The sequence below is a fragment of the Haloarcula sp. NS06 genome (assembly GCF_051122755.1).
Taxonomy (GTDB): domain Archaea; phylum Halobacteriota; class Halobacteria; order Halobacteriales; family Haloarculaceae; genus Haloarcula.
Genome location: NZ_CP184844.1, coordinates 2,565,363 through 2,786,342 on the forward strand (window position 1 = coordinate 2,565,363; position 220,980 = coordinate 2,786,342).

Annotated in this window: 222 protein-coding genes, 5 tRNA genes and 15 pseudogenes (2 of these 242 running past the window's edge); 117 read left to right on the plus strand and 125 right to left on the minus strand. The window is 62.2% G+C overall.

All coding sequences use genetic code 11. The annotated features are described in order from the left end of the window. A protein-coding gene (locus ACODNH_RS17110) for an SDR family oxidoreductase (RefSeq protein WP_434530640.1) crosses the window boundary here: on the plus strand, window positions 1-640 show its 3' portion. 185 nt of this gene lie to the left of the window's left edge; only the last 640 of its 825 coding nucleotides appear in the window; its start codon lies beyond the left edge, outside the window; it ends in the stop codon at window positions 638-640. 17 nt (window positions 641-657) lie between these two features. On the opposite strand, the gene ACODNH_RS17115 is transcribed toward ACODNH_RS17110, so the two are convergent. The 6 genes from ACODNH_RS17115 to mct form a co-directional block, all read right to left on the minus strand. Then, window positions 658-1,746, minus strand: a complete 1,089-nt coding sequence (locus tag ACODNH_RS17115) for an ArsA family ATPase (protein ID WP_434530641.1) — start codon at window positions 1,744-1,746, stop codon at window positions 658-660. Window positions 1,747-1,797: 51 nt separating this feature from the next. Next, window positions 1,798-1,959, minus strand: coding sequence for a DUF7563 family protein (locus ACODNH_RS17120; RefSeq protein WP_004516852.1), 162 nt, complete (start codon window positions 1,957-1,959; stop codon window positions 1,798-1,800). A 73-nt stretch (window positions 1,960-2,032) separates the two neighbouring features. Continuing rightward, a complete protein-coding gene (locus tag ACODNH_RS17125) occupies window positions 2,033-4,483 on the minus strand; it encodes an ATP-dependent DNA helicase (RefSeq protein WP_306706342.1) in 2,451 nt (816 codons plus the stop codon). A gap of 140 nt (window positions 4,484-4,623) precedes the next feature. Next, the gene (locus ACODNH_RS17130; protein ID WP_004516850.1) at window positions 4,624-5,184 is read right to left on the minus strand and encodes a TATA-box-binding protein; all 561 of its coding nucleotides are present in this window, start codon (window positions 5,182-5,184) and stop codon (window positions 4,624-4,626) included. A gap of 202 nt (window positions 5,185-5,386) precedes the next feature. After that, window positions 5,387-5,827 (minus strand): TRAM domain-containing protein, encoded by a 441-nt coding sequence (locus tag ACODNH_RS17135; RefSeq protein ID WP_306706345.1) that lies wholly within the window; start codon window positions 5,825-5,827, stop codon window positions 5,387-5,389. A gap of 70 nt (window positions 5,828-5,897) precedes the next feature. Then, window positions 5,898-7,088: a succinyl-CoA:mesaconate CoA-transferase gene (gene mct / locus ACODNH_RS17140; protein WP_434530642.1), complete on the minus strand. Its 1,191-nt coding sequence runs from the start codon at window positions 7,086-7,088 to the stop codon at window positions 5,898-5,900. Between the two features lie 121 nt (window positions 7,089-7,209). On the opposite strand from mct, the gene glmS reads away from it, so the two are divergent. From glmS to citE, 5 genes are read left to right on the plus strand one after another with little or no spacing between them, the layout of a single operon-like run. Next, window positions 7,210-7,650, plus strand: a complete 441-nt coding sequence (gene glmS / locus ACODNH_RS17145) for a methylaspartate mutase subunit S (protein ID WP_004592954.1) — start codon at window positions 7,210-7,212, stop codon at window positions 7,648-7,650. Window positions 7,651-7,652: 2 nt separating this feature from the next. Next, window positions 7,653-9,116 (plus strand): methylaspartate mutase subunit E, encoded by a 1,464-nt coding sequence (locus tag ACODNH_RS17150; protein ID WP_421642328.1) that lies wholly within the window; start codon window positions 7,653-7,655, stop codon window positions 9,114-9,116. Beyond that, window positions 9,106-10,374 (plus strand): methylaspartate ammonia-lyase, encoded by a 1,269-nt coding sequence (locus ACODNH_RS17155; protein ID WP_434531449.1) that lies wholly within the window; start codon window positions 9,106-9,108, stop codon window positions 10,372-10,374. The genes ACODNH_RS17150 and ACODNH_RS17155 overlap by 11 nt, the downstream gene beginning before the upstream one ends. Further along, a complete protein-coding gene (gene mch / locus ACODNH_RS17160; protein ID WP_434530643.1) occupies window positions 10,367-11,443 on the plus strand; it encodes a 2-methylfumaryl-CoA hydratase in 1,077 nt (358 codons plus the stop codon). Before ACODNH_RS17155 ends, mch begins: the two co-directional genes overlap by 8 nt. After that, the gene (gene citE / locus ACODNH_RS17165) at window positions 11,440-12,480 is read left to right on the plus strand and encodes an L-malyl-CoA/beta-methylmalyl-CoA lyase (protein ID WP_434530644.1); all 1,041 of its coding nucleotides are present in this window, start codon (window positions 11,440-11,442) and stop codon (window positions 12,478-12,480) included. Before mch ends, citE begins: the two co-directional genes overlap by 4 nt. A 15-nt stretch (window positions 12,481-12,495) precedes the next feature. Here the strand turns inward: citE and ACODNH_RS17170 are convergent, their stop codons facing one another. Together ACODNH_RS17170 and ACODNH_RS17175 are read right to left on the minus strand one after the other, a co-directional pair. Beyond that, window positions 12,496-13,614, minus strand: coding sequence for a pyridoxal phosphate-dependent aminotransferase (locus ACODNH_RS17170; RefSeq protein ID WP_434530645.1), 1,119 nt, complete (start codon window positions 13,612-13,614; stop codon window positions 12,496-12,498). Window positions 13,615-13,652: 38 nt separating this feature from the next. Beyond that, entirely contained in the window at window positions 13,653-13,796 is a 144-nt protein-coding gene (locus tag ACODNH_RS17175) for a hypothetical protein (RefSeq protein ID WP_170095974.1), read from the minus strand. 78 nt (window positions 13,797-13,874) lie between these two features. Between ACODNH_RS17175 and ACODNH_RS17180 the strand changes: the two genes are divergently transcribed. Further along, window positions 13,875-14,384: a CinA family protein gene (locus ACODNH_RS17180; RefSeq protein WP_434530646.1), complete on the plus strand. Its 510-nt coding sequence runs from the start codon at window positions 13,875-13,877 to the stop codon at window positions 14,382-14,384. 36 nt (window positions 14,385-14,420) lie between these two features. Next, window positions 14,421-14,927: a metal-dependent hydrolase gene (locus tag ACODNH_RS17185; RefSeq protein WP_306706362.1), complete on the plus strand. Its 507-nt coding sequence runs from the start codon at window positions 14,421-14,423 to the stop codon at window positions 14,925-14,927. Here ACODNH_RS17185 and ACODNH_RS17190 read toward each other — a convergent pair. After that, window positions 14,924-15,685 carry a PHP-associated domain-containing protein gene (locus ACODNH_RS17190; protein ID WP_434530647.1) on the minus strand — a complete coding sequence of 254 codons (762 nt, stop codon included), beginning with the start codon at window positions 15,683-15,685 and terminating at the stop codon, window positions 14,924-14,926. The genes ACODNH_RS17185 and ACODNH_RS17190 overlap by 4 nt on opposite strands. 115 nt (window positions 15,686-15,800) lie before the next feature. Here ACODNH_RS17190 and ACODNH_RS17195 point away from each other — a divergent pair, with 115 nt between their 5' ends. After that, a complete protein-coding gene (locus ACODNH_RS17195; protein ID WP_058996139.1) occupies window positions 15,801-16,100 on the plus strand; it encodes a DUF7565 family protein in 300 nt (99 codons plus the stop codon). 131 nt (window positions 16,101-16,231) lie between these two features. Here the strand turns inward: ACODNH_RS17195 and ACODNH_RS17200 are convergent, their stop codons facing one another. The 7 genes from ACODNH_RS17200 to ACODNH_RS17230 form a co-directional block, all read right to left on the minus strand. After that, window positions 16,232-16,669 (minus strand): transcription elongation factor Spt5, encoded by a 438-nt coding sequence (locus ACODNH_RS17200; protein WP_004516836.1) that lies wholly within the window; start codon window positions 16,667-16,669, stop codon window positions 16,232-16,234. A gap of 4 nt (window positions 16,670-16,673) precedes the next feature. Next, a complete protein-coding gene (locus ACODNH_RS17205) occupies window positions 16,674-16,853 on the minus strand; it encodes a protein translocase SEC61 complex subunit gamma (protein WP_004592944.1) in 180 nt (59 codons plus the stop codon). Window positions 16,854-17,003: 150 nt separating this feature from the next. Next, window positions 17,004-19,457, minus strand: a complete 2,454-nt coding sequence (locus ACODNH_RS17210; RefSeq protein ID WP_306706367.1) for a methyl-accepting chemotaxis protein — start codon at window positions 19,455-19,457, stop codon at window positions 17,004-17,006. Then, window positions 19,454-20,692, minus strand: coding sequence for an ABC transporter substrate-binding protein (locus tag ACODNH_RS17215; RefSeq protein WP_434530648.1), 1,239 nt, complete (start codon window positions 20,690-20,692; stop codon window positions 19,454-19,456). The genes ACODNH_RS17210 and ACODNH_RS17215 overlap by 4 nt, the downstream gene beginning before the upstream one ends. A 127-nt stretch (window positions 20,693-20,819) precedes the next feature. Beyond that, window positions 20,820-21,980, minus strand: coding sequence for a cell division protein FtsZ (gene ftsZ / locus ACODNH_RS17220; protein WP_004592941.1), 1,161 nt, complete (start codon window positions 21,978-21,980; stop codon window positions 20,820-20,822). Window positions 21,981-22,083: 103 nt separating this feature from the next. Next, window positions 22,084-23,439: a D-aminoacyl-tRNA deacylase gene (locus ACODNH_RS17225; protein WP_306706372.1), complete on the minus strand. Its 1,356-nt coding sequence runs from the start codon at window positions 23,437-23,439 to the stop codon at window positions 22,084-22,086. Continuing rightward, window positions 23,439-24,800: a sodium:calcium antiporter gene (locus ACODNH_RS17230; RefSeq protein ID WP_306707485.1), complete on the minus strand. Its 1,362-nt coding sequence runs from the start codon at window positions 24,798-24,800 to the stop codon at window positions 23,439-23,441. Before ACODNH_RS17230 ends, ACODNH_RS17225 begins: the two co-directional genes overlap by 1 nt. Before the next feature lie 133 nt (window positions 24,801-24,933). Here ACODNH_RS17230 and ACODNH_RS17235 point away from each other — a divergent pair. From ACODNH_RS17235 to ACODNH_RS17260, 6 genes and pseudogenes are all read left to right on the plus strand, one after another. Further along, window positions 24,934-25,732, plus strand: a pseudogene (locus ACODNH_RS17235) (shikimate dehydrogenase). A 50-nt stretch (window positions 25,733-25,782) separates the two neighbouring features. Further along, window positions 25,783-26,382 carry a helix-hairpin-helix domain-containing protein gene (locus ACODNH_RS17240; protein ID WP_306706376.1) on the plus strand — a complete coding sequence of 200 codons (600 nt, stop codon included), beginning with the start codon at window positions 25,783-25,785 and terminating at the stop codon, window positions 26,380-26,382. Between the two features lie 70 nt (window positions 26,383-26,452). Then, a pseudogene (gene pabB / locus ACODNH_RS17245) lies at window positions 26,453-27,923 on the plus strand (aminodeoxychorismate synthase, component I). Beyond that, the gene (locus ACODNH_RS17250; protein ID WP_306706381.1) at window positions 27,920-28,645 is read left to right on the plus strand and encodes an anthranilate synthase component II; all 726 of its coding nucleotides are present in this window, start codon (window positions 27,920-27,922) and stop codon (window positions 28,643-28,645) included. The pseudogene pabB and the gene ACODNH_RS17250 overlap by 4 nt, the downstream one beginning before the upstream one ends. Further along, window positions 28,630-29,502, plus strand: a complete 873-nt coding sequence (locus ACODNH_RS17255; protein WP_306706383.1) for an aminotransferase class IV — start codon at window positions 28,630-28,632, stop codon at window positions 29,500-29,502. The genes ACODNH_RS17250 and ACODNH_RS17255 overlap by 16 nt, the downstream gene beginning before the upstream one ends. Before the next feature lie 91 nt (window positions 29,503-29,593). Continuing rightward, window positions 29,594-30,010 (plus strand): Rieske (2Fe-2S) protein, encoded by a 417-nt coding sequence (locus ACODNH_RS17260; protein WP_306706386.1) that lies wholly within the window; start codon window positions 29,594-29,596, stop codon window positions 30,008-30,010. 37 nt (window positions 30,011-30,047) lie between these two features. Here ACODNH_RS17260 and ACODNH_RS17265 read toward each other — a convergent pair whose 3' ends face one another. Next, entirely contained in the window at window positions 30,048-30,338 is a 291-nt protein-coding gene (locus ACODNH_RS17265; RefSeq protein ID WP_004592932.1) for a transcriptional regulator, read from the minus strand. Between the two features lie 131 nt (window positions 30,339-30,469). Between ACODNH_RS17265 and ACODNH_RS17270 the strand changes: the two genes are divergently transcribed. Next, window positions 30,470-31,336, plus strand: coding sequence for a universal stress protein (locus ACODNH_RS17270; protein ID WP_434530649.1), 867 nt, complete (start codon window positions 30,470-30,472; stop codon window positions 31,334-31,336). Between the two features lie 69 nt (window positions 31,337-31,405). On the opposite strand, the pseudogene ACODNH_RS17275 reads toward ACODNH_RS17270, so the two are convergent. Further along, window positions 31,406-32,040, minus strand: a pseudogene (locus ACODNH_RS17275) (FAD-dependent oxidoreductase). 205 nt (window positions 32,041-32,245) lie between these two features. On the opposite strand from ACODNH_RS17275, the gene ACODNH_RS17280 reads away from it, so the two are divergent. The 4 genes from ACODNH_RS17280 (at window position 32,246) to ACODNH_RS17295 (ending at window position 37,383) form a co-directional block, all read left to right on the plus strand. Then, complete coding sequence (locus tag ACODNH_RS17280) at window positions 32,246-34,006, plus strand: 2-oxoacid:acceptor oxidoreductase subunit alpha (protein WP_306706395.1); 1,761 nt, start codon at window positions 32,246-32,248, stop codon at window positions 34,004-34,006. Beyond that, complete coding sequence (locus ACODNH_RS17285) at window positions 34,003-34,866, plus strand: 2-oxoacid:ferredoxin oxidoreductase subunit beta (protein ID WP_306706397.1); 864 nt, start codon at window positions 34,003-34,005, stop codon at window positions 34,864-34,866. The genes ACODNH_RS17280 and ACODNH_RS17285 overlap by 4 nt, the downstream gene beginning before the upstream one ends. A 248-nt stretch (window positions 34,867-35,114) precedes the next feature. Further along, entirely contained in the window at window positions 35,115-35,909 is a 795-nt protein-coding gene (locus tag ACODNH_RS17290; protein ID WP_306706399.1) for a class I SAM-dependent methyltransferase, read from the plus strand. A 103-nt stretch (window positions 35,910-36,012) separates the two neighbouring features. After that, the gene (locus ACODNH_RS17295; RefSeq protein WP_306706401.1) at window positions 36,013-37,383 is read left to right on the plus strand and encodes a cryptochrome/photolyase family protein; all 1,371 of its coding nucleotides are present in this window, start codon (window positions 36,013-36,015) and stop codon (window positions 37,381-37,383) included. Between the two features lie 29 nt (window positions 37,384-37,412). Here the strand turns inward: ACODNH_RS17295 and ACODNH_RS17300 are convergent, their stop codons facing one another. The 4 genes from ACODNH_RS17300 to ACODNH_RS17315 form a co-directional block, all read right to left on the minus strand. Further along, window positions 37,413-37,622: a TOBE domain-containing protein gene (locus ACODNH_RS17300; protein WP_306706403.1), complete on the minus strand. Its 210-nt coding sequence runs from the start codon at window positions 37,620-37,622 to the stop codon at window positions 37,413-37,415. An 86-nt stretch (window positions 37,623-37,708) separates the two neighbouring features. Further along, on the minus strand, window positions 37,709-38,191 hold the full coding sequence (locus tag ACODNH_RS17305) for a metal-dependent hydrolase (RefSeq protein ID WP_306706405.1): 483 nt from the start codon (window positions 38,189-38,191) through the stop codon (window positions 37,709-37,711). Beyond that, window positions 38,191-38,739: a hypothetical protein gene (locus tag ACODNH_RS17310; RefSeq protein WP_306706407.1), complete on the minus strand. Its 549-nt coding sequence runs from the start codon at window positions 38,737-38,739 to the stop codon at window positions 38,191-38,193. The genes ACODNH_RS17305 and ACODNH_RS17310 overlap by 1 nt, the downstream gene beginning before the upstream one ends. A gap of 64 nt (window positions 38,740-38,803) precedes the next feature. Continuing rightward, window positions 38,804-39,973: a hypothetical protein gene (locus ACODNH_RS17315; protein ID WP_306706410.1), complete on the minus strand. Its 1,170-nt coding sequence runs from the start codon at window positions 39,971-39,973 to the stop codon at window positions 38,804-38,806. Window positions 39,974-40,084: 111 nt separating this feature from the next. On the opposite strand from ACODNH_RS17315, the gene ACODNH_RS17320 reads away from it, so the two are divergent. The 4 genes from ACODNH_RS17320 to ACODNH_RS17335 all read left to right on the plus strand — a co-directional run bounded on the left by ACODNH_RS17320 (window position 40,085) and on the right by ACODNH_RS17335 (window position 43,000). Beyond that, complete coding sequence (locus tag ACODNH_RS17320; RefSeq protein ID WP_306706412.1) at window positions 40,085-41,320, plus strand: digeranylgeranylglycerophospholipid reductase; 1,236 nt, start codon at window positions 40,085-40,087, stop codon at window positions 41,318-41,320. A gap of 54 nt (window positions 41,321-41,374) precedes the next feature. Then, entirely contained in the window at window positions 41,375-42,088 is a 714-nt protein-coding gene (locus ACODNH_RS17325; RefSeq protein WP_306706414.1) for an ATP-NAD kinase, read from the plus strand. Window positions 42,089-42,129: 41 nt separating this feature from the next. Then, window positions 42,130-42,591: a DUF7313 family protein gene (locus tag ACODNH_RS17330; RefSeq protein ID WP_306706416.1), complete on the plus strand. Its 462-nt coding sequence runs from the start codon at window positions 42,130-42,132 to the stop codon at window positions 42,589-42,591. Window positions 42,592-42,823: 232 nt separating this feature from the next. After that, entirely contained in the window at window positions 42,824-43,000 is a 177-nt protein-coding gene (locus tag ACODNH_RS17335) for a DUF7317 family protein (protein ID WP_434530650.1), read from the plus strand. 37 nt (window positions 43,001-43,037) lie between these two features. On the opposite strand, the gene ACODNH_RS17340 is transcribed toward ACODNH_RS17335, so the two are convergent. The 8 genes and pseudogenes from ACODNH_RS17340 to ACODNH_RS17375 all read right to left on the minus strand — a co-directional run bounded on the left by ACODNH_RS17340 (window position 43,038) and on the right by ACODNH_RS17375 (window position 48,219). Then, window positions 43,038-43,307 (minus strand): DUF7314 family protein, encoded by a 270-nt coding sequence (locus ACODNH_RS17340; protein ID WP_434530651.1) that lies wholly within the window; start codon window positions 43,305-43,307, stop codon window positions 43,038-43,040. Window positions 43,308-43,317: 10 nt separating this feature from the next. Beyond that, the gene (locus tag ACODNH_RS17345) at window positions 43,318-43,617 is read right to left on the minus strand and encodes a DUF7315 family membrane protein (RefSeq protein ID WP_306706424.1); all 300 of its coding nucleotides are present in this window, start codon (window positions 43,615-43,617) and stop codon (window positions 43,318-43,320) included. 114 nt (window positions 43,618-43,731) lie between these two features. Beyond that, window positions 43,732-44,496, minus strand: a complete 765-nt coding sequence (locus ACODNH_RS17350; protein WP_306706426.1) for a cytochrome bc complex cytochrome b subunit — start codon at window positions 44,494-44,496, stop codon at window positions 43,732-43,734. Between the two features lie 4 nt (window positions 44,497-44,500). Continuing rightward, the gene (locus ACODNH_RS17355; RefSeq protein WP_306706428.1) at window positions 44,501-45,304 is read right to left on the minus strand and encodes a cytochrome b; all 804 of its coding nucleotides are present in this window, start codon (window positions 45,302-45,304) and stop codon (window positions 44,501-44,503) included. 3 nt (window positions 45,305-45,307) lie between these two features. Beyond that, complete coding sequence (locus ACODNH_RS17360; RefSeq protein ID WP_434530652.1) at window positions 45,308-46,174, minus strand: ubiquinol-cytochrome c reductase iron-sulfur subunit; 867 nt, start codon at window positions 46,172-46,174, stop codon at window positions 45,308-45,310. 1 nt (window position 46,175) lies between these two features. After that, a complete protein-coding gene (locus tag ACODNH_RS17365) occupies window positions 46,176-46,595 on the minus strand; it encodes a DUF7318 family protein (protein WP_306706433.1) in 420 nt (139 codons plus the stop codon). Further along, window positions 46,595-47,249: pseudogene (locus ACODNH_RS17370) on the minus strand (halocyanin domain-containing protein). The gene ACODNH_RS17365 and the pseudogene ACODNH_RS17370 overlap by 1 nt, the downstream one beginning before the upstream one ends. Window positions 47,250-47,313: 64 nt before the next feature. Beyond that, on the minus strand, window positions 47,314-48,219 hold the full coding sequence (locus ACODNH_RS17375) for a DUF7319 domain-containing protein (RefSeq protein ID WP_434530653.1): 906 nt from the start codon (window positions 48,217-48,219) through the stop codon (window positions 47,314-47,316). 87 nt (window positions 48,220-48,306) lie between these two features. Here ACODNH_RS17375 and ACODNH_RS17380 point away from each other — a divergent pair, with 87 nt between their 5' ends. Next, window positions 48,307-48,789 carry a DUF7321 family protein gene (locus ACODNH_RS17380; RefSeq protein WP_008309382.1) on the plus strand — a complete coding sequence of 161 codons (483 nt, stop codon included), beginning with the start codon at window positions 48,307-48,309 and terminating at the stop codon, window positions 48,787-48,789. Window positions 48,790-48,879: 90 nt separating this feature from the next. Continuing rightward, on the plus strand, window positions 48,880-49,386 hold the full coding sequence (locus tag ACODNH_RS17385; protein ID WP_306706441.1) for a universal stress protein: 507 nt from the start codon (window positions 48,880-48,882) through the stop codon (window positions 49,384-49,386). A gap of 16 nt (window positions 49,387-49,402) precedes the next feature. Here the strand turns inward: ACODNH_RS17385 and nth are convergent, their stop codons facing one another. Then, on the minus strand, window positions 49,403-50,086 hold the full coding sequence (gene nth / locus ACODNH_RS17390; protein ID WP_306706443.1) for an endonuclease III: 684 nt from the start codon (window positions 50,084-50,086) through the stop codon (window positions 49,403-49,405). A gap of 117 nt (window positions 50,087-50,203) precedes the next feature. On the opposite strand from nth, the gene ACODNH_RS17395 reads away from it, so the two are divergent. Continuing rightward, window positions 50,204-50,722: a GNAT family N-acetyltransferase gene (locus tag ACODNH_RS17395; RefSeq protein WP_434530654.1), complete on the plus strand. Its 519-nt coding sequence runs from the start codon at window positions 50,204-50,206 to the stop codon at window positions 50,720-50,722. A 55-nt stretch (window positions 50,723-50,777) separates the two neighbouring features. Continuing rightward, window positions 50,778-51,317: a GNAT family N-acetyltransferase gene (locus tag ACODNH_RS17400; protein WP_434530655.1), complete on the plus strand. Its 540-nt coding sequence runs from the start codon at window positions 50,778-50,780 to the stop codon at window positions 51,315-51,317. On the opposite strand, the gene ACODNH_RS17405 is transcribed toward ACODNH_RS17400, so the two are convergent. Next, window positions 51,318-51,773, minus strand: a complete 456-nt coding sequence (locus tag ACODNH_RS17405; protein ID WP_434530656.1) for a peroxiredoxin family protein — start codon at window positions 51,771-51,773, stop codon at window positions 51,318-51,320. It lies immediately after the preceding gene. 204 nt (window positions 51,774-51,977) lie between these two features. Here ACODNH_RS17405 and ACODNH_RS17410 point away from each other — a divergent pair, with 204 nt between their 5' ends. After that, window positions 51,978-52,277, plus strand: a complete 300-nt coding sequence (locus ACODNH_RS17410; protein WP_004961709.1) for a PRC-barrel domain-containing protein — start codon at window positions 51,978-51,980, stop codon at window positions 52,275-52,277. Here ACODNH_RS17410 and ACODNH_RS17415 read toward each other — a convergent pair. After that, window positions 52,274-53,740 carry a DHH family phosphoesterase gene (locus ACODNH_RS17415; protein WP_434530657.1) on the minus strand — a complete coding sequence of 489 codons (1,467 nt, stop codon included), beginning with the start codon at window positions 53,738-53,740 and terminating at the stop codon, window positions 52,274-52,276. The genes ACODNH_RS17410 and ACODNH_RS17415 overlap by 4 nt on opposite strands. A gap of 255 nt (window positions 53,741-53,995) precedes the next feature. Between ACODNH_RS17415 and ACODNH_RS17420 the strand changes: the two genes are divergently transcribed. Continuing rightward, a tRNA-Lys gene (locus ACODNH_RS17420) sits at window positions 53,996-54,069 on the plus strand. 99 nt (window positions 54,070-54,168) lie between these two features. Here the strand turns inward: ACODNH_RS17420 and ACODNH_RS17425 are convergent. Next, entirely contained in the window at window positions 54,169-54,951 is a 783-nt protein-coding gene (locus ACODNH_RS17425; protein ID WP_434530658.1) for a YihY/virulence factor BrkB family protein, read from the minus strand. A 137-nt stretch (window positions 54,952-55,088) separates the two neighbouring features. Then, complete coding sequence (locus tag ACODNH_RS17430) at window positions 55,089-55,529, minus strand: GNAT family N-acetyltransferase (protein WP_434531450.1); 441 nt, start codon at window positions 55,527-55,529, stop codon at window positions 55,089-55,091. 87 nt (window positions 55,530-55,616) lie between these two features. Here ACODNH_RS17430 and ACODNH_RS17435 point away from each other — a divergent pair, with 87 nt between their 5' ends. Further along, window positions 55,617-55,841, plus strand: coding sequence for a hypothetical protein (locus tag ACODNH_RS17435; RefSeq protein WP_434530659.1), 225 nt, complete (start codon window positions 55,617-55,619; stop codon window positions 55,839-55,841). A 206-nt stretch (window positions 55,842-56,047) separates the two neighbouring features. Here the strand turns inward: ACODNH_RS17435 and guaB are convergent, their stop codons facing one another. Next, window positions 56,048-57,532 carry an IMP dehydrogenase gene (guaB, locus tag ACODNH_RS17440; RefSeq protein WP_306706457.1) on the minus strand — a complete coding sequence of 495 codons (1,485 nt, stop codon included), beginning with the start codon at window positions 57,530-57,532 and terminating at the stop codon, window positions 56,048-56,050. A gap of 413 nt (window positions 57,533-57,945) precedes the next feature. On the opposite strand from guaB, the gene ACODNH_RS17445 reads away from it, so the two are divergent. The 4 genes from ACODNH_RS17445 to ACODNH_RS17460 all read left to right on the plus strand — a co-directional run bounded on the left by ACODNH_RS17445 (window position 57,946) and on the right by ACODNH_RS17460 (window position 60,220). Further along, window positions 57,946-58,833 (plus strand): DUF5794 domain-containing protein, encoded by an 888-nt coding sequence (locus ACODNH_RS17445; protein WP_306706458.1) that lies wholly within the window; start codon window positions 57,946-57,948, stop codon window positions 58,831-58,833. 41 nt (window positions 58,834-58,874) lie between these two features. After that, window positions 58,875-59,102: a DUF5795 family protein gene (locus ACODNH_RS17450; protein WP_170096013.1), complete on the plus strand. Its 228-nt coding sequence runs from the start codon at window positions 58,875-58,877 to the stop codon at window positions 59,100-59,102. A gap of 54 nt (window positions 59,103-59,156) precedes the next feature. Then, window positions 59,157-59,337: transfer RNA gene (locus ACODNH_RS17455), tRNA-Trp, on the plus strand. A gap of 202 nt (window positions 59,338-59,539) precedes the next feature. Further along, on the plus strand, window positions 59,540-60,220 hold the full coding sequence (locus ACODNH_RS17460; RefSeq protein WP_434530660.1) for a carbonic anhydrase: 681 nt from the start codon (window positions 59,540-59,542) through the stop codon (window positions 60,218-60,220). A gap of 76 nt (window positions 60,221-60,296) precedes the next feature. On the opposite strand, the gene ACODNH_RS17465 is transcribed toward ACODNH_RS17460, so the two are convergent. The 3 genes from ACODNH_RS17465 to ACODNH_RS17475 form a co-directional block, all read right to left on the minus strand. Beyond that, window positions 60,297-60,590, minus strand: a complete 294-nt coding sequence (locus ACODNH_RS17465) for a chorismate mutase (protein ID WP_306706460.1) — start codon at window positions 60,588-60,590, stop codon at window positions 60,297-60,299. Beyond that, on the minus strand, window positions 60,587-61,465 hold the full coding sequence (locus ACODNH_RS17470; RefSeq protein WP_434530661.1) for a shikimate kinase: 879 nt from the start codon (window positions 61,463-61,465) through the stop codon (window positions 60,587-60,589). Before ACODNH_RS17470 ends, ACODNH_RS17465 begins: the two co-directional genes overlap by 4 nt. A 128-nt stretch (window positions 61,466-61,593) precedes the next feature. Then, a complete protein-coding gene (locus ACODNH_RS17475; protein ID WP_306706461.1) occupies window positions 61,594-61,728 on the minus strand; it encodes a hypothetical protein in 135 nt (44 codons plus the stop codon). 124 nt (window positions 61,729-61,852) lie between these two features. Between ACODNH_RS17475 and ACODNH_RS17480 the strand changes: the two are divergent. Together ACODNH_RS17480 and ACODNH_RS17485 are read left to right on the plus strand one after the other, a co-directional pair. After that, window positions 61,853-62,535, plus strand: a pseudogene (locus tag ACODNH_RS17480) (potassium channel family protein). Window position 62,536: 1 nt separating this feature from the next. Next, entirely contained in the window at window positions 62,537-64,231 is a 1,695-nt protein-coding gene (locus ACODNH_RS17485) for a potassium transporter TrkG (protein WP_434530662.1), read from the plus strand. A gap of 28 nt (window positions 64,232-64,259) precedes the next feature. On the opposite strand, the pseudogene ACODNH_RS17490 reads toward ACODNH_RS17485, so the two are convergent. The 6 genes and pseudogenes from ACODNH_RS17490 to ACODNH_RS17515 all read right to left on the minus strand — a co-directional run bounded on the left by ACODNH_RS17490 (window position 64,260) and on the right by ACODNH_RS17515 (window position 70,919). After that, window positions 64,260-64,565 (minus strand): annotated as a pseudogene (locus ACODNH_RS17490) (hypothetical protein). Between the two features lie 123 nt (window positions 64,566-64,688). Then, entirely contained in the window at window positions 64,689-66,224 is a 1,536-nt protein-coding gene (locus ACODNH_RS17495) for a TrkH family potassium uptake protein (protein ID WP_434530663.1), read from the minus strand. Window positions 66,225-66,434: 210 nt separating this feature from the next. After that, on the minus strand, window positions 66,435-66,857 hold the full coding sequence (locus ACODNH_RS17500) for a hypothetical protein (protein ID WP_434530664.1): 423 nt from the start codon (window positions 66,855-66,857) through the stop codon (window positions 66,435-66,437). 17 nt (window positions 66,858-66,874) lie between these two features. Next, the gene (locus ACODNH_RS17505; RefSeq protein WP_306706467.1) at window positions 66,875-67,627 is read right to left on the minus strand and encodes a cell surface protein; all 753 of its coding nucleotides are present in this window, start codon (window positions 67,625-67,627) and stop codon (window positions 66,875-66,877) included. A gap of 43 nt (window positions 67,628-67,670) precedes the next feature. After that, window positions 67,671-70,349 (minus strand): alkaline phosphatase PhoX, encoded by a 2,679-nt coding sequence (locus ACODNH_RS17510; protein ID WP_434530665.1) that lies wholly within the window; start codon window positions 70,347-70,349, stop codon window positions 67,671-67,673. A gap of 282 nt (window positions 70,350-70,631) precedes the next feature. After that, window positions 70,632-70,919 (minus strand): DUF7111 family protein, encoded by a 288-nt coding sequence (locus ACODNH_RS17515; RefSeq protein WP_306706471.1) that lies wholly within the window; start codon window positions 70,917-70,919, stop codon window positions 70,632-70,634. An 86-nt stretch (window positions 70,920-71,005) separates the two neighbouring features. On the opposite strand from ACODNH_RS17515, the gene ACODNH_RS17520 reads away from it, so the two are divergent. After that, on the plus strand, window positions 71,006-71,296 hold the full coding sequence (locus ACODNH_RS17520) for a helix-turn-helix transcriptional regulator (protein ID WP_306706473.1): 291 nt from the start codon (window positions 71,006-71,008) through the stop codon (window positions 71,294-71,296). Window positions 71,297-71,386: 90 nt separating this feature from the next. Beyond that, the gene (locus tag ACODNH_RS17525; protein ID WP_434530666.1) at window positions 71,387-71,641 is read left to right on the plus strand and encodes a hypothetical protein; all 255 of its coding nucleotides are present in this window, start codon (window positions 71,387-71,389) and stop codon (window positions 71,639-71,641) included. On the opposite strand, the gene ACODNH_RS17530 is transcribed toward ACODNH_RS17525, so the two are convergent. Together ACODNH_RS17530 and ACODNH_RS17535 are read right to left on the minus strand one after the other, a co-directional pair. Then, on the minus strand, window positions 71,638-72,786 hold the full coding sequence (locus tag ACODNH_RS17530) for an acyl-CoA dehydrogenase (protein ID WP_306706476.1): 1,149 nt from the start codon (window positions 72,784-72,786) through the stop codon (window positions 71,638-71,640). The two genes, ACODNH_RS17525 and ACODNH_RS17530, sit on opposite strands and share 4 nt — an antisense overlap. A gap of 105 nt (window positions 72,787-72,891) precedes the next feature. Further along, complete coding sequence (locus ACODNH_RS17535; protein ID WP_434530667.1) at window positions 72,892-73,749, minus strand: 3-hydroxyacyl-CoA dehydrogenase family protein; 858 nt, start codon at window positions 73,747-73,749, stop codon at window positions 72,892-72,894. A gap of 269 nt (window positions 73,750-74,018) precedes the next feature. On the opposite strand from ACODNH_RS17535, the gene ACODNH_RS17540 reads away from it, so the two are divergent. Beyond that, window positions 74,019-74,894, plus strand: a complete 876-nt coding sequence (locus ACODNH_RS17540; protein ID WP_434530668.1) for a class 1 fructose-bisphosphatase — start codon at window positions 74,019-74,021, stop codon at window positions 74,892-74,894. An 18-nt stretch (window positions 74,895-74,912) separates the two neighbouring features. Here ACODNH_RS17540 and ACODNH_RS17545 read toward each other — a convergent pair whose 3' ends face one another. Further along, a complete protein-coding gene (locus ACODNH_RS17545) occupies window positions 74,913-76,922 on the minus strand; it encodes a PKD domain-containing protein (RefSeq protein WP_434530669.1) in 2,010 nt (669 codons plus the stop codon). 237 nt (window positions 76,923-77,159) lie between these two features. Here ACODNH_RS17545 and ACODNH_RS17550 point away from each other — a divergent pair, with 237 nt between their 5' ends. From ACODNH_RS17550 to ACODNH_RS17565, 4 genes and pseudogenes are all read left to right on the plus strand, one after another. Continuing rightward, entirely contained in the window at window positions 77,160-77,543 is a 384-nt protein-coding gene (locus tag ACODNH_RS17550; RefSeq protein ID WP_306706484.1) for a DUF5658 family protein, read from the plus strand. A 193-nt stretch (window positions 77,544-77,736) separates the two neighbouring features. Continuing rightward, complete coding sequence (locus ACODNH_RS17555; protein WP_306706487.1) at window positions 77,737-78,993, plus strand: Glu/Leu/Phe/Val family dehydrogenase; 1,257 nt, start codon at window positions 77,737-77,739, stop codon at window positions 78,991-78,993. Between the two features lie 63 nt (window positions 78,994-79,056). Next, entirely contained in the window at window positions 79,057-79,542 is a 486-nt protein-coding gene (locus ACODNH_RS17560) for an SRPBCC family protein (protein ID WP_306706489.1), read from the plus strand. 143 nt (window positions 79,543-79,685) lie between these two features. Then, a pseudogene (locus ACODNH_RS17565) lies at window positions 79,686-80,595 on the plus strand (DMT family transporter). A gap of 17 nt (window positions 80,596-80,612) precedes the next feature. Here the strand turns inward: ACODNH_RS17565 and ACODNH_RS17570 are convergent. Then, window positions 80,613-81,407: an RIO1 family regulatory kinase/ATPase domain-containing protein gene (locus ACODNH_RS17570; protein WP_434530670.1), complete on the minus strand. Its 795-nt coding sequence runs from the start codon at window positions 81,405-81,407 to the stop codon at window positions 80,613-80,615. An 83-nt stretch (window positions 81,408-81,490) separates the two neighbouring features. On the opposite strand from ACODNH_RS17570, the gene ACODNH_RS17575 reads away from it, so the two are divergent. After that, on the plus strand, window positions 81,491-82,630 hold the full coding sequence (locus tag ACODNH_RS17575) for an acyl-CoA dehydrogenase family protein (protein ID WP_434530671.1): 1,140 nt from the start codon (window positions 81,491-81,493) through the stop codon (window positions 82,628-82,630). Between the two features lie 15 nt (window positions 82,631-82,645). On the opposite strand, the gene ACODNH_RS17580 is transcribed toward ACODNH_RS17575, so the two are convergent. Continuing rightward, the gene (locus tag ACODNH_RS17580) at window positions 82,646-83,062 is read right to left on the minus strand and encodes a universal stress protein (RefSeq protein ID WP_306706499.1); all 417 of its coding nucleotides are present in this window, start codon (window positions 83,060-83,062) and stop codon (window positions 82,646-82,648) included. A gap of 55 nt (window positions 83,063-83,117) precedes the next feature. Next, complete coding sequence (locus ACODNH_RS17585) at window positions 83,118-84,581, minus strand: RtcB family protein (protein ID WP_434530672.1); 1,464 nt, start codon at window positions 84,579-84,581, stop codon at window positions 83,118-83,120. Window positions 84,582-84,804: 223 nt separating this feature from the next. Here ACODNH_RS17585 and ACODNH_RS17590 point away from each other — a divergent pair, with 223 nt between their 5' ends. The 5 genes from ACODNH_RS17590 (at window position 84,805) to ACODNH_RS17610 (ending at window position 89,144) form a co-directional block, all read left to right on the plus strand. Further along, the gene (locus tag ACODNH_RS17590) at window positions 84,805-85,329 is read left to right on the plus strand and encodes a DoxX family membrane protein (protein WP_306706503.1); all 525 of its coding nucleotides are present in this window, start codon (window positions 84,805-84,807) and stop codon (window positions 85,327-85,329) included. 14 nt (window positions 85,330-85,343) lie between these two features. Further along, on the plus strand, window positions 85,344-85,640 hold the full coding sequence (locus ACODNH_RS17595) for a hypothetical protein (protein WP_306706506.1): 297 nt from the start codon (window positions 85,344-85,346) through the stop codon (window positions 85,638-85,640). Between the two features lie 191 nt (window positions 85,641-85,831). After that, entirely contained in the window at window positions 85,832-86,527 is a 696-nt protein-coding gene (locus ACODNH_RS17600; RefSeq protein WP_306706508.1) for a metal-dependent hydrolase, read from the plus strand. A 72-nt stretch (window positions 86,528-86,599) separates the two neighbouring features. Continuing rightward, window positions 86,600-87,286 (plus strand): protein sorting system archaetidylserine synthase, encoded by a 687-nt coding sequence (locus ACODNH_RS17605; protein ID WP_306706511.1) that lies wholly within the window; start codon window positions 86,600-86,602, stop codon window positions 87,284-87,286. Window positions 87,287-87,410: 124 nt separating this feature from the next. Further along, window positions 87,411-89,144, plus strand: coding sequence for a histidine kinase N-terminal 7TM domain-containing protein (locus tag ACODNH_RS17610; protein WP_434530673.1), 1,734 nt, complete (start codon window positions 87,411-87,413; stop codon window positions 89,142-89,144). Between the two features lie 195 nt (window positions 89,145-89,339). On the opposite strand, the gene ACODNH_RS17615 is transcribed toward ACODNH_RS17610, so the two are convergent. Then, window positions 89,340-90,116, minus strand: a complete 777-nt coding sequence (locus tag ACODNH_RS17615; RefSeq protein ID WP_434530674.1) for an alpha/beta fold hydrolase — start codon at window positions 90,114-90,116, stop codon at window positions 89,340-89,342. A gap of 147 nt (window positions 90,117-90,263) precedes the next feature. Between ACODNH_RS17615 and ACODNH_RS17620 the strand changes: the two genes are divergently transcribed. After that, entirely contained in the window at window positions 90,264-90,509 is a 246-nt protein-coding gene (locus ACODNH_RS17620) for a DUF7127 family protein (RefSeq protein WP_058996004.1), read from the plus strand. After that, on the plus strand, window positions 90,509-92,782 hold the full coding sequence (locus ACODNH_RS17625) for a CDC48 family AAA ATPase (protein ID WP_434530675.1): 2,274 nt from the start codon (window positions 90,509-90,511) through the stop codon (window positions 92,780-92,782). The genes ACODNH_RS17620 and ACODNH_RS17625 overlap by 1 nt, the downstream gene beginning before the upstream one ends. 57 nt (window positions 92,783-92,839) lie before the next feature. On the opposite strand, the gene ACODNH_RS17630 is transcribed toward ACODNH_RS17625, so the two are convergent. After that, window positions 92,840-93,592 (minus strand): TrmB family transcriptional regulator sugar-binding domain-containing protein, encoded by a 753-nt coding sequence (locus tag ACODNH_RS17630; RefSeq protein WP_434530676.1) that lies wholly within the window; start codon window positions 93,590-93,592, stop codon window positions 92,840-92,842. 130 nt (window positions 93,593-93,722) lie between these two features. Here ACODNH_RS17630 and ACODNH_RS17635 point away from each other — a divergent pair, with 130 nt between their 5' ends. Together ACODNH_RS17635 and ACODNH_RS17640 are read left to right on the plus strand one after the other, a co-directional pair. Continuing rightward, window positions 93,723-95,258 carry a hybrid sensor histidine kinase/response regulator gene (locus tag ACODNH_RS17635; RefSeq protein WP_306706523.1) on the plus strand — a complete coding sequence of 512 codons (1,536 nt, stop codon included), beginning with the start codon at window positions 93,723-93,725 and terminating at the stop codon, window positions 95,256-95,258. Between the two features lie 61 nt (window positions 95,259-95,319). Next, window positions 95,320-95,880 carry a DUF420 domain-containing protein gene (locus ACODNH_RS17640; protein WP_434530677.1) on the plus strand — a complete coding sequence of 187 codons (561 nt, stop codon included), beginning with the start codon at window positions 95,320-95,322 and terminating at the stop codon, window positions 95,878-95,880. A gap of 2 nt (window positions 95,881-95,882) precedes the next feature. Here ACODNH_RS17640 and ACODNH_RS17645 read toward each other — a convergent pair whose 3' ends face one another. The 5 genes and pseudogenes from ACODNH_RS17645 to ACODNH_RS17665 all read right to left on the minus strand — a co-directional run bounded on the left by ACODNH_RS17645 (window position 95,883) and on the right by ACODNH_RS17665 (window position 99,440). Then, window positions 95,883-96,443: a GNAT family N-acetyltransferase gene (locus tag ACODNH_RS17645; RefSeq protein ID WP_434530678.1), complete on the minus strand. Its 561-nt coding sequence runs from the start codon at window positions 96,441-96,443 to the stop codon at window positions 95,883-95,885. A gap of 56 nt (window positions 96,444-96,499) precedes the next feature. Next, on the minus strand, window positions 96,500-97,942 hold the full coding sequence (gene purF / locus ACODNH_RS17650) for an amidophosphoribosyltransferase (protein ID WP_434530679.1): 1,443 nt from the start codon (window positions 97,940-97,942) through the stop codon (window positions 96,500-96,502). Window positions 97,943-97,956: 14 nt separating this feature from the next. Continuing rightward, a complete protein-coding gene (locus ACODNH_RS17655; RefSeq protein ID WP_004517916.1) occupies window positions 97,957-98,130 on the minus strand; it encodes a 50S ribosomal protein L37e in 174 nt (57 codons plus the stop codon). Continuing rightward, the gene (locus ACODNH_RS17660; RefSeq protein WP_004517917.1) at window positions 98,127-98,309 is read right to left on the minus strand and encodes an LSM domain-containing protein; all 183 of its coding nucleotides are present in this window, start codon (window positions 98,307-98,309) and stop codon (window positions 98,127-98,129) included. Before ACODNH_RS17660 ends, ACODNH_RS17655 begins: the two co-directional genes overlap by 4 nt. Before the next feature lie 71 nt (window positions 98,310-98,380). Continuing rightward, window positions 98,381-99,440: pseudogene (locus ACODNH_RS17665) on the minus strand (M20/M25/M40 family metallo-hydrolase). A 113-nt stretch (window positions 99,441-99,553) separates the two neighbouring features. Here ACODNH_RS17665 and ACODNH_RS17670 point away from each other — a divergent pair. Continuing rightward, window positions 99,554-99,838: a hypothetical protein gene (locus ACODNH_RS17670; RefSeq protein ID WP_434530680.1), complete on the plus strand. Its 285-nt coding sequence runs from the start codon at window positions 99,554-99,556 to the stop codon at window positions 99,836-99,838. Window positions 99,839-99,922: 84 nt separating this feature from the next. After that, a complete protein-coding gene (locus ACODNH_RS17675; RefSeq protein ID WP_434530681.1) occupies window positions 99,923-100,873 on the plus strand; it encodes a zinc-dependent metalloprotease in 951 nt (316 codons plus the stop codon). Between the two features lie 36 nt (window positions 100,874-100,909). Here the strand turns inward: ACODNH_RS17675 and ACODNH_RS17680 are convergent, their stop codons facing one another. Together ACODNH_RS17680 and ACODNH_RS17685 are read right to left on the minus strand one after the other, a co-directional pair. Next, a complete protein-coding gene (locus ACODNH_RS17680; RefSeq protein WP_434530682.1) occupies window positions 100,910-101,440 on the minus strand; it encodes an Rrf2 family transcriptional regulator in 531 nt (176 codons plus the stop codon). A gap of 75 nt (window positions 101,441-101,515) precedes the next feature. Next, window positions 101,516-103,060: an alkaline phosphatase family protein gene (locus ACODNH_RS17685; RefSeq protein WP_434530683.1), complete on the minus strand. Its 1,545-nt coding sequence runs from the start codon at window positions 103,058-103,060 to the stop codon at window positions 101,516-101,518. 122 nt (window positions 103,061-103,182) lie between these two features. Between ACODNH_RS17685 and ACODNH_RS17690 the strand changes: the two genes are divergently transcribed. After that, window positions 103,183-103,608: a DUF5796 family protein gene (locus ACODNH_RS17690; protein WP_306706540.1), complete on the plus strand. Its 426-nt coding sequence runs from the start codon at window positions 103,183-103,185 to the stop codon at window positions 103,606-103,608. A gap of 40 nt (window positions 103,609-103,648) precedes the next feature. On the opposite strand, the gene ACODNH_RS17695 is transcribed toward ACODNH_RS17690, so the two are convergent. Then, entirely contained in the window at window positions 103,649-103,783 is a 135-nt protein-coding gene (locus ACODNH_RS17695; RefSeq protein WP_004517924.1) for a DUF7128 family protein, read from the minus strand. A gap of 85 nt (window positions 103,784-103,868) precedes the next feature. On the opposite strand from ACODNH_RS17695, the gene ACODNH_RS17700 reads away from it, so the two are divergent. Continuing rightward, window positions 103,869-105,986 carry a CDC48 family AAA ATPase gene (locus ACODNH_RS17700; RefSeq protein WP_434530684.1) on the plus strand — a complete coding sequence of 706 codons (2,118 nt, stop codon included), beginning with the start codon at window positions 103,869-103,871 and terminating at the stop codon, window positions 105,984-105,986. Between the two features lie 262 nt (window positions 105,987-106,248). Here ACODNH_RS17700 and ACODNH_RS17705 read toward each other — a convergent pair whose 3' ends face one another. The 5 genes from ACODNH_RS17705 to ACODNH_RS17725 all read right to left on the minus strand — a co-directional run bounded on the left by ACODNH_RS17705 (window position 106,249) and on the right by ACODNH_RS17725 (window position 109,176). Further along, the gene (locus ACODNH_RS17705) at window positions 106,249-107,262 is read right to left on the minus strand and encodes a DUF4349 domain-containing protein (RefSeq protein ID WP_434530685.1); all 1,014 of its coding nucleotides are present in this window, start codon (window positions 107,260-107,262) and stop codon (window positions 106,249-106,251) included. Between the two features lie 78 nt (window positions 107,263-107,340). Beyond that, complete coding sequence (locus tag ACODNH_RS17710) at window positions 107,341-108,159, minus strand: carbon-nitrogen family hydrolase (protein WP_434530686.1); 819 nt, start codon at window positions 108,157-108,159, stop codon at window positions 107,341-107,343. Then, window positions 108,156-108,587, minus strand: a complete 432-nt coding sequence (locus ACODNH_RS17715) for an SRPBCC family protein (RefSeq protein ID WP_306706550.1) — start codon at window positions 108,585-108,587, stop codon at window positions 108,156-108,158. The genes ACODNH_RS17710 and ACODNH_RS17715 overlap by 4 nt, the downstream gene beginning before the upstream one ends. 67 nt (window positions 108,588-108,654) lie before the next feature. Further along, a complete protein-coding gene (locus tag ACODNH_RS17720; protein ID WP_004592831.1) occupies window positions 108,655-108,882 on the minus strand; it encodes a DUF7123 family protein in 228 nt (75 codons plus the stop codon). A gap of 63 nt (window positions 108,883-108,945) precedes the next feature. After that, window positions 108,946-109,176 (minus strand): DUF7525 family protein, encoded by a 231-nt coding sequence (locus ACODNH_RS17725; RefSeq protein ID WP_229727241.1) that lies wholly within the window; start codon window positions 109,174-109,176, stop codon window positions 108,946-108,948. 111 nt (window positions 109,177-109,287) lie between these two features. Between ACODNH_RS17725 and ACODNH_RS17730 the strand changes: the two genes are divergently transcribed. Further along, on the plus strand, window positions 109,288-110,370 hold the full coding sequence (locus tag ACODNH_RS17730) for an LEA type 2 family protein (RefSeq protein ID WP_434530687.1): 1,083 nt from the start codon (window positions 109,288-109,290) through the stop codon (window positions 110,368-110,370). 133 nt (window positions 110,371-110,503) lie between these two features. Here the strand turns inward: ACODNH_RS17730 and ACODNH_RS17735 are convergent, their stop codons facing one another. The 6 genes and pseudogenes from ACODNH_RS17735 to ACODNH_RS17760 all read right to left on the minus strand — a co-directional run bounded on the left by ACODNH_RS17735 (window position 110,504) and on the right by ACODNH_RS17760 (window position 115,472). After that, entirely contained in the window at window positions 110,504-110,734 is a 231-nt protein-coding gene (locus tag ACODNH_RS17735) for a HalOD1 output domain-containing protein (protein ID WP_058995970.1), read from the minus strand. 143 nt (window positions 110,735-110,877) lie between these two features. Next, on the minus strand, window positions 110,878-111,912 hold the full coding sequence (locus ACODNH_RS17740; protein WP_005534477.1) for a phosphate uptake regulator PhoU: 1,035 nt from the start codon (window positions 111,910-111,912) through the stop codon (window positions 110,878-110,880). Between the two features lie 98 nt (window positions 111,913-112,010). Beyond that, window positions 112,011-113,081, minus strand: a complete 1,071-nt coding sequence (locus tag ACODNH_RS17745; RefSeq protein WP_434530688.1) for an ATP-NAD kinase family protein — start codon at window positions 113,079-113,081, stop codon at window positions 112,011-112,013. A 196-nt stretch (window positions 113,082-113,277) separates the two neighbouring features. Further along, a complete protein-coding gene (locus tag ACODNH_RS17750; RefSeq protein ID WP_434530689.1) occupies window positions 113,278-113,973 on the minus strand; it encodes a competence/damage-inducible protein A in 696 nt (231 codons plus the stop codon). A gap of 80 nt (window positions 113,974-114,053) precedes the next feature. Next, window positions 114,054-114,128 (minus strand) — tRNA-Glu (locus ACODNH_RS17755). 128 nt (window positions 114,129-114,256) lie between these two features. Next, window positions 114,257-115,472, minus strand: a pseudogene (locus tag ACODNH_RS17760) (helix-turn-helix transcriptional regulator). A gap of 318 nt (window positions 115,473-115,790) precedes the next feature. On the opposite strand from ACODNH_RS17760, the gene ACODNH_RS17765 reads away from it, so the two are divergent. Genes ACODNH_RS17765 through ACODNH_RS17780 form a run of 4 tightly spaced genes read left to right on the plus strand, consistent with a single transcriptional unit; the run spans window position 115,791 to window position 119,761 of the window. Next, window positions 115,791-116,906 (plus strand): branched-chain amino acid ABC transporter permease, encoded by a 1,116-nt coding sequence (locus tag ACODNH_RS17765; protein ID WP_306706563.1) that lies wholly within the window; start codon window positions 115,791-115,793, stop codon window positions 116,904-116,906. After that, window positions 116,903-118,186: a branched-chain amino acid ABC transporter permease gene (locus ACODNH_RS17770; RefSeq protein ID WP_434530690.1), complete on the plus strand. Its 1,284-nt coding sequence runs from the start codon at window positions 116,903-116,905 to the stop codon at window positions 118,184-118,186. The genes ACODNH_RS17765 and ACODNH_RS17770 overlap by 4 nt, the downstream gene beginning before the upstream one ends. After that, on the plus strand, window positions 118,179-119,009 hold the full coding sequence (locus ACODNH_RS17775) for an ABC transporter ATP-binding protein (RefSeq protein ID WP_434530691.1): 831 nt from the start codon (window positions 118,179-118,181) through the stop codon (window positions 119,007-119,009). Before ACODNH_RS17770 ends, ACODNH_RS17775 begins: the two co-directional genes overlap by 8 nt. Then, window positions 119,006-119,761 (plus strand): ABC transporter ATP-binding protein, encoded by a 756-nt coding sequence (locus tag ACODNH_RS17780; RefSeq protein ID WP_306706569.1) that lies wholly within the window; start codon window positions 119,006-119,008, stop codon window positions 119,759-119,761. Before ACODNH_RS17775 ends, ACODNH_RS17780 begins: the two co-directional genes overlap by 4 nt. A gap of 31 nt (window positions 119,762-119,792) precedes the next feature. On the opposite strand, the gene ACODNH_RS17785 is transcribed toward ACODNH_RS17780, so the two are convergent. The 3 genes from ACODNH_RS17785 to ACODNH_RS17795 all read right to left on the minus strand — a co-directional run bounded on the left by ACODNH_RS17785 (window position 119,793) and on the right by ACODNH_RS17795 (window position 123,547). Continuing rightward, window positions 119,793-121,169, minus strand: a complete 1,377-nt coding sequence (locus ACODNH_RS17785) for an ABC transporter substrate-binding protein (protein ID WP_373567950.1) — start codon at window positions 121,167-121,169, stop codon at window positions 119,793-119,795. 186 nt (window positions 121,170-121,355) lie between these two features. Next, window positions 121,356-121,967 carry a superoxide dismutase gene (sod, locus tag ACODNH_RS17790; protein ID WP_306706570.1) on the minus strand — a complete coding sequence of 204 codons (612 nt, stop codon included), beginning with the start codon at window positions 121,965-121,967 and terminating at the stop codon, window positions 121,356-121,358. A 182-nt stretch (window positions 121,968-122,149) separates the two neighbouring features. Continuing rightward, the gene (locus tag ACODNH_RS17795) at window positions 122,150-123,547 is read right to left on the minus strand and encodes a cryptochrome/photolyase family protein (protein ID WP_306706571.1); all 1,398 of its coding nucleotides are present in this window, start codon (window positions 123,545-123,547) and stop codon (window positions 122,150-122,152) included. A 43-nt stretch (window positions 123,548-123,590) separates the two neighbouring features. Here ACODNH_RS17795 and ACODNH_RS17800 point away from each other — a divergent pair, with 43 nt between their 5' ends. Both ACODNH_RS17800 and ACODNH_RS17805 read left to right on the plus strand, forming a co-directional pair. Next, window positions 123,591-124,448 (plus strand): enoyl-CoA hydratase/isomerase family protein, encoded by an 858-nt coding sequence (locus ACODNH_RS17800; protein WP_306706572.1) that lies wholly within the window; start codon window positions 123,591-123,593, stop codon window positions 124,446-124,448. Window positions 124,449-124,597: 149 nt separating this feature from the next. After that, entirely contained in the window at window positions 124,598-125,116 is a 519-nt protein-coding gene (locus ACODNH_RS17805) for a winged helix-turn-helix domain-containing protein (protein WP_306706573.1), read from the plus strand. Window positions 125,117-125,174: 58 nt separating this feature from the next. On the opposite strand, the gene ACODNH_RS17810 is transcribed toward ACODNH_RS17805, so the two are convergent. After that, on the minus strand, window positions 125,175-125,456 hold the full coding sequence (locus ACODNH_RS17810) for a UPF0058 family protein (protein WP_058995945.1): 282 nt from the start codon (window positions 125,454-125,456) through the stop codon (window positions 125,175-125,177). A 71-nt stretch (window positions 125,457-125,527) separates the two neighbouring features. Further along, window positions 125,528-125,743: a ribbon-helix-helix domain-containing protein gene (locus ACODNH_RS17815; protein ID WP_004517946.1), complete on the minus strand. Its 216-nt coding sequence runs from the start codon at window positions 125,741-125,743 to the stop codon at window positions 125,528-125,530. A gap of 270 nt (window positions 125,744-126,013) precedes the next feature. On the opposite strand from ACODNH_RS17815, the gene ACODNH_RS17820 reads away from it, so the two are divergent. Beyond that, window positions 126,014-127,351, plus strand: a complete 1,338-nt coding sequence (locus ACODNH_RS17820; RefSeq protein ID WP_306706577.1) for an isochorismate synthase — start codon at window positions 126,014-126,016, stop codon at window positions 127,349-127,351. Then, entirely contained in the window at window positions 127,348-129,126 is a 1,779-nt protein-coding gene (gene menD / locus ACODNH_RS17825; protein WP_434530692.1) for a 2-succinyl-5-enolpyruvyl-6-hydroxy-3-cyclohexene-1-carboxylic-acid synthase, read from the plus strand. The genes ACODNH_RS17820 and menD overlap by 4 nt, the downstream gene beginning before the upstream one ends. Before the next feature lie 4 nt (window positions 129,127-129,130). Here menD and ACODNH_RS17830 read toward each other — a convergent pair whose 3' ends face one another. Next, a complete protein-coding gene (locus ACODNH_RS17830) occupies window positions 129,131-130,084 on the minus strand; it encodes a DnaJ domain-containing protein (RefSeq protein WP_434530693.1) in 954 nt (317 codons plus the stop codon). 58 nt (window positions 130,085-130,142) lie between these two features. Beyond that, window positions 130,143-130,457 (minus strand): hypothetical protein, encoded by a 315-nt coding sequence (locus tag ACODNH_RS17835; protein ID WP_434530694.1) that lies wholly within the window; start codon window positions 130,455-130,457, stop codon window positions 130,143-130,145. Window positions 130,458-130,552: 95 nt separating this feature from the next. Here ACODNH_RS17835 and ACODNH_RS17840 point away from each other — a divergent pair, with 95 nt between their 5' ends. Next, window positions 130,553-131,506 carry a 1,4-dihydroxy-2-naphthoyl-CoA synthase gene (locus tag ACODNH_RS17840; protein WP_434530695.1) on the plus strand — a complete coding sequence of 318 codons (954 nt, stop codon included), beginning with the start codon at window positions 130,553-130,555 and terminating at the stop codon, window positions 131,504-131,506. A gap of 21 nt (window positions 131,507-131,527) precedes the next feature. On the opposite strand, the gene ACODNH_RS17845 is transcribed toward ACODNH_RS17840, so the two are convergent. The 5 genes from ACODNH_RS17845 to ACODNH_RS17865 are packed head-to-tail and all read right to left on the minus strand — an operon-like array spanning window position 131,528 to window position 136,216. Continuing rightward, the gene (locus ACODNH_RS17845; protein WP_004517952.1) at window positions 131,528-131,878 is read right to left on the minus strand and encodes a helix-turn-helix transcriptional regulator; all 351 of its coding nucleotides are present in this window, start codon (window positions 131,876-131,878) and stop codon (window positions 131,528-131,530) included. A gap of 27 nt (window positions 131,879-131,905) precedes the next feature. Beyond that, on the minus strand, window positions 131,906-132,643 hold the full coding sequence (locus ACODNH_RS17850) for an NRDE family protein (protein ID WP_306706588.1): 738 nt from the start codon (window positions 132,641-132,643) through the stop codon (window positions 131,906-131,908). Window positions 132,644-132,697: 54 nt separating this feature from the next. Continuing rightward, window positions 132,698-134,221, minus strand: a complete 1,524-nt coding sequence (locus ACODNH_RS17855) for a class I adenylate-forming enzyme family protein (RefSeq protein ID WP_434530696.1) — start codon at window positions 134,219-134,221, stop codon at window positions 132,698-132,700. Continuing rightward, window positions 134,214-135,260 (minus strand): mandelate racemase/muconate lactonizing enzyme family protein, encoded by a 1,047-nt coding sequence (locus ACODNH_RS17860; RefSeq protein WP_434530697.1) that lies wholly within the window; start codon window positions 135,258-135,260, stop codon window positions 134,214-134,216. Before ACODNH_RS17860 ends, ACODNH_RS17855 begins: the two co-directional genes overlap by 8 nt. Continuing rightward, window positions 135,257-136,216 carry a 1,4-dihydroxy-2-naphthoate polyprenyltransferase gene (locus tag ACODNH_RS17865; RefSeq protein WP_434530698.1) on the minus strand — a complete coding sequence of 320 codons (960 nt, stop codon included), beginning with the start codon at window positions 136,214-136,216 and terminating at the stop codon, window positions 135,257-135,259. The genes ACODNH_RS17860 and ACODNH_RS17865 overlap by 4 nt, the downstream gene beginning before the upstream one ends. Window positions 136,217-136,350: 134 nt before the next feature. On the opposite strand from ACODNH_RS17865, the gene ACODNH_RS17870 reads away from it, so the two are divergent. Together ACODNH_RS17870 and ACODNH_RS17875 are read left to right on the plus strand one after the other, a co-directional pair. After that, window positions 136,351-137,970: a long-chain-fatty-acid--CoA ligase gene (locus ACODNH_RS17870; RefSeq protein WP_434530699.1), complete on the plus strand. Its 1,620-nt coding sequence runs from the start codon at window positions 136,351-136,353 to the stop codon at window positions 137,968-137,970. A gap of 159 nt (window positions 137,971-138,129) precedes the next feature. Further along, window positions 138,130-140,376 (plus strand): PAS domain S-box protein, encoded by a 2,247-nt coding sequence (locus ACODNH_RS17875; RefSeq protein ID WP_434530700.1) that lies wholly within the window; start codon window positions 138,130-138,132, stop codon window positions 140,374-140,376. 150 nt (window positions 140,377-140,526) lie between these two features. On the opposite strand, the pseudogene ACODNH_RS17880 reads toward ACODNH_RS17875, so the two are convergent. The 5 genes and pseudogenes from ACODNH_RS17880 to ACODNH_RS17900 form a co-directional block, all read right to left on the minus strand. Beyond that, a pseudogene (locus ACODNH_RS17880) lies at window positions 140,527-140,960 on the minus strand (hypothetical protein). A 66-nt stretch (window positions 140,961-141,026) separates the two neighbouring features. Further along, on the minus strand, window positions 141,027-142,043 hold the full coding sequence (locus tag ACODNH_RS17885; protein ID WP_434531451.1) for an SMP-30/gluconolactonase/LRE family protein: 1,017 nt from the start codon (window positions 142,041-142,043) through the stop codon (window positions 141,027-141,029). A 128-nt stretch (window positions 142,044-142,171) separates the two neighbouring features. Continuing rightward, complete coding sequence (locus ACODNH_RS17890; protein ID WP_306706605.1) at window positions 142,172-142,474, minus strand: hypothetical protein; 303 nt, start codon at window positions 142,472-142,474, stop codon at window positions 142,172-142,174. Next, on the minus strand, window positions 142,467-143,483 hold the full coding sequence (locus tag ACODNH_RS17895) for a DUF7490 domain-containing protein (RefSeq protein ID WP_434530701.1): 1,017 nt from the start codon (window positions 143,481-143,483) through the stop codon (window positions 142,467-142,469). The genes ACODNH_RS17890 and ACODNH_RS17895 overlap by 8 nt, the downstream gene beginning before the upstream one ends. A 77-nt stretch (window positions 143,484-143,560) precedes the next feature. After that, entirely contained in the window at window positions 143,561-144,343 is a 783-nt protein-coding gene (locus ACODNH_RS17900) for a DUF2797 domain-containing protein (RefSeq protein WP_434530702.1), read from the minus strand. 48 nt (window positions 144,344-144,391) lie between these two features. Between ACODNH_RS17900 and ACODNH_RS17905 the strand changes: the two genes are divergently transcribed. Continuing rightward, entirely contained in the window at window positions 144,392-144,847 is a 456-nt protein-coding gene (locus ACODNH_RS17905) for a YbhB/YbcL family Raf kinase inhibitor-like protein (RefSeq protein WP_434530703.1), read from the plus strand. Between the two features lie 8 nt (window positions 144,848-144,855). Here ACODNH_RS17905 and ACODNH_RS17910 read toward each other — a convergent pair whose 3' ends face one another. Next, window positions 144,856-145,782: an NAD-dependent epimerase/dehydratase family protein gene (locus tag ACODNH_RS17910; protein WP_306706613.1), complete on the minus strand. Its 927-nt coding sequence runs from the start codon at window positions 145,780-145,782 to the stop codon at window positions 144,856-144,858. A 117-nt stretch (window positions 145,783-145,899) separates the two neighbouring features. Here ACODNH_RS17910 and ACODNH_RS17915 point away from each other — a divergent pair, with 117 nt between their 5' ends. From ACODNH_RS17915 to ACODNH_RS17975, 13 genes and pseudogenes are all read left to right on the plus strand, one after another. Beyond that, window positions 145,900-146,568 (plus strand): DsbA family protein, encoded by a 669-nt coding sequence (locus ACODNH_RS17915; protein ID WP_306706615.1) that lies wholly within the window; start codon window positions 145,900-145,902, stop codon window positions 146,566-146,568. Next, window positions 146,565-147,107, plus strand: a complete 543-nt coding sequence (locus tag ACODNH_RS17920) for a tRNA (cytidine(56)-2'-O)-methyltransferase (RefSeq protein WP_306706617.1) — start codon at window positions 146,565-146,567, stop codon at window positions 147,105-147,107. The genes ACODNH_RS17915 and ACODNH_RS17920 overlap by 4 nt, the downstream gene beginning before the upstream one ends. A 55-nt stretch (window positions 147,108-147,162) precedes the next feature. Continuing rightward, window positions 147,163-148,516, plus strand: a pseudogene (locus tag ACODNH_RS17925) (sulfatase). Further along, complete coding sequence (locus ACODNH_RS17930; protein ID WP_306706620.1) at window positions 148,513-149,070, plus strand: dihydrofolate reductase; 558 nt, start codon at window positions 148,513-148,515, stop codon at window positions 149,068-149,070. Before ACODNH_RS17925 ends, ACODNH_RS17930 begins: the two are co-directional and overlap by 4 nt. 71 nt (window positions 149,071-149,141) lie before the next feature. Further along, entirely contained in the window at window positions 149,142-149,420 is a 279-nt protein-coding gene (locus ACODNH_RS17935; protein WP_306706622.1) for a hypothetical protein, read from the plus strand. A 193-nt stretch (window positions 149,421-149,613) separates the two neighbouring features. Further along, window positions 149,614-150,144: a transcription factor E gene (gene tfe / locus ACODNH_RS17940; RefSeq protein WP_306706624.1), complete on the plus strand. Its 531-nt coding sequence runs from the start codon at window positions 149,614-149,616 to the stop codon at window positions 150,142-150,144. Then, complete coding sequence (locus tag ACODNH_RS17945) at window positions 150,144-150,818, plus strand: DUF2110 family protein (protein WP_306706626.1); 675 nt, start codon at window positions 150,144-150,146, stop codon at window positions 150,816-150,818. Before tfe ends, ACODNH_RS17945 begins: the two co-directional genes overlap by 1 nt. A 9-nt stretch (window positions 150,819-150,827) precedes the next feature. After that, window positions 150,828-151,610, plus strand: coding sequence for a DUF5803 family protein (locus ACODNH_RS17950; protein ID WP_434530704.1), 783 nt, complete (start codon window positions 150,828-150,830; stop codon window positions 151,608-151,610). 81 nt (window positions 151,611-151,691) lie between these two features. Next, window positions 151,692-152,534 carry an NOP5/NOP56 family protein gene (locus ACODNH_RS17955; RefSeq protein WP_434530705.1) on the plus strand — a complete coding sequence of 281 codons (843 nt, stop codon included), beginning with the start codon at window positions 151,692-151,694 and terminating at the stop codon, window positions 152,532-152,534. Further along, complete coding sequence (locus tag ACODNH_RS17960) at window positions 152,531-153,163, plus strand: fibrillarin-like rRNA/tRNA 2'-O-methyltransferase (RefSeq protein WP_306706632.1); 633 nt, start codon at window positions 152,531-152,533, stop codon at window positions 153,161-153,163. Before ACODNH_RS17955 ends, ACODNH_RS17960 begins: the two co-directional genes overlap by 4 nt. Before the next feature lie 107 nt (window positions 153,164-153,270). Beyond that, window positions 153,271-154,350: a glutamate--cysteine ligase gene (locus ACODNH_RS17965; RefSeq protein WP_306706634.1), complete on the plus strand. Its 1,080-nt coding sequence runs from the start codon at window positions 153,271-153,273 to the stop codon at window positions 154,348-154,350. A 108-nt stretch (window positions 154,351-154,458) separates the two neighbouring features. Beyond that, window positions 154,459-155,019 carry a winged helix-turn-helix domain-containing protein gene (locus tag ACODNH_RS17970; protein WP_306706637.1) on the plus strand — a complete coding sequence of 187 codons (561 nt, stop codon included), beginning with the start codon at window positions 154,459-154,461 and terminating at the stop codon, window positions 155,017-155,019. A 70-nt stretch (window positions 155,020-155,089) separates the two neighbouring features. Further along, window positions 155,090-155,578 (plus strand): phosphopantetheine adenylyltransferase, encoded by a 489-nt coding sequence (locus tag ACODNH_RS17975; protein ID WP_434530706.1) that lies wholly within the window; start codon window positions 155,090-155,092, stop codon window positions 155,576-155,578. Here ACODNH_RS17975 and ACODNH_RS17980 read toward each other — a convergent pair whose 3' ends face one another. After that, the gene (locus tag ACODNH_RS17980; protein WP_434530707.1) at window positions 155,579-155,887 is read right to left on the minus strand and encodes a transcription initiation factor IIB family protein; all 309 of its coding nucleotides are present in this window, start codon (window positions 155,885-155,887) and stop codon (window positions 155,579-155,581) included. Window positions 155,888-155,973: 86 nt separating this feature from the next. On the opposite strand from ACODNH_RS17980, the gene ACODNH_RS17985 reads away from it, so the two are divergent. Together ACODNH_RS17985 and ACODNH_RS17990 are read left to right on the plus strand one after the other, a co-directional pair. Beyond that, window positions 155,974-156,058: transfer RNA gene (locus ACODNH_RS17985), tRNA-Leu, on the plus strand. Window positions 156,059-156,105: 47 nt separating this feature from the next. Next, a complete protein-coding gene (locus ACODNH_RS17990) occupies window positions 156,106-157,002 on the plus strand; it encodes a hypothetical protein (protein WP_434530708.1) in 897 nt (298 codons plus the stop codon). Window positions 157,003-157,151: 149 nt separating this feature from the next. Here ACODNH_RS17990 and ACODNH_RS17995 read toward each other — a convergent pair whose 3' ends face one another. Further along, window positions 157,152-158,042 (minus strand): hypothetical protein, encoded by an 891-nt coding sequence (locus ACODNH_RS17995; RefSeq protein WP_434530709.1) that lies wholly within the window; start codon window positions 158,040-158,042, stop codon window positions 157,152-157,154. 949 nt (window positions 158,043-158,991) lie between these two features. On the opposite strand from ACODNH_RS17995, the gene ACODNH_RS18000 reads away from it, so the two are divergent. Further along, a complete protein-coding gene (locus tag ACODNH_RS18000; RefSeq protein WP_434530710.1) occupies window positions 158,992-159,180 on the plus strand; it encodes a DUF7511 domain-containing protein in 189 nt (62 codons plus the stop codon). A gap of 136 nt (window positions 159,181-159,316) precedes the next feature. On the opposite strand, the gene ACODNH_RS18005 is transcribed toward ACODNH_RS18000, so the two are convergent. After that, a tRNA-Leu gene (locus ACODNH_RS18005) sits at window positions 159,317-159,401 on the minus strand. A gap of 131 nt (window positions 159,402-159,532) precedes the next feature. Between ACODNH_RS18005 and ACODNH_RS18010 the strand changes: the two genes are divergently transcribed. The 3 genes from ACODNH_RS18010 to ACODNH_RS18020 are packed head-to-tail and all read left to right on the plus strand — an operon-like array spanning window position 159,533 to window position 161,793. Next, on the plus strand, window positions 159,533-160,036 hold the full coding sequence (locus ACODNH_RS18010; RefSeq protein WP_306706644.1) for a helix-turn-helix domain-containing protein: 504 nt from the start codon (window positions 159,533-159,535) through the stop codon (window positions 160,034-160,036). 38 nt (window positions 160,037-160,074) lie between these two features. Next, a complete protein-coding gene (locus tag ACODNH_RS18015) occupies window positions 160,075-161,202 on the plus strand; it encodes an acyl-CoA dehydrogenase family protein (RefSeq protein WP_434530711.1) in 1,128 nt (375 codons plus the stop codon). A gap of 48 nt (window positions 161,203-161,250) precedes the next feature. Continuing rightward, window positions 161,251-161,793, plus strand: coding sequence for an HAD family hydrolase (locus ACODNH_RS18020; protein ID WP_434530712.1), 543 nt, complete (start codon window positions 161,251-161,253; stop codon window positions 161,791-161,793). Here ACODNH_RS18020 and ACODNH_RS18025 read toward each other — a convergent pair. Then, window positions 161,772-161,999 (minus strand): DUF5822 domain-containing protein, encoded by a 228-nt coding sequence (locus tag ACODNH_RS18025; RefSeq protein WP_005534398.1) that lies wholly within the window; start codon window positions 161,997-161,999, stop codon window positions 161,772-161,774. The genes ACODNH_RS18020 and ACODNH_RS18025 overlap by 22 nt on opposite strands. A 97-nt stretch (window positions 162,000-162,096) precedes the next feature. Here ACODNH_RS18025 and panB point away from each other — a divergent pair, with 97 nt between their 5' ends. Further along, window positions 162,097-162,906 (plus strand): 3-methyl-2-oxobutanoate hydroxymethyltransferase, encoded by an 810-nt coding sequence (gene panB, locus ACODNH_RS18030; RefSeq protein ID WP_434530713.1) that lies wholly within the window; start codon window positions 162,097-162,099, stop codon window positions 162,904-162,906. Window positions 162,907-162,928: 22 nt separating this feature from the next. Here panB and coxB read toward each other — a convergent pair whose 3' ends face one another. Next, window positions 162,929-163,651, minus strand: a complete 723-nt coding sequence (coxB, locus tag ACODNH_RS18035; RefSeq protein ID WP_434530714.1) for a cytochrome c oxidase subunit II — start codon at window positions 163,649-163,651, stop codon at window positions 162,929-162,931. A 176-nt stretch (window positions 163,652-163,827) separates the two neighbouring features. On the opposite strand from coxB, the pseudogene ACODNH_RS18040 reads away from it, so the two are divergent. Both ACODNH_RS18040 and ACODNH_RS18045 read left to right on the plus strand, forming a co-directional pair. Beyond that, window positions 163,828-166,111, plus strand: a pseudogene (locus ACODNH_RS18040) (DUF6789 family protein). 3 nt (window positions 166,112-166,114) lie between these two features. Continuing rightward, window positions 166,115-166,639: a hypothetical protein gene (locus tag ACODNH_RS18045; RefSeq protein ID WP_306706657.1), complete on the plus strand. Its 525-nt coding sequence runs from the start codon at window positions 166,115-166,117 to the stop codon at window positions 166,637-166,639. A 24-nt stretch (window positions 166,640-166,663) separates the two neighbouring features. On the opposite strand, the pseudogene ACODNH_RS18050 reads toward ACODNH_RS18045, so the two are convergent. Beyond that, window positions 166,664-167,480, minus strand: a pseudogene (locus ACODNH_RS18050) (cytochrome c oxidase subunit 3). Between the two features lie 105 nt (window positions 167,481-167,585). Between ACODNH_RS18050 and bioB the strand changes: the two are divergent. The 4 genes from bioB to bioD are packed head-to-tail and all read left to right on the plus strand — an operon-like array spanning window position 167,586 to window position 171,761. Next, window positions 167,586-168,701: a biotin synthase BioB gene (gene bioB, locus ACODNH_RS18055; RefSeq protein WP_434530715.1), complete on the plus strand. Its 1,116-nt coding sequence runs from the start codon at window positions 167,586-167,588 to the stop codon at window positions 168,699-168,701. Between the two features lie 2 nt (window positions 168,702-168,703). Next, window positions 168,704-169,810: a transcriptional regulator gene (locus ACODNH_RS18060; protein WP_306706663.1), complete on the plus strand. Its 1,107-nt coding sequence runs from the start codon at window positions 168,704-168,706 to the stop codon at window positions 169,808-169,810. 17 nt (window positions 169,811-169,827) lie between these two features. Continuing rightward, on the plus strand, window positions 169,828-171,030 hold the full coding sequence (locus ACODNH_RS18065) for an aminotransferase class I/II-fold pyridoxal phosphate-dependent enzyme (RefSeq protein WP_434530716.1): 1,203 nt from the start codon (window positions 169,828-169,830) through the stop codon (window positions 171,028-171,030). Beyond that, on the plus strand, window positions 171,027-171,761 hold the full coding sequence (bioD, locus tag ACODNH_RS18070; protein WP_434530717.1) for a dethiobiotin synthase: 735 nt from the start codon (window positions 171,027-171,029) through the stop codon (window positions 171,759-171,761). The genes ACODNH_RS18065 and bioD overlap by 4 nt, the downstream gene beginning before the upstream one ends. A gap of 198 nt (window positions 171,762-171,959) precedes the next feature. On the opposite strand, the gene ACODNH_RS18075 is transcribed toward bioD, so the two are convergent. Both ACODNH_RS18075 and acs read right to left on the minus strand, forming a co-directional pair. Further along, on the minus strand, window positions 171,960-173,036 hold the full coding sequence (locus ACODNH_RS18075) for a phosphotransacetylase family protein (RefSeq protein WP_434530718.1): 1,077 nt from the start codon (window positions 173,034-173,036) through the stop codon (window positions 171,960-171,962). Beyond that, entirely contained in the window at window positions 173,033-175,138 is a 2,106-nt protein-coding gene (gene acs, locus ACODNH_RS18080) for an acetate--CoA ligase alpha subunit (RefSeq protein ID WP_434530719.1), read from the minus strand. The genes ACODNH_RS18075 and acs overlap by 4 nt, the downstream gene beginning before the upstream one ends. A 133-nt stretch (window positions 175,139-175,271) precedes the next feature. Here acs and ACODNH_RS18085 point away from each other — a divergent pair, with 133 nt between their 5' ends. Both ACODNH_RS18085 and dpsA read left to right on the plus strand, forming a co-directional pair. Continuing rightward, a complete protein-coding gene (locus tag ACODNH_RS18085) occupies window positions 175,272-175,661 on the plus strand; it encodes a hypothetical protein (RefSeq protein ID WP_306706673.1) in 390 nt (129 codons plus the stop codon). A 177-nt stretch (window positions 175,662-175,838) separates the two neighbouring features. Then, entirely contained in the window at window positions 175,839-176,372 is a 534-nt protein-coding gene (gene dpsA / locus ACODNH_RS18090) for a DNA starvation/stationary phase protection protein DpsA (RefSeq protein ID WP_306706675.1), read from the plus strand. Window positions 176,373-176,518: 146 nt separating this feature from the next. Here dpsA and ACODNH_RS18095 read toward each other — a convergent pair whose 3' ends face one another. Then, the gene (locus ACODNH_RS18095; protein WP_434530720.1) at window positions 176,519-176,668 is read right to left on the minus strand and encodes a hypothetical protein; all 150 of its coding nucleotides are present in this window, start codon (window positions 176,666-176,668) and stop codon (window positions 176,519-176,521) included. Between the two features lie 147 nt (window positions 176,669-176,815). Between ACODNH_RS18095 and ACODNH_RS18100 the strand changes: the two genes are divergently transcribed. After that, window positions 176,816-177,400, plus strand: coding sequence for a DUF7547 family protein (locus ACODNH_RS18100; protein ID WP_434530721.1), 585 nt, complete (start codon window positions 176,816-176,818; stop codon window positions 177,398-177,400). Window positions 177,401-177,478: 78 nt separating this feature from the next. Continuing rightward, window positions 177,479-177,958 (plus strand): HTH domain-containing protein, encoded by a 480-nt coding sequence (locus ACODNH_RS18105; RefSeq protein WP_434530722.1) that lies wholly within the window; start codon window positions 177,479-177,481, stop codon window positions 177,956-177,958. Window positions 177,959-178,149: 191 nt separating this feature from the next. Here the strand turns inward: ACODNH_RS18105 and ACODNH_RS18110 are convergent, their stop codons facing one another. From ACODNH_RS18110 to ACODNH_RS18125, 4 genes are all read right to left on the minus strand, one after another. Next, complete coding sequence (locus tag ACODNH_RS18110; protein WP_434530723.1) at window positions 178,150-178,530, minus strand: Zn-ribbon domain-containing OB-fold protein; 381 nt, start codon at window positions 178,528-178,530, stop codon at window positions 178,150-178,152. After that, window positions 178,527-179,678, minus strand: a complete 1,152-nt coding sequence (locus ACODNH_RS18115; RefSeq protein WP_434530724.1) for a thiolase C-terminal domain-containing protein — start codon at window positions 179,676-179,678, stop codon at window positions 178,527-178,529. The genes ACODNH_RS18110 and ACODNH_RS18115 overlap by 4 nt, the downstream gene beginning before the upstream one ends. A 64-nt stretch (window positions 179,679-179,742) precedes the next feature. Next, entirely contained in the window at window positions 179,743-180,570 is an 828-nt protein-coding gene (locus tag ACODNH_RS18120) for a DUF7551 domain-containing protein (RefSeq protein ID WP_306706686.1), read from the minus strand. 6 nt (window positions 180,571-180,576) lie between these two features. Beyond that, complete coding sequence (locus tag ACODNH_RS18125; RefSeq protein ID WP_434530725.1) at window positions 180,577-181,743, minus strand: ABC transporter substrate-binding protein; 1,167 nt, start codon at window positions 181,741-181,743, stop codon at window positions 180,577-180,579. 143 nt (window positions 181,744-181,886) lie between these two features. Between ACODNH_RS18125 and ACODNH_RS18130 the strand changes: the two genes are divergently transcribed. Further along, window positions 181,887-182,072 carry a hypothetical protein gene (locus ACODNH_RS18130; protein WP_306706690.1) on the plus strand — a complete coding sequence of 62 codons (186 nt, stop codon included), beginning with the start codon at window positions 181,887-181,889 and terminating at the stop codon, window positions 182,070-182,072. On the opposite strand, the gene ACODNH_RS18135 is transcribed toward ACODNH_RS18130, so the two are convergent. The 3 genes and pseudogenes from ACODNH_RS18135 to ACODNH_RS18145 all read right to left on the minus strand — a co-directional run bounded on the left by ACODNH_RS18135 (window position 182,069) and on the right by ACODNH_RS18145 (window position 184,708). Beyond that, on the minus strand, window positions 182,069-182,380 hold the full coding sequence (locus ACODNH_RS18135) for a hypothetical protein (protein WP_434530726.1): 312 nt from the start codon (window positions 182,378-182,380) through the stop codon (window positions 182,069-182,071). The genes ACODNH_RS18130 and ACODNH_RS18135 overlap by 4 nt on opposite strands. A gap of 1 nt (window position 182,381) precedes the next feature. Next, window positions 182,382-183,962: an acyl-CoA carboxylase subunit beta gene (locus tag ACODNH_RS18140; protein WP_434530727.1), complete on the minus strand. Its 1,581-nt coding sequence runs from the start codon at window positions 183,960-183,962 to the stop codon at window positions 182,382-182,384. Between the two features lies 1 nt (window position 183,963). Then, window positions 183,964-184,708 (minus strand): annotated as a pseudogene (locus ACODNH_RS18145) (beta-ketoacyl-ACP reductase). A gap of 218 nt (window positions 184,709-184,926) precedes the next feature. Between ACODNH_RS18145 and ACODNH_RS18150 the strand changes: the two are divergent. The 6 genes from ACODNH_RS18150 to ACODNH_RS18175 are packed head-to-tail and all read left to right on the plus strand — an operon-like array spanning window position 184,927 to window position 192,672. Then, the gene (locus ACODNH_RS18150) at window positions 184,927-186,090 is read left to right on the plus strand and encodes an alpha-1 4-glucan-protein synthase (RefSeq protein WP_434530728.1); all 1,164 of its coding nucleotides are present in this window, start codon (window positions 184,927-184,929) and stop codon (window positions 186,088-186,090) included. Between the two features lie 55 nt (window positions 186,091-186,145). Next, window positions 186,146-187,321, plus strand: coding sequence for an extracellular solute-binding protein (locus tag ACODNH_RS18155; RefSeq protein ID WP_434530729.1), 1,176 nt, complete (start codon window positions 186,146-186,148; stop codon window positions 187,319-187,321). Between the two features lies 1 nt (window position 187,322). Then, window positions 187,323-188,945 carry an ABC transporter permease gene (locus tag ACODNH_RS18160; RefSeq protein ID WP_306706702.1) on the plus strand — a complete coding sequence of 541 codons (1,623 nt, stop codon included), beginning with the start codon at window positions 187,323-187,325 and terminating at the stop codon, window positions 188,943-188,945. After that, complete coding sequence (locus ACODNH_RS18165; RefSeq protein WP_434530730.1) at window positions 188,945-190,075, plus strand: ABC transporter ATP-binding protein; 1,131 nt, start codon at window positions 188,945-188,947, stop codon at window positions 190,073-190,075. The genes ACODNH_RS18160 and ACODNH_RS18165 overlap by 1 nt, the downstream gene beginning before the upstream one ends. Next, the gene (locus ACODNH_RS18170; RefSeq protein WP_306706706.1) at window positions 190,072-192,078 is read left to right on the plus strand and encodes an ArnT family glycosyltransferase; all 2,007 of its coding nucleotides are present in this window, start codon (window positions 190,072-190,074) and stop codon (window positions 192,076-192,078) included. Before ACODNH_RS18165 ends, ACODNH_RS18170 begins: the two co-directional genes overlap by 4 nt. A 9-nt stretch (window positions 192,079-192,087) precedes the next feature. Then, the gene (locus tag ACODNH_RS18175) at window positions 192,088-192,672 is read left to right on the plus strand and encodes a gluconate 2-dehydrogenase subunit 3 family protein (RefSeq protein ID WP_306706708.1); all 585 of its coding nucleotides are present in this window, start codon (window positions 192,088-192,090) and stop codon (window positions 192,670-192,672) included. 30 nt (window positions 192,673-192,702) lie between these two features. On the opposite strand, the gene ACODNH_RS18180 is transcribed toward ACODNH_RS18175, so the two are convergent. The 13 genes and pseudogenes from ACODNH_RS18180 to ACODNH_RS18240 all read right to left on the minus strand — a co-directional run bounded on the left by ACODNH_RS18180 (window position 192,703) and on the right by ACODNH_RS18240 (window position 207,134). Then, on the minus strand, window positions 192,703-193,416 hold the full coding sequence (locus ACODNH_RS18180; protein ID WP_306706710.1) for a dolichyl-phosphate hexose transferase: 714 nt from the start codon (window positions 193,414-193,416) through the stop codon (window positions 192,703-192,705). A 49-nt stretch (window positions 193,417-193,465) separates the two neighbouring features. Beyond that, on the minus strand, window positions 193,466-194,242 hold the full coding sequence (locus ACODNH_RS18185; RefSeq protein ID WP_306706712.1) for a helix-turn-helix transcriptional regulator: 777 nt from the start codon (window positions 194,240-194,242) through the stop codon (window positions 193,466-193,468). 430 nt (window positions 194,243-194,672) lie between these two features. Continuing rightward, window positions 194,673-195,725 carry an HTH-type sugar sensing transcriptional regulator TrmB gene (gene trmB / locus ACODNH_RS18190; RefSeq protein WP_306706714.1) on the minus strand — a complete coding sequence of 351 codons (1,053 nt, stop codon included), beginning with the start codon at window positions 195,723-195,725 and terminating at the stop codon, window positions 194,673-194,675. A 179-nt stretch (window positions 195,726-195,904) separates the two neighbouring features. After that, on the minus strand, window positions 195,905-197,281 hold the full coding sequence (locus tag ACODNH_RS18195; protein ID WP_306706716.1) for an ABC transporter substrate-binding protein: 1,377 nt from the start codon (window positions 197,279-197,281) through the stop codon (window positions 195,905-195,907). 276 nt (window positions 197,282-197,557) lie between these two features. Then, window positions 197,558-198,623 (minus strand): annotated as a pseudogene (locus ACODNH_RS18200) (glucose 1-dehydrogenase). A gap of 40 nt (window positions 198,624-198,663) precedes the next feature. Beyond that, complete coding sequence (locus ACODNH_RS18205; protein ID WP_434530731.1) at window positions 198,664-199,740, minus strand: Gfo/Idh/MocA family protein; 1,077 nt, start codon at window positions 199,738-199,740, stop codon at window positions 198,664-198,666. Between the two features lie 25 nt (window positions 199,741-199,765). Continuing rightward, complete coding sequence (locus ACODNH_RS18210; RefSeq protein WP_306706722.1) at window positions 199,766-199,969, minus strand: hypothetical protein; 204 nt, start codon at window positions 199,967-199,969, stop codon at window positions 199,766-199,768. A gap of 1 nt (window position 199,970) precedes the next feature. Next, complete coding sequence (locus tag ACODNH_RS18215) at window positions 199,971-201,167, minus strand: ABC transporter ATP-binding protein (protein ID WP_306706725.1); 1,197 nt, start codon at window positions 201,165-201,167, stop codon at window positions 199,971-199,973. Between the two features lie 4 nt (window positions 201,168-201,171). Continuing rightward, a complete protein-coding gene (locus ACODNH_RS18220; protein ID WP_306706727.1) occupies window positions 201,172-202,173 on the minus strand; it encodes a carbohydrate ABC transporter permease in 1,002 nt (333 codons plus the stop codon). Between the two features lies 1 nt (window position 202,174). Next, window positions 202,175-203,155, minus strand: coding sequence for a carbohydrate ABC transporter permease (locus tag ACODNH_RS18225; RefSeq protein ID WP_306706729.1), 981 nt, complete (start codon window positions 203,153-203,155; stop codon window positions 202,175-202,177). A gap of 78 nt (window positions 203,156-203,233) precedes the next feature. Further along, window positions 203,234-204,775, minus strand: a complete 1,542-nt coding sequence (locus tag ACODNH_RS18230) for an extracellular solute-binding protein (RefSeq protein ID WP_434530732.1) — start codon at window positions 204,773-204,775, stop codon at window positions 203,234-203,236. Between the two features lie 232 nt (window positions 204,776-205,007). Beyond that, window positions 205,008-206,084 carry a TrmB family transcriptional regulator gene (locus ACODNH_RS18235; protein ID WP_306706733.1) on the minus strand — a complete coding sequence of 359 codons (1,077 nt, stop codon included), beginning with the start codon at window positions 206,082-206,084 and terminating at the stop codon, window positions 205,008-205,010. 60 nt (window positions 206,085-206,144) lie between these two features. Further along, window positions 206,145-207,134 carry an aldo/keto reductase gene (locus tag ACODNH_RS18240; protein ID WP_306706735.1) on the minus strand — a complete coding sequence of 330 codons (990 nt, stop codon included), beginning with the start codon at window positions 207,132-207,134 and terminating at the stop codon, window positions 206,145-206,147. Between the two features lie 59 nt (window positions 207,135-207,193). On the opposite strand from ACODNH_RS18240, the gene ACODNH_RS18245 reads away from it, so the two are divergent. From ACODNH_RS18245 to ACODNH_RS18265, 5 genes are all read left to right on the plus strand, one after another. Next, a complete protein-coding gene (locus ACODNH_RS18245; RefSeq protein WP_306706737.1) occupies window positions 207,194-208,069 on the plus strand; it encodes a hypothetical protein in 876 nt (291 codons plus the stop codon). A gap of 329 nt (window positions 208,070-208,398) precedes the next feature. Further along, the gene (gene gfcR, locus ACODNH_RS18250; RefSeq protein ID WP_004961276.1) at window positions 208,399-209,037 is read left to right on the plus strand and encodes a transcriptional regulator GfcR; all 639 of its coding nucleotides are present in this window, start codon (window positions 208,399-208,401) and stop codon (window positions 209,035-209,037) included. A 115-nt stretch (window positions 209,038-209,152) separates the two neighbouring features. After that, the gene (locus ACODNH_RS18255) at window positions 209,153-209,350 is read left to right on the plus strand and encodes a DUF5800 family protein (RefSeq protein ID WP_306706739.1); all 198 of its coding nucleotides are present in this window, start codon (window positions 209,153-209,155) and stop codon (window positions 209,348-209,350) included. A gap of 155 nt (window positions 209,351-209,505) precedes the next feature. Continuing rightward, entirely contained in the window at window positions 209,506-210,672 is a 1,167-nt protein-coding gene (locus tag ACODNH_RS18260; RefSeq protein ID WP_434530733.1) for a thiolase domain-containing protein, read from the plus strand. Further along, window positions 210,669-211,055: a Zn-ribbon domain-containing OB-fold protein gene (locus tag ACODNH_RS18265; RefSeq protein ID WP_434530734.1), complete on the plus strand. Its 387-nt coding sequence runs from the start codon at window positions 210,669-210,671 to the stop codon at window positions 211,053-211,055. The genes ACODNH_RS18260 and ACODNH_RS18265 overlap by 4 nt, the downstream gene beginning before the upstream one ends. Before the next feature lie 3 nt (window positions 211,056-211,058). On the opposite strand, the gene ACODNH_RS18270 is transcribed toward ACODNH_RS18265, so the two are convergent. The 3 genes from ACODNH_RS18270 to ACODNH_RS18280 all read right to left on the minus strand — a co-directional run bounded on the left by ACODNH_RS18270 (window position 211,059) and on the right by ACODNH_RS18280 (window position 213,578). Further along, on the minus strand, window positions 211,059-212,000 hold the full coding sequence (locus ACODNH_RS18270) for an alpha/beta fold hydrolase (RefSeq protein ID WP_306706746.1): 942 nt from the start codon (window positions 211,998-212,000) through the stop codon (window positions 211,059-211,061). Between the two features lie 100 nt (window positions 212,001-212,100). Further along, a complete protein-coding gene (gene meaB, locus ACODNH_RS18275) occupies window positions 212,101-213,159 on the minus strand; it encodes a methylmalonyl Co-A mutase-associated GTPase MeaB (protein ID WP_434530735.1) in 1,059 nt (352 codons plus the stop codon). Continuing rightward, window positions 213,156-213,578, minus strand: a complete 423-nt coding sequence (locus tag ACODNH_RS18280; RefSeq protein WP_434530736.1) for a cobalamin B12-binding domain-containing protein — start codon at window positions 213,576-213,578, stop codon at window positions 213,156-213,158. Before ACODNH_RS18280 ends, meaB begins: the two co-directional genes overlap by 4 nt. A gap of 271 nt (window positions 213,579-213,849) precedes the next feature. Here ACODNH_RS18280 and ACODNH_RS18285 point away from each other — a divergent pair, with 271 nt between their 5' ends. From ACODNH_RS18285 to ACODNH_RS18300, 4 genes are read left to right on the plus strand one after another with little or no spacing between them, the layout of a single operon-like run. After that, on the plus strand, window positions 213,850-214,524 hold the full coding sequence (locus ACODNH_RS18285) for a glycosyltransferase family 2 protein (protein WP_434530737.1): 675 nt from the start codon (window positions 213,850-213,852) through the stop codon (window positions 214,522-214,524). A gap of 2 nt (window positions 214,525-214,526) precedes the next feature. Then, a complete protein-coding gene (locus ACODNH_RS18290) occupies window positions 214,527-214,913 on the plus strand; it encodes a DUF2304 domain-containing protein (RefSeq protein WP_434530738.1) in 387 nt (128 codons plus the stop codon). Continuing rightward, window positions 214,906-215,763 (plus strand): polysaccharide deacetylase family protein, encoded by an 858-nt coding sequence (locus tag ACODNH_RS18295; RefSeq protein WP_434530739.1) that lies wholly within the window; start codon window positions 214,906-214,908, stop codon window positions 215,761-215,763. The genes ACODNH_RS18290 and ACODNH_RS18295 overlap by 8 nt, the downstream gene beginning before the upstream one ends. Beyond that, window positions 215,760-216,782 carry a lysylphosphatidylglycerol synthase transmembrane domain-containing protein gene (locus tag ACODNH_RS18300; RefSeq protein ID WP_434530740.1) on the plus strand — a complete coding sequence of 341 codons (1,023 nt, stop codon included), beginning with the start codon at window positions 215,760-215,762 and terminating at the stop codon, window positions 216,780-216,782. The genes ACODNH_RS18295 and ACODNH_RS18300 overlap by 4 nt, the downstream gene beginning before the upstream one ends. Window positions 216,783-216,808: 26 nt before the next feature. Here ACODNH_RS18300 and ACODNH_RS18305 read toward each other — a convergent pair whose 3' ends face one another. The 3 genes from ACODNH_RS18305 to ACODNH_RS18315 all read right to left on the minus strand — a co-directional run. Further along, complete coding sequence (locus ACODNH_RS18305) at window positions 216,809-218,596, minus strand: ArnT family glycosyltransferase (protein ID WP_434530741.1); 1,788 nt, start codon at window positions 218,594-218,596, stop codon at window positions 216,809-216,811. A 42-nt stretch (window positions 218,597-218,638) separates the two neighbouring features. Further along, entirely contained in the window at window positions 218,639-219,325 is a 687-nt protein-coding gene (locus tag ACODNH_RS18310; RefSeq protein WP_306706761.1) for a glycosyltransferase, read from the minus strand. A 134-nt stretch (window positions 219,326-219,459) separates the two neighbouring features. Beyond that, window positions 219,460-220,980: the 3' portion of a methyl-accepting chemotaxis protein gene (locus tag ACODNH_RS18315; RefSeq protein ID WP_434530742.1), read on the minus strand. 90 nt of this gene lie beyond the right edge of the window; only the last 1,521 of its 1,611 coding nucleotides appear in the window; the start codon falls outside the window, past its right edge — the gene reads right to left on this strand; the stop codon is at window positions 219,460-219,462.

The following is a 220,980-nucleotide window of genomic DNA, read 5'->3' on the forward strand; positions in this document are numbered from 1 at the left end:
GGTCGTCGAGGCGCTTATCGACTCCGAAGGGCGACTCGACTGCCTGGTAAACAACGCCGGCTATGCGCAGTTCGGCGCGGTCGAGGATGTGTCGACGGCGGCGCTACACGAGCAGTTCGACGTGAACCTCTACGGCCCGCACCGACTCATCCGCGAGGCGCTCCCGCATATGCGTGCCCGGGAGAACGGGACCATCGTCAACGTCTCCAGCGTCGCGGGCCGTATCGCGTTCCCGAATCAGGGTGGCTACGCCGCCTCGAAGTTCGCGTTGGAGGGACTCAGTGACGCGCTCCGGATGGAGGTCGAGGAGTTCGGCATCGATGTGGTGCTCGTCGAACCTGGGCCGGTTGAGACCAACTTCGACAACCGCGCCGACGAAGAACTCGACAACCTCGATACGTCCGGCGCGTACGACTGGCTGTATCAGGCCCACGAGGACTCGAATCTCGTCGGTATTCAGGACGCGCTCTCTGTCACGCCCGGGACGGTTGCGCTGACGATCCGCGACGCTGCCAACGCCAGCGACCCCGAACCGCGGTATCCAGTCGGACAGGGCGCACAGCTACTTCTCATGCTCGATTACCTGCCAGCGCAGTGGCGCGATGCAGCGTTCGGCGTCATCCGGAAGCTGACAAGCTAATCACCGCCCCACTCAGTTCAGTCCAGACAGGCCGCCACAACCGAAAGCAGTCGCTCGCCGCGCACTTCTTCGGCGAACAGCGGCACACGGCGTACGTCATGGCCGCGGAACATGTCCTGTGACCGGGCCAGCGCGTCTTGCTGGACTTGCCAGCGCCGCGCGCAGAACTCACAGTCGGCGTGGTTTGGGCCGGCGATGTCCACGTCCTCGCCGAGCACCTCGCTCGGGTCCTGCATCACCCGGTTGACGACGACGGTGCTGACTGGGATGTTGAATTCACCGAGTTGTGCGAGCAAGCGTTCAGACTCGACGACAGAGAGTTCCTCGGGCACCATGACGATGCGGAAGTCCGTCTTTTGTGGGTCCTGCAGGATCGACCGCAGATGCTCGATCCGATCCGACAGCTCCTGCAAGTCCTCAATGCTAGCCTCGGCGTCGACGTCCTGATCGTCACCGAACATGCCGGTAAGGTTGTCCATCATCCCCGAAAACCGCTCGCGGAGTTGCAGTATCTTCCCGACCATCGAGTCCATCGTCTCGGGGAGTTCCAGCAACCGGAGTGTATGGCCGGTCGGGGCGGTGTCGATGACGACGCGGTCGAAACGGTCGTCGTCGACGTAATCCAGCAGCAGGCGGAGCGCCGCGGCCTCGTCGGCTCCGGGCATCGACCCGCCAAGGAGCCCCTCCTCGCCGCCGATCGGGTCTTCGGCCTGGCCTGCGCCCGCTGCACCGCCTGCACCCCCGCCAAACATCCCGTCGCCGCCAAGAAGTTCGCCCACGCCGCCCAGTGCGTCATCCTCGACACCGAGCGGTCCCTCGCCGACGGCGGCCTCCGGGTCGATTTCCGCGGCATACAGCGGGATGTCCTCGCGGATGCGTGTCGGCGTTGCCGGAATATCCGCTTCCAGTGTGTCCGACAGCGAGTGGGCAGGGTCCGTGGAGACGACGAGCGTTGCTGTGTCGTCTCGCGCGGAGGCCAGCGCGGTGGCTGCAGCACACGTCGTCTTGCCGACGCCGCCTTTCCCGCCGTAGAGGACGTACTCCGCCGCATCGATTCCCGCGGGTGCGTCGATGTCATCGACCGCTTCGACGTCGAGTTCGCTCATGCCAGAAGCTACGCTTGTCTGGCCTTGAGTACTTCCCGAAAAGGAGTTGTCCTACTGTCTCGAGGACCGCGCTTCACGGACATCCGCGCCGTCCCGGAGTTTGTCCTCACAGTTCGGACAGACCCGGGGGCCATGGCCTTCAACGGCTTCTGGTGTAAAAACCCGTACGTACTGCTCGGTTACGAATTCACCGCAGTTCTGACACTCGGGCATCTATAGGTACACTCGTTCCACGATGTATATGCCTTCCGCTGGCAACGAAATATTCCGGTTAATCGACACGGCGTTACTGGTGGTGGTCGGCCCAGAATGAATCCAGTTGGCTCGCGAGGAAATCCGGCGTCATCCGGGTGAACTCCTCGCGTTCGCCGGCAGGCAGGTACGGAGACACTGAATGCCGCGCGTCCGGCGTATACCGCCGGCCGACCAGCGCCCGCACGCCGACCTCGTCAACGCCGCGGATGACGCGGCCGATGGCCTGGCGCGCGCGCCGCACAGCCGGAACTGTCAGGGCGTACTCGAAGGCACTATCCTCGCCGAAGGCGTCACCGTATGCCCGCTGAACGCCCCGGACACGGGGTGAACCGATATTCACCAGCGGGATACCGACGACCGCGCAGGTCGATAGCTTCTCGCCGTCGTAATCGACGCCTTCGGTTAGCGTCCCGCGCGTTGACGTGACCATGACTTTCCCGTCGCCACTGAAGAACTCGCGTTTCAGCCGTTCAGTCTCCTCGTTGCTCGATGATTCGTCCACGAGGACCGACTTCTCGACGGCCTCCTGCAGGTATGCGCCGGCCCAGCGCGCCTCTCGGTAGTTCGGCATCGCTACCATGACGTTGCCCGGAGAACGAGCTAGCGCGCGCAACGCCTGTGCGTACTCGTCGCGCGTCGGGTTCCAGTTGTCACCGAGCGGCCGCATCGTCCCAGGGTCGCCGCGGTTGCGCGCGGTAAACGGCGTCGCGTCGACGAGGTACGACGCCCGGTTCTCAGGCGGGAACGGCAGGTCGTAGGTCGTCGACCGGACCGGTCGTCCGTCGCCGGATTGCTCGTCGGGGGCCGTCGAGCCCGTCTCGGCCATCGAGTCCAGTCCCGACACGCGGGTGAACACGTCCAGCGGCTCCAGCGTCGCGCTCATCAGGATACCGCCCCCGAGGTCGTCGAAGACGTTCCGCAGGGCCGTCGCGGGCATACAGTTGTAACACAGCAGGCCCGGCGTGTAGACGGCCTGGTAGTCGGAATCGAGGCTCTGTCCGTGGTTCGGTGAGTGCTCCAGTTCGATCTCCCGGAGGAAGGTCGCGTGGTCGCGCTCCCACCACTGCCCGGCCAGCACGCCGACAGCGGCGCACACCGGCTGGCGGGTCAGCCCGAGCTGGTCGATTGCGTCCTCAACGGCGGCCCCGACCTTCGACAGCGAGCGCCAGAGCGACCCATCGTAGCCCTTGCGCTCGGCCCACTCGGTCAGTTCGTCCTGCTCAACCGTGTCGGGGTCCCGAAGCGGGATTTCGCGGTCGTGCTCGGGGAGGGTTGACGGGTCCGCGCGCCAGCCCTCGTGTTCGGCGTCGAGGAAGGACTCGATGCGGTTGTCGAGCCACCGGACGAGGTCGTCGTAGAACTTCCGGGCCTGGTCAACTGCGTCCAGCGGGACTTCGCGGGCCGACAGGACCTCGCGGACCTGCGCCTTGTGGTCGGCGCTCTGCTGGGCGCGCTGGATCAGTGTCGTGCAGTCGTTGCGCGCTTGTACGATACTCTGACGGCCCAGGCGGTCCGACAGAAGGTCACGCACGCGCTCCTCGAGTCGGTGGGCCTCGTCCACGATGACGAGCGTCTGGTTGTCGAGCACGTCCGACAGCAGCGGGCGAGAGCCCGGGTCGAACAGGTGGTTGTAGTTCCCGACGATAACATCAGCCTCGTCCAGCATCACGCTCATTACCCGATGCGGGCAGGTCCCGCGCTCCGTCGCCGCCGGGAGGTAGCCGTCCATCGTCACCACGTGCTCCTCTCCAGCCGAGAAGTCGACGGGCGAACCTTTGTTGCGGGCGTACCAGTCCGCCTCGAACGGACAGTACAGCGGCGGGTCTGACCCCTCTGCCATCGATTCCGGAGCTGTTGGCTGGGCCTGCCGGTACGGCGAGGCCGCGCCGGCTGTCTGAAGTGTGTCGTCGCCAAGGGTCGATTGCTCGACCGCGTCAGGGCGCGCGGCCGCGGCGAGGTCCTGCCCTTTCCGCGGGTCCCACCACTGGTCGTCGTCTGCCTCACCGGCGATTTCGGCGTCCGCGACGGCCGCGCCGTCCGAACGCCCGTCGTCCTCGACTAACCGCGCCGTCGCCTCCCTGAGGTCCTCACAGCGGTCGTGTGTCCCTACGTCGTCCGGGAACTGTCCCTCGCGACCGTACGGACAGAGGTCGCGCTTGCCGACCAGCGAGATGCCGTCGAACGGCTCGTCGATACCGGCGTTGAGCGCTCGCAGGTCATCGACGAACTGCTGGAGTTGCTGTTTGACCGGCGTGACGACGACCATTCGCTCATACAGATCCGTATCACGGACCAGCGTCGCGCCGGCGGTGAGCGCAGCCATCGTCTTGCCCGTCCCGCATGGGCCTTCCATCGCGAGAAAACCGCGTGCCTTGCCCGCCTCGATGGCTCGTTCGACGGCGTCGGCCTGATTCTCGTAGGGCTCGTCGAAGCCGAAATACGCGCGCCAGGACTCTGTGCCCGTCGAGGCGGAGTCTCCCATCGAAACGGGGTTAGTCGTCCCGGTATTTGAACCGCGGGGTTCCCGTCCGTCGCAATCGCTCTGTGCGCGTAGCGTTGGGACCGCAGTGAACCGAAAAACGGGCTGTGACTGGTCGCCGCCCAGTCACTGGCTCTGAGCCGTTAGTCCAGCAGGCCGAGGTCGCTCAGCCGCTCGACGATGGTGTCGACAGCTTCTTCGGCGTCCTCTTTACGCTTGCCGCCGGTGACAACGAGCTTCCCCGAACCGAATAGCAGCGCGACTACGTCGGGTTCGTCGAGTCGGTAGACGAGGCCCGGGAACTGCTCCGGTTCGTACTCGATGTTCTCGAGCCCGAGGCCGATGGCGATGGCGTTGAGGTTGAGCGAGCTCCCGAGGTCAGCGGAACTGACGATGTTCTGGACGACTATTTCGGGGTCGTCGTCGACTTGGATGTTCAGGTCACGGAGCTTGTCGAAGACGATGCGCAGACTCTGGTGGACATCGTCTGTCGATTTCGCACCCGTGCAGACGATCTTGCCCGACCGGAAGATGAGCGCGGCGGATTTGGGGTCCTGTGTCCGATAGACAAGGCCCGGGAACTGCTCGGGGTCGTAGTCGGCTCCCTCGAGGTCCATTGCGACGCTCTCAAGGTCGAGTTCTTGTCCGATACCGGTCGAAGCAACGACATTTTCGATGTCAATGCTCTCTTTTGGGTCGACCATATAGTGTTTTAAATACCGGATTTAAATCATATAAACGTTTGTGATGCTGTGATTACTAGTCGTTCTTCGACCTCTACCACGTCCGACAGATTCCATTCAAGTAGGTGTCTGTCGCTGAGCGACCCGCTATGACCGTTGATCCCGGACCTAGAAGGACTGCCAGCCCGGCAGCAGCTAGGCCGCTGAAAACGCGACTGTACTGCTATACTGTCCGACTGTCGTTGTCGACGACGCTCGCGAACGCGACGTTTTCCTGTACGGTCTCGATCTCGACGGTTGGCGAGTCGCCCGGTTCGCCGTCGGGGACGATGACGACGTATCCGCGTTCGACCTTGGCGATACCATCGCCCTGATCGCCGAGCGATTCGATAGTCACGTTTCGGATTTCGCCCTCGTCGACTGGCGGTTGCGGGACACCGGTGTCAGCCCGCTCCGACTCAGTATTCTGTTTGGGCATCTGCGGCTGGGCTGTTACCGACGTGCTGGCGTCGACCTGCGAGAGCAGACCTACGCGGTAGGTCTCGCCCTGCGAGACCGCGCCATGTGATACTTCACTTTTCGGAATTTCAACAATATATCGGTCCCCGTCGGTCTCTATTTGCGCACTGAACAATGTACTGAGTGCATCTGGAACTTCGACCATAGCCTATTCTACGGCTCATGATAGATAATGGTCCTGCCCTGATGTGGTGAAAATTGCCGGCAGTTGCCGATTAGTCGTCGCTTTCGACCCGATTGGTCCCCGTGTCGACTCCAGCCTCATCAAGTAGTTCTGCCCTGTGCTCGTCTAGCAGCGGTGCACGACCACCGGGCGAGGGCATCGTCTCGGTCATTTTTATCGGACTACCGGCGATGGTCATCCGGTCATCCGCGCCCGGTTGGTCCACCTCGGCGAGCATCTCACGGTCGCGGACGTGCGGGTCATCGAAGATATCGGCGGTGTTCTGGACCGGCGCGGCCGGCACGCGCCCTTCGAGCAGGTCAAGGAGCGTGTCGGAGTCGATGGTGGTGGTCCAGTCGGCAATTTCGTGGTGCAGGGACTCGCGGTTCGCGATCCGGCTGCCGGTGTCGGGGTACTCCGCGGCGAGATCCGGGCGCTCCATCGCCTCACACAGTGCCTCCCAGTGGCCGTCGGCAAACGCCGCGATGACGACGTGACCGTCGGCAGCTTCGAAGGAGTCGTAGGGGAACAGCGTCGGATGGGAGTTCCCCTGTCGGGTCGGCGGTTCGCCGTCACAGGAGTACTGGTACACCGTTCGCTCACACAGCGACACCATCGAATCGTACATCGCCGTATCGACGTACTGCCCCTCACCAGTCCGCTCACGATGATGCACGGCTGCGAGGATGCCGACGGCGTTCAGCACGGCGGTGAAAAGGTCGCCGACGCCGGGGCCGACCTTCGTTGGGGGACCATCCGACTGGCCGGTAATTTCCATGACCCCACCCAGCGCCTGTGCAATGAGGTCGAAGGAAGGCTGGCCCTGTCGGTGGGTTTCACCCGTTCGCGGGTCGCCAAAGCCCCGGATGGACGAGTAGATGAGGTCCGGATTGTGTTCTCGCAACGTTTCGTAGCCGCAGTCGAACTTCTCCATCGTGCCGGCCTTGAAGTTCTCGACCACGACGTCTGCGCGCTCGACGAGCGAAAGGAACGCCTCACGGTCCTCATCGGTCCCTAGGTCGAGTTCGAGCGAGCGTTTCCCACGGTTAACGCTCTGGAAGTAGCCACCGTAGGCTTCTTCGTCGCCGTCGCTCACGAACGGCGGGTTCGACCTGATGAGGTCGCCGCCGGGGCGTTCGACCTTTACCACGTCCGCGCCCATGTCTGCGAGCAACATCGTACAGTACGGTCCAGCGAGGACCTGTGTCAGGTCGAGCACACGCAAGTCGTCAAGCGCACCCATGCAAAAACCACAACGGGGCGGCCGCATAAACCTTCTTGAACGTCCGTTATAAATTCCTTAAGGCCATATTATCATGAAAGACCATTAGGTTTATCACTACCCGCCAACGACGGGGTAGTACATGCCCCGGACCGTTATCCTCGGCGTGATTGGCTCCGACGCGCACGTCGTCGGCATCACGATTCTAGAGCAGGCGCTCTCGGCCGCTGGCTTCGAGGTCATCAACCTCGGTGTCCAGACCGCACAGGACGAGTTCGTCTCCGCCGCGAAATCTCATGACGCCGAGGCAGTACTGGTATCCTCGCTGTACGGGCACGCCCGCCAGGACTGCGAGGGGCTGCACGACGAGCTCGACGACGCTGGGCTCGACGTGCTCACATACGTCGGTGGGAACCTTGCCGTCGGACAGTCCGACTTCGAGGAGACGCAGGCAACCTTCCGGCAGATGGGTTTCGACCGCGTCTTCGACGCGGAAACGGACCCGGAGGAGGCAATCGAAATGCTCCGCGAAGACCTGCAACTGACGACAACAGAGGCGGAGCAGATCAGGGTTGACGGGTGACTATGCCAACTGACGAGCGACTCAGCGACGACCAGCTACAGCGCATCGCAAACGATCTCAGAGACAACTGGCACACGGGCCGCGAAGTCGACTTCGAGGAGGCCATCGCCTTCCACGAGTCGCTGCCGGCCTCGAAGCAGTTCGCCACCGTGCTGGAGTCGGCTGACCAGCCGCTCCTCCAGCCGCGAGCGGGCGTTCCCTGCCTCGAAGAACAGATCGACCTGCTCCGGTATCTACAGGACGAGGGCGGTGCGGATCTCCTGCCGACGACCATCGACTCGTACACGCGTGACAACGAGTACGAAAAGGCCGAAGAGGGACTGGCCGCCTCCCGCGGCAGCGACGAGAACGAACTGAACGGCTTCCCCGCGGTGAACCACGGTGTCGAAGACTGCCGGCGACTCATCCGGGCGCTGGATGCCCCAGTGGAGGTCCGCCACGGAACGCCCGACGCCCGGCTACTGGCGATGGTCACGCTCGCTGGCGGCTTCCAGAGCTTCGAGGGCGGGCCGATTTCATACAATATTCCGTATACGAAACGGCACGACCTCGCGACGACTATCGAACACTGGCAGTTCGTGGACCGGCTCTGTGGGGCTTACACCGAGCGTGGGGTGACGATTAACCGCGAGCCCTTCGGTCCGCTGACCGGCACGCTCGTCCCGCCAAGCATCGCCATCGCGGTGATGCTTGTCGAGGGCGAACTCGCCGCAACACAGGGTGTTCGGTCGCTGACGCTGGGGTACGGACAGGTCGGAAACCTCGTGCAGGACGTGGCGGCGCTGCGGGCGTTGCGGAAGCTCGGCAACGAGTATCTCCGCGATGAGGTGACCGTCACGACCGTCTTCCACGAGTGGATGGGGGGCTTCCCGCCCGACGAGGCCCGGGCAAACGGCGTCATCAGCCTCGGCGGTGCGACGGCGGCCGTCGCCCAGCCGGACAAAGTCATCACGAAGTCCGCCCAGGAGTTCCAGGGCGTGCCGACGAAGGAGGCCAACGCGGCCGGACTGCGAACGACGAGACAGCTTATCGACATGATGATCGAACAGGATATCGACCTCGGGGGTATCGACGAGGAACAGGCGCTCATTGAACGGGAGACACGGGCGCTGATGGACGCTATCTACGAGGCCGGCGACGGCGACGTTGCACAGGGCGTTATCAACGCCTTCGACAGCGGCGCGCTGGACGTGCCCTTTGCGCCCAGCGACGCCGCCAAGGGCGCGGTGCTGCCGGCCAGAGACGACGATGGCCGGGTCCGCATCTTCGAGTTCGCGGATCTCGCGCTTCCGGACGATATTAAGGAGATTCACGCCGCGCGACTCGGCGAGCGAGCCGAGACTGAGGGCCGCGACCAGTCGTTCCGGATGGTCGCCGACGACGTGGATGCCATCAGCGATGGGAAGCTCATTGGGCGACCGGCCGGCGACAACAGCCCCGCGGGGGGTGCAAGCGATGCGGATTGAGGACGTTCGAACCGTTCCCGGTCTCTCCGGGTTCTTCTTCGACGACCAGCAGGCCATCAAGGACGGGGCGACCCAGACCGGGTTCGCCTACGACGGCCAGCCGGTCACGGAGGGATTCGACCGCATCCGCGAGGCCGGCGAGGCGCTCATCGTGGAAATCGAACTCGCCGACGGCTCCATCGCGACCGGCGACTGCGCCGCGGTTCAGTACTCCGGGGCCGGCGGCCGCGACCCGCTGTTCCGGGCCGAGAAGTACCGCCCGGTCGTCGAGGGCCCCGTCGCCGACGCGCTCCGCGGGCAGGACGCGACGCAGTTCGGGGCCAACGCGACGATGCTGGAGGAGATGAGCGCCCAGCGCTCGGGCGGCGACCAGCTCCACACCGCGGTCCGCTACGGCGTGTCGCAGGCACTGCTGAACGCCGCTGCGCAAGCGAAGGGCGTGACGCCGACGGACGTGCTCACAGACACCTACGACACCGACCCAGCGACCTCGCCGGTTCCGGTGTTCGGGCAATCGGGCGACGAGCGCCGTATCAACGCCGAGAAGATGCTCATCAAGGGCGTGCCGGTCCTGCCCCACGGCCTGTTCAACAGCGTCGAAAAGGTCGGCGAGAACGGCGAAGGACTACGTGACTACCTCGCCTGGCTCTCGGACCGGGCGACTGCGCTCGGGCCGGAGCCGTACTCGCCGCGCTTCCACGTCGACGTGTACGGTATCCTCGGGAAGGTGTTCGGCCCGCCGTACGACCGGACCGAAGTGACCGATTACTTCGAGACGCTTCGGGAGGCCGCCGCGCCGTACCCCCTTCAGGTCGAGGGGCCGATGGACGCTGGCGGCCGGCAGGCACAGATAACCGAGATGGCCGAACTCCGCGAGGGACTGGCCGACGCGGGCGTCGACGTGGACATCGTTGCCGACGAATGGTGCAACACCTTCGAGGATGTGCAGGCGTTTGTCGACGCAGAAGCGGCCGACCTCGTCCAGATCAAGACACCGGACCTGGGCGGCATCCAGCGTTCAGCCGAAGCGGTGCTGTACTGCGACGGCACGGACACCCGCGCCTACGTCGGCGGGACCTGCAACGAGACCGTGACATCCGCGCGAGCCTGTGCCCACGTCGCGCTGGCGACTGACGCCGCGCAAGTGCTCGCGAAACCAGGCATGGGCTTCGACGAGGGGTTCATGGTCGTCACAAACGAGATGCGGCGGGCGCTTGCCAGACGAGACGCCACACAGGAGGTGCCGGCTGATGACTGACTGGACTGACCCCAACGCGCTTGATCTCTCGGACAGCGAGACGTTCGACTCGCTTCTGGACCAGGCTAACACTCGAGAGAAGGGCCACTTCTTCGAGTTCTTCGCTGAGGGCGACGAACTCGTTCACGACCCCGGCCTCCGACTCACCCACCACGGCAGCGAGCAGTGGATGGGCCAGACGCTCAACCACGACCCGGCGTACTGGAGGGCCGACACCGCCCGCGAACGCGGCTTCGACGAGCGCCCGGTCCACCCGGACTACCTGCTGGCGTGTGTGATGGGCATCACCGTTGAGGACCTCTCGGAGAAGGGTGGCTACTTCCTCGGCCGCGACGACGTGACGTTCCATCAGCCGGTGACAGCCGGGACGCCGCTATCGGTCACTTCGACTGTCGTCGACACCACGACATCGTCCTCCAGACCCCAATACGGCATCGTCACCTGGGAGACGGAGGGCCGGGACCGCGAGACCGGTGAGACGCTGGTCACCTACCAGCGAACGAACATGATACCGCGCCGTGAGCCGACAGCCACTGACGGCGGTGCCGTCGGGGAACAGGACGAGAGCGGGCCGACGCTTCCTGACACCCTGATCTCGCCCGACGGGGAGCGCTTCGAGAGCTTCCAGACGGCACTCGACCGTGCCGACGCGGAGAACGCCGCTGTCGCCTACCGCCACGAGCGCGGGCGGACGATGGACGACCAGCTCGTCGCCGGCCTGCCGCTGGCGACGCTCAATACCGCTCGCCAGCACCACAACCGCGACGAGATGGCCGACTCGCCGTCGGGCGACATCGTCGCGTATGGTGACGTAACACGCTCGATTGCGCTGGCCCACGCCCGCTCCGATGAGGCGACCTACCGCGAGCGTCGCTTCGCCGACGAGCGGTTCCACGACTTCGTCACGCTGGGCGACACTATCTACGGCTTCACTCGCGTCCTCAACTGTGACCCCGACGCCGGACCGGAGCGGGCCGGCGCGGTCACGTTCGAGCACGTCGCGTTCAACCAGGACCAGACCCCGGTCTACTCGGGCCGGCGAACCGCACTCATTCAGCGAGATACATGACACGACTCTGTCGCACATTCCAGACCGCACCGGCCGCGATACCAAACGACAACAGCGCGAAGTTCCTCATCTCGGGACTCACCAGCGATGGGTTTCAGGCCCCCGACTGGCTTGTCCCCGACATCGAGGACGGCACCGCGCCGTCGATGAAAGACGAGGCCGTCGACAACATCGTTGAGCACATCCCGGCCCACGCCGACGAGTTCGCCGGGGACATCCTCCCGCGGGTCGAATGGGCCTACGACGACGCCGACGCCCGCGAGCGCGGCATCGAGCAGGTGACTCGCCTGGCCGAGGAGGTCGGCGAGGAACTCGATGGCTTCGTCTTCCCGAAAACCGGCCGCCTAGACGACGTGCGTGACGCCGCGGGGGTTGTCGCTGACGCGGAGCGAGACGCCGGGCTTGCGGAAGGAACGCTGGAGATGGCGATTATTCTGGAGACGGCCCCCGGCCGCTCGGACCTTCGTGAGATCTGCCAGTACGCAACAGACTCCCGGCTCTCCGGGCTCGTGTTCGGGCCGGTCGACTACACGGCGGAACTCGGCGGTCGCACGCTCGACGGCGAGCGGCCCCGCTGGGACGGCCTGCTCGAAGCGCTCTCAAACGAGACGAGCGCGGCCGATATCGTCGCCATCGGCGGCCCCTTCGACCAGTTGTTCCACGAGCGCGCCGGCGTCACCTACTACAACGCCGAGGGGTACGCCGATCAGGTAGAGTACGAGGCGACTATCGGCATTGACGGCTCGTGGTCACTGCACCCCAAGCAGACCGAACAGGCGAATCGCATCCACATGCCGACAGTGGAAGAGATGGAGCGGGACCTCCACAAGATCGAGTCGTTCAACGAGGCCAAACGCGAGGGCACCGGCGCGGTCGTCGTTGACGGCCAGATGGTCGACGAAGCGACCTACAAGAACTTCGCCAACACCGTCAAGACTGTCCGAGCCATCGACGAGACACATCCTGCCCAGACCGAGGCGTACTACGATGACGACTTGCTGGCACGGGCGAGAGACGTGGAACTGATCTTCGGCTAAGCCAGCAACAGCTTTTTACTCGAAATAGTTCGCCAGCCGTTCGGCTGCCTCGTCGACCCGAGCGGTCACCAGCGCGAACCGTATCCAATCGCTACGGGACTCGCCGAAGGCCTCGCCGGGCATCCCGGCGACGCCGGCCTCGTCGATGAGTTCGTACACGTTCTCGAACGACCCAGGGAAGTCGGGGAACCGCGCCATCACGTAGAAGCCGCCGTCGGGGCGGTTGTACTCGGCACCGGCCGCAGCCAGTGCGGCACAGAAGTCGTCGACGCGATCTTCCAGTCGTCGTCGGCAGGCGGCGTAGTAGTCTGGACTCGTCGTCTTCAGCGCCCGCAGGACGGCGTACTGGGCCGGCCGGCTCCCGGTGACGTTCGTGAGCATGTGCTGAGTGCGAGCGCGTTCAAGCAGTGTCCCAGTAGGCCCTTCCTCCGGCGGGAAAATTGCATAGCCGACCCTGAACCCAGTTATCGCCATCGTTTTCGAGAAGGAGTTGGTGGCGACAACGTGATCGGAGTCGGCGTGCAGCGCTGAACTGAACCGACCTGCGTAGTCGAAATGGTCGTACACCTCGTCGCTGAGCAACAGGGCATCGTACTCCTCAGCGATGGCTGCAAACTCGGCCATCGCGTCGGCGTCGTACACTGCGCCGGTGGGGTTGTTCGGCGAGTTGACGACGATGACGGCCGTCTCCTCGCTCGCGGCCGCCCGAACGTCCGCGGGGGCCAGTCGGTTGTGCTTGTCGACCGGGACGAAGGAAATGTCCGCGCCGATGAAGTTCGCCCGGCCGGCGTAGTAGGGGTAGACGGGGTCCGTCAGGAGGATTTCGTTGCCGTTGAAATGGTGGAGTCCGCCGGTCATCGCGAGGTGGTTCGCCTCGCCAGCGCCGTTCGTGATGAGTACGCGGTTCCGGTCCACGCCGCGCCGAGCGGCGATTTCATCGCGGAGCGGCGTCAGCCCAACGCTGGGCGGATACTGGTAGTCGTCGGCCAGGGCCTCAGCATAGTCTCTGAGTCCGTCCCGAAGCCCCTCGGGCGGGTCCCAGTCGGGATTGCCCGACACCATGTCCACCACGTCCCGGTCGGCCCGGGCTGCGTACTGCATGACCCGGAAGAACTGGGGTTCCGTGTAGTCCATATTCCCACTCCGACCGCCGGCCCCGTCTGCTTTTCTGTCTACTGGCGGATATACAGCGTCAGTCCGCCGAGGACGAGCAACAACAACCCCCAGAGGAGGTCCGACCCCGGCAGAACCCAGAGGAACAGCGTTACGAGGCCCGACGTAACGAGTGACCAGCCAAGCGTCGTCTGATAGCTCATACATACAGTTGTGTCTCCAAGCTGAAATATATCGGCCTGTCCTGAACGTTTATTCGCCTGTCACGACAACTACGGCCAATGGCAGACGACACTGCGGACCCAGTCGAGAAGCGCGTCGGCAAGCGTCTCCGAGAAGCTGCTGCCACGGTTGCCACCGCGGAGTCCTGTACCGGCGGCCTTGTCGGCTCGAAAATAACCGATATACCCGGGTCGAGCGACTACTTCGATCGCTCGCTGGTCACCTACTCCTACGAGGCCAAGCGAGAACTGCTGGCCGTTTCGCGGGAATCGCTGGACGACCACGGCGCGGTCTCCGAGCCGGTCGCTATCGAAATGGCTCGGGGCGTTCGCGATACCGCCCGGACCGACTGGGGCGTCGCCACGACCGGCGTCGCTGGGCCGAGCGGCGGCTCGCCGGAGACGCCCGTCGGGACGGTGTACATCGCCGTTGCCGAGGCTGCCCCGTGGGGAACCAACGAGTCTGGCGTGACAGTGTCCCGCTACGAGTTCGACGGCACTCGTCGCGAGGTTAAGTCGGCCATCGCGACACAGGCGCTCCAAGACCTGGAAACCGCCTTACAGGAGTAGTAAGCTCTTTCAGTTGGGACACGGACGGTCAGGTAGATGAACAAACGTGGGCACGTCCTGAACGCCGTCCTCCTGAGCATCGGACTGGGGTACGTTCTCGACCCCTCGGGCGACGTAACGACCTTTGCGACAATCGCGGAGGTGTTCCTTCCCATCGTTCTGGGCGCACTGTTTCCCGATGTCGACACCGCCTTTGGCAAGCACCGCAAGACCCTGCACAATATCCCCGTCCTCATCATATTCTTGGCCCATCCGCTGTATCACGGCGGCAATCTCCAGTGGGTGTGGCTCGGCGTCCTTACGCACTACGTGCTTGACTACTTCGGGTCTCGCCGAGGCATTGCGCTGTTTTACCCGTTCTCGGACACAGAGTACGGCTCGCCGACGGGCGTGACAACGTCAAGCGATCGCGCCGAAGCTGTTACCGTCGTGATTACCGCCTTCGAACTGCTCGCGGTTGCCCTGCTCGTCCACGTGCTCCCACAGTATCTGCCGCCAACGGTCAGGACCTTCGTCGTCGAGAACAGCGCGTTTCTGGTTTAGTACACTTTCACGTCGTTGAATCGACCGTCGTACGCGACGTGATCAGGGTGTGTCGGCTCGGTCCCTCGTAACATCAGTCGGTCGAACTTGCCCCACGTGTTTTCTAGCCCCAGATGCGCCCACTCGGCCGCCCGTCGGAGGTCGTGTGAGGGACCATCGCGATGGAACAGCGACCGCTCCACATTGTTTTGCAGCGCCGCACTGAGCGCTGCCACGCTCTCGAACGCCTCGGTGAACGTTACGTACGCCTCGCCAACGGTGCCGCGAACGTGGGCATACGACGAGGCGAACGGCTCGTGGCCGGTTTCCGACGTGAACGACTGCGCGCGGTCTCGATGGTGGGATAGCTGCTTGGGGTTGTACACCTCTAGCGCGTCGATGATGTCGTCGTACGCTTCGATGTCGTCCAGTCCAAGACTGACATTGAGAAAGCCGGGATGCGGGACGAGCACGGCCGCGTCCTGGCGGTCCAGTTCTCGCATCGCGCCATCGAAGGTAATGAAATCCGGAACAGGCTTTTCGAGGCCGATCGCCAGCACGTGCCGGCGCTGTTGCCAGGTGCCAGTAAATATCTCTCTGGCTGGAAACACAGTCAGCTCTTCGTCAGAAAACGCCTCTGCTTGCCGCCGTATCTCCGACAGCCGCGTGAAATGCGGCGCATACACCAGCGCGTCGAGGCCACGTGCCTTCGCGCGCTCGACAACCCCGTCATCGAGCACTTTCACGTGGAGATCAACGGCGTACCCCTCGGGTTGCACGGTCAACGCTAACTCCGTACTGCCATTAGGGGTTTCCGTTTTGGCAATCTGAGGGACAGACTTCTGACAGATGGCAGCCAACGTTTTTAACCCCGCGTCGCCTGCGACTGAGCAAATGCCACGCTGGGAGTGCGACATCAAAGGGGACGAGAGACAGTTCGACCGCGTTGAAGAGCTTATTATCCACCAGTCAGTCGAACACGACCGTATCGAGTGCAAGGTCTGTGGTGCCGTCGTCCCCGACGGCTACTTCGCTATCAAGCACGCGTTCGACGAACACTCCCGCGCGGAGTACGTTCGCGCCTACGACGCCTCCGCCGCCGAGGTCCGCCGCCGTGAACAGATCAAGGAGTCCGTCGAGGCCGCCGCGAACATGAGCGAGGTCATCGACCGACTGGAAGGCGGCGAAGCATAGCGACTGCCGGTGTTTTACCACGGTACTTGACCTTGCTCAGCAGTAACTGTCAACTAACTTGAAACCGCTAATTGACCGCTCTCTTGCGGATCGCTCCGCTCCCACTTCGAATTAAACGAGGAGCGCTTCGTCTACCGCTCTTCGGAGTCGAGAACGCGGATCTGGTCACCACGCACGGTAACCGGAATCGGGACCGTCGCCTCGTACAGTTCGACGGTGACCTGATCCTTGCCTTCGTCGATACGCTGGACCTGCGCCTTCTCGCCCTTGAACGGGCCGGCGATGAGTTCGACGATATCGCCCTCCGCGATGCCTTCCACGTCTGGTTTCGGCGAGAGGAAGTGCTCGACTTCCGCCATCGAGGATTCCCCTTGCACGACACCGTTGGCGTGGGGAATCTCGTCGAGAATACGGTCGAACACGTTGTGATCGTCCGCTTCGACCATGACGTAGCTCGTGAGCGAGTCCGGCGCGAGCGCGGCGTGGATCTCGTCTTCTTCTCGGGAGATAATCATGTCTGCGACGGTGCGCTCTTGACTGGCCGTGGTTTTGACTGCGTAGATCCCCATCAGTTTACACCGGCTTGCTGCCAGGGATGAAGGTCATCACGGCGAAGATGATGAACCCGAGCAGTCCGACCAGCGCGATGCCCGCGCCGGCGATTTTCGCGATCTGGGAGAACTCCTCCCACGACGGCGTACTCGCCAGTTTGAGTACGCGGATGTAGGAGGTGAGATCGTATGGAACGTCCATAGCGGGTCGTACCCACTGGTGGCTTTTCTATATTGTGGTGCGCGGCGACGAGTCCGCACCCCTCACAGAGTGCGCTGGGTATAGCCTCCGATAAAAAATCAGCCGACAGAACGGATCGATAATCGGAACGGGCGTTCTGAACCCGTTCAGTCAGTCGTCGGTCAGCGCGGTTCCGTCCGACCCGTGTGACCCCAGTTCACTACTGCCATCGGCATCGCTGGTTTCGAACTGGTCGATGAGATCCTTGAGGTCGGTCGCCTGACTGGAGAGCGACTGTATCTTCTCGGTGACCTCCGTGATCGACGCCGTCTGTTCCTCGGCGGACGCGGCAACGTTCTCGGCCTCGGCAGATGTCTCCTCGCTGATCGAGCCGACTTCCTCGGACATCGAGACGACCTCTTCCATCGAGGCCGCCTGCTCGTCGGTCGCGTCGCTGATAGCCTGCACGCCGTCGTTGGCTTCGTTGACCTGCTGGACGATACTGGTCAGCGCATCGGTCGCGTTTTCGACCGTCTCTTTGCCGGCATCGACGCTCTCGCCCATGTCTCGCATGTCCTCGACGGTGGAGTCCGTCCGGGACCGGATATCGCCGATCATCGACTCGATATCGGTCGTTGCTTCCTGCGTCTCCTCGGCGAGCGTCTTGATTTCGCGGGCCACGACAGCGAACCCTTCGCCCGCCTCACCAGCTCGCGCGGCTTCGATGTTCGCGTTGAGCGCGAGCATGTTCGTCTGTTCCGCGATTTCGTCGATGAGCGTCGTGACCTCGCCGATGCGCTCCATCTCCTCCGCAAGGGACTCCACCTGTTCGATTGCCTCGGTGGACTTCCGTTCGAGCGCCTCGATTTCGGCGGCGGCCTGCTCGGCGTATTCGCGGCCGGATTCGCCGTCGTTGACGGCCTGTTGGGACTTCGAGGCGACTTCGTCGGTGGATGAGGTGATTTCCTCAACAGTCGCCGACAGATCGGTCATCTCGTCGCTCACCTGCTGGATGTTCCGGTTTTGCTCGTCAGCGCCCTCAGCGATCTGTTGCACCGACTCGCTCACCGACTCGCTGGCCGACCGCACTTCCTGTGCGCTCGCGGAAATCGTCTCTGTCGAGCTGTCGACAGTGCCGGCGAACCCTTCGATGCGGTTGACCGTCCGTTCGAGTTCCGCGATCATCTCGTTGAAACTCTCCGCGATATCGACCATCGCGTCGTAGTCGCTGTCGGTGGCCATCCGCTGGGTGAGATCCCCGGCCGCCGACTTGTCCATCACGTTGCTGAACTCGGCTGCCTTCGCTTCGAGAGCAGACGCCATCGACTCCGCGTCTTCTTTCGCCGCCTCCGCCTCGTCTCTGGCGGCCTCGACGTCGGTAATCAACGTCTGGATGTCTTCGCCCATCTCTTCCAGCGCCGCGCCGAACTCCCCGGGGATGCTTTCGTCGAGCGCCGGGTCGTCGAACCGCTTTTCCGCGAGCGCGTCAGCCTGGTCAGCGGCGGTCGTCAGGTACGCCTGCATCGACGCGAATGAGTCGTACAACTGTCCCATCTCGTCGACGCGCGTAGTCTCCGGGAGGGTGCTATTGATATCACCGGCGGCGATGTCCTCGGCGCTTTCGGCCACGCGGGAGAGTGCGTTTGCGGTTCCGCGCCCGATTGTCACACCGACGACGAACAGTGCCCCGACGGCAAGCGCCACCAGGAGCGCGATATTCTGTGAGACAGCCGACTGCAGTGCGAACGCGCGGTCCTGGGGAACGTGATACAGCAACGCCCACTCAGTGCCGGTCACCGGCGTGTACGCCATCACGTACTGCCCGTCTTCCATCCCCGTTCTGGCGGAGACGGACTTGTAGCCGGTTTCGCCGTTCAGTGCCGCGTCGACACTCGTGTCGGTCGCGTCCCCGGTTGCCGCGTACTCTTCGAGAATCGAGCTTTTCCGGTTGTCGAGGATGATCTGCCCGTTTGACCCGACGACCTTCACGTCGCCGGTCGCAAACGGTGACGTGAACTCGTGGGAGCGCGCCTCAAGCGATGCCGTCAGCACAACGTATTCCTCGCTGCCGGAGACGGGCTGGACGAACGCGATAACCGATTCGTTCCCGCTCTGGTACGCTTCGGACGTGCCCGTTGGTCCTGATGAGATGACTGCCCCGCTCGCGTCGGTCCACGGGTCGTCAACGTCGCTCAGTGCGACACCGTTCAGTTCGTCGTCGGTGCTGGCGGTGACTGTGCCGTCAGCAGCGTCGACGTAATGAAGCGCCCGGACATCTCCCGGGAGCCCGATGAGCTTCTGTTCGAGCCACCGCTGGTGGTCTGTATCCGAGGTTGATTCGGACCGGTCACCGATAGACGACGCAAGGAACGACGTCGTAGATTGCTTGTTCGAGACCCAACTCGAGACGGAACTCGACTGGGACTCTGCGACACCGAGAATCTGCTCCTCGGTCTGTGACTCGACCAGCGACCCCGTGTCGAGGTGGATGGCCGCGCCGCCCAGTGCGAGCACGACGACCACACCGAGCAACAGGACGCCGAACTTCGCCGCGTACCGCCGCCGAATAACGTCAGGGAGCGCACGTTCCGTCGCCTGCATCATCCGATTCGGGAGCGAACTCATTGATTCCCTCCCGATTCGAAGAACCGTGACTGCAATAGCTCCAGCGACTCGACTGACCCATTATTGACCCGTTCGATCAGGTACGAACTCAGCGGTTCGAGGTTCGCTGTCAGGTCGACGCCACCGGATGCGCCCTGGTAATTCACTGCTCGGCCTGCGTCAGTGAGTGACCGAACACGACCGAAGTCACCGACTGAAACAGTGTGTCCAGACCCGCCGGAGACCGACTGAATGGTCTCGGCGATTGCCGGACCGCTGGCTTCACCGGCCTGTTCGGCGGCACACGCCATCAAAAACAGCGCGTCGTAGGCGTTGACCGAGTACGCTCTGGGCTGGTCGATATCCGGGAGTCGGCGGACGAGTTCGAAGTACGCCTGCGTTCGCGCAGAGGACAGTGACGCGCTGTAGAACCCATCGTAGTACGACGGGAGGTCGCCACCGAACATCCCCGCAGACAGCACCCATGGAACGTCGTACTCCGACTGGCTGTACGCATCAAGGATACCGCGCTCCTGGCCGGAGACGCTAGTGAAGCTGACGGCATCAGGGTCGTTCTGGAACACGTCCCCGATCGTGTCGCCGAACGATTCCGACGCCGGGTCGTACCGAACGTCGGCGACGATCTCAGCGTCCAGTGCCTCACGCTGTGCGTCTGCCAGTCCAGCACCGAACGAATTGTCGATACTCAGTAACGCGACGGAGTCCGCGTCGATGTACAGCGAGTCGTCGACGGCCTTCGCCATCACGACTGCTTGCGTCCCGTCGCTTGGCACCGTTCTGCCGAAGTACTTCCGCCCGTTGGCTTGGCCGGCCGTCGATAGCTGTGGGGCAGTACTGGCGGGGCTGACCTCCATGATCTCGTCGTTGGCCGCCTCCGGTGCGAGAGCGAGTGACGCGTCACTGACGAGGCCACCGACGAAGCCGATGACACCACGGTCGACAAGCGTCCGGTACTGCTCGACAGCGATTTCAGCGCTGGCTTCGGTATCGAGGGTGGTCACTTCAACGTCGGTACCGCCGATACCACCGGCCGCGTTGACGTCGCTCACTGCCTGCTCAACCATGCGCTTGCCGTGTTGCCCGAGCGGAGCGAGCGCACCACTGAGCGGAAGGAGCGCACCAAACTGCACAGTGCCCCCGTTCCCGCTCAGAGTCCCAAGGCAGCCAGACGAGAGGCCCAAGCTCCCAGCTGCGATACATTTTTTGAGAACGCCACGCCTCGAATCTGAGTACATAGACAAACAGTCTGAATTTCCGGATAAACGCTTTTCGGCGAGAATATCATTTATGATAGTAAAATGTAGGTAGAGCGGTATATAACGGTAGTTACGGAGAAACAAAGAACTGAGACGACGAGGCAGTTTAGTCGACGTAGTCGATGTCTTCGCCGAGTTGCTGTGCGGCCTTCTCCTGTTCGGCCTCACTCTGGCCGTAGATTTGTGGGCTCTCGACACCAGTGACGACGATCATCGTCTCCATCTTGCCCTCGAACTCGTTGTTGACCGACGCACCCCAGATGATACGAGCGTCAGGGTCGATACGGTCGTAGATCTCCTCGACGACACCCTCTGCTTCTTCGATGCTCATGTCGGGGCCACCGACGACGTTGACGAGCGCCGAGTTCGCGCCGTCGAACTCCACGTCCAGCAGCGGGGAGCGGAGTGCCGAGCGGATAGAGTCCTGTGCCTTATTCTCGGAGTCTGATTCGCCGAGCCCGATCATCGCGACACCGCCGTTCTCCATGATGGTCCGAACGTCGGCGAAGTCCACGTTAACGAGGCCGGGTTTGGTAATCAGTTCGGTCATGCCCTTGACCGAGCGCATCAGCACGCGGTCACAGATTTTGAACGCATCCTGCAGCGGCATCGACGGCGCGTAGTCAAGCAGGCGGTCATTCGGTACGACAATGACCGTATCGGAGACCGAACGGAGTCGTTCGAGGCCAGCGTCGGCGTTCGCACGGCGGCGCTCACCCTCCGCGGTGAAGGGAATCGTGACGATAGAAATGGTGAGTGCGCCAGCTTCCTGCGCGGCCTGTGCGACGACCGGGGCCGCGCCAGTCCCGGTTCCGCCGCCGAGGCCGGCGGTGACGAACACCATATCTGAACCGTCGATAGACTGCTGGATGTCCTCAATATCTTCCTGTGCGGCCTCCTCGCCGATTTTCGGAACGGAGCCCGCGCCGCGGCCACCGGTACGCTTGCGGCCGATGAGAATCTTGGTGTCGGCGGCCACCTCGTCGGCAAGGTGCTGTGCGTCGGTGTTTGCGGCGACGAGTTTGGCCCCGTGGATGCCCTCCTCCATCATCCGGGTGACCGTGTTCCCGCCAGCGCCACCACAGCCGACGACCGTAATCTTCGTCTCCAGATCTTTGACGACGCTTGCCAGTTCCTCGTCGGACATCGTCCCCGATGTGGACATGTCTTGGGACGGCGTCGATGTCGTTTCGTCGACGGTTCCACCAGCCGCGTCCTCCCCGTCTTGTTCTGCCTCGTCGATAGCGTCGTCAATTATCGAATCCATAATTTAAAGCGTCCTTGCAGACGAATAGTTATTAGTTTTCCCCCTGTGTCTGACGCTCGTCTGACGTATTGAGTGCCAGCTTCGGCGGCTAACGCGCCAGTGTTCACAACGTATATCGACGTATACGCTCGCGCTGGAACCGCTTCGGGTTGATCTCTTCGCCATCGATTTCGACCGATTCGCCCGAGGCGAGTTTCCCGAACTTCGGTCCTTCAGGGATATCAGCAGTTCGCGCGAGGTCCGGATCGAACGCTGTCTCGCGGGCAATGAGTTCGTCCGCGTTTCGCTCGACGCTGTCGAAGCGCCGTTCGAGAATTTCGACGAGCGGGTCGACGACCGCTTCTAGCTCCGTCATCGCTGGACAGACAATCGGTCCGGTGAGCACGGTGCCGTTTTGCTCGGTCGCGTACGCGATAGACTGGCGGTCGATAGTCTCACGCAATGCCGCACTATCGATGCCGCGCACGTCCGAGATCAGTTCGTCCGGGAGGTCGAGTACGGTCCACTCGCCATCGTATCCGGGTGCGAGCTCCCCGAACCTGAGCCCGTCGTCGACCGGCCGGACAGCGTCTTCCAGCGTCTCGACGAGGCCAAGGTCGACACCGGTCGTCTCCTGAACGAACGTCTCGCTGACGACGCGGTAGCCCAGCGACTCGATGGCAGCCGTGAGGTCCGGCCGGTCGCCCTCCATGAGGGCGTAGTCGGCCGCGCTGGCCCGGAAGGCGCGGTCGAGAACGGTGTCGTGCTCCTCGTCGCTGTCGGCCCACTCCGCCAGCGCGTCTAACGACCAGTTGGCGGCAAGGTGGCCGACCGCCCAGTCCGTCTCACGGACGACCCGCTCGAACCGCGGGGCGTAGTGGCCGCCGCCGACGCCGAGGAGGTGGCGGCGCGTCCCGTTCTCACGTGGCCTGTCAGCCGGTTCGTCGGCGAGGTCCAGTATCGCTCTGGCGGCGGCTTCGGCGGCGTCAGGGTCCTCCCACTGTGGCTCCGCGCTGCCGACTTCGACGAACATCGACGGGACGCCGACGTCTGTCGGGCCGTGGTGCGTACACTCCATCCCAACCTCGTAGTCCGGCGGGGCGTGGCGCTGGAGCGCTGACACCACGGCCTTGTGAGCACCGGGACAGGCGCGGGCGAACTGCCCGTCTTCGCCGCCGTACTCCGCGACGCCGAAGTTCCCAGTGTGGTGAGCCGTCAGGAGTTCGTCCGTCTCGCCGGCGTGTTTTGAAGCGAACACCAGCAGGTCTAGATCGTCAAACGCCGCCGCGACGTTTTCGATGTCCAAATGTAACGCCTCGAACTCGCGGAGTTCGACGCTGTCTGTTCGGTACACCGTGCCGCCGCCCTCGGAAGCGGGTCGCGTCTCGTCGACGCTTGGCTCCCAGCCCCGCAGGGTGCGAAGGTGCTCCCCGATGTGAGTCGACGCCGCGTCGGCATGTGAGACAACGATTCCAAGCATCAATCGGCGTTCTCCAGATGGACTGGTTCACGGCCCATCGCGGACCGGACAGCGTCACCGGCCAGTCCGAATAGATGTTTCAGCGCCTTGCGGCGCTGGACGAACAGTCCCACACCGAGGGCGACGTAGAGGCCCGTATACGCCAGCAGGAGGTCGTGACTCGATATCGGCACAGCGATGAGGTCCCTGATGATGACGAACTCTAGGACCACCTGTGATATGAACAGCGCGAACAGTCCGACTGCTTCGCGGATACTGATCTCGAAGTTGACCAGAATGGCGAGCGCGAAGAAGGACTGGGCCGCTGTAATCCAGATCTCCGCGCCCTGTCTGGCGTCGAACGGCAGGACACCGTACCCGCCGAGCGCGATTGAGTACACCACCGCGATGGTCCCGATGAGCAGCGTCCACTGATTGAGTTTCGAGGAGATGAGGGCGTTGAACCCGGCGGTCGACCGGGCTTTGTTGACCAGCACGGCGACGACGATGAGTTCGGGTGACTCACTGGCCAGCGGAGCAACCCACTGGATCATGAAGAACTCGGGGATGCCGTTCGCGACGCCGATCTCTTCGAGGCCGTGGGCGAACGGCTCGACTGCAGTGAATATCATCGCGCCAGAGTAGCCAAACAGCACTAGGACGACGAGCGGCCGCCACGGCAGCGACCACTCCTGGAAGTACTTTGGCACGCCCACAGTGTGCTCGCTGTGTTCGATGTCGGACTTGAGCACGAGGCCGATGTACGCGACGTAGAGGCCGACCAGGAACAGCGTATCGAGGATACCGATACCGCCGCCAAGAGGGACGAGAAACGCCCACAGCGTCGCCAGAAAGAGGAAAGAAATCTCGGTTGCGATGTCGGTGTCAAGCTGGACGGCGTCTTTCAGGAAGCCATCGCGTTTCGTGACTGCGGGGTCCCGCGTCTTTGCGGCGCGCCAGACGGTGAACACAGCGATGCCCGCCCAGCCGATGCCGATGAGGATGCGGTTCGCGCCGGTCATGTTCGCAATCGCGAGGTTTGCGTCGTGACAGGCGCGAGCAAGCCCCCCGGTCGCGGACTCGATTTCTGCCGCCGTGAACTGGCGACAGGCTTCCGTTGTCGCACCACCAGCCCCGGCGTTCCAGGCGTACAGCGCGTCGACGGCGTACTCGGGAGCCACGGCGAGGATAGCGAGAACAGCGATAGCGAACGCCCTCGGTACGTCTTTCTCGGCGGTTTCAGCGCCCCAGGCCAGGAGGAACGACGCCCCGAGGACGGCGAGCCCACTGACTGCGACGGTGGTCACGTTCCCGACCTCGATGCCGGAAATGAATAAGTAAATCCAGCCGACAGTCAGGGCCAGCGCGACTGCGACTTGCATCAGTGGATGGCGAAAACGACTCACTGTCGGAAGTGTGGCTGGGTTCGGCTGAAAAGCTTGCGAAAGTGTCGGCCCGAGGCCGTGCTTCCCACAGAGCGTGGCGTTGATACGACCGGGGCGCGCTGGCGTTGATATGGACGTTTACGGACTCATCGGCAACCCGGTCGGGCACTCGCTATCGCCGCCGATGCACGAGGCAGGCTACGAGGCACTGGGACTTGCTGCACGCTACGTCACGTTCGAACCACCAGCGGACTCTGGTACCAAAGCCATCGAAGCGGCAGAGACGCTCGGAGTCGACGGCCTCAACGTCACGATTCCGTTCAAGCAGGACGTGCTCAGACGCCGTTAACCCCGCGCCGCTCGCCGAGCGCATTGGTGCGGTCAACACTGTCGCCTTTGACGGCGGGACACCGACGGGCTACAACACCGACGCGATCGGTGCAGTCCGAGCGCTGGACCACCACGACGTGTCGCTGTCGGGCACGGCGGTCGTCGTCGGGGCCGGCGGTGCGGGGCGAGCGGTCGCGTTCGGCCTCGCCGATGAGGGACTGTCGGTGCGGGTCGCAAACCGTACCGAGTCAAAAGCCGACGCACTCGCCGACGAGGTCCCGGACGCGTCCGGCCATGGGCTCGAATCGCTCTCCGGCCTGCTTGCGGACGCCGACATCCTCGTCAACTGTACCAGCGTTGGGATGGAGGAAGACGAGACGCCGGTTCCCACCGACGCGCTACACAGCGGCCTCGCGGTGCTCGATGCGGTGTACACGCCGATCGAGACCCGCCTGCTACAGGACGCGGCGGCCGCTGGCGCGACGACTGTTGACGGCGCGTGGATGCTCCTGTATCAGGGGGTTGAGGCGTTTGAACGTTGGACTGGCGAGGACGCGCCCGTGGGCAGGATGAACGACCAGTTGCGCGAACACCTGTAGCGGAGCGGTCACCAGCAAGAGATTTGTGTGGGGGATAAATACGTTCACGTATGGGTCTGCTTCAGAAATTGAAATCCGCCCTCGGGCTTGACGGGACTGGGTCATCCACGTCGGGAACCAATCGCGACGTGGACGTGACCGTCGAGCGAGAGCCCTCTACTGAAGACGAAGACGCTGTGAAAGGGACGAACACCGCGACGACTACCGAGACCCACACATCTGATACCGCGGCTGGGGACGGTACTGAATCAGGGGATGGGAGTGCGACACCTGCTCAGACAGACGAATCGGAAACTGCCGCGTCACCGGCCACCACCGACGACGAATCGGCATCTGCGACCGATAATTCCTCCACAGACACCGAGCCAGAAACGGCGGCCAACGACGAAGCCAGCGACTCGGCGGCCACCGCTGACGAGGACCCGGCCGAGGCTGACGACGAAGACGCAGCCGGGACCGAGGACGAGGGAAGTACTGCCCCCGTCACGGACATCAAGGGAATCGGCCCCGCCTACGCCGACCGACTCGCGGATATTGGTATCGAGACAGTGGGCGAACTGGCCGCTGCGGATGCAGCAGACATCGCCGCGGACACCGACCTCTCAGAGAGCCGTGTTTCGGGCTGGATCGAGCGGGCCGAAGACTTCTAAGACCACTGGCGGTCCATCTTTTTGCGCCGAACCGCAAGGGAATTAGTCGCCGCACTGTTTTCGTTCGGTAATGCCAACGGTCGAAACCGACCGGACTACGTTCACCGACCTCGCAGCCGACGCGCCCGCAGAGGCGCGCGTCCCTGTCGAGGTTCGAGTGGACGTTGATGACCCGTTTCTCGCCTACCGCCGGGCGCGCGATGAGACCGGCGGCGTGTATCTGGCGACCACCGGCGGCCAGTCTGGGTGGGGCTACTTCGGGACCGCTCCGGCGGACTTCCGCGAAGTCGACCCGAGAGCGGGTGACACCCTCGCCGCACTGACTGAGTTTCTCGACGGCGAACAGCTGGTTCGCGGTGACTGCGACATACCGTATCCCTGCGGGGCCGTCGGGTGGCTCTCATACGACGTGGCACGGGAACTGGAGTCCCTGCCCGACAGTGCCGACGCCGACCGTGCGCTCCCGAACTTACAGATAGCTCGATACGACCGCTTCGCCGCCTGGGAGGAACCCCGCGGTGAGTCGGTGACGCTGCGCGTGACAGCCTGTCCGCGGGTCGGTGATTTCGAGACACCCGAACTCAGCCTACGAGTTCGGCAAGCAACATGCCCTTGACCTCGCACGGGCGGCCGTGCAGGGCGACCCTGCCGTCGAGGACCCGCCGGTTGAGGCCGACGAAGCGACCTTCGAGAGTGACTGCACGCGCGAGTCGTTTGCTAATCGGGTCCAAACAGTCAAGCAGTCCATCCGCGAGGGCGACACGTTCCAGGCGAACGTCTCACAACGCCTCCGCGCACCCGCCGCAGTCCACCCGGTCGAGGCCTTCGACGCACTTCGAACTGTGAACCCTGCACCGTACTCCGCACTGCTTGAGTTCCCCGGCGTCGACCTCGTCAGTGCCAGTCCAGAACTCCTCTTGCACCGTGACGGCGACCGGATCGAGACCGAACCCATCGCCGGTACCAGGCCGCGTGGCGAGACGCCTGAGGCCGACGACCGACTGGAGGGGGACCTGCTCGACGACGAGAAGGAACGGGCCGAGCACGCGATGCTCGTCGACCTGGAACGCAACGACCTCGGGAAAGTGAGCAAATTCGGGAGCGTCGAGGTGTCGGACTACCGCCGCGTCGACCGCTACTCAGAGGTGATGCACCTCGTTTCTGTCGTCGAAGGCCGACTCCGTGACGGCGCGTCGCTGCAGGACGCCATTGCCGCGGTGTTCCCCGGCGGCACCATCACGGGTGCGCCCAAACCCCGGACGATGGAGATTATCGACGAGGTCGAGGCCACGCGACGGGGACCGTACACCGGCTCTATCGGCCTGTTCGGCTTCGACGGCCGGGCGACGCTGAACATCGTTATCAGAACGCTGGTTCGGTACGCTGAGGAGTACCACCTCCGCGTCGGTGCCGGCGTGGTCCACGATTCGGACCCCGACAGCGAGTATCAGGAGACGCTGGACAAGGGCCGCGCGCTCGTCAACGCCGTTGACGAGGCGCTGGGGCGGCGCGTCGACCTAGCGATGGAGGAACAGCAATGAGTGGTCCCCATGCCGGCAACACCGGCGATGGGAGTGGCCCGGCGGACTCGCTGGCTCCGACCGTGCTGGTCATCGACAACTACGATTCCTTCGCGTACAACCTCGTCCAGTACGTCGGCGAGGTGGTCCTCCGCCTCGGCGGGACTGAGGACGATGTCATCGTCCGGCGCAACGACGCCATTGATGTCGAAGGTATCCAGGAGATGGACCCCGACGGCATCGTCGTCTCGCCGGGGCCGGGGACGCCCGAGGAGGCGGGCGTCTCGATGCCGACATTCGAAGAGTTGGAGTACCCGACGCTGGGAGTCTGTCTCGGCCACCAGGCGCTGTGTGCGGCCAATGGTGCACCAGTCGGCCACGCCGAGGCGGTCGTCCACGGCAAATCTTCGTCGGTTACCCACGACGGTACTGGTGTGTTCGAAGATATTCCGGACTCGTTCGACGTCGGTCGCTACCACTCGCTGGCGGTCGACCGCGAGCACCTCCCCGACGTGCTGACCGAGACAGCGTACACCGTCAGTGACGAGGACGCTGGAGCCGCTACGGTACCGGAGTCAGCCGACGCTGCCACTGCCGACGGCACTGACGAGTCGCAGGTCGTCATGGGCGTCCGCCACAACGACCGCCCGCATATCGGCGTCCAGTTCCATCCCGAAAGCATCCTGACCGACCACGGAAAGACCATGATCGAGAACTTCTGCCTGCTATGCAATACCACGTAAACGGAACGCTCGTCCCCGAGGACGAGGCGACGGTATCGGTGCGCGACCGCGGGTTCATGTACGGCGACGCGGCGTTCGAGACGCTTCGGGCCTACGGCGGCGAGCCGTTCCGGTGGGACGCCCACCGCGACCGCCTCCGGCGGACGGCCGAGACGCTGGGCTTCGCCGACGCCGTGCCCGGTGACCTCCGGGAGCGCGTTGACGAGACGCTCACGGCTAACGATCTGGAGGAGGCGTACGTCCGGCTATCTGTCACGCGGGGCGTCCAGCCCGGAAAGCTGACGCCAGGGAGCGACGTTGACCCCACAGTCGTCGTCATTTGTAAGGGACTGCCACGGGGCGGCCTTGACGGCGAGCGTGTCTGGGACGAACCGGCGTCGGTCCAGACGATCAGGACCCGGCGGATTCCCAGCGAGGCCGTCCCGGCGGACGCGAAGACGCACAACTATCTCAACGGGATTCTCGGGCGGCTGGAACTCCGGAAAGCCGCCGCCGGCGGCGAACCAGCCGACGAGTGTCTCATCCGGGACACGGATGGGAATCTGGCCGAAGGAGCGACGAGCAACCTCTTTTTCGTCACGGACAACGGTCTCCGGACACCGAGTACGGACCTCGACCTGCTACCGGGCGTTACCCGCGACGTGGTGATGGACATCGCCCGAGGCGAGGATTTCCCCGTCGAAACCGGCCACTACTCGCTCGATGCCCTGCGCGACGCCGATGAGGCGTTTCTCACTAACTCGACGTGGGAGATCCGCCCCATTGCGACCGTCGACGGCATCTCCGTGGGAAGCGGACCGATGACAAAGCTCCTCCAGCGGCTGTTCGACGAGCGAATCGAGGAGCGACACTACTGAGGCCGACTCGGTCCTAGCGTCGTCCCTTCGATACGAGAATAGGGCCGGGACCGGCGGTTTGAAACGCCTTACTTCCTTACCTGTGTGTAGTATGGACGAGGACAGCCGTATCGTCGCGCTGGAAGAGGTACCTGATGACGGAACGTTTCTGTTCACTGTTCGCGACGGGTTCGACACGAAGGAAGCGATTATTGTCGAGTTGTCCGACGCGGTCGTCGCGTTCGAGAACTACTGTCCACACTGGACAGATGTCCGACTGGACAAAGGCAGTGGGGCGACGGTTCGCAATGGGCAACTCGTGTGTGAGAAACACGGGGCGACGTTCGAATCCGATTCGGGGCTGTGTAACTACGGCCCCTGCGAGGGGGCGGTGCTGGAGGAAGTCGCTATCACTACCGAGGACGGTGACGTCTACCTGACCGACGAGCGCTATGAGTTCGAAAATCAGGGGCCGTCCGGCGACCACGACCTCTCGTCGCGCGGTCGCATCGGCTTCTCCGGGAACTGAGCGCACAGAACCGATGCCGCTGGGAGTCGTTCTCCTGTCAGCTGATCCGGTACGCCGGCTCCGAGACGGCCTCGCATTTGCACTCTGGGCATCGACTCGGTCGGTTCGTCAGGTCATCAAAGTCCGTGAAGCCGCACTCCTCGCACTCGGGTGGAGCAACGAGGAGCTGTTCGTCGGTCGATTCCAGAGATTTCGAGATATGCTCTACGTGCGTGAGCGCGTCGCTGGTCTGTATTTCGAACTCGTTCGCGATTGTCCCGGCGGCCATCGCTTCGTCGCGTAGTTGGTCAGCGATGCGCTGGCGCGTCGTCCGACTTGCCTCGCGCATGGGAGAAGTTGGCATCCGATTGTTATAGGCTTTGTTCTGTTCTTGTGGCACCACCGTCGCCGTCTCCCGGCCAGTTCCTCCATCCGCCACGATACTTTATCACCGGCGGCGGTGAACAGCGACACCAACCGATGTTCGATAGTATCCTCGTGCCGACCGACGGAAGTCCCGGTTCCGAGCGCGCGTTTGAGGCCGCCGCGACGCTTGCAAGCACTCACGACGCCACTGTCCACGTCCTCTCTGTCGTTGATGAGCACGGACCGACGGACGACTGGGACTACGACGGCGACTCCCCGGCGGAAGCCTTCATCGAGTCCCAGGCCGACCACGTCGACACCGAGGATCTGTCTGTTACCCCCGCCGTCCGCGAAGGAGTCGTTCATGACGCGATTCTCGACTACGCCGACGAGACCGGTATCGATCTCATTGTCATGGGAACGCACGGCCGAACCGGCGTCCGGCGGTTCCTCCTCGGTAGCGTTACGGAAAAGGTCGTCCGCCTCGCCGACGTGCCAGTCCTTTCTGTCAAAGCCGACGCGGAGCCGGGAACCGTCTCATTCGACGACATTCTGCTCCCAACTGATGGCAGTAGCGGCGCGGAGGCAGCTATCGAACCGACGGGCACACTCGCAAGCGCAACCGATGCCACTGTTCGTCTCGTTTCGGTCGTGGACACGCGGTCGCTCGGTGTCGATGTCGGGTCAAGCGTTATCGTTGACGAACTGGAGTCGGTCGCGACGGATGCTGTCGAGGATGCATCTGACCGACTCTCGAAGCTGGGAGTCGAAACCGTTGAGACAGCAATCACACAGGGCGTCCCGTATCGGGCCATCCTCGACGCTATTGAGGAAGCTGATGCCGACCTCGTCGTCATCGGAACTCACGGCCGCACCGGCATCGACCGCTACCTACTGGGCAGCGTTGCCGAAAAACTGGTCCGAGCCTCGCCGGTCCCGGTGATGACCGTTCGAGCGTCGGACGCCGGTGAGGAGCAATAATACCGCTACTCAGCGGTCTATCGTAGGGAGCCAGCCGATAAGACAGCGCCCGAACGGCACTCGACTGACCTATCCGAAGTTTTCGACCTTCGCGTCGTCAGTGTTGACCCCAGCAGCTTCCAGCGCTTCCGTGGCGGCGTCGAGGAAGTCCGCGAAGCCGTAAATGAACACCTGCCCGCCGTCCTCGACGGCGTCGGCGACTGGCTCGGTCAGGGACTCCTCGCTGCCGATGACCGCGACGAGCGCCCCGGCATCGGCGAGCGCGTCCAGCCGCTCCTCGTGGACCGGTGCATCGTCCTGATACACGACTGCGGCCTCGTTGCCGTCGTCCAGCGCGCGCTCGGCGATACCCACGGCTGGACCGACACCGGGACCACCGGCGAGGACGACAGCGCGACTTTCGCCTTCGTAATAATCCGACCCGAACGGCCCGGCGATGCGGACACCGTCGCCCGCTTCGAGCGCGCCGAGCTGGGGGCTAGCTCGCCGTCGGGGTCGATACCGACGGTAATCTCCAACGCTTCATCGACCGTCGGCGAGGAGATTGTGTAGAACCGCGAGATATCCTCCCCGTCGACGCCCAGCGTCAGCTTGACAAACTGACCGGGCTGTGCGTCGAAGGTGTCCGGTGTCTCGAAGTCGATCGCCACGGTGTCCGGCCCGACATCTCGGACGGCAACCACGTCGAGGACTTGTTCATCCATACCTGAGAGTTGCCGTGACTGGGCAAGGGGGTTACGGTCGCGGAGTTTCCCGTCCGGCAGATCTTATTGCCGCTATTTTCTAACATACGGGTGATTATGCCGCTTTTCACTCGAAACTACCCCGGTATTCACTCGAAGACGAGTAGTGCGCGCGCGGGCGGTTACGGAAGGCTTTTCCTACCACGCTGGCTACCCGAGGGATATAATGCCAGAGGACCTGAACTGGGCCATCGGCGGCGAAGCCGGCGATGGAATCGACTCCACCGGGAAGATTTTCGCGCAGGCACTCTCTCGGGCTGGTCGACACGTTTTCACCTCAAAGGACTTCGCCTCCCGCATCCGTGGCGGGTACACTGCCTACAAGGTACGGACGTCAGTCGACCGCGTCGAGAGTGTCGTCGACCGCCTCGACATCCTGATCGCACTCACAGAGCGCACCATCCACGAGAACGAGGACGAACTCCACGAGGATTCCGTCATCATCTACGACGGCGAGCGCTCGACGATGCAGGACGTGGAAGTTCCCGGCGACGCGACGGCACTCGAAGTACCGCTGAAACGGCTCGCAGAGGACGCGGGTGGGGCCATCATGCTTAACGTCGTCGCCCTCGGTGCGGCGTGTGAGGTCACCGGCTTCCCAATCGAGAATCTCGACGAAAGCCTCGAAAAGCGCTTCGGCGACAAGGGCGAGGCCATCGTCGAGAACAACAAGGAAGCCGCCCGGAAGGGGCAGCACTACGTCCAAGAGGAGTTCGGCGAGTTCGACTACAACATGGAGACCACGGACGAGGACTACGTGCTCCTCAACGGCGACGAGGCCATCGGCATGGGCGCTATCGCCGCCGGCTGTCGCTTCTACGCCGGCTACCCCATCACACCGGCGACGGACGTGATGGAGTACATGACCGGCCGCGTCGATCAGTTCGGCGGGAAGGTCGTCCAGGCCGAGGACGAACTGTCGGCCATCAACATGGCTCTCGGTGCGGCGCGCGCGGGGGCCCGAGCCATGACCGCCACATCCGGTCCGGGTATCGACCTGATGACCGAGACGTTCGGGCTTGTCGCCACCAGCGAGACGCCGCTGGTCATCTGTGACGTGATGCGCTCCGGTCCGTCGACCGGGATGCCGACCAAACAGGAGCAGGGCGACCTCAACATGACGCTGTACGGCGGCCACGGCGAGATTCCGCGGTTCGTCGTCGCCCCGACGACCGTCTCGGAGTGTTTCTGGAAGACTGTCGAGGCGTTCAACCTCGCCGAAAAGTACCAGACGCCGGTCTTCCTCGTCTCGGACCTCGCAATGGCCGTGACGGAACAGACCTTCTCGCCCGAGACCTTCGATATGGATGAGGTCGAAATCGACCGCGGGAAAGTCGTCGACGAGAACGAGATTGACGCCTGGCTGGACGAGAAGGGCCGCTTCCAGGCCCACTTCGCGGCCGCAGACGGCGTCTCACCGCGTGCGTTCCCCGGCACGACCGACGGCGCGCACATGACGACCGGCCTCGAACACGACGAACTCGGTCGCCGGACCGAGGACACGGACGTGCGTATCGAGCAGGTCGACAAGCGCCAGCGGAAAGTCGAGACCGCCCGCGAGCAGGAGGACTTCGACTACCGCGAATTCGGCGACCCCGACGCCGACACGCTCGTCATCTCCTGGGGCTCCAACGAAGGCGCCCTGCGCGAGGGGCTGACGCTGCTGGAAGAGGACGGCTACGACGTTCGGTTCCTCTCGGTGCCGTACATCTTCCCGCGTCCGGACCTCTCCGAAGAGATCGAAGCCGCAGAAGACGTCATCGTCGTCGAGTGTAACGCCACCGGCCAGTTCGCGGACGTCATCGAACACGACGTCCTCGAACGGGTACAGCGCATCAACAAGTACAACGGCGTGCGGTTCAAAGCAGACGAACTGGCAACCGAGATCAAGCAAACGCTTGCCACACCTCGGGAGGCAACACAATGAGCTCCGACGTTCGCTTCACAGACTTCAAATCCGACAAGCAACCGACCTGGTGTCCCGGCTGCGGTGACTTCGGGACGATGAACGGCATGATGAAGGCACTGGCAGAGACGGGCAACGACCCCGACAATACCTTCATCGTCGCCGGTATCGGCTGTTCCGGTAAGATCGGGACGTACATGCACAGCTACGCGCTCCACGGCGTCCACGGCCGCGCCCTGCCGGTGGGCATCGGCGTGAAGATGGCCAACCCGGACCTCGAAGTGATGGTCTCGGGCGGTGACGGTGACGGGTACTCCATCGGTGCCGGCCACTTCATCCACGCAGTGCGACGCAACGTCGACATGAGCTACGTCGTGATGGACAACCGTATTTACGGGCTGACGAAGGGGCAGGCCTCGCCGACCTCGCGCGAGGACTTCGAAACCTCGACCTCGCCTGACGGGCCGAACCAGCCGCCGGTCAATCCGAAGGCGCTGGCGCTGGCCTCCGGTGCGACGTTCATCGCGCAGTCGTTCTCCTCGAACGCACAGCGACACGCCGAAATCGTCCAGAAGGCCGTCGAACACGACGGCTTCGGCTTCGTGAACGTCTACTCGCCGTGTGTGACGTTCAACGACGTGGACACCTACGATTACTTCCGCGATGCCATCGTGGACCTCGACGAGTCCGACCACGACCCGTCGGACCGCGACCAGGCCAAGGACAAGATCCTCGAAAGCGAGAAAGAGTACATGGGCGTCCTATATCAGGACGAGGACTCCGTTCCCTTCGAGGAGCGTGAGGGCGTCGAGGGCTCGATGGCCGAGATTCCGGACGGCGCGCCCGAGGGCGCGATGGACCTCGTCCGCGAGTTCTACTAAGTACCTTTTTGCGCCTCGGGTACGCTTCGCGCACCACTCGGCGCAAAAATCTACGGTAAAAAGGCCGGAATCGAGGCTGCAGCCTCGATTCCGGTGAAACGGCGGCCTGCGGTCGCCGTATACTACCTGCGCTTCTATTGACTGCCCGGACGGGCCGTTTTTAGTAATGAATCCCGGCAGCGAGTTGTGGCGAATGTAACTCTGCTGAATGGTTTTATTTATGACAGCTGACTGAGGACTGTACGAAGATGGGTGACACGCTCAACTACGACGAGGCGGAAGCCCGGCAGGAGGAAGCGATATACAGAACACCGGCCGCAGCGGCGCGTCGGGAGCGAGTCCGGGACCTGCTCGCACCTGACCCAGGCGACACCGTTCTTTCTATTGGCTGTGGACCGGGCTTCGAGCCGGCGGAGATCGGCTGGGCGGTCGGCAATGCGGGACACGTCCACGGTATCGACCGGAGCAAGTCGATGCTTGAACTCGCCCGGGAACGCTGTGCCCCGCTCCCGCAGGTGACCGTGTCACTGGGAGGCGCTGGCAACCTTCCAGTGGCTGACGAATCGGTCGACGCGGCCGTTGCGGTGCAGGTGTTCGAGTACCTCGAAACACCTGCGTCGGCAGTTGCAGAACTGGCCCGTGTCCTGCGACCCGGCGGGTCCGCTGTCGTCTGTGACGCGGACTTTTCGTCGCTTGTCTGGCGCAGTCCAGATCCCGAGCGAATGGCCCGCGTCCTCAAGGCGTTTGACGACCACTGCCCGCAGCCACGGCTCGGCTCCCGTCTGGCCCCGGTTCTCCGTGAGGCTGGGCTGACAGTCGACCGGGTCGAACCGAACACCATCGTCAACAGTCGGCTCGAAGCGGGGACGTTCGCGTATCATCTCATGCAGTTCATCGAGGACTATGCAGCTGGCCATGGAGCCATCGGGCGGATGGCGGCACAGGCCTGGGCGGACGACCTACGGGAGCAGGAGGTCGCCGGAGAGACGTTTTTCAGTTTCACACAGTACTGCTATCTTGTTCGCAAACCTTCGCCGCGGTAGGTTGGCAATATGTGGGAGACAAAGCGCCCGGTATCGTGACTCTCGTTCGCACACACAATAGAATCGGGTTTGGACCCATATGCCGGTATCCCTAACAGATAGTATGCATGTTTTCTGGCACCAGCGGGACCTTCGGATACCGGACAACCGGGGGCTGACTGCTGCCGCCGCAGACGACGAAGTACTGTCGGTGTACGTTCTCGACACGGACCTGCTGGCAAACGTTGGGAAGCGGCAACGAGCATTCCTGCTGGCCGGTGTCCGAGCGCTGAAACAGGCGTATCGGGACCACGGCGGGGACCTGCTCGTCAGGAAGGGGAGCGCCGTTGAGGTGCTCTCAGACGTCGTCGAGGAGTACGACGCCGACCGGGTGTACTACAACAAGCATTACCGGCCCGTGCGGCGGAACCGCCAGCGGCGGGTCGACAAAGCGCTCCCGACGAAATCGCTGACTGACCTCGTGCTCGTTGACCCGGCAGGGCTCGATAGTCAGTACGAGAACCACAGCTGCTTCTATGACGACTGGCAGGCTCACCACAAGCTACCGCCGGTCGGCAGTCCGGACTCGGATTCACTCGTCGACGTGTCGGACCCGACGACAGCGCCGACCATTGAGACAGATATCGACTTACCCACGCCCGGCTACGAGGGCGCACGGCAGCGGTACGACGACTTCCTCACCGGCGGCATCGAGACGTACAACGACACCCGGGATGATATGCGGGCCGCCGTCGAGCGGCCGACCAGCGCCATCTCACGGATGTCCCCGTACCTCGCGGCGGGGATGATCGGCATCCGCGAGATGTGGCGCGATGCGTCCGACCGACATACCGAAGCCACCGGCGACGCCCAGCGGAACATCCAGAAGTACCGCTACGAGCTTTCGTGGCGCGAACAGAGCTACCACCTGCTGTACCACAACCCGACACTGCTGTCGGAGAACTACAAGTCGTTCCCAAACCACATTCAGTGGGAAAACGACGAAGACAACTTCGAGGCCTGGAAGCGCGGCGAGACGGGGTATCCGCTCGTTGACGCCGGTATGCGCCAGCTCGAACAGGAGGGATACATCCACAACCGGCCGCGCCAGAACGTTGCGTCCTTCCTCACGAAGCATCTCCTCGTCGACTGGCGCGAGGGGGCGCGGCATTTCCGGAAGCGACTGATCGACCACGACCCAGCTAACAACGCCGCCAGCTGGCAATGGACGGCCTCGACCGGGACAGACTCAGTGGACGTGCGGATCTTCGACCCAGTCGCACAGATGAGCAAGTACGACAGTGGGGCGGACTACGTTACGGAGTACGTGCCGGAACTTCGTGACGTTCCGGCGGACAAGATCGTCGACTGGCCGACGCTCTCAGACGGCGAACGCAAGGAACTGGCCCCGGACTACTACCACCCAATCGTCGACCGGAACGCCGCCTACGAGCGAGCACAGCGCGTGTTCGAGACGGCGCTTGGGAAGCGGTAAGCGGGTCGAGCGCGTCGCCGACGCCGTTTTCAGTCCTTGTTGACCATCACTTCGCTGGCCTTGATTACCGCCGACACCTCGTCGCCTTCGGCGAGGTTGAGCCGGTCGGCTGACCCCCGTGTAATCGTCGACGTGACTGTCTCGCCACCGTCCAGTTCGATGACAACCTCAGCCATTACTTCATCCATCGTTACTGAGCGAATCGTTCTGTTGAGATTGTTCCGGGCACTGAGTGCCATACAAACCAGTTAGGAATATAATACTAATACAGTTGTCATCCCGGGAAGTATGGCCACAGGACTGGCAAGTGGACCGATCCGTATAGTCACGAGCGGGCCGCGAACAGCCACGCTGCCACCGCGACAGCCCCAGTGACGCCGGTGAGCCAGATGTCCGTACTCAGATAGAGCCCCGGCGTGGGCGGGTGGTACTGTGTCAGGGGCCACAGCACTTCGTACGACCGCCCAGAGGCCTTCAGCAGAAGCGAATCGGCAAACAGGTGACTGGCCGCTCCGAGCGACAGCAGACCGAACACGCGCCGTCGGTCGGCGCGGTTCACGACCACTACCCCTACGAGGACGGCGACGAACGCGCCACCGAGCGTGTGGACGCCCATCCAGTCAAACGGGGTGTCCAGCACCGCCTCGACGGCCGCAGCATCTACAAGAATCATGATCTTCGCCATATCCGGAATGAACGCGCCCGCCATACCCACAGTGACATACTCCCCAGTGAGCCAGTCGTACCGTAGCGACAGGAGGGTACAGATGGTGAACGCGATGAAAGCGTGCGAAAGCAGGTCCGGCATCAGGTACGCACCTCCTGCACCCGTGTGCGGAGCGTCTGTATCGGCCGGAGTGGTTCCTCACGCCGGCACAGTGCCCCCGTTTGCCAGTTCAGCCGCCAGCCACAGACTAGCCGTCCGAGGGTCCACAGGCCGGCGATGGCAGAGACGAGGTACATCGCAGTGTAATTTGTCGCGGGCACGCTCACGCTGTTCTCCGCGGTGATGGTCCGGTCTGAGCCGAGCGTCCCGTACACCTGCAGCGATTCGCCTTCGGCGACAGCTCTGTCGATGTTCTGGACCGTAACCGTGAGCGTGCCGCTGTGGTACTCACCATTGGCAGCGTACTCGTACTCGACGGCGATCTCGACCGGCTCGGTCCCAGTCACCGCGCCAGTCACCTGAACAGATTCGCCAACGTGAGTGTCGGGATGCTGGGCCATCGCATTTCCATCGGGGTAGTCACCCAGTGCCGGAGTGGGCGTGGTCGCCCCCAGTCCGACCATGAGTGCAAACAGCACAGCCAGCAGTCCACAGATAGCGACGACCCTACCCACCCACGAATGGAGCATTCAAATCTCGGTGCGGGCGGCGGGATATAAACTCTGGTGCTTGGTGTCGATGTCGCCCGTGTGCCTACTCAGGCTTGCCAGGCAGGACATCCGGGTCGCCGGAGCGGTAGATGTACTCGACAGCGACGCCGGTCAGCGGCGAGTCGGCGGCCGTCGCATACGACTTCGCGAGATCAAGGTACTGTTCGGTCACATCGACGACGCGTCGATAGGCGGCTTCGTCGTCGGGCGCGAGCAGGTACTCGGCGGTGACAGGCGTCAGTTGCCCCTCAGCGCGGTCGTCGTCGTAGTCGTCCACGTCGTCGAGCCACACCTGCGCGCCGATGATGGCGAGGACGATGGCCTTCGCGAACTCATCGTCGATATCGAGGCCGGCGAGCCGATAGAGGTCAAGCATCCCGTCGTAGAGGACGCCCACGCGAGCGTACTGGGTCTTGCTGTAGGGGAGTCCCTTCTCTGTCTCGGTGAGGGTCGCTGGCTCCTCGTCGTACTCAGCAAATTTGTATGCTTCGCGGATATCAGTCAGGGCATCGGCATCACCGTCCTCGGCTGCAGTCATCAGCTCCCGGAAGTAGTCGTCGCGGTTCTGGTGCGCTTCGCTGTAGTCGACGGCCCACTGGTACGCGTTCTCGACAACAGGCGGCATATCTTCCAACAGGCCGTCGAGGTGGGACTGTAGCGCGGACTGGGCGACCTCGGCGACGCGGCGGCGGTCGGCTTCACTCGCGTCAAAGTCAACCTCGAAATCCTCGAACTCGTCGTCGTTGATCGCGTCGCGCATGTCGCCATCGATGAGTGCCTCGATGGAGAGGCGAGTCATCTGCTCCGCGCGGACGACCATCTCGCGGGGCGCAAGGTCCTGTGCTGGCCCCTGTTCCAGCGCCGTCTCGTCGACGGTCGGCACGCCGTCGGCGATAGCATCGATGACAGGATCGCCGGGTGCCTGCTGACGGGCATTGCGGTAGATGTAGCCCAGCGTCAGCTGTGCTGGCAGGATAAGCTTCGTGTCGTAGGAGAACTCGACCGGCCAGCCGAACTCGTCTTCGAGGGCGTCCTCGATGCGGTCGGTTACGTCGTCGACCATCGCCTCGGTGCGGTCGTCGATCTCAGATTTCAGCGAGAGACTGCCGGCGTCGAACACGCCGGTGTCCGCATAGTATCCCAGCACCGCCCGTAGCGCCGTTGGCAGTCGCCGCCTGTCAGCGAGCACGCCCGCGCCTGTCTTGAGAACCATTGTATGTCGCCCCGGGTGTTCCCGTCATGGTAGTGGGGCCGTCTTTACCCTTTCGAGACTGCCCTCGGTGTATTCGGAAAGACTGATTACCGACAGGGAATACCCACAACCATGCGCGAGCGCTTTGACGTGGTAATAGCCGGAGCCGGGCCTGCTGGGGCGCAGTGTGCCCGTGATCTAGCGGAGCGAAACTACGAGGTGCTCGTTCTCGAGACCGAGTCCGAAGACGGGTTCCCGCGTCAGAGCAACAAGTCCACCGCCGGGACGTTCATGTCAGCGATGACGGGCTTTGCGATTCCCGATGACGTGGTAATGAACTACACGGACAACGTCGTCCTTGAGTCCCCTAACGACCACTACGTCCGCAACCAGACCGGAGCCGTTCTTGAGTTCGCGGAGTTCAAACAGTGGCTTGTCTCGGAGGGGCGGGACAAGGGCGCGACCTACCGCTTTGACTCCCGCGTTTCGGCCCCCATCATGGAGAACGGGGAAATCGTCGGTGTCCGCTACGACGGCGACGAAGAGGTGTACGCGGACATCGTCATCGACGCCACTGGCCCTGCCGCGCCGCTGGCGAAGGAACTAGACGTGTGTAACCTCCAGCGGAATCATCAGGCTATCGGCGTCGAATACGAGTTTGAGGGCGTCGAAGTCGACCACGACGACTACGCCGACCTCCGTGACGCGATGATGCTCCGTCTGGATCACGACCTCGCTCCAGGTGGCTACTCTTGGATTTTCCACACTGGTGAAGACACGGCGAAAGTGGGCCTTTGTTACATCCAGAACGGCTCCCACCAGAAGTACGCGAAAGACGGGATGGGGATCGACGACTATCTGGAGTACTGGCTCGATTCGGACCCCCGGTTCGACGACGCCGAGCGGATCGAGGGCACGCAAGCTCACCGCGGGTCGGCCCACATCCAGCCACCCGATTCGATGAGCACGGACAACTTCATGGCTATCGGCGACACTGTCCCGACTGTTGACCCGCTATGGGGCGAGGGAATCCACAAAGGGATGAAGTCGGCCCGCGCTGCCGCCGCGACGGCTGACTCAGCGCTCAAGCCAGACGAACCCGACACGTCGGCGGAGAACCTCTCCGTCTACGACCAGCTCTGGCACAGCGAGGTGGCCCCGAAACACAACGCGCGCCTGATGATGACGGAACTGCTGTATCTCGCCCCGAACGAACGGTATGACCAGCTGATGGATGACCTCCGGAGTACCGGACAGGACACCCTCAGGCAGATCAACGGCGGCGACCGTCGGGCGATCGCGAAGCTAACCCACCTCTCTGACATGCCGATTCTCGTCGAATACGCGCGCCGTCGCCTCGATATTTGACGCGGCTGCACGAAGTGCGGCAGGTTTTTTTCCGCCGGCCCGGAGTTTCAGATGATGGAAACCCCCGTTGGTGTAGTCGGTGACGACGCCCTGGCAGATGTGCTTCGAGACGCCGGCGTGGCTGTTGAACGGGGTCGTGATGGCGCTGTTCCGAAGACCGACCGAGTCGTCGCTGCTGGTGAGGACGCCGTCGCTGCCGTGGCACGGGCCGAGGGTGACCCGCTCGTGTTACCGGTCGCAGCGGGTCGCGGCGTCCGGTCAGTGCCACGCGACGACGCCGTCGCCGCTGTGTCGGGACTTGCTGATGCCCGGATTGAGACGCATCCAGTTCTCCACGTGACAATGCCTGACGGGACGGTCGAACAGGCATTCTGGGACGTGACTCTCGTCACCGCCGACGCCGCTCGCATCTCTGAGTTCACTATCGCGTCGACAGCCGACCGCATCGGACAGTTCCGGGCCGACGGTGTCGTAATCGCGACGGCTGCCGGCTCACCGGGCTATGCCCACCGCGTCGGCGGTCCGATTCTGGCACCGTCGGACCAGGCAGTGGTGGCACCGATCGCACCGTTTGCAACCGACCCGGATCACTGGGTGTTGCCTGTCGACGGACTCAGTGCTTCGATTGAGCGCGACGAGGCGACTGTCGAGTTGCTCGTCGATGACCGCATATCCCGCCCCGTCAGCTATCAGGAGCGTATCACAATCTCGGTCGGGTCGCCCGTCCGGACCGCTGTTGTCGACGAAAGCCGGTCCAGATTCGAGTGAGATTGGAAAGACACTAATGGACGGTGGACAGAGCTTTGCATATGCAGCCATCCGTAACGCTCTTTGGGCCACTGGATACCATTCTGGGGAACCCCACAGTCGGCGGTTCGTTCCTCATCGAGTACATCATCTTCGGAGTGGTAATTGTAAACTTCCTCACGCGGCAACTCGCCCATAGAAGCCACGTCAAACAGTACGAAAACGATGGCGCGGACGCGATCAGCCGCCACCCGGCACACACGTTCACCAACATCGCACTGGTCGTGCTGTCGTTTTTCTACATGACGCTCCACCACCATGGCGGGATGGTCTTGTCCGTGCTCGTACTCGGTGCGGTCATCACTGACTTCTTCGAGTTCGAGTCCCGAAAAGTCGAAGCCCGCCGTGACATCCCGCTGGAACGGCCGAAAGGGGCCATCGTCGCTGCTCTCGTGATGTTCATGTACGCGGGCTACCAGAGCTTGTTCTGGGTCATCAAGGGTCCCTGGAGCTCCATCGTCTGAACACCGCCCCCGTTTTGCCGTCACCAAGCACCTGTACTTTGCTAGCCGTGCCTACCGATAGCCCCGCGTATGCGGCCGGCAGTCACACCACACCCATTACTTTGAGAATGTACATTCATATGGTAAATAAACTCACGTTCACTCAATTTTGAGTGTTCTGATCGACAGAATGGTCTAGAATCAGTCGAAATTGTTTAATACTATTGATGCAATTGTATCTATGTAGACGAAAATGTCACACAGGTCCCTCACTACGGCGCTGACACTGTACCGCGGGGAAACACTCGCACTAGAAGAAGCGGCGACGTACAGCGGGGTGTCACCGACAAAGTTCGCCGCGGCGCTTCGTTCCCGCGGGATTCAGGTACGTGACGAGGACAGCCCACCGGTCAATCGGACTGCAAACTGAGAGGGGCGTCGGTCCCGAAAAAAGCTACTGCGTACTGTTACGCCGACCGCTCGTCCAGGTACGTCTGGAATTCACTGATCAGTGGAAGCACGACCCAGAAGGTCAGCGCGCCCAGCACTGCGAACCAGAAGAGCGCGTCGCCCATGAACAGGGCAATCTGGTCGAACGTGGTCGGTTCTTCGATGGTAAGTTCGCCGATGAGCTGTGCCCCTTCGAAACTCGGCGTGTTGTACCAGCCCTTGACGGTCATCCAGCCCAGTCCGCCGACCATGAGGCACGCGAACCCCTTCATGAACTCGTCAGCCATTATCCGAACGTTAGGTAGCGTCGTCTTTAGACTTTCCCATTTCCTCGGTACGGAACCGTGTCGAAAACGCATAGACGACTGTGCCAGCGAGGATACACGCGATACCGGCGATGCCGACCGGAACATCGATCTCCGAGGCAGGCGCTGACGCCCGCTGTGTTGCCACGTCGACGAGGATGAATCCGGCGACAACACTGACGATCGCAAACAGCGTTGAAAACACTGTCACGGCTTTGTACACACGAAGCGGCACCACAACGTCCCGTCGCTCCGAACCGTCTTCAGTCCCCGCTGACTGGTCCTCTGTCATCGGGTACCTGGTAAGGACGGGAGCCACTTTACTGCGGCGAGACGGGGCCGCAATGCTTGCGGTGGAAACGAGCTGTGGGTGAAAATAAATGACGGAGGAACCGACCGACCGGGGTTACTTCGGCGGTCGTAGCCGGTAGTACCGACGGTTGAGGTCGAACATGTAGCCCTCGCGCATCGTCTTGAGCACTGCGTAGGTGATCGTCGCGCTGACGATGGGGACGAGGAACGTCAGGTCGAACAGCAGATGTGGTGCTATCGGGGCGAGGTTCTTGATCGACAGCGCCGCGATGGTCAGGCTGAAGATGACGCCAGACATCCCGACCGCAGCCCAGAACGGCTGCTCGACTGGTCGGCGGGCCGACCCCTTGTTCAGGAAGGGGACGATGGCGACGAAGCCGACGACCACGACGTTTGCCAGCACACCGTAGGTTCGGTCGGCCATGAGCTTTGAGCCGCCGAGGATGCTCAGGTCGGGGTTCAGCGGGCCAAGCTTGAGCAGGCCGAAAGACCAGTAGAGATACCAGTCCGGCAGGATAATCGCTGGCGTCACGCTGGAGTTGGCCGGATTCGGCATCTCCGGGGGCAGCGTCGCCGAGACGAACAGGATCATGCCCACGAAGAAAGACGTCAGCGCAATGTTGCGCATCATCTCGTGGGGCCAGGCCGGGAACGCGAGCACGTCACGCTCGACGTAGTCCGACTGCTGGCGAAGGTCTTGATCCTCACGGCGCGCCCGCTCGAAGTACTCGTACGTCAGCCGGGAGAGCCCCTGGGTCCGCTCTTTGCGTTCGGACCACGCGGGGGTCTCGTCGTCCGGCGAGACGATACCGGTGCCGGAACCGTCCGTGCGAACGTCGTCTGTGTCGTTGTCGCTCATAGTATTAGTGTGGTTCAGCGATCCCCTGCATCCAGACGATGCCGATGTGGACCGCGATGATGGCAGTCGTGATGAACGGCAGGAAGAACACGTGCAGGATGTACATCCGTTGTAGCGTGGCCTGCGAGAGCGTGAACCCGCCGAACATCAGCTGTGCAACCCACTCACCGATGAGCGGGATTGAGAGGGACATCTCGACTCCGATCTGGCCGGCCCAGAACGAGAGCTGGCTCCACGGAAGCAGATAGCCGGTGTATCCGAACACCAGCGTCAGCGAAATCAGGACGATGCCGATGAGCCAGTTCAGCTCGCGCGGCTCCTTGTATGCCCCGGTGAAGTACACACGGAGCATGTGGAGGAACACCGCGGCGACCATAATCTGCGCGGCCCAGCGGTGGACCGAGCGCAGGAAGTAGCCGAGATTGAGCTGGCCCATGATAAGCATCACTGAATCGTACGCGACTGTGGGCGACCCGTCGGCAGCCGCGGCGGCCGGTGCGTAGTAGAAGCCCAGCAGCGCGCCTGATATCGCGGCAACGATGTACGCAACTGTCGAGAACGACCCGAGTGCGTACAGTGGGTACCAGTACCAGAATTTGTTGTCGAGGTTGTACTGTTCCGTGTGGCTCTTCGGCATCTGCATGTTGACTTTGTAGTAGAGATCTTCGAGGATCTCTAGGTAGTCAACGACGCGCAGCCGTCGGTCGAGCCAGACAAGCACGGTCAGGTACACCGATTCGATCGGCGTCAACTCGCGCGATTCCATCCAGCCTTTGTGATCGTGTTCGTCTTTGCGTTCGAGACTCATTGGTTACTCCGTCTGTGGTGGGCGTGGCAGCGCCACGAACGTCGCTTGCACGGGGCTGAACGGGTCATACACGGACTGGTGGCACTGACAATAGATGTTGTTGGCCGCGCCGAAGTTAGCGCTCCCGGTCTGCGTTTTGAACCCGGGTACACAGCAGAAGTGCGTGCATTTGTTCAGCCAGGCGATAAAGCCCTGGTCAGTTGCCTCGGAGACGAATGACTGGACGCTTCCGGGAAGGTCCGCGTACTTGCCCTCGCCGTTGGCCATCTTCTCGACCTCGGCTGACCGGATTATTTGCACCGGAGCGCCGTTCTTTCCGTCGCTGTTGGTCCGCCAGACGACGCTCGCAGGCTTCCCGACGCCGGGGTCACCGATTCCGTTGCCCCAGTCCTGATAGTCCTCGAACATATCGACCGTGAGTGGTTTGCCGGACTCGTACTCTCCCTGCCAAGAGAAGGTCCCGGTGTCGTTGAGAAACGTGCTGTTCCGGTCAGACTGGGGGTAGATAGCGGCAGTGCTCTGGATACCACAGTACTGGAACCACTGCGAGGAGTAGTCGATACCGCTCCCGCCGAAGTCCGGTGCAACGGCCGCACCGGCGTTCTCGTCGTACTCTGGCCAAAGCCCACTGATCTCGCCACCGTCGATTTCGATTGGGATGATCGGCATCCCCCGCGGGGCCGGTCCACCGGTGTTCTCGACGGCGACGAACGGGGTTGTCCCGCCACCTTCGCCGGCGGCGTCTGTCGTCGCGTCGACGGCTGCCGCGCCACCGACGCCAACGCCCGAGAGTGCAGCGCTTCCGACGACGCCCTTTACAAAGCGACGACGGCCTGTTTCGGCCGGGTATTTGTCTTCATCAAGTGGCATGTTATTTCTTGTAGTATGGGTACACTGCGCGTTTGAACGTCTCTGCAAGCTCGTCGCCGTCCGCCACCGTCGTGCCGTCGACGTCTTCCTGACGGATGTAGAGGTCCTCCCACTTACGACGGCGTTTCTTGACGATCATCACGTCAGGGAGGAACTCCTTGCGGTACAGCAGCATGATGAACGAGAGATCGATGAAAATTGCCGTCAGCACGCCACCGAGGAACATGTTTGCCTCGATGAGTCGGACCGTCAGCGACGCGCCGATGCCGGACGCCCACCCAGCGATCATGCCGTAGGTGAAGAGCCCGACAAGGCCAACTTGAATAATGGTCAGGAGCACGATGCCGACAGCCGCTGCTGTGCTTTCGCGCGGCGGTTCGTATCGGTGAATATCGCCGTAGGTGGAGCCTTCGGATGCCATCAGTTGTTCCCTCCGCTAGTGTGGGCGACTCGCCGTACTTCAGCTGGAAGAACGTGTAAATCAGTGGGATGATGACTGCAAGTCCAGCACCGAACCCGACGTAGTGTGGCTGTATGGGGACGCCGGCCTCGTGGGGGGCGACCTCAACGGGGCCGCCACCACCGATTGTCTGTGTCGCATACTCCTCACCGACAACGATAGCCCCCTTCATGTTGAGTCCCTCGTGGGGGACACAGAGGTACGGGTAAATGCCGTCCTCTTCGAAGGTGTGTTCGTAGTTGACGCCGGCACTGGAGGCCGTACTGCCGGAGTCCAGCGGACCATCGCCGTCCGAGACGACGTTGTGCCCGCCACCGTTGCCTGTCCATTCCCACTGGACAGTCGCGCCGTTGTCCACGTGGACGGCTGGCGGACCGAACCCGTACGCGCCGCCGTTGGCCTGCACGCCGACCTCGACAGTTACTGTATCCTGTCCGGTCGCGTCAACGGTCGACCCGTCGAAGTTCCCGACCTGGTCCAGGAAACCGCCGTAGTCCGGGACGGTTTCGCCACCGCCACCGCCTTCCTCCTGTGCGGCGGCTGCGCCGGTGGCACTGAGGGTCGCCGCGGCACCGGCGGCCCCCCTGCTGTCCGGACGAACTCCCGTCTGTTCATATACACTGTGGAATCAGGACTGAGTTTGTATAAACCCACCGAATACCACCCGCAGGAACCGTCACTACCCGGCTTCGTCAGTTTCGCCAGCCCCTTCTTCAGACCCCGAATTCTGCGGGCTGAGCTCCGGAACGAACTCCGGTCGTTCGCCGTCCTCGAGTCCGATAGCCCGCAGTCTGTCTCGGTACTCCTCAGAGCGGAACGTGTCCGAGAGCCTCGCGTTTGCGACGGTGAAAAAGAGGACGAGCGACACGCCGATGAAGGCAACGCCAGCCACGACTAGCAGCGCGATGCTGGTCCCCCTGTTGCCAATGACGCCAGCGGTCGCCAGTGCTGCACCTCCCAGCAGGGCAATCCCGGCAAGGAACTGTGCTCCGGCAATCGCCTGTAACATCCAGTTCCCGAGTTCGCCGCCACCTTCGGGGACCTCCTCCGGCTTGGGGAGGGGCCTGTCGGGGACATTATCGGGCACGTCATAGGAATCCATCGAACACAATGCGACCGTGGGCTTCACGTCGCGCATGACGGTCCCCTCACCTTCGAGGCTTCCATCGGGATAGACGACTGCGTAGCCTTCGTCGGAGTACGCAAGCACCCGCGGCGGATCCCGATGGCGTTCGATACGAGCAAACACGTCACGGTTTGCGACGCGGTTTCGCAGGTCCCGCGTGACCCGGTCAAGGAGTTCGTCGCCGATGATCCAGGACTCCTCATCGAAGGCAACGTCCCATTCTTCAGCAGTCATCTCGGCCATGTCCGCCGGGCCGAAGTTGTCGAAGTCGTACTTTTCTTCGACCTGCTTCCGGAGTGCCTCCGTGTCGAGTTCCTCGCCCGACTCGCCGTCTTCGCTCGTCTCACCGCCGTCGCCTTCAGCCCCGTGTCCACCGGGCTCGGTTTCGGCAGTTACCGCGTCCGCAGGGGTATTCCCGCGCTCGTCCTCCGTTGGAGACGTCGAGTCCGGGTCGGCCATTGTTTGGGTGTACGGACCGCGATGGCTTACAAGTTCTGACCTTCTGCATCCGGCAGTCTTTAGCGAGCACTGTCCCTAGGTCGGCCCATGGTGTCGGACGGCCTCGTGGCCACAGTCGTGTTACTGTCGGTGAGTCTCAGCCTCCCCTGTTTCCTGTATGGTGCGTACTACATCATCGAGACGGAGCCGGTCACCTGGGACGTGCTTGTGCATCACCTGAAGTTCGTCACGACAGGGCTGGTGTTGACCACCGTCCCGATGGTGTTTTGGATGATCCCACGGCTCCCGGACCAACTCGGAGGCCTATCCGCTGTCCACGCGATGCTCGGTCTGCAGGCATACGCGCTGCTTGCCTTCGGCGGGACGGGTATCGTCCGTATCTTCCGCGCGAAGCGGGAACACGACCTCTACAACGAGTATGATGAAGACCTATTACTGGACGAAATCGGCGACGAGACGTTCAGCCACTGGCGTTCTCGGCTCCGTATCGGGGTGTTCGGCTATGTCATCTTCTGGCTGCTGGCGTATCTGGTCGGTATCGCTCGGTACGCCCTCCGGTATGTGGCGTGAGTGTCGCTGACAGCCGGTCTGATTCTCGGCTTCTGCGAATGGACTATATGTTTCATTAGCCTTGCATGTCCATCGCTAGCTGTGGTTCCAATGTATGAACACATCCTCTTTCCAACCGACGGTAGTGACGGAGCAGCAGCCGCGCTGGAACATGCACGCAATCTTGCCGAAACGCACGACGCGACGTTACACATCATGACCGTGCTCGATACGTCGTCGCCGCACATCGGAATGACCTCCGCGGGCCCGGAGGGCGCGACGACCGGCATGATTGCTGAGGAACACGACGAGTCGGAGCCGGGCATGGTCGGCGAAAAGCATAACATCGACTCGTCACTGCAGGATCGGTCACAGGCCATTGTCGAGGCGGCGGCGGACGAAGTCGACACAGTCGATACCGTCACCGCCATCGAACGCGGTCCGCCGCACAGGGCAATCCTCGACTATGCCGACGAGAACGATATCGACCTCATCGTCATGGGCACCCACGGTCGGACGGGTATTGAACGGTATCTGCTCGGTAGCGTCGCCGAAAAGGTCGTTCGCACGTCCGACGTGCCAGTGCTCACTGCGCGCCTCAGTGACGACGAAAACTAAGTCGCCCAGCGCGAGGCTACCACGCCTCGCCGCTGGCGAGGTCGCCCTCGCTGTCGCCCTTTTCCGAGGGACAGATGTCCGCGAGCACGCACGCCTCACAGTCGGCCGAGCGCGCACCACACACGGCTCGCCCGTGGTCGATGAGCAGGTGCGTAAATTGTTGCCACTCGGTTTCGGGCACCACGTCGAGCAGGTCCTGCTCGATAGCTTCCGGGCGCTCTTCTTCGGTGAGCCCCAGCCGCCGCGAGAGCCGCTGGACGTGCGTGTCGACGACGATGCCCTCGACGACATCGTGGCCATGCTGGAGGACAACGTTCGCCGTCTTACGGCCGACACCTGGGAGATCAGTGAGAGCGGACATCGTATCAGGGACCTCGCCGTCGTGTTCTTCGGCCAGGATTTCACCGATTCCCTGAAGATAGCCGCCCTTGTTGTTGTGGAACGTGATGCCGTAGATGTCCTCGGCGAGTTGCTCCTCGGAGGCCGCAGCATAGTCCTCAGCACTCTGGTACTTCTCGAACAGGTCTGCTGTGACCTCGTTGACTCGTTCGTCAGTACACTGTGCGGAGAGGACGACGGCAATCAGCAGTTCCAGACGGCTGCTGTAGTTCAGTGAAATCGCCGAATCGGGGTATTCCTCGTGCAGTCGGTCGACGACCTCCGTTGCCTGTTCCTTGCGTGACTCCAGCGGCGTTCCCATATCTCACGGCAGTACTGTGTTCCCTTTGGCGTGTCGTTCTCCACTGCCTGCTGATTACATGTTACCACCACACAACCTATGGCAACACCCTTGTATCAACTATGGGTTATTTCATGCGTGCCAGGACCAGTGTTCATCCACGGCGAGCGGGTGACGCTCCACCCGCAGCAAGCAACCGATAACGACCTGCTACAGCAGCTATTAAACGAGCCACAAGTCCGGCATAATATCGGCTTCAACGAGCCACTTTCCGAGCCTGCCGCCGAAGACCTTGATAACCGCGATGCCGACACGCACTTTGTCGTCTGTGTGGACGATGAGCCGGTCGGGACGTGTATGCTCCACGAAGACCACCACCCGTGGGGATTTGGTGTGCTCGGGTACTCGATATGCCCGGATCACTGGGGCAACGGCTACGCGACCGATGCTGTGGCTTGTCTCGCACGGTATGCGTTTCAGGAACTGCGACTGAACAAACTCGGCGCGGACTGCTACGCCACCAACCCGGCCTCCGCACGTGTGCTGGAAAAAGTCGGATTCCAGCAGGAGGGGCGACGCCGGGACCACGCCTTCGTTGACGGCGAGTACGTCGATCTACTGGAGTACGGCCTGCTGGCTGACGAGTGGGATCCATGAACCCCTTTCACACACCTTCCGAAGCTTCTTTCAGTACCCCCTCGTCGGCTTGTGTATGCCCGGATCAGCATTCCTCCGGGGCGAGACGGTAACGCTCCGAACGGTCGAAGGCGAAGATGTCGAGTTCCTGCAAGAGACGATCAACGACCCGGATGTCAGACACGGGCTCTCGGCCACAGAGCCGATCTCCGAACAGGCTGAGCGTGAGTGGGTCGAGTCCGTCGCCAGCGGCGAGACCGGTGACGTGCATCTGCTCGTCTGTGTCGACGGCGAAGCAGTCGGCATCATCGGGCTGAACGACGTCACGGACCGGATAGGGATGGCCGAACTCGGCTACTGGCTCACACCGGACGCGTGGGGCAACGGCTACGCGACCGACGCCGCCCGGACGCTCACCGAGTACGCGTTTCAGGAGCGCCGATTCCATCGAGTGTACGCGAAGGTCTTCGTCGGCAACGAAGGCTCCCAGCGCGTGCTCGAAAAGACGGGGTTCCAGCGAGAGGGGACATTCCGGGACCACTGGTTCCGCGATGGTCGTTACGAAGACGTGTACATCTACGGTCTGTTAGAGGGCGAACTGGACCACGGTGAGTAGCTACAACTCGGCAAGGCCACCCAGAACCGTGTCAAGAGCCGGCGAGGTCCTGTCGATATCGTCGAACGCTGTCGCCGCCCGAACACGACATCGCTGGTCGACGACGAACGCCGCTCGCTGGACGCCCCCGTCCTGTTTTCTGACGCCGAACTGCGTCGCGACGCCGTGGGTGTCAGCCAACAGCGGGTAGGGAAGCGACAACGCCGATGCGAGCGACCGGCAGTTGTCGATATCTGTTGGGAGAACGCCAAAGACAGCCACGGCATCTGATACGCTCGCCCAGTCTGCGTCGGCTAGCTCATTGAGGACAGTCCGCGACTCGGGGTCGTCGCCGGGAACGAACGCCACGACCACCGGCGCGCGGTTCGTCGCAGCCGACAGCCGATAGGCACCAGTACCGCCGTCCGCGGTCCCTTGCAGGTCGAAATCCGGGGCGGGATCACCATCGGAGAGCATACCGAGCGAACGGGAAAGTGTAATAAAAGTCCCGCGGCCCGAACAGGCGTCTGGTACCTGCGTGGCGGCAGTGCTACCGGCGAGACGGAATCAGCTCGGCGGTCGGTTTCCGGGAGTGCTGTGTGGTATTGAGTCCCTGCACCGCAGACGTTTCAGTCGCAAAGAAGCTTTATAAGCCGTCCGACCAACCACCGTCGTATGGGAATGGAGAATCTGCCACAGGAGATTACAGCCCTCGTGGGTCGTGAGGTGTATTCGAAAAACGGCGTGTTCGTCGGCGAAGTCGAGGACCTTCGGCTGGAACTCGACCGCAAGGAAGTGACAGGGCTGGCACTCCACCAGCTTAACACAGAACTGTTTGACGAAGAAGTGAACGCATCGCGAGGCGTCATCATCCCGTACCGGTGGGTTCAGGCTGTCGGCGATGTCGTCATCGTCAGTGATATCGTCGAACGGCTCCGCCAGCCTGAAGCCGGCGACGAAGAAGAAGAAGTCCCCGCCTAGTTACCGTTCGAACTCTCGCTGCTGGAACTGTCGACGCCCATCGCTTCGAACAGTTTCCGTTTGACCGCTTCTTCAGTGAGTTCCAGCAGTGTATCTCTGTTGTCGTCGCTCGTATCGAGGCCGGTGAAGATACCAAGCGGTATCTCGACGCTGGCATCGGTGGAGTGGCCCGCTGTCTCGCCCATCTCGCCGAACGCGTCCGACAGCACCTTGCCGATGTTCATCCGGATGTCCTTCGATCGAGCGGCGAGATAGATAGTGTCATCGGCGATAGCGAACACCGCTGTGGTCGTGATACCTTCTAGATTGAGGAGGTGCTGTGCCGCCTGCGCTAGCGCGTCGCGGTCCCGAATGAACCCGGCGTTGGAGACGAGGTGGCTCCCCTGAACCTCGCGGTTCCGGATCGCTTCAGCGAGCACGTCAAGCGTTTCCGGACTCATCGACGGCGATTCGACCTGTTCGAGCGTGTCGTGGTCGGCGAATGGATACAGATACGCCGCAGCGGTCAGGTCCGCCGGTGTCGTATCCCGTTTGAAGTCCAGCGTCTCGGCGCGAATGCCGTACAGCAGCGCCGTGGCGACGCTCTGGTCGAGGTTGAGATCCAGTTCCTGAATGTACTTCGTCAGAATCGTCGACGTGGCCGAGATGTTCGGCCGGATATCGGAGAAAGCGGCGTCGTGTTCCAGTTCATGCTCGTGTTCGTAGTGGTCGACAACGATATCGACCGACTCAATAGCCGGTTCGCCACCCTTGGCAACGTCCACTAGCGCGAACGTATCGTACTCATCGAGGTCGACATCCTCGTTCGAGGTCAGTTCGATGCCGAGGAGATTGACGAACGCACGGTTTTCCTGATGCCCGATCTCGCCCTCGTAGATGATATCTGCTTCTACGTCACGGCTCGCAGCGATGGCCCGCAATGCGGCTGCCGAGGCGATGGAATCGGGGTCCGGCGACCGGTGGATGAGTATCGCCATGCGGTCCTCGGTCCCATCGATGACATCCCCAAGCTGGGAAGCCTTGTACTCCAGTTCACCCGTTTCCAGTGCTCGAAGCGCCGAGTCCGCGATGACCGCAGAGGGATTGATGACCACGTCCGCACCGAGTTCGGTGAGGTCGTCGGCGGACACCGGGTCGTCGGCGCGAGCGACGATGAACTGCTCCCCGCCGGACTCGCGGATGTTCTGCACCGCTTCGGCGTTGGCGTTCACATCCGGAGACATGATGAGAACCACGTCGCGGTCGGCCACCGTCTGGGCGACGTCGGTTTCGCAGATGTCCGCCTGCTGTGCGTTGAGGTCCTGATCGCGGAGCGCCTCCACTCGCCCCTCGTCCGCGTCGAGGATGAGGACGTCTTTCCCCTCCCCGACGAGTTCTTCCGCCACGGCGTGGCCAACACTCCCACACCCGAGGATGGCGTAGGTCGACATAGAGGCCATCGTGATGCCGCTGGCTGTACTCATTAGTGTCTGTATCGCTTGGCGTCAAGCCTCTTTAATGCCAGCTATTTCGCCAACAACTGGGAACGGCCTCCTGGAGAAACGGTCCGAGAGACCCTCAAACGTCGTCCAGCACGGATACAGTCGAGCCCCGCCTGGCTCCTATGATAGTCAATCGCCGCTAGTCGACTGTTGTGTGCAAGAAACGTGGGACCGACCGACACAAGGCGTCCGAATGAAAACCTATTTTACCGGGCCGTCCAGAGAATTGAGTGCACTGGGCCGGTAGCTCAGTCTGGCAGAGCGACGGCCTCTTAAGCCGTCGGTCAAGGGTTCAAATCCCTTCCGGCCCGTATTCTTGCGCCGCAAACGAAAACCGTGAGCGTTGCGACTTCGATGAGAAGAGGTTTGAATGATGGATGAAGCGACGGTCACAGACTAGACTTAGCCACTTAGACATACAGGTCGCCAGCATCAGTGGCGAGTACTGCGTTGACAACGACACCGAGCATCAGGACAATCGCGGCCACATACGTACTTGTGAGGATGAGTATGAGTCCACTGAGAACGCCGTAGATGGCGTACTGTCCGGCGTTGGCAGCAAAGAACTGGATCGCCGCATGGAGGACGGTCCAGCCCAGTGCGGTCGTTATCGCGCCCGGGAGCGATGCGGTAAGCGAGCCGGCGACACGTGACGGGACAAAATACAGGGGCAGCAGCGTCACGGTCAGGGTGACAAACAGAACAGCGAATCCGACGAGCACGCGCAGCAGACCGGTGGCAAAGAGAGCCAGAAACACGCTCTGGATAAGGATTACGAGAACTGCGGCAGTAAGCGTCCCGAGGACAACTACAGCGTCGGACACCTGCTTTGAGAGTGGCTGCTCCGCCACCGGCTCGATCCGCTCGACAACGGTCAGGAAGCCGACCGCAACATTGGCACCGCTCCATGCCAGCACGACCACGGAGAGGACTGTCGCTGTTGTCCGGCCCGTCGCCGCCGTCAATCCCTCGTATAACAGTTGCTGTGTATCGGGAGTGAGGAACTGCGCTCCCGTGACTGAAACCACGCCAGCCAGTTGCCGGCCGAAGATGATGAACACGAGCAACAGCACCGGCATGAGCGAGATGAACGCATAGTACGCCAGCGATGTGGCGATGTACCTGATATCGCTCTCGTACGCGATACCGGCGACTGTCTTCGCCGTTGCGATCCACTCAGCTCGTCGCGCCATACTCCGAAAACAGCGGAAGCAGGGAAACATGTTTGTGCTTCGACAGCCGAGATCACGAGACAGCTACGACTGATCCCCAGCAATACCATATTCGTCTCTCATGGCGCACTCGGCCCGTAAGTCACTGGACACCCCGTTCAGCCGTCCAGCTGTTTTCGCATCTTGACGTGTGGGATGCCGGCTTCCTCGAATTCGTCGCTGACCGTCTCATAGCCGAGGTGCTGGTAAAACGGCTCGACGTGAGTCTGTGCGTGGAGTTTGAGTTCAGTTGCGCCATCGTCACGAGCGGCATCTTCGACGGCCCGCATCAGCGCTGCGCCGACGCCATCGCCCCGATACGGCTCGCGGACCGCGACCCGCTCAACCTTGCCGACCGTGGGCTTGGGGAACCGGAGCCGAGCAGTCCCAACGGGATACTCGTCGTCACGGGCCAGAAACTGAACGGCGTCCGAGTCATTTCCATCGAGTTCCTCATCCTCGGAGACGCCCTGTTCCTCAACGAACACTGCTTTTCGAACGGCCGTTGCTGCGTCTCGGAACGCATCCCAAGTGCCGACATCGACTTCCAAGTGGTTCATGCCCGCGGTTTCGAGCGGGTCCCCTGTATGTGCTGTCACTGAGAATCGCCGAAACCATCAACACAGATGCGGGTGAAGCGGGCACGTATGACGTACGACTACGCTCGTGATCACGAGCACGAACTGTCGGCGGAGTATCTGTACGCCTCTGACGCGGAGGTTCTGGGAATCTATGACTCTGATGACGCTCTACAGGTCGACGTGGCGGTCATCTGCCCCGAGTGCAGTGAGACACTTCGTCTGGAGTCGACCGTCGACAAAGTCACGTCGTCTGGAACGGAACTCCCGCTGGACGAAGACTACTACGACTGACCAAAGATCCCGAAATAATTTTTTCCGCGGCGCGAGTACACTGGGCCGCTATGTCAGACTTCGACAGGTTCGAGTGTTCGAGCTGTGGTGCGTCGTTCAAAGCGTATCCCGACGCGAATGCGGCACAGAAAGAAGCGTGTAGTCCGGCCTGCGAAACCGACTTATAATCGGCTTCGGCTTTTTTGCGTTCCTTCGGTCGGCAGCGTTTAGCTGTCGGGGCTGTAGTTGGGCGCTTCGTCCGTAATCATCACGTCGTGGGGGTGGCTCTCTTGCTGTCCCGCGGCGGAGACACGCACAAACTCGGCGCGCTGCTTGAACTCGGGAATCGTTTCGGCTCCGACATAGCCCATTCCGGACTGCATCCCGCCGACGAGCTGGTGGAGTTCGGAGGCCAGCGAGCCCTTGTACGGCGTCGCGGCCTCGACGCCTTCAGGGACGAACTCCTCGCCCTCCTCGTCGTCCTTGAGGTAGCGCTCGCCGCCGCCCTCGTTCATCGCACCGACGCTACCCATCCCGCGGTACTGCTTGTACTTCTTGCCGTTCATCGTGATGACGCGGCCTGGGGCCTCATCGGTTCCGGCGAAGTACGAACCGAGCATCACCGCGTCCGCACCGGCGGCGATGGCCTTGATAGCGTCGCCGGAGTACCGGATGCCGCCGTCGGCGATGACCGGCACGTCGTGCTGGCTCGCCACGTCGGCGACCTGCGCAACGGCGGTGATCTGTGGCATCCCCGAACCGGTGACCACACGAGTCGTACAGATAGAACCGGGGCCGATACCCACCTTAACACCGTCGGCGAAGTCAACGACGGCTTCAGCGGCTTCCCGGGTCCCGATGTTACCGACAACCACATCGGCGTCTACTTCGGCCTTGATCTCGCGAGCGCTCTCGATGACGTTCGCGTTGTGGGCGTGCGCACAGTCGATGAACAGGATGTCAGCGCCGGCCTCGTCGGCTACCTGTGCTCGGTCCATCTCGAAGGGGCCGACGGCGGCACCACAGCGGAGCGAGCCGTCGTCCGCGCGGGCGGCCTGGTCGTACTCGCGACGCTGGAGGATGCCCTGCATCGTGACCAGCCCGACGAGTCGGTTCTCGTCGTCGACAATAGGGACGCGCTCGATTTTGTGGTCGTACATCAGTTCTAGCGCTTCGCGGGGGGTCACGTTCTCGGGTGCGGTGACGACTTCGTCGGTCATCGCATCCGTGACGGCGTCGTCCTCACCGACCTCCAGATACGGGCGGATGTCCGTCCCGGAGATGATGCCCAGCACTTCGCCACTGTCGTCGTCGACGACCGGCGCGCCGGAAACGCCCTCGTGTTCCATCATATCGTCGACCTCGCGGACGGTCTGGTTCGGGCTGGCCGTCACGACATCCCGGATAATGAGTTCGTCGGCGCGTTTGACCCGCTCGATCTCGGTCGCCATCTGATCGGCGTTCATGTTACGATGGAGGACGCCGATACCGCCCTGGCGTGCCATCGCGATCGCCATATCGCTCTCGGTGACGGTGTCCATCGCCGCGGAGACAACAGGGACGGTCAGTTCGACCGACTTCGAGACCCGCGTTGTGGTATCTGCTTCGTCTGGTTCGACGCGGGACTCCTTGGGTCTGAGGAGTACGTCGTCGAACGTCAGCGCCTCCGGCACTCGGAGCTTCTCTGAGAAAGGCTCGGAATCGTTCGCCATGTAAATCGTCCACGACGGCCCGGCAAAAACGTTGCGAGACTCGGCGCTACGTGGGGTTCGATGCCACACGTGTCTCCGGCAGCCCCTTCCAGAAATCCGCCATCGATCTCTCATTTGTCACGCCCTGGTCCCGAAGGTGAGACATTCGTCCACAAACAGCGGGGCATTCCGGAAAAGCGGTGGCGTATGTGCGCAGTTCTCACGCAACGGTTATGTGCGAATGAAGGATAATTAAAAACATGCGACTCACCGAACCCGCACGGAACGGTACTGCCCGCCAGATGACGTCCACAGCGTCGGGCAACACAACGTTCACGTGGTTCGGTAAGAAATTCTGGCAACTCTGTCGTGTTCGTCGGGACCGAGTGAGAACCTCCCAACGAGAGTTGGGTTATGCTCGACCGTAACACGACATGAGTAGCTCCAGACATCCGATTGCACTCGACATCGAGCAGCAGGTCGGCCGCGGTGGTCGGCTCTTAGCGACCGTGATGGGCCTTCCGCTCGTCGACGGCATCTTCCCGGTACTCGTCCTCGCGGGGGCACTTTCAACCTGGATGGGCGTCCTCGAAGTGGGCTTGCTCGTCTTCGGTGGGTCAGCCACCGTTGCTGTCGTGTTAGCCGAACTCGAAGGCGGTCCCCGGCAGCAAGCGCGCTCTGTCCTCATCATCGGAGCCGTGTTGATGCCGATTGCGCTCACCGAAGCAGCCCTTGCGCCGACGATTGCGGGGATCGTCAAACTGGGGACCCTCGAACGCTTCGCCGGCCTCGTCATCCTCGCAATCGCCGCACAGACCGCGAGCGCCCGAATCGGTGAGTACCTGCCGCGGCCGGCCATCATCGTCGTCCTCGGCCTGCTGGCGAGCCTCGACCCCGCCGGTGCAAAGCTGGTCACCGCTATCGAACCCGGTGTCTTGCTCCGCGCGGCCGCCACCACGGGCGTCGGTATCGGCTTCGCCCTCGCCGTCGCACTGGCGAGCCCGTGGCTGCGTAACGCCGTCGACATCGACCGCTTCCGCTTCGGTAGCGCTGTCGCGCTCGGCGTCCTCGCTCTCTCGGTCCTCGGCGTGATGCCGACCGACGCGCCAGTGGCGCTAGCCGTGCTTGCTGTCACGGCGCTGCTGTCATTCGACCCGGAGAACGCCCGCACGCGTCACACGGAATACCGACCCGACGCCGTGGACCTCACTGCCGCCTTCGCTGACGGCGGCGCGTCCCAGGGCGTCGCCGCCGACGAACAGACCGACGAAGGGGCCGCAGTCGAGTACGAGCCGGATCAAGAGCGCGCCCCGTGGCTGTGACGAGGGAGAACTTTTAGGCCTCTCAGGCTCGGCTGTCCGGTATGAGCGACAATCGCGTGGTCCAGGGTCGGATGCAGACCCCCGAGAGCCTAGCCGAACTCATCGAAGGAGAGGGTGTCATGGACGCAGAGCCGATCGAAGACGCCGATGACGACTGCCCGGAGTGTGGCGAAAACGTCATCTCCGTGGGGTACATGCCTTCTGCACTGGAATTCGTTACTGGGTACAAGTGCCAGGAATGCGACTGGTCGGACACCGACCGCGACTAAGCGCCGTCTGCCAATCGAAATCCCTTTAATGCGAGTCGGCTTACGCCGGAGTGCGGGGTCGTGGCCTAGTCCGGGAAGGCGGCTGACTCCAGAGGCCACGCGCCTGGGACGACACTCCAAGGGCTGATATACTGAGCGGCCGGCTGATCACCGGTTCGCGACGATGACCCTCTGGAGTTCCGAGGCGCAGGACGGAGATATCAGCCGATCGGGGGTTCAAATCCCTCCGACCCCATACTGTTACCCTTCCAGACCTATCTGTCAGCCGGATTTTACATAGTAGTACAGCTAAATAATACAGATCTGTCTTCAAAAACCCGATCTCAGCGAAGCCAAGGCATTCCGGAAGCACGGATTCACGTAATCAGTGCCAAGTTGGGGACGACAACACTGCCCAAGTCCAATGAGTTTACTGCATGGCGGCTATCTGCCCACGCATGAGTCAGTTATTACGTGATTTACTTGTCGGAAACGCCGACCACGCTGCGGAGTTCCGGGACCGGTTCGACAGCGTCCAGAACTCACAAACTCCAGATGCTGTCACGGTCTGTTGCTCCGACTCGCGGGTACTTCAGGACCATATGTGGGGCAACAGCGAGCCGGGGCATCTCTTTACCTGTAGCAACATCGGGAACCGAGTCATCCAGCGGACCGCCTCCGGCGAGGCGGTATCTGGTGACGTGTTGTACCCTATCGAGCACACGATGACCGAAACGGCTGTCGTTGTCGGCCACACCGGCTGTGGAGCGGTGACGGCGACCTATGACGACCTGACGGACGGCCTTGATGAGCCGGCCGGCATTGACCACTGTCTCAGTGTTCTCAAGCCCCATCTCAAGCCTGCGCTGGAACATCTCCCCGAGGATATTGAGCGAGCGGCGGCCATCAACCGACTCGTCGAGTACAACGTCGACAGGCAAGTCGAGTTTCTTCGAAACAGTGACGACGTTCCCGACGCCGTCGACGTGGTCGGCGTCGTCTACGACTTTCAGGACGTGTACGGCGGCCGACGGGGTGAAGTCCACGTCATCAATGTCCACGGTGAAACCGATATCGACGCGCTCCGGGCAGCCCATCCCGATATCGACTCACGGATCAACCGCCTCTGGGAGTACTAACGGGACGCTGGAAGCGGTGGACAGAACGGTGAAACTAACTCTCGGACTAGACCGACTCCATCACAACAGATTCTTGCTACCTGTTCTCTCGCTGTTCGACCTTGTTCAGTTCGATCAGGAGCCGGAAGATCGCTTTCACGAGGTTTTCGTCGACGTCGAACTGCTCCGCATTGTCGCCAGCACGGTCCATGACGGCCTGCTCCTGTTGCTCGTCGGTCGTCGGCAGCCCTTTCTCGTCTTTGACCTGTGCGATGGTGTCAGCCACGTAGGTTCGCTGAGCGATCTTCTCAACGATTTCACGGTCGATCGTCCGGATTTCGTCGCGCAGTTCGTCCAGCGACATGTCCTCTGGGTTTGGATTCGTGGTCATACTATGTGTGTCCCCTCTGTTTGTGTTGTCGTCAGCCATGTCTCTCCGGGTCGCTTGTCCCAGGCGTCTCGGACGGCTTCGAGTGCCGCCCGCTCGCCGACGGCAGTAAATGACGGCCCCGTCCCAGACAGGGAGACGCCCTCGACGTGCTGGAGCGCGTCGAGAACCGGCTCCGTCTCGAAATCCAGCGCGGCCGAGAACGCGAGACCGTTGACGGTCATCGCCCGCTGGTAGTCGCCGTCGAGCGCGAGGTCCTCGACGAGGCGGGCCATCGGCGCGATTTGCCGGCACCGCTCGACATCCGCGTCAGCACTAAAGGACTGTTCCGGCGGCGTCCAGACGAGCACGTCCCAGTCGATTTCCTCGCGGGTCAGGAGCGCGTCGTCCTCGTTGTCGGTGACGGTGACGCCGCCGAGCATCGACGCCGACGCGTCGTCGAAAGCCCCGGTGACGGTGACGCCCACGTCGCGTGCGGCCATGACGCCGAGACGGGCCATGTCCTCGCGGCTCATCCGCTCGGTCGCGTCGAGCGCGTCGAGCGTCGCCATGACGGTCGCGTTTGCGGCCGCACTGGAGCTTTTGAGCCCCGACGCCATCGGGACCTCACTTTCGGTGCGGACGGTCCCGCCGGAGACCGCCGGGACACCCACGTTCTGTGGGCCGCCGTGGGCGTCGATGACGTACTCGACACAGCGTTCGATAAGCCGCGTGTCGGCGTCCGGCGCACCGTCCACCTCGCCGGTGACGCCATCGGTCTCGGTCGAGAGCGTGACGGTCGCTGTCGTGTACTCGTCGATAGCAAACGCCGCGCCGCGGCCGGTCGCAAGCGCGTTAAGGACCGTCCCTGCTGCGGGCGCTGCTGCCTTCCCTTCCATCGACGTGTACTCCCGCACGGACCTATTTACTAACTGCGATACCCCTGTAGCGGCCATATTGACCGCAGCGGCCGACGTGGTTCTGTCTAGTTATTCGATACACCGGCGTCCGACTGCAGTACCCCGTCTCAGGCTGGGAACAGGAGATACGGCAGAATAAACAGCAACAGGAACATGAATAGGAGAATGATGCCGTAGCCAGCCAGCGTCCCGGCGGCTGTCAGCCACGCCGGATGCTCAAACTGTTCGGTGAGAGTTGCCATACCGTGGAGTTCAATCGGAGACAGTATAGTGGTTTGGGAGCGGCACGGCCCCGAACGACCGCAATGGGCTCGTTGCGACTGGGAACGGTAAGCTTTCAACTATCGGTTCAGTACACTGGCAAAAATGTATATTGTCATCGTCGGTGCCGGCGATATCGGGTCGCCGTTGCTTGAGATTGCGACAGCGGGGGGAACGAGGTCGTCGTCATCGAACGCGACAAGGAGCGGGCGGAACGTGCGTCGAGACAGTACGACTGTCTCGTCATTCACGACGATGCGACGTCAAAGGACACGCTGGAGGACGCCGGGGCGGACCGTGCTGACGCGCTCATCTCGACAACCGATCAGGACGCGACCAACATCATGGTCTGTCTGCTGGCACAGGAACTGGAAGTGCCGGACATCGTCTCAGTCGTCCACAATCCTGAGCACATGAACGTGTTCCGCCAGATCGGCGTCAACACGATGCAGAACCCACAGCGGCTCATCGCCGAGTATCTCTATCGGGCCGTCAAGCGGCCGTCTATCGTTGACTTCATGCGCATTGGCGATCACGCGGAAGTATTCGAGATAACGGTCACGCCAGGTGCTCCGATTGCTGGCAAGACGCTACAGGAAGCCAATTCGGAGAGCCTCATCGGCGGCCAGACGCTTATCGTAGCTATCGAGCGTAATGGCGATGGTGACCCAATAACGCCCCGCGGCGATACGCGTATCGAGGCAGACGACCTCCTCACGGTCTACTCGGGAGAGGGTGCGACGCCGGAGGTGACCGATATCTTCGGTCACTCCGAGGACCACAACTGATATGCCGCGACGGAACAGCGGGCTGTTCCCGACGGACCTGAAAACAATCGCCCGCGATATCGGGTCCCTCCTGCTGATGGAGGCCGGGCTGATGACGATTACGGCCGTGATTGCGCTGGGCTTTCGGGAGTTCTACGCCGCGTTCGGGTTCTTTACTGCGGCTGGGATAACAGCCGCTGTCGGCGGCCTCGCGAACCGTGGGTTCACCGATGCCCCGGCCCCAGAGATGAAACACGGCATGGTCATCGCCGCTGGCGGGTGGCTGCTGGTCGCCGCGTTCGGATCGGTTCCGTTCCTGTTGACCGCGTGGTTCACGCCTCCTGCTGTCATGGATACATTCGTTCCAGTCGGGACGGACACGAGTACGTGGGAGCCGATCAAAGTCGGCGGAACGACGACGCTCTCCAGCCTGGCGTACTTCCGGAACCCGCTCCATGCCTTCTTCGAGAGCATGAGCGGGTGGACCGGGAGCGGCCTGACGATGGCGATTCACGAGCCCTCGCTCCCGCGCGCAGTCCAGTGGTGGCGGTCGTTCATCCAGTACGTCGGCGGCGTCGGCGTCATTGTCCTGACCGTGTCTATCCTGTCACGGCCTGGCAGTGGCAGTTACGCGCTCTACCAGAGTGAGGCCCGCGAGGAGAAGATCCACCCGAGCGTCGTCTCCACCGTCCGAACGGTCTGGAAACTCGTCGCCGGCTACACGGTTCTCTCGTTCGCGCTGCTGTTCGGTGCTATCCTCGCCAGCGACAGCGAATACGCGGAGTCACTGCCGCTGTGGGAGGCCGCTTGGCAGGCACTCAATCACGCCATGACTGGGCTCACGACCGGCGGATTCTCGGTCACCGACAACTCGATTGCGACGTATAACTCGCCGCTCGTCGAGACCGTGCTGTTGCCGATTATGATTCTCGGTGCGATTGCGTTCCCGGTCCACTACGTAGTCTTACACGACAGGCAGGTTCGTGAACTGGTGTCGGACCTGCAGACCCGCTGGCTGTTCATCCTGCTCGCGCTCGGTGTCGTCGGCCTCTCAGTACAAAATGCGTGGTCCGTTCCCGCGACGACTGAGGCGTTTGCCACCCAGTCGTTCCTGCCGTTTTCGGTGCCGATGCTTGACGCCGCACAGCTCGATGCGGTCCGGGACTCGACGTTCCAGTGGGTCAGCGCACTCAGCTGTACTGGCTTCCAGTCGGCACCGATCGGTCGCTGGCTCGCCGGCGGCAAGGTGCTTGTGGCCGGTGCGATGGTACTTGGCGGCGCCGCGGGGTCCACTGTCGGGGGCATCAAAATCATCCGGGGGTACACCATCGTTCGCGGCATCATCTGGCAGTTCTCGCGGGTGTTCCTCCCGACAAACGCGGTGATTACGGCCCGCATCGGCGACCGGACGCTGGACCGTGAATCGATGGAGCGGGAGTTCAGCGAAGCGGCCATCGTGACACTGCTGTGGCTCATCATTCTCGTCACCAGCAGCGTCGTCCTCACTAATGTCGCGGGACCGGCATTTGGCTATGCTGATGCCCTGTTTGAAGTCGCCAGCGCACAGGGGAATGTCGGCCTGTCCTCGGGCATCACCGGCCCGTCGATGTCCCCGCTTGCGGAGGGGATGTTCGTGTTGAACATGTGGGTCGGCCGGCTGGAGATTATCCCGATACTCGTGTTCATCCGCGCCGGACTGTACGGGCTAGACCCGTAAGCCGTCAAACGTCCCTTTAGTCCACCTCTCACTCTTCGTCAGGGTACACTTCGCCAAGAAACATCCAGCGGACTTTCGTGCCACCTTCGGGTCTAGTCTCCTCTTTGACGTGGTAGAGATACGGTCCGTGTGGGCAGTCATCTCATTCTTCAGCACAGGTAGTCCACTTCACTACCTCGGTGTAGCCGTCGCGTTTGGTCGCGCGAAGGATTTCCTCATTGGGGTCCGGCTCCACCGATGAGGCTGTCTCATCGTGGAATTGCAACAGCTCCTGCGCATGGATGACCGTATTGTGGAGTTCATCAGGCGTCAACTGTGGCAGTTCCGCTGTCACTTTATCCGGGACCCCCTCAGTTAGTGTCGGTTCGTTTTAGGACTGGACATACTGACATCTCCATGTGGGAGATACATAACTGAACTGGCAGCTACAGATAGCGACGGAACGAGTCTCCCGGACTCACTCGTTCCAGAACGCTCCGGTAAATATCACGAACACTGGAATGATCTCTAATCGGCCGATCCACATCAAGAAGATCATCAGCAGTTTGCTGGTCTCCGGGAAGAGTTCATAGGTCCCGAACGGCCCCAGAAACCCGAACCCGGGACCGATGTTCCCGATGGTCGCCAAGCTTGCGCTGGTGGCTTCGAAGACAGTCAGCTCAAGCCCGACACGGCCGGCATCGAGGAGGAGAAACACCGTCGCGATACCGAACGTGAGCAGGTACAGCAGCGTGAACCCGTATATCGCGTTGATAACGTCCTCGTCAATGACCTGCCCGCCGAGCCGAACTGGTTTGACGGCGCTGGGATGGGCTGTCGTGAACAGTTGGCGTCGGATGCTCTTGAGCACGACGAGCCATCGGACGATTTTGACGCCGCCACCGGTTGACCCCGCGGAGCCGCCGATGAACATCGCGAACAACAGGACTCCCTGTGCGGTGTTGCCCCACTGGGCGAAGTCGCTCGTCGCGTACCCGGTCGAGTTCAGCAACGAGGCGACCTGAAACGTGGCTTGCCGGAGCGAGTTCTCCAGTGCCCCCTGTGTAATGCCTCCGAGTTCAAGCGGCGGCGCGGACCCGGTAAAGAGCAGACCCCAGAGGATGACGGCCACGCCGGCGTTTGCACCGAGGTACGCCTGCAGTTCACGGTCCTGGAGGAAGGCGGCGTACTCGTCCTGCAACAGGAGGTAAAACAGCGCGAAGTTCATCCCGGCGATGAGCATGAACGGAATGACGGCCCACTGGACGGCCGGTGAGAAGTAGGCGATGCTCTCAGCCTGTGGGGAGAAGCCGCCGGTCGGCAGGGTCGTGAACGCGTGGGCAACGGCGTTGTAGGCGTCCATATTCGGTGCATAGCCTGTGTAATGGAGGCCAAGCAGAATGAGGATATACAGCACGGTAAAGCCCAGATAGAACAGCCAGAGGAGTCGGGCAGTCTCGGCTATCTTCGGCGTCAGTTTCTGCAGTTCGGGGCCTGGTGCCTCCGATTCGATCAACTGTGCCCCGTTGACGGCTGCCTCTGGAAGAATGGCGACCATCAGAACAATAATACCCATCCCGCCGAGCCACTGGGTGAGCTGTCGCCACATCAGCAGCGCGTGGGAGTGGCGAGCAAACGATATTTCATTGGTGACGGTCGCGCCAGTGGTCGTAAACCCGGACATCGACTCGAACAGCGCGTTCACAGGCTCACCGAGCGCTGATTCGGTCCCGTACCCGGCGATAACGTAAGGGACTGCACCGATAACCGCGACAGCCCCCCACGAGAGCCCGACGAACAGCAGCGCTTCGCGTGGCCCGAGTTCGTGACTGTCGCTGACCTGCTCCAGCGCTACGCCCAGCGTGATAGCGATTGCGATAGAGATCAGGAAGACAACAGTATCTTCTCCGTACAGCAACCCGATCCCAAGCGGGACCAGCATTGCGACGGCGAGATACTTGCTTACAGTGCCGGTTAGAGCGACACTCTGTCGCCAGTCGACGCGAACCGACATCACTGATCACCGACCATTAACTGACGCTCACACCCCCGATATCAAAAAGCCTCGCGTTCCAGTAGCGCCGTTTCCGGCGAATCTACTCGTGCACAGTGTCGGTTCGATGCGGTCGCTGTTCCGTTCTGGCAGCGCACCGAATGCGTATGCAGTCGCGTCGTCCGGTGTGGGTTTTGCCGTAGAAACTGCTGGAGACGCTGAAGTAGCGATTCAGGCGTGGCCCTGTTCTTTCGCTCCCTCGCGGATCTTTTTCGACCGCTTGCGGACGCGTGAGACGTACCGTTCGATTTTCTCTGGTTTCTCACCGTAGAACGACGCGGCCCAGTGGACATCGACGCCGTCCTGTGTGAGGAAGTAGGCGACAAGCGTATCGCGGCCCGCTTGGATGACCGTCGGCGGGACACCGCGCTCGCCGGTCCCAGCTTCCTGGAAGCCGTTCACGTCGAAGTACACATCAGCGTATAGTGTCGCCATCTCGGGGTCATCGAACTCGATGCCCTCGTGGTCTGGGGCCTCGAATCGGTAGCGTGTGTCGCCCTCGCCTGTCGGTCGTTCGGCGATGCGTATGTCGAGGATGTACTCACGATAGGTCGAACAGTCCATCGGTACAGCAGTGGTGTCTGATTGTGGCATGGATAGTTGGGCTGGTGTTATGATTGTCGGCTCGTTCTGGCTGCGAATGCTGCCACCGCGGCGAGTGCGGCGATGGCCAGCGCTATCGGGAGTGACCCGTTCGCGCCGGTCGTCGACTGGTCGTCACCATCCGCGGCCTCGTCATCTGAGGTATCTGCGGCGGCCTCGGTGCCCGCTGACTCGGCGACGGACTCGCTGGCAGGTGAAGATGCTTCGGTCGCGGCGGCTACTGTCTCCGTCGTCGCACTCGCCGAAACCGCGACCGCTGTCGACTCGGTCGCAGGCTCGACCACTCCGCCGCCGTCCGCGTCGACCTGGCTCGACGCGACGGTCACCTCTGTCTCGCCGCCATCGACGCCGGCAAGCTGGACCGTCGCGAGCGTCACATCGCTCGCTCCAGGTTCGATCTGTCCGTCAAGGTCGGCCGCCTCGAGCGTGACTGTCCCGCCGTCTGAACTAATGACAGGGTCAGTCGTGAGGCCGAGGCGGTCGGGGTAGCTCGCGTTCTCGAATCGGGCGACAGCGGGGTCATCGACGACGAGTTCGAGTTGGTAGCCGGCCAGTCCGTCCGGTGCGCTGGTGAGGATGACCGGCACAGCCATCGTTTCACCAGCAGCGACGGAGCTGGTCTCGATGTTGATTGCTGGCGTGCTCTGCCCTGCAGCGAGCGCGGGGACTGTCCCCGCGAGGAGGATGAGTGCGACGAGCGCGAGGGGGAGGCGAGCGCTTCGGACGTAGCCGCGTATCGAAAGGTGAGTGTCGTCTGTCATTGTGTTCCTGTATGGAAAGATGAGAGGTGCTCGGTCGGGGTCGTCAGTTGACTTCTTCGTAGAGTGCCGTCACGTCCGCGAAGTCGAGTTTACCGTTCTCGTTGAAGTCATACGCGCCGGTGTTCAGCTGGACGCTGTCGGAGTCCATGTTCAAGAACAACACCTGTACGTCCTCGTAGTCGAGACGGCCGTTGCCGTTGAGGTCCTCGAAATGACCGTCGCCGTCGGGATCGGTCGGCGCGGTGTCACCGACGACCGTCTGCGGGCCACCCACAACGATACCGTTTCGGGCTTCTGCCTCGATGGCGTTCCCGTTCTCGTCGTCCATTTGTTCGATGGAGACAGTCAGGTCGGTCGTGCCGCCGCCGTTAGCGCGGACATCGAGCGTTGCGAGTGACGCGTCCATCGCGCCGGACTGGACGTTCGTATTGACATCGGCAACACGGATTGTCGCCGACGAGCCGTCGTCGCTGATCGAACTCTCGGTGAGACCGAGCGCGTCGGGGAAGGAGACACCGGTAATAGACGCGATTTCGGGGTTGGAGACGCTGACGGTGAGTCGAGCGCCGGAGAAGCCAGCAGGGAGCGATGAGGCGGTCAGCGAGACGCTGCCCGTCGACCCACTTCCGACCGCGGCGGAATTGGCGCTGACTGTGACGGTGGGCTGGTAGACATAGAGACCGTCGTTCGGGTACGAGCGCGCAGGGCCACCGAAGCCGTCCTCACAGCAGAGAACGCGACCATCGCGCATCGTGTAGACGTTGTCGACGTTCCGGAGCGCGTCGTTTGCGTCTTCCGGCGAATCGGTGAAGTCGGGGCCGGTGATGACCGGTTCGAGCCTCGAAACGTTGTAGTCCGCTTCCAGCACACCGCGGTAGACGACGCCGCCGTCGACACGGTCGAGTTGGATATCGCCTTCGTCGTCTGCGAGTGCGTCGTTGAACTCCGAGATGCCGAAGTAGATGAAGTCGCCGGGCTGGGAGTCATCCACGGTGTCGACGCCCTCGGCCTTGTTGAACTCGATGGACGCACCGATCTCCTTGGCGGCCGCGCGGGTCTCAAGGAACGGGACGCGACGGAGTTCCTCGTCGACGCCGTCCGGGCCGTTTGCTTCGTACTGTTCGGCCCACTCGACGATTTCCTCGTTCGTGATGTAACTCTGATTGCCGCTTGCGCTCTGGAGGACTGTAAGGTCGGCTTCCCTGACTGCGTCCGACACCGAGACATCCGTTCCGATTTCGTCCACACTGTATTCGGTGTGCTCCGTGATGTAGTCGGCCTGCGTGACGTCGTCGTACTCCGCGATCCACTCAGCAGCCTCGCCGTTCGTGGCGTGACCGAGCTTCATCCATTCGATCTCAAGTGGTGTCTGTGCCGGGGAGTTCCGCCCGTCGGATTCGGCGGCGTTGGCCGCGTCGTTGGTAATCTGTGGCGCGTACAGCGTGCCCGCAATATCGTCGGTGTTGTCGTACTCTGGAATTGGCTCGTCGGCGACGAACTTGTAGATGCCCTTGCTATCGCCGTCCGAACAGCCGTAGACGGTCTTCTGGTCGCCCTGAATATCAGGTGCTTCCCAGGCGGCCCGACCCATGACATAGTACTTCATCGGACTCGGCGTTTCGGCAGCCGGTTCCCGGATGTCGACGAAGTACCCGTAGCGGTACGGGTTCGGGTAGACGTCATCGATGAGCGTCATATCGTTCCCGTCCTCGGTCTGGTCGACCGTGTCCGCACCGAGGTAGTACGCCGCCTTCTCGACACCGGCCTGGGACCAGTAGCCCTGAATGGTGAACTCCTCCGCAATGTCACCGGCCTCAACGTAGTCACCCAGTGCCTCCCCGATTTCCGACGGGTTCGGACGGTTCCAGAACTGACAGCCACCGATTTTGCCGACACCGGTTCCAGACTCCACGATGTCGCCCACTGTGTACGTATATGAGACGCGCGGGTGGCTGTAGTTCTCCTCGGCCGAGATCATCGTTTCCCACGGGCTGAGGTCACCATAGCAGTTGACCCACGTCCCGCCAAGATTGCGGAACGCCTCGGTATTGACGACGTTGAGCGTCATGTCCGAACCGACGTCGGCACTCCACTCGCCGCTCTCGTCCCGGCTTATCGGGACCCGCGAGATGCACCCCGGGTAGTTCTCCCAGTTTGTGAATAGATACCCTTCAGTGCCCTCGTCGTCTGTTGCGACGAACTGGTTGCAGTCTGGATTTTGCCCATAGCCACCACTGCTTCCATTGAGCGCAGTAAGGTCGACACCGTCAGGTGTCTGTGGGACACCGAGGCGTTCCTCGCCGCCCTGAATCTCTTCGCGGCCCTGAATAAGGACCTCGTAGTTACCAGCTTCGGACCGGACCTGACGCTGTTTCTCCTCGGTGTCCGGAATCCCCACCTCGGAGAAATCGTCGTTACTCCCGTCGAACTCGAACTGGAAGCCGCTGAAATAGCCCACCGCGGCCCGTCCGAACGGTTCGGGGTTTTCTCCCTCCGGGTGCTGGAGGCTGTACAGCAGTGACCCGTCCTCAAAGACGAACGGTCCCGTCACCTCCGCGCCGAACGCCGTCGTCGAGAACCGTTTGAGACTCCCGGCAACACTCGGTGCCCCGGGTGTGTCTGTCTCTTCGACCTCTTCCCCACTTGCCACGCCGATGACGCTGGCCCCAAGTGCAGCAGCCACCGACTGTGAAAGTACCTGCCGTCGAGTGAAATCGACCATGCGAGTGAGGGGTAGCAGTGATTATTAAAGCAAGTTTATAATATTTGTATGATGTATTCAGAGCGCTCTTATGAGATCAGTTCTCACCGTACTCCTAACCTATAGGACATATCACAAATACTGCTATTTTTACAGAATACGTGCTGAATAACTCCGATGACATCCTCTGATGAATCGATCGGTCATCACCTACTTACCAGTGGGCGAGTCGGATAGTCAACACAGTGCGAACCCGCCCTATGTCACATCACAAGTCGAACGAGCAGTCACCGTGACGCGGTGTTACATCCCCATGTCGGCGGCCGGGTCGGGGACTGGAAGCGTGTTCGGGGACACGCCAAGCAGTTCTGCCGCGTGATCGAGTGCCATATCGAAGCCGTAGTATCGTTCCAGTTCGTCGCCGTCAGCTGTCGGTCGGACCTTCAGCATTGCGTACCCCTCGATATTCTGTGCGACCGCGGCGCTCCCGCCGTTACTCTCGAATATCAGTAGCCGTTCCTCGTCGGTCTCTCGGTAGGTGGCCGTGATACCGTCGGCCGACGCCTCGACGGGGAGTTCGGAATCGGTCATCGGCGGGACTATGAACCGGGGGAATGCGAACCTGACGGTCCGATCGAAATCATAAACGCGAAGCGGACGGACCGCCACGAACGCCCATGGCGAAGTGGCTCCAGAGTGGTCGCCGACGTGATATGTGTGTTCTGCTGGCCGCCGCCGAAGACGGGGAACTCTCCGGCCAGCGGCTAAAGACGCGGCTCGAACGCCGGTACGACACGCGGATCGAACCGAAGAGCTTCTACGGCGCGCTTGATGCGCTGGAGTCGGCTGGGTTCGTCGAACACCGTGAGGACGGCATCGCCGACAAGTACTCCCTGACCGGCGCCGGCGAGCGACGGCTTCGAGCCCAGTTCAAATGGATGCGGGAGGCGCTTGGCGAGGACGGCTGACGCTGCTGCTCGACGGCTCCTGCCGAATTTCGTTTCGCCGGCACTGATTGATGGGATATTCTTTTGTGAGCGGTCCCACAGAACACAGGTATGTCCCTGTCCCGCTCGCTCCTCCTGGCAGGCCTGGACGCCCTCCCGTTTGCGGCGCTCGCCAGCGTCGCAACGTATGTCTTCGCACGCACAGCTATCCAGCCGTCAGCAGTTGTCGGCATGCTCGCCGCAACAGTCGGCGTGGCCGTGCTCCTCGCGCTGGGAACCATCAGCGCGAACCGGTACCGTGCCGACGGAAAATCGTTCTACTTCACGCGTGCGGTCGTCGTCGAAGGACTCCTCTCGCTTCCCTAATCGAGAAGCTCGCTGGCAATCGTATTCCGAAGGACCTCGCTGGTGCCTTCGTAAATCTCGTTGAGTTTGGCGTCGCGGTAGAATCGCTCAGCCGGGAAGTCCTTCGTGTAGCCGTAGCCGCCGTGGACCTGAATGCCCTCGTTCGCCACTTCTCGGGACACCTCTGAGGCGTACAGTTTGGCCTGTGCGGCCTCCTTGACGAACGACTCGCCGGCCATCTTCTTATCGGCGGCCTGGTGCATCAGTAGGCGGGCCGCCTGCGTCTTCGTGTCCATGTCGGCGAGCTTGTGCTGGATAGCCTGGAAATCGCTAATTGGCTGGTCGAACTGCTCGCGGTCCTGGGCGTATTTCAGTGCCTCGTCCAGCGCGGCTTGGGCGATGCCGACACCGCGGGCCGCGATAGTGATGCGTCCGCCGTTGAGCGTTTTGAGGGCGTGGACGAACCCACGGCCCTCCTCACCGAGCATACGGTCGGCAGGGATGCGCATCTCGTCGAACCGGAGTTCGGCGGTTGGACAGCCCTTGTCGCCGAGTTTGTGCTCGGTCCCTTCAACGATGAAGCCGTCGTCCTCCTCGGGGCGGACGATGAACGAGGAGATGCCCTTGTTGCCGGCCTCAGGGTCGGTCTTCGCGAACAGGACGACAGTGTCGGCGACGGACCCGTTGGAAATCCAGAGCTTGCCGCCGTTGACCAAATAGGCGTCACCGCCGTCGACCGGTTCGGCGGTGGTGTCCATCGCTGGCACGTCACTGCCCGCGCCCGCTTCGGAGAGGGCGAACGCGCCGATTTCCTCACCCGCTGCCAGCGGCGTAAGGTAGGTCTCTTTCTGGGCCTCGTTGCCGAACTCGTAGATCATGTTACAGGCCAGCGAGATGTGTGCGGCGACGATTGTGCCGAGTCCGCCGCTTCCCCGCGAAATCTCTTCGAGGGCCATGGCGTAGCTGTGATAGTCCAGTTCGGCCCCGCCGTACTGCTCCGGAATCGGCATTCCCATCAGGCCGAGCTCGGCCATTTCGTCGACAAGGTCCCACGGGAATTCGTCAGTTTCGTCAATCTCCGCTGCTCGCGGCTTGACTTCGTCGTCGACGAACTCCGAGACCATGTCCTGTATCTGGCGTTGTTCCTGTGTGGGGCTAAAGTCCATGATAAATCCTAACGCGGGTTGGGTCTTTACTGTTGGCCAACGCGCGGCCCGTTGCCGGGTATCGTACTCGGCCCGCTACTGTCGGCGTTCGTCACCGCCGCTCTGTCAGTCGTAGTCGTAGAAGCCCTGCCCGGATTTTTTCCCGAGGTCGCCGGCCGCGACTTTCCGTTTGAGAAGGTATGCGGGCTTGTAGCGGTCACCCAGCTCTTCATACAGCGTTTCAGAGGCGTCGAGAACCACATCAAGGCCGATGTGGTCGGCCAGTTCGAGTGGCCCCATCGGGACGTTCGTCCCGAGGGTCAGCCCGCGGTCGATGTCAGCCTTGTCGGCGACACCCTCGTCGTACGCACGAATGCCTTCGTTGATCCAGGGCATCAAGACACGGTTCACGACGAAGCCGGGCTTGTCGTCGGCCTCCCACGTCTCTTTGCCGATGTCGTGGGCGAACTCCCGGCCCAGCGTCACTGTCCCGTCGCTGGTTTTCTCACCGACGACGAGTTCGACGCCTTTCATGACCGGTACGGGGTTCATGAAGTGCAGTCCGAGGACCTGTTCCGGTCGCTCAGTGACACTAGCGATTGTCGTAATCGAGAGGGTGCTCGTGTTGCTGGCTAGCACCGTGTCCGGCCCGCAGACTGCGTCGAGGTCCTCGAACACAGACTGCTTGATGTCCATGTTTTCTGTTACGGCCTCGACAACGAGGTCGGCATCCGCAAGGTCGTCCATCTCGGTAGTTCCGGTGATGCGAGCTGTTGCCGCTTCCGCCTCCTGTTCTGTCACTGTGTCGCGCGCAACGAGTGTTTCAAAGCTCGACTGAATCTCCTCGAACCCGGCGGCAACCAGTTCTTCCGTCACATCACGCATGACGACATCGTAGCCGGCCGTCGCTGCGACCTGGGCGATGCCATTACCCATCGTTCCAGCCCCGACGACGCCAACGGTGTCGACTGTTTCGAGATGCATACCCGCGTCTTCGTCGGGTGGTTGTGTAAGTCTGCCGACGGTATCGGAGCATCACGGGGCTGAAATTCTACCGAGAGAATCTGTCACAGGCTTAGCGGCAAGCACTGCCCCGCGGCTGAATATTCACTCGAAATGTAGTAAATGTCAGCAAAAAGATACTTATGGTGTGCCGGAGAACCAACTGATGATGAGAAACCCTGCGGGCAGCAGGCTCGGAGAAAGATTCGACTGGTCACTGAATGGCCAGTCTCTGCCCCTACATCTGACAAATGAGTAAGTCACTCGACATTTCGACCACCGAAGCCGAGCAGACAGTCACGGAAGTCATCGACACCATCGTCGCGACGACACCGGACGTGCGCCGCGCTGTTGCCGATTACCGTGGCCAGAGCAACTCTGTCAACCCCACCGGCGACGACCAGCTCGCGGCTGACCTGCGCGCCGACGAACTGTTCGAGCAGCGGGTACTGGACATCGACAGCGTTGCCTCCTACGCCAGCGAAGAACGTGCAGAGGTGAAAACCACAGACGGCCGTCTCCACGTCGCGATGGACCCCCTCGACGGGTCGAGCAACCTCGAACCCAACAGCGGGATGGGAACGATTTTCGGCATCTACAGCGAACAACCACCGACTGTCGGTACAAATCTCCTCGCCGCCGGGTTCGTCATCTACGGCCCCATCACCTCGATGGTCGTTGCCCGGAACGGCAGCGTCCGCGAGTATATCCTCGAAGACGGCGACAAGCGGGTCGTCGACGACGAGGTGACGGTCCCTGAAGACCCCACAGTGTTCGGGTTCGGCGGCGGCGTCGACTCCTGGACCGACGAGTTCGAATCCTATGCCGAGGAAGTCCGTCACGAACTGAAACTCCGCTACGGCGGGGCAATGGTCGCGGACATCAATCAGGTACTCACCTACGGTGGCATCTTCTCGTACCCTGCACTAGAGTCACACCCCAAGGGGAAACTTCGGGTCCAGTTCGAGGGACATCCGATGGCCTACATCCTTGAGTCGGCCGGCGGTCGGTCCTCCGACGGCGACCAGTCACTGCTTGAGATAGAACCCGGCGAACTACACGAGCGGACGCCGCTGTATCTCGGGAACGACGACCTGATCGACCGACTCGAAGCGAGCATCGACTGATACGCCCGATTTTGTCATTCAGTAGCCGAGATAGATCGCCAGCGCTTTGAGAACGCCGTACAGCCCGACAGCGACGCCCAAGAGCCCGCCGAGAACGGTTCCAACGATGCCGTCAGGCCACAGCGAGAGCGGGTTCGGAACGCCGATCGAGGGGAGCGCTGGAATCGGGAGGCCACCGCTATCATCAGTCACGTTCCCGACGCGCTGCCCGTCGACCGTCAGCTCGCCGGTCCTGTTTTCCGGAACGGAGCGGGCGAACTCCGTCGTTCGCATCTCGCCAGCAGGGACGGTGACCGTCCGTGTTGTCAGTATCGAGGTGTTGAGCGCAACGATCACGTTGTGGTCGCCGCTCGCAGTGCCTCGGTTTTCCAACTCGACAGTGATAACGGTCGGGTCGCCAGGGCCGAGCGTCGATGGAGCAGCCGTGGTATTCGTGACCACGATATCCGGCTGCCCGGGGTCTTCTGACGGTGGCTCGGTCGTTTCTGGTTCGAACGGCGATGTTTCCGAGTCGGTTGTCGCCGCCTCCGCATCCATGTCTGTCACTATCGTCTGATCGACGCCGACGACAAACGTCGAGAGCCCCGGAGAGTCAGCCCGATAGACGATGTGTGACTCGCTCCGGCCGGCGATGTCAGTCGCCAGCGGCGTCCACCCGTCGTTGTTCCGGTACAGTGCCACGGCATCGGGTTCTGCACCGACCGCCGCCAGCGCGTCACGGTCCACAGTAAACGTAACCGTCGCGTCCTTAGCCTGGGCGGAGCCATGGTCAACGTCGAACTGGCTGACGCCGGTGTGACCAGTTGCAGCAGCGAACGCCGGTCCGGGCCGACGGGAATTGATGGTGAGTGTCGTGGATTCGTTACGCGGAAACGACACGGCAAGCCGCTCCAGCGTGCCGTTCTGACCGGTAACGAGTGCCCCCTGCGGGGGCTGAATTCGCTGTGTCTGGCCAGTCCCGTTCACCGACACGCTCGCTGTCGTTGCGTTCAACTGCCGTACGGTTATGTTCCCATTGGTTCCATTGCCCATCACAGAAACAATTCTGGTTACTGTCGCCGTGTTTCCGAGTGAATCAGCGGCCGTCATCGTGACTTCGTGGCTGCCGGGTGAGGCGAAGGCCACGGTAATGTTCTCGCCGGTCAGAATCGTGTTGCTCCCCACCTGCCACCGGACCGACTCGACGCCCTGGTCGTCTGTTGTCTCCGCCGCCGAGAAGGTCACCGACTCACCGACCGTCGTGTTCTCTGGTCCGGTGACGGTGACGTTCGGTGCGGAGTCGTCATAGACGAACGTCTGCTGTCGGCTAAAGGAGTTCCCGTTTCCGTTCTTATCGGTCACCGACATCAGCAGCAGCGAGTACTCGCCTTCCTCCGGGAACGTGTACGTTCGTGTATACGTGATCGAGTTACTAGTGCGCTCGGTGAACCCCGAGATGTTGAGTGTGTCTATCGACGGGCCACCGACAGAGACTCGGAGCTGCTGTATCGGTTCGTGAATCCCGACAGAGATGCGGGCGGTGGAGCTATTGATACGGCTGACCTCGAACGACTGATACTTCGGAACGACGGAGTCCATCCGGGTGGCAGTAACTGACTCCCGGGGCAGTTCGTTCCCCGCTTGATCTGTGATACTCCCGGTGTCACTGAGACTGACGGTGACGTTATCTGTGTCCAGCTTTTTGTCCAGCAGCAGCGAGACGCGTACTCCGGTCCTGTTTGCTCCGGAAGCGTTGATCGATGCAACTGAGACGTTCTCCACTCGGCCCGCAGTTAGCTCGAAATCCGCTGCCTGAATCGTACCCGTGTCAAGCGATCCGCCGTCGTCGTACAGGGACACCTCGATAGTCGTGGCGTTACCCCGCGTCGCATTGCCCCACTCCGGCGGCTCGGTGTCTTCGGCCGCGGCCGTGCCGGAAGCGACTGCAATAAGCAGCGGGAGCAAAAGGAGTGCGGCGAGAAGCGGGAGCCACCAGCGACGACGCCCGGCCGACGGCGGCGTCTCTCGGGCGTGACCGGTGGCACTCATAGTGCATGAGTAGTCCGGCACCCGATATCAATGGTGCGCCACCATTATGAGACGTGATAATCGCGTGCGCGGTAGCGACTACATCACACGCACCGGAGCATTGAACGCGCCGTTGATAGTCAACCCGTTGGCATCGTGTTTCCCCGGAGTATGTACTCCCTACTCCCTCAGTTTCAGTAGTAAACAGTGTGTATTTAATACGGTGGGTGAAAACGGGATAACAGACCACGTGGGGGCGTGGTTGCGGAGGGTGACGTGTTCACAACAGACCGAACGGTCCCGATAGGGACCATTGACGGGTGGTGTAGCGCCCTGCTCGACGAACTCGCAGCCGTCGAGCGAGAACTATGGCTGGTCGTCGCCGTGACGCTCATCGTCGACGTGTGGTTGACACACGTCGGCCTCCAGCACGGCCTACACGAGGGAAACCCCGTGATGCGGGCCGCGATAGAGACGTTTGGAATTGCTGTTCTCGGCCTGACGAAGATCGGCGTTCTCGGGCTGGCAGGGCTGACCCGCCAGCTACTGAGCGACCAACGTGGCGTCGTTGTGCCGCTCGGGCTGGCGCTCCCGTGGGTGGCGGCCGTCGTGATCAACGCGGCCCTCTTGATTAGCCTGTAGCCGCCCTGGGATTGCGCTGTCCCGGGCTTTACCCGTTCGCTCGCTGGACCACTATCCTGCATGTATCGTGTCGTCATGGACGATTCAGGCGCAGACATTCCGCCTGACCGATAATTCCGTTGTGGGTAGTCGTCATCTGGAAAATCCCATGGACGGCGGTACCCTTTTCCCCACAGTCTGAGATATTGCCCGTATGTCGCCTGAGGTAAACCCGTTTGAGAGTTTACAGGAGCAGATCGACGACGCGTCGGACTATCTCGAATATTCGACCGACGTGCTCGAACGGCTGAAACACCCCGAGCGAGTACTGGAGACGAACCTCTCCGTGGAGATGGACGACGGCTCCGTCGAAGTGTTTCGTGCCTACCGGTCACAGTTCAACGGTGACAGGGGGCCGTACAAGGGCGGGATCCGCTATCATCCACAGGTCACACGCGACGAGGTCAAGGCGCTGTCTGGCTGGATGGTGTACAAGTGCGCTGCGGTAAACATCCCCTACGGCGGCGGCAAAGGCGGTATCGAGATCGACCCGCGCCAGTACTCGGCCAGCGAAATCGAGCGAATAACGCGATCGTTCGCGGAAGAACTCCGGCTAATCATCGGCGAGGACCGGGACATCCCTGCGCCCGATGTCAACACCGGCCAGCGGGAGATGAACTGGATCAAAGACACTTACGAGACGCTGGAAAACACCACTGAGCCCGGCGTCATCACCGGCAAGGCTCCGGAGTCGGGTGGCAGTGCGGGCCGCGTCGAAGCGACCGGGCGCTCCGTGATGCTCACCGCACGCGAAGCGTTCGACTATCTCGGGAAGGACATGACGGATGCGACGGTGGCCGTGCAGGGCTACGGGAACGCTGGCTCCGTGGCAGCGAAACTCATTGAGGACTTGGGCGCGAACATCGTCGCCGTATCGGACTCCTCGGGTGCCGTCTACAACCCCGACGGGCTGGACGCACGCGACGCAAAGGCGTTCAAGAGTGAGACTGGGTCGTTGGCCGGCTACGAGGGGGCGACGGAGGAGTTGACGAACGAAGAGCTGCTGACGATGGACGTGGACCTGCTCGTTCCGGCGGCGCTCGAAAATGCCATCGACGGCGACCTCGCTCGGGATGTACAGGCTGACATCGTCGTGGAAGCGGCGAACGGTCCGCTGACACCGAACGCAGACGACGTGCTCACGGAGCGCGACGTGGCTGTGTTCCCTGACATCCTCGCCAACGCCGGCGGTGTCACGGTGTCGTATTTCGAGTGGGTCCAGAACCGCCAGCGGTTCTACTGGTCCGAAGAGCGGGTCAACGACGAACTGGAGACCATCATCACGAACGCGTTTGACGACCTCGTCGAGACCTACGAGGAGACCGGCGCGCCGAACTTCCGGACGGCAATGTACGTCGTCGCCATCCAGCGTGTCGTCGCTGCGGCCGAGGAAGGCGGCATCTGGCCCTGATCTCGTTCCGGAATCAGTCGCGGCTACCGCGGGTGTTTTGCCGGCGCTTCCCCTACTATGTGTATGGACGTTTACGAGCGGCAGGTTCGCGTCGAAGCCCCGCTAGCAGAAGTCTGGAAATTCCACGCGACAGGCGACGGGCTGGTCGCGCTGACCCCCGACTGGATGAACATCCGCATCGAGGAAGAGCGGGGACCAGATGGTGAGCGGAACCCCGACGAACTGACCGCCGGGTCGGTCGTCGAATCCTCGATCAAGCCCTTTAGCGTGCCGCCGCGCCAGCAGTGGGTCTCGAACATCGTTGCCCGGGAAGAAGGCGAGGACGAAGCGATGTTCCGCGACGTGATGGCAGAAGGGCCGTTTCCCCACTGGGAACATACACACACCTTCCGTGCATTGAGTGACAGAGAAACGCTCGTCCACGACCACGTCGAGTTCGAACTGCCCGGCGGACCGCTCGGCCAGGCGCTCGGTCCCTTCGGCTGTCTCGGAATGGAACCGATGTTCCGGTATCGCCATCAGCAGACGAAGGAACTACTCGAAGGGTAACGTGGCCTGCCCGCGACGGCACGGCCCCGACTATGGTATCCGGTGTTTCTTTATCCCTATACCGGATACTGCCACGGGATGAGTAGACGTGTCGTCGCGGGAACTGATGGGGCTGTGCTGTCTCCGCGCCACAACGGAGCAGAATGGATGTGACCGAGCCGCGAATCGACCCGCGAATCGGGCTGGTCGTCGCTGTCCTCGCAGTCAGTACGAGCGCGATTCTCGTCCGCTGGAGCGATGCCGCGGCGTCGGTGGCAGCGTTCTATCGTGTCCTGTTGACGACCGTACTGCCTAGCGCCGCTGGCGCTAGGTCGGCACCGGTCGGCGTTCGGGCGCCTCTCTCGACGGGACGTACTGGCGGCGGCGGCGACTGGCGTCGCGCTCGCAGTTCACTTCGCCGCGTGGTTCGAGAGCCTAGCGTGGACGAGCGTCGCGGCGTCGGTCACGCTGGTCCAGTGCCAGCCGCTGTTCGTCGCCGTCGGCGCGTGGGCGCTGCTGGACGAGCGCGTCACGCGCGGCACGACGGCTGGTATTCTGGTCGCTATCGGTGGTATCATCGTGATGTCCGTCGGCGAACTCCTCGGGAGCGGAACCGTCGGCCCGCGTCCGCTGTACGGCAACGCACTAGCTCTTATCGGCGGCGTCATGGCTGCCGGCTACGTGCTCGCCGGGCGGTCGCTCCGCCAGCGGTTTCCGCTCATTCCCTACGTAACCGTCGTCTACGGCGTCGCCGCGATATGCCTCCTCGGCTTCGTCGTCGCGTCGGGCCACCCTGTGACCGGCTACCCGCCGCAGGAATGGGCATTGTTTTTCGCGATGGCTGTTGGCCCCGGCGTGTTCGGCCACACCGTCCTCAACTGGGCGCTGGCACACGTCGAATCCAGTATGGTTAGCGTCTCGCTGCTGGGTGAACCAGTCGGGAGCGCGCTGCTGGCGCTGCTGTTGCTTGCGGAGATACCCGGTCCGGCGACCGTTGCTGGCGGGGCCATCGTGCTCGTCGGCATCGGCGTTGTTGCTAGAAGCCGAGCGGTCGGAGCAGCGCCGGCGGACTGAGGTCGTTCCGGGTCGGCCTACGCGTGTTTTTCTACGGCGCCACGGATTTCGGCGGCGGCGAAGTCGTGGTCCGGGCGGATATTGACGAAATCGAGGAACTCCTCCGCGGCCAGCAACTCAGACGTATCGTAGTGGAGTGCGGCGGCGGAGACGGCGGCCGGTGCACCGATAAGCGGCTCCAGTGCGCCCAGCGCACAGGCCACGTCATAAGCGCGAGCGTCCCTGATAGCTGCCTCGCGGACGCTCGTGGCGTCGATGAAGTACAGGTCGTCATGGGCCACGAGCACGTTCTCACAGCGGAAATCGCCGTGGGCTAGACCGTCCTTGTGCATCCGGTGGAGGAAGTCAAACACTGTTGGGCTGTGTCGCTCGACGGTTTCTGGCGGGAGGGCATCCAGCGGCTCGAAGTCGGGGATATACTCCAGCACCAGTACCCCCATCCCGTCGTACTCGAAAGCCTCGATGGGTTCGGGAGCGTTAACCCCTATCTCCCGCATCCGCTGAGTCGCCGCTAGTTCGTGTTCCGCCATCTCGTAAGGCGTCCCGAAGTGCTCGAAAAAGCCCTCGGTGCCCGACGAGAACGCGCCGATGTTGCGGCCAGCAGTCAGCAGCGTGTGGACCAGCGAGTTCTGCCCCGTGATGACTTTCACGAACCACTGGTCGTTGACGACCAGCGGGGTCGAGAGCCAGTTGTCTGCCTCCAGAAACGCCACGTGGGCCGCGGGCTCGTCGTACCGCTCTATTACAGCCCGTACCACGCCTTCGAGTTGCTCCCAGGGGACCGTCCCACGGAGGAGTCGCCGGAACGCCATTCCCTATAGGGAACGCCGTGGGCGGTCAAATGGCTTGTGTCTGTCCCCGTGTGGTATTTAATAACACAATACATAGGCCCGGTATGGAGTTCGACGTTCCCAGCGAACACCGGATGATACGGGATTCGGTCCGCAAGTTCTGTGAAAACGAGATCCAGCCGATAGCGCAGGACATCGAGGACGAGCACCGGTTTCCAGCAGAGATATTCGAGGCACTCGGCGAACTGGACGTGATGGGGGTGCCGATCAGCGAGGAGTGGGGCGGGCTGGGCGGCGATACGCTGATGTACGCGCTCGTCGCCGAGGAACTCGGTCGCGTTTCCGGAAGCATCGGCCTCTCGTACGTGGCCCATACCTCGCTCGGGAGTAAGCCGATAGAGCTGTTCGGCACGGACGCCCAGAAAGAGCGCTGGCTCACACCGCTCGCCTCCGGCGAGCAACTCGGCGGCTGGGCGCTCACAGAGCCGGGCAGCGGGAGCGACGCCAGCGACATGGACACCGTGGCCGAGCGGGACGGCGGCGAGTATGTGATCAATGGCACCAAACAGTTCATCACGAACGCGTCTGTCGCCGGGTCAGTGCTGGTCAAGGCTGTCACTGATCCCGAGGCCGGCTACGACGGTATCTCGACGTTCATCGTCGCCCCGGAGGACGACGGCTGGGAGGTGACGACCGAGTGGGAGAAGATGGGGCTGAACGCTTCGCCGACCTGTGAACTCCAGTTCGACGACTGCCGGATTCCCACGGACCGACTGCTTGGCGAGGAAGGTGACGGCTGGGAACAGACCCTGAAGACGCTCAACGGTGGACGCATCTCAATCGCCGCACTTTCGACTGGGCTCGCACAGGGGGCGTTCGAGGCCGCGAAGTCTTACGCCACCGAGCGCAAGCAGTTCGACCGTCCCATCTCGAAGTTCGACGCCGTCCGGGACAAGGTCGTCGAGATGGACCGTAAGATCGAGCGCGCCCGCCTGCTGACTCACAAGGCGGCGACAATGTACGACCAAGGGGAGGACGTGACTCGGCTCTCGTCGCTGGCGAAGCTCGACGCCAGCGAAATCTGTCGCGAGGTCGCTGAAGACGCCGTTCAGGTGCTTGGGGGCTACGGATACACGACGGACTTCGCCCCCCAGCGGTTCTACCGGGACGCGAAGCTCATGGAAATCGGCGAGGGAACGAGCGAGATACAGCGAATGGTGCTCGGCCGGGAACTGGGGTTGTGATACGCCGTACGGCAGTCACACGTCGGCGGGACTTTCTGGGACAATAGTAACAGGTACGTCGGCGGCGTCGATGACGGCGACTGCGGCGTCGCCCTCCCGAAGTCTGCCGGCCAGCCCCTTCGGCTCGTGGCCCATGACGATGTGATGGACATCCACGTCAGCCGCGAGTTCGAGCAGTTCGTTGCCGATCCGCGTGCCCGAGCGCATCGCAGAGCGGCCGACGTGTTCGATAGCGACCGTCGCCACGACGGTGGCGTCGCGGAACCGGTCACGCATCTCGTCCCGGAGTTGCATGGCTGTGCCATCAGCGGTGTTCTCGTCGACGAGGTGGACGACGTACAGTTCCTCCTCAAGCCCGTCAGCGAGTCGAACCGCCGTGTCAATGACTGCTGGAGAGACCGAATCGTTGGCGATAGCCACAAGAATGGTCATACAGGAGACAAGGCCTTCGTGTTCTAATCACTTTCTGCCAGACCAACAGGTTTGCTCACTCGGTTGCCTTCAGGTTATGGACGGCGTCGACGTACTCGACGACCTCGGCCGTCGGCTGGATGGCCGAGAGAATCGCATCGGCGTCCTTGTACGCCATCGGCGCTTCGTCCCGGACACCTTCGATGACCGACTCCGAGTAGATGCCGTCCATCGCTTCGGCGAACTCGTCCATATCGACCTCGCTGTGAGCCCGCCGGCGACTCATCACGCGGCCCGCGCCGTGTGGTGCTGTCTGGTGGTACTCGTCGTTGCCCTTCCCGCGTGCGATAATCGACCCGTCAGCCATGTTGAACGGAACCAGCAACCGCTGTCCGTCGCGAGCGGGCGTCGCCCCCTTGCGAATAGTGAGGTCGCGGAAGTCGATGTAGTTGTGAATCGACTGGAAGCGGCCAACAGGGTCGACTCCCAGCGCGTCACAGACGGCGTCGCTCATCAGTTCACGGTTCCAGCGGGCGTACTGCTGGGCGAACAGCATGTCGACGAGGTAGCCGTGGGCCTCGCGGCCTTCAAGCCAGTCAAGGTCCGTGTTGCGGTCCTCGTCGTCGCTGCTGTGGATGGCATCCTGTACCTGTCCCAGCGCGTCGAAGGCGTTCTCGATTTCCTTGCCGTCTAGTTCGCGGCGGAGCCGGTCCTTCCGGATGTAGGACTCACCCATGCCGCCGGTGACCCAGGCGTAGAGGTCGCGAGATTCGACTGTGTCAGGGTCGAACTTCAGGTACTCGACGTACTCCTCGGGAATCTGGTCGCGGATCTCGCCGATTGTTCGGCGGTCCGTCGCCGTCGACTGCCAGTACTCGGCGACAGACTTCCCGAGGTAGCGGGAGCCGCTGTGGATGACCAGCCAGTAGTCATCCGACTCACGGGCCTGGCCGAACTCGACGAAGTGGTTCCCGCCGCCCAGCGTCCCCGCGCTCTTGATGATGTACCCCATCCCCTGGCGCTGATCCGCCAGCACGCGGTCACACAACGACTCGAAGTAGTCCTCACCGTAGCCGTCGAATTCGAACTCGACGGGGTCGATGTGCTCGCCGAACCGCTCGGCGTAGGCCGCGTCGAACTGCTCAAAGATGCGGTTCGCCCGCTCAAACGGGAACTCCTCGACGAAGTGGACCGCATCGTCGTAGTCGTGGACATTCCGCCCCATCGGGACCGCTTCACGGACGCGTCGCTCGCGCTCAGCGTCTTCCAGCGGGAGTTCCGATCCGAGGTTCGTCGCGGCCATTCCACAGCCAACGTCGACGCCGACGATGTTCGGGACGACCCGCTCGCTCAGCGGCATCGTGAAGCCGATGGGAGCACCAGCCCCCCAGTGCGTGTCAGGCATGATTCGGACCGGCTCGGTGAACGCCGGATGGTCGATGAGTGTCTCGATCTGCTCCCGACACCCGCTCTCGACGAGCGATTCGTCGTCGACCATCACCCGTGCTGTGGTGTGTTCGCCCGTCAGTTCGAGTACCATTGGTGTCGTACCGTAGTTGCATGGAGGGTTTGAACCTCACGGTGGCCCGTGGGTGGCTCTCATCCCGGCGAAAGCTCCTAAAAACCCACAGCCGAACAGGGTCCGAGACACGCAGCCACTGAAATGTGCCTTCTCAGCCGCTGAGATGGGTTTTCACTCTGTGGGAACACCCTCTCCCTTATATGTCACCGCGGTGCGGAACTCCATATGTGAGGTGACACAGATGTCCTATCAAGCGGCGAACCCCCTGGCAGACGACTTCGAACTCGAGCTCGGCGGGGCTTGGACCGCGTACTGGCTAGCGTTCCTGCGTGTCGTAACCGGCTGGTGGTTCTTCCACTCAGGCGTAACGAAGCTCATCGAAGACGGACTGGCCTACAGCTACGGGCCGATGTATCTCAAGCAGATGACTGGCACGGCACTCGGTCCGATCCCCGTGCTGATGGGCGAACACCTGGGCTGGCTCATTCAGGCGATGGTCCCGCTCGGAGAGACGCTCATCGGGCTCGGACTGATGGTCGGCGCACTGGTCCGACTCGCCTCCGTGTTCGGGGTCTTCTTCATGTCCCTGTTCTGGATCGGCAACGCGGAGTTCGGCCATGGGCTGGTCAACAGCGACTTCATGGGCATACTACTGTTCGTGACGATGATCGTGCTGGCCACCGGTCGCTACTACGGCCTCGACGCGATCATCGAGAAGACCAAACTGGTCAAACGACACCCGAAACTCAGGTACCTGCTCGGTTAAGGAAGTGACCACCAATGCAACAACACACCACCGTCATCGACAAAGCGGCGATGGCACTCAGCGGCGGACTGATGCTGCTGGGCGTCGTCGTCCTCGGCATCGTGGAGATACTGGCGGGTAAGCCCTACAGCGCGGCACCGCTGACGAACGACGCGGGCGAGATCATCGCGACCCCGATGATCGATCCGACGCTCCGGACCGGGCTGGTCTTGGCCGGCCTCTTGGTCCTGGCCCTGTACGGGGTCTACAGGCTCGTCGCCCCAATGAAGGACGAGGCGGCCACGACGCAGCAAGAAATCACGGCAGACTGAGCAGTTCTCGTTTTCGCTGTTGTAACCCGACGTGTCGAGCCTGTCTACAGAAGTGATAGTGGGTGCCGCTCCACCCCACCGATTCCCCACTAACAATGTATTTACTGTGGCCATATTAATCAGGTGGGGTAGTTTCTAATTCTGATAGAGCCCACCACAACGCTCATTTCTGTGGTGGTAGTGATAGCTATATGCCTTCGCTGGTGGTTCACTACGCTTTTGTTGGGTTACTCGCTGCAACGCTGCTGGGTGCTGCCTTCGATAAGCGGTCGCTGCTCCTGTCGATACTCGTCGTCACGTTCCCCGATGTAGACGCGTTCCTCGGCCTCTACTGGCAGGCCGGCCACCGGGCTGCGACGACGAATCTCGTCATCCCGGCAGTGCTGGCGCTCCTCATTGGAGTCGACCTGTACGTGCGTGAGGAATCGTATATCAAGGGCCGCTGGGGGGCGTACGGTGTTCGAGTCAGCTGGTTCTGTGTCGTGGTGTATGTGGTAGGGCACGTCCTGCTGGACCTGATTACGGGCGGTGCGAACCTCTTCTGGCCACTGTACGACCAGTTCTATCAGCTCAACGGCCACCTAGAGCTGTCGAGCCAGCGTGGGATTGTCCAGACGTTCATCGAGCTGCCTGAGCCGCCCGCTCAGACGTCCGGCGGCACTGGTACGGGCGGGGCAAGCGGCGGCTCGACCACGCAGTCGATGGGTAACTCCAACGAGGTGCAAATGAGTACCGGCATCGACCCCAATCCAGGCCAGTCGGAACCTGAGGCCGTCGACCGCGTGTTCCCAATCGCCCGGAGCGGCTGGGAACTGGTCGTCCTCGTCGTCGGGACGCTCGCCACCGCTGCTCGTCTTCGCATCGGCCACGACCTCCCGGACGAGTGATGGACCGCCGGTCGGCACTGCGGACCGTTCGCTTTCGAGTCCTTCATATACGCCGTGGCCAACCGGGGAAGCATGGGCTTCGAGGTACGCCGACGACTCAGTGTCGCCGACACGGTGACGTTGTTCAACGCCGTCGTCGGGTTCGTTGCCGGAGCCATCGCCTTCACTGACCCGCATCTGGCCGCTCGGCTCATTCTGCTGGCGGTTATCGCCGACGCTATCGACGGAATCGTCGCCCGGAACGGCGATAGCTCGGCGGTCGGCCCGCTGCTTGACTCTGTGACTGACGTGGTCTCCTTTGGCGCGACACCGAGCCTCTTCCTGTACGTACTGTTGACAGAGGCGTACGGCGGTATCGAATCCGCCCATCCTGCCGTGTTCGTCGGCCTCGCGTTGCTCGCCTCTGCGTACGTCGTGTGCTCCATCGTCAGAACAGCGTTCTACTCGACGTATTTCGATGCACCTGACGAGCGGCCGGGAATGCCGAACACGCTCGGGAGTATCATCATCGCAACGGCGTATTTGAGCGGCATCACGAATCCGCTCGTCTTGAGTGTCGGCGCGCTCGCCCTCTCGCTGGCGATGATTGCACCCTTCGACTACCCCAAGCCGGGGCCGAAACACGCCATTCCGATGGGTGTTGTGCAAGCGGTCGCCGTCGTCGCGCCAACGGCGTTATTCCGTGCTGGACCGCGAGTGATGCTTGTCATCGCTTTGCTGTTTTTCGCGCTCAGCCCGTGGTTCTATCTCGGAGACTGAGCTACCTGCAACAGAAGCCGTTCGTTTTCCGTCATACTCGCCACACCACCATCTTCCGCACTATGTCTGGTGGTTTAAAGTCTGTTAACCGCATACACGTGGAGTACGGAGCTCAACAGTAGGAATGGACTTCCAGTTCTCTTGGTACCTGTATATCCCGCTTCTATCCGCTGTAGTTTCGCTTCTCATCGCTGGCGTTGGCGTGCATTACCGCGAGTGCACGGGTTCTCGCTCGCTCGCTTTTTTGATGCTTGCAATCGCATGGTGGTCAGTAATCTCTCTGATTGAACTCGGGTCGACTGACCTTGCAACCAAGCGCCTTGCACTCAAGCTCATGTATCCGGCAATTGGCGTCGTTCCTGTCGTGTGGCTCCTGTTTGCCATCCAGTACACGGGCCAGACCCGCCTTCCGACTCGCAAGGTACTGGGAGGCATACTCCTTGGGCCTGCCCTGATGGTTCTGCTCGCATGGACGAACCAATACCACGGGCTGTTCTGGTCCTCGATGGAGCTGACGTTTCAGGGATCACTTGTCGTTCTGGCGACAGAGCGAGGGCCCGCGTTCTGGGTATGGACCGCCTACGCGTATGTCGTGATGGCTGTCGGGACCGGTCTCATGTTGAAGTTGGCGCTGTTCTCAGGACGTGTCTACCGTAGCCAGGCCATCGGACTCAGCTTAGCAGCACTCCTCCCGTGGACGGGGAACATTCTCTATCTGACTGGCGTTTCAAGCGTGTTTGACCTGACCAAGATAGGATTCGTATTCAGTGGGGTCCTTCTGGGGGGTGCTATTTTTCGCCGGCAATTGCTGCAAGTCATTCCTGCAGCCCGAGAGATTGCCCGAGATGAGATCGTCGCCTCAATGGCGGAGGCCGTCATCGTCGTCGACGAACAGGGGACCATAGTCGATCTCAATCCACAGGCAAAAGACATTATGAGCGCCTCACGCTCGGAATGTATTGGCCAACCTCTCAAGGATTTGCTCCCCAGTCTGGCAGCTCTCCGTGACGCACCAACCGACGACCCCCCGGACCGAGCCGAACTTACCATCTCTGTAGATGGCGAAGACCGAGCATACGAAGTCCGGTTGACGCCGCTATACCGTGGCTACGGTACAGTCACCGGACAGCTACTCACACTCACTGACGTAACCGAGCGCAAAGAGCGCGAACAGCGCATTGATCGCCAGCGCCAGCGACTGGAGGTCGTCAACCGTGTCCTTCGTCACGACATCCGTAACGATATGCAGGTTATTCTGGGGACCGCTGAGAACCTTCTCATGTCACAGCAAGACCAGCCACAAGTGAAGCGAATCAAACGGAAAGGCGAGGACATTATTACGTTAAGCGAGAAGGCCCGCGATCTTGAACGGTTTGTCGGGAACGGGACAGCCGAAACGACGACTGTTGATATCAGTGCTGTCATTGCAGACGTAGTTGCTGACCTCGAACAAACGTATCCAGACGCGGAATTTCACGTCGAGCGACCCGAAACGGCGGCGGTGTCCGCTATTGATTTGGTTGACTCCGCGCTGCGAAACGTTCTGGAAAACGCGGCCGAACACAATGATCAGGCGGTCCCGGAGGTAGCGGTGACGGTTAGGAGGGACACTGATGGACACGGGGACGTCATAATCGAGATTGCCGACAACGGTCTTGGGCTCCCTGACCGGGAACAGGAGGTGATCGAAACGGGGACAGAAACGGCACTCAAGCACAGCAGTGGGCTGGGTCTCTGGATCGCCTACTGGACGATCACCAACTCCGGTGGCGCGATCACGTTCACCGAGAATACGCCACGGGGCTCGGTCATCACGATTCGCCTGCCGCCTGCTTCAGCAGCACAGCCGCAGCCGTGATGCCTGCTATTGCCGGCACCTGTCATTGGCACCCTGAAATATGCAAGGGACAATCGGGTGGCAAACCCATTCTCTGTGCGCCCACCTCAGAAGTAGTCACAGACGGTAGACAGCCAACGGATTGCCTTTCTGGCTCTTGTACGCTGTCAGCAGGTGTGAATCTCAACAGCGCCGATTCAGTAGACGCCGAATCACTCAGACCGCATCCTCGATAAACGACGCCATACTGTCATTGAACGCCTCAGCTTGTTCGACCATCGCTAAGTGGGCGGCATCGGGGACAAACGATACCTCCCCGTGAGGTGTCTCACGGGCCAGCGTCTCGTGATACGCACGCGGGGTCAGTTTGTCGTGCTCGCCACAGATGGCAAGCACAGGGACATCAATCTCGCCGAGTCTGTCGCGCACATCGAACCCGTGACAGGTCATGAAATCGCGGCGGGTCACGGCCTGCCCGACCGCCGCCATCTGCTCGCGGGAGCGGGCGAGGGCCTCGTGGTCCGTGTCGTGGAACAGGCGGTCCCGTTCGTGCAGGAACTCGACGGCGCGTTCCCAGTCGTCTGCGAGCCACTCCTGCAGTCCTTCGAACACCGGGAGTTCAGGGCCAGTTCCAAGTAGCACCACCGCTTCGGGCATCCAGTCCCGCTCAAGTGCGACCCACTGGGCAACGGCCCCGCCCAGTGAATTACCGATCAGCACGTCCGCGTCTGTCTCCCGCCCCACAGCGACCACATCGTCCGCGTAGGCGTCGAGTGTCGTGGTGCCGGCCTCGCTATCGACGTCATCGGGGTCTCCATGGCCTGACAAGTCCAGCGCGACGGCAGGATGGGTCGGTCCGGACGGGGCGTACTGGCGGCCCCACACGCGGTGTGTCGCCCCGCTGCCGTGGACATACAGCGCTGTCGGTCCCGTGGCAGTAGACTGCGTCTGTCTGTACGCCGTGACTCGCCCGTTGTGACTGACCCGTTCCATGCGACACCGTTCGGAAGCGGTGTGGATAAAACGTTGGCGCGCTCAAAGAAAGTGTGAACCGCATTCAAGCAACTCCACTTATTTTTCCGCCGTATGGCGTATTTCGACGATGAGTTTATATACTTGTATCGCTTACTTTGAGTTAGCATGACTTCAGAACAGCAGTTGTTCGACGAGACGCCACTCCGCCGATTCGAGTACGACGACAGTGTCGTGTTCGCGGCGGACGTGGGACCTGCCGCCGATGCGAGTGTCGATGTGGTCGACGGGACCGTCATCGTCGTCGCTGACGGCCACCAGTACGAACAAGAAATCCCCGCTGGCGACGCACGAGCGTTTATCAACCACGGGGTTCTCACTATCGAACTGTCAGAGAGCGAGGGAGATTACTGATGAGACTCACTGTTAAACCACTCAAACAGAAAGACGCCGGCCGAGGCCTCGCGGCTATCGACCGCGCCGCGATGGACGAACTCGAACTCGAGAACGGCGACTACATCGTTCTCGAAGGAAAACAGGACAGCCGCGCAGTCGCCCGGGTCTGGCCCGGTTACCCCGAAGACGAGGGGAAAGGCATCGTTCGTATCGACGGGCAACTTCGACAGGAGGCCAACGTCGGTATCGATGACCCGGTCAATATCGAAAAGGCCGATGTCAACCCCGCGACCTCGGTCACCGTCGCGCTGCCCCAGAACCTCCGGGTTCGGGGCAACGTCGGGCCGATGATTCGCAACAACCTCAGCGGCCAAGCCGTCACGCAAGGGCAGACAGTTCCGGTGAGCTTCGGCCTCGGACCGCTTTCCTCGATGTCCGGCCAGAAGATTCCGCTGAAGATCGCCGAGACAGAACCCTCCGGCACGGTCGTCGTGACTGACTCCACGGACATCCAGGTCAGCGAGATGCCCGCCGAACAGGTCCACAGCGGCGAGGGCGCACCCGAAGCTCGCGACACGCCTGACGTGACCTACGAGGACATCGGCGGCCTCGACCGCGAGCTTGAACAGGTCCGTGAGATGATCGAGCTGCCGATGCGCCACCCCGAACTGTTCCAGCAGCTCGGTATCGAGCCGCCGAAAGGCGTTCTCCTGCACGGCCCGCCCGGCACAGGGAAGACGCTGATGGCCAAGGCCGTCGCCAACGAGATCGACGCGTACTTCACCACGATCTCCGGGCCGGAGATCATGTCGAAGTACTACGGCGAAAGCGAGGAGCAACTCCGCGAAGTCTTCGACGAGGCGTCGGAGAACTCCCCCGCTATCGTCTTCATTGACGAAATCGACTCTATCGCCCCGAAGCGCGGCGAGACGCAGGGCGACGTGGAACGCCGCGTCGTCGCCCAGCTGCTCAGCCTGATGGACGGGCTTGAAGAGCGTGGGCAGGTCATCGTCATCGGCGCGACGAACCGTGTCGACGCCATCGACCCGGCACTGCGCCGTGGTGGCCGCTTCGACCGCGAAATCGAGATCGGTGTCCCAGACAAGGAGGGCCGCAAAGAGATCCTGCAGGTCCACACCCGCGGGATGCCCCTCTCCGAGGCGATCAACATCGAGAACTACGCCGAGAACACTCACGGCTTCGTCGGCGCTGACCTCGCCTCCCTCACGAAAGAAGGGGCGATGAACGCACTCCGCCGTATCCGCCCCGAACTCGACCTCGAATCCGACGAGATCGACGCCGAGGTGCTTGAACGCCTGGAAATCAGCGACAAGGACTTCCGCGAGGCAATGAAGGGCATCGAGCCCTCCGCGCTCCGGGAGGTCTTCGTCGAAGTTCCGGACGTCACCTGGGACTCCGTTGGCGGACTCGAAGGCACCAAGGAACGGCTCCGGGAGACCATCCAGTGGCCCCTGGAATACGAAGACGTATTCGAGTCGATGGACCTCGAAGCCGCAAAGGGCGTGCTGATGTACGGCCCACCCGGCACTGGGAAGACGCTGCTGGCGAAGGCCGTCGCCAACGAGGCCCAGTCCAACTTCATCTCCGTGAAGGGGCCGGAACTCCTGAACAAGTTCGTGGGTGAGTCCGAGAAGGGCGTCCGCGAAGTGTTCAGTAAGGCCCGCGAGAACGCCCCGACGGTGGTGTTCTTCGACGAAATCGACTCCATCGCCGGCGAACGTGGCGGCGGTACGACCGACTCCGGCGTCGGCGAACGCGTCGTCTCCCAGCTCCTGACGGAACTGGACGGCATCGAGGAGATGGAGAACGTCGTGGTCGTCGCGACCACGAACCGGCCGGACCTCATCGACGATGCACTCCTGCGCCCCGGGCGGCTCGACAGGCACGTTCACGTGCCCGTCCCGGACGAGGAAGCCCGGCGCGCCATCTTCCAGGTCCACACCCGCGACAAGCCGCTGGCCGACGGCGTCGACCTTGACGAACTGGCCAGCCGAACGGACGGTTACGTCGGCGCAGACATCGAAGCGGTCGCCCGCGAGGCATCGATGGCCGCGACCCGGGAGTTCATCAACAGCGTGGACCCCGAGGAGATCGGCGACAGTGTCAGCAACGTCCGCGTGACGATGGACCACTTCGAGCATGCGCTCTCCGAAGTCGGCCCCAGCGTTACCGAGGAGACCCGCGAGCGCTACGACGAGATCGAACAGCGCTTCGACCGGGCAGAACCCGGCGTCACCGACGAAAGCACGGCCAGCCGAACCTTCCAGTAGCGACGGTCGGCACACCACCGCTGATTTTTCCGCACTGTAGGCACGTTTCCCGCTTCGCTATTCGTCGTCAGCCCTGTCAAGCGTGATTTCGCGACATTCGTAGGCTTCCTTGGTCGCACCGGACCCGCCGACAGTGACTGGTCCATCGTCGGTCTCGATGGTGAGTGACCGTTCAGCCGGGTTCTTGCTCGATGCGGGATAGACGAGGCTCTGCCGGGCGTTTATCACCGGTCCAGATATCGTTGTCTCAGTTCGGTCCGTAGTCGAGAGTACCCGAGCGCGGGCAGTGACCGGCGTCCCCGCGCGCAGCGCCAGCGCCGCCATGAGTACTGCGAACTGAAACGCGGAGAAGGTCCGCGGGAACGCACATACGTCGGCGACATAGCGTTCCGTCCCCATCAGCCAGTGACTACCGAGAAACATCGTGAATTCGTCGTGTGCGAGATTCCTGTTGTCGAATTCAGTCGCCTGATAGTCTGCTATCGAGTCAGTCAGCATATCGGCATGACCAGTGAGTCCACGCTGGGTATCGGCGGTGACGAGCAGTGGGGTGATGCCGCTCTCGATTGTCCTGACCGCCGTTGCGATATCCTCGTATGCGGGCGTCGGTCCTGTCTCATCGCCATGGACCAGTAGCAACACCAGCACATCCCGCTTGATAGCGGCGCTGAGTTGCGGCACAAACTCTGAGAGAGACAATTTCGGGACCGCAATCGTGAGGCTCCCCTCGGCACTGTCGATAAGCGATTGTATTGCATCGATGACTGCCGACTGGGTCCGATGGATTTCCAGCCCCGGTTGTGCCATCATCAGAGGATACACTGCCACGTGTATAAATCGTCCCCTGAATTGGGCGCTACCGTCGCTGAGACAGGGAACTGTCATCAATAGAGATGGTCGTGGTGTAACTTCTTTATGCGTGTGTCTCCTCGGAAAGGTGATGAAGTCACAGCCCACCGTCCTGTTCGTCCGTAGTCCGAGCCAGGACAGGGCCGCGATTTCGATGCTCCGGGACAGTGGTCTCACCGTCCACGAGTTCGACGGTGTTCGTGATCTTGAGTGTGCGCTTGGCGACTACGACACTGACTGCGTCGTCACGAACTGCGAAGTCACGAATCCGGACGGAACACAGTATCTCGGTGGGCTGACGGTTATCGACCGACTGCGGGAAAGCCATCCCGAACTCCCAGTCGTCCTCTTTGCTGAGGTGACAAACGGAGACATCGCCCGTGAAGCCTACAGCCGCGACGTGTTTGGCTACGTTCCGGGCACAGTGGGCGACGCCAACCAGCGGCTTCTGGCGCAAGTCGACGCGGCCGTCGCGTCCAGTCCGGCCCGTCAGCGGGCGAATAAGCGAAAACAGCTCAATGAGGCCGTCCGGCTGGTCAATCAGGCGCTCGTCCGCTCACAGTCACGGATGGATATCGAACACGACGTCACGGCGGTTCTGGCGGGCACAGCCAGATACAGCGAGGCCTGTACGGTGACCTGTCAGCACGACAGGCCGGTCGTTCGAGCGCTGGGGTCACAGCGTGACCGTGTTTCTATCACCGCGCCGGAGCCATTGCGCCGCGCCGAGTCGGAAGACCGACTGGTCGTTGCAGACATTGACCCAGCAACGTTCGCGGATGACGCGGACGCACTGGAGACGGACTGTGCCCGAGTTCTCGCTGTCCCACTGGTGTACGATGGGGTGTCGTACGGCGTCCTCGGGGTATACGCCGACCGTGTCGATATCTTCGACACGGAAGAACAAGATACGTTCCGGGAGGTCGGCCACAATATCGCGCTGGCTATCGACGCAAGCCAGACGAAAGACGCGCTCCAGCAGCGGACGACGGAACTGGAACGACAGAAAGAGCGACTCCGAGAGCTCGCACGGATCATCTCACACGAACTCCGGAATCCCCTTCAGGCAGCGATGGGGCGGGTCGAACTGCTAGCCGCTGAACACGCCGCCGAGGAGTTTGACGCTATCCAGCGAAGCCACACCCGTATTTCGTTTCTTATCGATGACCTCATGGAAATCGCCCGACAGGGCAGTCGACAGTACACCGTCGAGCCAGTCACGCTCTCCAACGTGATGGCGGACGCCTGGACGACGGTCGACACCGCTGGGTCGACCATCGAAATCGACTGTACCGAGACGATACTGGCCGATAGCAACCGACTGCGTCAGCTTGCGGAAAACTTCTTCCGGCTTGCCACGGAGCAGGGCGATACCGGGAAGATAACAATCACAGACACGGCCACTGGGTTCGCCCTCGAGCACGACGGCCCCCCGCTGGAGGCGGGTAATGAGGGACCGTTTGAACTCTACTACGCCACCAGTGACGAAGGGGTCGGGCTCCACCTCGCCGTGATCCGGGAAATCGCCCACGGCCACGGATGGGAAATCGCCCTTTCCAACGAACCGACTGGACAGGTCCGTCTGCACGTTACCGGCGTCGAGCAGCCGTCAGCGAAAACTACGTAGCTACCCCGTCTCGCCGTACGTGACTCGAAACCGTATTTTGGGTCCAGTCCGGAGTTATGGTATGGATCTTCAGGCTCGGTATCGCGTGCCAGCACTCACTGGCCTATTGACGATCGTGTCGCTCGCGCTCGTGTTCGGGGCTGTGCTCGGGGCGATTCCCCAGTCGGCTCTCCCCGCTGCGCCCGCGAGCATTCTCGGGGCGATCCCCCACGCCAACGCCGTGGTCAGCGCCCTCGCTATCGGAACAATCGTTGGCGGTATCCGAGCGATACGCCGCGGCAACGTCGCCCGACACCGGAAGCTGATGCTCTCCTCGTTTGGCCTGTTCGCCCTGTTTCTCGTGCTGTACCTCTATCGGATAACGCTCGAAGGACCGACGGACTTCACCGGCCCGTCAGTCGTTGAAACCTACTTCTACCTGCCGTTTCTCGCCGTCCACATCCTGCTTGCCATCATCGCCATCCCAGCGGTGTACTACGTCTTGCTCTTGGCCTATACGTACCCCGTCTCAGAACTGCCGTCAACGAACCACCCGCGTGCCGGGAAACTGGCCGCAAGCCTGTGGCTGATCTCCTTCTCGATGGGAATCATCGTGTACGCGATGCTGTATCTGGTCTGGTAAGCTTACTCGCGCTCCGTTCGGAGCAGGCCGAACCACAACATATCGCGCCACCCGCCGTCGAGATACCACTCCGCCCGGTGCGTGCCTTCCTTCGTGAACCCCAGCCGTTCGATCACCGCGACAGAGCGGTCGTTTCCGCCCACAATCTTTGCCGACCACTTCCGGAGCGCCCGCTGGTCGAAGCCATACTGGACCAGCCTGCCCGCCGCCTCAGTGGCGTACCCCTCGCCCCAGGCGTCCGGGTCGAGCCAGTAGGCCAGTTCGGCTGTGCCCCGCTCCGTGTCGTGGTCCGTCATGGCGACGAGTCCGACCGGCTCAGTCCGGTCCTCGACTGGACCGGGATTCCCAGCCGGGTCGATACAGATCAGTAGATGGACCGAGTCTTCGTCGGACAGGGTCTCCTCGTAGTAGGTCTCCATCTGGTCGGTGGTCGGCGGGCGGGCGTACGTCCCTAGCCCCCAGACCTGCTCCTCGTGAAAGACGTGCTGTATCCAGTCGAGATCGTCTCGTTCCGGGGACCGGAGGGCGGTTCGGTCAGTCGCGAGGAAGGACGGCCCTGGCATGGACGATGCCTCGCTTGGACTGGGCAAAAATGTAGTGCTGTGCAGCACCGACGACGCTAGTCGTCAGCCGGGCTCGACTGCGTCCCGATGTCCGGGCGGGCAACGTCGCGGTCCGTCGCCTCGCCCTCGATATCATAGGGGTATTCGCCGGTGACACAGCCGAGACAGAGGTCAGTCCGGCTCTTGTCCAGCGTTTCCGCGATGGCGTCGATAGAGAGATACGACAGCGAGTCCGCCTCAATCTCGTCGCGGATTTCGTCTACAGATTGGTTTCCGGCGATGAGTTCATCGCGGGAGGCCATGTCGATGCCCATGTAACACGGGGCAACAATTGGCGGTGCGCCGATGCGGACGTGGACTTCCTCGGCACCGGCGTCTTTCAGCAACTTGATCAGTTGCGTCGAGGTGGTCCCGCGGACGATAGAGTCGTCGATGATGGTGACGCTTTTGCCCTCGATTGTGGACTTGATGGGGTTGAGCTTCAGCCGAACGGCCCGCTCGCGTTCGTCCTGCGTCGGCATGATGAACGTGCGGCCGACGTAGCGATTTTTCATCAGCCCTTCAGCGAACTCGATGTCCGAGCCGTCGTCCTGTGCGGCCTCGGCGTACCCGGAGGCGAACGCACGCCCGGAGTCTGGCACCGGCAACACCACGTCTGATTCGACGCCGGACTCCTCCCAGAGTTTCCGACCGAGCTCGCGCCGGACCTCGTAGACGAGGTTTTCGTCGATAGTCGAGTCCGGTCGCGCGAAGTAGACGTGCTCGAAGAAACAATTGGCCGTGTTCTCTGGTTCGACGAGCTGATAGGTATCGTAGCCGGTTCCATCGGCGTGCAGGACGACGAGTTCACCGGGCTTGACGTCACGGATCAGCTCGCCGTCAAGCGTGTCGATAGCTGCTGATTCAGAAGCAAGGACGTAGCCGTCCTCGAGTTCGCCGATACACAGCGGTCGGTTCCCTTGCGGGTCGCGCACGCCGAGGACTGTCTCGTCGTGCATGATGGTCAGCGAGTACGACCCGTGGATGCGGTTCATCGTCCGCTTGACAGCCCGAACCAGATCCTCCTCGAGAAGATTACGCGCGAGGTCGTGGGCGATGACCTCGGTGTCGCCGTCGGACGTGAAGGCGTGACCAAGGTCGGCCAGTTCGTCGCCGATCTCGTCGGCGTTGACGAGGTTCCCGTTGTGGGACAGTCCCAGCGATCCCGACTTGAACGAGACGGAGAACGGCTGGGCACAGCAGGCGTTGACGCTTCCGGCTGTCGGGTATCGGACGTGGCCGATACCGTTCGAGCCGTTGAGCGCCTCCAGATCGCCGGGGTCGAATGCGTCACCGACGAGTCCCATTTCGACGTGGCTGTACTGCTGGAACCCGTCGTGGGTGACGATACCCGCTGATTCCTGGCCGCGATGCTGGAGCGCGTACAAGGAGTAGTAAAGCGGTCGGGCGGCGTCACGGTCCTCCAAAGAGATGCCAACAACGCCGCACTTCTCGTGCATTTGTGTTGAGTGTGTTATTCGCCTGCTTTCGACTGCCACTCGTAGTCACGCCGCTTGGCCGACTTGCCGAAACCGCACGACGAGCAGACCTTCTTTTTCGTGTGATACGACTTTTCACCACACCGTCGGCACTTCGTGTGCGTCGTGGTGTTTTTCTTGCCCTGACTCGGAGTTCCTGCGCCAGTCATGGAGTAATTGAGACGACGTTATCGCCGCGTATAATCGTTGTGTCTTCATCCTCGACGACGAGGTTCATGTGTTGGTCGTAGCCGGTGAGTTCCCCCTCGAACAGTTCGCCACCCTTCAGCTGTACGGTGACTGTCTCACCGAGGGACGCTTCGAGTACATCCAGCGGTCGTCCACTCATGTACGGTTTGGATAGTGATGGCCGCTTAAACGTACCGTTTGTCTGATGGCGCGCGAGACCGTTCCGCTATCCTACACGTCGACGCTAAACGGCGCTCGCTCGGCCGCTCGGACGGCGAAGCCAGCTGAGTAGGTCCGCGAGCGCGTCGAGATCGTCCGGGTCGATGACTTCGACCGGCGTGTGCATGTATCGGTTCGGGAGGCCGACGTTGACCGATGGAATCCCACCGCGGGAAGTGTAGAAGGCGTCCGCGTCGGTCCCGGTCCGGATACCGGTCGCCTGCAACTGGATGTCGATGTCCTCGGCGTCGCTCGTCTCGCGAAGGGCATCGACAGCGACCGGGTGGTTCGCGCTCCCGCGAGCAACGACCGGTCCCCCGCCGAGTTCCACACCCGTCGCGGCTTTGCCAGGCGAGCCCGGTGCGTCCGTTGCGTGTGTTACGTCCGCCGCGATGGCGACATCCGGCGCGAGGTCGAACCCAACCATCTTCGCACCTTGCACGCCGACCTCTTCCTGCACCGTCGAGACAGCGTACACCGTCGCGTCCGCGTCTGACTCTGCTGCGCGGCGGAGGCCCTCTGCGGCCGCCCAGATGCCGATACGGTTGTCCATCGCCCGTGCAGCGAGGCGGCCGTTCTCCAGTTCACTCACCGTCTGGACGAACGTCACCGGGTCGCCGCGGTCAACGAGCGTTTCTACCTCGTCGCCGTCCTCGGCCCCGACGTCGACGTGCTGTTCAGCGATCTCCGGCACGGAGTCGTCGTCCGAGTCCCGGAGGTGAATCGCGGTCTGTCCCACGACGCCCGAGACGGGACCGTCGGTCGTGTGAATGGTGACGTGTTGTCCGCGCGAGACGGTCTTGTCAGAGCCGCCGATACGGCCCAGTTTGATGAACCCGTCGTCCGTGAAGTCCCGAACGATGAATCCAATTTCGTCGCCGTGGCCGGCGAGCGCAACGGTCGTGTCGCCGCCCTCGACCTTTGCGACAGCGTTCCCGTAGTCGTCCGTTCGGACCTCGTCGGCGAACTCGCTGACGTAGTCGAGCCACACGCGCTGGCTGTCGGCCTCGTATCCAGATGGGCCGGGCGTTGTCAGCAGCGATTCAAGGAACTCTCGTCGTCGTGTGTCCATACACGAGATAATTGCCCCGTGGTCATGAAAACAACGGACGGCATACGGTCTGGGACATCTCAGCGTGGCCATGGTACCGCCACGGCTAAGAGTCGCGGCGCTGAACTGTCACTATGGCAGAATTCACCCTCCTCGAACTGCATCTCGACGGCGCGGAGTTCACTGCGAACGCCCCGTTCAGCGCTGCCGACGATGACGACGAATCGGAGCGCAAATCGCGGTGGTCGCGGTCCCGGACAGACGAATCGAGCGACGAAACAGACGCAGAAGACGGCGGTGGCCCCGGCGTCGGTCGCCTCGCGTTCGCGGTACTTGGCGTCGTCGCAGTTGTCGCGCTTGTTCTGCGCCTGTACTTCGGTGGGTCCGAAGGCGCTGACGACAGCGATGTCGACCTGTAGCGGATAGGTCCTGCTTCCGAACCGGATGCGGGGAGTCGTTTTCACAGGGAGAAGGCCTATTTTCTCCCGCCACATTTCAGACGTATGGGATTATACCACAGCGTTCAGGCTGTCGCTGGCGCGACCGGCGACGGCCCCATCGACTGGAGTGCTGTCGCAGACGCCGCGAAGGGCGCCACGGACACGGGAGACCTCACCGTCGAGACGCCCGAACGCGACGGCTACGCGACCGACGTTCGGGACGCACGAGATCGCGTCCGGGAGGTCGGCGAACTCGCCTTTGATTTGCCCGAAACCGTCGAAATCCAGAACCGACATCACTGGATCGACGCCAACGTCGCCACGTTCAGCCGTGTGATGGAGCCGATAGAACAGCAGGCCGAGTATATGCCCGGCATCGCCCGTGTCGTCAACACCGGGTCGATGGCCGTTGCACTGTCGTTTCTTGGAAACAATGTCTTAGGCCAATATGACCCTGTCTTGCTCGCGGACAACGACGCCCACGCGCTGTACTTCGTGCGCCCCAACATCGACCGGGTCGCCAGCCAGCTGAACGTTGAGCGGGACCGCTTCCGCCGCTGGATAGCCTTCCACGAAGTTACGCACGCGGCAGAGTTCGGTGCGGCCCCGTGGCTGTCCGATCACCTCGAAACAGCGATGGAGGACGCCATCGACAACCTCACCGACGGCAACATCGACCGGACAACACTTGGCGAACTCGATACGACGATGACCGCCGTCGAGGGGTACGCGGAGCTGCTGATGGACCGTGCCTTCGATGACGAGTACGACGACCTGCGGCGGAAAGTCGACGAGCGCCGACAGGGACGTGGCCCCATCGCGTCGCTCATGCGCCGACTGCTCGGACTCGGGATGAAACGGCAACAGTACGAACGCGGGAAAGCGTTCTTCGACACGGTCGCAGACGCCCGCGGCGTTGCCGCGGCCGGGCGTGTCTGGGACTCTCCGGACACACTACCAACTGAAGACGAGATAGAGACGCCGACGCTGTGGATCGACCGCGTCGATCCCTGAAATCGCTACAGCACGCCCCGTGGCCGCACGGAACGGTTATTTCTCCGGTTCTTCTACAGGTCCTTCTATTTTCGCGACATCGAGGAGGATTTCGCTGTTCGATTCGTCGACAGCGACAACCGTCCCGGCGACGACGAGCTTCGAGATCGGCGTCGGGCCGAGAATGACGGCCTGTCCCTCGCTGAAGCCCTGCACCGAACTCTGGAGGTGGAACCGCGCGCGACACTTCTCCGGGTCGTGAACGTTGGTGAAGTTGATTTCCTCGACGGTGACGTCGACTCGTTCGTAGTCGTGGGCGACGACGACGCTCTCGGCCTCGTCTATCTGCTGGCGGTCGATTGCGTCGAACGCCTCAGATGTCGGCTTGTACCCACCCGTTGGGCCGGGAATTCCTTCGACAAGTCCCAGCGAGGTCAGACTCTGCATCTGGTTCCGTACCGTTCCTGGATTCCGGTCGATCTCCTCCGCGATTGTCTCGCCGGTAACTGCCTCACCGGTCTGTTGATACCTGTTTACCAGCGTCGTAAGCATCGTTCGCTGGCTGTTGTTCAGATCGATGCTAACCATACCGGAGTGTATCGGGAGCGGCTACTTATCCCATTGGGTTCACTCATTCACCGCCAGTCGCTCTCACGGAGATGGCTACTCCATGTATCCCAGTTGTTTCAGGCGGTCTTCGACGGCGTCGCCCTCATCGCTTCCGAGAGCGTCATCGATACCGAGCGGTTCACGCTCGCCGACGGCGGGGTCCTCAGAGAACACCGGGAGCACTTCGCCGCGCATATCAGTTGGGATAGCACAGCCATGGGCGGCCAGCACCGTCGGCGCGATATCGAGGATGCTGATTCTGTCGAGTTCGCCCTGTGGCTCGAAGTCCGGGCCGCTGGCGGCGAAGATTCCATAGGGTGTATTCTCGGCCGCCCAGCGGTCGGGGCCGCTCTGGATGGTCCCGCCGCCGATGCCGTCGTTGACGTGGACGCCCGGGCGCTGGTCGACGACCACGTCGGGGCCCGCGTCAACGTAGGGGCCGTTGTACACGTCTTCGCCCCTGTACACGTCAGTGAACAGCGACCCGTGCTCGTCTTCAACCTCGCGGAGGTCGGCCATCAGCGACTCGCGGACCAATTCCACGTCGAAGCGAGGGTTGATGTACACCGGTCCCTGCCCGCTGGCGACGACCTTTGTCTGCTCTAAGTCGACGGCTTCGAGCTTCCGGTCCCGTTTGACGCCGTCGCGCTGCGGGACGAGTTGCTGGATGGACTCGGGGACGACGCGGGCAAGCGTGTCCACCAGTCCGGCCCGCTTTGCGACCGCAAGCAGGTTCTCACGGTCGAGTCCGATTCGTGTGAGGACGGCGTCGACGCTCGTATCCCGGACCTGATAGCCGTTCTCGGCCAGCCATTCGTTGATGTAGAACTCCGTCTGGGTCGCGTCACAGCCGTGGTCGGACATCAGGACGAGGTTCAGGTCCTCGCGGTCGTCGAGCCGACCGACCCACTCGTCGACCAGTTTCCACGCGCGCAGACTGGGCTCGTCGTCCCAGAAGAAGTGATGCAGGACGTTGAGATAGAACAGCGTGACGTGGACGAAATCGAGGTCCCGCTCGTCCATGAGTGTCGTCGCCACCTCGAAGCGCTTCTCTAGCAGGTCCAGAATGGCCTCGACCTCCGCGCCGCGTTCGTCATTCGAGGACAGCAGCGGATCCGGGTGGACGCTGTAATCGAAGCGGGACTGTCGCTCCTCGGCCAGTCCCGGCGGCGAGGTGTAGCCGGAACTGATCGAGCGGTACTCCCCCTCAACGGCGTCTGGGCCGCCGGCAACCACGAGGTCGTCGATGTCCCGCGGGGGGTACATCGTCGGCATGTTGACGACGCCGGCCGACTGCCCATCGTCGTTGAGGTAGTCCCACAGCTCGGCGGTGTGGTAGTCGCCGCCGTTCATCACGTTGATCTCGCCCGCGGCGAGGTCGACGTTCTCGAACCAGAAGACGCCGAACCCGCCGGGGTCCTTACCCGAGGAGTAACACTTCCAGTTCGGGAACGTGACTGGCGGCAGACAGCTCTGCGTCCCCGCCCAGGTGCCGGTGTCCCGCAGCGCGGCCAGGTTCGGGAGCTCGCCGGCCTCGATCCACGGGTCGAGCAGTTCCCAGCTCGCGCCGTCGAGTCCGACGACGAGGGTCTTCGTCATGTTGAGACGGAGACAGGGGAGTCACTAGTCCCTTTCGCACCCCGTCCGATGGGGTTGCACAATGTCCGCTCGGCTGAGACTGACAACGCGTCACTTTTGAGCGCGCCGCCGGAACAGTTGGTATGAGCAACCGGTCGGACATCGCACCGGACACCGTCTCGGTCGAGTTGACCGAGGACGGCGTCGTCGTGGAGTACCTCGACGGCCGCCAGGCGTTCTATCACGGCGTCCCAACGGCGGTCGAAGGGAGTATCCAGACTTCGCCGGGCAAAGACACACACGTCCTGATAACCGACAAAACGGAGACATCAGGTATCCTCGTGTACGTCAACGACCTCCGGACACATGACGATATTCTCGAAGAGACAGGCGTCGGGCGGGTCATCCTCGACGACGGCGAGGAGGACGAACTGTTCCCGGGCGTCACGGTCCGGGACAATCAGATGCGGACGGCAGTTGAGGTGGACTACGACGTGACGAACGGCCGGGTGTTCGTCTTCGAGGAGGACGAACTCGGCGAGCGGAGCTTCGAAATCGTCGAGGGGTGAGCCCTGCAGTGGGGCAGGCGCGACTGCGGGGCGAGGACCGTTACTGGATGTAGGACGGGTCTTCGTCGTCGCAGTTCTCCTCGTGCTGGCGCGCGTCGCTCTGGTCGTCGAACATCAGGCCACACGTCTCGCACTTGTACCACGTGACCTCGTCTCTCTCGGTTTGGACAACCATATCAGAGACTCGAATTGCCGCCCGTATATTATTTTCCCGCAACACAACGGGAACCCTCAAGGGAGTCGGATTGCAAGAAGGCGGCATGAGCGGGTCCACTGAGGCCGGTGTCGAACTCACCGTTGAGGGTGCGAACAAGCGCGACGCCGGGCGCGGTATCGCACGACTGCCGGAGTCCGCACGGACTGAGCTGGGCGTGTTGAGCGGGTCGCCCGTCATCATCGACGGGGATGACATGACTGTCGTGAAGGTCTGGCCGGCTGACGACGACGGCTCGTTCGTCCGTATCGATTCGGACACCCGGGCGAACGCCGGTGTCAACATCGGTGACACGGTCACAGTGACAAGCGGGTCGGTCTCAGAGGCTACCGAAATTGCCGTCCAGCCGGTCGAACCGATGCCGGGCAGCGAGGACTACGAGAGTCTGGTCCGGAAGCGTCTCGTCGACCAAATTATTCAGGCTGACGAGCGGACCCACATCGATGGATTGGGGACCTTCCTCGTCCGCAAAACGTCTCCGTCGGGGCCAGTCCGGGTTACCGACGCGACGGCGGTGACCGTGCTGCCAGGGCTCGACGGCGGCAGCGATGCGGGCCAGTCGTCACCCGAGGAGGGAACAACAGCGAACACGCCGACCGCCGAAACGGAGTCCGGGGTGAGCTACGAGGACATCGGCGGCCTCGACGAGGAACTGGACCGTATCCGCGAGATGATCGAGATGCCTCTCTCGGAGCCCGAAGAGTTCCGCCGTCTGGGTATCGACCCACCGAGCGGCGTGTTGCTCCACGGCCCGCCCGGGACAGGGAAAACCCTCATCGCCCGTGCCGTCGCCAACGAAGTCGACGCCTACTTCGACACCATCTCCGGCCCCGAAATCGTCTCGAAGTATAAGGGCGAAAGCGAGGAACGACTCCGGGAGGCCTTCGAGAAAGCCGAGGCGAACGCGCCGGCCATCCTCTTCGTCGACGAAATCGACTCCATCGCTGGCTCTCGGGACGAGGACGCGGACATGGAGAACCGCGTTGTCGCCCAGTTGCTCACGCTGATGGACGGCCTCGAAGACCGAGGTCGCGTCGTCGTCATCGGGGCGACGAACCGCGTCGACGCCATCGACCCGGCACTGCGCCGTGGCGGCCGCTTCGACCGCGAAATCGAAATCGGCGTTCCCGGTGAGCACGGCCGCCGCGAGATTATGGATGTCCACACGCGGGACATGCCGCTGCACGACGACGTGGATCTTGACCGCATCGCCGCCCAGACTCACGGCTTCGTCGGGGCTGACCTCGCGTCGCTGACCACCGAGGCCGCGATGGCCGCACTCCGGGCCGACCGCGACAACGGCGATGTCCATCAGGACGACTTCGAAACCGCGCTTGCCACTGTCGACCCCAGCGCGATGCGGGAGTACGTCGCCGAGTCGCCAACGGCGACCTTCGACGACGTGGGCGGGCTGGCCGAGGTCAAGCAGACGCTGACTGAGACCATCGAATGGCCGCTGTCGTACGGTGAACTGTTCACCGCAACGAACACCGACCCGCCGAGCGGTATTCTACTCTATGGCCCTCCGGGAACCGGCAAAACCTTGCTCGCTCGGGCCGTCGCCGGTGAGAGCGACGTGAACTTCATCCACGTCGCGGGCCCCGAAATCATGGACCGCTACGTCGGCGAGAGCGAGGAAGCGGTCCGGGAACTGTTCGAGCGTGCCCGCCAGACCGCACCGAGCATCATCTTCCTCGACGAGATCGACGCCATCGCCAGCCACCGCGGTCAGGGCAACGAGGTCACCGAGCGCGTCGTCTCCCAGCTACTCGCCGAACTGGACGGCATCACCGAGAACCCCAATCTGGTCGTCTTGGCCGCGACCAACCGCCGGGACATGATTGACGATGCGCTACTGCGACCGGGTCGCCTCGAACAGCACGTCGAGGTCCCGAACCCCGACCGTGACGCCCGCGAAGAGATTCTTTCCGTCCACACCGCCGGGAAGCCGCTCGCTGCTGACACCGATATCGAGGACCTTGCTGAAGAGACCGACGGCTTCTCGGGCGCAGAACTGGAGGCCGTCGTCCGCGAAGCATCGATGCTGGCTATCCGGGAGGTCGCGTCCGCCTACGGACCTGAAGAAGCCACCGAGAACGCTGAGGAAGTGGAGATCACGCCAGGACACTTTGGCGAGGCGCTGGAGCGGGAGCGCACGCGGTAGCTCGGCGGATCACTGGATATCTTGGTCGTACTATCCGCTGAGCGAGAGCATTCTGTCGATAGTATCCGAAAGGCGAGGAGAGGCGAAAGGGTCGACTCCGGGAGAGGAGTGAAAAGGCTGTCCGGACAGCCTTGGCGGACGAGCGACGCCGAGTGGCCGAGCAGCGAGACGGGCGTTAGCGCCGGCATCGACGTGAAAAGCGCCTTGCCGGCAGATACTCGTAGCGAGTGCACACGCAAAAAAGGCCCGGTGTCAGGCCCGCCTATGTGTCGCCATCGGACGACGACGAATTCGGTTCGTCGGTGGGTTCCTGCTGAGGGTCGTCACCGCCGCCGTCACCGTCTCCTGTGGCTGATTCAGACGTGCCACGTCGGCCCAGCAACGGGAGCGACCGACGGCGGAGGAGTCGGCGGCCGCCGACAACTGGGACGGCGAGGACGACAAGCCACGGCGCGAGGCTCGCGGCGGTCACCAGCAGCCCACGGGTGAACACGTACACGTCGGTCACTGACGAGAGGAACGCAGCGACAAGCGACCGCTCGTGGTACGGCACTTGCTGGGCCGACGGCTCGGGCGCTGGCTCATGGATCTCGACGCGTAGCGTCGAATAGGCGACCCGCTGTTCAAGTGAGCGCTTCTGTGCTTCGAGGCGTTCGATATCGCTCTGGACCGACGACAGTTGTTCCTCGATACGGAGCAGTTCCTCCGTGCTGTTGGCCTGTTCGTAGAAGATCCGCAGGCGGTCGCGGCGCTCCCGGAGGTTGGTCAGCCGTGCTTCGAGGTCGACGAGCTTGTCGGTCACGTCTTTCGTCGTCGTCTCCTCGGAGCGGACCGTCCCCTGCTCGGCCACCATCGACTGCGTCGGTTCGTACTCCTCGCTTGGCACTCTGACGACAATGTAGCCAGTGTACCACGCCTCGCCGTCGTCACGGTGGAGTTCGCGGTTCGAGTCGCTCACGTACCCGCCGGACGTGCGAGCGCGGGCGGCGATTGCGTCGGCTGTCGTGGAGTAGTTCTCCACTTCGACCACCATCCGCCCGTTGCGGATGATGGCCCGGTCGGCCGCCGCGTCGCCGGCCTGGATGTTCTCGCTATCGTCAGCGCTCGCCCCGGAATCCGCTTCGACAGGCTGACTCGACCCGCCGTCGCCGCTGGACATCTGTGCGCCGTCACCGCCGCCCTGTGCCTCGCCCGCATCGCCGCTCCCACCCATGCCGGTACAGCCGGCAAGGAGGAGGAGACCGACAACAGCGAGGACCCTGACTCGAGAAGCCATACGGGACGTACTCGTTCTGAGAGCAGTATAACGACAGCGAACGCTCAAAAACCGCTTTTTGTCGAATAGCGACTGCAGTTACGGCCAGTCCGTCCGGCGGTCAGCAAGCGCCGGGAACTCATCGCGGACCTGTTCGACGCGCGCCGGGTCGAGGGTGGCGGTCACCAGCGCCGGGTGGTCGTCGGCGCTGGCGAGCGTCGTCCCCCACGGGTCGTACACCGTCGACCGACCCAGCAGTTCCGCGTCCTCGAACTGTCCGACGCCGTTCACCGCGGCGACGTACAGTTGGTTCTCGACGGCGCGGGCACGACCGAACAGTTTCCAGTGCTCGACGCGCGGATACGGCCACGCACTGGGCACGAGCGTCAGCGTCACGCCTTCGTCGACGAGGTGGCGGTACAGTTCCGGGAACCGGAGGTCATAGCAGGTGGTGACTCCCACGGTGAATCCCTCGAAGTCGACGGTCGGAACAGTCTCACCCGGCTCCAGCAACTGGGACTCCGCGGAGTCGTAGCCAAACAGGTGGTGCTTGCGGTACACTGCCTGTCGCTCCCCATCGCGGTCGAAGAACACAGCGGTGTTCGCCAGCCCCTCGTCCGCGGGCACGTCGAACCCGCTGTCGGTGCTCGTCGCTAAGTCCTCAACGACGCTCCCGGCCAGCACCGCCACCTCGTTGTTCGCGGCGACGCTGCGAATCTGGCTGAGCGTCTCGCCGTCCAATCCCTCCGCGTCCCGAGCGTAGCGATCAAAAGCGAAGTAGCCGACGTTGAACAGTTCCGGGAGTACAACGAGGTCCGCGCCGTCTGCGGCCGCGTCCCTGATGGCGGTCGTCGCGCGGCCGACGTTCTCGGCAACCGAGCCCGACGACACGTCTATCTGGGCAAGCGTGAGCCTCATGCTTCGACTTCGAGGTCGTCACGCAGAGCCTGTTCGAGGTTCTGCATCTCGTCGTCGAGGTTCCGCTTGAAGAAGCGCTCGACCCCCGGGAGTTTGCCGTCGACGATGAACCGGTTGGTCAGTTTCGTGCCGCCGTCGGCCGTCTCTTCGAGTTCGTGTTCGCCCTGGACGGTCATCACTTTCGAGCGACCGATGAAGCGGGCATACTCCGGACGGCGCTGCTCGACATCCTCGGTTTTCACCGTCATCGTCTGGCTGACCACCGGAATCGGGAGCTCGATCGACCAGTTCGCGTGTGTGTCGTCGATGACTTTCCAGTCAGTGACGACGCTGATCGGCCGGGCCCGTTTATCCGGGTCGGTGATGAATTCCCAGACACGTTCCGGTGTGGCCGGCACAGTCATCGTTCGTTCGACCCGGACAGTCATGGAATGTACTGAGGACTACTGGCCGATGAATCCACCGATTGTAACAGTGCGTAAAACCCGACGGGGGCTATCCGGTCGGTGTGACGCGCCACGTTGTCGACCGTGCTCGACCCCACTTCTCGATTTCGACTTCGTCGGCCTCCTCAGCTAAGCGTGGGAGCCGCGCGCCCACTTGCTTCGACGAGAGGCCGAGCTGCTCAGCGATGTTCTTCGCGCGGAAGTAGCTCTCCCCACGCGAGACGCTGTCCCGGAGATATTCGAGAATGCGTCGGTCTTCCTCGCTGTAATCGGCCATACTAAAGATACGGTCTCAGCGTTTTTAACGGTTCCCTTCACAGTCTCGTGGCTGATACCAGTCTCAGGCGTCGTAGGCGTGAATCGCCACGATGGCCACGGCCGCGGCCAGCATTGCGAGCCCGAACGCGCCGCCAGATGTCACGAGCAGGTTCCCCGTTTCAAGCTCCTGTGCGTGCAGAATCGCGTAATTATAGCTGTTGGTTGCTGTAAACAGGGCCGCGCCGACCGAGACGAGCCCGAACAGCAGGGCCAGGCCCATCCCCATGTCGCTTTTGGACGCCTTGGAACTCATGTACCACGCTTTCGGTGTTGCCCACTTAGTTCATTCGGGCTCGGGCCACAGGACATATACCGACCCGTCGAAGATGGGAGAGCAACCATGGGCCGGTTGAAACAAGTTGGTGTGCTACTCGTCGCGATCGGCGCTGTCGCAGGGGGCAGCGTCGCGCTCGGTGTACTGGGGACGCCAAGCGTCGCGTCCGTTGATAATCACTTCTCGGATGTCTCGAACCAGACGACCACGGTGGGAACGAACCTGACTGTGACTAACCCGAACCCTGTCGGCGTCCAGCTGGGCGGCGTCGGACTCAATTACACTATCTCAATGAACGGCGTAGAGATGGCACGGGGCGACAGGCAGGGCGTCGGTCTCGGTACCGGCAACTCGACGTTGCAGTTCACCACCGAGATGCAAAACGACCGTATTCCGCCGTGGTGGGTCACCCACATCAACAATGGCGAGACGACGACAGTGAGCATCGACGCAACCATCACGTCCTCGACGCTCGGCGGTCGGTCAGTGTCGTTTAGCCAGGAACGAACTATCGAGACGGCCCTCCTCAGCCAGTTCAATTCCACCGAGACGCGGCCCGTCGAGGCAGACCAGCCGCTCGTCTCGGACCCCGTTCTCTACATCAACGAAACCCGCGGCACGTGGGACCAGACGAATCTCACACAGTCCGAGACGCCGCTGAACCTCGCCTTCGACGTGTACAACCCAAAGCCGTACCCCTACACAGTCACCAAAGTCGGCTACACTATTCGGATGAACGACGTGACCGTCGGCGAGGGCGAAACGAATCGAGGCTACGTCCTCAGGCCAGGCGAGAAGACGACACTCGAAGCGAACACCGCTATCCAGAACGAGAATCTGGACCGCTGGTGGGTGTCCCACCTCCAGCGAAACCAACAGACGGACCTCTACATCGATTTCTATCTCGTCCTTGAGGGTGGCAACGAGCAGTTCAGAGTCGACCTGGACTCAATCGACTACCAGCAGGAAATAGAGACAGACATCTTCGGCACCAAGGCGCAGTACCCGACCGGCGATGGGGCCGCTGACGGCTCCAGCGATGGGTCCGATAGTTCGACAGCCGATAGCGCAACTGCAACCCTGACACCGACACCCACGGAAACCGAAACAGACGGTGGACTACTGGGTGATGAGGACACACAGACGGATGACGGCCTGTTTGACGGCGGATAGACGGACACGGAGGCCACGACTGAAACGACGACCGAGAAACCCACAGCGACCCCAACGGAGACGGCCACGCCGACTGAAACCGAAACAGACGATGGCGGCCTCCTCGGGTAGTCAGTACTAGTAATCCGCTCCCTCAGTTCTCGACATAGAGCATCCCCGTGCCATCGATCGTTATCGTGTAGCCGCAGTACTGGAACAGCATCGGCAACTCTCCCGGTGGGATATCCGATACTGCGTCCAGACGCTCACCGTCGACAACCATGTCAAGGCTCCCGAGTTGCGTGGGGTGACAGTCCTCAAGCGCCGCGATGGTCTCTTTGACAGTGATGTGAATGGGTGTCGGTGGACCGACAGGCCGCTTCATACTGGACCGTTCACAATGCCCACTCAAAGGCACAAGTGTTTTTCACCGCAGTTTGTCGTGGCAGTGAACCTGCTAAATTAGATGGTGGAGTCCGAAAACAGGACTGTTGCTGCAAACCGCAACCGCGGGCCGCGGTAGCCGCCTCACTCGATCGTCGTGTGTTCCGATTCCTCGTTGAGCGCGAGGTTCGTCGCGATTTCGGCGCTTCGGACCGCAAACTCGGCCGTCTGCTGAAGACTGACCAGCACTTCACGCACTTCCAGTAGCGCCTCGTTGTCCATCTCCGGCAGGTCGTCAAGGATTTCGTGTTCCTTGTCGCCGATGTCCTTGTACAACTCTCGGACCTGAATCGCGGTGTCGTAGTTGCGGTCGACGGCCGCCTGAACCGCCAGTTCGGTAATGTCGTTGACCTGATCGGTGAACTCACGGATGCGACGCATGGTCGAACTGTCGACGTTGAGGGAGTGGTCGTCGGTCTCAAGCGCGATCTCGGCGATATCCTCGGCGTTGTCCGCCGTCAGTTCGAGGTTCTTCGCAATCGATCGATAACCGATGAGCGGGAAGCCGTCGTTGAGGCCGATAGCTCGCGCGAGATTAGGGTTCTGGTAGGCCGTGAAGATGAGGCGGAGTAGGAGGACGAATATCTTGTTGGCCTGTCGCTCGCGGTTGAGCGCCCGCTGGGCGAGGTCGGGATTGCCGTGGGCGAGAGATTTCACCGCTTCATTTCGCATCGTCGAGCCAGTGGATTCCAGCCGTTCGAGGAGGTTGTTAAGCGTGAAGTCCTCCGGGTCGACGGAGCAGCGAATCGCGATCCGGTCGGGCGTCTCCTCGATGACGCCGAGGCCCATCAACTGGGTTTCGGCGTTGTAGACGGCGTTGATGTGCGAGGATTCCAGTGTCTCGCCCTCTGGGGCTTCGACGTGGATGACGCGCCGGCCGAGCACGTACTGGGCGACGATAGCCCGTTCGACGGAATCGGCGTCGAGATTCTCCGCGTGGATGATAGCTTCTGATTCCTCGGTCTGGACGGACTCGGGCATGACTGTCAGCGTGCCTTTGCCGCCCATTCGTAGCGACACCTCGTCGCCTTTCTCAACGTCGTGCTCACTGGCCCACTCCGCCGGCAACGTCATCGCGAGCGTCGACGGCCCCAATCGCTGGACTTTCCGGGTTTCCATATGTCCTTTGTGGGGCGTGAGATACCTTAATCTTGACTATACATGATAAAATACCGCAGCCGATATATCATGGTTCATTTCGCTCGGCTGGAGAAGCTTCAGACGACCTCGACAAGTCTGCGTTCGTGCCGCCCGACACGGACTCGCAACCAGCCGCGAAGCTTCTCGTCCAGTTCCGGATCGCCTGTGTCGACACGCAGCGTGCCAACGCCGTCCAGTTTCCGCCGTGAGGCGACCACTTCGAGGTCACACTGTCTGATGACCGCCGGCGATAGCTGCTGGTTCCCCCGACCGAACACGAACCCCTGTCCGCCGATCGGCGAGACGACGATGACGTTCCGGTCGCCGAGGGCGTCGAGGATGTCTGCCTCGGCGGCGTCGCGGGCAAGCACCTCCCCGTCACGCCACACATCTACGCCAAGCGTCGTTCCGTCGAACCCCAGTTCTTCTTTGATAGCGCCGACGGTACTCCCCGGCCCAAGGACGTAGGTAACATCTGGGTCAGCGGCATTGGCGACGCTTTCGGCAAGCGATTCGACACTGCCGCCGCCCAGTTGCTTGGCCGACTGGCGCTGGTCAGCTACAGGGACTTCCGCGACGGCCCGGAGTTCGGTGACTACTTCCCCACCTCTAAAGGCGTCCTCGTCAATATCGTTGACCTCCGCGCGCTCCGTCTCAGAGAAGCGGGCGACGATGCGCCCGGCCGCACGCGGCGACACACCAAACACGGAGGAATACACTTTGACCCCGGCTGGGACGCCCAGAACCGGGATAGCTGCGTCCAGGTCATCAAGCGTCGTTGCGACGTCGACAGCCGTGCCGTCGCCACCGACAAACAGGATCACGTCCACATCCGCCTCAACGAACGCTCGAACCGCATCTTGGGTATCCTTGCTCGTCGTTTCGTCAGTACTCCCCGGAGTGCCAACGACCGTCGGATCGAACCCTGCCTCACGAGCGATACCGTCCCCCATCGGGTCGCCGTACGTGAGCAGTTCCACGTCCGTCCCGACTTCGGCGAGTGATGCAAGCGCCGTCCGTGCGCGGTCCGGTGCGCGTTGCTCCGCGCCGCGGCGGCGCGCCTCCCCGACTTTCCCGTCAGTGCCCTTGAGGCCGACGCGGCCGCCCATGCCGGCGATGGGGTTGACCACGACACCAATTCGTCGCATTCGCCGTCGCTACGCGACCCCGCGGCAAAAGAGGCCCGGGAGCGTGCCTTTCAAGCCACCCCACGCAGAACGCACAGCTATGTCAGTCGTACTCCAGAGCGGCGTTCAGACAGGGATTATCAACGCGTCCGGCGCGGCCATCACGCTCGGTGGCCTACTGCTTACGTTTCTCTGGCTGAACCACCTCTACCGGTAGTCACTCTGCCGTCGGTGACTCGACGCGTTCGCTGAACCACGCCGCCGCCTCCTCGACTAGCTCCTCCTCTGTCCCCTCGAACCGGACGGTCACGTGCTCGCCCGGATAGCTCCCGACCTTGACCGGGAACTGCTCTTGGACCTCTGCCAGTCGGTCGAGCAGTGCGCTCTCGGGCTCAGCGGCGTCGACGGTGTGAACGTACCGCTGCTCGCCGGCGAACTCTTCTGCGACTTCTTCGAACATCCGCTTCATCTCGCCCGGCACGCCCGGCAAGACGTAGCAGCTCTCGACGACACAGCCGGGCGCGACACCCTCATGATTTGGCAAAACCCGGGACCCCTCCGGCACCTCGCCCGTTCCGTCGGTCAGGTCATCGCGTGTGTACCCGCCGTGTTCTTCCAGCCACGCGATGGCGTCCTCGCTCTCGACGATGTCCCGCCCGAATGCAGCGGCGACGGCCTCGATTGTTTTGTCGTCGTGCGTCGGTCCAAGGCCACCGGTGACGATGACGGCGTCGAACTCTGCGTGGTACTCGTTGACCACGCGGGCAATGTCCGAGATCTCGTCGGGGACAACCGTCGTCCGACCGACGGTGACGCCACGCTCCGCGAGCTGTTGTCCAAGCCACGCAGCGTTCGTGTTGACCGTCTCGCCACTGAGCAGTTCGTCTCCGACGGTGACTACCGCGACGCGCATACCGCCCGGTTGGACTGGCAGACACAAATACTGTCGGTCACAGAACGTGGTAACTGTGTATGCGTTGAATCGGAGAGAAATGCTCCGTCAGGGATTTGAACCCTAGTCATCACCGTGAGAGGGTGATATGATTGGCCGGACTACACCAACGGAGCGTACACAAATTCGTAGCGAGGATATACGTATAATCATTGCGTTTCAGCCCCGCCCTGTGCTGGTTTATCATACTGTTGGGTGTAACTATTGCAAGGTATTCCGCGATACAGACGGACAGCCGACAGTATCACTCGTCGTCGAACGGTGACCCCGCGGCGTCGGGTTCCTGACCGGCGAGGCTAATGATGTTCTCGCGGCCGACTCTGAGCTTCGAGATTTCGCCGTCGTCCTCCATATCCGAGAGGAGCATACTCACCTTCGACTTTGACCAGTCGGTGCTGTCGACGATGTCGACCTGCTTCGATTCGGCCCCCGTTTTCCTCCAGCAGTTTGCGGACGCGGTCGCTGTCGGTGAGCAGTTCCTCGTCGGGGACTGCCGGGTCCTCAGGGGTGTCGGTGTCTGCCGTTGCATCGCCCGAGGAAGCCGTCGACGGCTTCTCAGTGCCGCCTGTGGCCGACGGCGACGGAGCGGACGGCTCGTCATCGTCGGTTCCCAACACCCCTCTCAGCGCGCCGGACCGCCACGCGGCCACGCCACCGGCGACGACAATGAGACCGACGATGGCGACCGGGAGCATCCACGACAGCCCACCAGCGGCCTCGGCAGGTGTGTCACCACCCGCTGTGGTGCGCTGTTCAGCGCCAGCGCTCTGCCCGGTTTCGCGCGGCTGCAACTCCACATAGGGCCGACGGTCGTTGAACGACTGCTCGCCGTTCCACGTAACACTCTCGCTGTTTTCGAGCGAGTCAGGTTCGCTCTGTGAGTTGGGGTCCGGTTGGACGTCGACGAACGCAAGTTCGGGGCCGCGCTCGAAGACGAACGACTGGCTCGGCCCGATGTAGAACCCGCCATCAAACACGTCGCTGACCACAACCGCGTCGCCCTCGACAACCGCGAAGTTACGCCAGTGGAACGACATCCGCACGGTTCCAGTGTTCTGGAGCGGGTCGACCGTCGCCGACCGGGCGTAGTTGGTCGCACTCATGTTCCGGCCGGTCACGTTCGTCCCGTACTGTGTCAGCAGCGTCGACTGCTCGACGAAATTCTGGTACAGTGGCTGCTCCGACTGCTCGAATTCCTCAGCGAACTCCTCGAACTGCTGTTGTTCGGTGTCGTTTGCGAGCGGTGTCCGGTGGACGATCGCCCACTTCGCCGACCCGTTCTGATACAACGTGACCTGAAACGTCGTCCGGTCGAACCTGTCGGGCGTCTGGACGCCCACGCTCTCGTCGGCCGGCTGTGACATCGCCAGTGGCGCGGCACCGCTTCCCAGCAGGAGAGCCAGCACGAGACTGGCGACGACCAGGCGTACCATCTGTCGTATATCATCGATGGACCGCATAAAAGCGCTGTGAATAGCACCGTTCTCCGTCGGTATCGGGCCGATGGCCGGTGATTTCTCGATACGGCTACAGCTTAAAACACTGGTAACCGATGACAGCATCGGGTGCTGTGCGGGCGCTCACCCTCACGTTCCTCACCGAGTTCGAAGTAGCTCCATTCGCTATCTTTCTCGTGGTATCAATGGTCTCTCGACCGATACCTGACCATGGGAGGGGTTAATTCCTGTTTTCACAGCGGTATCTTGGCTTCTACATGGTTATTCCGCAAGAATTTCCGGTGGGTTATTTACAAAGGAAGGTCCAACGAACGGTAACCTATGGGAATTGCTGAGTTCGCAAGAGACGGCCGCGTAGTGGTGGGCGATCGGCCGGGAGCAGCAGTGGTAGCCGCGGTCAGTGGCTTCCTCTTGCTGGATTTAGTTGCAAAGCTCGCTGGGACAACCGTGTTTTTCCTCGGAGCCAAGTTACTGGGGGGGTCTCTCACCGTGAGTTCGTTGCTCTCAATGGTGGTGGACGGACTGCTCGTCGGACTGGCGGTCGGACTCGCCGGCATTGGTCTGTCAATGACATATAGCATTCTCGACTTCGCCAACTTCGCGCACGGGGACACGGTGACTGTCGGGGCGTTCCTGGGGTGGGTCGCCGCGTACATCACCGCTGGCCTCGGGACCGGAGCCCCGATTTCAGAACTGTTCATGCTCAATTCGGGGCGACAGTTGAGCACCGTTTCGACGTTCATTCCGGTGCTTCTCGGCCTTGTCATCGCCGGTGTCGGGTCGATTGGGATCGTGTTACTCATCGACCGACTCACCTATCGCCCCATGCGCGATACGGACAACATCTCCTTGCTGATTGCGTCAATCGGTGTTGCCCTCGCGTTGCGATACCTCATTGCGTTCGTCTTCGGCACGCAGACAAGCGGGGTCGCAAGCGGCGGGCTCCGGGTGACGCTATTCTCGATGATTTCAATCACCGACAACGAAATCACCCTGCTGGTGGTGTCGGTCCTGTTGATGCTCGGCGTCCACCTGCTGTTACAGCGGACGAAGCTTGGCAAGGCAATGCGGGCGATGGCCGACAACGAAGACCTCGCACGCGTGACCGGGATTCCGACCGAACGCGTGATCCGACTTACCTGGATCCTCGGTGGCGGCCTGGCAGGCATCGGCGGCTACCTGCTCGTGCTGGAAAGCGGCACGATATCGTTCAACTTCGGCTGGATTCTGCTCCTGCTCATCTTCGCCGCGGTCATCGTCGGCGGCATCGGCTCGATCTACGGGGCGATGGCTGGCGGGATTCTCATTGGGCTAGTCGATAGTCTGGCCCTGATCTGGCTGCCATCCGGGCTGACGCGGGCCTCTGCGTTTCTGGTGCTCATCGTCGTCTTGCTGTTGCGCCCGTCCGGCATCTTTGGGGGGGTGTCGACTGCATGAGTACTGTTGACACTGTTCGAAACCGTCTGGACGCACTCCCGGACGTAGGGCTGGTCATCGGCTTCATCGCCAGTATCTGGGCCGTTATGCTCGTACTGGCGATCGCTGTCGGGGGGGCGAACTGGGCGAACCTCGCTGCCGGCTTCATCGGCAGCGTGACCGTTCTCATTGGTGGCTACGCCATCCTCGCGCTGGCGCTGAATCTTCAGTGGGGGTATACCGGTCTGTTCAACATCGGCATTGCAGGGTTCATGGCCGTCGGCGCGTACACGACAGCGATTCTCACTGCGCCAACTGACCCGGCGGCCGGGGCAGTCCCGGGGCTCGGCCTCCCGCTATGGGTTGGCCTCATCGGCGGCATGGCAATGGCCGCTATCATCGGCGGTCTCGCGGCGCTGCCGGCACTCCGACTGAAGGCTGACTACCTCGCCATCGTGACGGTCGCGTTCTCGGAGATAATTCGGCTCGTCGTCAACTGGGACGGCCTCGCCGAGTTCTCGCTGTTCGGAGCGCCGGTCGGAACCGGCGGCGCGACCGGTATCTCGTTCAAGTCCGCAAACGAGGTCGCGTCGACGCTCATCAATGGCGTCGGGCAGCCACTCGTAACTGCTGCGGAGGGCGTCGGCGTTTCCGGGCCGAATCTGGCGAATCTCACGTACGGGATACTTCTCCTGCTGGTCGTGGCTGCGAGCTACTGGGTGCTCGCCCGAATCACCAATTCGCCGTTCGGCCGCGTGCTGAAAGCGATTCGTGAGGACGAGACCGTGACCCAGTCACTGGGCAAGGACACCCGCCTGTTCAAGATCAAGACGTTCATGATCGGCTGTGCGCTGATGGGGCTGGCCGGTGTCCTGTTCCGCGGCCAGGCGGGCTACGTCAGCCCACAGCAGTTCAGACCGACGATTACGTTCTACGTGTTCGCGGCGCTCATCATCGGCGGCTCCGGATCCAACACCGGGAGCATCATCGGCGCAGCGACGTTCTCGGGACTGCTGTTCTACCTGCCGGCGCGGCTGGGCGAGAACGTCTCGCTTGGCGGCACTCGCGCACCCGGCAACATCGTGGACGCGGTTGCCGGACTCGGGTCGCTGGACCCGCTTCCACTCCTCGCATACACCATTAGCAACGTCAGCACGCTCCGGTTTGTCCTCATCGGCGTCGTGCTGATATATATCATCCAGAACCAGCCAGAGGGGCTGCTCGGCCACCGGAACGAACCCGCAACGAGCGTGAGCCTTGACAGAGCGCAGTCCGGATCCGGAGGTGAGACAGATGAGTGAACCCGATGCTGCACCGCAACAGGAAACTGCCGTCACGAGCGACGCGATCGAGTCGCCGCTGCTGGAAGTCGACGGCCTCCGCAAGGAGTTCGGCGGCGTTGTCGCAGTCGACGGGGCGACGTTCTCCGTGGCAGAGGGGTCGCTCACCGGCCTCATTGGCCCGAACGGGGCCGGCAAATCGACGACGTTCAACTGTATCACTGGCATTCACGAACCAACTGGTGGCCGGGTCACCTTTGACGGCCAGAGCATTACTGGGCTCCCGTCATACACACTCGCAAATAAGGGGCTGGTCCGGACGTTCCAGATCGCCCGTGAACTGTCCGAGATGACGGTCCTGGAGAACGTGATGCTCGCGCCGGGTGGACAGGTCGGCGAGTCGGTCATCCAGTCGGTGACGCCAGGGCTTCGCGGCAATGTCATCGACGACGAGACGGCTGTTCGGGACCGCGCGTGGGAGACGCTCGAGTTCTTCGAGATCGACCATCTCGCCCACGAGAACGCCGGCAATCTCTCCGGTGGCCAGCGGAAACTGCTGGAGATGGCGCGGGTCCTGATGACCGACCCCGAGATGATTCTACTGGACGAGCCGCTGGCCGGCGTCAACCCGACGCTGGAAGAGAAACTACTGGAGCGGATTCACGAACTCCGTCGAGAGCAGGGCCTGACCTTCCTGCTGGTCGAACACGACATGGACGTTATCATGAACAACTGCGAACACATCATCGTCATGCATCAGGGGAGCGTCCTCGCCGAAGGGGACGCCGAGACTATCAAGTCGGACGAGCGGGTACTTGAGGCGTACCTAGGAGGTGACGTATGAGTCCGCGCGCGACAGAGTCAGAGGCTATCACGCTCCCCGACCCAGCCGAGCGGCTCCTCGCCATCCGAGACCTTGATGCGGGCTACGGCGATCTGCAGGTCCTCAGTGATGTCCATATGGACGTTTCCGACGGTGAGTACGTCGTCATCGTCGGGCCAAACGGGGCTGGCAAGTCAACGGTGATGAAGTCCGTCTTCGGCCTGACAACGTACATGGGTGGAGAGGTCATCTTCAGCGGGGCTGATATCAGCCAGCGCAATCCCGACGAAATCATTTACGAGGGAATCAGCTACGTCCCCCAGACCGGCAACGTATTCGGCTCGCTGAGTGTGCGCGAGAACCTCGAAATGGGTGCGTACATCCTCGACGAAGTGCCGGAAGACCGGATTGAAGACGTGTACGACAGGTTCCCCATTCTCCGGGAGCGGTCCGACCAGTCGGCCGGGACGCTGTCGGGCGGCCAACAGCAGATGCTCGCCATGGGCCGGGCGCTGATGCTCGACCCCGACCTGCTGTTGCTCGACGAGCCCTCCGCCGGGCTCGCCCCGGACCTGGTCGACGATATGTTCGATCGCATCGACCGCATCAACGACGACGGCACGGCTATTCTGATGGTCGAGCAAAACGCAAAGGAGGCACTCCGGCGGTGTGATCGGGGCTATGTGCTCGTGCAGGGTCAGAATCGCTACGAGGACGAAGGGACGGTCCTCCTCAACGACGAGCAGGTTCGCCAAGACTTCCTCGGCGGATAGCTCGAAAAAAGGATCAGCGCTGACAGCCCTGTTACTGGTTCATCGCGCTGTTGATCTCAGACGTGTAGGAGGACTGCTGTTGCTCGAAGCCGACCTGATTGACGATAGTCCCGCCCTCCGCTTCAAATGCGCCGGCGAACGCCTCTTGCAGTGCTTGCCCGTAGCTGTTGTTCACGTACAGCGTCGATGCGGTCGCGGCACCGAGTTCGTCCACGCCGACTTGCGCAAGGACCTGTCCCTGCAGGGCGTCGCTGGGCGGGGTGCGGAACATGTAATCGTTGTCTTCGAGGTCAGTAATCGTCGGCGACGTAGACGCTGGCGAACACCCGACGACGCTGCTGTCGATGAGCACGTTTCTGGCGACCTGTATCGACGTCTCGGAGCTGGCCGCTCCGGTAATTGACGGATAGCCCGCGCTGACAAGAGAGTTGGCGGCGTCGATGCCCGCCTGCGCCTGGGTCTGGGTGTCTCCGACCTGATAATCGAACTCGAAGTCGACTTGGCCTTCGAGTTGCAGGGCCGGGAGTAGCGCTCCGTCACGGATCGGCCTGCCGAGCGGTCCGAGGTCGCCGGTTTCGGGCATCAACACACCGAACTTGACCGTCCGTCCGGAGTCGCTCCCAGAGCCGTTCGGTTCCGGCTGTGGGATGTCGTCGCCAGCGCTGAAGTCGACGGTGCTGAGCGTATCGACGCCCCCACCGTCTTGGAAGCCGAAGACCTGATACTGCGCCGAGGCCATATCCCCGTTTTCGTCGAAGTTGACCGCACTCGAGGCCCCCTCGTACTGGATGTTCTCGCCCGCGGCGGCCGCTTCGACGGCCGCTGGCAACTCGGAGGGACCGTACGACTCGCCGCCCGGATTGGCGACGACGCGCATGTGATTCCGGACGGCCTGCCCGTCGTTTTCGCCGGCCAGCAGGTTTGCGAGAATCTGGACCGCCGTCGCGTCGTATGCCTGTGACGTGAACACGCCGGCCTCGTCGTAATCGAACTCGGAGGTGAACTGCTCTGTGAAGGTATCGACACCAGGCCCGGCCGCTGACGGGGCCGTGCCGCGGACGTTCGACATATCGTCGCCGACGTTACTCGGCAGTTCGCCGTCCTGCAGGCCATCGGTGACGAGGATGTCGGCGGCATCGTCGCCGTAGTCGGCGTAGAAGTCCTTGAACAGTTGCACACCGCTCTGAGGATAGCCGACGACCATCAGCACGTCCGGTGACTCCGGACCGCTGTCGCCACCGGACTCGGTCCCGGTTCCGGTCATCCCACCATCGCCGCCGTCTCCGCCGTCCCCGCCGTCACCGCCGGTCTGTTCGGTTGAACAACCTGCCAACCCACCAAGCAGACCGACAGTGGTTACCGCCCCAGTTCGCTTCAGGAACGCTCGCCGATTGGTATCGCGACTCATACCACTTACCACTGATTCACATCTTATAAAACTATATCCTCCCGTGACACTGCCGTTCCGTAGTCTGCTCCAGTCACGCCGATATTTTTTGTCGGCATAGTTAGATATTAACGGTGGGTCAGACACTATCGGCACAGACATCTCTCAGGCTTTTACACGTCCGCAAAAAACGTCGAGTGTCGCCCCTTATTCGACGCGACCGACGACCTTCTCGTACTCTTCAGCAGCCTTGTCCCAGTCGACAACCTCGAAGAAGGCGTCGATAAAGTCACCGCGAGCGGGGCCGTAGTCGTAGTAGTAGGAGTGCTCCCAGACGTCGAGGGCGAGGATGGGATGGGAGCCCCAGAGCGCGCCCTGGTCGTGCTTGTCGACCGGCACGTTGCGCAGTTGCTTGGCAACGGGGTCGTACACGAGCAGCGCCCAGCCGCCGGCAGCTGATGCGGCGGCTTCGAACTCGCCCTTCCAGCCTTCGTAGGAGCCAAAGTCCTCCTCGATGCGGTCGAGGAGTTCGCCCTCCGGCTCACCGCCGCCGTTGGGGTCCATGTTCTCCCAGAACAGCGTGTGGAGATAGTGACCACAGCCGTTGTGGGTGACATTGCCCATCGCGGCGGCACTCGAACCAAAGTCACCGGATTCGCGGTTCTCGGCGAGCGTCTCCTCGGCCGATTCGAGACCGTTTACGTACCCCTGATGGTGGGTGTCGTGGTGCCAGGTGAGCACCTGCTCGGAGATGTGTGGCTCCAGCGCATCGTAGTCGTACGGGAGCGGTGGCAGTTCGGGATTTGAATGTTCGGACATATGAAAACGCCTCCATCATTACCTGTCGCGCGGCTGCCTGTTAAACGTTTAGGAGCCATTTGGTAGCACTCAACAAGGACGGCGGGACGAAGCCGTATCTGCCCGCGGTACTGATGCCACCAAGCGGCGTCAGCTCGCGTGTAAGCACCCGGGAGAGTTCAATGAGACGGAACGAAACCGCGCTACTCGTCTCCTCTGGCCCGCTTGTACATCGCCAGCGCCTGCTCGCGGCGCTCGCTGTGGTCGACAACGGGGTCCGGGTACTCCGGCGCAGCGTTGCGCCGCTGCGTGAGCGAGCACTCGTTCCAGTCGTGGATAATTTCCGGCGCGGCGTCCCGTAGCTCCGGGACGTACTCCTTGATGTATTCGGCATCCGGGTCGTAGTCTTCGCCCTGTGTCATCGGATTGAAGATGCGGAAATAGGGTTGCGCGTCGGTCCCCGTGGAGGCCGCCCACTGCCAGCCGCCGTTGTCGTTGGCTGTGTCGTGGTCGACCAGCTTCTCCCGGAACCACTCGTAGCCGTGTCGCCAGTCGATGAGCAGGTCCTTGGTGAGGAAGGAGGCGACAATCATTCGGACGCGGTTGTGCATGTACGCCTCGTCACGAAGCTGGCGCATCCCGGCGTCAACGATGGGATAACCCGTCTCACCGTCTTTCCAGGCCTGCAGCAGTTCCTCGTCGTTCTCCCACTCAATTGGGTTCTCGTATGATTTGTAGTTCGCGCTAACGACGTGTGGATGGGCAAACAGCACCTGCGTGTAGAACTCCCGCCAGGCCAGCTGGGACTGAAACTCTCGGACGGAATCGCGGCGGTCACCGCCGGTCCCCTCTTTGGCGTCCTGCGTCCGGTCGTACACTTCTCGGATGCCGATGGTCCCGAACTTCAGATGGGCCGAGAGCCGCGAGGTGCATTCGTCGGCCGGGAAGTCCCGGCGCTCCTCATACTCGTAGACGTTCTCATCGAGGAAGTCATCGAGCAGGGCGCGTGCGTCGTCGGTTCCCGCCGCGGGCACGTCCGCTTCTGGCTCCTCGAAACCGAGGTCAGCTAGCGTCGGGAGCGCGTCACCGTCGACATCAACTAACTCGTCAGTTGACGGCGGATCGTAGGGGGCTGCCTTCTCGCGGTCGTGCCACTTCCGGCCGAAGTAGGTGAAGACGCTGTAGGGGTCGCCATCGTTCGTCGTAATCTCTCCGGGTTCGTGTAATATGGCGTTCTGGAGGGCCTCTCGGGCCACGTCCGCGTCGTCGAGCGCTTGCCGGACGGCCGCGTCGCGTTCCCGTGCAAGTCCGGAGTAGTCCTTGCCCCAGGTGACTTTCTCCGCGCCGTACTCGGCTGCCAGTTCTGGCAAAACGGATGTGGGGTCTCCCTCGGCAACGACGAGGTCGCTACCGTGGTCACGGTACCACTCGCGCAAACTGTCGAGCGCGTCCAGCATAAACGCGACCCGGGGCGGGCCGGCGTGGTCGAGAACGGCCGTGTCGAAGATGAACACCGGGACGACCGGGTCAGACGGAGTCGCCGCGGCGAGGCCGGCGTTGTCCGTCGCCCGGAGGTCACGGCGGTGCCAGTGCAGGCGCATACCCAGTACACGGACTAGCCCGGGCAAAAGGTACTGCCCAACGATGTTGGTCTGGCAGGCGCTGACGGACACCACTGTTATCTTTCCGCCGGTCAAGGGCCCACACATGGAAGACGCGACCGTGACGCTATCTGTTGACGACGGGATCGCTACAGTGACGCTGAACCAGCCAGAGTCGCGAAACGCCCTGTCAGCGGAGTTGGCCGATGCGCTCACTGCCACGTTCGAATCGGTGACCGATAGCGACGCCCGGTGTGTCGTACTGGAAGGCGCAGGCCCGGCCTTTTGTGCCGGCGGGGACATCAATGCGATGCTACAGGGAGTGAAACACGACCGACCGCCGGCCACACAGGTCGAGCTGGTGGTCTCGTCACTCCATGAAGCGATCCGGACCGTCCACAGCTGTCCTCTTCCGGTGGTCGCGAAAATCGACGGCCCCGCCTTCGGTGCTGGTGCAGGACTCGCGCTCGCCTGTGATACGCAGGTCGCAAGCACTGACGGCCAGATCGGCTTCGGCTTCCGGCAGGTCGGACTGGCGTGTGATTCCGGTGTCTCCTATTTCCTTCCACGAATCGTCGGCCCGAACAAGGCCAAGGAACTCCTGTTTACCGGCGAACTACTGGACGCTGCGGCAGCCGAGGATCTTGGGCTATTTACTCGAGTGTTCGACGCAGAGACGTTCGAATCTGAGTTTTCGGAACTCGTTGCAGACATCGCCGCTGGGCCGACAGTTGCACTCGGTCACGCCAAGCGGCTGGTCAGCCGGAGCCTGAACAGTTCGCTGGAACAGGCACTTGAAAACGAAGCCACCGCACAGGGTCTCGCGTTCACGACTGACGATCACGAAGAGGGCGCAACCGCGTTCGTCGAGAAACGTGATCCGGAGTTCACGGGCCAGTAAACTGATTACCGTGGCCGACGCCACCACTGATTCAGCAACCAACGACCAGACAGACAGATGGTACCTACGACTGTTCCAACACTGACTCGACCGACCCCCGACGCCGAAATCGACCGTGCCTGCGCTCCCGGCAGGAGGGGGGCCACAGTATGACCGACGGTCCTCCGGACTGGGAATTCAGCGAGCGGGATATGTACATTCTGCGTGAGCTCTCGGCGGACCCCAAGCGGTCATCCCGCGAGCTTGCGGACCTTCTCGAATCGAAGTACGGCATCGACGTGTCCCATGTGACTGTCAGCGAATCGATTCGAGAGATGCGCGACGCGGATGTCTTCCGCGAGACCATCGTCCCGAACGAGGAGCTGTTTAATTTCGCGCTGTTTGAGTTCAAATTCAATCCCAAGCATTTTGCCGATTCTTGGCACGACGCGATGGTGTCTATCCGGGACGACCGGCACACGCTGTTTTACTTCCTCTCAGACGGTGAATATCAGTGGAAATCAGTGATGATGTTCCCGAGCCGGACGGCCGAATCCCGCTGGATACACGAGTTCTACAAGGAACACGGCGACGTAATTCAGAACATCCGAAACTCGGTCGTCCACAACGTCCTGAAATTCAAGACCGACCCGGAGCTGTTCACCGAACTCGACGGCGAAAGATCGTAGCCAAGAGCAGAGACGGGTCGAGATAAAGACGAGAGAACGCGATGCAAGGCCGCCCTGCTTACAGTTTCCGCTCGGCGTCCTCAGCCAGCTCCTTCATCCGCTTGCTGACCCGACCTGCATCCGAGAACTCGTCTTCGCTCATCGCCGTCGCCAGCGAGTTTCCGAGCACGAACACGGCGTGTTTGTGCTCACTTTTCGACTTGTGGACGTCCGATGGCCGCACGTCGAGTTCTTGATACGCGTCGAACAGTTCCGGATCGACTGAGTCCATGTCGTCGCGGAAGTACTGCATAATCGTCACCATCTGCTCGTGTAGCTCAAGAAGCTCGTCTTTGTGCATGGCTACAGTATGCGGTGGCACGTGCATAAGAATTGCTTGAGAAGGGATACCAGACGCTCACGCCTGTATTTTCAGAAGACGTACTCGTCGTCGTGGCCCATCATGCCGTCTTCTTCGAACCCTGGTTCCTCGTCTTCATCCTGTGGTCCGGAGGTTTTGTACGCCTTGAGCCCGGTCGACAGGAGGTCCTCGATAGCTTCCTCACGATTGAGGAACTCGCCTTTCTCGACGAGCTGCGCGATCTGCATCTCCAGGTGTTCCGGGATATTGATCTCTACCTTAGGCATCGCAACATAGGGGGCTTCGACTATGCCCTATTTAAACTTGACGGGGGTATGTTCGTAGATTGCGGAATTACAATTGTAGAACTGAGAGAGGAACTTTGTGAACCCAAATATTAATTTCTGCGAATCAGAATCCGATTACTGCAATGTCGCGTGGCGGGTCAGAACGGCGTGAAATCGGCCGCACCACGATGGCGGCCCGATTCCGAGCCCCACTATGTGGAATCGAGCGTATAGTTAGGCTCAAAGGTGCGCAATCCTAAGGCATGGCTGATGGAACCACTGCGTGGTGACGAGACGACGGTTGGTGAGACAACGGTCGTCGCACGCGGGTGTCGCCTCGACGATGCACCGGTGCGGGCAATACTGGAGACGGACGCTCGCCCCCGGTTCTTCTGGGCGGCCGGTACAGAGTCAATTGCGGCCCGCGGGAGCGCGGCGACTGTGACTGCCGACGGGCAGTCGCGGTTCGACGATGTGCGGACAGCAGTCGAAGCACTGTTCGATGACTGCTCAGTGCCCGATAGCCTCCCGAGCATCGCTCGACCGCGAGCATTCGGCGGGTTCGCTTTCCACAACGGAACACACGAAGGGGAGGACTCTCCCTGGGATGGGTTCCCCAGTGCGGCGTTTTTCCTCCCGGAAATACAGGTAACCAGAAGGGACGACGATGCCTGGCTCACAACGGTCGCGACAGGACCTGAGGCCGCGACCGAAGCGGAGGCGCTACTGGAGGAATGGCGCGACCGACTGGTCGCAGACTCCGAGCGCAGTCCGGGTACGCCGCCGGGAATCTCACACCGGGAGCGCACGCCAACACAGGACGGCTGGCGCGAGCAGGTGGCGGCTGCCACAGAGAGTATCGACCGGGGCGAGCTCCAGAAGGTCGTGCTCGCCCAGAGCCTCAGCGCCACACTAGACACGGAGCTATCGGTCCCAGACGTGATGGCCCGATTGTCCAAGACGTACCCGGACTGCTACCGATTCATGTTATCGACAGAATCCGGTGGCACTTTCTTCGGGGCCACGCCGGAGCGGCTGGTCTCGGTCCGCGGGCGAACCGTCCGGACAGAGGCGCTGGCTGGCTCGACGGGACGGGGTGACACGCCCGCCGAGGACGAGTGGCTTGCCGCCGAGCTCCTCGACAGCGAGAAAGACCGCCACGAACAGAAGCTCGTCGCCGACGCGATACGGGACCAGCTTGAACCGTTTGCCTCGACGGTTCGCATCGGCGACCGGACCGTCCGCCGGCTCGCCACGGTTCAGCACCTCCGGACATCGATAACAGCCGAACTCGACGACGACGAACACGTCCTCTCGCTGGTCGAGGCACTCCACCCGACACCGGCCGTCGGCGGGCTGCCACCGGACGCGGCGCTACGGACTATCCGTGAGACGGAGGCGTTTGACCGCGGCTGGTACGCCGCTCCGATCGGCTGGGTCGACGCTGCCGGCAACGGGACCTTCGCCGTCGGCATCCGTTCGGCCGTCGCCACGGAACACGAGGCGACGCTCTTTGCGGGCGCGGGCATCGTCGCGGACAGCGACCCCGACCGCGAGTGGGACGAGGTCCAGCTCAAATACCGGCCAATACTGGACGAGCTGGAATGACAGCCCCAAACGTCAACACGCTGTGGGCGGAGACGCTCGTTTCCGAACTCGCCGCGGGCGGCGTCGACGCGGTGTGTCTCTCGCCCGGTAGCCGCTCGACGCCGCTAACGATCGCATTCGCCGAGCATCCCGACATCGAGGTGTTCTCCCACCTCGACGAGCGCTCGGCGGCCTTCTTCGCACTGGGACGCGCCCGCCGAACCGGCGAGCCGACGCCGCTGGTCTGCACATCGGGGACCGCCGCGGCGAACTACCACCCAGCAGTCATCGAAGCGAACCAGTCGGGCGTCCCGCTGCTCCTGCTGACGGCGGACCGCCCGCCGGAACTCATCGACAGCGGCGCGAACCAGACTGTCGACCAAGAGAAACTGTATGGCGACGCCGTCCGCTGGTATCGCGATATGCCCGAACCCGAGGCCGAGCCGCGGAAGGTTCGGATGCTACGGACCACGGCAGCTCGCGCCCTCGCGGAGAGTACCGGTAATGACCCCGGTCCGGTTCACCTGAACTGTCGCTTCCGGAAGCCACTGGAGCCGACGTCGGTGCCCGAGGACGACCCGGCGGGCGTGCCCGCCGACTGGGCAGATGGTGACAGCGCGGCCGAAATCGGCCGCGATGGCCCGTTTGTCACGACGAGCGAGGGCGTCGGTGCACCGGACGAGCAGACAGTGCGCCGCGTGCAGGACGCACTCGAGGCCGCCGAGCGAGGCCTCATCGTTGCCGGGCCGGCCGACCAGGGACTCAGTGCCGACTCGCTTGAACGGCTGGCGGCAGCCACGGGCTTCCCCGTTCTGGCGGACCCGCTGTCGGACCTCCGGTTCGGCCCCCACGTCGACCGCCTCGACGTGCCGGTCTGTGGCGGCTACGACAGCTATCTCGGAAGTGACGGCGTCGATCAGTGGGACGACCCCGATGTCGTCGTCCGGTTCGGTGCGTCGCCGACCTCGAAGCCGCTGCGTCACTACCTCCGGGACGCCGACTGCCAGCAGTTCCTCGTCGACCCGGCCGGCGGCTGGTCGGAGGCCGAGTTCACCGCCACGGACCTACTCGTTGCCGACCCCGACGCCACCGCAGATGCGCTCGCGGGCGAGACGCTGGGTGGCGTTGCAGCGTCGTGGCAAGAACAGTTCATTAGGGCGGAGCAAACCCACTGGGACACCGTTGCTGAAACCGCTTCGGAGACCTACTGGGAAGGGGGCGTCCTCGCAGATGTGACCGCGTTGGCCCCGGACCCGGCTACACTGTTCATCTCGAACAGTATGCCGATACGAGATATGGACCGCTTTGGCGGCCCCCGTGACGCTGACCTAACCGTACTTGGCAACCGCGGGGCCAGTGGTATCGACGGCATCACCTCAACGGCGCTTGGGGCCGGCAGCGCGACAACTGACCCACTCGTGCTCGTCACCGGCGATCTGGCGTACTACCACGACATGAACGGCCTGCTCGCGCTCGGCCGCTGTGCGGTAGACGCGACGGTCGTCCTGCTCAACAACGACGGCGGCGGCATCTTCCACATGCTGCCCATCGAGGACCACCCCACCTTTGAGAACCAGTTCCGAACGCCACACGGGCTCGATTTCGAGCCGACGGAGGCGCTCTATTCCTTGGAGTTCGAGCGGGTGGCCGACCGCCGGCAGTTCCGCGAGCGCTTTGGCGACTCAGTCCGGAGCGATGGGACACAGGTCATCGAGGTCCGGTTCGACGCGGGCGACAGCCACGCAGTCAGAGACCGGCTTGCTGAACAGGTCGAGAAAGCCCTCGCTGACGACTGATCTGTTAGATCCGGAGCACGGACGCCGTCAACAGCGACAGCCCGAACGGGAGCCACGTCCCCGACAGCGCGAGCGCTCCGATAAGTGAGAACGCACTGATGTTCAGCACGATCAGCAACACTGCCGTCGTCAGGCTCCAGCTCCCGAACACCATAATCGCGATAGTAGGCTCGGACTGGAGATATCCGATCATGAAGAGGGTACAGGCCCCGATTGTCAGGTTGACCCACAGGGGGAACGCCGGAAGTAGCGCGCTGAACAACAGTACCGGATAGAGCGCGAATGTGATGGCAAACAGCGTCAGCCCCCGGCCGGTCGGCATCTCCAAGAGCGAGCCGCGTGACGGGGTGTCGGTCTGGCGGACGGAGTACGCGGATGACGAAGTCCAGGTGGCACCGCTGCCGGCGTTGTCGCTGAAGCCGCTGGTCGCGGTGGACCCGGAGCGCTGGGTCGACTCTGAGTTCGACGCCGTCGCCGTCTCACTGGCTGCGTCGGTCGATTGCTCGTTGCTCGACGACGCATCGGTGTCGGTAGTCGAGCGCCCATTTTTGTCCTCAGCGACGCGGTATCTGGCGGCTCGTTCACGTCGTGCCCGATCTTGGGCGTTCGTCCGGGCTGTACCTCGGTCAGTGCTCGCTTCGGTTCGATCGGTTGCCGATTCAGATTCGTCATAGCCCGCGCGCCGTGCCGCTTCGGCTACGTCGCTGCCACTGTCGTCCGGTATGTTACGCTCGCCCGCAACATAGGCGTCGTGACCCAGCTGATCGTATCGCGCCCGCTCGTCTTCGTCGGTGAGCACGTCGCGGGCTTCGATGAGCCGCTGTGTCGCCTCGCCAGCGTCGGCGGCATCGCTCACGTCGGGGTGGGTTTCCTTCAGTCGCTCCCGGTAGGCCGCTTCGATAGCCGCCGTCGAGGCGTCAGTTGGAACGCCCAGCACCTCGTAGAATGTCTCTGTCATGCCGAGTGTAGCACCTGCGGGCGAGTGACCGACCGTAGCTGCACGCGACCGCAGTCAGTCACTCGTTCTCTACGCCTCCTTCGGTCTCTGTGTTGTGTCCGTACGACTCCGACGGCTGCTGATGGTCCCCAGCGGATCCAGCCCCATCGGACCCCGATTCACGGGTACGAGCCGACGCAAGCCGTTCCAGCGCCGTCGCGATTCGTTCGAGCGTGAACACGAACCGTACAACCAGATACAGGAGCCAGGGGACCACAGCCACAATCAGCCCGAGTAGAATCTGCTGGACGATAATGAGACTGTACACGACGATGAGGATGGAAAGGCCCGCAAGCATCCCCATCACCGCCTTTTTGTTCGATGTGGAGGGCATCGCTAGTCGGTTCGTGTGCGTGGCACCAAAGGGTTTCCTCCGCTGTGTGAGCCTGTACGAGGAATCTTTTTGCGAGGGCCGTCCCGAGCCACGGTATGGTCTCTGAAATATTCGACCCGGAGCGGTGGAGTGCCATCGACCGGTTCGACTTCACCGATATCACTTATCACCGCTCAACCGACACGGGTGCGGTCCGTATCGCCTTCGACCGCCCGGAGAAGCGCAACGCCTTCCGGCCGGAGACGGTCGACGAACTTGCGACGGCGCTGGACCACGCCAAGCGCCAGACCGACGTTGGCTGTGTCCTCCTGACCGGGAACGGCCCATCCGAGAAGGACGGCGGCTGGGCTTTCTGCTCCGGCGGCGACCAGGGTATTCGAGGTGAAAGCGGCTACGAGTACAGCGAGTCGCTACGCGACTCGGACACAGCGATCGGGGAGCAAAGCGACCCGCGAGAGACGAGCGACGGCGTGGAAGATGACGCGCCGGAAAACGTCGGCCGGCTTCACATCCTCGAAGTACAGCGCCAGATCCGCCACATCCCCAAACCCGTCGTCGCCGTCGTCCCGGGGTGGGCCGTCGGCGGCGGCCACTCGCTGCACGTCGTCTGTGACCTCACGCTCGCCAGCGAGGAACACGCGAAGTTCCTCCAGACGGACCCCGACGTGGGGAGCTTCGACGGCGGCTTCGGCTCGGCGTATCTCGCACGGCAGGTGGGACAAAAGAAGGCCCGGGAAGTGTTCTTCCTCGGCAAGACCTACGATGCCGACGAAGCCGCCGACATGGGGATGGTCAACGACGTGGTGCCTCACGAAGACTTAGAAGATACTGCCATCGAGTGGGCCGAGCGGATGAACGAGAAGTCACCGACGGCGATGCGGATGCTCAAGTACGCGTTCAATCTGGACTCCGACGGCATGGTCGGACAGCAGGTGTTCGCCGGGGAGGCGACGCGGCTGGCCTACATGACCGACGAGGCTCAGGAAGGACGGGACGCGTTCAACGAGGGCCGCAACCCGGATTTCGACGACGTGCCGTGGCATTACTGACTCACGCCACGTAACCGCCGGTCAGTCCTCGTAAGCGAGGGTCATGACCCACTGCGAGAAGGTGTCGTCGTGGGGGTCGACTTCTTCGTCGCCGATAAAGGGCGAGAGCTGGTCACCGGCCATCAGAAGTGAGAAGTCGAGGTCGCGGGCCGCGGGTGTCAGGTAGTACGTGTTGTGCCCCTCGTACACCGTCTCCTCACGCTGGATGAGGTCCTTCTCGAACAGGGACTCGACGATTCGACTCCCCTTCCGCGAGGAGACGTCGAGTTCCTTCCAGAAGTCGCTCTGGTGGATGCCACCGGACTCACGAATCAGTTCGAGCCCGGCCCGCTCGCCGTCAGAAAGGTCCGCCTCCGACGCTGCTGAACTCATGTATTGTGTACACCGTGAGACGGCCGCTTAAATCTGACCTTCGACCGGGCGGTACGGCGTCCGGCATGGCGGCCCGGCCGCGTGCCGATACTCGTGGTCCGAACCAAGTGTGATGAGCGACGACGACCGCGTGCCGAAGCCGTCACCGTGGACGCAGACGCCGTACTCGTGGTCGCTGATGGTTTCGCCTGCCCGATCAATCCATTCGTCGGCGGATTCGCTGGGCTCCGGAACCAGCGCCTCGCGCAACCGCGTCGCGTTGGTCGCTTGCTCCTCGCCGGCATCGGGCCGATGGGCTGGAATCCGGTAGTCGCCGTCCGCGCCAACGTTGACGATGACGTGAACGCCGGGCTTGAAGTTCTGGACCGCGAGCTGGCCGTCCCATTCTAGCAGGACGGCAGCGTTCTCGTCTGCCAGCAGAAGGTTAAATCCCGAGTATTCGGCGTCTCTGGTCGCTTGCTCGACAGCACGGGCGGCTGACTCCGCGCTCTCGTGACTCAACGCGTCCCGGACAAGCAGGCCGCGCGAGCGGTCGCCGGCAAGGTCGGCGTCGACCCAGCGGTTCGTCACCGCCGCTAGCAGGCCGTGCTCGTTGTAGCCGATCCACGTCCCGTCGGCTTCTTCGTCGGCCGGCGCGACAACGCGACTGCCCCAGTGGCGCTGTTGTGGCGGCTGTGACGGCCTCTCGAGTCGCTCGTCGCGGTTCGCCGCGACCGCGACCGGCGTGCCGTCGAAGACCTGCCACGCGAGGACGATTGTACACACGGAACTGTATACGCTATCGACGTAGAAAACCGCTTGGCCGCGAGCCCCAATCCGCTATACGGATTCGTTCGACTCGCCGGCAGTCCCGAGGCGCGACCGGACGGCGGACCGGTCGACAGTCCCCGAGGCCGTCCGCGGGAGCGCATCAATAGCCCGCACCGTCTTTGGCACCTCGTACGGCGCGAGTCGCTCGGCGCAGTGGTCGCGAACCACTGCGGGCGATACGTCCCCGACGACCAATGCGGCGACGCGCTGGCCCCACTCTTCATCGGAGAGTCCCACGACGGCCGCATCCTTGACCGCAGGGTGCTCGCGAATGGTGTCAGCAACCGTGCTCGCGTCGACGTTCTCCCCGCCGGTCACGATCTGGTCGTCGACGCGGCCCTCGACGCAGAGACGACCGTCCGCGTCCTGATAGCCGATGTCGCCGGTCCGGAAACCGTGGTCGCTGAACGCATCACCATCACCGTTCAGGTAGCCCGGCGTCACCGTGGGGCCGTCGACGACTATCTCGCCGCGTTCGCCGGGGTCACAGGTGGCCCCATCAGCGACAACTGTCAGGTCGGTGGACACGAGCGGCTGGCCGACGGTGCCGGCGTGTTCGAAGGCTGTCTCGGGCCGCGCCGTCGCTATCTGGGACGACGTCTCTGTCATCCCGTAGGTTGGACAGACCGGCACGCCCCGCTCCCGACACCGTTCGATGAGTGTCTCGCTGGCCGGCCCGCCGCCGAGCAGGACGAACCGGAGCGAGGACGGCGGTTCCCAGCCCGCGTCCAGCAGCCGCGACAGCATCGTCGGCACCAGCGAGACGCCAGTCACCTCGTGTTTCGCAAACACCTGCTGTGTCGCGTTAGCGTCGAACGACCGCTGGACGACGGCCACAGTGCCGTATAGCGCGCTCCGGACGAACGGCGCCAGTCCGCCCATGTGGTAGGTCGGGAGGCAGACCAGCCAGCGGTCATCCGGAAGAACGCCGAGGCGGTACGATGACGCGACGGCGCTGGCGACGAGGTTGCCGACGGTCAGCTGGACGCCTTTCGGCTCGCTGGTGGTTCCAGAGGTAAAAATGACCAGTTGGGTGGCCGTCCGGGAGAGAGTCGCCGGGGTCACGTCGGTGGCTGTTTCGTCGGCCGAGACCGTCGCTGCTGTCTCGTCGGCGACAGCAGCCGCTGAAAGGTCTGCACCGACCGAAACGACGGGACAGCCGTCGATGTCACCCGCCAGCGACGCGGTGCTGTCCCCGCAGACCAGCAGGTCGGCGTCAACCGTCGAGAGCTGGCTCTGGAGCGTCCCCGTGTCGAGTTCGACGTTCAGCGGCGCGAGCGTCGCCCCCAGTCGCATCGCCGCGAACAGGAGCGTCCCGACTGCCGGCCGCGTCGGCAGGAGCGTCGCGACGGTGGCATCCGGGGCGTCGATCCGCCGATCGAGTTCGGCAGCCACCGTATCGACGGCGGCGTCGAGTTCGCGGTAGGTGACCGCGTTCCCGGAGGCCGCCGCAACCATTGCCGTCCGGTCGGGCGTCGTCTCGGCACGGTGCGTTACGAGATCCTCTGTCGGCCAGTTGAAGGGATCACGCATCGGGTTCCACCTCCGCCGGGTCGATGCCGAGGCCGGTCGACTGGGGAACCGACATCGATCCGTCAGTTACCGTTGTCGGGTCCGGCGCGAGGTCGGCGGCCAGTCGGTCGCCGGTCGCCAGACCGCACGCGGCCACATCGGGAATCGCGGCGGCGACGTGTAGCGCCGCAACGCGGGCGACGACGGCGTCGATAGTCGTCGTGACGACCGGCTTGACGCCCTGCTCGCGGGCCCGAAGTGCCAGCGTATGGGCGTTGCCGGGGCCGCCCAGCACCATCGGTTTCAGTATCAGTACGTCGGCCGCGTCGGCGTCGAGCACGCTGTCGACCCGGCGTTCGACAAGGGATTCATCGAGCGCGACACCGACACCGTTGCCCCGCAGCTCAGCGTGGCCGGCGAGGTCATCAGTCGGAAGCGGCTGTTCGACGTAGGCCACGTCCAGCGGCGCGAGGCGGTCGAAGGCGTCTTGCGCCTGGTCACGGGACCACGCGCCGTTGGCGTCGGCCCGCAGGGTCACACCGTCGCCCACCCGCTCGCGGACGGTCCGAACGCGCGCCACGTCTTCGTCGACGGTTCGCTTCCCGACCTTGAGCTTACAACAGTCGTAGCCGGCCGCGACCGCCCGCTCGACGGCGTCGGCGGTCTCGGCTGGAGACCCGTCGCCGACTGTCGCGTTGACCGGGACGCGATTACAGTGCCTCTCAGGCTCGAACCACTGGTACAGCGGCACGCCATCGGCCTTGGCGTCGGCGTCCAGTAGCGCGGTCGCAAAACCGTGTCGGGCGGCAGGAACCGATGCGGCGTCCAACGACAGCAGGACATCCGTGTGCCCGCCGTCGGCCGCAACCGTGGCAGCGTCGTCAAGTCCGCGGTGGCAGTCGTCGACGGACTCCGTCCAGCCCGGGAGCGGCGTAGCTTCGCCGACGCCGGTTTCGCCACGGTGGTCGTAGCGAACGACGAACCCCGAGCGCTGGCTAATCGTCTCGCGGGCGGTGGCAAGCGGACTCGACAGCGGGAGCGAAAACGAATCGACCTTCATAGTAGCTGTGTGGCAGCGAGACCCGCCGCGAACAGGACGGAGTGGGCGAACAGCGTCTGGCCGACCCGTTCGAGCGTCGGATTCAGTGCGTCGCCGTCGGTCTGTGTGAGGACTGTTTTCGAGATAGTCGCCGCCAGTGGCAGCGTAAGCAGCGGGGCCAGTGCCGCCAGTCCGTACTGGCTGTCAAAGGCGAACACGACAGGGACGACGTAGGCCATCCCGACCATCAGGAGGAACTCGACGCGGCTCCATCCATAGCCAAGATAGACCGCTAACGTCTTTTTGCCTGTGGCGCGGTCCGTCTCGCGGTCGCGTATGTTGTTGACGACGAGAATCGCCGTCGACAGCCCGGCTGCTGGGAGACTGGCTGTAATGGCGGCGGCAGTGACCGATCCCGGCGGGAGCGTCATCGGGAACGTGCCGACGCCGCTTGCGCTCGCAACGGCCTGTACATAGTACGTGCCGGTGACCGCGATGACGCCGAAGTAGACGAAGACGAACAGGTCGCCCAGGCCACGGTAGCCGTAGGGGAACGGACCGCCGGTGTAGAGAATCCCGGCGGCGATACCCGAGAGGCCAACCACGACGATGGGCAGACCGCCGACGGCGACGAGATAGACGCCGATGACAACGGCGAGGCCGTAGGTCGCTATCATCGCCCGCTTGACCTCCTCGGCATCGATGAGGCCGCCAGCGGTCACGCGGGTGAACCCCTCACGCTCATCGGTGTCGGCCCCCTTCACCGCATCGTAGTAGTCGTTCGCGAAGTTCGTTCCAATCTGGATAAGCAGCGCGCCCACCAGCGCCGCAACTGCCGGCACTGGAGCGAAGACGCCAGCGTGGACCGCCAGCCCCATTCCCACGATGACCGGCGCAGCCCCGGCAGGCAGTGTCTGTGGCCGTGCGGCCATCACCCACGCCTGCCGCTTCGAAACGTCCGCCGTCGCTGTACTCATTGGTGAAAACTGGGGACGCTATCCCCAAAGCGGCTGTGGTTCGACAGACACCCAAAATATGACCGGTTCCGAGACAGCAAGATCAGGGGAGTATCACAACCACTTTATCATGATTAACCATACGGTAGCCTGAGATGCACAAGCCACTGCTGACCACGGATTTTCTCGACCGTGCGCGGGAATACTACGGGGACAAAGAGGCTGTTGTCGCCACGACCGGTGAACGCTTCACGTACGATGAGTTCGGGGAGCGAGCCGACGGGTTCTCGGCGGCGATGGCTGCCCGTGGCATCGAGAAGGGGGACCGGGTGGCCGTGCTGGACCCGAACACGCACTACCAGCTCGAAGCGGCCTACGGAACCATGCAACTGGGCGCGGTCCACACGCCGCTGAACTACCGGCTCGTGCCGGACGATTTCGAATATATTCTCTCGGACGCCGAGGTCGACGCTGTCTACGCGGACTACGAGTACGCCGAGAAGATCGAGCCGATCCGCGACGAGGTGCCCACGGAAATCTTCGTGACCAACGACACGGACGCCGTCGACGGCGACTGGGAGTCCTTTGACGAAATTATCGAGGAGGCGGGGACCGACTACGAGCGGCCAGAGATGGACGAGGACGACCTCATCACGATCAACTACACCTCAGGGACCACCGGCGACCCGAAGGGTGTCTGTCGGACCCACCGGACCGAGACACTTCACGCCTACATCGTTGCGCTCCATCAGGAGATTTCGGACGACGATGTCTACCTCTGGACGCTCCCGATGTTCCACGTCAACGGCTGGGGCCACATCTTCTCGGTCACCGGCATGGGCGCGAAACACGTCTGTACCCGCGGCGTTGACGCCGAAGGCATCTTCAACGCTGTCAGGACAGAAGACGTGTCCTATCTCTGTGGCGCGCCGACGGTGCTGAACATCTTGGCGGACCGCTATGCAGCCCACGACGGAGAGATCGAGACGACCGGTGCGAACGATGTGCGCATCGCAACGGCCGGCAGCGCACCGCCGGAGGCCGTCATCCGAGCCGTCGAAGACGACTTCGGCTGGTACCTGAAACACGTCTACGGCGCGACCGAAACCGGCCCACTCGTCACGACTTCAGACGCCCGGCGGTTCTTCGAAGACGGAAGCGACGCCCGCTTCAGCGTCAAGAAGCGCCAGGGCATCGGCTACCTTGGGACCGATGTCCGGGTCGTCGACGAGGACGGCAACGATGTGCCACACGACGACGAGACGCTGGGGGAGGTCGTCGTCCGCGGCAATCAGGTGATGGACCGCTACTGGAACAAGCCCGAACAGACGGAGGAGGCCTTCTCCGACCGTGTCGAGGGCTACTACCACATGGGCGACCTGGCGACGGTCGACGAGGATGGCATGGTTGCCATCCGCGACCGGAAGAAGGACATCATCATTTCCGGCGGCGAGAACATCTCCAGCATCGAACTGGAGGATACACTCTACGAACACGACGCCGTCAGCGATGTCGCAGTTATCCCCGCCCCGAGCGACGAGTGGGGCGAGACACCGAAAGCCTTCGTCGTCCCTAACTCAGGCGATCCTGACAACCCGGGCGTGACAGCTGAAGACCTCCGGAACTTCACCCGAGAACAACTGGCGACCTACAAAGTCGTCCGCCGCGTGGAGTTCGTTGAGGAACTACCCACGACAGCGACCGGCAAGGTCCAGAAGTACGAGCTCCGTGAACAGGAGTGGGAAGACGAAGACGAGATGGTCGGCCAGGGATAGCCATGCGCGCGAACTTCACGTAAGTGTAAATTATCTAAAACCAAACACGGCCGAAAGATGGAACACGTAGCCCGTCAATGACGGGCATATGTTACCGTCCGATTTCAGAGATGGTCTTTTAACTCAGCGTCCTATAATGTGTGACTACTACCCAAAGGTATGACGGATATTGCTGAAACCTTCTGCATTCTCCACGTCGATGACGAACCGGGGTTTGCCGACATGACGGCATCGTTTCTGGAACGCGAGGACGACCGGGTAGACGTGCAGACTGCGACGAGCGCCACAGCGGGGCTGGAAATCTTGGCCGACAATGACATCGACTGTGTCGTCTCCGACTACGATATGCCCGAGCGGAACGGCATCCAATTCCTCGAAGCGGTCCGCGAGGAGTACGGGGCGCTTCCATTCATTCTCTACACTGGCAAAGGTTCTGAGGAGATCGCAAGCGACGCTATCTCGGCCGGTGTTACCGATTATCTGCAAAAAGGGAGCGGTACGGACCAGTACGCAGTGCTCGCGAATAGAATTACTAACGCAGTGGAGTCTCAGCGTGTCAAACGCGAGCGGAACCGCCAGCTCGATGCCATCGAGACCGCACAGGAGGGAATCAGTATCCTGGACGAGGATGGGCGGTTTATTTTCGTCAACGAAGCGTACGCAGATCTCTACGGCTACGACCCTGCGGAGATGCAGGGCCGGCACTGGGAACTGTTGTATCGAGAGGCGGACATTCCACGCATCTACGACGAGATCCTCCCGGCCATCGAAGAGACCGGGTACTGGACAGGCACGACAACCGGGCTCCGTGCCGATGGGAGCACGTTCACCGAGGACCACGTGCTCGCACGGACTGACCGCGGTGAACTGGTCTGTACGGTCCGGGATATTTCTCAGCGGCGGGACGGCGAACAGGAACTTTCCCGGACCAAACGCGCCATGAACGAGGCACCTATCGGCATTATAATGACCGGCCCCAAGCAGGATGACACCCCGATAACATACGCCAACAGTCGGTTCTTGGAGCTGACTGGCTACACGGAGTCAGAGGTGCGCGGCCGAAACTGCCGGTTCCTGCAGGGCGAGGCGACCGAGTCCGAGCCGGTCGACGCGATGCGGGCGGCCATCGACGAGGGCGAACCCGTGTCGGTCGAACTCCGGAACTACCGGAAGGACGGAACTATGTTCTGGAATCAGGTGTCTATCGCCCCAGTCTGCGACGATGACGGAACGGTCATCAACTACGTTGGGTTCCAACGAGACATTACCGAACGAAAACAACACGAACGTCGCCTCAAAGCGCTCAGCGAATCGGTACAGGATCTGCTCCGGGCTGACACGCGCGAGGAGGTGGCTGAAATCGGCGTCGAGACGGCGCGCACTGTACTGGGACTCGAGGCGAACACAATCCACCTCTACAACGAGGATGAACGAACTCTCGAACCGGTCGCCGCCTCTGACGGGATATATGACCTGGTAGACGATTTACCGACCTTCACGCCCGGAGACAGCATCGCGTGGCGCGTCTACGAGTCCGGTGACGCACTCGCCGTCGATGACGTCCACGCCGACCCGGACATCTACAACCCGGACACACTGATCAAAAGCGAACTGTATCTCCCGCTCGGCGAGTACGGAGTCCTGTTGGCCGGTTCGGAGACGACCGCGGCGTTCGATCAGCGAGACGTCGTCCTTGGAGAAATTCTGGCCGGACACGTCACCAGCGCGCTCAAGCAGGTCGAAGGGACCGAACAGCTACGCGACCGCGAGCGGGCCCTCGAACAGCACAACGACCAACTTGAGGCGTTCACGAGCGTCGTCTCACACGATTTGCGGAATCCGCTGAACGTTGCGCAGGGGCGACTGCAACTGGCGGGCGAGCAATGCGAGAGTGAACATCTGGCTGCTGTCGAACGGGCACACGAACGGATGGATACGCTGTTAACCGATCTGCTCACGCTGGCACAGGACGGTGAGACCGTCACCGACCGCGAACCGGTCGCACTAGCATCGCTCGCCGAAAATTGCTGGGCGACTGTCGAGACGGCCGATGCGACACTCGTCACCGATATCGACCGGACCGTCCTGGCAAACGAGAGCCGCCTGAAACAGTTATTCGAGAATCTCGTTCGAAATGCAGTTGAGCACGCTGGGGCGGACGTGACCGTAACGATCGGGGCGTTAGACGACGGGTTCTACGTCGCGGACGACGGCCCCGGCATCCCCGAAGACGAGCGGGAGACGGTGTTCGAAGCCGGCTACTCAACGAGCACGGAGGGAACCGGATTCGGGCTCAGTATCGCCCGGCAGGTCGCAGCGGCGCACGACTGGGAGATCAGTGTTCGCGACAGCGCCGACGGTGGCGCACGCTTTGAGATTACCGGCGTCTCGTTTTGCGATTCATAGCGACTGGCGCGGTGTCCATCTGGAGTCTTGCTGGCACCCCGTCCAGAGGCAGTCAGTACTTCACCACTGTTCGATAGTCGGCGGAGGACTCAGTACGAGTGAGCCGCCGCTGTTCGTTCGTTTCCAAAAGCGGCAGCAAGCCGAGGCTCGTTAGTCTTCGAGCGCGTCAGCGATGCGGTCGAGCGAGCGCCGCATATCGTGGACTTCGTCTCGGAGCTTTCGCATCTCGCGCGTGAGTTCCTCGTTGTCGCTTCCGCCCGATTCCTCGTGCTGGCTTGGCGGGCCGCCGCCCATGCCGCCGGGGCCGCCCGGACCGGGGCCGCCAGGGCCGCCGCCCATCATGCCGCCCATCATCTGCGCGAAGGGGTTGCCCCGCCCATGCCGCCGGGGCCGCCGCCACCGCCCATCATCTCTTCCATGCGCTCTTCGCGGCTCATCTCTTCGCCGTCGCCCTCGCCTTCTTCGCGCTCCTCGGCGCGTTGCTGTCGGATCTCCTCGACTCGCTCGCGGAAGGACTTCTCCTCGCCGCCTTCCTCGGTCGCGTCCGCCGATTCGCCAGCGTCTTCAGGTTCATCGTCTGCCATACGCTCGGGTTTGGTTGGGCCGCTGAAAAGGGTTGTCGTCCGAAGACAGGCCACGTAAGCGGTCGGTCAGCGGGGGACGCTGGTCCGGAGAATCGCGCCGTCTTCGGGAGACTGGTTCGCAAAGTTACAGATGAACAGCGAATCCTGCTGGTCGCCGGTCCCGAAGAGCACGTCAGAGGGGAACACCAGCCCGTCGTCTGCCGTTGCAACGGCGTCAGTGGTCCCGTCCGCAGTCACTCTGACGACGCGGTTCTGGCTGTTGGCCGCAACATAGATGTCACCGTCCCGGCTGGTAATCCCGTCCGCTCCGAATATCGCGCCGCCTTCGAAGAACATCGACGGCTCGCCGGCGGCACCGTCCGACTCGACCGGAACGCGGAGCAAGCGACCAGTTTCGTCGGGGGCTCGCGTTACCGCGACGTAGATATCGCCGTCAGCGTCGCGGGCGATTCCGTTCGCGCCGAAACTCTCCGTCTCCAGCCGGTCGTCGTCCAGCCAGGTCGACCGCTCACCGTCGGTCGTGACCGCGTAGACCACGCCGTTTTGTGATTCAGTCACCAGCAGGCGCTCCCGGTCGGCGTCATAGTGGATGTCGTTCGGGAACCCGCTAATGCCGACAAGCTGTGCCGCGTCGCCGTCAGGTGGGACTTCCCAGACGCCAGCCTGGTTGTCCTGCGTCGCGACGGCGACGTACACCGTTCCATTGGGCGCTGTTTCGACGCCGATCGCACCGGGCACCGTCGCAATCTGTTCGGTATCTTCGAGGGAGAGGCCGGTCGCGTCGGTCTCTGCTGCGGGAACGCGCCGGACCTCACCGGCCGTGATGCCGAAGTACAGGCCGCCGTCAGGACCGAGGGCCATGTTCTCCGGCACGCGGTCGCCACCGACCGAGACGAGTGTTTCAACGGTCGTTTGGTCCGGCGTCGCTGTCTCGGTGTCGGTTGCCGTCGGTTCGTCGGCTGTCGTTGTAGGTTCGCTACTACCGTCGTCGGTAGGTGTCGGGGTTGAGTCAGTTGCGGTCGACTCGTCGCCGCCGGTACAGCCGGCCAGACCTACACCGGTGGTGGCGCTGCAACCGAGCAGGAATCGTCGCCGCGTTACGCGTCGTCTGGTCGTGATATCCTTCTCGACGTATGGCTGACATGTCCCTGAAACCTCGGATTACTGAAACGCTGACTGTGGGTACCTGATATGATTGGCGGCAGGCCGCATCAGGCGAGCCGTCGGACCAGTACCGAGAGCCCCAGCCCGCAGCCGAGCACCACGGCGAGGTTGAACGCTGCGTTGAACAGCGGCCGATATCTGTCCGTGACGAACGTATCAATCGCCGACGACGCGGAAAAGTAGAACTGCAGTGTCGCGATGAGCGCAACGAGTGTGAGGATAGCAAACACTGCCCACTGCGCGTAGACGGCGATCGTCGGACCAGAGTCGTCATCGGTCTCGCCGACAGCGTCGCTGGTCTCCGCGCCGGTGTCCTGTGCCACTACGTCGGTGTTGGAGGTGTCACTCATTGGTCTGTCTCCGTGCGATGAGGAGGGCGCTTGCGAGGACCGCAATCAGTCCGAGCAACGCTGTGAAGCCGGGCCCCTGCCCAGATGCCGTCTGCTGTGGTTCGTCCATCCCCTGCTCTTCCGGCCGGTCTTGCTCGAAATCGCTGGATTGGAAGCCGACCTGTTGTCTGGTTTCGTTCTCCTGAAGACGCTCTGTCGGATGGAGGTTCGCCGGGGAGCTCTCGGTCCCGACGATGACGCCATCGGAAAGCAGCATCCCGTCGAGCCAGTAGTTGTAGTCGTCAGGCACCGTCAGTTGGGTTCTGACGATCTCAGTCCGGCCGGGTCGAATCTGGCCGACCCGCACGGTCGACTCGTCAGCGATAACATTCGAGTCAGCTTGCCGTGCTCGGAGCCGGAGCGAGAGATCATTAGACGGATTGTTGCCGGCATTCGTGACGTACACCGAGACGTTCAGCGTCGTCTGGTTGTCCGCGACGCCGTCAATCCGATAGGTGATGGAATCGAGCGGGACGCCGGCGTTCTCGAAGCGCTGGAACGTCACGGTACTGCGGGCGTACGCCGGTGTGAGCGCGTCGACGTTCTGGACTGACTGCTGGCCGGTCTCGACCCGATTCCCGTCCTCGTAGACGATCGTGTCTATCCGATAGCCGCCTGCTCGCTCGACTGTGATGTTTGACCGCACCGATACCTCTCGTTCCCCTTCGACTGTGCCGACCGACTGTCGCGTCGTCGTTGCGACGAGGCCGGTGTCCGCATCGATGGCCCGCGTCTCGACGGTGACGTTCTCGGCAGGACCGCCGCGGTGCGAGAGTCGGGCGTCGATGGAGAGCGTCACTGTCTGGCCGTCGACCGACGCCGGTTCGATGGTCGTCTCGCGGAGGTCGAGATAGCTCTCGCGAACGTCGTCGTCAGGTTCGGAGAGCGCGCCGGGGACCGCTGTTGCACCGATGAGCATGGTCAGGACGACCACGACCACGCCACCGGTCAGGAGGGTTTCACGTCGCACACGAGGATGGGCAACAGCCGCCTTTAAATGTCTTCTGTACTGTCAAGTACGGATTACAGCGACGCCAGTCGCCGGTGTTATCCGAACGCGCCGAGGCTCGACTGGAGGTCGCGGTCGGTTCCGCCGTCGGTGAGTTCGTAGCCGACGAGCTGTCGGAGGTCGACGGCATAGACGCTGCCGTTGTTCTCCAGCACGGCAACTCGTCCCTTCGTTCCCTGGACGGTCCCGGTCGCCAGCGTCTCGGCCATCGGACGGTCCGACAGGGACAGGCCGTACTCGAAGTCGTAGGTCGCCAGCGGGTCGTAGCGCTCACAGAGCGACGCCCACCAGTCCGTGTCGACGGACTGGTCAAATCCCGATATCTTCGTGGGGACTCTGACCCGGTCGCCCAGTTCAGTGGCGATGTCGGCCTCAACCTGCCGGGCGATACGGCCGTCGGCGACGGTTCGGAGGTGGGCGGCCCTGTCGGCCCCCTGCTCGCGTAGCCGCGTCTCCAGTCGCCAGGAGCGAGTGACGCCGACCTTGATCACATCCGGCGCGAACGCTGCCAAGTACACCGCGTGTTCCTCATCGCAGGTGTCGAGGGGCTTGTTGCAGTCACCGGTACAGCGGGCACACGGCCAGATATCGGTGTGTTCCGGGCAGTACGGCGCGGAGTCATTGTCGCAGTGAAAATGTCGGTCGCCGTCGACCGCGCCAGCACAGTGGCGCTCGCCGAGCGTGTAGGAAAGTTCCGTGTCGGGGTCCAGTCGCTCGGTAGTGACGCTCCCGTCCTCGGTCAACAGGAGCGCGGCGTGTTCATCGACCCGCGCCCGGTAGCCCACGACCTGCACGTCCGGCGGTTCGGCGCGGAGCCGCAAATGGCTGCCGGGACGATGTTTTTGTGTTTGTCTGTCAAATACCAGCACATGGCAGACCTACAGCTTCGGAGTCCGGCCTTCGACGACGGCGACCGTATCCCCGAGGACCACGGCTACTCGGCGGCAAACACGAACCCACCGCTAGAAATCGAAAACGTCCCGTCGGACGCATCGTCGCTCCTCCTCATCGTCGACGACCCGGATGCCAAAAAGCCGGCCGGGAAAGTGTGGGACCACTGGCTCATCTGGGACATTCCACCGGATATCGGGCGGATTCCGGAGGGGTGGACAGCCGACGAGGCCACAGAGGGACAGAACGACTTCGGAGAGGTCGGCTGGGGTGGTCCGAATCCACCGGACCGAGAGCACACGTATCGATTCCTCCTGTACGCGCTAGACACGACGCTCGATCTCTCCCCGGCGGCAGACAAGGATGACGTGTACGACGCGGCCAGCGGCCACGTCGTCGAAAAAGCACAGCTGAACGGCACGTACCCGGTCTAAGTCCGCCCTTAGAGTTCTTCGAGCAGTTCGCGGGTCGACTGCCGCACGGCGTCATCGCTTGACTGTTCGGGTTCCCAGCCGAGCGCCGAGAGCTTGTCGACGGAGAGGCGCATTCGCGGTACGTCGCCGGTCCAGCCGCGGTCACCACCGGTGTACTCGTACTCGGGGTCGATATCCATCTCTTCGGCGACGATGCTGGCGATGCGGTCGACCGATGTGGTCGTCCGCGTGCCGAGATTGAACACGTTGTGGTCCTTGTCAGCGTGTTCGACGGCGAACAGCATCGCGTCGATACACTCGGAGATATGCATATAGGACTTCTCCTGACGGCCATCGCCGAGAATTGTCAGCGTCGACGGGTCCTCGGTGAGTTTCTCGATGAAGTCGGGAATGACGGCGCCGCGCAGGCGCGGGCCGACAATGTTCGCAAACCGGAACACCCACGACTGGATGTCGTGGCTGTGGGCGTACGTCGAGACGAGCGATTCCTCGGCGAGTTTTGTCGCGCCGTAGACGCTGATGGGCTCAAGCGGCGCGTAGTCTTCCGGCGTCGGCCGCGGCGCTTCGCCGTATACCGTGGACGACGACGTAAACACGAGGTTTTCGACGCCGGCTTCCTGCATCCGTTCGAGGATGTTGTAGGTGATGTCGCTGTTGTCCTCGAACTGGCGGCGAGGGGTGTCCGTGTCGACCAGCTTCGACGCCGCGAGGTGAACGACGAGGTCGACATCGCTTGTGATAGCCTCAGCGACGACGTCGGGGTCGGTGAGGTCACCATCCAGATAGGTTGCGCCCGCATGGACCCACTCGGACTGCCCGTTCGCTTCGTTATCGACGACGACGACGTCGTTGTCCGGAGCGAGGCGCTCGACCAGATGCGACCCGATAAAGCCCGCCCCGCCGGTGACGACTATTCGCTTCTCTGATACGTCCATAGGTGCGATGCTTCCCAGGCGAGAAAAAACGTTGTGGTCGCGGCCGATTCCGGTGGCGTCGGTAGCCACGTAACAGATGACAACGTCGTTTTATAGCTTCCCCTGTGAGAGTCGGTTATGACCCGATTCACTCGCCGTAGCGTTCTCTCGGCGACAACTGTTGCGCTCGGCGCGCTAGCCGGATGTGCCGGCGGCGGTTCTGAGTCGGCCGAAACGGAGACTGCTGGAACGGAGACGGCAACGCCCGCTCCGGGCCAGCCGCTCTCGACACCGGTCGCGGGCGACCCCGAGGCCGACGTTACGGTTGCGGTGTACGAAGACTACGCCTGTCCACACTGTGCGACTTACTCGGAGTCCGTCTATCCGAAGGTTCAGGAAGACTACCTGGACGATGGAGCGATCCGCTACGAGTTCCACGACTTCCCGATTCCGGTCAACGAGGAGGTCTCGTGGCAGGCCGCAAGCGCTGCGCGCGCCGTGCAGGACAACGTCGGCGCGGAGGCCTTCTTCACATACTCCGAGCGCCTGTTCGCGAACCAGAACCAGCTGGGGCCGGATACCTACGCCGAACTGACGGAGGGACTGGACGTCGACGGTGAGACTGTTCGAGCGGCCGCGACGGGGGAACTGTATCGCCCGACAGTTTCCGGTGACCGTGATGCAGGTACCGACCGCGGCGTTCGGGGGACGCCAACCGTGTTCGTGAACGACGAGCAGGTCGAGTGGAGCGAGGTCGCCTACGAGCCGGTCCAGTCAGCTATCGAAGCCGCACGGAGCGACGGATGAAGGACTCCCCGCAGGTGACGGTGCTCCGACTGGGCCACCGGCCCGGCCGGGACGAGCGGATGACGACCCACGTTGGACTGACCGCACGCGCGCTCGGGGCTGACAAAGTCGTGCTGGCCAACGCCGCCCGCAATCAGGCAGATACCGTCATCGACATCACCGACCGGTTTGGTGGTCCTTTCGACGTGGCCTCGACAGAAGAGCCAAAGCGGCTCATCCGTGATTTCGAGGGTCGCGTCGTCCACCTGACGATGTACGGCGAGCCGGTCCAAGAGGTTGAGGCCGGCGTTCGAGAGGCCCACACAGCGGAACCGCTGCTGGTCGTCGTCGGCGCGGAGAAAGTCCCCTTCGAGGTGTACGAGCACGCCGACTGGAACGTCGGCGTCACCAACCAGCCACACTCCGAGGTCGCTTCGCTGGCCGTCTTCCTCGACCACCTGTTTGAGGGCCGGGAACTGGACCGCGACTGGGAGAACCCCGACCGGGTAGTCGTCCCGCAGGAAACCGGCAAGCGAGTCGTCGACCCCGGCGAGGAGTGATGCCCACGCAGTTGTGCCGCGGACCTTTTATCGCTCGACGCTAACTCACGCTCAGATGTCGCGTCATAACGTGTTGCTCGTCGTCGCTGACAGTCTCCGCGCCCGGAGCACCTCCGTGCTGGGCTATCGCCGTGAGACGACGCCCTTTCTCGACGCTTTCGCCGAGGAGGCGACGGTGTACACGCAGGCTCGCAGCCCGAGCAACTGGACCGTCCCCAGCCACGTCAGCATGTTCACGGGCCACGAGACCCACGAACACGGCGTCGACCACACCGCTAAGACTCGACGCCGGCCACACAATCTTCGAGGAACTGGCTGAAGCAGACTATGACACGGGGTTGTTCTCCGATAACCCGTTCCTGACGGACCACGAATCAGGGCTTGACGAAGTGTTTCAGACGGCCGTCGGATCGCCTGAACAGTACGATTCGGCTTACGAGACCAATGGCTCGCTAGGCGACTGGCCCAACGGCTTCTGGTACGCTGACCGGACGCTAGAGTGGATTTCCGAGCGGGAGGGCGAGTGGGCCGCCTGCATCAACCTGATGGACACCCACCGCCCATACGAGCCACTCGCCGAGTACGACGAGTGGAGCGACGAGCGCTCCCGCGACATGCAGGAGTCGATGGGGTTCAAGTGGCACTGGGAGTTCCTTTCGGGGAACCTCTCGCTTGGCTTCGCCAGCATTCTCGAACAGATATACCACGGTGCAGTCCGGCAGGCCGACGCCATCTTCGAGACCCTGATCCGCGGACTGGACGAACAGGGCGTCCTCGATGACACACTGGTCGTTTTCGCTGGCGACCACGGCGAGGGCTTTGGCGAACCGACAGCGATTCCCGAGGAACCGCCAGCTGTCAGCCACCGTATCGGGACTCACGAGACGATGTATCACGTCCCGCTCGTCGTCCGTGCTCCCGGCCAGCGGGAGGGACACCGCATCACCGATCTGGCGACGCTCAGCCGGTTCCCCGACGCCGTCCGCGCGATAGCGCTCGACGAAAGTAACGCGGACGGTCCGGCGTTTGCCTCGCCAAACGGGACCGTCGTCGCGTCACAGGCCCCCATCGGTCCAGCGATGCGTGAGGAGGCCGAACGGGTCTGTGGCGACGCTGCCCCGTTCGCAAAGCACGCCCGACTGGTCTACCACGACCGGCCCGGCAATGAGGTGCGAAAACGGGCGGCATGGGGCAACAGTGCCTACGAATCCGTTATCAAGGGCTGTGGCGGCACGGTTGAGGACAGCGATATCGCCGCCGCCGTCGTCCGGAACCATTTCAACAGCGATCGGTACGCCGATGTGGATATCGCGACGCCACTTGACGGCTACACCGAGTTCGAAGACGCGTCTGACACGCAGTTTGCCGAGGACCTCGACGACCGACTGGAGGCGCTTGGATACAAATGACGATGATACCCGACACTGAACTGGTACTCGTGGTCGCCGCAGATGAAAACAACGTCATTGGCCTAGATGGCGGCGTTCCCTGGCACTATCCCGAGGACGTGCGCCAGTACAAGGACCGGATCGCCGGCCACCCGGTCATCCTTGGCCGACGAACATTCGATTCGATGGACCCGCTCACAGACTGCTACACCGTCGTCCTGACGACCGACGACAGCCGGACCGCCGATTCAGAGACAGTTGAGTACGCTACGACACCCCAGATAGGTGTCGAAGCAGCCGCCCGCGCCGGTGCGACCGAGGCGTTCGCTGGCGACAGCGCCGAAGCAGCCAACTCGCCACCAGTCACCTATGTCATCGGCGGCGAGGCAGTGTACGACCTGTTCCTCCCGTTCGCCGGCCGAGTTTTCCTCAGCCGTATCCACGAGCGCAACGAGGGCGACCGGTATTTCCCTGATCTGGGCGCGGAGTGGACAGAACTGTCCCGGGAGGCCCACGACGGGTTCGATGTCATCGAATACGAACAGACATCACCGCGACCGCTTGCCAACCTCTGACTGTTCGCCAGTGAAGACGGTCGTCTGGAACTGTCCGTGTCCTGAAAACCACAGCTGTTAAAGTAATTCAAATGACTACTATTCTCCAGCAACTCGTGATGCTAGACAAAATCAAAAAATCCGTTTCGGATGTACTCTCGGGTGGGAAGGGGCAGTCAGACAACGGACCAGAGGCCGGTTCAGTGACGGATAACCGTGTTCGGGCTGGCTCCGCCGGCAATGACGGCGCGGGCACGGCCGACGAACCTGAATCGAATCTCTACGAGTGTCCGTCCTGTGACTCCGTCTTCGTCGCTATTGATAAAGAGACCTGCTCCTCCTGTCGGACGCCAGTCGAAAAAATCGAATAGCGGGGTTTGTGAGTTGTAGCGACGAACTACGCTGACGGTAGTCGCAAAAAGAGACTGCTGTCCGCCGTTGTTGCTGTGCGCCTGCAGGCACAACGAGTCCGTCCGAACAGCAGCGTGGTCCCGGCCTCTGTGGCAGCGTTCAGGAGAGGACGACCCGATGGTTTTAACCACATGACTCCCGGATGTTCGGGTAATGGCTTTTGAGGAACTCTTGGAGGACCCCGTCATACAGAAGTACCTCCACGAGCTGGTCGGACCGAAAGGGATGCCGGTCGCCGCCGCGCCGCCGGACGGCGAAGTGACCGACGAGGAACTGGCCGAGGAGCTCGGGCTCGAACTGAACGATGTCCGCCGAGCGCTGTTTATTCTCTACGAGAACGACCTCGCGACCTATCGTCGGCTCCGCGACGAGGATTCCGGGTGGCTCACGTACCTCTGGACGTTCCAGTACGAGAAGATCCCCGAACAACTGCAAGAGGAGATGCACCGCCTGCTTGACGGCCTTGAAGAACGTCGCGAGTACGAGCGGGAAAACGAGTTCTACCTCTGTGAGCACTGCGGTATCCGCTTCGAATTCGGCGAGGCGATGGAGTTCGGCTTCGACTGCCCCGAATGTGGTAATCAGGTCGAGACGATGGAGAACACCCGTCTCGTCACTGCAATGGAGAACCGTATCGAAGAGCTCAGAGACGAACTGAACGCTGATGTGGACGTGGAAGCCTGATGGTCGTTCTCGGTACAAAAGTGTACGTCGCCGGCGACGCCCGGGACCGTACGCTCGACGGACTTCGTTCGATGGTCGGCAACGAACTCGGCGACCTCGACGTGGCGTACGACATCGGCCTTCGTGACGACGACTTCCCGACGGTGACCCTCGACGGCCCGGACGAGACCGTCGCGAAGAACCTCCTCCGTGAAGAATTCGGCGAGCTGGTCGCCGACCACGAAGACGGCGAGACGTACGTTGGCACACTCGATAGCTGGGACGAGGACGGCTTTGTCCTCGATGTCGGCTTCGGCCAGACGGTCCGGATTCCGGCCGATGAGCTTGGTCTCGGGCAGGGGACGCCGTCACAGATCCGGAAACGGTTCGGACTGGTCCAGCACCTTCCGCTCCGCTTCGTCGCCGGCGACCCTGCAAGCCTTGCAGAGGTCGAGCAGGACCGCCTGTACGAGTGGACCCGTGGCAACAACGGCCGCATCAACGCAAACAGCGTCACGCGCTCGGAAGCGCGTGCGACGGTCAACCGCGCCGGCCACGCACAGGATATTGTCACTGTCGAACGTATCGGCCTGTTAGAACAGAGCATCATCTGCAACCCGGACACCGACCCGCCGGGGCTGCTCGCCGACATCGGGCAGTACATGCCGTCGGAGCTGCTGGCAATCGTGCCCTGATTTCGAGCTATGAAACGCCGCCACCTCCTGTTGGTCGCCGTTCTCGTACTGGTCGCCCTTTCGGGCTGTACCGGCTTCTTCGGCTCCGAAGAGGTCGACCCGGAACGGCTGAATGAGAACGCGAGCTACGACTGGAACACCTCAGCTGACGGGACAATCGTCATCAAGGAATCGAAATACACTGCCGTCTATGCCGTCGAAAACGAGACGACGTTCGACGTGTACACCGTCGACGGCCTCGGGCGCGAGCGGAGCGTCCCCATCAGTGCGCTTCGGTTCCGATACGAGAACGGGACTGTGGTTAGCTCCAACGAATCTTCGCTGAGCGCCTCAGAGAGCCGCCAGCGAACGACTGTCAATCTCTCCGGGAACGTCTCCGGGAAGGTGGGCTACTCGGTCGCGCGGACCGGCAAGCGCTTTGCCTCCCCGACACTCGTCGAAGACGGGTCGTACACGGTCGTACTCCCGCCCAACACCGGGGCCGGGATTCCGTTCCTCTCGCGGATCAGCCCGGGTGGCTACGAGTCGGAGACTGTCGATGGCCAGCAGGTCATTCGCTGGGACGAGGTGACCTCTGACCAGATCGTCGTCCGGTACTACCTCGACCGCGACCTATGGCTGTTCGGCGGCCTGTCGGCTATCGCCATCGTGATCGGCGTGGTTGGGACTGTGTACTACTACCGACAGCTACAGGCGGTGATTCGCCGCCGAAAGGAGGCGGGTATCGACCTCGAAGAGGACGGCGATGACGATGACCCACGGGACCGCGGTCCGCCGCCAGGAATGCGCTGAGGCCGGATCGAAAGCACAATCAGACGCGTTTTACAGACGCTAACCGGGTCACTTTTTCGCATCGGGCGTGCACACACGGCTATGAGCAACGGGTGGTTCGCCGGGCTGGACCCGGACGACGACGCGGCCGCTGTCGAACAGATAGAGGCCGGGCGAGCCGATACGCCGGAAGACTGGCCACAGCAGGCCGTTGAGGCAGGGTTCGCCGACGACAAGGCGGCCTACTACGACCGCCTGCACGAGATAACAATGGCGGCCACCAACGCGGCGGTCGCCGAACAGGAGGGTGCTGACGACCAGCAGCTCGTCCACGCAGTGCGGGCGATGGCCGACTGCGAACGGACAGCGAACGAACTCGCCGAACGGGTCGCCGAATGGGGTGGGAGCCGACACGGCGATAGCGGTAGCGGCGTCGAGTACGCTCGCTCGCTGGCCGACCGAGACGGCGAGGACGAGGGGGACCGCGCGCTCCGGTCGCTTGCCGAGCAGACGGCCGCGCTGGCCGACGAGGCTGACTCACTCCGGGCGTACATCGAGCGGACCGCGCCAGCCGTCGCGCCGAACCTCTCGATGCTGGCCGGGCCGGTGCTGGCGGCCCGGCTTATTTCACTGGCTGGCGGCCTCGAAGCGCTGGCGAAGAAACCGAGCGGGACGGTGCAGGTCCTCGGCGCGGAAGACGCGCTCTTTGCCCACCTCAAGGGGTCGGCTCCGTCACCGAAACACGGCGTCATCTTCACGCACGAGTACGTGAGCGGAACCCGCCGCGAGGACCGTGGATCGGCTGCGCGGGCACTTGCGGGGAAGCTCTCGATTGCCGCCCGCATCGACCACTACAGCGGCGACCGCCGGCCAGACCTGCAGGCGGAGCTCGACGAGCGTATTGAGCGGATTCAGGCACGGGCCGAGGAGGGGGACGACGAATGACGCTCCCGACCGGCGTCGAGCGCCACGACTTCGGCGGTGAGACGAGCCTCGCCACACAGGGACAGCCAGTGTACGGCGAGCGGACGGACGGTGACTGGCGGCGGTGGGACCCCCACCGCTCGAAGCTCGGAGCGATGCTTGCACACGGAATGGATACCGGCCTCGACGGGGGCGAGACCGTACTGTACCTCGGCGCGGCGGCCGGGACGACCGTGAGCCACGTCGCTGATTTCGGCGGGCCGACCTACGCCGTCGAGTTCGCGCCCCGGCCGGTGCGAGAACTGCTGGACGCCGCGGAGAGCCGACGAAACCTCTTTCCGTTGCTCAAGGACGCACGCAAGCCCGAGAGCTACGCCCACGTCGTCGAACCGGTCGACGTGGTCGTGCAGGACGTGGCGACCAGAGGGCAGGCCCGGGTGGCGACGCTCAACAAACAGTTCCTGGCCGACGACGGCCGGCTCCTCGCGGCTATCAAAGCCCGGAGCGAGGACGTGACCGCCGACCCCGACGCCGTGTTCGACAGCGTGCGTTCGGAACTCGAAGCGGAGTACGAACTGCTGGAGACGGCGCGGCTGGACCCGTATCACGAGGACCATCTCGGGATCGTTGCCCGGCCCCGCGAAGACTGATGCGGAACCTCTTCCTCACGCAATTCGCTGTAAGATGGAATACAGTTGTGCGGGCTGAGCGGGCGGGGACGGAAGGCTTTAGCGGGTCGATTCCGATGTGCTGATTAATGGACGCGACGGGTTCTGCCGAGCATTTTACCCGGATGGGGACGCTCGGCATCGAAGAAGAGTTCTACGTCGTTGACGAGTTTGGTCGCCCAACGTCTGGCACGGACGAACTCGTCTACGAGACGGAGCCACCAGCGGTTCTCGACGGGCGGCTCGACCACGAACTGTTCAAGTGTGTTATCGAGACGCAGACGCCGCGTATCGACGACCCGGCGGACGCCGGTGACCACCTCCGGTCAGTCCGGGACGCGCTGGTCGACCACGCCGAAGCGAACGGGTTCGGTATCGCCGCTGCGGGCCTGCACCCGCTGGCGAAGTGGCGCGAACTCGAACACGCCGAGAAGCCCCGATACAAGTCACAGCTGGACCGTATTCAGTACCCACAGCATCGCAACACGACCGCGGGACTGCATGTCCACGTCGGTGTCGACGACGCCGACAAAGCCGTCTGGGTGGCGAACGAACTCCGCTGGCATCTCCCACTGATGCTTGCGCTGTCGGCCAACTCCCCGTACTGGAACGGCTTCGACACCGGGCTGCAGTCCGCCCGCGGAAAAATCTTCGAGGCCCTGCCCAACACCGGGATGCCGACAACTTTCGACGATTACGATGCCTTCGAAGCCTACGAGCAGCGGATGCTCGAAACGGGGAGCATCGACGACCGCGGCGAACTCTGGTTCGACGTGCGACCCCACTCCGGCCACGGCACTGTCGAGGTACGTGCCCCGGACGGGCAGGCCGACCCGGACAGAGTGCTGGCCTTCGTTGAGTACGTCCACGAACTCGTCATTGACCTCTCTGAACGCTACGAGGACGGGGAGTCCGGCCGACGGCTCCGCCGGGAGTTCCTTGACGAGAACAAGTGGCGTGCCATCCGCCACGGCCAGTCCGCCGAACTACTGTCGCGTGACCTCTCGACGACGCGTTCGGTGAAGGAACTGGTCGAGAGCGAGAGCGACCGCCTGGGTATCGATGGGCTGTGGGAGCTGTACGAGCGCGAAAGCGGCGCCGAGCGACAGCGCCGGCTTCGGTCGGAAGATGGGGTCATGGCGCTCGCAGACTCACTGCAACTGTCCTGATCTGGACTGTCGTCTGGGGCCGGAACTGATTGGTTCCGTGTAACGACTGGAGAGTCGGGGCCAAGGGTTTTTATCCAGCTATAGCTTTTGTCCTCACAGAGACAACGCATGTCCGCAAACGACGACGACCACGACGATCTTGAGGACACAGACGATGTCCGGGACCGAATCGAGCAGGAGGCAGACCGCGCGGTCGAGCAGTTCGACGAAGGGATCGTCGACCTGCTGGCGTGGGTCCTCGACACGGAAACGCGGGCGCGGATCTACGTCCACTTGCGACAGCAACCCGAAAGCACCAGTGAGGAGATAGCCGAAGGGACCGGCCTGTATCCGAGCACTGTCCGCGAGGCCCTAGCGGCACTCACCGAAGAAGAGGTCGTGACCCGCCAGAAACGTGAGAGTGACGGCGCGGGCAACAACCCCTACGAGTACAGCGCTATTCCGCCGAGCGACCTCGTCAACACTATCGTCGGTGACATCCAGTCGGAACTGAACACGGTGTTCAACCTCGACGATCACATCGGCGGCGAGACGACGCTGGAACCCGACGATGAGCCGGTGACAATTTCGGTCGAAGATGCGAACGACGGCGCGGCCGACGCCGACGCAAGCGACCAAACTGGTGACGAAGGAGACGAGTCCGAGGACGAAGACGACGCTGACGTATAATCAAACCCGGCTCCAGCAGGCTGTTTCGCAAGTCGATATTACTAAACCTACCCGTGCCGTTGCCCGGGATATGAATGTCGCGCTGGGGGGAACGTTCGACCCGATTCATGACGGACACCGCGCGCTGTTCGAACGCGCATTCGAACTCGGGGACGTGACAGTTGGCCTCACCAGCGACGACCTCGCGCCGAAGACGCGCCACGACCAGCGCCACGTTCGCCCGTTCAGCGAACGGCAATCCGCACTCGCCGACGAACTCGCGACGCTCGCCGCCGAGCAAGAGCGCGAGTGGCAGGTCCGAGAACTCACCGAGCCGACCGGCATCGCTACGGAGTCGCAGTTCGACACGCTCGTCGTCTCGCCCGAGACGGAGACCGGCGGCCGCCGTATCAACGAAATCCGCGAGGAGCGGGGCCACGACCCGCTCGAAATCGAAGTCGTCCCGCACGTCCGTGCCGAGGACGGCGACATCATTTCTTCGACCCGGATCGTTGAGGGCGAAATCGACGAACACGGGAATCTCACGCCGAATCGCGCCGGCCGCCAGAACATTTCGTAGCTACCAGCCCGGCGCTTCCAGCCCGGCTGTCTCCAGCAGGTCCTTCCAGCGCTGCTGAATCGTTAACCGGGAGACGCCCGTCGCCTCCGCGACGGCCGACTGGGACCGCTCTTCACCGGCGACCAGCGCACCGACGTACACACTGGCCGCCATTGTCGCCTGTTTGGACCGGTCCTCCTCCGGAACTGTCGAGAGGAACAGGTCAACCGCGTGGGACCGCGCCGTCGTCCCGAGGTCGAGCCTGTCCGATGCCGCCTCGATGTCGGAGAGCCACTCATCGTGCTCGATTCGGTCGCTGGCGCGGTACATACCAGCTTGTTGGTCCCCATCCTATCTAAACCTTCGTCGCCCGCAAGCGAAGGGTTCTTTATTCCAACACGGATAGCGACTGATGCGCGCGGGTTGCCGAGCCAGGCCAAAGGCGTAGCGCTTAGGACGCTATCCCGTAGGGGTCCGCCGGTTCGAATCCGGTCCCGCGCACTCGCTACCGCTCGTTTTCGGCTTGTCCAACAAAGACAAGACCCCAAATGACGCTCGAAAAACCGAATTCGCTGGAACGCTGTCCCGGTTTCGATTCGGATATGATGGAACCGAATAGAACGATTACAATCGTCCGCAAGAACCAACGCGATTTCTTATCCGATAAGGCCGTTGTGGACTACTATGAGTACCGAAAACCCTTCCTCACGTACCTGCTTCGGATGGGCAAAGACCCGGAGAAAGCCAAAGGGTACTCCCCGTACACTGTCTGCCAGACTGGACACCGAACGGCACGCTTCGACCTGTGGGTGTGGGAGAACCGTGGTGGATACAAAGCCCCGCCCGACCAAGACGATGCCCGCGCCTACATGGAGGAAGTCGCGTTCCGTGACGTGACCGAATCTACGAAGGGGAAGACTCTCGGCTCGCTTGGACGCTACTCGAAGTGGCTTCAGCACAAGTACAACCGCGACGAGTGGGAGTTCAGTTGGAACTTCCAGTCCGGCGGGGGCAACAACGGCCCGCGCGACTTCCTCACGAAGCCGGAACGTCGCAAGATTCGACAGGCTGCACTCGGGAAGGACGGCACTCCCAACTACGGAACCGACAGCGACCTTCTCGGAGCTGAGCCAGACTCTCGCCCACTGAGAAATACAATTCCCCACCGGGAGTTGTATGAGGCATTGCTGACTCAACGCCAAGTAGACAACCCTGACGAGCGTGTCACCGCCAGCGTAGAGGGTGATGGCATCACAGTCTCGTGCCGTGGAGAATCAGCACACTACACCGCCGACGAGGCCAGAGACATTGCGGCAGGTCTGGAGAAACAAACAGATGAAGGCAGTGAGATTAGTGACCTAATTGCGTTCCTTCGATATGGTTCAGATGTACTCGAAGGGAAGCAAGACCGGAGTCGCCAGATGGACTTCGAAAACTGGCGGTAGCTCTGTAGGTGCTTGCCTGAGGTGTTGCTTCGCGCAGGGATGGGCTGGGGTCAGACAGGGTGACTAATTCGCTGTTTCTATTAATATCCAAGAGATAGAAGGTTTTATTTTATGCGAGGGAACAGTTCGAAGGCTTGGCACAATCTGAATCAATCGCTCTCAGTAGGCTTGTAATATGTTTGAACAACTGCCACTACTATTACTGCTAGTATCTGTGCGGCTTGCTTATTTTCTTGATAAACTAAAAATAGAATGGGCGCAGCAATGACATACGGAAGTACGATTCTAACAACCCTATTCTGAGTAAGCGCCCTAAGATATGATAGAATCATATCACGAGGTGATGTTTCTTGTGCTTGTTCCAACATTGAAATATCTTCCTTGTATAAATCCTCATGTTCAAATATATAAACGGTTGTCATCAAAGTTATTAATTTATTTGCAATTGATGGAAATGAACTTTTGAAGAAATCGACAGAGTCTCTCTCAGAGACTGTTTCAGTGTATTCAAATAATTCTTTGGATACTCTTGGAGGAAATGGCTTTTGTTCCTCGTAGTTCATCATTTTTCCGGCCGATTTAATTTCATTCATCGAGTTTTCAAAGTTATTGTTCATGTATTCTTGAATAGCTCTGGCGAATCTATGATAAATGGCCGCTTCCGGCTCAAGCATGTCTTGTTTGTTTGCATACTTCAGGAAGATGCGCTTTAGTACCCATAAAATGATGCCAATTCCGACTGAAATACCAAAAGTTGCACTGAATAAGAGCTCTCTTGTCGATTCAGAAAATATGTTTAATGCTGTTAAGACCGCAAGCGTACCGATTCCTACAATATATCCAAACATGATTAAAATAGTTGGTTTATTTCCAATTTTCTCGGCCCAGTCCATAGCATCCTCATATCTCTTTACCACATATTCCTCGATTACAAATCTACTAATAATAATATTTGAATCAACATTATCCCCAGACAGTGAAGCAGGATTACAAATGTTATTTGAGATACCACCGTCGGTATCCACTGAATTATCAGACATGGTGATAGATTTTAAATTCTACGTAATAAATCTCTGGGAAAGAGTGTCTCTTAGTGACAATCATTTAAATTAAAGTTTCCTGATAAATCTAGGAATAACCCCTCAGAGAATGTGTAAAACACACTTATCAGGAAAGACAGCATTACTACATGCCATTGCAATCCGAGACACTGTGATTAAAATAGTTCGTTGCCAGCGAATACAGAGGTGATGTGTATACCATGTCTTATTCCGGTCCTGCATCGAGGGGCCAGCAGTCTTGACATCAAGAATATGGGATGTGAGCTTCAATAAGAGTTCAACCATTGGAGATAATCAGTCGGACAACGTGATTCGCGCTTAACGCTGTCCCGGTCAAGTTTTATAAGTAACCCGGCCAATTTCACTGGTAGACAAGTCGAAATCGGGTAATGCCACCCCGAAATTGGCGTGTTTGCGGCTGTACGCCGCAGGCGCGCTTAGGACGCTATCCCGTAGGGGTCCGCCGGTTCGAATCTGGTCCCGCGCATTCTTGCTGCGAGCAACACGCGAGCAGCAGTATCGTCAGCGGATTCCGAACCCTGGGAGACGAGTAAAACGAGTCTACCTCCGGTTCGAATCTGGTCCCGCGCATTCTTGCTGCGAGCAACACGCGAGCAGCAGTATCGTCAGCGGATTCCGAACCCTGGGAGACGAGTAAAACGAGTCTACCTCCGGTTCGAATCTGGTCCCGCGCACTTCTCGGCTCGAATAACTCATGAGAGCCGTGGGTGCGGAATGAGGATTCGAAGCACGGAACGAGCGAACAAAGTGAGCAATGTTCAGGCGGTTCGAATCCGGTCCCGCGCAGTCCTGCTACAGACGCGGGCGATAGTCTCCACCTTCGTGTCAGACCTGATTCCCACACCGCAAGAATCGCGACTGCCGCTTATAATGAGTGTTGGCGTTGTCTCAAAATGAGGGACTGACGATGTCAGTGTACGACCCACTCCGTGACTCGTCTGCTCGCCCCGCAGGATCGACTCGGTTCGACTATGCGGTTGACGACGCGGACAATCCGACGGAGCTCACCGTCTTCAGCGATCAGGACGACGAGCTCCCGACCCACTGGATTTCGGTCGACATCGAGCACGCCGTCGCGCTCGACGAGATGCGGTGAGCGAGGGGTGGGCTCACTCAGGTCGCGTCTATCGATTTCTTGACGACAGAATGGACAGCGAACGCTCTGGAAGCGTTGTGTCCGAAGTAAGTTTGCGTGGGTGCAGTCCCAAGGGAATGCACCTGCACTCTGAGAGTGCGTGGGACCGGATTCGAACCGGCGGACCCCTACGGGACAGCGCCCTCAACGCTGCGCCGTTGGCCTGGCTTGGCTACCCACGCGCGCTCTGTCTGAGTGCATTCAACTGTTTCCGGTGGGTAAATAAAAGCGCTTTCGTTTGGACCCGCCCCGGGAGGGTGTGACACTCGGTCGAACCGGACGTTTGAAATATCACGAAACCGCTACGGGGGGCATGGCCAAATACTCGACCGGCAGTGGTGGCGATAGCGCCGGCGGGAGCTGTGAGCTCTGCGGTAGCGACGGCGGCGACCTCCAGACCGCAAACGTCGCTGGTGCGACCCTCCAAGTGTGTGACAGCTGTGCGCGTGACCACGGGGAAAACGAGCGAACGACAGGCAGTGACAGCTCGCGCGACGAACAGAACCGGAAACGCAAAGCTGCACAGAACGCGGCGAAGCTACAGGACGCACAGCAAGCCGACACCTCCCACTGGGAGGACGGCGCTGATTACGATGACGACCAGCTCCCGTATCTGGTCAGCGAGTACGGCAAGCGCGTAACGGAGGCGCGACAGGACGAGGGGCTCCAGACGAGTGAGCTGGCCGATGAACTCGACCTTGACGAAGCGGACATCCTCGCTGTCGAGCAGGGGCGCGCGACGCAGGCGAACGTCGGCGGCTCGACGATCAAGGCGCTCGAGCAGTACCTCGACATCGACCTGGTCGAGTCCAACTGACCCCCTGATATTTTGCCGACTCCGGTGTAACGGCCGGTATGGACCTCTCCGCTGAGCAGCGAGCCATCCGTGACACCGTTCGAGAGTTCGCCGTCGAGGACATCCGTCCGAAAGCCGCTGATGCCGACCGCGAGCAATCCTTTCCAGAGGAGTGCTGGGACGGGCTCGCGGATATCGACATCACCGGGCTGACGACACCGACGGAATACGGCGGCTTCGACGCCGACAAACCGACGTACGCGCTGGTCAACGAGGAACTCGCGTACGGGTCGCTCGCGGTCGCGACGGCGCTGTCGGTCCACTGCCTCGCGACCTCGTGTATCGCACAATTTGGCTCCAAGGCAGTGCAGGACGACTGGCTCCCAGAGATGGTCGACGGCCGCCCGGTCGGCGCGTTCGCGCTCTCGGAGCCACAGGCCGGGTCGAACCCACGGGAGATGTCGACCACCGCCCGACAGGACGGTGACGAGTACGTCATCGACGGCGAGAAGCAATGGATTACCAACGGCAAACGGTCGGGTGTCGTCATCGTCTTCGCGAAGGCCGACCCCGACGACCCGGATTCGATAACGCAGTTCTTGGTGCCGAAAGACGCCGAGGGGCTCACCGTCGGCGAGAAAGAGGATAAACTCGGCCTCCGCGCGAGCGACACGACGCCGCTCCAGTTCGACGGCGTCCGCGTTCCCGAACGTTACCAACTGACCGAGGAAGGCAAAGGGATGGCCGCAGCCCTGTCGATTCTGACTACTGGGCGGGTCGCTATTGCCGCTCAGGCTGTCGGACTCGCACAGTCAGCCCTTGACGAGGCCATCGACTACGCCGAGGAACGCGAGCAGTTCGACCAGCCGATCAGCGAGTTCCAGACGATTCAGCACAAACTCGCGGACATGGCGACGAACGTGCAGGCGGCGCGGCTGTTGACGTGGAACGCCGCACAGCAACTGGAGCGCGGCGAGCGGGCGAGGGCAGCGGCGAGCATGGCGAAGTACTTCGCGAGCGAGACGGCGGTCGACGTGGCCAACGAAGCTATTCAGATCCACGGCGGCTACGGCTACACGAAAGACTACCCCGTCGAGCGGTTCTACCGCGACGCTCAGGTGACGACCATCTACGAAGGGACCAGCGAAATCCAGCAGAACATCATCGCACAGGACTTGCTGGAGTAAGTGAGCCAGGGCGAAGCGGTTTTGCGGGCGTCGACCCTACTGCCGAGTGTGACACACAACGCCGTCATCTACGATCTTGACGGGACGCTTGTCAGGCTGGCCGTCGACTGGGGGACGGTGACCAGCGACGTGGCGACAGTTCTGCGCGAGCGAAACGTCGACCCTGAAAACCGCGATCTCTGGGAGATGCTGACGCTGTCCTCGGAGACTGGCCACCGTGACGCTGTCGAAGCGGCGATCACCGACCACGAGCGGACTGGGGCGCACGAGTCGGAGCGACTGGCTCTCGCTGACGGCCTCCCACACAGCGTCCCCGTCGGCGTGTGCTCGCTCAACGCGGAGGAGGCGTGTCGGGCAGCGCTAGCCGTTCATGACCTCGACAGTCACGTTGGCCCGGTCGTCGGCCGTGACACTGTCGAGTCACCGAAACCGGATCCGGAGGGGCTACTGGCGATTACTGACGAAGTCGGTGTCGACCCCGGCGCAGCCGTGTTCGTTGGCGATTCAGAAAGCGACGCGACGGCTGCCCAGCGGGCCGGGATGGCGTTTGAGTGGGCGAGCGAATTCGATCAGGCGCGGTATCGCGCGTAGAGGTAGACGCAGACGGCCGTCAGGAACCAGATGAGCGCGCCGACGCGGACCGCGAACATCGCCCGCGCGGTCCATGTCTGGAGCGTGACCGCGGTCGACGCAAGCACGACGAGCGGCGAGCCGACCAGAATCGTCGTCACGAACGTGACCTGCATTACCCACCCGAAATCCACGCCGTCCGGGTCCGTCTTCTCGACTGTTGGCACATCCAATGGTACAGCCAGGTACGGCAAGCACCTTGCGGTTTCCCGGACGACGTGCGCAACCCGAACAGGTAAGGCGCAGGCGCGCCCCCGCTCGGATATGCCAACTGTCCGGGACCTGCAGGCGATGGCTGGTGAGGAGCCGATCACGATGATGACAGCCTACGATGCCGTCACCGCGAGCATCGTTGACGACACCGGCGTCGACGTCATTCTCGTCGGCGACAGTATGGGGAACGCCGTCCTCGGCCACGACGACACGCTCCCGGTCACGCTCGACGAAATGGCGTCCCGGGTCGGTGCGGTCGCACGCGGCGCGGACGACGCACTGGTCGTCGCCGATATGCCGTTTCTCTCCTTCGGCGCGGACGAAAGCGAGAGCATCCAGAACTGTGGGCGAATGCTGAAAGAAGAGGGCGCGAACGCAGTCAAACTCGAATCCGGGCCGCACACGGTCGAGCTGACCGACCGACTGACAGAGCTGGGCATCCCGACGATGGCCCATCTCGGGCTCACGCCACAGAGCGTGAACCAGACCGGCTACACCAGACAGGCGACCGGTCGGGAGGAGGCCGAGGAAATCGTCAACCTTGCGCGAGAACACGAGGACGCTGGCGCGTTCGCGCTGGTGCTCGAACACATCCCGGCAAACCTCGCTGCCCAGGTCACCGAAACCGTCGACATCCCGACGATCGGGATCGGAGCCGGCGGCGACTGCGACGGCCAAGTGCTCGTGTTCACCGATGTGGTCGGCCTCTCGGAGTCCAGCCCGCCTTTCGCCGAGCAGTTCGGCGACGTTCGCGGTGAGGTGGCCGACGCTGTCGACGAGTATATCGACGCCGTCGAATCCGGCGAGTTCCCAGGCGAGTCCCACAGCCACACCGAAGACGAACTCGACGACCTGTACTGAGCAGTCACACCGGTTGGCCGACCTACCCGGCCGCAGCCGTCTGATTCTCTATCCAGGCGTCGTACGCAGACTGGTTCTTGACGACGACGGTGGCGTTCATTTTGCTGTGACCGGCCCCGCACATCTCGGCACAGTACAGCCGGTACTCGCCGGGTTTGGTCGGATGCGTTCGAGCCGTCATTGTCTGGCTAGGGAAGATATCCTGTTTGACGCCCAGTTGCGGAATGTAGATGGCGTGAATCACGTCCGTCGTTCGCAGCCTGAACGTGACGTTCTCGTCGGCCGGAAGGACGAGTCGCTCCTCCGTCGTGACGTTGGCCTCGCCGTAGGAGAACTCCCACCCCCACTGGTAGGCGAGCACGTCTATCTCCGTATCGTCTGCGAAGGCGTCGCCCCCGTCGGCTGACGCCTGAGCCGCCGCGGGCGTAATGTAGGGGTTGGCCATCACCACGAACGCCGAGACGCCGACGAAGACGAGTATCGCGCCCGTCGCGGCCGTCCAGGTCACCTCTAGCGCCGGGTCGTCAACGGTCGGCTTCGGGTCGTCGTTGTTCCGAAACCGGTAGATCACGTACACGAGCGTGAGTTCCACGAATAGCGTCAGTGGCAGGGCGACGTACAGGAGTTGTTCGTTGAGGTCGTCGATAGCAGCCCTGTTGACCGACTGCGCTGTGACCGGAGCAGCAAGTAGCGAGAGCCCGACCACGACAAGGCCCGCCTGAATCACGCGCCTTCGGAGACGCATTGTCACACTGTACCAATCGCCATGTCAAATAACTTGCCCAACGTTGTGTTAACTGAGGGGCGATCGCCGCAAGATCCGGGTCTCCGTGTGGTTTTATGAGCGTGGGCGTGTCAGAAATTGGTAACGTATAGCATGGCGACACGAGCAACCGTTCCGGCACGGCACGTCACACACAGATGCTAAACAGGGCTATCGTTGAGGGAACCGCTCTCGCTGTGCTGGCCCTGGCAGTGCTTTTCCTGTGGGTCCGGGAGCAACGGAAGGCGCGACCGGAGAGCGATGGCGGGTACACGACGCGGGAGGAGATCAAATTCGAAATCGGCCGAATCCAGTCTGAACTGTACCGCTGGCTGACGACGACGGACCATCGGGACATCGGCCTGCTCTACATCGCTTTCGGCACCGCCGCCGGCCTGTGGGGCGGCACCGACGCGATGATGCTGCGGACGGAACTGCTGACGCCGCCGGCAGACATCTGGACGCCGGAGACGTACAACGCGCTGTTTACCACGCACGGGCTGACGATGCTGATATTCTTCGTCCTGCCTGTGTTCTTCGGCATCGGAAACTACGTCCTGCCGCTGCTCATCGGGGCCGACGACATGGCCTTCCCGCGGGTCAACGCCGTCGGGTTCTGGCTCCTGCCGCCGGCCCTGATTCTGGTCCGGATGGGACTCATGATTCAGGTCCTCGGCCAGGTGCTGAATCTGGTGCTCCCGGCGGACGCTATCCGGTTTTTCCTCACGATGCGCGAGGTGAGCGTGGGCTGGACACTGTACGCGCCACTGTCCGTGCAACAGCCCAATCCACAGATAGACCTGCTGTTACTCGGCCTACATCTGAGCGGCATCGCCACGACGGTCGGGGCCATCAACTTCATCACCACAATTGTCTACGAGCGCGGCGAGGGCGTTAGCTGGGCGAACCTCGACATCTTCTCGTGGAACATGCTCGTCACGAGCGGGATTGCGCTGTTCGCGTTCCCGCTGCTGGGGAGCGCGCTAGTGATGCTCCTGCCTAGACCGGAACCTCGGAACGGCCTTCTTCGCCACGGAGGGCGGTGGTGCAATCCTCTGGCAACACCTGTTCTGGTTCTGGGGCCACCCAGAGGTGTACATCCTCTTCCTTCCAGCGACAGGGTTGATGAGCCTTATTTTGCCGAAGTTCGTCGGGCGGAGACTCTTCGGCTACCAGTTCATCGTCTACTCGACGCTAGGGCTGGGCGTCCTCTCTTTCGGCGTCTGGGCGCATCATATGTTCACGACGAGCGCGGACCCGCGAGTGAAGCTGTCGTTCATGGCCGTCTCCATCGCCATCGCCGTCCCGAGTGCGATCAAGGTGTTCAACTGGATCACGACGATGTGGGAGGGGGATATCCGCCTGACTGCACCGTTTATCCTCTGTGCCGGCGGCATCGGGACGTTCATCATCGGCGGCGTCACAGGCGTGTTCCTCGCCGTCATCCCCGTCGACATCCTTTATCACGGGACGTACTACGTCGTCGGCCACTTCCACCTCATCGTCGTCGGCATCATCCCGTTCCTGATGATCGCCGCGAGCTACTACTGGTATCCGCTCATCACCGGCCGGTGGTACGACACACGGATGGCGAGGTTTCAGGCGCTGCTGATCGTCTTTGGCTCGTTCGTGACATTCATGACGTTGCTGGTCATCGGCGGGCTTGGGCTCCCACGACGACAGGCCATCTACCCGCCCGAGTACCAGTTCGCCCAGCAGATCGCGACCGTGGGTGGCTACGTCATCGGCCTGAGTGCGCTGCTGTGGCTGTACAACATGCTCGTCTCGTACTGGCGGGGGACGCCCGTAACGACGACGGACCCGTGGGGTCTGAAGGCGACGAACCAGTTCACCCGTGAGTGGCAGTGGTTCGAACAGCGTATGATGGACAAATACGACATGGAGCCGACTGAGCCCGAGACGACGCGGCGCTCATACGCCCCTGAAGCCGAACCGACCGGACTGGCCGGCGGCGTTGGGAATGTCGCCCAAACCGTCTCTCGGAACGCCTGGATGGCCGCAGCCGGCGGGTTCGTCGGCACGGTTCTGATGAGCGGCGGACTCATCACGGCGATACTCATTGGCGTCCTCGACCCGGTTTCGTTCGGTGAAATCGCTGAACTGGTCGGGCTACCCGCGACTCCGGCCGTCGGCGCGGTGCTCTTCCTCGTTGGCGGGACCGTCACCTGGCCGCTTTTGTTCCTGGCCTTCTCCGACTACCTCCCCGGTCGCCTCCTGTTCGAGACCGGGCTTGTGTTCGCGACACTGATATCCAGCGGGTTCGCCATCGCGTTCTACACTGGCCAGAGTGGACTCGGGTTCGTCGGCTATCTCGCCTTCGTTCTCGTCTCCCACTGGGCGTACGGCATCGGGTTGACCGTGACCTTCCAGTACCTCAAATCGGATGAGGCGCTCCGGACCCGGACAGATGGGGGCGGCTGACAGATGAGTTCCGGTGCAGACTCGTTCGTCTTCCAGTATCTCGCGCCTTTCGTCGGCGTCCTGCTTATTGCGGTCGGTATCGCCGGAGCGGTGCCGGGCGGCTACGCCGTTATCGAGCCGGATCTGGAGAACTGCGGCAACCCGACTATCGGCGTGGAAGAGCCGGAACGGACGGCCGAGCGGTTCAGCGAAGGCGGACCGGGACCGCGGCTCCCACAGTTGGCTTTCGAGGACCTCTCGTCGGCCGAACAGACGGCGTTTCTGACGGCTGTAGACGATCCGGTCGGTGAGGAGCAGGTCGTCGGCAGCGTGCCCAACGCCGACGCCTTCCGTCGCGGAGCCGTGGTTACCTACGAAGGCGAACAGTACTACGTGACCATCGTCGCGGAGAACACCTGCTTCGCGGCCGCACCGCTACAGTTCCCGCTCGGGGTGTTTGCCATCGCGCTCGGGTTCCTCGGCGTGCTGGCCCCGCCGTTGTACCGGCGGCTGGTGCGGCTGGACCAGCGGGCCGGCCGGTCGAATTAGGGGTTTCGTGCGCTCCCCGTGGGGTCAGAGGGCAGCGCCGACGTACAGGACGACGACGAGGAACACCCACACGAGGTCGACGAAGTGCCAGTACAGCGACGTGGTCCGGATAGCCGTGTCCCGCTCGGGCGTGTAATGGCCCCGAAGCGCGCGACCGAACGCGATAGCGAGCAGCAGGACGCCGAGTGCGACGTGCAGGCCGTGGAGGCCAGTCAGGCCGTAGAACGCGCTCCCGAACGCACCCGAGCCGATACCGAACCCCTCCACGGCAACGAACTCGTAGTACTCGTACACCTGTCCGGCGAGGAAGACGACGCCAAGCGCGAGCGTCACCCCGAGCAGGCCGAGGAACCGCCGCCGGTTCCCGCCTTCGAGCGCCTCGTGCCCGTAATGAAGCGTCAGACTCGCTAGTGAGCAGTAATACCGTGTTGATGGCCACGAGCGAGCCGAGCAACGGCGGGAGGTGGGCCGGCGGCCACGACCCGGCCCGGATGAAGGTATAGTAGACGAAACCGGCGGAAAACGTCGCCACGTCGGAAACGAGAAACAGAATCATCGTCGTCGCATACAAGTCGGAACCGCCGTCCACGCGGTTCTGTAGGTAATCGGTGATGAACGCCTCGTTTGCCCACCCGGCGAGTCCGGCCAGCAAGCCGATCGCACCAGCGCCGCCGAGGACAATCGGGACCACGGACGGGACTAGGTCGAGCCCGACAAATACCAGCCCAACGCCCAGATACAGCGACGCGGCGCCGATTGCAGCTATCAGGGGCCATCGACTTCGGTGTTCGTGGCCGTCTTCAGCGGCGTGTTCGGTTCCCGTCTCCGTCGAACCAGCCATGTGAACACGTAGCAGTGGGTCCGGTAAAACGATACCCCCGCAATCCGTACGACGGCTGCGGATCCCACCCGAATTTTTATTACACCGTCAACCGACACCGAGAGTGTGGTTTACGAGACGGGCAACCAAACGGTAGACGACGCCGTCGCACGCGTGTTAGACGGCGAGCGCCTCAACCGACGGGACGGACTGGCTCTCATCGCACAGCCGGTCGACGACCTGGCGGCCGGGGCCGACTACGTGCGCACGCAACTGGGTGATGAAACCGTCGACGCGTGTTCGATCGTAAACGCCAAAGCCGGGAACTGCGCGGAAGACTGTGGCTTCTGTGCCCAGTCGGTTCACTTCGACACCGGCATCGACAACTACGGCTTTCTCGGCCCGGAGAAGATACTGGAGGCCGCAAAACGCGCCGAGCGTGACGGCGCACAGCGGTTCGGTATCGTCGTCGCCGAGAAAGGCGTCTCGAAGGAGAATCGACCCGAGGAGTGGGCGGAGGTACTCGAAGCCATCCGTCTCGTCCGCGACGAGACGGACGTGGAGGTCGACGCCAGTCTCGGCATCCTCACGGAGGAGGAGGCCGCGATTCTGGCCGACGAGGGACTCAACCACTACAATCACAACATCGAAACCTCACCCCGATACTTCCCGGAGGTCGTCCAGACCCATACCTTCGAGAAGCGGGTCGAGACGCTCCGGGTCGCCAAGGACGCCGGCATGGACCTCTGTGCCGGCGTCATCCTCGGGATGGGCGAATCGCCGACTGACAGGGTCGACGCGGCGATGGCCCTGCAGGACATCGGCATCTCCTCGCTTCCGGTGAACATCCTGAATCCGGTCGCTGGCACCCCCATGGCCGAACAGGGGCTGCCTGACATCACGACCGAGGAGGTCGTCAAGACCATCGCGGTGTACCGCCTGCTCCATCCAGAGTCCCGCGTGCGCCTGACCGGCGGGCGCGAGGTCAACCTCGACACGGACGGACAGGTGGCCGCACTGGAGGCCGGCGCGGACGGCATCCTCACCGGTGATTATCTCACTACGGAGGGACAGACGGCGGCCGACGACCTCGAAATCATGGAAGAGGCCGGGCTCGAACCGAACACCGACGCAAACGAGTTCGACCCCGAGGCGGTCAAAGAACGCGCGGCTGACGAGACGGAGACCGAGACGGCAGCAGGGACAGCACAGACCAAATCAGAGCTCAAATCCGACGACTGACAATGGACGACATACGCTTTGCAGTGCTTGGAACCGGTGGTATCGGACGGCGGACGCTCGAAGTCTCACAGCACAAGGACGGCCTCACCGCCGTCGCGGCCTGTGACCGCAACGGCGTGGCTATCGACCACAGTGGCCTCGACGTAGACGAACTGCTGGAGGCGACGGAGGGCAATATTGCAAGCGGGCCCGAGGACGCGTCCGGAACGACGCCCGCAACCCCCACGGACGACTACGCCTCGGACGGCGGTGCAGCTGCGGTCGAGGGCGGAGGCGGCGGCGTCAAACAGCACGGTGAGGAGGCCGGCATCGTCGCCAGTTCGCAGGGCGAGCCGACGGAAACGCCCATCGACGACATCATCGCCGAGAGCGATGCCATCGACGCTGTCCTGCTGGCGCTACCGAATCTCGAACACGACTTCATCCCGCGCGTGGCCGAGCGCTTCGCCGAGGCCGACTACGAGGGCGTCATGATCGACGTGCTCAAGCGCTCCCGTGTCATCGGCATGCTCGATGACCGCGAGGACCTGCTGAAAGAGTCTGGCATCACGTTCGTTTGCGGTGCCGGCGCGACCCCCGGGTTCCTGACCGGTGCAGCGGCCCTGGCCGCCCAGTCATTCGTCGAGGTCGAGGAAGTCGATATCTGGTGGGGCGTCGGCCTCAAATCCGGCTACGAAGACAACCGCGGGACGGTCCGGGAGGACATCGCTCATCTCGACGGCTACGACATCGAGACGGCCCGAGAGATGAGCGAGGAGGAGATCGAGGCCCTCATCGACGAGCACGACGGTGTGCTGGAATTCCACGACATGGAGCATGCCGACGACGTACTACTGGAGCGTGCGGGCATCTGCGATGCCGAGGACGTTCACGTCGGCGGCGTCCTCGACGTGCGCTCGGACGAGAAACCGACGACGACGACGGTCAGCGTGACGGGCACGACATTCGACGGGGAGACCGGCACGAACACCTTCGAACTGGACGACGTGACCAGCATGGAGGCCAACGTCAACGGCCCGGCGCTTGGCTACCTGAAAGCCGGCGTCCGGAACAACCGCGCCGGCCACTACGGCGTGTTCGGCCCCGCTGACCTGATGCCTGGCTTCTGAGACCGCCTGATTCTTCCATGACTCACGGCTTCGATTTGAACGACCGACTCGAACAGCGCGACGCACAGAACCTCCGCCGCCATCTGGAAGTCGCTGAATCCGTCTCGGCACGGACTCGATTCGCCGATGACCCGAAGGGTGAACCACCGGAGTTCGGCGACGAAGCCGCCGTCTTCGCCTCGAACAACTATCTCGGACTGGCCGACGACAGCCGGGTCCAGCGAGCGGCCGAACTGGGGGCACGGACGGTCGGGACCGGCGCAGGGGCCTCGCGATTGGTTACCGGCGACACGAAGGTCCACCGCAGGCTGGAGCGTGACCTCGCGGCCTCGAAAGGGACCGAGCGAGCCTTGGCGTTCTCGTCGGGCTACGCGGCCAACATCGGGACCATCGACGCGCTGGCCCCGGATGTCGTCTTTTCGGACGAGCTGAACCACGCCTCGATTATCGACGGCTGTCGCGTCGGGGCCAGCGAGACAGTCGTCTACGACCACTGTGACCCGGACGACTTGCGAGCGAAACTGGCCACGCGAGCAGCCGATGTCGATGAGGACGAACAGTGGCTCGTGGTCACCGATTCGGTGTTCTCGATGGACGGAGACATCGCGCCCCTGTCGGCTATCTGTGACGCCGCCGATGAGTACGGCGCGTGGTTGATGGTCGACGAAGCACACGCGACGGGGTTGTTCAGTGACAGCGGCGGTGGCGTCGTCCAGCGCGAGGGGCTGAGCGACCGTGTCGATGTGCAGTTAGGCACCCTGTCGAAGGCACTGGCGAGCCAAGGCGGCTACATCGCCGGCGACGAGGTGCTTATCGAGTACCTGCTGAACGCCGCGCGGTCGTTCATCTTCTCGACCGGACTCTCCCCACCAAACGCCGCGGCGGCCCGCGAGGCGCTGCGAATCGCTCGTGAGACCGAACGGACAACGGAACTCTGGGACACCGTGGCAACGCTTCGGGACGGGCTGGAGACAATGGGCTACGAGGTGCTTGGCGAGACACATATCCTCCCGGTCATCGTCGGTGACCGTGGTGACGCCCTCGAACTGGGCGACCGCCTGCGCGACCACGGTATCGTCGCGCCCGCGATTCGACCGCCGACGGTGCCGGAGGGAACGTCCCGCATCCGGGTTGCACCGATGGCGACACACACCGCCGACGACATCGCGCAGTGTCTTGATGCCTTCCGGACTGCCGGCACAGAGGTGGGCGTGCTGTGAGCGAGACAGGCGACGATTCGAGACCCGAGGGCGGGACCGGCCACATCGCTGAGGACGGTGTCTTCATCGTCGGGACTGACACTGGCGTCGGCAAGACAGTCGTGACCGCCGGGCTGACGGGCTGGCTACGGGAGACAGGGAGCGAGGCTGTGGCCGTCAAGCCCTGCCAGACCGGATACCCGCCGGACGACGACGCGGCGTTTGTCGAGTCCGTCTGTGGCACGGCAGACGCCGCAGTCTGTCTGCAGCGGTTATCGCCACCGCTGGCACCGGAAGTGGCCGCACGGGAAGCAGACAGCGATGTCACGCTTTCCTACGAGTCGATCCGCGACGGTGTCACCGATGTCGTGGCAGGAAGCGAGACGGCTGTCGTCGAAGGTATCGGCGGCCTGCGTGTCCCGCTCGCGGACGACCGAGAGGTCATCGACCTTGTTGCGGATGTCGGGCTTCCGGCGCTGGTCGTCGCGCGTTCGGGGCTTGGAACACTCAATCACACGGCGCTGACGGTTCAGGCACTCCGCCGGAGAGGTGTGCCGGTCGTCGGTGTCGTTCTCAACGAGTACGAAGGCGCGACGACCGCTGAGCGCACGAATCCGGGCGTTATCGAACGGATGGCCGGGTGCACTGTCTGGCCGATGTCACCGCTTGAGATAGATTCATCTGCTAGCGTAATTGACGGACTCAGAGCGCATCTTCCGCAGTCGGTGCTGCGGCCGGCTATCGATCAGTAACCGCCGATACGTGGCCGAGCAAAGGGGATAGAACGGGGGCAAACCCCCGTCGTGTGACACTACGGAGCCGGTAAGGCTCCATCTGATATTTGACTACCGATCACTAAAATAGTAAGGCACGTTTCATCTGGAGATTTCCCCGTAGCCCGGGCCCGTGCTCCGTTAGGAACGGGCTACCGCCCAGCCGAAACGACGGTGCTAGAGGTCGATTGACAGCAGTGACCCGACGTCGACACCGTCGTCGAGTAGCGTCCGCATACGGTCGACCGTTGCCTCATTCCGGGTCTGTCCGGTTCGAAGCACCTCCTCGACTCTGTCTATCGTCGTCCGCGTGTCCGACTGAACTGACAGTACTGGAACGTTTTTCTCGGCCGCCTGCCCGATGACCGCACTGGCAGGCTGGAACCCACCAGTGAGGAGTAACGCGTTGATACCAGACGCTTCGAGGGCCGCAGTCTGGACCTCTGACCGGTCGCCACCGGTGACGACAACAGCATCGCGTGTCCGCCGGAAGCGCTCAAGCGCGCTGCTCCCGCTCATCGCGCCGACGCTGAACCGCTCGACGTGGACATCGGTGTTGGCATCACCAGTGAGGATGTCCGCGCCGAGGTTCCGGGCGAGGTCGGCAACCGTGACGCCGGCGAGCGAGCGGTCACGCGGCAGAATGCCGTGGACTGGAATGCCTTCACCTTCGAGGAACGGGACCACGTCATCGGCGAGTTCGTCTACTGTCGCATCGGTGACGCCGTTGAACAGAACCCCATCGAGTCGATCACCGATCGCTTCGGCCGCAGACAGAATTTCGTCCGTGTCACTGGGCGTGTCGTAGCCGGTGACTAACAGTACGCGGGCGTCAAGCAACTCCGCGATATCGATGTCTGTGAGGTCGACGATACTGCCAGTCGCCAGGTCGCTGCTCCCCTCGACGAGGAGCATATCGGTTCCGTCCGAACACGTTTCGATACCCTCTTGGAGTCGCTCACGGAGGTCATCCGGGTCCTCACGCCCGCGGATGGCTTCCTGAATGAACGTCGGCGAGTAGACGATGGGCTCCATGTCGTGGAGGTCGGTCTCCAGGTCGAGTAGCTCGCGGGCGAGCATCGGGTCCTCGTCCCGTGTCTTGCCGACCGCACTCCGCAGGCGCGTCCCCTTGGGCTTCATGTAGCCGACATCGTAGCCCGCGTCGTGAGCACGCGTCGCGAGCGCGAGCGTGATAGCCGTCTTGCCGATACCTTCCTCAAGCGATGTAACGAGTAGCGTGTTCGTGTCGGTCATAGTTTCTCCTGGTCGAGGGTGAGTCGCAGGTCGACCGCCTGTACCCCGTCTGGTGTCGCGACGAGGGGGTTGATGTCCAGTTCGACGATTGAGGGGAAGTCAGTGACGAGTTGCGAGAGCCGCTGGATTGTCTCGACGAGAGTGGCCTCGTCGACGGGGTCGCGGCCCCTGGCACCGCGCAACAGCGGCGCGGAGTCGATGTCGTCGAGCATTCCTTTCGCCTCGGTCTCGCTGACGGGAGCGACACTGACAGTGTTGTCTTCGAGTACCTCGACAAAAATACCGCCGAGGCCGAACAACAGCAACGGTCCGAACTGCGGGTCGCGGTTCATTCCGAGAATCGTCTCGACGCCGTTGTCGAGGTCGACCATCTCCTGTACCTGAACGCCGAGAATCGTCGCGTCCTCCTGGTAGTTACGCGCCCTGACGACGAGGTCTTCGTATGTGTCACGGACCTCCTCGACGGGAACGCCGACCTCGACACCGCCGATGTCGGACTTGTGCAGGATGTCCGGACTGACGATTTTCATCACCACGTCGTCGCCGATTTCCTCGGCGATAGCCTCCGCTTCGACGGGCGAAGAAACGACATCACCCTGTGGTGTCGGAATCCCGTACGCGTCAAGCAGTTCCATCGCTTCCACGCCGAGCCGGTTCGACCCACGCCGGGCGCCGGATTCGAGTATTTCTCGGGCCCGCTCGCGGTCCACGTCGAAGGTCGCTGGCTCCTCGTACTCCATCGCTCTGATCTCTCGGTAGCGCTTGAGCGCGCCCAGACTGCCGACCGCGCGGGCCGGGTCGAAGTAGTTTGGCACGCCCGCTTCGCTCAGGACGTTCGCACCGGCGTCGACCGACTTCCCGCCCATCAGCGTCGCTGCGACTGGTTTCTCGAACCGCTCCTGCTGTTCGACGATGCGTTCCGAGAGTTCCTCGAAGGAAAGCACTGCCGTCGGACAGGCGACGACGACGGCCATCGAGACGTTGTCGTCTGCCAGTACTGTTTCAAGCGCTGTCTCGAAGCGCTCCGCGGGAGCGTCCCCGATGATGTCGACCGGGTTGTAGATGTTTGCCTCGTCGGGCATCTCCTCACGGAGCCGGGAGAACGTCTCGTCACCGAACTGCGCGAGTTGCAGGTCCGAGTCGCCGACAGCGTCGGTCGTCATCACGCCGGGACCGCCGGCGTTCGTCACGATAGCGATCTCGTCCCCGTCCGGGAGCGGCTGGCCGGCGAGAATCTGCGCGTAGTCGAACAGTTCCTGCACGGACTCGACACGGAGCGTCCCGGCCTTGTCGAGGCCGGCCTCGTAGGCCCGCTCTGAGCCGGCCATCGCACCGGTGTGGGAGGCGGCTGCGCTCGCACCCGCGTCCGTGCGGCCGGACTTGACAAGCACAATCGGCGTATCCTGTGTCACCTCACGGGCCGTCTGCACGAACGAGGATCCGTCGTTGATGTCCTCAAGATAGCCCAGAATGACGTCAGTATCGGGGTCGTCACCCCATTCGGCGACGAAGTCGCTCTCGTCGAGTACTGCCTTGTTCCCGAGCGAGACGATGTCCTTGAAGCCGACATCGCGCTCGGCGGCCCAGTCCAGGACGGCGGTGATGAACGCGCCCGACTGGCTCATAAATGAGATGTCGCCGTCGCTGGCCATCAGATTCCCGAAGGTAGCGTTGAGCCCAACGGGCGTCGACATCACACCGAGGCTGTTCGGGCCGACCAGATTCAGGTCGTATTCACTGGCCGCTTCCCGGAGCCGCTTTTCACGTTCGGCCCCATCACTGCCAGTCTCACCGAAGCCAGCGGTGATGACGACGACGTTTTCGATACCCGCTTCCCCGGCGTTCTCGATGACCTCGACCGCCACCGTCGGCGGTACGACGACGACGGCAACGTCGACCGACCCGGGATCTTCCAGGCCGTCGAGGTTGTTATAACACGGCAATCCAAGTACTGTCTCTTTGTTCGGGTTCACGGCCACGACCTCCCCTGCAAACGAATCGAGCAGGTTCGTGGTGACCGCGTGACCGACGGATCCCTCCGAATCGGTCGCCCCGACCACTGCGACACGTTCCGGCGCAAACAACGTCGATAATCGTCCCATGCCTCTACTCAGTGATTACAGTGGGGCCGGAATATAGATGTGGGGAACTCCCAGTGAGCGGGAATCTAGACGATTCATTACCGCGATTTCGGTGTGACGGTGCTTTTGTTCATCACCCCCGTAGCGGCGTCCGATGACTGACGCAACACTCCTAGCACCGTTTGACGACGAGGTGGTCCGTGGGGTCGCGGGGACAAACAGCGTCGATGAAGAGCAATTGCGATCCGCGCTCGCCGACCATCAGCGAACGATGCGTGAGACTCCGGGCGTCGAAGACCTTGTTTACGAGTGGCGAAAGCGGTTCGATGACGCGGTGCTACACCGTACGCCCGAGACGTTCTTCATGGCCGTCAGAGAGAACGTCTGGGAAGAGTACGGCACGCATCTCGGGCTCGACGACTACTTGCTCGCCGCGGTCGTCGCAGTACATCAGGAACAGGTCCTCCGTGAAACAGCGGTTGAAAGCAGCGCTATCGACGAAAGTGTCGTCGCGCTCGTTGTTTCCCGACCGTCGTCGCAGTAGGGTGTTCCTTTTCATCTCAGGTACAGAGTCCGGGCTAAAGCGGCGGTTGTGATCATCGGACAATATTTCAGTTCAGGTAACCAGCCATTCCATCTGAGAACATAATTTTTGGGTTCCCGAAAACATATTTTCACAAAACAATCTTTAAGTGGCTTCCACCAGTACAATAAGATGACTATGGCAACACAAGAGCACGTCCGACGTGAGTTCGGGAATGTCGAAGAGAACGAACTCCGCCTCGACAAGGAGAAGTCCGAGCAGGTAATCAACGCGCTGAATCAGGACTTGGCGGACACGTACACGCTGTACCATCAGGTCAAGAAGCACCACTGGAACGTCGAGGGCGCCGAGTTCCGTGACCTCCACCTATTCCTCGGCGATGCTGCTGGAAACGCCGAAGAAGCAGCCGACGAACTCGCAGAGCGGGCACAGGCCCTCGGTGGCACACCTATCGCCGGCGGCAAGGCACAGGAAGAGCACGCGTCGGTTGAGCCGGAAGGACAGGATGTGTACGACATCCGGACGTCGCTCGAAAACGACCTCGAGATGTACGGCGACATCATCGAGTCGCTGCGTGATCACATCGACCTTGCGGAGAACCTCGGTGACCACGCCACGGCGCAGATCCTCCGGGAAATCATTGTGCAAACTGAGGAAGACGCCCACCACATCGAACACTACCTCGAAGACGACACGCTCGTCCTCGACTAACTCTCGGCACAAGGCTTTCTCTCTCAGTTTCTTCCGCCGGATAGTCGCCACATAGCTCAGACTGTGTAGCGTGGCGTGAACTATTCCGGTAGAACGCAGTCCAAGACTCGAAGGAAAGAGAAACGCGATGCGGAGGGATGAACGAACTATCGTCGAAGGTCAACAGTGATGTCGGTCGAAATCCAGCCGTCTCGGTTCCCGTCTTCGGTAAACACGGTTCTATCAGCACCGCTGTCAAGTGCTGCAACGTCCGGGCGGTCCTCGGAGGTCTCGACATCGTCCGTCTGTGATGGCATTACCTGAGTTAGGCACCCCTAAAGCTAAAAGGATTTTGGTTGGCCTAATCAACTGTGGATACAGCCCCTGCACCGAAAACAAAGACGGCCCGAAGCTGATCGCCGACACGGCGCGGCCTTTAGTATCCGAGGCGACAAAAGAGAGGTATGAGTTCGGACGACGATCTTACCGCCTTGGTTACGGACCTCGTTACGACGCTACAGGAGCTAGAGACGGAGGTCGAGCCAACGACCGATAGCGGTCTCCCGCGGCCGCCGACACCGGGTGAACTCCTCCGATTCACCAGCGATGTGACTATCCCTGCAGTCATTCTCGTGTTGAAGAGCAACATCGAGGCGCTGAAGCTTCTCCGGCGAGCCCTTCGGATGGCCGAGGGGCGGCCGACATCGACAGGTTCTGCCTCGGATGAAGTGCGACAACGCGCAAGTGATCTGAGCCGGGCCACCCTCTCTCGTCTTGATGGTGCGCTGACGGACCTCCAACAGGCTGTGGAAGGGACGTCAGAAGATGAGGAAGCACGCGAGCTCATTCAGGAAGCTCAACAATTACGCAACCAGATCCGAGACAGGTTAGCCGATGAGTCTGACGGAGGTGAGGCGGTCGACCCTGAGCAAGTTACTGACGTTCCCGTGGACGTAGACGCCGAACTACGATCGATAAAGGACGATATCGAAGGCCCCGGTCAGGATGACACCGGGACCGAAAACGGAGACGGAAACGACGAGGAGTAAGGGGTATAGTGCGGTGTGATAAATATACTATATAAAACATAATGATTTATTATCGTAGAGGTGCAGGTATGGATACCGATGTCCAGCTCTACCGCTCCGGGCGGTCGTCGGGCGACCCTGTTCGTCCGATCTGACCTCCCCGCGCCATCACGGAAACGTTGCACCGCTATCGAACGTGAGCTACAGGAGCTGGTGTGCCGTGGCGGACTCGATGACATCGAAACGGTCGAATGGGAGAAACGCGTTCCGCTGCAGGGCCCCGGTAACGGGACCGAGCGGGACCTGTATAACGAGTTCGCGGACTGGGCCCGCGAGTCCGGCGTCTGTCTCGCGCCGTTTTTCGACACCCGGCTCTGTTATAGTTCGACGACGGGCGAGAAACGCCGGGAACTCGTCATGCCAGCCGTCTGCCTCGCGGTCTACGAGGACGGCGATCTCGTACAGGTAGCCCCCTTTGCCGACGCGGGCCGAACGGAGTCCGTTGAAGAGTGCATTACAGAACTGGCCGAGACAGGGACCCTCCCAGAGACGTATTCGACACCCGTCTCGACCGTATAGGTCGGCGTGCCCTGTTCGGCTTCTATGCCGTCTCCGGCGGTGTCGGCTACGGTCTGCTCAGCGGCGCGACTCTCCTCATCTTCTCGAGTGAGACACTGCTCTCTGCCCTCGTCAGCAACACTATCGAAGCGCAGGGGACAGTATCGCCGGCAAAAGAGAGTCGTATTATCCGACAGTATGTAGAGAGCTGGTCAGACCGGATCCCAGCGGTAGCCGTCCCAGTCCTGGCTCTCGGGGACTTTGATACCCGCGTCTGGGTCACGGAGTTCCTCGGTGTAGACGGGTTCGACCGTGTCACCGGTTTCGACCTCGTCCGTAGTCACCTGCCCGAGCGCGCGGACGAACTCGTCGCTCGTACCGGAGACATCAGTTACGTCGAACTCCACGATAGCCAGCGTGTTGGGCTCGCGAACGCCCGGCGGCGTCGCTGTCGAATGGGTCCAGGTGACGACTTCGCCGGTCCGGTCCGAGAGGTCCAAGCTCTCTTCCTGTGGCTCGCCACACTCAGGACACAGCGGATGCGTGGGGTACGAGACGTGACCGTTCGAACACATACCTGCTTCCAGCGTCATTCTGCGGCCTCCATGATGGTGGTGATGACACAGTTCCCGAACCCGCCGACGTTACACGCCAGTGCAGTGTCGGCCTCGACCTGTCGCGGCCCGGCCTCGCCGACGAGTTGTTCGTAGATTTCGACGCCCTGCGCGACACCGCTTGCCCCCAGCGGATGGCCCTTCGATTTGAGCCCGCCGGAGGTGTTGATTGGCAACTCGCCGTCCTTGGCCGTCGCGCCGTCCATCGCCATCTCCCAGGCCGTTCCCTGGTCGGCGACGCCGATGCCCTCCAACTGGAGGAACTCCAGAATGGTGAACATATCGTGCAGTTCGGCCACGTCGAGGTCGTCGGGGCTGAGACCGGCCATCTCGTAGGCCTGTTTGCTCGACTCGACGACCCCGCCCATGATTGTCGGGTCGTCGCGCTCGTGGACAACGTGGGTATCAGTCGCCCCACCGATACCGGAGACGAGTGCGTACTCGTCGGTGATCTCTTTGGCCCGTTCCTCCGTCGTGAACATGAGCGCGGCGCTGCCGTCCGTAATCGGGCAGAAGTCATACAGCCGCAGCGGGTCCGCAATGATGGGCGACTCAAGCGCTTTTTCCATCGTGATTTCCTTCTGGAACTGCGCCTTGGGGTTATCCACGCCGTTTCTGTGGTTCTTGACTGCGACCCGGGCGAGTGACTCCCGAGGGGCGTCAAAGCGCTCCAGATAATGCCGGGCGGTCATCCCGGCAAAGGACGGGAGCGTCACGCCGTGTTTGTACTCGTCGGGGTGGGTTATGGAGGCGATGATGTCTGTCGCCTGGCCCGTCGTCTTGTGAGTCATCTTCTCCCCGCCAACCAGCAGCGTCATGTCGCTGGCCCCGCTGGCGACTGACTGCCAAGCTTCGTAGATGCCGGCCCCGCCCGAGGACGAGGTCTGGTCGACCCGTTCGCTGTAGGCCGGAAGCACCCCCAGATCGTGGGCTAACAGGTTCATGATTCCCGTCTGCCCCTCGAACTCACCGCTGGCCATGTTCGAGACGTACAAGTGCTCTACGTCGTCAGGCGTGACGCCGGCGTCCGTGAGACACTCTTCGCCCGCCTGCGAGAGCAACTCACGGATCCAGGCGTCGCGTTGCCCGAACTTCGTCATTGACGCGCCGATTACTGCGACTCCCATACCTGTGCCGTCACAGGGGTCTCGTGTATGTATTACGGTCTGACCTATAGAACGAGTGGAATGTTCACGCAGTCGTCGTGACGACCGACAACCCCTCGGCGGGTTGGTCACCGGCTAGTGAGACGAGCAACCGCCAGCCGTCCGCAGTTCGCTCCGCTTGGGCCATCTGTGGCGTGATACTCGTCCGGCGCAGTAGCTCGACAGCAATCGGCAATACCGGACAGCGAAGGTCCGACAGCGTCGGACGATAGTTCTGTAATGTGATATATTTGGAACAACGGCCGGGACCGGTGGCCGCGGGTTCGATTGCTGCCTCGTCGACTACCCCCGCTGTTTCGAGGTCGACGACAGCGTCCCGGACCGGCTCGGGTCCGCTTGGCTTTCGCGGCAATTGCCCGGCGGCTTCTCGGAGGGTATCCGCCTGTAGTTCCGGGTCGAGGTGTTCTGCGAGCGCCGTGGCCATGCTTTCGAGCATCGCCAGACAGAGTCGCTCGCGGTTCTCGGTCTCCTCGGCCGCTTCGAGATAGCTGTCGATAACTGCCTGTTCGACGGAGCGATGACGGCCCGACAACACCTCGAACAGCGACCCGGCGACCGTGTGACAGTACTCCGGGAGCGACGACGGAGCAGTCCTGACGGCGTCGGTCCCCCACGGCGCTTCACAAACGATGAGGCCGTGAACGGTGACACGTGGGTCGTAGCGACGGAGGGCGCTTCGGTAGGCAGTCGCGACACTGGCCGCTTCGGCGGCTGTTTCGCGGTCCGGAAACTGCATCCCCGACACTGGGAACGGCGGCGTGCCCGTCCTGGCGCTGACGACACGATACGGACCGACAGCCACGCTGAGGTCCGAGAGCCTGTCACGGATGTCCGCGAGCGTTCGTCCGACCATGGTTCCCTACAGATCCCCAGCGACGATATCGGCGACGCGCTGGCGGTCGAACAGCTCCCGGTCCACGTCGTACACCTGCGACGCGGCCCGTTCCGTGAGGACCAGATTCGTTATCGGTCCCTGGTACAGTGGCCCGCCGCGGTACACGTTCCCATTCTGTACTGCCGTCAGTTCACTCCCGGTCTGGTCCGATTCGAGGAAACTGACGACCGTGTCTTCGAACTCCGAGCGCGTCTTATTCTCCTGCCCCCGCAGGAGGAGGTACTCAGGATCGATGTCCAGCAGGGTCTCGAAGTCGACCTTGCTGCGGTCGGCGTGGAAGTCCCTGACATCGGTTTTCGCGAACGCATCGCGCACGCGCAGGTCCCGCCACTGTTTGAAACTGGTCCCGTCCTCAATGAGGTACGGGGAGAAACTCGTCGGCTCGTCACTCCCGGCCCACATGATAGCCACTTCCGGCCGGTCGGACTTCGAGTCCGGAATGATGTCGTCCAGACTCGTCTGGAACTCCTCGTGAAGAGACTGGAACGCATCGAACCGGTCGGTTCGCTGGAACGCCTGTGAGAGCTTTTCGAAGGCTTCGTATAGCGTGTAGTAGGTGTAGTCGTGCCACTTGTAGCCCGTCGAGAAGATACTGTTCCCGAAGAAGGGGGCGATCTGGGACTCGATTTCGTCGATATCCGACTGCTCCCAAGACCCGCGGCTCTGGAGGAAGTTCGGGTCCATGACGTGGATGTCGGCATCGATTTCGTAGAACTGTTCCTTCCCGACGCCGCTGTCACCCCACAGCTTCTGAATCGAGTTCCCGTCGACGCTGATGCCCGGTATCTCGTCGTAGTACTGAGTGTGATATCGCGACGGCAGCCAGACTCCCTCCGGTGCATCGAGGCCGAGCGCAATCCCCATGTCTGCCCAGCTGCCGTTGTTTGCGACCCAGACCTTCGGGGCTGACTCGAAGGTGACCTCGCCGACTGGCTCCATCGAGACTGCGTAGCTTGAAGCCGCCGATTCAGTGCTCTCTGTTTGAGTCGACTCCGCAGCCGTCGTCCCGGACGCCGTCGACTCATCAGTTCCGTCGCTACTACCGCTTCCGGCCTCGGACTGACCCGAACAGCCGGCGACGGTACCCGCCAATCCGGCACCGGCCGCAACAATATACTCTCGTCGGTTCATGTCTTTTTAGGCTTGCCTAATTCATTTAAATCTTCCCATATTTAGGCAGGCCGAAACTACCCTGAATCGCCAAACAGCGCCACAGCCCCCGACAGTGAGAATCCACACAAAGTATATCCGTGCGTGCTAACCACACACGAAATATGCAGGAAGCCTGGCTCCAGTTACAATGTCCGGCGTGTTCAGTCGCCTGGGAAGAGCAAGTGTCCGACCTCCCGACCCCGGAGACACAGTTTGCGTGTGACGACTGTGGGGCCGAGCGATCGCTGTCGGAGTTCATGCGGACCACCCGCGATCTGGAAGTACTGCAGGAGTTTACCGAATCTTAGTACCGCGCTCGCGCCGCCGCCTTCCATTCCTCGCCGCGCTTAACGTTGTTCGGAGGGCGGCGCTTGCCCACGCTCGCCAGCCGTCCAGCGAGCGTCCACTCGTCAACGTATTCGACAGTCGAACGCTGTGATGACGCTTTAGCGGCCCGCTGGCGGTCAGTCAGGTGTGCGCTGATCGCAGCGGTGATAGCCGCTGCTTCTGCCTGTGATGCGTCCGCCGGTATCGACAGCGACAGGTCATCCGGGTCTGCGCTATCAGTAGGCAGCGCCGTCTCCATGTCCGATTGTGGTGTATCGCGAGTCGCCATGTTACAGTGGGATGTTGCCGTGGTCTTTCGGCGGCGTATCCTCGCGCTTGCGCTGCAGGAGGTCCAGGTCCTGAATGAGGCGCTTGCGCGTCTCTTTCGGTTCGATAACGTCGTCGAGGTAGCCTCGTTTCGCCGGCCCGTACGGATTGGCGAACTCGTCGCGGAACTCGTCCATCAGCTCCTGACGCTTGGCGTCCGGGTCGTCGGCGTCCGCGATCTCGTTCCGGTAGAGAATGTTGACGGCCCCCCGCGGACCAAGCACTGCCATCTCCGACCCCGGCCAAGCGTAATTCACGTCGCTACCCAGGAATTTCGAGGACATGACGATGTACGCACCGCCGTAGGCCTTCCGGACGACGACCGATAACAGCGGGACCGTCGCCTCGGCGTAGGCGTAGATGAGCTTCGCGCCCCGCCGGATGATACCGTTGTGCTCCTGGTCCGTACCGGGCATAAATCCGGGCACGTCGACGAGCGTGAGGATGGGGATATTGAACGAGTCACAGAAGCGAACGAACCGAGCCGCTTTCTCCGCCGCGTCAATGTCCAGCGTTCCCGCGCTCACGCGTGGTTGGTTAGCGACGACGCCGACCGACTGGCCGTCCATCCGCGAGAATCCCACGACGACGTTGCGCGCCCAGTTCCCGTGGACCTCGAAGAAGGAACCTTCGTCGACGATAGCGTCGATGACCTTCGTCATGTCGTAGGGCTTGCGCGGTGCTGATGGGACGATGTCGGTCACACCGGGAATTTCTCGGTCGGGGTCGTCCCACGGCTTGACCCGCGGCGGGTCCTCCATGTTGTTCGCCGGGAGGTACGACAGGAGCCGGCGGATGTTTTCGAGCGCTTCCTCCTCCGACGGGTATGAAAAGTGGGCAACACCGGATTTGGTGGAGTGTGAGCCCGCACCGCCGAGTTCCTCCTTCGACACCTGCTCGCCGGTCACCGTCTCGATGACGTCCGGCCCGGTGATGAACATGTGGCTGGTGTCCTGCACCATGAACGTGAAATCGGTCAGCGCCGGGCTGTAGGTGGCCCCGCCCGCGCATGGGCCCATGATCGCGGATATCTGGGGGATGAGCCCGCTGGCCTTGGTGTTGCGCTCGAATATCTTGGCGAAGCCGACCAGCGAGTCGACGCCTTCCTGAATGCGTGCGCCGCCGGAGTCGTTGAGTCCGATGACCGGGACGCCGTTCTCGATAGCCCGGTCCATCACCTTACAGATCTTGTCAGCGACGACCTCGCCGACCGAGCCCCCGAGTACGGTGAAGTCGTGGGCGAACAGGAACACCTTCCGGCCGTCGACCTCACCGTAGCCGGTGACAACTGCGTCGCCGGCGAAGCGCTTCTCCTCCATGCCGAAGTTCGTTGACCGGTGCTCGACGAACGGATCGACCTCGTTGAACGTCCCGTCGTCGACGAGGAAATCGATACGTTCGCGGGCAGTCATCTTCCCCTTCTCGTGCTGGGATTCGATACGAGCCTCACCGCCGCCGAGTTCTGCCTCGGCCCGTTTCTGTCGCAGTTCCTCGACCGCGTCGTCGGGGGTGGTCTCGTCGTCTGGTTCTTCCTGTTGACTCATCCTACCACTCCATCCCGCCGTTAACACCAAGTACCTGTCCTGTCATGTAGCTCGAATCCTCGCTGGCGACGAATCTCACGATGCCGGCGATATCTTCGACGCGTGCGAACCGGTCGAGCGGAATCTCCCGCAAAATCTTCTCCTGAACGCGTTCGGGCACCTCCTCTAGCATATCGGTCTTGACAAAGCCCGGCGCGACGCAGTTCGCGGTCGAGCCCGTGTGTCGCTAGTTCGAGCGCAAGCGTCCGCGTAAAGCCGAACAACCCGGATTTCGTCGTCGCATAGTTGGCCTGCCCGATGTTGCCCTGCTGGCCGACGACGCTGGAGATGTTTATCAGTCGGCCGTGATCGGCATCACGAATATCATCATAGAAAGCCTTCGTCCCGTTGAACACGCCGCCGAGGTTGACATCGATCACCGTCTCCCAGTCGTCGCGGGTCATATTCTCGAACTTTTTGTCGATGGTGATACCAGCGTTGTTGACGAGCACGTCCGCGGAACCGAACTCGTCGGCCACCTTCTCACGCATCGCCCGGACTTCATCGAGTTTCGCCACGTCGGCCTGCGCCGCGATAGCGGTGCCGCCGCTGTCGCGGATATCCTCGACGACGGCACGGGCTTCCGCCTTCGAGGAACGGTAGTTGACGACGACGTTGGCCCCGTGAGCACCGAGGTCTTTGGCGATTCCGCGACCGATCCCGCGTGAGGACCCAGTGACGACACAGGTTTGATTATCCAGGTTCATTTGTGGTTGACAGGAGCCCTGTTGCTTCGTACGCTCATCACCTAATCTGGCAAAGCACAGCCAAATAATAGTTCTCCTAATACAACATTAAACGCCAGATTTGGAATATAATGATATGCCGGTTACAGAATAAATGACAGTTAGAAAACAGACTCACGAGGGAAGCAAAGTGAGAACGCCAAATCTTTTAGGATAGCCTAAAGAGGTAGGGTCAGTACATGACACCCGACATCTGCGTGATGGTGCCGACGATTCGAAACCACGAATGTATGCGGTCGTACTTCCAGAACGCCCGAGACCACGGGTTTGATCTGGACCGACTGTTCGTCGTGCTCATCACGGAGGACTTCTGTGACACTGACGCGATGGAACAGATGCTCGACGAGGAGGGCGTCGACGGGGCCGTCTACGACGGGACCGGACGCGAGGCGTGGTTCGAGACCCACGGCGCGAGTGAGTACTCACACCTCATTCCTGAAGCGAGTCACGCCCAGACATCGTTTGGCCTCCTCTACATGTGGGCCAACGACTACGAGTACGGTGTGTTCATCGACGACGACACGCTGCCACACGAGGACGCGGACTTCTTTGGCACCCACATGTCGAATCTGGCCTTTGAGGGCGAGATTGAGACAGTCAGCTCCGACGAACAGTGGGTCAACGTCCTCTACCAGAACGAGGACGAGCACGGCCTCTACCCGCGTGGCTACCCCTACGCCGCGATGGACGAGACGGTGTCGACCGAGCAGACCCGCGTCGACGACGTGGTCGCCTCGCAGGGCCTCTGGACGAACGTGCCGGACCTCGATGCGGTTCGCATTCTGATGGACGGCGACCTGCAGGGACAGGCCCAGACCCGTACTAGCGGGGCGGACTTCGGCGATGACTTTGTCGCTGCAGAGGAGCAGTACCTCACCGTCTGCTCAATGAACCTTGCGTTCCGCCGTGAAGTCATCCCGGCGTTCTACCAGCTCCCGATGGACGACAACGAATGGGATGTCGGCCGTTTCGACGACATCTGGTCGGGCGTGTTCCTCAAGCGGGCCTGTGACGTGCTGGGCAAACAGATCTACAACGGCGACCCGCTGTGTGAGCACAACAAAGCGCCCCGTTCGACGTTCTCGGACCTGACCAACGAGGTCCACGGGCTCGAACTCAACGAGCACGTCTGGGAGATCGTCGACGAAGCCGGTGCGGACGCCGACTCCTACGCCGAGGTGTTCGACGCGATCGCCACGGCGATGGCCGACGGCGATTTCAGCGACTGGGAAAACGGTGCCTTCCTTAACTACTGCGGCGAGTTCATGCTCGACTGGCTGGAATGTCTCGACGAACTGGACGCCGCCGCGACGGAACAGGTCCCCGCAACCGCCGACGACTAGAAAGGCCTAAGTTGTTTAGGCAACCCTAAATCAAACAATGAGTGATTCTAGCGATATGACTGGACGTAACGCGACGCAGTCTCGACGGCGCTTCCTTGCTCTCGGTGGCGCGACTGCCGCGACAGCGCTTGCCGGTTGTTCCTCCATTCTTGGTGGGGGCGACAGCGAAAGTGATGGTGAGGCCGGAACCGCCGCCGGGCAGATTTCCCTGTCGGACTTCCGTGGCTCCGGCCCACTGGTCGCGCAGCGGGAGGCACCCGGCGGGACTTCGATTGAGGACCTGCCGGACCTCAGCGGCGAACTGACGCTATATCTCGGTGGCGGCGAGGGCGGACTCTACCTCGACCTCATTAAGCTGCTCGAACAACGCTATCCGGATTTCACGGCGAACCACAGGCGGCAACCCTCCAGCGATCTCGCAAACAGGATTATCGAGGAGAACGATGCTGGCGCAAGTCCTGCCGACGTGTTCATGTCCGTCGATGCCGGCTCGCTCGGTGCGGTGGCAAACGCTGGCGCGACTACGAGCCTCCCCGAAGAGTCGCTTTCGACAGTCCCCGACGCGTACCAAGACAGCGAGGGTCGCTGGGTGGGCATCGCTGGTCGAGCCCGAGCAATTCCGTACAACACGAACCAGATTTCCGACTCCGATATTCCGTCGTCGGTGCAGGAGTTCCCCGAGGCGGCCGCCCTCGAAAACAGCATGGGCTGGGCGCCGAGCTACGGCGCGTTCCAGTCGTTCATCACCGCGATGCGACTCATTCGTGGTGACGACGAGACGATGTCGTGGCTTCAGGCGATGCAGGACCATGGTATCAGCACCTACGATGACGAGTTCCGCGTCTCTAATTCCTGTGCTGACGGGGAACTGGCCGCCGGCTTCGCCAACCACTACTACACGCTTCGGGTCCAGTCTGCGCGCGAAAGCTCGCCGATCGGCCTCGCGTTCACCGAGGGCGACGCTGGCGCACTCGTCAACGTCTCGGGTCTCGAAATCATCAACGGAACCGACAACGCGGACCTGGCGTCGAGCTTCGTCCGGCACGTCCTCTCGGCGGAGGCACAGGAGTTCTTCGCCACCCGGACGTTCGCGTATCCGATGATTCCGGGTGTCGCACCGGTTGGTGACCTGCCGCGCATCGACGAACTGAATCCGCCAGAGATCAACCTGACCGAACTGGCTGACGTGGCCGGAACCGTTGACTTATTGCGAGACGCTGGCGTCCTCTAATATGGGCACAAAAGACCGGTACGAGCGGCTTCGGGAGCAGGCGACGACATCGGAACGAGACTCGTCGCCGCACACGCTGCTCGCAGTGGTCTCACTGGCAATCTCGCTGCTGTTACTGGCGCCGCTGGTGTGGGTGTTTCTCCGGGCGGGCGAAATTGAGTTCGCACGTGCGGTCGAACTGTTGACGAGCGATACGACCGTCTCGGTGACGCTGAACACACTGGCGCTGGTGACTGGCGTCACTGTCGCATCGATTCTCATCGGCGTTCCGCTGGCGATTCTCACCGCCCAGACGGATCTGCCGTTCAAGCGGTTCTGGACGATTACGTCCGCGCTACCGTTGGTCGTCCCGAGTTACATCGGGGCCTTCGCGTTCGTCTCGGCGTTTGGCCCCCGTGGCGTCCTCGCCGACCTGCTCTCGCCGCTCGGAATCGAGCAAATTCCGACGATATACGGCCTACACGGCGCGATACTTGTGCTGACGCTGTTTACGTACCCGTACGTGTTTTTGACTACGCGCGCGTCGCTGCTGTCGTTCGACGGAACCGTCGTTGAGGCTGCCCGGACACTGAACCACACCCGCTGGGAGGCGTTCCGCCGCGTCACGTTGCCTCAGATCGCACCAGGAATCGCCGCTGGCGCGCTGCTGGTGGCGCTGTATGCGCTTTCCGACTTCGGGACACCAGCGATTATGCAGTACGACGTGTTCACTCGGATGATCTACAACGAGTTCGGTGCTCGCCGGCTTGACTACGCCTCCGTGCTCTCGATGTTATTGCTCGTGATGGCGATTGGCATCCTCGCGGTTGAGTCCCGCCTCAGCGCCGGGCGGGACGGTGCTTACGTCAGCAGCGGCTCGCACCGGCCCGGACTCATCAGGCTCGGCTACTGGAAAGCCCCAGCACTGCTGTTTTGCGGTGCTATTGCGTCACTGTGTCTGGTGTTGCCCATCGGTATCCTGCTCCAGTGGCTCCTGCGCTCCGGCACGGGATACAGCGGCGGTGGCTTCGCGTTCGAAGCGTCTTACGCCTGGAACTCAGTCGGTCTCGCTGCCGCCGCGGCCGCTATTTGTGTCGTGGCGGCGCTCCCGATAGCGTATCTCTCCGCACGCGGCACGTCAGGTGTCTCGTCGCTTCCCGAGCGGGCTACGTACGTCGGCTACGCCGTCCCCGGTGTCGTGCTTGGCCTGGCGCTGGTGTACCTTGGCCTCCGATACGTCCCCTTCCTGTACCAGAGCGTCATCCTGCTGGTGTTCGCCTACGTGATTCGGTTCCTTCCGCAGGCTGTCGGGGCGACCGAATCCTCAATTCTCCAAGTTGACCCGAGCTACATCGAAGCAGCGCGGTCGCTGGGCTATCACCCGCTCTCGGCATTTCGGAAAGTCGTCTTGCCGCTCGTTGCCCCGGGTATCGCCGCCGGAGCGGCACTGGTGTTCCTGACGACCATGAAGGAATTGCCGGCAACGCTGATGTTACGCCCGACGGGCTTCGAAACCTTCGTCACGTACATCTGGCTCGTCCAGGGTGCCGGCTACTATGGACAGGCGGCGGTCCCGGCTCTCGTGCTCGTCGGCCTTTCCGGGCTCTCCATGCTGGTCATTCTTCGACGGGAGGACACAAGCTAATGTCTCGACAAACACGCACACAGCAAACATCGGACTTCGACGACGTGGACGCAGCGGTGGCAAACCCAAACCGGACTGTCCTCGAACTGGACGATGTTTCCAAGGACTACGGTCACGAAGTCGCCGTCGAGAACCTCTCGCTCGACGTGAACGACGGCGAACTGCTGACACTGCTGGGGCCGTCCGGCTGCGGGAAGACGACAACGCTCCGGATGGTTGCCGGGCTGGAACGCCCCTCTGACGGGCAGATATCGATCGCCGATGAAGTCATCGCCGACGGTTCCTCGTTCCGGAAGCCCGAGGAACGAAACGTCGGTATCGTCTTTCAGGACTACGCGCTGTTCCCGCATCTCACCGTCGCCGAGAACATCGCTTTCGGCCTGACCGAGATGGAAGAAGACGCCGTCGCGGAACGGGTCGACGAACTGCTCGAACTGGTCGACCTCTCGGCCCATCACGACAAGATGCCGAGCCAGCTTTCCGGCGGCCAGCAACAACGCGTCGCGCTCGCCCGTTCGCTGGCCCCGGAGCCGGATGTCCTCCTGCTCGACGAGCCGTTCTCGAATCTGGACGTGCGCCTGCGCGTCGAGATGCGCGAGGAGGTCCGCAAAATCCTCAAGCGAGCCGGCGTCACCGCCATCTCCGTGACCCACGACCAAGAGGAAGCGCTGTCGATAAGCGACCGCGTCGCCATCATGAACGACGGAACCATCGCCCAGATCGGCGACCCAGCAGAGGTGTTCGAAAACCCCGAGAGTCGCTTCGTCGCGAGCTTCCTCGGCCAAGCGAGTTTCCTCTCGGCCCGGGTGACCAACGACCGCATCGAGACGGGGCTGGGCTCGTTCGATGTCGAGTTGCTGAACGGGCCGGTCGAGGCGTACAACGGCGCGATGGTCGACGTACTCGTCCGACCTGATGACCTGCAGGCGATGCCGACAAACGAGTCCAAAGCCGATGGCTACGTCGTCCACCGCCAGTACAACGGCCCTTCGTTCGTCTATCGGGTCGAACTCCACAGCGGCGACGTCGTCCACTGCATGCACAACCACGTCGAGACGTTCGAACCGGGCCAACCCGTCGAGGTTGACCTGACCGCTGACCACGACCTGGCCTGGTATCCGACGGAATGAAGCGACTGCGCCAGCCGGGGGTACAGGCGGGGCTGGTGGCACTGCTCGGTGGGCTCATCGTTTTTACGCTCGCACACGTCGTTTTTCCGCACCACACCACTAACCACGATGAGGGTGTCTACCTCCAGCAGGCCGCGATGTTGCTGGAGGGGCAACTGTTCATGTACCCGCCAGTCGAGGAGGCGTTCCGACCATGGTTTTTCGTAGCCGACGGCGGACGGCTGTATCCGAAGTACGCGCCGGTTCCGGCGGCGATGTTCGCCGTCGGGAAGCTACTCGGCGGGTACCGCGTCGCGCTCGGCCTGATTGGGACTGGGGTCCTAGCGCTGACATACCACACCGTCCGCGAGGCGTTCGATGCACGAACGGGGGTGATAGCGACCGTCCTCATGCTCGGGTCGCCGCTCTTTCTCATCGACGCCTCGGTGTTCCTTTCGTATGTCCCGGCGGCGCTCTGGAACCTTGGATTCGCCGCAGCGTATCTCCACGCCGACCGGACCGGGAGCCGAAAGACGGCAGCCTGTGCCGGGCTCTCGATTGGCGTTGCTTTCTTTGCGCGGCCCTACACCGCCGTGCTGTTTGCGACGCCGTTCATCATCCACGCGCTGTGGTCGCTCCGGGCGCGCGACCCGGCGCGGTTCACGCGCCTGTCGCTGACTGCCGTCGGCGGGCTCACCGGCGTCGGCGCGACGCTCGTGTACAACCGCACTGTTACCGGCTCTGCCATGCTGTTCCCGTACGAGGTGTTCGCCCCGGAGGACGGGCCAGGCTTTGGCTACCGTGAGATTCTGGGCTACTCACGGGAGTTCACGCCAGCGATGTCTCTGGACGCGAACGCCGAACTCCTCTGGAAGCTTGCCACACAGTGGGTCGTCGCCGGTCCGCTGGGAACAATAGCGGCTGCCGCCGGGCTCGGGGCCATCGTGCGCCGCGGGATAGACAGCCGACAGGCGGCGCTGGCCGGCGTCCTCCTGACGGTCCCGCTCGGCAACGGCTACTTCTGGGGCACGGTAAACATGCTCGGCGACCTCTCGGACCCGACAGACGGTCTGGTAACCTTTCTGGGGCCGTTCTACCACGTCGATATGCTCGTCCCGCTGACGGCGTTCGGTGCCGTCGGCGTCGTTGCCGTTGCCCGGTGGACGCGGCAGTTGGTAACCGAGCGGATCAGCGCCGACCGTGTTCGCCCAGTCCTGCTCGCGGTGGCGCTCTGTGGCGCGGCGGTAGGCGGCGGCGCGGCCGTCACGACGGCGGCCGACCCGGTCTCAGCTAACTATGAAGTGACTCAGCAGTTCGAACAGGCCTACGAGCCGTTCGAGGAGCGGGACCTCGACAACAGTCTCGTCTTGCTCCCGACACCATACGGCGACTGGCTCAATCATCCGTTCCAGTCGGTCCGCAACGACCCGGGCTTCGACGGCGACACTGTCTATGCGATGCAACACCGCCAGTTCGACGTGGTCGACGCCTACCCAGACCGGAACTATTACCGCTACGTGTTCCGCGGCGAGTGGGTCCCGTATCTGGGGCTGCCCGTCGAGCCGCGACTCCAGCCGGTGTCTGTGGCGGCGGGCCAGACGGTCCGGACGGACGTATCGGCGTCAGTTCCAGAGCAGGCTGCGCTGGTCTCGATACGGCTCACAAGCGAGGGTGAGAACGACTACGCGACGGTTACTGGCGCTGACAGGCTGGATTTGCAACTCTCGACTGATCGGAACCGGACGCGGCTCACCGGCGATGGCATCGACGAGCAGGTCGGCGTGCCGACGCCAGAAGACGGGTCGGTCACGCTCATCATGTTCGTCGACTACGGCACCGGCGCAGGGTTCGAATACCGGGCGGAACTCCCGGTTGCACAGGCGGACGACAGCGTCCGGGCACTGACGCCGCGGCTCGAAGTGTGTAAGGACCAGCGCCGCTGCGGCGGCGAAGCAGCCTACGTCCCGGGCACGCATCGCGACGGAATCAGCATGAACGCAACCACCACAACCGAAGATACGTGAAACCCATCGATGACTGACTACGAACTCACCAGACGTGATGCGTTGAAAGCACTCGGCGCGGCGGGTGTCACTGTCGCCGGCGGCGCGGCGGCGCTCGCTTGGGACAGATCAGGAGACGACGATACTGCCGATTCAGCCGAGGACGGCACTGGCAGGTCTGAATCGGAGTTCGGCGACCACGAGCGCGAGGCGTATCGCGCCGTCGCCGCTATTGTCTACCCGAGCGAGGTAGCGGGCGTACAGGAGTTTGTCGACAGCTACGTCGCCGGGCGGGTCGAGGCAGACCCAGAGCGGGCGACAGAAATGGCGAGTGCCGTTGCGGATCTGGACGCCTACACCCGAGAATGGGAGGACACCGTCTTCACTGCGCTAGACACAGAAACACAGGAAGAAACGCTACGAGGAATGGGTGTCAGTGTCTCCGATCCGGACCCACATGGCGACCCGCGGCACCGCGTACGCTACTACCTCGTCAACGACCTCCTGTTCGCGCTGTACAGTTCACCGACCGGCGGCGAGCTTGTCGGTATCGAGAATCCGCAGGGCTACCCCGGCGGCACAAGTAGCTACCAGCAACCACCGAGCGACCGGTGAGCCGGCTCCCGTCACCGATTTCTTGCTGGGTTACCGGAACCGCTCTTCCAGCGCCACCCGAACGATAGACTTTGCGATGGCGGCCCCGCCGGAGAACGGGTCGAGTTTCGTCTCGCCTTTCCGCTCGTCGTACTCGATAGGACGCTCACGCACGTCGTACCCCCGCATCAGCGGCCGCATGAGGAGTTCAGCCGAGAGTCCGGTGTTCTCAGTCCAGACGATTTTCTGGAGGACCTCACGGCGGTAGGCGCGCATTCCAGTGGTCGTGTCGTGGACGCGCTTGCCCATGAGTACGCTCGCGAGTAGCGCGAACAGTTCGTTCCCCAGTTTGTTCATCGCAGGCATCTGTTCAGCCCCGTAGTACAGCCGGTCGCCGCTGACAACGTCGGCCCCGTCGTTTATTTCCGCGAGGAAGTCAGGCAGACGTTCCATCGGATACGTGTCGTCACAGTCCGTCGTGACGACGACCGGCCGATCCGGTGTCAGCACGGCTTCGCGGACCGCCACGCCGTACCCCTGCGGTTCCTGTTCGGTGACTGTCGCACCGTGGTCGCGGGCAATCTCCGGTGTCCGGTCGCTGGACCCATCAACACAGACGACCTCTGCACGCCCGTCAGTTACTGTCGCGATATCGTCGAGAACAGTGCCGATCGCTTCTTCCTCGTTGTACGTCCCCATAACGACAGCGAGGTCGTCGAACGTGTAGCCGGCCGGTTCTTCGGCCCGCGAACCCTGAATAGCCATTGCTCATCCGTCAGAACCCACGGTTCTTGAATGTTTAGGTTTGCCAAAATCAGTGATCGGCGAGATACGTCTCTAACGGGGTGGAATCCACCCAGAGATGCGTAAACAGATCTCTTGCCCATGAAATGGCGCTGTCCGCTTCGGATATAATCTTCGCTGACGGCCAGGCCCCGTCGAGTTCTGGAAGCGTCAGGATCATCCAGTCATCGGCGACAGCGAGTGCGTACGGGACCGGTGTGACACGAACGGTCGTCTCCTCGTATCGATCTGTATCCAGTGAGACGTCCTCCTTGCCGAGCATCTCGTCGACGACAGCACAGCTCACCACCAGCCTCGAATCAGAGCTGTCTGGCATCGCAGCCTCGTACTCAGGGTGGTAGACGGGCGAGACAACGTCACAACTGGAGACGTTCTCAACGCGGGTGACGACTTCGCGGACGGGGCGGTTGATATCGGTCTGTGTACTACGGATGACCGTGTATTCGTCGAGTTCAGGCAGGCGACACCGGAACGGCTGTGGCAGCACTGACGTATCGTGGGACTCCCAGTACTGGGGAGCCATAGCGAAGAGTTCCTCAAGGCGCTGCTGGCGGTGGATCGTATCTGCAACCAGACGGCCGGTGCCGGTAAGTTGCCACCCGTCATCCATCGAGGTGACCAGACCGCGGCCTTCGAGGTTCGAAAGCGCATCATAGATCGCTGACTCGCTCGCAGTAACTGCTGACAGCAGTTCGTTGGTGGCCTTGGCTCCGGGACACAGTGAACCGATGATATCCGTCCGGACAGACGACGTTCGGACGTACTGAATAAGCGATTCTACGCCCATACTGTCCCCATATACTGTAGGTCATATTTTTCGCACATATCAGTTTCCATTTGTAATGGAATCTTCTTCGACTGGAACACTATTCTCTCGGACACTGGATATTATTGCAGCCAATGTGTCCATCTTTTTTACCGCTTACGACGAAGACACTGTTGCTGTCCACGTACGACCACGTCCCCGCTGAACGCAATGGAGCACGTTGGTCTCGTGGAATTGCCACGTTCGGGCCCGGCGATATCGTGCCTCTGACATACTTCGCCAGCCCGAAGGGTCATGCAATCACCGTGGGTTGCCCGCCCACGGTGCTCATTGTCTCCGCTGTCAACTCGTCCAGCCGTGCCCGTTTATTATGGACTGCTGTCTCTCGTTTCCGGACCGACCGTCTACAATCGGGCAGCAATCGCGAGAAGCACCACAGCCGACTATCTGATCAGTTCTCGGGCGGTTCGTCCGTTCCGATTCGGATCTCGTACGCTTCGATATCCTCGAACGCAGCGACCTGTCCACCGACCTCGACCGGCCCCTCTGCCGTTTCGACGACCAGCGTCGCGACCTCGCGGTTCGAACTGAACGATGCCTGGTCCACTTTGCCTTCGACGACCCGGTGGTCGCCCGTCTCCACATCCCGACCCTCGATAGTCGCGTAGAACTCCCCGTCCAGCGTCACCAGATCGGAGATACAGCGCCTGATTGTCCCGTAGCGGCGCGGGAACGGCAGCCCCTCCCCGTCACTGGCAATCGTTTCGGCCGTCGTCCACAGCACCGTGTTGAGGAACCCGGACACCAGAAACCCGAGTTCCGACCGATTGAAGATGACGCCGTATCGGTCCGTGTCACCACGGACGCTCTCGCGGGTGGCGTACATCGAGTAGTTCCCGTCGGCGACAGCGACGACCGGTGTCGTGATACCGCGACGAGCCTTCACCGTGGTCGCGATGGATTCATAATCGAATCGCGCCGGGTCGGGGGCATCTACGCCCGGCGAAATGAGGATCTCGATAGCGATGCCGGACTGCTTCCGGCTTGCCAGTCTGTCTTCGAATCGCTCTAACAGAGCCGGGGTCAGCGATAGCGTCAGTTCATACTCGGCCGTCTCGATGATGTCTTCGAGATACCGGAGTATCGTCGGCCGAGATTTGACGAGCGAGACAGCTTCGGGCTCTCGGGCGGGTGCCGTGTAGCGCGAGGACAGGTCGTCAACGAGATCATCAAGCGAATCCTGTATTCCCTCGAACGCTTCCCGCGGGTCGATAGCTAGGACCTTCATCGGCCGGGATTCCTTGAGTTCGACCAGCCCGACATCGCTGAGGCTCCGAACCGTATCGTACACCCGGGGCTGTGGAATGTCCGTATTCTCCGATATCTCCGACGCTGTCAGCTCACCGTGTTGCAGCACGGCCAGGTAGGCTGAAATCTCGTACTCGCCGAGATTGAACCGCGCAATTACCTGTTCGAGCGATGCTTCCAAGTCGTCACTAGACATAGTGGGGCGTTTGCGAGTCGAGTACTAAGAACTTCGGCACTCTCTTCAGCAGACACTTTCAGGATCAGTCACACGCGTATCCGCTACTGTTCGTCGCCTTGTCACAGCGGCCGCCTACCGCTGCAGACTCCGATTGTTCGAGCTGCCACGAGAAAAAAACTGCGCGCTATCGGTGCGTTCTAGTAGGAGCTAGAAATCTGGGAGACGACGTCTGCGGGCGCAGCACCAGAGTTCAGCGATGAGATAGCGGATTCGAGCGAGGACTTGACTGCCGGCGGTGCGGCCAGACCGTGTGCGACGGACGGCGGCTGGGCCTCACTGTTCTGGAAGTCCGCTATCTGGTCCTTGGAGAAGTCGTTGAACGGATCGGTGTTCACGTCAGTCCGCGGCGGAATCGACCCCTTCTTCGGGTTGAAGATCTCCTGTGCCTCCGTCGTCCCGACGAACTGGCACCACAGCGTGGTCGCTTCCGGGGACGGGTTGTTGACCGGATACGGGAACGAGTCCATGTTGAGCGCGTAGTAGCCGTCGGTGCCCGGGAACGTCACATGGTCCCACTCCTCGCCGTACGTGAGGTCGTTCGTGATGTACGTTCCTGCCGCCCAGTCACCCTGGTGGAGGAACGCCGCTTCGCCGTTGATGACCTGATTGTTGGCCTCGGTCCAGGAAATCGAACCGGCGTCGCTTGGGATGTAGTCGAGGTAGGACTGCGTGGTCTCGACTGCCGACTCCAGCGCGTCGCTGTTGGCGTCGACTTCGCCGTTCTGGAAGATGGCGCTGTAGGTCTCAGCGTCCGTTTCGCCGAGGAGAACCGTCGCGAACATCTGGAAACTGGACCACGGCGACCCAGTCTGGTGTGCCATTCCGGTGTAGCCGGCCTCGTCGACCGTTGCCATTGCGTCGACAAGGTCGGACGGTGTTTCGAGGGAGGTCGGGTCGACCCCGGCATCCTCGACAACCTCAACGTTGTAGAAGAGGTTGTTGATCCGGTGGATGTTGAGCGGCACCGTCACGTAGTTTCCGGCGGGCTGGGCCGCGTCTTTGACACCCTGGAGGTATGCGTCCTCCATGCTGTTCTCTGCCCACACGGAATCGCCGATGTCCTTCAGCAGGTTCGCGTCGGTGAAGGGGAGCAGATTGTTTCCGGGCCAGGCTTGCCACGTGCTCGGGTGGTTGCCGTTTTGCACCCGTGTCCGGATGTTCGCCTGCAGGTTGTCACCTGCACCACCGGCGATAAGGTTCTCGTCGAACGGCACGTCCGGGTGTTGCTCCTTGAAGGCGTCCATAACGGACTGAATCGCTTCCAGTCCATCGCCTTCACCCCACCAGTGGGCAACCTCAAGTGTGCTGTACTGTGTCCCGCTGTCAGTACTGCTGTCACCGCTGCTGCCGTCACCACTGCTGCCGTCAGTTCCCTCACCGCTGCTGCCGTCACCACTGCTGCCGTCGCCGCCGTCACTCCCACCGCAGCCAGCGAGCGAGGCCGCACCTGCTGCACCAGCAATCCGAAGAGCGTTACGCCGCGTCAACCGTCTGTTTGAATTGTCATCAGCCATGGTTGCACCAATACCTCATAATTCCTTATTGAAGATTCGTACTTAATACTTCTGTATAGCGAAAATCACCATTTGACATTCAGGCCAACCGAGGTAGATTAGCTATATGTGCCGATTTTTCGGGTTTGAGCGGTGAAACAAATTAATCGTATGTGAGTAAATACCTCACTATCTTACATCTGTTAGCTTACATGTACCCGGCAGATCCCATTCTAGAGGGGGTGTATCAAGGCCAGACTGCGACCAAAAAGCTCGGGCGCGGTTCGGCCCGAGGACTTACAGCGAATCGAACTCGACGACTGCTTTTATCTGGTCGTCCCCGTCCTCGAAGGCTGCCTCGACATGCTCCGGGTCGGTGACCGTCGTGACCAGATCATCGAGCAGCCATTCCGGAAGCTCCTGTAAGGTCTCGACGGCGTCCTCGAAGTGCGAGACGTGTGAGTTGACCGTCCCGATGAGACACTTGTTGTGCAGGACGATCTCGTTGTGTAGCGAACCGCCATCGACTTCAAACTCCCACGGCTCAGGGATGCCGAGCAACACGCCGACCCCATTCTGGTCGAGCGCCTTGACCGTCTGGAACGCGTGGGGGGCGAACCCGGTCGCCTCGTAGATGTAGTCCATCGCCTCGTGGGCATCCGGGAGTTCGTCCACCGGCGTCTCGCGAGAATCGACGTACGTGCTCCCGATCTCATCGATGATGTCGACAGTCGGGTCGGGACGGTCTCGTCGACCGACACAGTAAGTGCGGTCGTACTCCTGTTCAAGCATCCACAGTGTCAGCAGACCGAGCGAGCCGTTGCCCAATACACAGGCGGAGTCCGGTCGCCAGTCGAACGGTTCCCGCGTCGCATAGGCGTGCTCGTTGGCCTTCTCGGTGATCGAAAGTGGTTCGACGAGGAAGCCGTGCTCGGCGACTGCCTCCGGAACGGGAATGAGGAAATCCGCTGGCGAGGTGAAGTACTCGGCCATGAAGCCGTGGTCGCCGACGATCCCCCGCTCCGTGTACTCGCCGTCCGGAGCCATGTCAGGTTCGCCCCGGCGGAAGTACTCGTTCGTTTCGCCGTTTGGTTTCCGCCGAACAGTCGGCGCGACGACCTGCCCCGCCTCGAGCCCCGTGCCATTGGGCTCTTCGACGACGCCGATCGCCTCGTGTCCGAGAACCATGTGGTCTGCCCCGTCAGGGAACCCGCCGTGGGACCCGTTCAGGACTTCGTGGTCTGTACCGTCAACACCAACGCGGAGTGTCCGGACGAGTGCCTCGCCTGGGTCAGGCGACGGTCGCTCCCGCTCTAGGAAGTTGTGGGCCGTCGTCGTCCCGCGTAACACCAATCACTTTCATGCCAGGCAGAGAGTGAGAACACTGGGGATTAAGTCTTTCTTCAGGTCTCTGTCTCACCGATGCTGACGGCTGCACCAGTTTCGCTGGAGCGGTAAATTCCGTCCATCACGCGCTGGACTCGCAGTGCCTGTTCGACGGTGTTCACCGACGGCGGCGTCCCGTCGCGAACTGCCGAGACAAACCGTGCCTGCTCCGTTCGTTGCGGGTCCGAGCGTTGGGTCTCGATGTCGGTCGTCCGGTGGTGCATCCGGCCGACATCGGCCGTTTCGAACAGCAGCAGTGACTGGTCCGCAAGGTCAAGCTTTGCGCCTGCGTCCGTCCCCCGAACGTAGTACTCCTGGCTGTCCGGTCGGTTCGTCGCCCACGCGACCTCTAGGGATATCGTCGTACCGTCACCACAGCGGATGAAGGCACTCGCAGAGTCGTCGACGCTGAACTCGGCTGCGCCCTGATCTTCGCCCCACATCTCGACGTAGGCGTACTCTTCGTCGACCCCGAACTGAGCGCGGGTGTCACCCGACACCTCAACGACGTCTGGATGGCCAGCAACGTGTAGCGCTAGGTCGATAGCGTGCGCGCCAATATCGATGAGCGACCCGCCGCCCGCCACGTCGTTGCGCGTGAACCACGACCCCCGACCGGGGACGCCGCGGCGTCTGATGTAGTTCGCTTCGATGTGTGACACCTCACCTATCTCACCCGCGTCGCGGTAGCCCACCAACGTCTCGACCGGATCGGCGAATCGCTTGTGGAAGCCGACCATACAGAACCCATCGGCCCCTTCAGCGGCCGCGGCGATCCGTTCGGCGCTTTCGAGCGTGTGTGCCAGCGGCTTCTCGACGAGTACGTCCAGCCCTGCCTCAAGCGCCTCTACGACGTACTGCTCGTGGTATCTGTTCGGCGTCGTCACCAGCACGGCATCGACGGACCCGAACATCGCGGCGGCGTCCTCGTACACTGCGGCGTCGTACGTCTCGGCGAACCGACGGCGCGCATTGGCATCGACGTCGACGCCCGCCGCTATCGAGACCGGCTGGTCGAGCTGTTGGAGGTTAGTACAGTGAATGTCCGCGATGTTTCCCAGTCCGATGATGCCTATCCGAACGGTCTCAGTCATTGGTAAAAGTTGTCACCGAGTTGAATTAATACAACTGCTTTTCACGCTCTTCGCGTTCCTCTTCCTGTTCCTGTTTCGCCTTCTCGTGCCGTCGACCGCGCCGATACTGGATTATGCCGGGGACGATCTTGTTCTTCAGGTCAAGGATGAACGACACGATACCGTACGCCCAGAAGAAAAATAGCACGAGCATTCCGCTCCAATACAGCATCGCGAGGTGGCTACTCATATCAGTCGTCTGATTCTACTTCGCTACTGGATGCAGTACCTTCGGCCTCGTATGGAATGAGGTCGTGGACGATCGCCTCGCCGGTTGCCGAGTCGAACAGGTGGACGTTCCGCCGGTCGATAACGACCCCGATCTCATCGTCTTCTTCGAGATCCGAGTCGGGATCGATACTCATCAGTAACTGGTCGTTTGTCGCCAGTTCTTGGGACATCGACGTTTCGCCGTCGCCCAACAGCAGGTAGGCGAATATCTCGTCACCCATCGGTTCGAGAATGTCGGCCGTCGCCGTAATCATTCCCGACGGGTCGGGGACCTCCGACTTGAGTTCGCCCGGATAGATGTCCTCCGGGCGGATGCCGAGCGTCACGTCGTCACCGACTCCAACGCCCTCGATGGACGACGGATTGAACTCGAGAGAGAAGTTCGGCGTCTCCAGTGCGTTCTCGGTGACTGTCCCTTCGACGAAGTTCATCGACGGCGAGCCAATGAACCCGGCGACAAAGAGGTTGTCTGGCTCGTTGTAACAGGTCAGCGGCGGGTCGATCTGCTGGAGCTGCCCCGAATCGAGGACGGCGATCCGGTCGGACAGCGTCATCGCCTCCTCCTGATCGTGGGTCACGTAGATGATCGTCGTGTCCAGCTCCTTGTGCAGGCGCTGGAGCTCCGTTCGCATATGGACCTTGAGCTTCGCGTCAAGGTTCGCCAGCGGCTCGTCCATCAGGAACACGTCGGGCTCGCGCACGATGGCGCGGGCGATGGCGACGCGCTGACGCTGTCCACCGGACATCTCTTCGGGCATCCGGTTGAGCATCCCCTCTAGCTGGACGATGTCTGCGGCCCGCTCGACCCGACGGTCGATCTCGTCCTGTGGGTAGTCCCGTAGCCGCAGCCCGAAGGATATGTTGTCGTACACGTCCATGTGTGGGAACAACGCGATGTTCTGGAACACCATCGCGATGCCGCGGTCTTTCGGTGGCAGGTTCGTCACCTCGCGGTCGCCGATGTATATCTCACCCTCGGTCGGGATGGTGAGCCCGGCGATGGTCTCCATCGTCGTCGACTTTCCACAGCCGGATGGGCCGACGAAACAGATGAACTCGCCGTGGGCGATATCGAGGTTCATGTCGTCGACCGCGGTGACAACGTCACCCTGGTCGTCGTAGCGTTTCGTTACGTGTTCGAGTCGTACTCTTGCCATTGTGTTACTCCTTGAGTGCGCCTGAGGTCAGTCCGCTGACGATGCGTTCCTGTGCGACGATGACGAGGATGACGACGGGGAGGACCCCGACGATGCTCGCGGCCGCCATGAGGTTGTACTGGGTCGTGTACTGGGTCTGGTAGCTGAGAATCCCGCCGACGATTGGTGACCATTTCGCCGCCTCCGGTGAGGTCGCCATGATCGAGCTGAAGAAGTACTCGTTGTAGACGGCGATAAACGTCAGCACGGCCGCGGTCGCCACGCCCGGCGCGGACAGCGGCATGATGACGCGGAACAGCGCACCTAATCGCGTCGTTCCTTCGACCCGTGCGGCGTCCTCCAGCCCGTCGGGAATCTGGCCGTAGAACGTCGTCAGGATGAAGATAGACAGCGGCATGAACAGCGCACTGAACGGCAACACCATCGACCCGGGCGTGTTCAGCAGCCGTGGTGGGGTAAACAGCGGAATGGACGTGAACGGAACCGTAATCGGCGCGTTGCCGGCGAACGCCTGAAACAGCGGGATGACGAACGCGGCCGGCGGGAAGTAGCTGATTGCCAAGATACCGAGCATCAGCAGTGCGCGGCCGGGGAATCGAAGCCGGCCGAACACGTAGCCGGCGAGGCTAGCGACGAACAGCACGATGACCGTCGTCGTGACCGCCAGTGCGAAGCTATTCAGCATGTACAGGTGGAACGGCACCTGTTCGAAAACTGTGATGAACGCGCCCGGGTTGAAGCCCTTCGGAACCGGCAGTGGGAACGTCCCGCTGACGCCGAAGAGGTTCACTGTCGGGAGGAAACTGCCCGAGAGCAGGTTTCCTTCGGGGGTCACCGCCAGTACGATGAGCCAGTAGAAGGGGAATAGCGTCGTCACCAGGAAAAACACCATCGCCGCGTAAAACAGCGCCCGGTACACTTTGTCCGGGTTCTGGATGGCGCTCTGGGTCCAGCGCTGTAGCGGTCCGTCGCTCGACTGCTCCTGGGTGTCGGTTGGCGTAGCCATGTTAGATCGCGTCCTCCCCTTGCCAGGCGATGAGTCCCATCACGACGATGCCGATAATCGCGGCCGTCACGAACGCGATGGCCGCGGACGTCCCCTCGCGGGTGGTGAACGTCGCGACGACCATACACGACAGCGACGGCACGACGGTACAGCTCGACACCGTATCGATGATGCCGTACACCCGCATCGCCTGTACCGACCGGAACAACACGGCAACGCCGATAGTCGGCAGGATGAGCGGGAACGTGATGAGCTTGAACTGCTGCCACTTCGTCGCGCCGGCGACCTTCGCCACGTCGTACAGGCCCCGGTCGATGCTCTGGAGTCCCGCCAGAATGAGCAGGGCCATGAACGCCGAGGTCTTCCAGATGTCGGCGACGATGATGATAAACGTCGCACTTGCCGTGTCGTTGAGCGTGTTCGTCGGCGCGAGCAATCCGAGGTCAGCAAGCGGTGGCGTCAGGAACCCGACGTTCGAATTGAACATCAGGAAGAAGATTATCCCTTGGATGACGACGGGGACAGCCCACGGAATGATGATAGCCGCGCGAATCCACCGTCGACCGTAGAAGTCTTGATCCAGGATGAGCGCCTGTCCGAGACCGATGAGCGTCTCGAACAGCACACTTGTGACGGCGAAGATTATCGTGACGACTAGGGCGCTGTTCAGCAATGCACCTAAGCCAAATCCTTCAGGAAGGAACGTCGTTCCGCCCGGCAGGTACCGGTTCTTTGCTCCGGTGAACAGCTCGACGTAGTTCCCAGCGCCGACGAAGGTGGTGCTTGAAAAGTCAGCCGAAAGCGCGAACAGCGACAGCTCGAAGGTCCGCAACAGCGGGTATAACGCGACGACACCCAGAAGCACGAACACGGGAATCAACAGCAGATACGCGTACTGCGTATCGCTGAGATTCTCCATCCAGCGCATCACGCTGACGAGCGCCCCCGAGCGTCTGGATTCACGGCCGGTTTCTGTACTCATTTGGTTACCTCCGTCCGTCGTTTGAATGTGTCATGATAAATAATCACAGGGGTGGTTTTGTAACGCTTGCCTGTGGCTTCAGTTCTGCTCGGTCTCTGCCAGCGCGGACTCAAGCGTCGCCATCGCGTCGGCCGAGGAGGCTTCCTGCCCGACTGCGCGGTTCGCCTGCTGTGCGATCTTGCTGGACTGGTCGCTCCAGACGGCCGTCACCGGGCGCGGCATCGTGTTGTTACCAGCAACCTGCAGCGTGTCCATGTACCGGCCAACGACGGGCACGTTCTGGGCCTCGCTGGAGTTGAACAGTTCAGGCCGTGGCGGCAGCCATCCCTGGACGGACAGCAGCGTGAGCTGGAAGTCTGGCTGCATCGCTGCACGAATGACTTGCGTCACGGCATCTGTGTTCTCGCTGTTGGGGTTGACCGTCATGTGCCAGCCACCGAGCGCGGACGTGGAGCCACCCGTTCCAGGCTGTGCCGCCTCACCCTCAGGCACCGCGTACGGAATCGGCATCGCTCCGAGGTTTTCACCGAGCGTCGGGTCCTCGGTTTCCTCCGGGCTGCGGCCGCCAAGCGCCAGCGAGTAGGGCCAGTTCCGGTGGAAGACGGCGTTGCCGTTGACGAACGGTGCGCGAGCGTCTTCTTCCTTCCAGCCGAGGATTTCGGTCGGGGTGAAGCCGCCGCCGTAGCCCTCGAACTGGCCGCCGAAGTCCTCGTCGTGGACGAACTTCCGCATCATGTTCAACGCGTTGTGGACCTCGGTGTTGTTCACCGTGATCGGTCGCTCCCCGATCGGGCCAAAGAGGTTGTCGCGGCCGCCGAAGTACGCGCCGCCCCACGAGGACATGACCTCGTTGAACGTACAGCAGGAGGTTCCCTCGTAGATGTCCCACTGGGTCGTAAAGCCGTAATCGACGTCAGCGTTGTCGTAGGTGTCCGCCGCGATGTTCGACCACTCCTCCCACGTCATCGGCTCGGTCGCCCAGTTGTTGCTCTCGGGGCTGTAGCCGGCTTCCTCGACGAGGTCCTTGCGGTACTGCATCGTCGGGAAGTCCGGGAACACCGGCACGCCGAATAGGTTACCGTTTGCCGGATTCCGAGCCGTGTCCGTGAACGCCGAGAAGTAGTTGTCCGACACGTCCGAGAGGAGGTCCTCAGGGAGCGTTTCGGAGAGGTTCTGGAGCTGTCCCCGCTGGATGAAGATATTCGTCCAGCCGTTGTCCATCAGGAACATGTCCGGGTTCGTCTCCCCGGCCGAGAGCAGTCGGTTGTAGTTCGACCGGGCCGCACCGGTGTCCTGATCGCGCGGGACAAATTCGATTTCGATGGAGTCCGGCAGGCCGTTGTCGTGCAGTGCCTGCTTGATCGCGTCGCCGTTGTTCTGGACAGCCACCGGGTCGAAGCCCCACTGGACCGTCGTCGTCTCGCCGCTGCTACCGTCGCCAGTCGAACCACCGTCGCTGCCGTCACCACCGCCACCGCCACCGTCGCCGCCGCCGCCACCGACGAAGTCAGCACAGCCCGCTAGTCCACCGACAACACCTGCTGCTCCGGCGGCACGGACGAACCGTCGCCGGGAGACGCCTGTTGAGTTCCGCTTGTCGCTTGTGCCATTGTCCGACATATCTATTCTGAGCTATCCCGGACACACCTTAAAGGTTGTCCATAATTAACCACAGGTGTTGTTAATTACCGGCCTCACCACGACAATAGTGATATATTATTGACTACTCACTATCGTATAAATCTTTCAGTATATATACCAAGGGATAGGTCAAACAGCTGTTTGCCACACAGAATATCTCAAACGCGCAAACTGAGGGAGAGTTTACCTGTCTCGGGAAAGCCGCGTCTCGTTACTCGTACTCGACGTTCGTAATCGTAATCTCGGTGGCCTCGACTTCCTCGATGACAGCGCCCCAGCCGCCGACTTCGTACGTCCCATCGTCGGTGACCAGCGTCGCACTGATTCGGCCGGCCAGTTGTGCCAGTGGAACCGGGTCCTTCCGTCCGATGCTACTCCCGGTGTAGTCGATGTCGGTGACGCGCCCTGTCAACTCAACCGACTCTTTGGTTTCCGTGTCGTACCCCACAATGACGGCCTCGATAATCGCGTCCTCGTTCAACAGCGGTTCGATATCCCGGACGGCGTGGCGGAGGTCGACGTATGTCGTCGGGGTTTCCGGCGTCCGCTCAGTGTACAGTGTGTCCCAGATTTCCCACAGACAGGTCAAGAAGAACCAGTGGAAGACGTAAGTGTGGGTCCGGTCCTTGACGAGGACACCGTACTCGTTGACCGAGTCGTGGTGTGGTGCAAAGCACGTCCAGGTACGGTCGACCAACACGAAAAATGGGGCCGGAATCTCGCGATTCCGGGCCTCCGTACAGGTCCCTTCGATGTCGGCAAGCGGGGGCACTTCCTCACCAGCACCCGTGCAGATGCTGAGTTTGATATTCACGCCGCGGTCGTGGGCGGCAATGAGTTCCTCTCGAACCGCGTAGAACTGCTCCGGGTCCACGCCAACCTGAATCTGGTTTTCAGCCGCTTCGATGAGCTCTCGAGCCCGGCTGACGACCGTCTCGAATCGCTTGACGATACTGACCTCGTGGTCGGATATCTCTGGCTGGTTCCAGCGTTCTTCGATCGTCTCCGCTGCGTCGAGGTACTTGCTCGACCGGGACCGCAGGTCTTCAAGAACTACATCTGGGTTGCGGGCGCGGGCGGTCAGGCTGTCCTGCTGGAACGTCTCAATATATCCCTTCGTTTCCAGGTCCCGGAGCACGTCGTATATCCGCGGGTCCGGAACGTCACAGGAGTCAGCGATGTCAGTCGCCGATGCGGTCCCCAGCCCCAGCAACGCCACATAGGCCTCCGCCTGATACGGGGAGAGACCGGCATCTTCGAGGACATCGGTTAGTTCGCTGTCGTCCATGTGTGTACAGGGAAACTGAGAACGCAGTTAACGTGCATGGTTATCTATCGAAGTCCACGGTCAGTCCTTCCCCTCGACCGGCCACTGTGGCTGTTTCGGGGCCTCGATTCGGGCACATTCCTCGTCGGACAGGTCGACATCGAGAGCGCCGACGTTCTCCTCCAAGTGGTCCATCGTCCGCGGGCCGATTATCGGCGCGTCGACGACATCCTGATGGCAGAGCCACGCTAGGCTGACCTGTGCCGGCGTTGCGTCCTTCGCGTCAGCAATCGCCTGCACCTCGTCAAGGACCGCCCAGTTCTCGTCGCTGAACCGGTTTGCCGTGTATTCGTCTGTACTCGCCCGCCCTTCGGATAGGTCGTCGTCGCGGTCGTACTTCCCGGCGAGGAAGCCACCGGCCAGCGGTGACCACGGGATGACACCAATCCCTTCCATCTCGCAGACGGGCAGGAGATTCGCCTCCTCGTGACGGTCGACAGCGCTGTACTCCGGTTGCATCGAGACGAACCGCTCGTACCCCTCGATATCTGCGGTGTACAGCGCCTTCTGGAACTTCCAGTTCGCCATCGTGCTTGCGCCGATATACCGGACCAGTCCCTCGTCGACGAGATACGTCAGCGCATCCAGTGTCTCCTCAATGGGCGTATCCTCGTCCCACCGGTGGATCTGGTAGAGATCGAGATAGTCGACGCCGAGGCGGTCCAGCGTGGCGTGACACTGGTCGATGATGTGTTTCTTCGAGAGCCCACTCCCGTTCGGCCCGTCGTGCATATCGAAGTACACCTTCGATGCGAGGACCAGTTCGTCGCGACGAGCGGAGTCGACGGCCTCGCCAAGGATACGCTCGCTCTCGCCGTTCGAGTACGCGTTGGCCGTATCGAAGAAGTTGATACCCAGATCGAGCGCGCGTTCGAGTATCCGGCGGCTCTCAGCCTCGTCATTTAGCATCCAGGGCTCCGCGCTCCCGAAGTTCATCGTTCCGAGACAGAGTTCAGACACGTCGAGACCTGTCGACCCGAGCGTGGTGTATGTCACCGGTGAATCGCTCATGACACTTTGTACCACAGCTGTTGTTAAAGAATTTTGGGACTGGATACCGTTGTCCGAACATGAGCCGGGAGTCCGCACCGAAGGAATCTGACCCGATGGACGTACTCGAAACCCTCAGCGACGAGTCCTACACCGGACCGAACAGATGCTGGCCGTGTACGGTCTTGAACCTGGGGCTTGTCGGACTTCTTGCACTGTTCCTGCGTGCACGCAAACGCTCGTTACTGAGCCTACTGGTCGGCGTTGTCGGCGTCGCGGTGGTCTACCTTCGGGGGTATCTGGTTCCGTACACGCCAGAATTTGCTCCACGGCTGGTGGCGGCGTCACCGATCCCGGACGAGTGGTTCCATGGGGAGCCAGCACACGACGCGGCAACGCAGGAAGCTATGGCCCACGAGGAGCGTGACTCGCTGGCTGATGACGTTGAACTGGACGGCGAAACCATCCTCCGAGAGCTTTCGGCAGCTGGCGTCATCGAACTTGAGGGTGAACGGCTGTTTCCCGAAGCGACCGTCGACACTGTCTGGCACGACCGGATGGACGAACTGGCAGCGGAATCACTCGACGCTCTCTCGACGACACTGCAGGCGTCGCTGGAGCAGGTCGATCATGCGGAGCCGTATGTCGACGACGCGGAGTGGATCGTGCTTGGTTCCGAGCACAAACAGCTCCTGCCTCGTCCGGTCGTCGTCGCCGAGCTCGCAGCGTACGAGGTCCTTGGCGAGCGTCTCGACGACGAGCGGCTCAGAGTCGCCGGTGCGGAGGCCTTCCGGATGTTTCTTGATAGTTGCCCGGTCTGTGGCTCCGAACTGGTCGAGTCGTCGTCGGTGTCATGCTGTGGCGGCCATCTGGGCCCGCGTCAGGACCCAGACGAGACGCTCGTCTGTCCGACCTGCGAGCAACGACTCTACACCTTTGAAGTGGGCGACAACTGAAACGCACACGGAACAGCCGAGTCCGTATCAGGTCCGGTGTCCGAGGCGCTATTCGGGTTCGACCTATAGAGACGATGGACGGCAAAGGGCGGGAGAAACCCCGCCTGACCGCTGGTGCGTGCGGTCCCGCGGACAACCATGCTGTGTGACAGACGGTTGGCGTCGGCCGGGTTGGAATGGGGATGCTGGTGACCTGACGGGGTCGCCACCTGGCCCCGGATAGCAGGGAGAGTGGACCCAGCCAATAGATTAGTACAATGACTGTTGTAAATAGATTTTGGTGGGTGAAGAACACTGCCTATTAAATCCTCGCACACGGAGATGAAGGTATGAAGAATATCGACGACCTCGTCGACAGTGCGTCCGACTTGGCACAGCGTGGCCTCTCTAAGGGCGAGATTGCTGATGAACTCAACGTCTCCCGGGAGACAGCGAGTTGGCTTGTCGAACGCAGCGGCACCGGGACGGAACCGGACACGAGCGATGATGGCGGCCCCCACGACATCCACGTTGACTGGTCCGCCGTCGGCCGTGACAGCAACCGGCTGTACCACGCAGGAGCGGCGATGGCTGACCTGCTCTCGAAGAAAGGCGACGACGTGGACCTTACCATCGGCATCGAGAAGGCCGGCGCGCCGCTTGCGACGACCGTTGCGCGGGAACTGGAAACCGACCTCGGAACGTACGCCCCGACCAAACACCAGTGGGACGACGACGAGAGCGAAACCAGCGATGGCTCGTTCTCCCGAAACTTCGCGCAGATCCGGAACCGTGACTGCTACGTCGTTGACGACACGATTACGAGCGGCAAGACGATGGGGGAAACCATCGACGCGATCCACGAACAAGGCGGGAACCCCGTGGCCTGTGTTGTGCTGGCTGACAAGCGCGGCATCGGCGACATCCGCGGCGTCCCGGTGTACTCCCTGCTACAGGTCATCCGAGTCGGCAGCGACGGCGACTCGTAACGGTCCTGACGGACCGTTCCGAACCCGCGTTTCGCCGGGTTACCTCCGGATTATCTGAACCAGCGCGGCCCCACGAGAGACTATCCTTTTATTCGTGCCGTGCGTAATTCGCTGTATGACTGTACTATCGTTCGACGAACAGGGTGTCGATGTCGTTTACGAGGGGACGGAGTTCCGTCTCGAAAAGGCCCTTATCGAAGACGCCATCGAAAAGTCGTATCCAAACGTGACCGACCACGAGGTCCTACAGATGGTTGAGCCGGAACCGGCGCTGTCGGGAGAGCCACAGCGGATCGCCGAAATCGTGAACTGACGTGGAAACAATTCCTTTGAGGGATATAACCGTCGTGGGAAATTAATTTTTGCTGAGAACCTATATCCCGTTTGTAGGCGTTTAAGTCGGTGATTATGCGCTAATTAACCATCCGAACAGTAGGCATTTAAGCCGTCAGCGCACACTGGGAGATAATGTCAGACCCACGTATCGCCGGGGCCAGCGTGACACAGTTCGGGAAACACTCCGAGCGAACCGGCCGAGACCTGTTCGCCGAGGCCGGACTCGAAGCGCTATCGGAGGCCGGAATCGACCCGGAAGACGCTGAGGCACTCTATTACGGCAACTTCATGGGAGAGCTCGCGGAACATCAGGGCCATCAGGGCCCGCTGATGGCCGAGGCCATCGGACTGGACGTTCCGGCGACCCGTGTCGAAGCGGCCTGTGCATCCGCTGGTACAGCCGTTCGTGAAGCCGTCAAGACGATCCGGAACGGCGAAGCGGAGGTCGTCGTCGTCGGCGGCGCGGAACGGATGACCAACATCGGGACGGCAGCGGCGACAGACGCGCTCGCCATCGCCGCCGACGACCTCTACGAGGTCCGTGCCGGGATGACCTTCCCCGGTGCGTATGCGCTGATGGCCCGGTCGTACTTCGACCAGTATGGCGGCTCCCACGAGGACCTCGCTCACATCGCCGTCAAGAACCACGAGCACGCGCTGGTCAACGAACACGCCCAGATTCAGAAGGAAATCACGGTCGAGGACGCGATGGAGGCCCCGACGATTGCGTCCCCGCTGGGCCTGTATGACTCCTGTCCGATTACTGACGGGGCCGCGGCCGCTGTCCTGACGACGGAGTCCTACGCTGAGGAGCACGACTTAGACGCCCCAGTCGCCATTACTGGGACCGGCCAGGGTGGTGACAATCTCGCACTGCAGGACCGTCCGCATCTGGCACAGACACCCGCCGCCGACAAGGCTGCGGAGGAGGCCTACGGGGACGCCGGTGTCGGTCCCGACGACATCGACTTCGCCGAGGTCCATGACTGTTTCACTATCGCGGAAGTGTTCGCAATCGAGTCGCTTGGCTTCTACGAGCGTGGCGAGGGCATCGCCGCGGCGCGCAACGGCGAGACGACCCGCGACGGCGACCGCCCGATAAATCTCTCTGGCGGGCTGAAAGCAAAGGGTCACCCGGTCGGCGCGACCGGCGTTGCTCAGTTGGCGACGGTCGCCTGGCTCCTCGACGGGTCACACCCGCGGGCCAACGCCGTGCCGGACAGTACCGTCGGCGTCGCACACAACGCGGGCGGCACAGTCGCGTCTACGACTGTCCACGTCATGGAGGTGCAAGAATGACTGAATCCGCACAAGACGGCGAGTACGACGCGTGGCTCGACAGCATCGAATCGGGCGACGGGTACTACCTCGAATGTTCGAACGGTCACGGCTGGCTTCCGCCCCGGCGAGTGTGTCCGCGCTGTCACGACCAGGACCTCTCGGCGGTCGACTTGCCGGACTCCGGCGAAATCGCGAGCCACACGACGATCACGGTCCCGACGCCGCAGTTCGAGGACGACGCACCCTACGTCACCGCTATCGCTGACTTCGGACCGGTGTCGGTCACGGGCCTCGTCCGTGACGTGGACCCGGACGACGTTGCTATCGACGACGTGGTCGGCATCGATGTCGGCGAGCGCGTGACGACCGGCGAGAGAGCGGTCGTGTTCCGACCGCGCTAGGGCTCAGTTCTCGACTGTTACCGAAGTCACTCTGTCCCGGACCACATCAACGAACTCACCGGGGTGTTCGACGTGGGGCAGGAGTAGCGAATCACCGAACACAACGAGCATCGCGTCCGCCTGCTCGGCCATGTCGCGACCCTTCGACAGCGGCGTGATGTCGGCGTCCTCGCCCCAGACCATCGTCACGGGCACGTCGAGGCTGGCAAGTACCTCACCGAGATCATCCTCGGGGTCGAGGAAGCCCGAGACGAACGACGCTGGTGCAAAGCGCGCACCGGGCTGGTGGCCGCTTTGCCACTCATAGTCGACGACGTCCTCGGTGAGGTTATCCATGTCGTAGTAGCCGTGGTCGGCGTGGAAGTGCCGGATAGAAGGCTTTGAGACGGTGAGGTTGTAAATGGCCTCTCCGATGACTGGCGCGCGGAGCAGCGAGCGGAGCCAGACAGTACGGTTGCCCATCGAACTGTCCGTCGGACAGATGAGGATGAGTTCCTTCACGTCGACCGCCTGTGCCGCGCTGGCGGCGTAGGCCCCGGTCAGTGATGACGCGACGACGGTCGCGTCAGCCGTGTTGTCCTCGATAAAGTCCCGCACGAACGCCGTGTACAGCGAGGCCGAGTACAGCAGCGGTGGCCGGTCCGTATGCCCGAAGCCCGGCAGGTCCGGCGCAATGACGTGATAGTCCTCTGCGAGGGTGTCAAACACCGTATGGAACTCGTGACTACTGGCAGCGGCATTGATGCCGTGGAACAGCACGAGGTCCGGGTCCGACGGGTCGCCGGCTTCAGTGTACGCGATATCGAACCCACGCCAGCGGTACGTCCCCTGTTCCCCGTCGAGCATCGGTTCGAACGCGCCGGCCCGCGACTGCAGCACGCGGTTGGCAGCGGCTGTCGCGCCGACCGCACCAACGACTGCACCGAGCGCCTTGCGGAGTTTCATACTGATGACTTGGGACCCGGAGTATGTTATACATGCTGGACGAGCATCAGGTATCGATTGCCCGAGGGCTTGCTGAGTCCGGAGGGTGCTAGCCTCGCACTCAGGCCTCGTCGCGAGGCTCGTCGAGACACTCACGGAGCGGTTCGAGCACCTCATCGACGACCGTGTACGGGTCAGTGTGGCGCTCGATGACGGCGTCGACGTACTGTTCGATGCCGCCGCGGCGGTCGAGTTCGCCGACCAGTAGTTCGTTGGCGTCCTCCCGAAGCAAGGTTCGGATTTCGGCGGCGAATCGCTCTCGGGCCTGCCCCTCTCGGCGGCCGGTTCGGTCCAGATACGCGCCGTGGTTGGCCAGCGCGTCTAAGAAATCTTCGACGCCTTCGCCCCGATTGGCAACCGTCTCCACGATAGGGGGGTTCCATGTCTCCGGCTCGTCGCCCCCATCATCGGAATCGTCGGTGGACGCGTCTCCGTGGTCGCCGGCAAGTTCAGTCGCGCCGTGATGGCCGGAGTCCGGGCGGCCGCTCTGTCCCTGTAGCATTTCCCGGAGTTGCTGGACGGTCCGGTCGGCTCCATCGAGGTCGGCCTTGTTGACCACGAACACGTCACCGATTTCGAGGATGCCGGCCTTGAGCATCTGGACGTCGTCACCGCTGCCCGGCGGTACGAGCACGGCGACGGTGTCGGCGGTGCGGACGATGTCGACCTCGTTCTGGCCCGCGCCAACTGTCTCGACGATGATCTTGTCCTTGCCGAACGCGTCCAGCGCGGTCACGGCGTCGGTCGTCGCCGTCGACAGCCCACCGAGGGAGCCACGAGCAGACATCGACCGGAAGAACATATCCATATCGCCAGCGTTCGAGGCCATCCGTATCCGGTCGCCGAGCACTGCGCCGCCGGAGAACGGCGAGGACGGGTCGATAGCGATGACGCCGACAGTCTGGCCCTGCTCGCGGTAGGTCGCTGCGACCTTGTCGACCAGCGTGGACTTGCCCGCACCGGGACTACCGGTGACGCCGATGACGTCGGCCGTCCCGGTGTGCTGGTGGAGGTCGGAGATTATCTCCCGATACCCCGGCGAGCGGTTCTCTATCAGTGTGATGACTCTGGCGAGGGCGCTGTGCTTGCCCGCAAGCAGGTCAGCGACGAGGTCGCTCATCGCTCGGGCGCGTTCTCGTGGATGTAGTCAATCATCTCCTCCATGGACGCGCCCGGGCCGAATATCTCATCGACGCCCTGCCCGCGGAGTTCCGCCTGATCGTCATCCGGGACGATGCCCCCAACGAGGATGAGCCGATCATCGAACGCGTCGTACTCCTTTAGCCCGTCAAGAATTTTCGGGACGAGCGTGTTGTGTGCCCCCGAAAGGATGGAGATACCGACGACATCCACGTCCTCTTGCACAGCGGCCTGCACGACTTCGTCAGGCGCTCGGTGGAGCCCTGAGTAAATCACTTCAAAGCCAGCGTCACGGAGCGCCCGGGCGATGACGTGTGCGCCACGGTCGTGACCGTCGAGTCCAACTTTCGCCACCAGACACCTGATGGTCCGTTCCGTCTGCTCCTGCTCGACACTCATGCCAGTACGTACCGCGCGGTGTGTTTTCATTCTTGCCCTATTCATCATGATCTATGTTGGTCACGAACGTCCCTCTAAGAATGGTCCTTATTGACAGTTACCATTGCTGCTTGTGAGAAGCAGGCATCCCGACTAGTCGGTTTCTCATCGACTGTAACTCACAGAAGCCGGTTTGAAACGAGCAGAGCGGTCAACGGCAGGCGCACAGACCAGGAGTGACCTATTTCAGAGAACGACAATTCTAAGTTCGCTGCTAGCGGCGTTTCCACCAGTGCGAACAGTCGCCGTCATCCCCGCATACAATGAGTCGAACACCATCGAGTCGGTGATCGACGGAACGAGCCAATACGTCGATGAGGTCGTCGTCGTCGACGATGGGTCGTCAGACGACACCGCAGCCATCGCCCGGGAGCACGGCGCACACGTCGTCACGCACGTGTTCAACACCGGTGTTGGCGGGGCCGTCAGGACGGGGTACCAGTACGCAATCCGGCACGACTACGACTTCGTCGTGCAGGTCGACGCTGACGGCCAACACGACCCGGAGAAGATTCCAACCCTGCTGGACCACGCCGAGGACGCGGACATGGTCATCGGTAGCCGCTACCTGAACGAGAGCATCGACGACTACCCGCTCGTCAGGCGGCTGGGAATCACCTTCTTCACGACCGTCGTGCGGAAACTCGGCGGCATCGACATCACTGATGTAACGAGCGGCTTCCGCGTCTACCGCGTGTCAGCGCTGGAAAACATCCTCCACCGCTCGGACAACCACTGGGCGGTCGAACAGACGCTTGATGCGGCCCAGCGCGGCCAGCGGATCGAAGAGGTATCGATAGAGATGCCAATCCGTGACGAGGGCGAGTCACAGTTCAGCCTCGACACGCTCGTGCTCTACCCGCTCCGGATGACTGACACGGTATTTCGCGTCCTCCTCTTTCGCTAACTATGGTGTTTGGATTCGACTACTCACTGGTCAACCTCCTGTCGCTGGTCGTCGGGCTGGCGTTCCTCGCGAACGGGTTTATCATCGTCAGAAGCGAACGCGAGTCGCTGGAGTTGTTCGTGATGTCGCTGTTGCTCGGTACGGGACTCATTGTCGTCGCTATCGTCCCCAACGTGTTCGAGGTCGTGGCGCGGCTGCTGGGCTTGGAATTGAAAGCCCGGGCTATCCTTGTCATCTCGAACCTGACACTGTTCGTCGCGGTGACGTACCTTCTCAACCGCATCGGGCACATGTACGACCGACTGTCGCGGCTGAACGAGGAGCTGAGTCTCCTCCGGAGCGAACTGGAGGAACACCAGCTACAGACCGAGGACAAGCAGGATGAGTAGCCGTGCGGTACTATCGATAGATTTCGAGCTATTCACGCAGACGCCGGCGTACCGGAGCGCGTCAGGGACGACCGACCGCGACGGCGTCGGCCTTGACGGCGGCCGGTTTTTCAGGGAGACACTCGCAGAGTACGGCGCGACTTCAACCGCGTTCGTAGTGTCATCAGTCGCCCAGTCCCATCCCGATGCCGTGCGGGCGCTCGCTGACGCGGGTCTGGAAATCGCCTCGCACACGCACACCCATCAGTTGCTCTCGGACCTCGACAGCAAGGAGCGACGAGGGGAGTTGTCCCAGTCGAAAGACGTGCTGGAGCGAGTCACCAACGAGCGGGTCTCCGGGTTCCGAGCACCCGCCTTCGACATCACCGACGACCACTTCGGTCTGCTTTCCGACATCGGATACACGTACGACTCTAGCGTCGTCTCAAGCCGGTCGATTCCGGGGTGGTACGGCGGTGAATACGACCTCCACGAACCTGTCCCTGCGACAGCTGTACGCCCAGATGCGCCGGACAGCGTTACGGAATTCCCGGCAAGCGTCATGCCCGGCCTGCAGTTGCCTCTTACCGGGACCTGGCTCCGATTTTTCGGCCCTCGATACACGATTCTGGGTATGAAGCTGCTAGCCCGCCGGGGAATCACGCCGATGCTGTACGTCCATCCGTGGGAACTGGTGGACCTGCCAGCCGTCGAAGGGGTGCCGACGCGGGTGTACGTCAGGACAGGCGACTGGATGCGCCAGGCTGTCGAGCGGATTCTCCAGCAGGATTTCGAGTTCACGACCGTGCGGACCGTTCTGGAGGACGGTGAGACGGCCGCGACACAGCTACAGCGGGGCGAGACGCCGTGACGAGCCGGGCTCGTGATCTGGGGATCACGGTCGCCCAGTACGGCCTCGCCGTCGCGGCGCTTTCGTGGCTGCTCACGCAGTTCGATATCGCCAGTGCGATCGACCTACTCGTCGGCGTCGAAACCGAAACGGCACTCACAGTCGTCACTGTCAGCGTTCTCGGTATCTGTGGCCGAGCCTACACGTGGCACGCGGTGATGACCCCGCTCGCACCGGTTCGGTTCCGGACCGCCGCCGGGACGACGCTCATCGTGAACTTCGTCAATCAGTTGCTCCCGTCGCGGCTCTCGGGACGGCTGGCTGCGCCGTTCGTCCTCCGGAGCCAGACCGGGATGGCCTACAGCGACGCCGCGGCCGCCTCGGCGCTTCACACTGGAATCTTCGCGCTATACTACGGCGTCGCGGCGACCGCAGGGCTCGTGCTGGCGATTCCACTGCTCCGGGTCGAACTCCTTGTGCTGCTGGCGCTTGCGACGAGCCTCTACTTCGTGGCCGGTCTGACGGTACTGTTTGGCGGCCTCAACCTCGCCGATCTGGACCGGCTTATCGGCTTGCTGTCCGGCGTTGCGGTCCGGATTCCACGCGTCGGCGGGACGCTTGCGGCGCGGCTCGACGGCCTGCTCGAATTCACCGACAGCTCGACCACGACATTTCGATCACTGGCGAGCGAGCCGGCGGTGTGGCTCCGCTACGCGGTCGGCTGGGCCGTCGACCTCGTGCTTGCACCCGGCGTCCGCGTCGGCCTGTTGTTGGGAAGTTTCGGCGTCGCGTTCGAACCACTGGTCGCGTTACCGCTGTATCTGCTGGTCGCGTACACCGTGACGCTCCTGCCGCTGACACCCGGCGGCATCGGCGTTACCGAAGCGACGGCGACGGCAGTGTTCGTCGCGCTAGGTATCCCGGCGGAAGTCATCATCCCCATCATCTTCGTCGACCGGTTCCTGAGTATCTACCTGCCGTCGCTCGCGGGCTGGTATCCTTCTGTTCGGCTCGATGTCGCGTCACTGACGACGGAGTAGCAGGCCCGAGCCACGTCAAAGCGGACTCAGAACGGCGGATGACGGCTCGTGTCGCACTCGCCATCACGCTCCAGAATGAGAGTGTACTGGTTCGCTGCGAGTTCCTGCTCGTCGGCGAACTGGTCAGTATGCGGGATGACGCCGAGCCGGAGCAGGTCAGTGAACGAACCAGGCGTCGGTCGCTGGGGCACGAAGTTCGGTGGTCGCTCCCCGAACTCGGCAACGATTCGGTAGTTGGGCTCCTCGTTCAGAAGGCTCCGGAGGTAGGTAGCCTGTGCGTCACCGTTCCGGTAGTAGGTATCTTCTTTGAGGTATAGGAGGTCCCGATACCCGACCTGAATGTATCGTGGGCACGCCATCGCTTCCTCCGCCTCCGAGTCCTGGCCGGCGACGTGTCTGGCAGTCAGCGAGTGCGGGACAGCGGTGTCCTGAATGTGGACGCGATATGTCTCAACCACGTCGCCCTCTTCGCTGTTGTCTTCGAGCCATGCCGTCGCCTCGTCCCGGGGCATTGACGCGAACTGGGCCGTCCCGATACCGGCGTAGACGGCCGTCGTCACCAGCAAGATAGCCATCACCGGTCGCGCCAGAGACGACGAGCGCTCGCGGAGGTCCACCAGTCGCCCCCCGACGAGCAAAGCGATAAGCGGGAACGTCGGTATGAGGTGGTGTACTCGGAAATCGTGCCACTGGGAGAACATCGCGATGTAGGCTCCCAGTCCCGTCAAAACGAGGACAGTGCCGTGGAAGGCGGAATCGCGGTCGCGCAGCGTGGCGACAGTCGCCACGACGCTGGCGGCGGCCGCGGTAACCAGCGGCAGTCCCAGCGCGCTGAAGTAGCCCCGCAGGAACCACCACCACATTGGAGCGTCGGGACCAGTCGGATGACTCATCCGCGAGGTCGAGCCGCCGAACACGCGCTCGATGAACGGTTCGGCCCCCGCCACGAGCGCAGTGGGGAACCCGAGCACGATCATCGCGAACCCGAGCAAAGCGCCGCTTAGGAGGAGCTTCGGCCGGTACAGCGTCTCTGTCAGCGGCGCGTCAGCGGCATGGGCACGCAGCAGGAAGGCCACACCGATGAGCAGGATGACCGGCACAGCCGTCAGTTTGAACGCAATCGCGACCCCGCCAGCGGCGCTTGCCGTCAGGAACAGCGTCCCGTCGTCCGTCTGGACGTACCTGACGAGCAGATACAGCGCGAGGAGGACGAAGACCAGCGCCGGCATGTCCTCACCGGCTTCCTTCGAGATGGTGAGAAAGCCGAAGGTAAGCGAGAGCACGACGGCCGAGAGCCGGCCGGCGTTACGCCCCTCGATAGCAACACCGAGGCGGTAGGTGAGGTAGACGGTACAGAGCGCGGCTATGACGTTGGTCAGCCGGATGGAGACGAGACTCCAGGTCCATATCCACTCGGGCGTGGCTGCCCAGACCTCGTAGTGGCCGAACTCCCAGCTGGGGAAGGCGATAGTCGTGAACGCGCCTAACTCGCCGGTGAAAGCTGCGACGAGTACGACAGGGAGGATAGCCAGCGCATAGAGGTACAGCGTCGCACCGAAGGGGGCCCGACCCCACTCGATGCCGGCCTTGAGCCCCTCGAAAGTCGGTTCTTCGAGGACCGACCCGTAGACGACCATCGCGTCGAGCAAGCGGCTGTACTCGTCGCGGGTCGCGAAGTTCGGGATACGGTGCCAGAACCAGAACCCGACCAGCACAGTCGACAGGAGGAGAATGTAGCGGAGATAGGGGTCGTCCCGGAGGTCCGACCGTACCTGTTCGACAGCACGTCGGAGCAGTGACCGCCAGCCACTCATCGTGTCAGTGCTCCGGTGTGTGTGTTGAAAAGGCTGCCCTTCTCAGAAGTAGTCGGCATCGAACTCCCGGCGGAAGATGTAGTGATTGGCGTATCCCCGAACGTACTTGGCAAACAGCGAGAGGTACCCTTCGTCAGCCTCTCTACGCGCGGACGTGGCCACACAGGAGTCGGCGTCGTATACGATTCGGCCGTAGTCTTTCATCCGCAGTGAGAGTTCCGTGTCCTCCATGAACGGGATGTCCTCGTCGAAGCCGCCCGCGGCCTCGAAGGCGTCGGCCCGGAAGCTACAGTTGAAGCCCGGTTGCTGGACGAAGCCCAGCGGCCAGGACACCCGATACCAGTAGTCCGACAGCAGTTTGAACAGTACACGGTGCTTGAGGCTGTCTTCGAGTGGCCTCGCGGGGCCACCAACACCCACTACGCCATCGTCGGTGTAGTGCCTGAGATGCAGGCGAACCCAGTCCTCGGGGACCACCGTATCGGCATCGGTGAACAGCAGAATCGGCGCTGTCGCGGCCGCGGCTCCGCGGTTCCTAGCGATTCCCGCCCCGCCCTCGTCGCACCGGACGACGGTGTCGACGAAAGGGGTGTCGCGGGCTACCTGTTCCGTCCCGTCATCGCCGCCGACCACGACGATCAGTTCGACGGGCTGTGACTCGAAGGGAGCCAGACAGCGGGCCAGCGACTCCGCCTCGTTGTAGGCCGGGACGATAACTGCGGCGTCCATCTGATCCACGGCTACACCGTACAGACAGAAATACTATCTGATGATCCGGAGAGCGTGAGTCACGATCAGAAGTACACTCGTCTTCGACTCGCCGGCCGAGAGATCACCGCAGAAACGGCCGACAGCAGGCGGTGTTAGTTTCTTTCGGTCTGGCCGCTCCCGTCGGTCACCGGTGCGGGCTCGCCAGTCGCCGCTGTCGCGCGGTCAGCCTCGCCGGAGACAGCGAAGTTGAAGCTGCTGAGCAATTCCGAGAGGTCCTCAGCCTGGTCCGAGAGATGGACTACATCATCTGTCACACCCTCGATGGCCGCAGTCTGCTCTTGGGCCGCCGCGGCTGCGGTCTGCGCTCCCGCGCTCGTCCGCTCGGTCATTGCGTCGAACTCCTCGACCATTGCCACCACTTCCTCTGCGGAGGCGGCCTGTTCGTCGGTCGCGTCGTCAACGGACTGAATGCCGGTGTTGACCTCCTCGACGTGTTGGAGGATGTCTTCGAGAACGCTGATGGTCTCATCGACCGTCTCCAGACCGTTGTCGACGCGTTCATCCATTTCGTGAATTCCTTCGACGGCGTCGGTCGTCGATTCCTGAATCGTCTCGATGCGGTCCGCGATGCGCTGGGTCGCTTCGCCGGTCTCCTGAGCGAGGCCCTTGATTTCGTCGGCGACGACGGCGAAGCCCTCGCCAGCCTCGCCGGCGCGAGCAGCCTCGATAGAGGCGTTGAGCGCCAGCATGTTCGTCTGCTCGGCGATGTCTTCGATGACACTGACGATTTCGCCGACCTGCTCCATCTCGGTATCGAGCGATTCGACATCGTCGATGGTGGCATCGGCCTGTCGTTCGATCGCCTCCATCTCCGATTTCGCACCGGTCACGCGCTCGCTACCGACGGAACCAAGTTCGGACGCCTGGGCGGACTTCTTCGCTACTTCGTCGGTTGAGGACGCTATCTCTTCAATGGTCGCAGACAGATCAGTCATCTCGTCGGTGACATTCGTCACGTTGTCGTGTTGCTGGTCGGTGTTCGAAGCAATCTCATCGACGTTTTCGCTAACCTCCCGACTCGCGTTTCGCACCTCCTCTGCGCTGGCTCCGAGTTCGTCCGTCGAATCGTCGACCTGCCCGGCGAACTGCGTGACAGTCGTCAGCGTCTCCGAGAGCGTCTCCATCATGTCGTTGAACGCCGTCGCGATCTCAGTCATCGCCTCCGTTCGACTATCGGGGTCCATCCGCTGCGTGAAGTCTCCCTCAGCAGCCGCATGCATTGTTGTTCTGAAGGACTCGGCCTTCGTTCGGAGATGATTGTTTAGCTTCTCTGACTCCTGTTTCGCCTGCTCAGCTTCTCGCTGTGCCTCCTCAGCTTGCTGCTTGGCCGCCTCTGCCTGTTGACGTTGCTCTTCTGCGGCCTTGCGCTGTTCCTCCGCCTCAGCTCGCCGGTTCGAAGCCGTTCTGGTAGCCGTCTTGAGATCCTCGACAGTTGCGATGGTTCCTGTCGAGGAAATTGCGACAACACCGATGAGTACTGCTAACAAGGACGTACCCAGTGCATCCATGATTGCTCCCGCGATGCCGATCCATTCAAGGAACACAACGCCCGTCCAGAGGAACCCGAGCGCCGCAGCGAACGAGAAGTTCGCCCAAAACCCTGAGTCGAGTTC

Bases quoted from the DNA above. Each gene is read 5' to 3' on its own strand.
- ACODNH_RS17115 (WP_434530641.1), bottom strand. From the start codon at position 1,746: ATGAGCGAACTCGACGTCGAAGCGGTCGATGACATCGACGCACCCGCG.
- ACODNH_RS17120 (WP_004516852.1), bottom strand. From the start codon at position 1,959: ATGCCCGAGTGTCAGAACTGCGGTGAATTCGTAACCGAGCAGTACGTA.
- ACODNH_RS17125 (WP_306706342.1), bottom strand. From the start codon at position 4,483: ATGGGAGACTCCGCCTCGACGGGCACAGAGTCCTGGCGCGCGTATTTC.
- ACODNH_RS17130 (WP_004516850.1), bottom strand. From the start codon at position 5,184: ATGGTCGACCCAAAAGAGAGCATTGACATCGAAAATGTCGTTGCTTCG.
- ACODNH_RS17135 (WP_306706345.1), bottom strand. From the start codon at position 5,827: ATGGTCGAAGTTCCAGATGCACTCAGTACATTGTTCAGTGCGCAAATA.
- mct (WP_434530642.1), bottom strand. From the start codon at position 7,088: ATGGGTGCGCTTGACGACTTGCGTGTGCTCGACCTGACACAGGTCCTC.
- glmS (WP_004592954.1), top strand. From the start codon at position 7,210: ATGCCCCGGACCGTTATCCTCGGCGTGATTGGCTCCGACGCGCACGTC.
- ACODNH_RS17150 (WP_421642328.1), top strand. From the start codon at position 7,653: ATGCCAACTGACGAGCGACTCAGCGACGACCAGCTACAGCGCATCGCA.
- ACODNH_RS17155 (WP_434531449.1), top strand. From the start codon at position 9,106: ATGCGGATTGAGGACGTTCGAACCGTTCCCGGTCTCTCCGGGTTCTTC.
- mch (WP_434530643.1), top strand. From the start codon at position 10,367: ATGACTGACTGGACTGACCCCAACGCGCTTGATCTCTCGGACAGCGAG.
- citE (WP_434530644.1), top strand. From the start codon at position 11,440: ATGACACGACTCTGTCGCACATTCCAGACCGCACCGGCCGCGATACCA.
- ACODNH_RS17170 (WP_434530645.1), bottom strand. From the start codon at position 13,614: ATGGACTACACGGAACCCCAGTTCTTCCGGGTCATGCAGTACGCAGCC.
- ACODNH_RS17175 (WP_170095974.1), bottom strand. From the start codon at position 13,796: ATGAGCTATCAGACGACGCTTGGCTGGTCACTCGTTACGTCGGGCCTC.
- ACODNH_RS17180 (WP_434530646.1), top strand. From the start codon at position 13,875: ATGGCAGACGACACTGCGGACCCAGTCGAGAAGCGCGTCGGCAAGCGT.
- ACODNH_RS17185 (WP_306706362.1), top strand. From the start codon at position 14,421: ATGAACAAACGTGGGCACGTCCTGAACGCCGTCCTCCTGAGCATCGGA.
- ACODNH_RS17195 (WP_058996139.1), top strand. From the start codon at position 15,801: ATGCCACGCTGGGAGTGCGACATCAAAGGGGACGAGAGACAGTTCGAC.
- ACODNH_RS17200 (WP_004516836.1), bottom strand. From the start codon at position 16,669: ATGGGGATCTACGCAGTCAAAACCACGGCCAGTCAAGAGCGCACCGTC.
- ACODNH_RS17205 (WP_004592944.1), bottom strand. From the start codon at position 16,853: ATGGACGTTCCATACGATCTCACCTCCTACATCCGCGTACTCAAACTG.
- ACODNH_RS17210 (WP_306706367.1), bottom strand. From the start codon at position 19,457: ATGAGTTCGCTCCCGAATCGGATGATGCAGGCGACGGAACGTGCGCTC.
- ACODNH_RS17215 (WP_434530648.1), bottom strand. From the start codon at position 20,692: ATGTACTCAGATTCGAGGCGTGGCGTTCTCAAAAAATGTATCGCAGCT.
- ftsZ (WP_004592941.1), bottom strand. From the start codon at position 21,980: ATGGATTCGATAATTGACGACGCTATCGACGAGGCAGAACAAGACGGG.
- ACODNH_RS17225 (WP_306706372.1), bottom strand. From the start codon at position 23,439: ATGCTTGGAATCGTTGTCTCACATGCCGACGCGGCGTCGACTCACATC.
- ACODNH_RS17230 (WP_306707485.1), bottom strand. From the start codon at position 24,800: ATGCAAGTCGCAGTCGCGCTGGCCCTGACTGTCGGCTGGATTTACTTA.
- ACODNH_RS17240 (WP_306706376.1), top strand. From the start codon at position 25,783: ATGGGTCTGCTTCAGAAATTGAAATCCGCCCTCGGGCTTGACGGGACT.
- ACODNH_RS17250 (WP_306706381.1), top strand. From the start codon at position 27,920: ATGAGTGGTCCCCATGCCGGCAACACCGGCGATGGGAGTGGCCCGGCG.
- ACODNH_RS17255 (WP_306706383.1), top strand. From the start codon at position 28,630: ATGCAATACCACGTAAACGGAACGCTCGTCCCCGAGGACGAGGCGACG.
- ACODNH_RS17260 (WP_306706386.1), top strand. From the start codon at position 29,594: ATGGACGAGGACAGCCGTATCGTCGCGCTGGAAGAGGTACCTGATGAC.
- ACODNH_RS17265 (WP_004592932.1), bottom strand. From the start codon at position 30,338: ATGCGCGAGGCAAGTCGGACGACGCGCCAGCGCATCGCTGACCAACTA.
- ACODNH_RS17270 (WP_434530649.1), top strand. From the start codon at position 30,470: ATGTTCGATAGTATCCTCGTGCCGACCGACGGAAGTCCCGGTTCCGAG.
- ACODNH_RS17280 (WP_306706395.1), top strand. From the start codon at position 32,246: ATGCCAGAGGACCTGAACTGGGCCATCGGCGGCGAAGCCGGCGATGGA.
- ACODNH_RS17285 (WP_306706397.1), top strand. From the start codon at position 34,003: ATGAGCTCCGACGTTCGCTTCACAGACTTCAAATCCGACAAGCAACCG.
- ACODNH_RS17290 (WP_306706399.1), top strand. From the start codon at position 35,115: ATGGGTGACACGCTCAACTACGACGAGGCGGAAGCCCGGCAGGAGGAA.
- ACODNH_RS17295 (WP_306706401.1), top strand. From the start codon at position 36,013: ATGCATGTTTTCTGGCACCAGCGGGACCTTCGGATACCGGACAACCGG.
- ACODNH_RS17300 (WP_306706403.1), bottom strand. From the start codon at position 37,622: ATGGCACTCAGTGCCCGGAACAATCTCAACAGAACGATTCGCTCAGTA.
- ACODNH_RS17305 (WP_306706405.1), bottom strand. From the start codon at position 38,191: ATGCCGGACCTGCTTTCGCACGCTTTCATCGCGTTCACCATCTGTACC.
- ACODNH_RS17310 (WP_306706407.1), bottom strand. From the start codon at position 38,739: ATGCTCCATTCGTGGGTGGGTAGGGTCGTCGCTATCTGTGGACTGCTG.
- ACODNH_RS17315 (WP_306706410.1), bottom strand. From the start codon at position 39,973: ATGGTTCTCAAGACAGGCGCGGGCGTGCTCGCTGACAGGCGGCGACTG.
- ACODNH_RS17320 (WP_306706412.1), top strand. From the start codon at position 40,085: ATGCGCGAGCGCTTTGACGTGGTAATAGCCGGAGCCGGGCCTGCTGGG.
- ACODNH_RS17325 (WP_306706414.1), top strand. From the start codon at position 41,375: ATGGAAACCCCCGTTGGTGTAGTCGGTGACGACGCCCTGGCAGATGTG.
- ACODNH_RS17330 (WP_306706416.1), top strand. From the start codon at position 42,130: ATGCAGCCATCCGTAACGCTCTTTGGGCCACTGGATACCATTCTGGGG.
- ACODNH_RS17335 (WP_434530650.1), top strand. From the start codon at position 42,824: ATGTCACACAGGTCCCTCACTACGGCGCTGACACTGTACCGCGGGGAA.
- ACODNH_RS17340 (WP_434530651.1), bottom strand. From the start codon at position 43,307: ATGGCTGACGAGTTCATGAAGGGGTTCGCGTGCCTCATGGTCGGCGGA.
- ACODNH_RS17345 (WP_306706424.1), bottom strand. From the start codon at position 43,617: ATGACAGAGGACCAGTCAGCGGGGACTGAAGACGGTTCGGAGCGACGG.
- ACODNH_RS17350 (WP_306706426.1), bottom strand. From the start codon at position 44,496: ATGAGCGACAACGACACAGACGACGTTCGCACGGACGGTTCCGGCACC.
- ACODNH_RS17355 (WP_306706428.1), bottom strand. From the start codon at position 45,304: ATGAGTCTCGAACGCAAAGACGAACACGATCACAAAGGCTGGATGGAA.
- ACODNH_RS17360 (WP_434530652.1), bottom strand. From the start codon at position 46,174: ATGCCACTTGATGAAGACAAATACCCGGCCGAAACAGGCCGTCGTCGC.
- ACODNH_RS17365 (WP_306706433.1), bottom strand. From the start codon at position 46,595: ATGGCATCCGAAGGCTCCACCTACGGCGATATTCACCGATACGAACCG.
- ACODNH_RS17375 (WP_434530653.1), bottom strand. From the start codon at position 48,219: ATGGCCGACCCGGACTCGACGTCTCCAACGGAGGACGAGCGCGGGAAT.
- ACODNH_RS17380 (WP_008309382.1), top strand. From the start codon at position 48,307: ATGGTGTCGGACGGCCTCGTGGCCACAGTCGTGTTACTGTCGGTGAGT.
- ACODNH_RS17385 (WP_306706441.1), top strand. From the start codon at position 48,880: ATGTATGAACACATCCTCTTTCCAACCGACGGTAGTGACGGAGCAGCA.
- nth (WP_306706443.1), bottom strand. From the start codon at position 50,086: ATGGGAACGCCGCTGGAGTCACGCAAGGAACAGGCAACGGAGGTCGTC.
- ACODNH_RS17400 (WP_434530655.1), top strand. From the start codon at position 50,778: ATGCCCGGATCAGCATTCCTCCGGGGCGAGACGGTAACGCTCCGAACG.
- ACODNH_RS17405 (WP_434530656.1), bottom strand. From the start codon at position 51,773: ATGCTCTCCGATGGTGATCCCGCCCCGGATTTCGACCTGCAAGGGACC.
- ACODNH_RS17410 (WP_004961709.1), top strand. From the start codon at position 51,978: ATGGAGAATCTGCCACAGGAGATTACAGCCCTCGTGGGTCGTGAGGTG.
- ACODNH_RS17415 (WP_434530657.1), bottom strand. From the start codon at position 53,740: ATGAGTACAGCCAGCGGCATCACGATGGCCTCTATGTCGACCTACGCC.
- ACODNH_RS17425 (WP_434530658.1), bottom strand. From the start codon at position 54,951: ATGGCGCGACGAGCTGAGTGGATCGCAACGGCGAAGACAGTCGCCGGT.
- ACODNH_RS17430 (WP_434531450.1), bottom strand. From the start codon at position 55,529: ATGAACCACTTGGAAGTCGATGTCGGCACTTGGGATGCGTTCCGAGAC.
- ACODNH_RS17435 (WP_434530659.1), top strand. From the start codon at position 55,617: ATGACGTACGACTACGCTCGTGATCACGAGCACGAACTGTCGGCGGAG.
- guaB (WP_306706457.1), bottom strand. From the start codon at position 57,532: ATGGCGAACGATTCCGAGCCTTTCTCAGAGAAGCTCCGAGTGCCGGAG.
- ACODNH_RS17445 (WP_306706458.1), top strand. From the start codon at position 57,946: ATGAGTAGCTCCAGACATCCGATTGCACTCGACATCGAGCAGCAGGTC.
- ACODNH_RS17450 (WP_170096013.1), top strand. From the start codon at position 58,875: ATGAGCGACAATCGCGTGGTCCAGGGTCGGATGCAGACCCCCGAGAGC.
- ACODNH_RS17460 (WP_434530660.1), top strand. From the start codon at position 59,540: ATGAGTCAGTTATTACGTGATTTACTTGTCGGAAACGCCGACCACGCT.
- ACODNH_RS17465 (WP_306706460.1), bottom strand. From the start codon at position 60,590: ATGACCACGAATCCAAACCCAGAGGACATGTCGCTGGACGAACTGCGC.
- ACODNH_RS17470 (WP_434530661.1), bottom strand. From the start codon at position 61,465: ATGGAAGGGAAGGCAGCAGCGCCCGCAGCAGGGACGGTCCTTAACGCG.
- ACODNH_RS17475 (WP_306706461.1), bottom strand. From the start codon at position 61,728: ATGGCAACTCTCACCGAACAGTTTGAGCATCCGGCGTGGCTGACAGCC.
- ACODNH_RS17485 (WP_434530662.1), top strand. From the start codon at position 62,537: ATGCCGCGACGGAACAGCGGGCTGTTCCCGACGGACCTGAAAACAATC.
- ACODNH_RS17495 (WP_434530663.1), bottom strand. From the start codon at position 66,224: ATGTCGGTTCGCGTCGACTGGCGACAGAGTGTCGCTCTAACCGGCACT.
- ACODNH_RS17500 (WP_434530664.1), bottom strand. From the start codon at position 66,857: ATGCCACAATCAGACACCACTGCTGTACCGATGGACTGTTCGACCTAT.
- ACODNH_RS17505 (WP_306706467.1), bottom strand. From the start codon at position 67,627: ATGACAGACGACACTCACCTTTCGATACGCGGCTACGTCCGAAGCGCT.
- ACODNH_RS17510 (WP_434530665.1), bottom strand. From the start codon at position 70,349: ATGGTCGATTTCACTCGACGGCAGGTACTTTCACAGTCGGTGGCTGCT.
- ACODNH_RS17515 (WP_306706471.1), bottom strand. From the start codon at position 70,919: ATGACCGATTCCGAACTCCCCGTCGAGGCGTCGGCCGACGGTATCACG.
- ACODNH_RS17520 (WP_306706473.1), top strand. From the start codon at position 71,006: ATGGCGAAGTGGCTCCAGAGTGGTCGCCGACGTGATATGTGTGTTCTG.
- ACODNH_RS17525 (WP_434530666.1), top strand. From the start codon at position 71,387: ATGTCCCTGTCCCGCTCGCTCCTCCTGGCAGGCCTGGACGCCCTCCCG.
- ACODNH_RS17530 (WP_306706476.1), bottom strand. From the start codon at position 72,786: ATGGACTTTAGCCCCACACAGGAACAACGCCAGATACAGGACATGGTC.
- ACODNH_RS17535 (WP_434530667.1), bottom strand. From the start codon at position 73,749: ATGCATCTCGAAACAGTCGACACCGTTGGCGTCGTCGGGGCTGGAACG.
- ACODNH_RS17540 (WP_434530668.1), top strand. From the start codon at position 74,019: ATGAGTAAGTCACTCGACATTTCGACCACCGAAGCCGAGCAGACAGTC.
- ACODNH_RS17545 (WP_434530669.1), bottom strand. From the start codon at position 76,922: ATGAGTGCCACCGGTCACGCCCGAGAGACGCCGCCGTCGGCCGGGCGT.
- ACODNH_RS17555 (WP_306706487.1), top strand. From the start codon at position 77,737: ATGTCGCCTGAGGTAAACCCGTTTGAGAGTTTACAGGAGCAGATCGAC.
- ACODNH_RS17560 (WP_306706489.1), top strand. From the start codon at position 79,057: ATGGACGTTTACGAGCGGCAGGTTCGCGTCGAAGCCCCGCTAGCAGAA.
- ACODNH_RS17570 (WP_434530670.1), bottom strand. From the start codon at position 81,407: ATGGCGTTCCGGCGACTCCTCCGTGGGACGGTCCCCTGGGAGCAACTC.
- ACODNH_RS17575 (WP_434530671.1), top strand. From the start codon at position 81,491: ATGGAGTTCGACGTTCCCAGCGAACACCGGATGATACGGGATTCGGTC.
- ACODNH_RS17580 (WP_306706499.1), bottom strand. From the start codon at position 83,062: ATGACCATTCTTGTGGCTATCGCCAACGATTCGGTCTCTCCAGCAGTC.
- ACODNH_RS17585 (WP_434530672.1), bottom strand. From the start codon at position 84,581: ATGGTACTCGAACTGACGGGCGAACACACCACAGCACGGGTGATGGTC.
- ACODNH_RS17590 (WP_306706503.1), top strand. From the start codon at position 84,805: ATGTCCTATCAAGCGGCGAACCCCCTGGCAGACGACTTCGAACTCGAG.
- ACODNH_RS17595 (WP_306706506.1), top strand. From the start codon at position 85,344: ATGCAACAACACACCACCGTCATCGACAAAGCGGCGATGGCACTCAGC.
- ACODNH_RS17600 (WP_306706508.1), top strand. From the start codon at position 85,832: ATGCCTTCGCTGGTGGTTCACTACGCTTTTGTTGGGTTACTCGCTGCA.
- ACODNH_RS17605 (WP_306706511.1), top strand. From the start codon at position 86,600: ATGGGCTTCGAGGTACGCCGACGACTCAGTGTCGCCGACACGGTGACG.
- ACODNH_RS17610 (WP_434530673.1), top strand. From the start codon at position 87,411: ATGGACTTCCAGTTCTCTTGGTACCTGTATATCCCGCTTCTATCCGCT.
- ACODNH_RS17615 (WP_434530674.1), bottom strand. From the start codon at position 90,116: ATGGAACGGGTCAGTCACAACGGGCGAGTCACGGCGTACAGACAGACG.
- ACODNH_RS17620 (WP_058996004.1), top strand. From the start codon at position 90,264: ATGACTTCAGAACAGCAGTTGTTCGACGAGACGCCACTCCGCCGATTC.
- ACODNH_RS17625 (WP_434530675.1), top strand. From the start codon at position 90,509: ATGAGACTCACTGTTAAACCACTCAAACAGAAAGACGCCGGCCGAGGC.
- ACODNH_RS17630 (WP_434530676.1), bottom strand. From the start codon at position 93,592: ATGATGGCACAACCGGGGCTGGAAATCCATCGGACCCAGTCGGCAGTC.
- ACODNH_RS17635 (WP_306706523.1), top strand. From the start codon at position 93,723: ATGAAGTCACAGCCCACCGTCCTGTTCGTCCGTAGTCCGAGCCAGGAC.
- ACODNH_RS17640 (WP_434530677.1), top strand. From the start codon at position 95,320: ATGGATCTTCAGGCTCGGTATCGCGTGCCAGCACTCACTGGCCTATTG.
- ACODNH_RS17645 (WP_434530678.1), bottom strand. From the start codon at position 96,443: ATGCCAGGGCCGTCCTTCCTCGCGACTGACCGAACCGCCCTCCGGTCC.
- purF (WP_434530679.1), bottom strand. From the start codon at position 97,942: ATGCACGAGAAGTGCGGCGTTGTTGGCATCTCTTTGGAGGACCGTGAC.
- ACODNH_RS17655 (WP_004517916.1), bottom strand. From the start codon at position 98,130: ATGACTGGCGCAGGAACTCCGAGTCAGGGCAAGAAAAACACCACGACG.
- ACODNH_RS17660 (WP_004517917.1), bottom strand. From the start codon at position 98,309: ATGAGTGGACGACCGCTGGATGTACTCGAAGCGTCCCTCGGTGAGACA.
- ACODNH_RS17670 (WP_434530680.1), top strand. From the start codon at position 99,554: ATGGCAGAATTCACCCTCCTCGAACTGCATCTCGACGGCGCGGAGTTC.
- ACODNH_RS17675 (WP_434530681.1), top strand. From the start codon at position 99,923: ATGGGATTATACCACAGCGTTCAGGCTGTCGCTGGCGCGACCGGCGAC.
- ACODNH_RS17680 (WP_434530682.1), bottom strand. From the start codon at position 101,440: ATGGTTAGCATCGATCTGAACAACAGCCAGCGAACGATGCTTACGACG.
- ACODNH_RS17685 (WP_434530683.1), bottom strand. From the start codon at position 103,060: ATGACGAAGACCCTCGTCGTCGGACTCGACGGCGCGAGCTGGGAACTG.
- ACODNH_RS17690 (WP_306706540.1), top strand. From the start codon at position 103,183: ATGAGCAACCGGTCGGACATCGCACCGGACACCGTCTCGGTCGAGTTG.
- ACODNH_RS17695 (WP_004517924.1), bottom strand. From the start codon at position 103,783: ATGGTTGTCCAAACCGAGAGAGACGAGGTCACGTGGTACAAGTGCGAG.
- ACODNH_RS17700 (WP_434530684.1), top strand. From the start codon at position 103,869: ATGAGCGGGTCCACTGAGGCCGGTGTCGAACTCACCGTTGAGGGTGCG.
- ACODNH_RS17705 (WP_434530685.1), bottom strand. From the start codon at position 107,262: ATGGCTTCTCGAGTCAGGGTCCTCGCTGTTGTCGGTCTCCTCCTCCTT.
- ACODNH_RS17710 (WP_434530686.1), bottom strand. From the start codon at position 108,159: ATGAGGCTCACGCTTGCCCAGATAGACGTGTCGTCGGGCTCGGTTGCC.
- ACODNH_RS17715 (WP_306706550.1), bottom strand. From the start codon at position 108,587: ATGACTGTCCGGGTCGAACGAACGATGACTGTGCCGGCCACACCGGAA.
- ACODNH_RS17720 (WP_004592831.1), bottom strand. From the start codon at position 108,882: ATGGCCGATTACAGCGAGGAAGACCGACGCATTCTCGAATATCTCCGG.
- ACODNH_RS17725 (WP_229727241.1), bottom strand. From the start codon at position 109,176: ATGAGTTCCAAGGCGTCCAAAAGCGACATGGGGATGGGCCTGGCCCTG.
- ACODNH_RS17735 (WP_058995970.1), bottom strand. From the start codon at position 110,734: ATGAAGCGGCCTGTCGGTCCACCGACACCCATTCACATCACTGTCAAA.
- ACODNH_RS17740 (WP_005534477.1), bottom strand. From the start codon at position 111,912: ATGGAAACCCGGAAAGTCCAGCGATTGGGGCCGTCGACGCTCGCGATG.
- ACODNH_RS17745 (WP_434530688.1), bottom strand. From the start codon at position 113,081: ATGCGACGAATTGGTGTCGTGGTCAACCCCATCGCCGGCATGGGCGGC.
- ACODNH_RS17750 (WP_434530689.1), bottom strand. From the start codon at position 113,973: ATGCGCGTCGCGGTAGTCACCGTCGGAGACGAACTGCTCAGTGGCGAG.
- ACODNH_RS17765 (WP_306706563.1), top strand. From the start codon at position 115,791: ATGGGAATTGCTGAGTTCGCAAGAGACGGCCGCGTAGTGGTGGGCGAT.
- ACODNH_RS17770 (WP_434530690.1), top strand. From the start codon at position 116,903: ATGAGTACTGTTGACACTGTTCGAAACCGTCTGGACGCACTCCCGGAC.
- ACODNH_RS17775 (WP_434530691.1), top strand. From the start codon at position 118,179: ATGAGTGAACCCGATGCTGCACCGCAACAGGAAACTGCCGTCACGAGC.
- ACODNH_RS17780 (WP_306706569.1), top strand. From the start codon at position 119,006: ATGAGTCCGCGCGCGACAGAGTCAGAGGCTATCACGCTCCCCGACCCA.
- ACODNH_RS17785 (WP_373567950.1), bottom strand. From the start codon at position 121,169: ATGAGTCGCGATACCAATCGGCGAGCGTTCCTGAAGCGAACTGGGGCG.
- sod (WP_306706570.1), bottom strand. From the start codon at position 121,967: ATGTCCGAACATTCAAATCCCGAACTGCCACCGCTCCCGTACGACTAC.
- ACODNH_RS17795 (WP_306706571.1), bottom strand. From the start codon at position 123,547: ATGCGCCTGCACTGGCACCGCCGTGACCTCCGGGCGACGGACAACGCC.
- ACODNH_RS17800 (WP_306706572.1), top strand. From the start codon at position 123,591: ATGTTGGTCTGGCAGGCGCTGACGGACACCACTGTTATCTTTCCGCCG.
- ACODNH_RS17805 (WP_306706573.1), top strand. From the start codon at position 124,598: ATGACCGACGGTCCTCCGGACTGGGAATTCAGCGAGCGGGATATGTAC.
- ACODNH_RS17810 (WP_058995945.1), bottom strand. From the start codon at position 125,456: ATGCACAAAGACGAGCTTCTTGAGCTACACGAGCAGATGGTGACGATT.
- ACODNH_RS17815 (WP_004517946.1), bottom strand. From the start codon at position 125,743: ATGCCTAAGGTAGAGATCAATATCCCGGAACACCTGGAGATGCAGATC.
- ACODNH_RS17820 (WP_306706577.1), top strand. From the start codon at position 126,014: ATGGAACCACTGCGTGGTGACGAGACGACGGTTGGTGAGACAACGGTC.
- menD (WP_434530692.1), top strand. From the start codon at position 127,348: ATGACAGCCCCAAACGTCAACACGCTGTGGGCGGAGACGCTCGTTTCC.
- ACODNH_RS17830 (WP_434530693.1), bottom strand. From the start codon at position 130,084: ATGACAGAGACATTCTACGAGGTGCTGGGCGTTCCAACTGACGCCTCG.
- ACODNH_RS17835 (WP_434530694.1), bottom strand. From the start codon at position 130,457: ATGCCCTCCACATCGAACAAAAAGGCGGTGATGGGGATGCTTGCGGGC.
- ACODNH_RS17840 (WP_434530695.1), top strand. From the start codon at position 130,553: ATGGTCTCTGAAATATTCGACCCGGAGCGGTGGAGTGCCATCGACCGG.
- ACODNH_RS17845 (WP_004517952.1), bottom strand. From the start codon at position 131,878: ATGAGTTCAGCAGCGTCGGAGGCGGACCTTTCTGACGGCGAGCGGGCC.
- ACODNH_RS17855 (WP_434530696.1), bottom strand. From the start codon at position 134,221: ATGCGTGATCCCTTCAACTGGCCGACAGAGGATCTCGTAACGCACCGT.
- ACODNH_RS17860 (WP_434530697.1), bottom strand. From the start codon at position 135,260: ATGAAGGTCGATTCGTTTTCGCTCCCGCTGTCGAGTCCGCTTGCCACC.
- ACODNH_RS17865 (WP_434530698.1), bottom strand. From the start codon at position 136,216: ATGAGTACAGCGACGGCGGACGTTTCGAAGCGGCAGGCGTGGGTGATG.
- ACODNH_RS17870 (WP_434530699.1), top strand. From the start codon at position 136,351: ATGCACAAGCCACTGCTGACCACGGATTTTCTCGACCGTGCGCGGGAA.
- ACODNH_RS17875 (WP_434530700.1), top strand. From the start codon at position 138,130: ATGACGGATATTGCTGAAACCTTCTGCATTCTCCACGTCGATGACGAA.
- ACODNH_RS17890 (WP_306706605.1), bottom strand. From the start codon at position 142,474: ATGAGTGACACCTCCAACACCGACGTAGTGGCACAGGACACCGGCGCG.
- ACODNH_RS17905 (WP_434530703.1), top strand. From the start codon at position 144,392: ATGGCAGACCTACAGCTTCGGAGTCCGGCCTTCGACGACGGCGACCGT.
- ACODNH_RS17910 (WP_306706613.1), bottom strand. From the start codon at position 145,782: ATGGACGTATCAGAGAAGCGAATAGTCGTCACCGGCGGGGCGGGCTTT.
- ACODNH_RS17915 (WP_306706615.1), top strand. From the start codon at position 145,900: ATGACCCGATTCACTCGCCGTAGCGTTCTCTCGGCGACAACTGTTGCG.
- ACODNH_RS17920 (WP_306706617.1), top strand. From the start codon at position 146,565: ATGAAGGACTCCCCGCAGGTGACGGTGCTCCGACTGGGCCACCGGCCC.
- ACODNH_RS17930 (WP_306706620.1), top strand. From the start codon at position 148,513: ATGACGATGATACCCGACACTGAACTGGTACTCGTGGTCGCCGCAGAT.
- ACODNH_RS17935 (WP_306706622.1), top strand. From the start codon at position 149,142: ATGACTACTATTCTCCAGCAACTCGTGATGCTAGACAAAATCAAAAAA.
- tfe (WP_306706624.1), top strand. From the start codon at position 149,614: ATGGCTTTTGAGGAACTCTTGGAGGACCCCGTCATACAGAAGTACCTC.
- ACODNH_RS17945 (WP_306706626.1), top strand. From the start codon at position 150,144: ATGGTCGTTCTCGGTACAAAAGTGTACGTCGCCGGCGACGCCCGGGAC.
- ACODNH_RS17950 (WP_434530704.1), top strand. From the start codon at position 150,828: ATGAAACGCCGCCACCTCCTGTTGGTCGCCGTTCTCGTACTGGTCGCC.
- ACODNH_RS17955 (WP_434530705.1), top strand. From the start codon at position 151,692: ATGAGCAACGGGTGGTTCGCCGGGCTGGACCCGGACGACGACGCGGCC.
- ACODNH_RS17960 (WP_306706632.1), top strand. From the start codon at position 152,531: ATGACGCTCCCGACCGGCGTCGAGCGCCACGACTTCGGCGGTGAGACG.
- ACODNH_RS17965 (WP_306706634.1), top strand. From the start codon at position 153,271: ATGGACGCGACGGGTTCTGCCGAGCATTTTACCCGGATGGGGACGCTC.
- ACODNH_RS17970 (WP_306706637.1), top strand. From the start codon at position 154,459: ATGTCCGCAAACGACGACGACCACGACGATCTTGAGGACACAGACGAT.
- ACODNH_RS17975 (WP_434530706.1), top strand. From the start codon at position 155,090: ATGAATGTCGCGCTGGGGGGAACGTTCGACCCGATTCATGACGGACAC.
- ACODNH_RS17980 (WP_434530707.1), bottom strand. From the start codon at position 155,887: ATGTACCGCGCCAGCGACCGAATCGAGCACGATGAGTGGCTCTCCGAC.
- ACODNH_RS17990 (WP_434530708.1), top strand. From the start codon at position 156,106: ATGACGCTCGAAAAACCGAATTCGCTGGAACGCTGTCCCGGTTTCGAT.
- ACODNH_RS17995 (WP_434530709.1), bottom strand. From the start codon at position 158,042: ATGTCTGATAATTCAGTGGATACCGACGGTGGTATCTCAAATAACATT.
- ACODNH_RS18000 (WP_434530710.1), top strand. From the start codon at position 158,992: ATGTCAGTGTACGACCCACTCCGTGACTCGTCTGCTCGCCCCGCAGGA.
- ACODNH_RS18010 (WP_306706644.1), top strand. From the start codon at position 159,533: ATGGCCAAATACTCGACCGGCAGTGGTGGCGATAGCGCCGGCGGGAGC.
- ACODNH_RS18015 (WP_434530711.1), top strand. From the start codon at position 160,075: ATGGACCTCTCCGCTGAGCAGCGAGCCATCCGTGACACCGTTCGAGAG.
- panB (WP_434530713.1), top strand. From the start codon at position 162,097: ATGCCAACTGTCCGGGACCTGCAGGCGATGGCTGGTGAGGAGCCGATC.
- coxB (WP_434530714.1), bottom strand. From the start codon at position 163,651: ATGCGTCTCCGAAGGCGCGTGATTCAGGCGGGCCTTGTCGTGGTCGGG.
- ACODNH_RS18045 (WP_306706657.1), top strand. From the start codon at position 166,115: ATGAGTTCCGGTGCAGACTCGTTCGTCTTCCAGTATCTCGCGCCTTTC.
- ACODNH_RS18060 (WP_306706663.1), top strand. From the start codon at position 168,704: ATGGACGACATACGCTTTGCAGTGCTTGGAACCGGTGGTATCGGACGG.
- ACODNH_RS18065 (WP_434530716.1), top strand. From the start codon at position 169,828: ATGACTCACGGCTTCGATTTGAACGACCGACTCGAACAGCGCGACGCA.
- ACODNH_RS18075 (WP_434530718.1), bottom strand. From the start codon at position 173,036: ATGACCGACACGAACACGCTACTCGTTACATCGCTTGAGGAAGGTATC.
- acs (WP_434530719.1), bottom strand. From the start codon at position 175,138: ATGGGACGATTATCGACGTTGTTTGCGCCGGAACGTGTCGCAGTGGTC.
- ACODNH_RS18085 (WP_306706673.1), top strand. From the start codon at position 175,272: ATGACTGACGCAACACTCCTAGCACCGTTTGACGACGAGGTGGTCCGT.
- dpsA (WP_306706675.1), top strand. From the start codon at position 175,839: ATGGCAACACAAGAGCACGTCCGACGTGAGTTCGGGAATGTCGAAGAG.
- ACODNH_RS18095 (WP_434530720.1), bottom strand. From the start codon at position 176,668: ATGCCATCACAGACGGACGATGTCGAGACCTCCGAGGACCGCCCGGAC.
- ACODNH_RS18100 (WP_434530721.1), top strand. From the start codon at position 176,816: ATGAGTTCGGACGACGATCTTACCGCCTTGGTTACGGACCTCGTTACG.
- ACODNH_RS18105 (WP_434530722.1), top strand. From the start codon at position 177,479: ATGTCCAGCTCTACCGCTCCGGGCGGTCGTCGGGCGACCCTGTTCGTC.
- ACODNH_RS18110 (WP_434530723.1), bottom strand. From the start codon at position 178,530: ATGACGCTGGAAGCAGGTATGTGTTCGAACGGTCACGTCTCGTACCCC.
- ACODNH_RS18115 (WP_434530724.1), bottom strand. From the start codon at position 179,678: ATGGGAGTCGCAGTAATCGGCGCGTCAATGACGAAGTTCGGGCAACGC.
- ACODNH_RS18120 (WP_306706686.1), bottom strand. From the start codon at position 180,570: ATGGTCGGACGAACGCTCGCGGACATCCGTGACAGGCTCTCGGACCTC.
- ACODNH_RS18125 (WP_434530725.1), bottom strand. From the start codon at position 181,743: ATGAACCGACGAGAGTATATTGTTGCGGCCGGTGCCGGATTGGCGGGT.
- ACODNH_RS18130 (WP_306706690.1), top strand. From the start codon at position 181,887: ATGCAGGAAGCCTGGCTCCAGTTACAATGTCCGGCGTGTTCAGTCGCC.
- ACODNH_RS18135 (WP_434530726.1), bottom strand. From the start codon at position 182,380: ATGGCGACTCGCGATACACCACAATCGGACATGGAGACGGCGCTGCCT.
- ACODNH_RS18140 (WP_434530727.1), bottom strand. From the start codon at position 183,962: ATGAGTCAACAGGAAGAACCAGACGACGAGACCACCCCCGACGACGCG.
- ACODNH_RS18150 (WP_434530728.1), top strand. From the start codon at position 184,927: ATGACACCCGACATCTGCGTGATGGTGCCGACGATTCGAAACCACGAA.
- ACODNH_RS18155 (WP_434530729.1), top strand. From the start codon at position 186,146: ATGACTGGACGTAACGCGACGCAGTCTCGACGGCGCTTCCTTGCTCTC.
- ACODNH_RS18160 (WP_306706702.1), top strand. From the start codon at position 187,323: ATGGGCACAAAAGACCGGTACGAGCGGCTTCGGGAGCAGGCGACGACA.
- ACODNH_RS18165 (WP_434530730.1), top strand. From the start codon at position 188,945: ATGTCTCGACAAACACGCACACAGCAAACATCGGACTTCGACGACGTG.
- ACODNH_RS18170 (WP_306706706.1), top strand. From the start codon at position 190,072: ATGAAGCGACTGCGCCAGCCGGGGGTACAGGCGGGGCTGGTGGCACTG.
- ACODNH_RS18175 (WP_306706708.1), top strand. From the start codon at position 192,088: ATGACTGACTACGAACTCACCAGACGTGATGCGTTGAAAGCACTCGGC.
- ACODNH_RS18180 (WP_306706710.1), bottom strand. From the start codon at position 193,416: ATGGCTATTCAGGGTTCGCGGGCCGAAGAACCGGCCGGCTACACGTTC.
- ACODNH_RS18185 (WP_306706712.1), bottom strand. From the start codon at position 194,242: ATGGGCGTAGAATCGCTTATTCAGTACGTCCGAACGTCGTCTGTCCGG.
- trmB (WP_306706714.1), bottom strand. From the start codon at position 195,725: ATGTCTAGTGACGACTTGGAAGCATCGCTCGAACAGGTAATTGCGCGG.
- ACODNH_RS18195 (WP_306706716.1), bottom strand. From the start codon at position 197,281: ATGGCTGATGACAATTCAAACAGACGGTTGACGCGGCGTAACGCTCTT.
- ACODNH_RS18205 (WP_434530731.1), bottom strand. From the start codon at position 199,740: ATGACTGAGACCGTTCGGATAGGCATCATCGGACTGGGAAACATCGCG.
- ACODNH_RS18210 (WP_306706722.1), bottom strand. From the start codon at position 199,969: ATGAGTAGCCACCTCGCGATGCTGTATTGGAGCGGAATGCTCGTGCTA.
- ACODNH_RS18215 (WP_306706725.1), bottom strand. From the start codon at position 201,167: ATGGCAAGAGTACGACTCGAACACGTAACGAAACGCTACGACGACCAG.
- ACODNH_RS18220 (WP_306706727.1), bottom strand. From the start codon at position 202,173: ATGGCTACGCCAACCGACACCCAGGAGCAGTCGAGCGACGGACCGCTA.
- ACODNH_RS18225 (WP_306706729.1), bottom strand. From the start codon at position 203,155: ATGAGTACAGAAACCGGCCGTGAATCCAGACGCTCGGGGGCGCTCGTC.
- ACODNH_RS18230 (WP_434530732.1), bottom strand. From the start codon at position 204,775: ATGTCGGACAATGGCACAAGCGACAAGCGGAACTCAACAGGCGTCTCC.
- ACODNH_RS18235 (WP_306706733.1), bottom strand. From the start codon at position 206,084: ATGGACGACAGCGAACTAACCGATGTCCTCGAAGATGCCGGTCTCTCC.
- ACODNH_RS18240 (WP_306706735.1), bottom strand. From the start codon at position 207,134: ATGAGCGATTCACCGGTGACATACACCACGCTCGGGTCGACAGGTCTC.
- ACODNH_RS18245 (WP_306706737.1), top strand. From the start codon at position 207,194: ATGAGCCGGGAGTCCGCACCGAAGGAATCTGACCCGATGGACGTACTC.
- gfcR (WP_004961276.1), top strand. From the start codon at position 208,399: ATGAAGAATATCGACGACCTCGTCGACAGTGCGTCCGACTTGGCACAG.
- ACODNH_RS18255 (WP_306706739.1), top strand. From the start codon at position 209,153: ATGACTGTACTATCGTTCGACGAACAGGGTGTCGATGTCGTTTACGAG.
- ACODNH_RS18260 (WP_434530733.1), top strand. From the start codon at position 209,506: ATGTCAGACCCACGTATCGCCGGGGCCAGCGTGACACAGTTCGGGAAA.
- ACODNH_RS18265 (WP_434530734.1), top strand. From the start codon at position 210,669: ATGACTGAATCCGCACAAGACGGCGAGTACGACGCGTGGCTCGACAGC.
- ACODNH_RS18270 (WP_306706746.1), bottom strand. From the start codon at position 212,000: ATGAAACTCCGCAAGGCGCTCGGTGCAGTCGTTGGTGCGGTCGGCGCG.
- meaB (WP_434530735.1), bottom strand. From the start codon at position 213,159: ATGAGCGACCTCGTCGCTGACCTGCTTGCGGGCAAGCACAGCGCCCTC.
- ACODNH_RS18280 (WP_434530736.1), bottom strand. From the start codon at position 213,578: ATGAGTGTCGAGCAGGAGCAGACGGAACGGACCATCAGGTGTCTGGTG.
- ACODNH_RS18290 (WP_434530738.1), top strand. From the start codon at position 214,527: ATGGTGTTTGGATTCGACTACTCACTGGTCAACCTCCTGTCGCTGGTC.
- ACODNH_RS18295 (WP_434530739.1), top strand. From the start codon at position 214,906: ATGAGTAGCCGTGCGGTACTATCGATAGATTTCGAGCTATTCACGCAG.
- ACODNH_RS18305 (WP_434530741.1), bottom strand. From the start codon at position 218,596: ATGAGTGGCTGGCGGTCACTGCTCCGACGTGCTGTCGAACAGGTACGG.
- ACODNH_RS18310 (WP_306706761.1), bottom strand. From the start codon at position 219,325: ATGGACGCCGCAGTTATCGTCCCGGCCTACAACGAGGCGGAGTCGCTG.